Source organism: Sphingobacterium spiritivorum, from assembly GCF_016724845.1.
Lineage (GTDB): Bacteria > Bacteroidota > Bacteroidia > Sphingobacteriales > Sphingobacteriaceae > Sphingobacterium > Sphingobacterium spiritivorum_A.
The window spans coordinates 5,015,721-5,246,406 of sequence record NZ_CP068082.1 but is presented as its reverse complement, the minus strand read 5'-3'; the positions used below and the strand labels follow the sequence as shown (position 1 = coordinate 5,246,406).

At 38.8% G+C, this 230,686-nt stretch carries 208 protein-coding genes and 3 tRNA genes (1 of these 211 running past the window's edge); 100 read left to right on the top strand and 111 right to left on the bottom strand.

The window, feature by feature from the left end; genetic code table 11:
- From I6J03_RS22530 to I6J03_RS22505, 6 genes are all read right to left on the bottom strand, one after another.
- Window positions 1-420, bottom strand: the 5' portion of a protein-coding gene (locus I6J03_RS22530; RefSeq protein ID WP_003006867.1) for a threonine aldolase family protein. The gene continues 597 nt to the left of window position 1, outside the view; only the first 420 of its 1,017 coding nucleotides appear in the window; the start codon lies at window positions 418-420; its stop codon lies off the left edge, out of view.
- Entirely contained in the window at window positions 417-908 is a 492-nt protein-coding gene (locus I6J03_RS22525; RefSeq protein WP_003006865.1) for a MarR family winged helix-turn-helix transcriptional regulator, read from the bottom strand. Before I6J03_RS22525 ends, I6J03_RS22530 begins: the two co-directional genes overlap by 4 nt.
- A 155-nt stretch (window positions 909-1,063) precedes the next feature.
- Window positions 1,064-1,984 (bottom strand): carbohydrate kinase family protein, encoded by a 921-nt coding sequence (locus tag I6J03_RS22520; RefSeq protein ID WP_232279697.1) that lies wholly within the window; start codon window positions 1,982-1,984, stop codon window positions 1,064-1,066.
- A gap of 162 nt (window positions 1,985-2,146) precedes the next feature.
- Window positions 2,147-2,878 carry a hypothetical protein gene (locus I6J03_RS22515; RefSeq protein WP_039989937.1) on the bottom strand — a complete coding sequence of 244 codons (732 nt, stop codon included), beginning with the start codon at window positions 2,876-2,878 and terminating at the stop codon, window positions 2,147-2,149.
- Window positions 2,879-2,935: 57 nt separating this feature from the next.
- Window positions 2,936-4,255 (bottom strand): MFS transporter, encoded by a 1,320-nt coding sequence (locus tag I6J03_RS22510; protein WP_003006859.1) that lies wholly within the window; start codon window positions 4,253-4,255, stop codon window positions 2,936-2,938.
- 32 nt (window positions 4,256-4,287) lie between these two features.
- Window positions 4,288-5,724: a mannitol dehydrogenase family protein gene (locus I6J03_RS22505; protein ID WP_003006858.1), complete on the bottom strand. Its 1,437-nt coding sequence runs from the start codon at window positions 5,722-5,724 to the stop codon at window positions 4,288-4,290.
- Window positions 5,725-5,896: 172 nt separating this feature from the next.
- Between I6J03_RS22505 and I6J03_RS22500 the strand changes: the two genes are divergently transcribed.
- From I6J03_RS22500 to I6J03_RS22455, 10 genes are all read left to right on the top strand, one after another.
- On the top strand, window positions 5,897-6,907 hold the full coding sequence (locus I6J03_RS22500; protein WP_232279696.1) for a LacI family DNA-binding transcriptional regulator: 1,011 nt from the start codon (window positions 5,897-5,899) through the stop codon (window positions 6,905-6,907).
- 57 nt (window positions 6,908-6,964) lie between these two features.
- Complete coding sequence (locus tag I6J03_RS22495; RefSeq protein ID WP_003006854.1) at window positions 6,965-7,378, top strand: hypothetical protein; 414 nt, start codon at window positions 6,965-6,967, stop codon at window positions 7,376-7,378.
- A gap of 142 nt (window positions 7,379-7,520) precedes the next feature.
- Window positions 7,521-8,534, top strand: coding sequence for a PDDEXK nuclease domain-containing protein (locus I6J03_RS22490; RefSeq protein ID WP_003006852.1), 1,014 nt, complete (start codon window positions 7,521-7,523; stop codon window positions 8,532-8,534).
- A 189-nt stretch (window positions 8,535-8,723) separates the two neighbouring features.
- Complete coding sequence (locus I6J03_RS22485; RefSeq protein WP_003006850.1) at window positions 8,724-9,920, top strand: ankyrin repeat domain-containing protein; 1,197 nt, start codon at window positions 8,724-8,726, stop codon at window positions 9,918-9,920.
- A gap of 10 nt (window positions 9,921-9,930) precedes the next feature.
- On the top strand, window positions 9,931-11,277 hold the full coding sequence (locus I6J03_RS22480; RefSeq protein WP_003006848.1) for an ankyrin repeat domain-containing protein: 1,347 nt from the start codon (window positions 9,931-9,933) through the stop codon (window positions 11,275-11,277).
- A gap of 53 nt (window positions 11,278-11,330) precedes the next feature.
- The gene (locus I6J03_RS22475; protein WP_003006846.1) at window positions 11,331-12,344 is read left to right on the top strand and encodes an alpha/beta fold hydrolase; all 1,014 of its coding nucleotides are present in this window, start codon (window positions 11,331-11,333) and stop codon (window positions 12,342-12,344) included.
- 475 nt (window positions 12,345-12,819) lie between these two features.
- Window positions 12,820-13,182, top strand: coding sequence for a hypothetical protein (locus I6J03_RS22470; protein WP_003006844.1), 363 nt, complete (start codon window positions 12,820-12,822; stop codon window positions 13,180-13,182).
- A 9-nt stretch (window positions 13,183-13,191) separates the two neighbouring features.
- On the top strand, window positions 13,192-13,401 hold the full coding sequence (locus I6J03_RS22465; protein ID WP_002994517.1) for a helix-turn-helix transcriptional regulator: 210 nt from the start codon (window positions 13,192-13,194) through the stop codon (window positions 13,399-13,401).
- 49 nt (window positions 13,402-13,450) lie between these two features.
- Complete coding sequence (locus tag I6J03_RS22460; RefSeq protein ID WP_003006841.1) at window positions 13,451-13,846, top strand: barstar family protein; 396 nt, start codon at window positions 13,451-13,453, stop codon at window positions 13,844-13,846.
- 41 nt (window positions 13,847-13,887) lie between these two features.
- Complete coding sequence (locus tag I6J03_RS22455; RefSeq protein ID WP_003006839.1) at window positions 13,888-14,598, top strand: sterol desaturase family protein; 711 nt, start codon at window positions 13,888-13,890, stop codon at window positions 14,596-14,598.
- Between the two features lie 109 nt (window positions 14,599-14,707).
- On the opposite strand, the gene I6J03_RS22450 is transcribed toward I6J03_RS22455, so the two are convergent.
- From I6J03_RS22450 to I6J03_RS22405, 10 genes are all read right to left on the bottom strand, one after another.
- The gene (locus I6J03_RS22450) at window positions 14,708-15,199 is read right to left on the bottom strand and encodes a hypothetical protein (RefSeq protein ID WP_232279695.1); all 492 of its coding nucleotides are present in this window, start codon (window positions 15,197-15,199) and stop codon (window positions 14,708-14,710) included.
- Between the two features lie 136 nt (window positions 15,200-15,335).
- A complete protein-coding gene (locus I6J03_RS22445) occupies window positions 15,336-15,734 on the bottom strand; it encodes a hypothetical protein (RefSeq protein WP_003006835.1) in 399 nt (132 codons plus the stop codon).
- Window positions 15,718-16,470: a class I SAM-dependent methyltransferase gene (locus I6J03_RS22440; protein ID WP_003006834.1), complete on the bottom strand. Its 753-nt coding sequence runs from the start codon at window positions 16,468-16,470 to the stop codon at window positions 15,718-15,720. The genes I6J03_RS22445 and I6J03_RS22440 overlap by 17 nt, the downstream gene beginning before the upstream one ends.
- Window positions 16,461-17,195 (bottom strand): DUF2071 domain-containing protein, encoded by a 735-nt coding sequence (locus tag I6J03_RS22435; RefSeq protein WP_003006832.1) that lies wholly within the window; start codon window positions 17,193-17,195, stop codon window positions 16,461-16,463. Before I6J03_RS22435 ends, I6J03_RS22440 begins: the two co-directional genes overlap by 10 nt.
- A 2-nt stretch (window positions 17,196-17,197) precedes the next feature.
- Window positions 17,198-17,596, bottom strand: a complete 399-nt coding sequence (locus I6J03_RS22430) for a DoxX-like family protein (RefSeq protein WP_003006830.1) — start codon at window positions 17,594-17,596, stop codon at window positions 17,198-17,200.
- A 90-nt stretch (window positions 17,597-17,686) separates the two neighbouring features.
- Window positions 17,687-18,157: an SRPBCC family protein gene (locus tag I6J03_RS22425; protein WP_003006828.1), complete on the bottom strand. Its 471-nt coding sequence runs from the start codon at window positions 18,155-18,157 to the stop codon at window positions 17,687-17,689.
- A gap of 6 nt (window positions 18,158-18,163) precedes the next feature.
- A complete protein-coding gene (locus tag I6J03_RS22420) occupies window positions 18,164-18,649 on the bottom strand; it encodes a glutathione peroxidase (protein WP_003006826.1) in 486 nt (161 codons plus the stop codon).
- A gap of 78 nt (window positions 18,650-18,727) precedes the next feature.
- Window positions 18,728-19,297 carry a DUF4256 domain-containing protein gene (locus I6J03_RS22415; RefSeq protein WP_003006824.1) on the bottom strand — a complete coding sequence of 190 codons (570 nt, stop codon included), beginning with the start codon at window positions 19,295-19,297 and terminating at the stop codon, window positions 18,728-18,730.
- A gap of 262 nt (window positions 19,298-19,559) precedes the next feature.
- Complete coding sequence (locus I6J03_RS22410; RefSeq protein WP_003006822.1) at window positions 19,560-19,997, bottom strand: lipocalin family protein; 438 nt, start codon at window positions 19,995-19,997, stop codon at window positions 19,560-19,562.
- Between the two features lie 132 nt (window positions 19,998-20,129).
- Complete coding sequence (locus I6J03_RS22405; RefSeq protein ID WP_232279694.1) at window positions 20,130-20,684, bottom strand: hypothetical protein; 555 nt, start codon at window positions 20,682-20,684, stop codon at window positions 20,130-20,132.
- Window positions 20,685-21,076: 392 nt separating this feature from the next.
- Between I6J03_RS22405 and I6J03_RS22400 the strand changes: the two genes are divergently transcribed.
- From I6J03_RS22400 to metA, 3 genes are all read left to right on the top strand, one after another.
- Entirely contained in the window at window positions 21,077-21,577 is a 501-nt protein-coding gene (locus I6J03_RS22400; RefSeq protein ID WP_003006817.1) for a hypothetical protein, read from the top strand.
- A gap of 44 nt (window positions 21,578-21,621) precedes the next feature.
- Window positions 21,622-22,239 (top strand): hypothetical protein, encoded by a 618-nt coding sequence (locus I6J03_RS22395; protein ID WP_232279693.1) that lies wholly within the window; start codon window positions 21,622-21,624, stop codon window positions 22,237-22,239.
- Between the two features lie 170 nt (window positions 22,240-22,409).
- Window positions 22,410-23,354 carry a homoserine O-acetyltransferase MetA gene (gene metA / locus I6J03_RS22390; protein ID WP_003006812.1) on the top strand — a complete coding sequence of 315 codons (945 nt, stop codon included), beginning with the start codon at window positions 22,410-22,412 and terminating at the stop codon, window positions 23,352-23,354.
- A 21-nt stretch (window positions 23,355-23,375) separates the two neighbouring features.
- Here metA and I6J03_RS22385 read toward each other — a convergent pair whose 3' ends face one another.
- The gene (locus tag I6J03_RS22385) at window positions 23,376-23,885 is read right to left on the bottom strand and encodes a hypothetical protein (protein ID WP_003006807.1); all 510 of its coding nucleotides are present in this window, start codon (window positions 23,883-23,885) and stop codon (window positions 23,376-23,378) included.
- Between the two features lie 102 nt (window positions 23,886-23,987).
- Window positions 23,988-24,557, bottom strand: coding sequence for a hypothetical protein (locus I6J03_RS22380; protein WP_003006803.1), 570 nt, complete (start codon window positions 24,555-24,557; stop codon window positions 23,988-23,990).
- A 219-nt stretch (window positions 24,558-24,776) separates the two neighbouring features.
- On the opposite strand from I6J03_RS22380, the gene I6J03_RS22375 reads away from it, so the two are divergent.
- The gene (locus I6J03_RS22375) at window positions 24,777-25,598 is read left to right on the top strand and encodes a hypothetical protein (protein WP_003006800.1); all 822 of its coding nucleotides are present in this window, start codon (window positions 24,777-24,779) and stop codon (window positions 25,596-25,598) included.
- Between the two features lie 27 nt (window positions 25,599-25,625).
- On the opposite strand, the gene I6J03_RS22370 is transcribed toward I6J03_RS22375, so the two are convergent.
- From I6J03_RS22370 to I6J03_RS22360, 3 genes are all read right to left on the bottom strand, one after another.
- Complete coding sequence (locus tag I6J03_RS22370) at window positions 25,626-26,540, bottom strand: hypothetical protein (protein WP_003006798.1); 915 nt, start codon at window positions 26,538-26,540, stop codon at window positions 25,626-25,628.
- A 146-nt stretch (window positions 26,541-26,686) separates the two neighbouring features.
- Window positions 26,687-27,379, bottom strand: a complete 693-nt coding sequence (locus I6J03_RS22365) for a response regulator transcription factor (RefSeq protein WP_003006795.1) — start codon at window positions 27,377-27,379, stop codon at window positions 26,687-26,689.
- Between the two features lies 1 nt (window position 27,380).
- Window positions 27,381-28,826, bottom strand: coding sequence for a sensor histidine kinase (locus tag I6J03_RS22360; protein WP_003006792.1), 1,446 nt, complete (start codon window positions 28,824-28,826; stop codon window positions 27,381-27,383).
- Between the two features lie 177 nt (window positions 28,827-29,003).
- On the opposite strand from I6J03_RS22360, the gene I6J03_RS22355 reads away from it, so the two are divergent.
- Together I6J03_RS22355 and I6J03_RS22350 are read left to right on the top strand one after the other, a co-directional pair.
- The gene (locus I6J03_RS22355) at window positions 29,004-29,849 is read left to right on the top strand and encodes a GLPGLI family protein (RefSeq protein ID WP_201694033.1); all 846 of its coding nucleotides are present in this window, start codon (window positions 29,004-29,006) and stop codon (window positions 29,847-29,849) included.
- On the top strand, window positions 29,849-32,491 hold the full coding sequence (locus I6J03_RS22350) for a TonB-dependent receptor (protein ID WP_003006786.1): 2,643 nt from the start codon (window positions 29,849-29,851) through the stop codon (window positions 32,489-32,491). Before I6J03_RS22355 ends, I6J03_RS22350 begins: the two co-directional genes overlap by 1 nt.
- 125 nt (window positions 32,492-32,616) lie before the next feature.
- On the opposite strand, the gene I6J03_RS22345 is transcribed toward I6J03_RS22350, so the two are convergent.
- Complete coding sequence (locus I6J03_RS22345) at window positions 32,617-33,486, bottom strand: DMT family transporter (RefSeq protein ID WP_003006783.1); 870 nt, start codon at window positions 33,484-33,486, stop codon at window positions 32,617-32,619.
- A 939-nt stretch (window positions 33,487-34,425) separates the two neighbouring features.
- On the opposite strand from I6J03_RS22345, the gene I6J03_RS22340 reads away from it, so the two are divergent.
- The 5 genes from I6J03_RS22340 (at window position 34,426) to I6J03_RS22320 (ending at window position 44,262) form a co-directional block, all read left to right on the top strand.
- Window positions 34,426-36,810: a TonB-dependent siderophore receptor gene (locus I6J03_RS22340; RefSeq protein ID WP_003006780.1), complete on the top strand. Its 2,385-nt coding sequence runs from the start codon at window positions 34,426-34,428 to the stop codon at window positions 36,808-36,810.
- A 238-nt stretch (window positions 36,811-37,048) separates the two neighbouring features.
- The gene (locus I6J03_RS22335) at window positions 37,049-37,576 is read left to right on the top strand and encodes an RNA polymerase sigma-70 factor (protein ID WP_003006777.1); all 528 of its coding nucleotides are present in this window, start codon (window positions 37,049-37,051) and stop codon (window positions 37,574-37,576) included.
- 61 nt (window positions 37,577-37,637) lie between these two features.
- Window positions 37,638-38,801, top strand: coding sequence for a FecR family protein (locus I6J03_RS22330; RefSeq protein WP_003006774.1), 1,164 nt, complete (start codon window positions 37,638-37,640; stop codon window positions 38,799-38,801).
- 142 nt (window positions 38,802-38,943) lie between these two features.
- Window positions 38,944-42,402 carry a SusC/RagA family TonB-linked outer membrane protein gene (locus tag I6J03_RS22325; RefSeq protein WP_003006771.1) on the top strand — a complete coding sequence of 1,153 codons (3,459 nt, stop codon included), beginning with the start codon at window positions 38,944-38,946 and terminating at the stop codon, window positions 42,400-42,402.
- A 27-nt stretch (window positions 42,403-42,429) separates the two neighbouring features.
- Window positions 42,430-44,262 carry a RagB/SusD family nutrient uptake outer membrane protein gene (locus I6J03_RS22320; RefSeq protein ID WP_003006769.1) on the top strand — a complete coding sequence of 611 codons (1,833 nt, stop codon included), beginning with the start codon at window positions 42,430-42,432 and terminating at the stop codon, window positions 44,260-44,262.
- 143 nt (window positions 44,263-44,405) lie between these two features.
- Here the strand turns inward: I6J03_RS22320 and I6J03_RS22315 are convergent, their stop codons facing one another.
- The gene (locus tag I6J03_RS22315; protein ID WP_232279692.1) at window positions 44,406-46,262 is read right to left on the bottom strand and encodes a M60 family metallopeptidase; all 1,857 of its coding nucleotides are present in this window, start codon (window positions 46,260-46,262) and stop codon (window positions 44,406-44,408) included.
- Between the two features lie 296 nt (window positions 46,263-46,558).
- Here I6J03_RS22315 and I6J03_RS22310 point away from each other — a divergent pair, with 296 nt between their 5' ends.
- The 4 genes from I6J03_RS22310 to I6J03_RS22295 all read left to right on the top strand — a co-directional run bounded on the left by I6J03_RS22310 (window position 46,559) and on the right by I6J03_RS22295 (window position 51,854).
- Window positions 46,559-48,982: a TonB-dependent receptor gene (locus I6J03_RS22310; RefSeq protein WP_201694032.1), complete on the top strand. Its 2,424-nt coding sequence runs from the start codon at window positions 46,559-46,561 to the stop codon at window positions 48,980-48,982.
- Between the two features lie 18 nt (window positions 48,983-49,000).
- Complete coding sequence (locus I6J03_RS22305) at window positions 49,001-50,284, top strand: hypothetical protein (RefSeq protein ID WP_003006756.1); 1,284 nt, start codon at window positions 49,001-49,003, stop codon at window positions 50,282-50,284.
- Between the two features lie 117 nt (window positions 50,285-50,401).
- Window positions 50,402-51,439: a YncE family protein gene (locus I6J03_RS22300; protein WP_003006753.1), complete on the top strand. Its 1,038-nt coding sequence runs from the start codon at window positions 50,402-50,404 to the stop codon at window positions 51,437-51,439.
- A gap of 124 nt (window positions 51,440-51,563) precedes the next feature.
- Complete coding sequence (locus tag I6J03_RS22295; protein WP_003006746.1) at window positions 51,564-51,854, top strand: transcriptional repressor; 291 nt, start codon at window positions 51,564-51,566, stop codon at window positions 51,852-51,854.
- A 290-nt stretch (window positions 51,855-52,144) separates the two neighbouring features.
- Here the strand turns inward: I6J03_RS22295 and I6J03_RS22290 are convergent, their stop codons facing one another.
- The 13 genes from I6J03_RS22290 to I6J03_RS22230 all read right to left on the bottom strand — a co-directional run bounded on the left by I6J03_RS22290 (window position 52,145) and on the right by I6J03_RS22230 (window position 67,743).
- Window positions 52,145-52,957, bottom strand: coding sequence for a siderophore-interacting protein (locus I6J03_RS22290; RefSeq protein ID WP_003006743.1), 813 nt, complete (start codon window positions 52,955-52,957; stop codon window positions 52,145-52,147).
- A 7-nt stretch (window positions 52,958-52,964) separates the two neighbouring features.
- Window positions 52,965-53,897 (bottom strand): siderophore ABC transporter substrate-binding protein, encoded by a 933-nt coding sequence (locus I6J03_RS22285; protein ID WP_003006741.1) that lies wholly within the window; start codon window positions 53,895-53,897, stop codon window positions 52,965-52,967.
- Between the two features lie 48 nt (window positions 53,898-53,945).
- Complete coding sequence (locus I6J03_RS22280; RefSeq protein WP_003006738.1) at window positions 53,946-54,707, bottom strand: iron ABC transporter ATP-binding protein; 762 nt, start codon at window positions 54,705-54,707, stop codon at window positions 53,946-53,948.
- Complete coding sequence (locus I6J03_RS22275; protein ID WP_003006734.1) at window positions 54,704-55,654, bottom strand: iron chelate uptake ABC transporter family permease subunit; 951 nt, start codon at window positions 55,652-55,654, stop codon at window positions 54,704-54,706. Before I6J03_RS22275 ends, I6J03_RS22280 begins: the two co-directional genes overlap by 4 nt.
- Window positions 55,651-56,592 carry an ABC transporter permease gene (locus I6J03_RS22270; protein ID WP_003006731.1) on the bottom strand — a complete coding sequence of 314 codons (942 nt, stop codon included), beginning with the start codon at window positions 56,590-56,592 and terminating at the stop codon, window positions 55,651-55,653. Before I6J03_RS22270 ends, I6J03_RS22275 begins: the two co-directional genes overlap by 4 nt.
- Window positions 56,593-56,681: 89 nt before the next feature.
- Window positions 56,682-57,737 (bottom strand): YncE family protein, encoded by a 1,056-nt coding sequence (locus I6J03_RS22265; RefSeq protein WP_003006729.1) that lies wholly within the window; start codon window positions 57,735-57,737, stop codon window positions 56,682-56,684.
- Between the two features lie 35 nt (window positions 57,738-57,772).
- Window positions 57,773-58,885, bottom strand: a complete 1,113-nt coding sequence (locus tag I6J03_RS22260; protein WP_236586210.1) for an alpha/beta hydrolase — start codon at window positions 58,883-58,885, stop codon at window positions 57,773-57,775.
- A gap of 359 nt (window positions 58,886-59,244) precedes the next feature.
- Complete coding sequence (locus I6J03_RS22255; protein WP_003006719.1) at window positions 59,245-59,754, bottom strand: RNA polymerase sigma factor; 510 nt, start codon at window positions 59,752-59,754, stop codon at window positions 59,245-59,247.
- 71 nt (window positions 59,755-59,825) lie between these two features.
- A complete protein-coding gene (locus I6J03_RS22250) occupies window positions 59,826-60,965 on the bottom strand; it encodes a cytochrome-c peroxidase (RefSeq protein ID WP_039989932.1) in 1,140 nt (379 codons plus the stop codon).
- Window positions 60,966-60,977: 12 nt separating this feature from the next.
- On the bottom strand, window positions 60,978-62,537 hold the full coding sequence (locus I6J03_RS22245) for a DUF6850 family outer membrane beta-barrel protein (RefSeq protein ID WP_003006713.1): 1,560 nt from the start codon (window positions 62,535-62,537) through the stop codon (window positions 60,978-60,980).
- A 20-nt stretch (window positions 62,538-62,557) separates the two neighbouring features.
- Entirely contained in the window at window positions 62,558-63,916 is a 1,359-nt protein-coding gene (locus I6J03_RS22240; protein ID WP_201694029.1) for a DUF4876 domain-containing protein, read from the bottom strand.
- An 11-nt stretch (window positions 63,917-63,927) separates the two neighbouring features.
- The gene (locus I6J03_RS22235) at window positions 63,928-66,936 is read right to left on the bottom strand and encodes a TonB-dependent receptor (RefSeq protein WP_003006708.1); all 3,009 of its coding nucleotides are present in this window, start codon (window positions 66,934-66,936) and stop codon (window positions 63,928-63,930) included.
- A gap of 6 nt (window positions 66,937-66,942) precedes the next feature.
- Window positions 66,943-67,743: a FecR family protein gene (locus I6J03_RS22230; RefSeq protein WP_201694028.1), complete on the bottom strand. Its 801-nt coding sequence runs from the start codon at window positions 67,741-67,743 to the stop codon at window positions 66,943-66,945.
- A 132-nt stretch (window positions 67,744-67,875) separates the two neighbouring features.
- On the opposite strand from I6J03_RS22230, the gene I6J03_RS22225 reads away from it, so the two are divergent.
- Window positions 67,876-69,102 (top strand): RCC1 domain-containing protein, encoded by a 1,227-nt coding sequence (locus I6J03_RS22225; RefSeq protein ID WP_003006703.1) that lies wholly within the window; start codon window positions 67,876-67,878, stop codon window positions 69,100-69,102.
- 89 nt (window positions 69,103-69,191) lie between these two features.
- Here the strand turns inward: I6J03_RS22225 and I6J03_RS22220 are convergent, their stop codons facing one another.
- Window positions 69,192-70,247 carry a hypothetical protein gene (locus I6J03_RS22220; RefSeq protein ID WP_003006699.1) on the bottom strand — a complete coding sequence of 352 codons (1,056 nt, stop codon included), beginning with the start codon at window positions 70,245-70,247 and terminating at the stop codon, window positions 69,192-69,194.
- Window positions 70,248-70,495: 248 nt separating this feature from the next.
- Window positions 70,496-71,386, bottom strand: coding sequence for a DMT family transporter (locus I6J03_RS22215; protein WP_201694027.1), 891 nt, complete (start codon window positions 71,384-71,386; stop codon window positions 70,496-70,498).
- 89 nt (window positions 71,387-71,475) lie between these two features.
- On the opposite strand from I6J03_RS22215, the gene I6J03_RS22210 reads away from it, so the two are divergent.
- Entirely contained in the window at window positions 71,476-72,906 is a 1,431-nt protein-coding gene (locus I6J03_RS22210; protein WP_201694026.1) for an aminotransferase-like domain-containing protein, read from the top strand.
- Window positions 72,907-73,007: 101 nt separating this feature from the next.
- Here the strand turns inward: I6J03_RS22210 and I6J03_RS22205 are convergent, their stop codons facing one another.
- Window positions 73,008-74,006, bottom strand: a complete 999-nt coding sequence (locus tag I6J03_RS22205) for a beta-ketoacyl-ACP synthase III (RefSeq protein ID WP_003006687.1) — start codon at window positions 74,004-74,006, stop codon at window positions 73,008-73,010.
- Window positions 74,007-74,530: 524 nt separating this feature from the next.
- Between I6J03_RS22205 and I6J03_RS22200 the strand changes: the two genes are divergently transcribed.
- Window positions 74,531-75,061: a hypothetical protein gene (locus I6J03_RS22200; RefSeq protein WP_003006683.1), complete on the top strand. Its 531-nt coding sequence runs from the start codon at window positions 74,531-74,533 to the stop codon at window positions 75,059-75,061.
- 105 nt (window positions 75,062-75,166) lie between these two features.
- Here I6J03_RS22200 and I6J03_RS22195 read toward each other — a convergent pair whose 3' ends face one another.
- On the bottom strand, window positions 75,167-76,255 hold the full coding sequence (locus I6J03_RS22195) for an SH3 domain-containing protein (protein ID WP_003006676.1): 1,089 nt from the start codon (window positions 76,253-76,255) through the stop codon (window positions 75,167-75,169).
- 370 nt (window positions 76,256-76,625) lie between these two features.
- Between I6J03_RS22195 and I6J03_RS22190 the strand changes: the two genes are divergently transcribed.
- Entirely contained in the window at window positions 76,626-77,270 is a 645-nt protein-coding gene (locus I6J03_RS22190) for a hypothetical protein (protein WP_157600433.1), read from the top strand.
- Between the two features lie 15 nt (window positions 77,271-77,285).
- On the opposite strand, the gene arr is transcribed toward I6J03_RS22190, so the two are convergent.
- Entirely contained in the window at window positions 77,286-77,714 is a 429-nt protein-coding gene (arr, locus tag I6J03_RS22185; protein WP_003006667.1) for an NAD(+)--rifampin ADP-ribosyltransferase, read from the bottom strand.
- A 458-nt stretch (window positions 77,715-78,172) separates the two neighbouring features.
- Between arr and I6J03_RS22180 the strand changes: the two genes are divergently transcribed.
- Window positions 78,173-79,033, top strand: a complete 861-nt coding sequence (locus tag I6J03_RS22180; protein ID WP_039989930.1) for a hypothetical protein — start codon at window positions 78,173-78,175, stop codon at window positions 79,031-79,033.
- 62 nt (window positions 79,034-79,095) lie between these two features.
- Here I6J03_RS22180 and I6J03_RS22175 read toward each other — a convergent pair whose 3' ends face one another.
- Entirely contained in the window at window positions 79,096-79,956 is an 861-nt protein-coding gene (locus I6J03_RS22175) for a DUF6265 family protein (protein ID WP_003006658.1), read from the bottom strand.
- Window positions 79,957-80,118: 162 nt separating this feature from the next.
- Here I6J03_RS22175 and I6J03_RS22170 point away from each other — a divergent pair, with 162 nt between their 5' ends.
- Window positions 80,119-81,468 (top strand): MutS-related protein, encoded by a 1,350-nt coding sequence (locus I6J03_RS22170; protein ID WP_003006655.1) that lies wholly within the window; start codon window positions 80,119-80,121, stop codon window positions 81,466-81,468.
- Window positions 81,469-81,499: 31 nt separating this feature from the next.
- Here I6J03_RS22170 and I6J03_RS22165 read toward each other — a convergent pair whose 3' ends face one another.
- The 13 genes from I6J03_RS22165 to I6J03_RS22105 form a co-directional block, all read right to left on the bottom strand.
- Window positions 81,500-82,804 carry a tetratricopeptide repeat protein gene (locus I6J03_RS22165; protein ID WP_201694025.1) on the bottom strand — a complete coding sequence of 435 codons (1,305 nt, stop codon included), beginning with the start codon at window positions 82,802-82,804 and terminating at the stop codon, window positions 81,500-81,502.
- A gap of 11 nt (window positions 82,805-82,815) precedes the next feature.
- On the bottom strand, window positions 82,816-83,166 hold the full coding sequence (locus tag I6J03_RS22160; RefSeq protein WP_003006649.1) for a DUF2200 domain-containing protein: 351 nt from the start codon (window positions 83,164-83,166) through the stop codon (window positions 82,816-82,818).
- A gap of 69 nt (window positions 83,167-83,235) precedes the next feature.
- On the bottom strand, window positions 83,236-83,904 hold the full coding sequence (locus tag I6J03_RS22155; RefSeq protein ID WP_003006646.1) for an SMI1/KNR4 family protein: 669 nt from the start codon (window positions 83,902-83,904) through the stop codon (window positions 83,236-83,238).
- 185 nt (window positions 83,905-84,089) lie between these two features.
- Window positions 84,090-84,266, bottom strand: a complete 177-nt coding sequence (locus I6J03_RS22150; protein ID WP_003006642.1) for a hypothetical protein — start codon at window positions 84,264-84,266, stop codon at window positions 84,090-84,092.
- A 37-nt stretch (window positions 84,267-84,303) separates the two neighbouring features.
- The gene (locus tag I6J03_RS22145) at window positions 84,304-84,807 is read right to left on the bottom strand and encodes a hypothetical protein (RefSeq protein WP_003006639.1); all 504 of its coding nucleotides are present in this window, start codon (window positions 84,805-84,807) and stop codon (window positions 84,304-84,306) included.
- 439 nt (window positions 84,808-85,246) lie between these two features.
- Complete coding sequence (locus I6J03_RS22140) at window positions 85,247-85,795, bottom strand: hypothetical protein (protein WP_003006632.1); 549 nt, start codon at window positions 85,793-85,795, stop codon at window positions 85,247-85,249.
- 44 nt (window positions 85,796-85,839) lie between these two features.
- Window positions 85,840-86,385, bottom strand: a complete 546-nt coding sequence (locus tag I6J03_RS22135) for a hypothetical protein (protein ID WP_201694023.1) — start codon at window positions 86,383-86,385, stop codon at window positions 85,840-85,842.
- Window positions 86,386-86,446: 61 nt separating this feature from the next.
- Window positions 86,447-86,992, bottom strand: coding sequence for a hypothetical protein (locus I6J03_RS22130; protein WP_003006622.1), 546 nt, complete (start codon window positions 86,990-86,992; stop codon window positions 86,447-86,449).
- Window positions 86,993-87,037: 45 nt separating this feature from the next.
- On the bottom strand, window positions 87,038-87,589 hold the full coding sequence (locus I6J03_RS22125) for a hypothetical protein (protein ID WP_003006619.1): 552 nt from the start codon (window positions 87,587-87,589) through the stop codon (window positions 87,038-87,040).
- 44 nt (window positions 87,590-87,633) lie between these two features.
- The gene (locus I6J03_RS22120; protein ID WP_201694022.1) at window positions 87,634-88,179 is read right to left on the bottom strand and encodes a hypothetical protein; all 546 of its coding nucleotides are present in this window, start codon (window positions 88,177-88,179) and stop codon (window positions 87,634-87,636) included.
- A gap of 57 nt (window positions 88,180-88,236) precedes the next feature.
- The gene (locus I6J03_RS22115; RefSeq protein WP_201694019.1) at window positions 88,237-88,782 is read right to left on the bottom strand and encodes a hypothetical protein; all 546 of its coding nucleotides are present in this window, start codon (window positions 88,780-88,782) and stop codon (window positions 88,237-88,239) included.
- A gap of 1 nt (window position 88,783) precedes the next feature.
- A complete protein-coding gene (locus I6J03_RS22110) occupies window positions 88,784-90,793 on the bottom strand; it encodes a hypothetical protein (RefSeq protein ID WP_201694017.1) in 2,010 nt (669 codons plus the stop codon).
- Window positions 90,794-91,105: 312 nt separating this feature from the next.
- Window positions 91,106-91,657 carry a DUF1697 domain-containing protein gene (locus tag I6J03_RS22105; RefSeq protein WP_003006602.1) on the bottom strand — a complete coding sequence of 184 codons (552 nt, stop codon included), beginning with the start codon at window positions 91,655-91,657 and terminating at the stop codon, window positions 91,106-91,108.
- Window positions 91,658-91,877: 220 nt separating this feature from the next.
- Here I6J03_RS22105 and I6J03_RS22100 point away from each other — a divergent pair, with 220 nt between their 5' ends.
- Entirely contained in the window at window positions 91,878-92,705 is an 828-nt protein-coding gene (locus tag I6J03_RS22100) for a phosphatase PAP2 family protein (RefSeq protein WP_003006599.1), read from the top strand.
- Window positions 92,692-94,209, top strand: coding sequence for a phosphoethanolamine--lipid A transferase EptA (gene eptA / locus I6J03_RS22095; protein WP_003006596.1), 1,518 nt, complete (start codon window positions 92,692-92,694; stop codon window positions 94,207-94,209). The genes I6J03_RS22100 and eptA overlap by 14 nt, the downstream gene beginning before the upstream one ends.
- 142 nt (window positions 94,210-94,351) lie before the next feature.
- Here the strand turns inward: eptA and I6J03_RS22090 are convergent, their stop codons facing one another.
- Both I6J03_RS22090 and I6J03_RS22085 read right to left on the bottom strand, forming a co-directional pair.
- On the bottom strand, window positions 94,352-94,852 hold the full coding sequence (locus I6J03_RS22090; RefSeq protein WP_003006594.1) for a hypothetical protein: 501 nt from the start codon (window positions 94,850-94,852) through the stop codon (window positions 94,352-94,354).
- Window positions 94,853-95,092: 240 nt separating this feature from the next.
- A complete protein-coding gene (locus I6J03_RS22085; protein WP_232279690.1) occupies window positions 95,093-95,743 on the bottom strand; it encodes a metal-dependent transcriptional regulator in 651 nt (216 codons plus the stop codon).
- Window positions 95,744-95,863: 120 nt separating this feature from the next.
- On the opposite strand from I6J03_RS22085, the gene I6J03_RS22080 reads away from it, so the two are divergent.
- From I6J03_RS22080 to I6J03_RS22060, 5 genes are read left to right on the top strand one after another with little or no spacing between them, the layout of a single operon-like run.
- On the top strand, window positions 95,864-98,131 hold the full coding sequence (locus I6J03_RS22080) for a TonB-dependent receptor (RefSeq protein WP_236586209.1): 2,268 nt from the start codon (window positions 95,864-95,866) through the stop codon (window positions 98,129-98,131).
- Between the two features lie 10 nt (window positions 98,132-98,141).
- On the top strand, window positions 98,142-98,615 hold the full coding sequence (locus tag I6J03_RS22075; protein ID WP_003006585.1) for a thioredoxin fold domain-containing protein: 474 nt from the start codon (window positions 98,142-98,144) through the stop codon (window positions 98,613-98,615).
- A gap of 10 nt (window positions 98,616-98,625) precedes the next feature.
- Window positions 98,626-98,793, top strand: coding sequence for a hypothetical protein (locus I6J03_RS22070; protein ID WP_002994634.1), 168 nt, complete (start codon window positions 98,626-98,628; stop codon window positions 98,791-98,793).
- Window positions 98,794-98,800: 7 nt separating this feature from the next.
- The gene (locus I6J03_RS22065) at window positions 98,801-99,199 is read left to right on the top strand and encodes a hypothetical protein (RefSeq protein WP_003006581.1); all 399 of its coding nucleotides are present in this window, start codon (window positions 98,801-98,803) and stop codon (window positions 99,197-99,199) included.
- A gap of 23 nt (window positions 99,200-99,222) precedes the next feature.
- Window positions 99,223-100,038, top strand: a complete 816-nt coding sequence (locus I6J03_RS22060) for a ZIP family metal transporter (protein WP_201694009.1) — start codon at window positions 99,223-99,225, stop codon at window positions 100,036-100,038.
- Window positions 100,039-100,214: 176 nt separating this feature from the next.
- Here the strand turns inward: I6J03_RS22060 and I6J03_RS22055 are convergent, their stop codons facing one another.
- From I6J03_RS22055 to I6J03_RS22045, 3 genes are read right to left on the bottom strand one after another with little or no spacing between them, the layout of a single operon-like run.
- Window positions 100,215-100,670: a YfiT family bacillithiol transferase gene (locus tag I6J03_RS22055; protein WP_003006570.1), complete on the bottom strand. Its 456-nt coding sequence runs from the start codon at window positions 100,668-100,670 to the stop codon at window positions 100,215-100,217.
- A 14-nt stretch (window positions 100,671-100,684) separates the two neighbouring features.
- Entirely contained in the window at window positions 100,685-101,227 is a 543-nt protein-coding gene (locus tag I6J03_RS22050) for a dihydrofolate reductase family protein (protein WP_232279689.1), read from the bottom strand.
- 14 nt (window positions 101,228-101,241) lie between these two features.
- The gene (locus I6J03_RS22045; protein ID WP_236586208.1) at window positions 101,242-101,955 is read right to left on the bottom strand and encodes a hypothetical protein; all 714 of its coding nucleotides are present in this window, start codon (window positions 101,953-101,955) and stop codon (window positions 101,242-101,244) included.
- 305 nt (window positions 101,956-102,260) lie between these two features.
- Here I6J03_RS22045 and I6J03_RS22040 point away from each other — a divergent pair, with 305 nt between their 5' ends.
- Complete coding sequence (locus I6J03_RS22040) at window positions 102,261-105,329, top strand: SusC/RagA family TonB-linked outer membrane protein (protein ID WP_039989923.1); 3,069 nt, start codon at window positions 102,261-102,263, stop codon at window positions 105,327-105,329.
- An 11-nt stretch (window positions 105,330-105,340) separates the two neighbouring features.
- Window positions 105,341-106,957: a RagB/SusD family nutrient uptake outer membrane protein gene (locus I6J03_RS22035; RefSeq protein WP_003006558.1), complete on the top strand. Its 1,617-nt coding sequence runs from the start codon at window positions 105,341-105,343 to the stop codon at window positions 106,955-106,957.
- Between the two features lie 167 nt (window positions 106,958-107,124).
- Here I6J03_RS22035 and I6J03_RS22030 read toward each other — a convergent pair whose 3' ends face one another.
- Both I6J03_RS22030 and I6J03_RS22025 read right to left on the bottom strand, forming a co-directional pair.
- On the bottom strand, window positions 107,125-107,337 hold the full coding sequence (locus I6J03_RS22030; protein ID WP_003006555.1) for a helix-turn-helix domain-containing protein: 213 nt from the start codon (window positions 107,335-107,337) through the stop codon (window positions 107,125-107,127).
- Between the two features lie 2 nt (window positions 107,338-107,339).
- Complete coding sequence (locus tag I6J03_RS22025) at window positions 107,340-107,876, bottom strand: DUF2975 domain-containing protein (RefSeq protein ID WP_003006552.1); 537 nt, start codon at window positions 107,874-107,876, stop codon at window positions 107,340-107,342.
- A gap of 156 nt (window positions 107,877-108,032) precedes the next feature.
- On the opposite strand from I6J03_RS22025, the gene ispE reads away from it, so the two are divergent.
- Window positions 108,033-108,842 (top strand): 4-(cytidine 5'-diphospho)-2-C-methyl-D-erythritol kinase, encoded by an 810-nt coding sequence (gene ispE, locus I6J03_RS22020; RefSeq protein ID WP_003006549.1) that lies wholly within the window; start codon window positions 108,033-108,035, stop codon window positions 108,840-108,842.
- Window positions 108,843-109,425: 583 nt separating this feature from the next.
- Here ispE and I6J03_RS22815 read toward each other — a convergent pair.
- The 3 genes from I6J03_RS22815 to I6J03_RS22010 form a co-directional block, all read right to left on the bottom strand.
- Window positions 109,426-109,557: a hypothetical protein gene (locus I6J03_RS22815; RefSeq protein ID WP_003006543.1), complete on the bottom strand. Its 132-nt coding sequence runs from the start codon at window positions 109,555-109,557 to the stop codon at window positions 109,426-109,428.
- A 483-nt stretch (window positions 109,558-110,040) separates the two neighbouring features.
- Entirely contained in the window at window positions 110,041-112,212 is a 2,172-nt protein-coding gene (locus I6J03_RS22015) for an ATP-binding protein (RefSeq protein ID WP_003006537.1), read from the bottom strand.
- A gap of 250 nt (window positions 112,213-112,462) precedes the next feature.
- Window positions 112,463-114,586, bottom strand: coding sequence for a catalase (locus I6J03_RS22010; RefSeq protein WP_003006533.1), 2,124 nt, complete (start codon window positions 114,584-114,586; stop codon window positions 112,463-112,465).
- Between the two features lie 158 nt (window positions 114,587-114,744).
- On the opposite strand from I6J03_RS22010, the gene I6J03_RS22005 reads away from it, so the two are divergent.
- Window positions 114,745-115,014 (top strand): hypothetical protein, encoded by a 270-nt coding sequence (locus I6J03_RS22005; protein ID WP_003006530.1) that lies wholly within the window; start codon window positions 114,745-114,747, stop codon window positions 115,012-115,014.
- A 140-nt stretch (window positions 115,015-115,154) separates the two neighbouring features.
- Here I6J03_RS22005 and I6J03_RS22000 read toward each other — a convergent pair whose 3' ends face one another.
- On the bottom strand, window positions 115,155-115,901 hold the full coding sequence (locus tag I6J03_RS22000; protein ID WP_003006527.1) for an LOG family protein: 747 nt from the start codon (window positions 115,899-115,901) through the stop codon (window positions 115,155-115,157).
- An 8-nt stretch (window positions 115,902-115,909) separates the two neighbouring features.
- Window positions 115,910-116,755 (bottom strand): ATP cone domain-containing protein, encoded by an 846-nt coding sequence (locus I6J03_RS21995; protein WP_201694007.1) that lies wholly within the window; start codon window positions 116,753-116,755, stop codon window positions 115,910-115,912.
- 141 nt (window positions 116,756-116,896) lie between these two features.
- Between I6J03_RS21995 and I6J03_RS21990 the strand changes: the two genes are divergently transcribed.
- The gene (locus I6J03_RS21990) at window positions 116,897-117,196 is read left to right on the top strand and encodes a YgaP family membrane protein (protein ID WP_003006521.1); all 300 of its coding nucleotides are present in this window, start codon (window positions 116,897-116,899) and stop codon (window positions 117,194-117,196) included.
- 99 nt (window positions 117,197-117,295) lie between these two features.
- Here the strand turns inward: I6J03_RS21990 and I6J03_RS21985 are convergent, their stop codons facing one another.
- From I6J03_RS21985 to I6J03_RS21970, 4 genes are all read right to left on the bottom strand, one after another.
- Window positions 117,296-118,390, bottom strand: coding sequence for an EamA family transporter (locus I6J03_RS21985; RefSeq protein ID WP_003006516.1), 1,095 nt, complete (start codon window positions 118,388-118,390; stop codon window positions 117,296-117,298).
- A gap of 27 nt (window positions 118,391-118,417) precedes the next feature.
- A complete protein-coding gene (locus I6J03_RS21980) occupies window positions 118,418-118,891 on the bottom strand; it encodes an Lrp/AsnC family transcriptional regulator (RefSeq protein WP_002994666.1) in 474 nt (157 codons plus the stop codon).
- A gap of 186 nt (window positions 118,892-119,077) precedes the next feature.
- Window positions 119,078-120,943: a CocE/NonD family hydrolase gene (locus I6J03_RS21975; protein WP_003006513.1), complete on the bottom strand. Its 1,866-nt coding sequence runs from the start codon at window positions 120,941-120,943 to the stop codon at window positions 119,078-119,080.
- Window positions 120,944-120,995: 52 nt separating this feature from the next.
- Entirely contained in the window at window positions 120,996-121,526 is a 531-nt protein-coding gene (locus I6J03_RS21970) for an FUSC family protein (RefSeq protein WP_003006509.1), read from the bottom strand.
- Window positions 121,527-121,739: 213 nt separating this feature from the next.
- On the opposite strand from I6J03_RS21970, the gene I6J03_RS21965 reads away from it, so the two are divergent.
- The 4 genes from I6J03_RS21965 to I6J03_RS21950 all read left to right on the top strand — a co-directional run bounded on the left by I6J03_RS21965 (window position 121,740) and on the right by I6J03_RS21950 (window position 127,168).
- Window positions 121,740-124,658 (top strand): FAD-binding and (Fe-S)-binding domain-containing protein, encoded by a 2,919-nt coding sequence (locus tag I6J03_RS21965; RefSeq protein WP_201694005.1) that lies wholly within the window; start codon window positions 121,740-121,742, stop codon window positions 124,656-124,658.
- Between the two features lie 90 nt (window positions 124,659-124,748).
- Window positions 124,749-125,375 carry a hypothetical protein gene (locus tag I6J03_RS21960; protein ID WP_003006500.1) on the top strand — a complete coding sequence of 209 codons (627 nt, stop codon included), beginning with the start codon at window positions 124,749-124,751 and terminating at the stop codon, window positions 125,373-125,375.
- 88 nt (window positions 125,376-125,463) lie between these two features.
- Window positions 125,464-126,357, top strand: coding sequence for a hypothetical protein (locus I6J03_RS21955; protein ID WP_003006496.1), 894 nt, complete (start codon window positions 125,464-125,466; stop codon window positions 126,355-126,357).
- Window positions 126,341-127,168: an alpha/beta hydrolase gene (locus I6J03_RS21950; RefSeq protein ID WP_003006493.1), complete on the top strand. Its 828-nt coding sequence runs from the start codon at window positions 126,341-126,343 to the stop codon at window positions 127,166-127,168. Before I6J03_RS21955 ends, I6J03_RS21950 begins: the two co-directional genes overlap by 17 nt.
- Before the next feature lie 671 nt (window positions 127,169-127,839).
- Here the strand turns inward: I6J03_RS21950 and I6J03_RS21945 are convergent.
- Window positions 127,840-128,511, bottom strand: a complete 672-nt coding sequence (locus I6J03_RS21945; protein ID WP_003006491.1) for a DUF2490 domain-containing protein — start codon at window positions 128,509-128,511, stop codon at window positions 127,840-127,842.
- A gap of 384 nt (window positions 128,512-128,895) precedes the next feature.
- Here I6J03_RS21945 and I6J03_RS21940 point away from each other — a divergent pair, with 384 nt between their 5' ends.
- Both I6J03_RS21940 and I6J03_RS21935 read left to right on the top strand, forming a co-directional pair.
- Window positions 128,896-131,220: a TonB-dependent receptor gene (locus tag I6J03_RS21940; protein ID WP_003006488.1), complete on the top strand. Its 2,325-nt coding sequence runs from the start codon at window positions 128,896-128,898 to the stop codon at window positions 131,218-131,220.
- Window positions 131,221-131,224: 4 nt separating this feature from the next.
- Entirely contained in the window at window positions 131,225-132,004 is a 780-nt protein-coding gene (locus I6J03_RS21935; protein WP_003006485.1) for a DUF4249 domain-containing protein, read from the top strand.
- A gap of 2 nt (window positions 132,005-132,006) precedes the next feature.
- Here I6J03_RS21935 and I6J03_RS21930 read toward each other — a convergent pair whose 3' ends face one another.
- The gene (locus I6J03_RS21930; protein ID WP_003006482.1) at window positions 132,007-132,615 is read right to left on the bottom strand and encodes a polysaccharide deacetylase family protein; all 609 of its coding nucleotides are present in this window, start codon (window positions 132,613-132,615) and stop codon (window positions 132,007-132,009) included.
- Between the two features lie 58 nt (window positions 132,616-132,673).
- Here I6J03_RS21930 and I6J03_RS21925 point away from each other — a divergent pair, with 58 nt between their 5' ends.
- From I6J03_RS21925 to I6J03_RS21910, 4 genes are read left to right on the top strand one after another with little or no spacing between them, the layout of a single operon-like run.
- Window positions 132,674-134,050, top strand: coding sequence for a TolC family protein (locus I6J03_RS21925; protein WP_003006478.1), 1,377 nt, complete (start codon window positions 132,674-132,676; stop codon window positions 134,048-134,050).
- Between the two features lie 26 nt (window positions 134,051-134,076).
- On the top strand, window positions 134,077-135,444 hold the full coding sequence (locus I6J03_RS21920) for an efflux RND transporter periplasmic adaptor subunit (RefSeq protein WP_003006474.1): 1,368 nt from the start codon (window positions 134,077-134,079) through the stop codon (window positions 135,442-135,444).
- Between the two features lie 60 nt (window positions 135,445-135,504).
- Window positions 135,505-136,434 (top strand): helix-hairpin-helix domain-containing protein, encoded by a 930-nt coding sequence (locus I6J03_RS21915; protein ID WP_003006471.1) that lies wholly within the window; start codon window positions 135,505-135,507, stop codon window positions 136,432-136,434.
- An 8-nt stretch (window positions 136,435-136,442) separates the two neighbouring features.
- A complete protein-coding gene (locus tag I6J03_RS21910; protein ID WP_003006468.1) occupies window positions 136,443-136,973 on the top strand; it encodes an adenine phosphoribosyltransferase in 531 nt (176 codons plus the stop codon).
- A 56-nt stretch (window positions 136,974-137,029) separates the two neighbouring features.
- Here the strand turns inward: I6J03_RS21910 and I6J03_RS21905 are convergent, their stop codons facing one another.
- The 4 genes from I6J03_RS21905 to I6J03_RS21890 all read right to left on the bottom strand — a co-directional run bounded on the left by I6J03_RS21905 (window position 137,030) and on the right by I6J03_RS21890 (window position 142,704).
- Window positions 137,030-137,473: a VOC family protein gene (locus tag I6J03_RS21905; protein WP_003006465.1), complete on the bottom strand. Its 444-nt coding sequence runs from the start codon at window positions 137,471-137,473 to the stop codon at window positions 137,030-137,032.
- Window positions 137,474-137,569: 96 nt separating this feature from the next.
- The gene (locus I6J03_RS21900; RefSeq protein WP_003006462.1) at window positions 137,570-138,034 is read right to left on the bottom strand and encodes an SRPBCC domain-containing protein; all 465 of its coding nucleotides are present in this window, start codon (window positions 138,032-138,034) and stop codon (window positions 137,570-137,572) included.
- Window positions 138,035-138,154: 120 nt separating this feature from the next.
- Complete coding sequence (locus tag I6J03_RS21895; RefSeq protein ID WP_003006459.1) at window positions 138,155-140,755, bottom strand: DUF5686 family protein; 2,601 nt, start codon at window positions 140,753-140,755, stop codon at window positions 138,155-138,157.
- A 239-nt stretch (window positions 140,756-140,994) separates the two neighbouring features.
- Entirely contained in the window at window positions 140,995-142,704 is a 1,710-nt protein-coding gene (locus I6J03_RS21890; protein WP_236586207.1) for an RluA family pseudouridine synthase, read from the bottom strand.
- Window positions 142,705-142,834: 130 nt separating this feature from the next.
- On the opposite strand from I6J03_RS21890, the gene I6J03_RS21885 reads away from it, so the two are divergent.
- Complete coding sequence (locus tag I6J03_RS21885) at window positions 142,835-143,794, top strand: aldo/keto reductase (protein WP_201694003.1); 960 nt, start codon at window positions 142,835-142,837, stop codon at window positions 143,792-143,794.
- Between the two features lie 36 nt (window positions 143,795-143,830).
- Window positions 143,831-144,304 carry a Dps family protein gene (locus tag I6J03_RS21880; protein ID WP_003006443.1) on the top strand — a complete coding sequence of 158 codons (474 nt, stop codon included), beginning with the start codon at window positions 143,831-143,833 and terminating at the stop codon, window positions 144,302-144,304.
- Window positions 144,305-144,418: 114 nt separating this feature from the next.
- On the opposite strand, the gene I6J03_RS21875 is transcribed toward I6J03_RS21880, so the two are convergent.
- Window positions 144,419-144,877 carry a GNAT family N-acetyltransferase gene (locus I6J03_RS21875; protein WP_003006440.1) on the bottom strand — a complete coding sequence of 153 codons (459 nt, stop codon included), beginning with the start codon at window positions 144,875-144,877 and terminating at the stop codon, window positions 144,419-144,421.
- 68 nt (window positions 144,878-144,945) lie between these two features.
- Window positions 144,946-145,869: a DMT family transporter gene (locus I6J03_RS21870; protein ID WP_003006437.1), complete on the bottom strand. Its 924-nt coding sequence runs from the start codon at window positions 145,867-145,869 to the stop codon at window positions 144,946-144,948.
- A gap of 169 nt (window positions 145,870-146,038) precedes the next feature.
- Here I6J03_RS21870 and fabV point away from each other — a divergent pair, with 169 nt between their 5' ends.
- Window positions 146,039-147,241 (top strand): enoyl-ACP reductase FabV, encoded by a 1,203-nt coding sequence (fabV, locus tag I6J03_RS21865; RefSeq protein ID WP_003006434.1) that lies wholly within the window; start codon window positions 146,039-146,041, stop codon window positions 147,239-147,241.
- A gap of 109 nt (window positions 147,242-147,350) precedes the next feature.
- Here the strand turns inward: fabV and I6J03_RS21860 are convergent, their stop codons facing one another.
- Together I6J03_RS21860 and I6J03_RS21855 are read right to left on the bottom strand one after the other, a co-directional pair.
- Window positions 147,351-147,938 (bottom strand): YceI family protein, encoded by a 588-nt coding sequence (locus I6J03_RS21860; RefSeq protein ID WP_201694001.1) that lies wholly within the window; start codon window positions 147,936-147,938, stop codon window positions 147,351-147,353.
- Window positions 147,939-147,996: 58 nt separating this feature from the next.
- Entirely contained in the window at window positions 147,997-148,974 is a 978-nt protein-coding gene (locus I6J03_RS21855) for a 2-hydroxyacid dehydrogenase (RefSeq protein ID WP_003006428.1), read from the bottom strand.
- Between the two features lie 325 nt (window positions 148,975-149,299).
- Here I6J03_RS21855 and serC point away from each other — a divergent pair, with 325 nt between their 5' ends.
- From serC to lysA, 4 genes are all read left to right on the top strand, one after another.
- Window positions 149,300-150,367: a 3-phosphoserine/phosphohydroxythreonine transaminase gene (serC, locus tag I6J03_RS21850; RefSeq protein ID WP_003006426.1), complete on the top strand. Its 1,068-nt coding sequence runs from the start codon at window positions 149,300-149,302 to the stop codon at window positions 150,365-150,367.
- Window positions 150,368-150,462: 95 nt separating this feature from the next.
- The gene (locus tag I6J03_RS21845) at window positions 150,463-151,410 is read left to right on the top strand and encodes a D-2-hydroxyacid dehydrogenase (RefSeq protein WP_003006423.1); all 948 of its coding nucleotides are present in this window, start codon (window positions 150,463-150,465) and stop codon (window positions 151,408-151,410) included.
- Window positions 151,411-151,540: 130 nt separating this feature from the next.
- Window positions 151,541-152,854, top strand: coding sequence for an aspartate kinase (locus I6J03_RS21840; protein WP_003006419.1), 1,314 nt, complete (start codon window positions 151,541-151,543; stop codon window positions 152,852-152,854).
- 7 nt (window positions 152,855-152,861) lie between these two features.
- Window positions 152,862-154,022 carry a diaminopimelate decarboxylase gene (lysA, locus tag I6J03_RS21835; protein ID WP_201693999.1) on the top strand — a complete coding sequence of 387 codons (1,161 nt, stop codon included), beginning with the start codon at window positions 152,862-152,864 and terminating at the stop codon, window positions 154,020-154,022.
- Window positions 154,023-154,113: 91 nt separating this feature from the next.
- On the opposite strand, the gene I6J03_RS21830 is transcribed toward lysA, so the two are convergent.
- From I6J03_RS21830 to I6J03_RS21820, 3 genes are all read right to left on the bottom strand, one after another.
- The gene (locus tag I6J03_RS21830; RefSeq protein ID WP_003006413.1) at window positions 154,114-155,070 is read right to left on the bottom strand and encodes a DUF4377 domain-containing protein; all 957 of its coding nucleotides are present in this window, start codon (window positions 155,068-155,070) and stop codon (window positions 154,114-154,116) included.
- Between the two features lie 68 nt (window positions 155,071-155,138).
- Window positions 155,139-155,843, bottom strand: coding sequence for a class I SAM-dependent methyltransferase (locus I6J03_RS21825; RefSeq protein WP_003006410.1), 705 nt, complete (start codon window positions 155,841-155,843; stop codon window positions 155,139-155,141).
- Window positions 155,844-155,943: 100 nt separating this feature from the next.
- Window positions 155,944-156,441, bottom strand: a complete 498-nt coding sequence (locus I6J03_RS21820; RefSeq protein WP_003006407.1) for a hypothetical protein — start codon at window positions 156,439-156,441, stop codon at window positions 155,944-155,946.
- A 229-nt stretch (window positions 156,442-156,670) separates the two neighbouring features.
- Here I6J03_RS21820 and I6J03_RS21815 point away from each other — a divergent pair, with 229 nt between their 5' ends.
- Window positions 156,671-157,135: a GNAT family N-acetyltransferase gene (locus tag I6J03_RS21815; protein WP_232279683.1), complete on the top strand. Its 465-nt coding sequence runs from the start codon at window positions 156,671-156,673 to the stop codon at window positions 157,133-157,135.
- A 28-nt stretch (window positions 157,136-157,163) separates the two neighbouring features.
- Here the strand turns inward: I6J03_RS21815 and I6J03_RS21810 are convergent, their stop codons facing one another.
- Window positions 157,164-157,775 carry a hypothetical protein gene (locus I6J03_RS21810; protein ID WP_003006400.1) on the bottom strand — a complete coding sequence of 204 codons (612 nt, stop codon included), beginning with the start codon at window positions 157,773-157,775 and terminating at the stop codon, window positions 157,164-157,166.
- A 123-nt stretch (window positions 157,776-157,898) separates the two neighbouring features.
- Between I6J03_RS21810 and I6J03_RS21805 the strand changes: the two genes are divergently transcribed.
- The 4 genes from I6J03_RS21805 to I6J03_RS21790 all read left to right on the top strand — a co-directional run bounded on the left by I6J03_RS21805 (window position 157,899) and on the right by I6J03_RS21790 (window position 162,464).
- Window positions 157,899-158,855: a DUF2157 domain-containing protein gene (locus I6J03_RS21805; RefSeq protein WP_201693997.1), complete on the top strand. Its 957-nt coding sequence runs from the start codon at window positions 157,899-157,901 to the stop codon at window positions 158,853-158,855.
- Complete coding sequence (locus I6J03_RS21800; protein ID WP_003006394.1) at window positions 158,845-159,924, top strand: DUF4401 domain-containing protein; 1,080 nt, start codon at window positions 158,845-158,847, stop codon at window positions 159,922-159,924. The genes I6J03_RS21805 and I6J03_RS21800 overlap by 11 nt, the downstream gene beginning before the upstream one ends.
- On the top strand, window positions 159,911-160,405 hold the full coding sequence (locus I6J03_RS21795; protein WP_003006392.1) for a GDYXXLXY domain-containing protein: 495 nt from the start codon (window positions 159,911-159,913) through the stop codon (window positions 160,403-160,405). Before I6J03_RS21800 ends, I6J03_RS21795 begins: the two co-directional genes overlap by 14 nt.
- A 562-nt stretch (window positions 160,406-160,967) precedes the next feature.
- A complete protein-coding gene (locus I6J03_RS21790) occupies window positions 160,968-162,464 on the top strand; it encodes a glycoside hydrolase (protein ID WP_003006388.1) in 1,497 nt (498 codons plus the stop codon).
- A 91-nt stretch (window positions 162,465-162,555) separates the two neighbouring features.
- Here the strand turns inward: I6J03_RS21790 and I6J03_RS21785 are convergent, their stop codons facing one another.
- A complete protein-coding gene (locus I6J03_RS21785; protein ID WP_201693995.1) occupies window positions 162,556-162,864 on the bottom strand; it encodes a hypothetical protein in 309 nt (102 codons plus the stop codon).
- Window positions 162,865-163,067: 203 nt separating this feature from the next.
- Here I6J03_RS21785 and I6J03_RS21780 point away from each other — a divergent pair, with 203 nt between their 5' ends.
- Both I6J03_RS21780 and I6J03_RS21775 read left to right on the top strand, forming a co-directional pair.
- Window positions 163,068-163,421: a DUF4377 domain-containing protein gene (locus tag I6J03_RS21780; protein ID WP_003006383.1), complete on the top strand. Its 354-nt coding sequence runs from the start codon at window positions 163,068-163,070 to the stop codon at window positions 163,419-163,421.
- Window positions 163,422-163,454: 33 nt separating this feature from the next.
- Window positions 163,455-164,639 carry a hypothetical protein gene (locus I6J03_RS21775; RefSeq protein ID WP_003006379.1) on the top strand — a complete coding sequence of 395 codons (1,185 nt, stop codon included), beginning with the start codon at window positions 163,455-163,457 and terminating at the stop codon, window positions 164,637-164,639.
- A 782-nt stretch (window positions 164,640-165,421) separates the two neighbouring features.
- Here the strand turns inward: I6J03_RS21775 and I6J03_RS21770 are convergent.
- Window positions 165,422-165,970, bottom strand: coding sequence for a GNAT family N-acetyltransferase (locus tag I6J03_RS21770; protein ID WP_003006373.1), 549 nt, complete (start codon window positions 165,968-165,970; stop codon window positions 165,422-165,424).
- Between the two features lie 190 nt (window positions 165,971-166,160).
- Window positions 166,161-166,234 (bottom strand) — tRNA-Arg (locus I6J03_RS21765).
- A 217-nt stretch (window positions 166,235-166,451) separates the two neighbouring features.
- On the opposite strand from I6J03_RS21765, the gene I6J03_RS21760 reads away from it, so the two are divergent.
- Both I6J03_RS21760 and I6J03_RS21755 read left to right on the top strand, forming a co-directional pair.
- Window positions 166,452-166,979, top strand: coding sequence for a YceI family protein (locus I6J03_RS21760; protein WP_003013329.1), 528 nt, complete (start codon window positions 166,452-166,454; stop codon window positions 166,977-166,979).
- Window positions 166,980-167,070: 91 nt separating this feature from the next.
- Window positions 167,071-167,155: transfer RNA gene (locus I6J03_RS21755), tRNA-Ser, on the top strand.
- Here I6J03_RS21755 and I6J03_RS21750 read toward each other — a convergent pair.
- The 3 genes from I6J03_RS21750 to I6J03_RS21740 all read right to left on the bottom strand — a co-directional run bounded on the left by I6J03_RS21750 (window position 167,146) and on the right by I6J03_RS21740 (window position 169,701).
- Window positions 167,146-168,669 carry a recombinase family protein gene (locus I6J03_RS21750; protein ID WP_201693992.1) on the bottom strand — a complete coding sequence of 508 codons (1,524 nt, stop codon included), beginning with the start codon at window positions 168,667-168,669 and terminating at the stop codon, window positions 167,146-167,148. The two genes, I6J03_RS21755 and I6J03_RS21750, sit on opposite strands and share 10 nt — an antisense overlap.
- Window positions 168,620-168,814, bottom strand: coding sequence for a hypothetical protein (locus I6J03_RS21745; RefSeq protein ID WP_039989917.1), 195 nt, complete (start codon window positions 168,812-168,814; stop codon window positions 168,620-168,622). Before I6J03_RS21745 ends, I6J03_RS21750 begins: the two co-directional genes overlap by 50 nt.
- A 422-nt stretch (window positions 168,815-169,236) precedes the next feature.
- Window positions 169,237-169,701, bottom strand: a complete 465-nt coding sequence (locus I6J03_RS21740) for a DUF3408 domain-containing protein (protein WP_003006366.1) — start codon at window positions 169,699-169,701, stop codon at window positions 169,237-169,239.
- 509 nt (window positions 169,702-170,210) lie between these two features.
- Here I6J03_RS21740 and mobA point away from each other — a divergent pair.
- The 11 genes from mobA (at window position 170,211) to I6J03_RS21685 (ending at window position 184,251) form a co-directional block, all read left to right on the top strand.
- Window positions 170,211-170,645 (top strand): conjugal transfer protein MobA, encoded by a 435-nt coding sequence (gene mobA / locus I6J03_RS21735; RefSeq protein WP_003006363.1) that lies wholly within the window; start codon window positions 170,211-170,213, stop codon window positions 170,643-170,645.
- Between the two features lie 4 nt (window positions 170,646-170,649).
- Window positions 170,650-171,921: a conjugal transfer protein MobB gene (gene mobB / locus I6J03_RS21730; protein ID WP_201693990.1), complete on the top strand. Its 1,272-nt coding sequence runs from the start codon at window positions 170,650-170,652 to the stop codon at window positions 171,919-171,921.
- 209 nt (window positions 171,922-172,130) lie between these two features.
- The gene (locus tag I6J03_RS21725) at window positions 172,131-172,448 is read left to right on the top strand and encodes a helix-turn-helix domain-containing protein (protein ID WP_003006352.1); all 318 of its coding nucleotides are present in this window, start codon (window positions 172,131-172,133) and stop codon (window positions 172,446-172,448) included.
- Complete coding sequence (locus I6J03_RS21720) at window positions 172,448-175,177, top strand: restriction endonuclease (RefSeq protein ID WP_003006349.1); 2,730 nt, start codon at window positions 172,448-172,450, stop codon at window positions 175,175-175,177. Before I6J03_RS21725 ends, I6J03_RS21720 begins: the two co-directional genes overlap by 1 nt.
- The gene (locus tag I6J03_RS21715) at window positions 175,177-177,168 is read left to right on the top strand and encodes a site-specific DNA-methyltransferase (protein ID WP_003006346.1); all 1,992 of its coding nucleotides are present in this window, start codon (window positions 175,177-175,179) and stop codon (window positions 177,166-177,168) included. Before I6J03_RS21720 ends, I6J03_RS21715 begins: the two co-directional genes overlap by 1 nt.
- Before the next feature lie 11 nt (window positions 177,169-177,179).
- Entirely contained in the window at window positions 177,180-179,273 is a 2,094-nt protein-coding gene (locus I6J03_RS21710; RefSeq protein ID WP_157600431.1) for an ATP-binding protein, read from the top strand.
- 153 nt (window positions 179,274-179,426) lie between these two features.
- Window positions 179,427-180,851, top strand: a complete 1,425-nt coding sequence (locus tag I6J03_RS21705; protein WP_003006340.1) for an SIR2 family protein — start codon at window positions 179,427-179,429, stop codon at window positions 180,849-180,851.
- Complete coding sequence (locus I6J03_RS21700; RefSeq protein WP_003006338.1) at window positions 180,848-183,025, top strand: ATP-binding protein; 2,178 nt, start codon at window positions 180,848-180,850, stop codon at window positions 183,023-183,025. Before I6J03_RS21705 ends, I6J03_RS21700 begins: the two co-directional genes overlap by 4 nt.
- Window positions 183,026-183,032: 7 nt before the next feature.
- Window positions 183,033-183,215 carry a hypothetical protein gene (locus I6J03_RS21695; RefSeq protein WP_003006335.1) on the top strand — a complete coding sequence of 61 codons (183 nt, stop codon included), beginning with the start codon at window positions 183,033-183,035 and terminating at the stop codon, window positions 183,213-183,215.
- 35 nt (window positions 183,216-183,250) lie between these two features.
- A complete protein-coding gene (locus I6J03_RS21690) occupies window positions 183,251-183,673 on the top strand; it encodes a hypothetical protein (RefSeq protein WP_003006332.1) in 423 nt (140 codons plus the stop codon).
- 272 nt (window positions 183,674-183,945) lie between these two features.
- Window positions 183,946-184,251 carry an antibiotic biosynthesis monooxygenase family protein gene (locus tag I6J03_RS21685; protein WP_003006330.1) on the top strand — a complete coding sequence of 102 codons (306 nt, stop codon included), beginning with the start codon at window positions 183,946-183,948 and terminating at the stop codon, window positions 184,249-184,251.
- 25 nt (window positions 184,252-184,276) lie between these two features.
- On the opposite strand, the gene I6J03_RS21680 is transcribed toward I6J03_RS21685, so the two are convergent.
- The 8 genes from I6J03_RS21680 to I6J03_RS21645 all read right to left on the bottom strand — a co-directional run bounded on the left by I6J03_RS21680 (window position 184,277) and on the right by I6J03_RS21645 (window position 193,072).
- On the bottom strand, window positions 184,277-185,179 hold the full coding sequence (locus I6J03_RS21680) for a hypothetical protein (RefSeq protein WP_003006325.1): 903 nt from the start codon (window positions 185,177-185,179) through the stop codon (window positions 184,277-184,279).
- A gap of 286 nt (window positions 185,180-185,465) precedes the next feature.
- Complete coding sequence (locus tag I6J03_RS21675) at window positions 185,466-187,877, bottom strand: outer membrane beta-barrel family protein (protein ID WP_003006322.1); 2,412 nt, start codon at window positions 187,875-187,877, stop codon at window positions 185,466-185,468.
- Between the two features lie 51 nt (window positions 187,878-187,928).
- Window positions 187,929-188,669, bottom strand: a complete 741-nt coding sequence (locus I6J03_RS21670) for a phosphatase PAP2 family protein (RefSeq protein ID WP_003006318.1) — start codon at window positions 188,667-188,669, stop codon at window positions 187,929-187,931.
- A gap of 51 nt (window positions 188,670-188,720) precedes the next feature.
- Window positions 188,721-190,007 carry a sensor histidine kinase gene (locus I6J03_RS21665; RefSeq protein WP_003006316.1) on the bottom strand — a complete coding sequence of 429 codons (1,287 nt, stop codon included), beginning with the start codon at window positions 190,005-190,007 and terminating at the stop codon, window positions 188,721-188,723.
- Window positions 190,004-190,678, bottom strand: a complete 675-nt coding sequence (locus I6J03_RS21660; RefSeq protein ID WP_003006313.1) for a response regulator transcription factor — start codon at window positions 190,676-190,678, stop codon at window positions 190,004-190,006. Before I6J03_RS21660 ends, I6J03_RS21665 begins: the two co-directional genes overlap by 4 nt.
- 161 nt (window positions 190,679-190,839) lie before the next feature.
- Complete coding sequence (locus tag I6J03_RS21655) at window positions 190,840-191,253, bottom strand: EamA family transporter (protein ID WP_003006310.1); 414 nt, start codon at window positions 191,251-191,253, stop codon at window positions 190,840-190,842.
- Window positions 191,254-191,270: 17 nt separating this feature from the next.
- Window positions 191,271-192,362 (bottom strand): DKNYY domain-containing protein, encoded by a 1,092-nt coding sequence (locus tag I6J03_RS21650; RefSeq protein WP_039989914.1) that lies wholly within the window; start codon window positions 192,360-192,362, stop codon window positions 191,271-191,273.
- A 50-nt stretch (window positions 192,363-192,412) separates the two neighbouring features.
- Window positions 192,413-193,072 carry a hypothetical protein gene (locus tag I6J03_RS21645; RefSeq protein ID WP_003006303.1) on the bottom strand — a complete coding sequence of 220 codons (660 nt, stop codon included), beginning with the start codon at window positions 193,070-193,072 and terminating at the stop codon, window positions 192,413-192,415.
- Between the two features lie 178 nt (window positions 193,073-193,250).
- Between I6J03_RS21645 and I6J03_RS21640 the strand changes: the two genes are divergently transcribed.
- The 5 genes from I6J03_RS21640 to I6J03_RS21620 all read left to right on the top strand — a co-directional run bounded on the left by I6J03_RS21640 (window position 193,251) and on the right by I6J03_RS21620 (window position 196,793).
- Window positions 193,251-193,682 (top strand): GNAT family N-acetyltransferase, encoded by a 432-nt coding sequence (locus I6J03_RS21640; RefSeq protein ID WP_003006298.1) that lies wholly within the window; start codon window positions 193,251-193,253, stop codon window positions 193,680-193,682.
- Between the two features lie 193 nt (window positions 193,683-193,875).
- The gene (locus I6J03_RS21635) at window positions 193,876-194,598 is read left to right on the top strand and encodes an AAA family ATPase (RefSeq protein WP_003006296.1); all 723 of its coding nucleotides are present in this window, start codon (window positions 193,876-193,878) and stop codon (window positions 194,596-194,598) included.
- Window positions 194,595-195,329, top strand: a complete 735-nt coding sequence (locus tag I6J03_RS21630; protein ID WP_003006290.1) for a YggS family pyridoxal phosphate-dependent enzyme — start codon at window positions 194,595-194,597, stop codon at window positions 195,327-195,329. The genes I6J03_RS21635 and I6J03_RS21630 overlap by 4 nt, the downstream gene beginning before the upstream one ends.
- 13 nt (window positions 195,330-195,342) lie before the next feature.
- Window positions 195,343-196,077, top strand: coding sequence for a type 1 glutamine amidotransferase (locus tag I6J03_RS21625; RefSeq protein WP_201693988.1), 735 nt, complete (start codon window positions 195,343-195,345; stop codon window positions 196,075-196,077).
- 86 nt (window positions 196,078-196,163) lie between these two features.
- Entirely contained in the window at window positions 196,164-196,793 is a 630-nt protein-coding gene (locus I6J03_RS21620; protein ID WP_003006283.1) for a DUF2306 domain-containing protein, read from the top strand.
- A gap of 16 nt (window positions 196,794-196,809) precedes the next feature.
- On the opposite strand, the gene I6J03_RS21615 is transcribed toward I6J03_RS21620, so the two are convergent.
- Window positions 196,810-197,712 (bottom strand): class I SAM-dependent methyltransferase, encoded by a 903-nt coding sequence (locus I6J03_RS21615; protein ID WP_003006280.1) that lies wholly within the window; start codon window positions 197,710-197,712, stop codon window positions 196,810-196,812.
- Window positions 197,713-197,874: 162 nt separating this feature from the next.
- Here I6J03_RS21615 and I6J03_RS21610 point away from each other — a divergent pair, with 162 nt between their 5' ends.
- From I6J03_RS21610 to I6J03_RS21590, 5 genes are all read left to right on the top strand, one after another.
- Window positions 197,875-198,447 carry an RNA polymerase sigma factor gene (locus tag I6J03_RS21610; protein ID WP_201693986.1) on the top strand — a complete coding sequence of 191 codons (573 nt, stop codon included), beginning with the start codon at window positions 197,875-197,877 and terminating at the stop codon, window positions 198,445-198,447.
- Entirely contained in the window at window positions 198,444-199,838 is a 1,395-nt protein-coding gene (locus I6J03_RS21605) for a hypothetical protein (RefSeq protein WP_003006272.1), read from the top strand. The genes I6J03_RS21610 and I6J03_RS21605 overlap by 4 nt, the downstream gene beginning before the upstream one ends.
- A 244-nt stretch (window positions 199,839-200,082) precedes the next feature.
- Complete coding sequence (locus I6J03_RS21600; protein ID WP_198137106.1) at window positions 200,083-200,916, top strand: DUF5694 domain-containing protein; 834 nt, start codon at window positions 200,083-200,085, stop codon at window positions 200,914-200,916.
- 210 nt (window positions 200,917-201,126) lie between these two features.
- A complete protein-coding gene (locus I6J03_RS21595; protein ID WP_003006268.1) occupies window positions 201,127-201,708 on the top strand; it encodes a Crp/Fnr family transcriptional regulator in 582 nt (193 codons plus the stop codon).
- 78 nt (window positions 201,709-201,786) lie between these two features.
- Window positions 201,787-202,485 carry a CPBP family intramembrane glutamic endopeptidase gene (locus I6J03_RS21590; RefSeq protein ID WP_003006265.1) on the top strand — a complete coding sequence of 233 codons (699 nt, stop codon included), beginning with the start codon at window positions 201,787-201,789 and terminating at the stop codon, window positions 202,483-202,485.
- A gap of 150 nt (window positions 202,486-202,635) precedes the next feature.
- Here I6J03_RS21590 and I6J03_RS21585 read toward each other — a convergent pair whose 3' ends face one another.
- Window positions 202,636-202,782, bottom strand: a complete 147-nt coding sequence (locus I6J03_RS21585) for a hypothetical protein (RefSeq protein ID WP_003006261.1) — start codon at window positions 202,780-202,782, stop codon at window positions 202,636-202,638.
- A 581-nt stretch (window positions 202,783-203,363) separates the two neighbouring features.
- Between I6J03_RS21585 and I6J03_RS21580 the strand changes: the two genes are divergently transcribed.
- On the top strand, window positions 203,364-204,251 hold the full coding sequence (locus I6J03_RS21580; RefSeq protein WP_003006258.1) for an aspartyl protease family protein: 888 nt from the start codon (window positions 203,364-203,366) through the stop codon (window positions 204,249-204,251).
- A 207-nt stretch (window positions 204,252-204,458) separates the two neighbouring features.
- Here I6J03_RS21580 and I6J03_RS21575 read toward each other — a convergent pair whose 3' ends face one another.
- The 5 genes from I6J03_RS21575 to I6J03_RS21555 all read right to left on the bottom strand — a co-directional run bounded on the left by I6J03_RS21575 (window position 204,459) and on the right by I6J03_RS21555 (window position 209,459).
- Entirely contained in the window at window positions 204,459-205,415 is a 957-nt protein-coding gene (locus I6J03_RS21575; protein WP_003006255.1) for a nitrilase family protein, read from the bottom strand.
- A gap of 41 nt (window positions 205,416-205,456) precedes the next feature.
- Window positions 205,457-206,296: a helix-turn-helix transcriptional regulator gene (locus I6J03_RS21570; RefSeq protein WP_003006252.1), complete on the bottom strand. Its 840-nt coding sequence runs from the start codon at window positions 206,294-206,296 to the stop codon at window positions 205,457-205,459.
- Between the two features lie 163 nt (window positions 206,297-206,459).
- Window positions 206,460-206,900: a putative quinol monooxygenase gene (locus tag I6J03_RS21565; RefSeq protein WP_157600430.1), complete on the bottom strand. Its 441-nt coding sequence runs from the start codon at window positions 206,898-206,900 to the stop codon at window positions 206,460-206,462.
- A gap of 218 nt (window positions 206,901-207,118) precedes the next feature.
- Window positions 207,119-207,205 (bottom strand) — tRNA-Ser (locus I6J03_RS21560).
- A 124-nt stretch (window positions 207,206-207,329) separates the two neighbouring features.
- A complete protein-coding gene (locus I6J03_RS21555; protein ID WP_201693984.1) occupies window positions 207,330-209,459 on the bottom strand; it encodes an HD family phosphohydrolase in 2,130 nt (709 codons plus the stop codon).
- A gap of 162 nt (window positions 209,460-209,621) precedes the next feature.
- Here I6J03_RS21555 and rpe point away from each other — a divergent pair, with 162 nt between their 5' ends.
- From rpe to I6J03_RS21540, 3 genes are all read left to right on the top strand, one after another.
- Window positions 209,622-210,302, top strand: a complete 681-nt coding sequence (gene rpe, locus I6J03_RS21550) for a ribulose-phosphate 3-epimerase (RefSeq protein WP_003006245.1) — start codon at window positions 209,622-209,624, stop codon at window positions 210,300-210,302.
- Window positions 210,303-210,627: 325 nt separating this feature from the next.
- Window positions 210,628-212,895 carry an aconitate hydratase gene (locus I6J03_RS21545; protein WP_003006243.1) on the top strand — a complete coding sequence of 756 codons (2,268 nt, stop codon included), beginning with the start codon at window positions 210,628-210,630 and terminating at the stop codon, window positions 212,893-212,895.
- A gap of 63 nt (window positions 212,896-212,958) precedes the next feature.
- Window positions 212,959-213,843: a hypothetical protein gene (locus tag I6J03_RS21540; RefSeq protein WP_002994757.1), complete on the top strand. Its 885-nt coding sequence runs from the start codon at window positions 212,959-212,961 to the stop codon at window positions 213,841-213,843.
- 64 nt (window positions 213,844-213,907) lie between these two features.
- Here the strand turns inward: I6J03_RS21540 and I6J03_RS21535 are convergent, their stop codons facing one another.
- Window positions 213,908-214,744 (bottom strand): MBL fold metallo-hydrolase, encoded by an 837-nt coding sequence (locus I6J03_RS21535; RefSeq protein ID WP_003006240.1) that lies wholly within the window; start codon window positions 214,742-214,744, stop codon window positions 213,908-213,910.
- Window positions 214,745-214,831: 87 nt separating this feature from the next.
- Entirely contained in the window at window positions 214,832-217,549 is a 2,718-nt protein-coding gene (locus I6J03_RS21530) for a hybrid sensor histidine kinase/response regulator transcription factor (RefSeq protein ID WP_201693981.1), read from the bottom strand.
- A gap of 333 nt (window positions 217,550-217,882) precedes the next feature.
- On the opposite strand from I6J03_RS21530, the gene I6J03_RS21525 reads away from it, so the two are divergent.
- The 5 genes from I6J03_RS21525 to I6J03_RS21505 all read left to right on the top strand — a co-directional run bounded on the left by I6J03_RS21525 (window position 217,883) and on the right by I6J03_RS21505 (window position 226,640).
- Window positions 217,883-219,217, top strand: coding sequence for a sugar porter family MFS transporter (locus tag I6J03_RS21525; protein WP_039990004.1), 1,335 nt, complete (start codon window positions 217,883-217,885; stop codon window positions 219,215-219,217).
- Window positions 219,218-219,219: 2 nt separating this feature from the next.
- Window positions 219,220-220,152, top strand: a complete 933-nt coding sequence (locus I6J03_RS21520; protein WP_003006224.1) for a carbohydrate kinase family protein — start codon at window positions 219,220-219,222, stop codon at window positions 220,150-220,152.
- A 77-nt stretch (window positions 220,153-220,229) separates the two neighbouring features.
- Window positions 220,230-223,322, top strand: a complete 3,093-nt coding sequence (locus I6J03_RS21515; RefSeq protein ID WP_201693979.1) for a SusC/RagA family TonB-linked outer membrane protein — start codon at window positions 220,230-220,232, stop codon at window positions 223,320-223,322.
- Between the two features lie 13 nt (window positions 223,323-223,335).
- Entirely contained in the window at window positions 223,336-225,060 is a 1,725-nt protein-coding gene (locus I6J03_RS21510; protein ID WP_236586206.1) for a RagB/SusD family nutrient uptake outer membrane protein, read from the top strand.
- Between the two features lie 74 nt (window positions 225,061-225,134).
- Window positions 225,135-226,640 (top strand): glycoside hydrolase family 32 protein, encoded by a 1,506-nt coding sequence (locus I6J03_RS21505; protein WP_003006211.1) that lies wholly within the window; start codon window positions 225,135-225,137, stop codon window positions 226,638-226,640.
- Window positions 226,641-226,749: 109 nt separating this feature from the next.
- Here the strand turns inward: I6J03_RS21505 and I6J03_RS21500 are convergent, their stop codons facing one another.
- Window positions 226,750-227,652 (bottom strand): LysR family transcriptional regulator, encoded by a 903-nt coding sequence (locus I6J03_RS21500; RefSeq protein ID WP_003006208.1) that lies wholly within the window; start codon window positions 227,650-227,652, stop codon window positions 226,750-226,752.
- A gap of 89 nt (window positions 227,653-227,741) precedes the next feature.
- On the opposite strand from I6J03_RS21500, the gene I6J03_RS21495 reads away from it, so the two are divergent.
- Complete coding sequence (locus tag I6J03_RS21495; protein ID WP_003006205.1) at window positions 227,742-228,455, top strand: class I SAM-dependent methyltransferase; 714 nt, start codon at window positions 227,742-227,744, stop codon at window positions 228,453-228,455.
- 36 nt (window positions 228,456-228,491) lie between these two features.
- Here the strand turns inward: I6J03_RS21495 and I6J03_RS21490 are convergent, their stop codons facing one another.
- Both I6J03_RS21490 and I6J03_RS21485 read right to left on the bottom strand, forming a co-directional pair.
- Complete coding sequence (locus tag I6J03_RS21490; RefSeq protein WP_003006203.1) at window positions 228,492-229,166, bottom strand: hypothetical protein; 675 nt, start codon at window positions 229,164-229,166, stop codon at window positions 228,492-228,494.
- Between the two features lie 13 nt (window positions 229,167-229,179).
- Window positions 229,180-230,247 (bottom strand): NAD(P)H-dependent flavin oxidoreductase, encoded by a 1,068-nt coding sequence (locus tag I6J03_RS21485; RefSeq protein ID WP_003006199.1) that lies wholly within the window; start codon window positions 230,245-230,247, stop codon window positions 229,180-229,182.
- Between the last annotated feature and the right edge of the window lie 439 nt (window positions 230,248-230,686).

Below are 230,686 nucleotides of genomic sequence, written 5' to 3'. Positions count from 1 at the left end.
AACAGTGTTTTCTAAGGATACCAGACTCGTTACCGGCTGATGTACATCGTTTGGATTATTAATGGAATCTTCGACCATCTGTGCGGTGATTCTGCCACGGTCGCCATCCAATGGTCTGACCGAAGCAAAGGCATTCAGGGCTATACCTCCACCTTCATACAGATAAATGTGTGATAACTTGTCACAGATTACCTCATCTCCGGGTTGTGTGTGCACGCGTATAGCCAGCTGATTGGTCATCGTGCCTGTCGGACAGAAGAGGGCGGCTTCCATTCCAAACATTGCCGCAACTTTCTTCTCCAGTTGATTTACACTTGGATCCTCTCCATATACATCATCACCCAATGCCGCATTTTCCATGGCTTCTTTCATGTCGGATGTGGGCAATGTAAGTGTATCACTTCTTAAGTCTATTCTCATGATTTTGTATTCTTTTTATTTTTAAGAACCATAGCGCGCTGTATAAAACTTTGCTCTGCTATTCGTTGTTCGGTTTCCTGTATGGCCTGTAGTAAGTTGTTTTGATTATTGGTGATTTCAGTCAGAACGGTAATCATAATATCCCATACAGGCTCCATTTTTGTAATCAGATCCGTACCTTTTGCCGTGAGTTGCAACAGACGTTTACGTTCGTCGATTTTATCTTTTTTTGAGCGGATCAATTTTTGATTTTCCAGCTCTTTCAGCAGATTAATGGTTGAAGGATGGGTGTATCCGATTTCGCTGGCTATCTCTACAACACTTAATGTGCCTTTGTGAAACAAGGTATATATCACAGGGAACCATTTAGGCTCAAAATCAATATCAAACTCTTTATAAAGCAGTGCTCCTTCTTTGCGTAACTGTTCACTCAGTCGCTGCAATCGCGTTGATAAAGCTAATATTCCCAGGCTGTCTATTATGTTCATTGTATCTTTTTTAATATCAGTGTATTAGAGTTGCATTTGTTGTATACAAAACTACGTAGTTGAATACATATATTCAAATTTTTTTTCAATTTTACTATTTTAACCATCATTCCCGCTTTTTAAATATCCTTTGACAATTAATAGTTTAGAAGAGATTACAACGGGAGAGCCATTACCTGATGGCTATCTCTGAACTGCTGATATTTTTCTAACGAGTATTCAGGACAAGCGCCTTCGTGTGAAGTAATAAATGCGCCTAATGATACAGCCTGATGCATGATATCGTGTGGAGAAGTTCCCTGTTCCAGTCTTTTGGATAAAAAACCAGCTAAAAAGGAATCCCCGCTTCCTACCGTGTCCTTTACTTCTATAGTCACAGTCGGATATAAATAAAAATCACCTTTACAGGCGTACAATGCTCCTTTACTTCCTTTCGAGACAATAATCTCATTCATACCGAATGTATCCTGAAGATAACTGATGCTATCTTTTTCATTTTCGTAGGTTTTGCCCAGAAAATCCAGCATCATACGGAGTTCAGCCTTGTTGAATTTGGCCAACTGCGTTTTATGTAATAACTCTTTAATGAGTCTTACATCGTAATATGGAGGTCGCAGGTTGATGTCAAATACATTGTAATTGCTTGCTTCAAGCAATTCAAATAAGGTATTTCTGGATTGTTCCTGACGGGCAGCCAGAGTGCCGAATACAAATGCATCTGTCTCCGCAAGCAAGTGTTTGTCTGAAGCTCTTGTGCTGATAAAATCCCAGGCAACGTCCTGTACAATATCATAGTGCGCTTCATTATTTTCATCTAATGAAGCAATCACTGTACTGGTAGGGTGAATGTTACTGACCTGAATACCATCAGTATGCATATTCCAATCGTTGAGTTTCTGTATAATTTCCTTACCCAGATTATCTTCTCCGATACTGCTGATCATAGTCACGTCAACACCCATTTTATAAAGATGATAAGCTACATTAAAAGGTGCTCCTCCGATTCTTCGCTGGCCTCCCGGAAAGATATCCCATAAAACCTCTCCAAAGCAGGCTATTCTTATTTTATTATCCATCATTGTTATTTGTAGTATTTAGTATGGCATGCAGCACAAGGTCTGTCTGTACTGTTGCGTCTGTTATGCCGATGATATCTCATCAGTTTCTATATGTCTGTTTATTGTTTTCCTAATTTACATAATTTACGATACGCTCACCTTATTAAGTGTTGCATATTCTCAGAAAGAATAGACCTGCACTGAAAATTGTAATAAGGCACGGTTGTCTACCGGATTCCACATTCCCCACAAACCCAGCGGAAACTGATAGTTTCCGATTTTAAAAGGTTTGGAAAGCATAAGGCTCAATTCATTGAAGCCTGCTTTTCTGGAGAAGAAGTTATTTTTTTCTCCGGAAGTATGCAGAGCAAAGCTATAACCAAGTCTGGCACGCAATTCCAGATCATCTTTTTTGAAGACAGGATATTCTCCGGAAACAAAACTGGAATATTTATTGGCTGTATTGCCGCTGTTCCGATCACGGCCAAATACAACGGTATTCCAACTCAATACCAAAGGAACACGATCACTGATTGTATAATAGGACCGAAGATCCCAAAACCGTCCGGTTTCATCAGCTGTATAATTAAAGAATTCATCATTAGTATAAGTAGCTTCCGGAGAGAAGTTATAAATGTCCCATAACTCTACTGTGAGGTGCTTGTTCTTATAGCCGATATAATTGTTAAATTCTTTGTAGGATCCGTCTGCATCACCTCCGGCCCAGAATCCTCCATAAAAATTTTTATAATCTACATGAATATCTCCTGTATACACCAGACCTGTGGCCACCTCTATTCCCCGCCAGAGGTGACTGTTTCGCAATTGTAAAGCAGAGTGTATTTCCTGTCCGTACAGGCACATGTTTCCAAAGATCATTGAAAACAATATCAATAATTTATATCTGACCATTTTGAATGGGTTGTTAAGAATGTATGGCGTTACAGCCTCAGCTGTGGTTTATAAATATCAGTTTACAATATCTTTGGGTCTGATTCGTGAACCGAATAAGGCATACGAAAGCATGAGCAGTTCGCAGATAACCGTGAGTGACCATGTCCACCTCCAGGATCCGAGAATATCCGCCAGTCCTCCCTGAACCAAAGTAAATACGGCGCCACCAAATACGGCCGAGATAAATACACCGGAAGCTTTAGAAGTGTACTTGTTAAGTCCTTTGATGGATAATGAAAAAATACAGCTCCACATTGTAGAGTGCAGTAGTCCGATCGCAACCAAAAACCAGAGATTTTGTGTAATCATAGCAATAATGGCCAGTATGGTCGCTAATATTGTGGTGACTGTCAACTGTGTCTTTGCTGATATTTTACTGAAAAAACTGGAGATCGCTCTTCCGACCAGAAAACCTCCCCAGTATAAGGTAGAGAGTAAGGCATGTATTCCCAGATCAACTCCTCCGATAATAATATCAGTCTTACCAAAAAAACTCATCGGCTGTCCGGATTCCATAAGTTCAAAGGCATGTAAATTGATATTTGCACCTATGGCAACTTCTGTACCTACATAAAAAAAGATCGCCATGACACCTAATGCAAAGTGTCGGAATGACCAGATACTTCTTTCCAGTTTTTCACCGGATGCCGCACGTGTATTAGCAATATCCGGAAGGTGCAGTTGACGCGTGATAAGGGTGACGACTATCACACAGGCTATCAGCGCCAGCAGTGGCATCAGCAATTGTCTGATCTCGATATTGGCAATAGAGATTCCGCTAAACATCACTACAGTTACAAAAAACGGAGCAGAAGTAGTTCCGATGGAATTGATCGCTGTAGTAATATTCAGTCGTTGCACTGCCTGAGTACCCGGCAATTCATAAGAAGCTACGTAGGGATTGACCACTACCTGTATCACTGCGGCAGAAGTTCCCATCAGATAGGAGCCGATAATAAATATTATAAATCCATAAGGGAGCGCTGCATCTGCAAAATGCAAGGCAAGATGCGGATACTGATAGCCAAACCAGGAAGAGCATAAGTACATAAGCAGTCCCGAAATCATAAATAGCAACCCACGCAGCAAGGTATTCTTATAGCCTGCGGCATTGACCCATTTACTCGCCAGGGTACCATTGAGTAGATATCCTAAAAAGAAGAAGAATGAAATTAAAGTAGTAAAGGTATTTTTCAGACTACCTGCTTCTGCGAGAAAAGTAAATTTTAGTGGAGCCTGTAATTGTTCATTTACCGTAGTCAGAAAGCCGACTATAAAATATATAAAGGTTACAATGGCAAAAGGCAGTATGCCATTCCGAAGTTTTGTTTCCATAATTTTTTAATGATTTATATTTGGTTAGAATATTAGTCCAAAATAGATTGTAATACCGCTTTCACACCTTTTTCCCGGATACTGTGTGTAAATCCGGTGTACAGGCCGACGAAAGATGCTACTACTGTGAGATCTGTACTGCGGAATGCTGATAGCCGAAGAAAATCAACCGGCTTATTGCTGTCTGTCTGCTCCCGATCTTCGGTAGTCAGCCATGGCTCGGCTATTTCAAACTTTTGCTGCTGGTCATCAGTCTGATATTTGAGATAATGCCTGTATGAGGCTATTAAAAAGGCAACACGACTTAACTCCTGATCGGCTTTGATCATGTTAAGGAGATTAGGCATGATGTATACCGGAAATTTGGAAATTCCGTCAAAGCATAGTCTGCTGATCTGATCACTCACTGCCGGGTTGGCAAACCGTTCTATCAGTGTTTGTTTGTATTCTTTCAGATCAATTCCTGCAGGTGCCGGTACATGAGGCGTGATATCTGTATCCATAAAATCACGGATAAATTTTACCATCTCTTTGTCCTGCATGGCTTCATCCACTTTGCGGTATCCGATCAGAAAAGAAGGATAGGAGAGTAAGGTATGAGAGGCATTCAGTAAGCTCAGTTTCATGTTTTCATAGGCGCTTACATCATCTGTAAACTCTACACCTACACGTTCCCAGTCTGGTCTTCCGGCAATAAAATTATCTTCGATTACCCATTGCATAAAATCTTCGCAGTATACAGGAGCTTTATCATCAATACCGCTTTGGCTGTTCAGTCGTGTTATATCCTGTGCTGTTGTTGCCGGGGTAATCCTGTCAACCATACTGTTGGGAAAACTCACATTTGTTTCCATCCATTCTGCCAGTTCCGGATCCTGAGCCGCAATGAACGTACTAAATGCACGCTTCGCTGTATTGCCGTTGTGCTGCAGATTATCACAGGAAAGAATCGTTATACCTCCGTTGCCACTTGCTTTGCGCTGACGCAGACCTTCTGCTATAAAACCAAAAACTGTACTTGGATTTGCCGGATGTGTCAGGTCATCTTTTATCCGCTCATCGTCCAGCATAAATTCATTTGTGACTTTATCCAGATTATAACCCCCTTCTGTAATCGTAAGGGTGATGATACGGATAGCGCTGTCAGCAATTTTGTGCAGCAGCTCCTGCTGATCTTCCACTGCCCATAGCAATTCAGAAAGAGAGCCTATACGGTAGATATCATGTTCACCCTCCCTTCCGCAAACCGTCAGGGTGTAATCTAAATGTTGTGAACGCAGGTTTTGTACGAGTTTCTCATCCCCCGGTAGCAGACAGGCACCGCAGATTCCCCATTGCTTTTGATCTTCGTCATGAAGTAGCTGGTCTGTATAGAATGCCTGATGAGCCCTGTGAAAGTTGCCCACTCCAATATGCAGAATTCCTGACTGTATCGTATTACGGTCATAATTATATGTATGTACCTTCATATTACATTATTTTTGGTTTAAATAAAATGCGAATTGGTTAATCAAATTTATAGGAGCAGGGGTCTTGGAATAGCATGTCTTTCAGTAAATTATCTCTGGGATCGTTCCCAAAGTTGTGGGAACGATCCCATGAATGCATGTTTTTCTTAACTTTGGAAAAATAGAGTGTTTTATGAAGCGTGTCACCATTAAAGATCTGTCCAAATACTTGTCCTTGTCTACCTCTACGATATCCAGAGCATTGGTAAACGACAAAAATATCCATCCCGAAACCAAACAGAAGGTTCTGGATATGGCAGAAAAAATGGGCTATAAACCGAATCCTACTGCACTGAATCTTAAGTACGGGCAATCGAAAAGCATTGGTTTTGTTGTTCCGGAAATGACTACTCCTTTTTCAGCGAAAGTGTTGCAGGGGATCCAAAGTGTTCTGTATCCGTTAGGATATAGAATAATCATTATGCAGTCGGATGAAAATCCGGAGATCGAACGCAAGAACCTGTTGATGCTGGAAGAGTTTAATGTGGATGGTATCATTATCAACCTATGTCATGAAACATATAATATGGATCTGTATCAGCAGATCATGAGCAGAGGAACAGCTCTCGTATTTTTTGACCGGATACCTGCCAAATCATTGGAAGCCTCCAAGGTAATGGTCAACGATCATATCAAAGCCTCTCTTATGGTCGAACACCTCATTGCTACAGGACGCAGAAGAATCGTACATATCAAGGGACCTTCTTCCATTCGCAATGCTACCGAAAGAGCATTGGGCTATGAACGGATATTGACCAAACATGGTATTTTTGACCCTGAATTATTAATCAAAACCGATGGCGCAACATTTGAACATGGCAGGAATGTGGCACAGCAACTGCTCAGCAAGAACATTAAATTTGACAGTATTTTTGCTTTTACGGATACCCTGGCTATCGGTGCTATGAACTATCTCCTGGAGCAGGGAATCAATATTCCGCAACAGGTCGCTATTGCCAGCTTTTCAGGAACAGAACTCGCAACTATTGTACATCCGCAATTGAGTAGTGTGGAACAACCGCTGACTAAGATGGGGGAGACTGCTGCTCATATGATGCTGGATAAGATAAAAAATAATATAGGTGAATGCCAGACTGTGGTGATGGATGCCGAATTGATATACAGAGCTTCTACATTAGGATAAGAAAATTTTACTACAGAAATAACGGATAAATAATATTGTACACTAAACCCGGAGAGAATGCAGACAGAAAAAGTTTATGAATTGATGGGCTGTAAAATACCTGTTGTCTTTACGAATCAACTGATCAGTATTAAAGGGCCTGCAGATCTAAAAAAATACTTGTCCGAGGATATAGATAACAGATCAGCAGTTCTGGTCCGGCATATTAAGAAGGATTATTTTGATTTCACAAGTAAGCAACTCCTTGTTACGGATGATTCTATGATCATTGAGATATGGGGACATGTATTTGCAAGTCATATCGCCGGAGCGATCAAAAATCTTGTACAGCTCAGACTGATTGAAGATGTTGCAGACTTTGTCATTAAGAGGGGAGATATCATAGATTGTGGTGAAAGTGAAATAGATAGCAACCGGAGGATATGGGATATACTATCCGGATTCAAAGGAATTATCCTGAGTTTTATGTAGATATACCTTCTTGTATAGCTGGTCATATTTTTATAGCAATCTTATTTTTTTCTTTTAATTTGCTAATATTTTTAGTATTTTTTGTTATTCATCCATTTGTTCATATATGTGAGTTGATGGCTTGGTAATAATCGACTAAATTATGGCAACACATCACTCTGTAATAACTGATATTAAAGCAATAATTTCTCGGGCAAAGGATAGTGCAATACGTGCTGTTGACCATCAGCGAACACTTATGTACTGGAATATCGGACAACGTATTTTTGAAGAAGAACAGGAAGGTAAAGAGCGTGCGGACTACGGCAAATACCTTACTGAATATATAGCACAGGAACTTGAACCTGAATTCGGAAGTGGATTTTCGAAGAGACAGATTGAATTGTTCCGGCAATTTTACAGGGTATTTCCAATTGCGAATACACTGTATTCGCAATTAAGCTGGAGTCAGTACAAGTTAGTTATCCGATTGGATAATACAGATCAGCGGGAGTTTTATATTGCCGAAACCATAAAAAATAACTGGACAGTCCGGCAGTTAGAGAGGCAGATATACAGTAATCTGTATGAGCGGCTGTTGATGAGCAATGACAAAGAGAGCGTACTGGCTGTTGCCAAAAAAGAAAAGCTCCCTTCTGATGCAAGTCAGATTATAAAAGACCCTATGATTCTGGAGTTTCTGGGTTTGAAAAGAGAGAATGCTTATTATGAAAGAGATCTGGAAACAGCTATTCTGACTCATTTACAGGAATTTTTACTCGAATTGGGAAATGGTTTTTCATTTGTGGCCAGGCAAAAGCGTATACACATCGAAGGTGACGAATTTTTTCTGGATCTTGTTTTCTATAATCGGTTGCTGCAGTGTTTTGTAATTGTAGAGATTAAAACAACCAAGCTTACTCATCAGGATATAGGTCAGTTACAGATGTATGTAAATTACTATGATCGTATTGAAAAACTTGACCACGAAAACCCAACAATAGGGATACTGTTATGTGCCAATAAAAATGATGCTGTCGTTAAATTTACTTTACCTGAAGGACAAAAGCAGATCATAGCCAGTCAGTATAACCTTTATTTGCCTACGGCTCAGCAATTACTGGACGAGATGAACAAAGAATTGGAGAGTTTTAAAGGGAAAGCTAATGGTGACTGAGGAATGCTGTTATGTATGAAGATAGCTATAGTTCTGATACGCGATGACTAGCTGAAACCAGTGATTTTGAACAGATAATAGCCTGATCAGACGATATTACGTATGATAAGTTGTATTTTTAGATAAAAGAGATCGTAATAAAAGAAAATATACAACAGATTTCAGACGTTTATAAATAAAATAACAGACATGACGAATGAGGAACTGACAGCCCTTGAAAAGGCGTCTAATAACGGTGATGATAAGTTGATCAGCGATCTGCTCACTCTACTGGACGGAAAGAAAAATTTTGATGATTATAAACTCAAATCCTCTATCAGACAGTTCATTCAAAAGGAAAATTATCAGATACTGAATGCGCTGATTGATAAAGGACTAATTGAAACCGATCTTTATGAGTACGATCGTTTCAGTGGCAGTGTGATAGAATTGCTGATCCATCCCGGCATCACGGATCAACAGGCTTTATCTGCCTATCTGGACTGGCTGCCACAGTTATTCAATAAAATAGATGATATAGATGAAGAAGTCAGCGGAGTAACATTGCTTCAGTATGCATTGGGTATCGGAGCTCCTCTTGGATCCTTACAAATACTTGTAGCATGTGGAGCAGATATTCATCAGAAAGATAAATACGACCAGTCTCTATTGTATCATGCCTGCAGTGTATCGCCTGTGAATGTTAAAAATGCGCCTGAGATCGTGGGCTGGCTGCTTGATAATGGAGTAGAAGTGGATGCTGCAAATGTAGAAAACAGAACGCCTTTATGCCGGGCAGTTTCTACAGGAAATATTTCCCTTCTTAGTTTGTTGCTTGAAAATGGTGCAGACCCCTCTGTACAGGATTGGAAAGGTGAAAATGCATTTTATCATGCTGCGGTACATCTGCATAATAAAGATATGGTAAAACTACTGTTGCAATACCAGACTCCTGACTGGCATATGCTGACTAAACAAAATGAAAATCTCCTGAATGCATTTCTTCGGGCTATGCTGAATGGGAATGAAGATGATTTGGAGATACTTGAATTGTTCTTTGAAAATGGTGCAGATCCCGAGATGACAAGTCAGTACTATAGCGCAGAAAAATCCGGCCTGGACTGGATTGCCGAAAAACCCTTTGAAATAATGGAGCGTTTGCTGGAAAAGCAATATTTCCGGATAGACTATCAGGATAATGAAGGAAATACACTCCTTCATAAAGTTTGCCGGTTCAATGTAAATTATGAGGAAAAAGCAGCTAAGGATCTGTACCGTAAGGTCAAACTCTTGCTGAAAGCAGGTGCAGATCCGAACATCGAAAATACAGCAGATAAAAAAGCGGTAGATTATGCGATGGAAGACAATCTTAAAACCAAAACGGTAGAACTTTTATTAAATCAGTAGAAATAAATCAATGTCACAATCATTTATAAAAGCCTGTGAAGACGGCAAACGTAAGATCGCTGAGATATTATTGGAAAAACAACAGGTAGATGTCCGATACACGGACGAAATGGGACGTACGGCACTGCATTATGCTGCCCATCGCGGGTATCTGGACCTGGTAAAACAATTGATCAGTGCAGGGGCGGATATCAGCTATGAGGAACATAATGGAGAAACTCCCGTTTTCTTCGCTATCCTTCAAAAGCAAAAGCAGACCGCCCTATATCTGATCGGACAGGGAGCTAATCTGCAGATCAACGATTTTCAAGGTAACAGCTTGCTTCACGTCGCTGCAAGTAGCGGACAGCAGGAGATTGCAGAAAAACTTCTGCATGAAGGTCTGGATGTCAACGCACTCAATAATCAGGCAGAAACACCGTTATTGCTGGCGGTACAAGGTAAATTTCCGCCTGTTGTACAGGTGCTGCTTCATAACGGAGCAAATGTAGATCTGACGGATAGAAATGGAAATACGGCACTCAATACAGCTGTAAGCAACAGTTCTGTTCCTATTGTAAATATGCTTCTGGATAATGGAGCTACAGTTAATTTGCTGAATGATCAGAGTGAAAGTCCTTTGCTTATTGCGGCCAAACTAGGTAACCGCATTATAGCGCAGAAGCTGGTGGAGACCGGAGCTGATATTTTTACGGAATCAGCAGATGGCGTATCACCTGTCTGGTATGTATGTGGCAGTAACCAGAAAGAACTTTTATCTCTCTTTATTTCCAAAGGTCTCTCTCCGGACTATGCAAGGCCGGTAGACTCGTTTGATGGAAAAGACGGACAGTATATTCAGAAGCTTATAGCGCGCACAGGGACTCGTACATTTATTCTGGGGTACGAACCTCATTATGCAGGAGAAACATTATTGCAGACAGCTACAAAGTCCGGCTACCTGTCTTTGATGAAAGTATTAACCGACAATGGTGCGCAGATAGATAAGCAGGATGCCTCCGGTAATACAGCGCTGCACTATGCAGCTGCCTATGGTAAGAAAGATGCTGTTCGGTTTTTACTTGCTAATGGCAGTTCTCCTGATATTACTAACGTATTGGAGCAAAAGGCTATAGATTATTCTAATATACAGGGTTTTAATGAAATCACAGCCTTACTGATTGAATATGGTGCAACACCTGATCCGGTTGTATCAGGTTCAGTTTCTCCGGTTAAAGAGGTGTCAAGAGAGGAAAAAACGCCAATGGATATGGCACAGAAAAAACAAGCGCTGTTTGATCTGAAGGATTTGCTGGATGCGGGAATTATTTCCAGAGAAGAGTTTGAACAGGAAAAAAGTAAAATTCTACAGGCTTAACAAATAATCAGGATCTTGAAAGGAAAAGAAGATTATCAAATACAATAATAAATATGATGAGATACGGGCATATTTTGATTTATATACTTCTGTTTTGCGGAACAGCTCAGGCACAAAACAAACGTCCTGTACTGGATATCATGCTGACTAATTATGCTTATCCTTATGAGGTACACTATCTGAATTTTCAGAGTCAGGGGCAGGAGATCCGCATGGCCTATATGGATGTGCAACCCTCACAATCAAATGGTAAAACGGTCATGCTTCTGCATGGTAAGAACTTTAACGGAGCATATTGGAAAACTACAGTTGAATCACTGGTAAAAGAAGGATACCGTGTTATTGTGCCGGATCAGATAGGATTTGGAAAATCTTCTAAGCCAGTTGGTTATCAGTTTACCTTTCAGCAACTGGCCAGCAATACAAAACTATTGCTTGAAAAGTTAAAAGTGAACCAGATTTATTTGTTAGGGCACTCTATGGGAGGCATGCTGGCAACAAGGTTTACCTTGATGTATCCGGATATGGTCGGGAAACTAATTCTTGAAAATCCGATCGGACTGGAAGATTGGAAATTAGTAGCACCTTATACTACGATTGATGAGAATTATCAGAATGAACTGAAAGCTGACTATGAAACAACCCGAAACTATCAGTCAGGCTTTTATTATGATAATAACTGGAAAGCAGAATATGACGAATGGGTGTATTTGCTGACAGGATGGGTCAAATCTCCGGATTATCCTATAGTCGCTATGAATAATGCACAGACTTCGGATATGATATTTACGCAGCCGGTAGTCTATGAATTCAGCAACATTAAGACACCAACCTTACTGATTATCGGTACGAGAGACCGAACTGCCATCGGTAAAAATAAAGTGAAGGATTCAGTCGTAAGAGAAAAAATGGGGCTTTATCAGTTTTTGGGTAAAGAGACACAGCAGAAAATTAAAGGGTCACAATTGGTTGAGCTGGATAATGTAGGTCATTTGCCACATATTGAAGTATTTGACCAGTTTATAAAACCATTGAAAGGTTTTTTGGCTAACCAGACCGGCAATTAGTCTGCTACGAATACGGAACCTGTCCTGTATACAAGTTCTTTTTTAATGAGCAGCTAATCATGAGCTTAACACAATAGGATACCTGGAATATCAATATCAACCTCTCTGCCCTACGGGCATCTCTCCTTGAGAAGGAGAGAAAATATCCTGGTTTAACCATTGCGTCAGTTGGTGTCCTCACCAACTGTCTAACACATTAAGTCTTATACACTTTTTCTGGCGCAAGCATGTTGCTTGTGTCTCTATCGGAATAAATAGGTCTACTTGGAATATCAGTATGAACCTCTCTGCCCTTTGGGCATCTCTCCTTAAAAAGGAGAGAAAATATCCTGTTTTAACGATTGCGTCAGTTGGTGTCCTCACCAACTGTTTAACAATTAAGTCTTATAGTTAAAAAATAAATTTAAATAAAAATGTAAAGTTTGCTTGACATTATGAAAAGTATACTTACCTTTGTTTTATAAACATTAGAATTATGAAAGCTATTTCATTCCCCGGACTTTTTACTTTTCAGAGGTATATCGGTATCCTGGTCACTGTAATCGGTGCATTAATCCTTATATTTGACAGGAGACCTGAAGCAAGTACGCCGCTTATGATCGGATTATTCACGCTTTATATTTCAAAAAGCAGGGTAGAAGATGAGCGATCGTCAAGTCTGAAAACTTCTTCTCTGTACATTGCGTTTATACTTGCATATACGCTCAAACTGATAAGCTCCAATTTGTTTTCGCATGGGATAGCGGGCATACAGATTACTGAAGTAGATCACTTTATTATTTTAACATTTGGTATAGCCCTGATCACTTATTATATCAGGCTGTATTTCGGGAAATAAAGAACATAAATGACCAACACGCTAAAGGTAGAAAGAGCAAGACGAAATATGACGCAGGCTGAGTTAGCAACACTGGTGGAAGTATCACGTCAGACTATAAATTCCATTGAGATAGGTAAATATGTTCCCTCAACATTACTGGCACTGAAGATTGCGGCAGTTTTTGAAATTTCGATCGAAAGTCTTTTTAACCTTGAAGAATCGGACTGGAACAGGTAATGAAGCTATATTCCTGATCAACATGTAAATTAAATTAGTTAGGTAGCTTATGACAAAGCCGGTAATAATCAATGGCAATCACATCCATGATATCAGTTCTTTTTATGAAGAGGTTAATCGTGTTTTTATGGCTGAAGAAGATTGGAAAATAGGCTGTAGTCTGGATGCATTTAATGATCTGCTGTATGGCGGATTTGGTATTCTGAATAAAACAGAGCAGCCCAGACTGATCTGGACGGCCATTGAAAAAAGTAAGGCAGCTCTCGGATACGATGCGACCAAAGCATATTATCAGCAAAAGATAGATGCCGGTCCGGTCTTTAACACGAGTTTTTTTGAACACAAACTGGCTGAGCTTATGGAAGGGAAAGGGCAGACTTATTTTGATATTGTACTTGAGATTATAGCCGAACATCCGGAGATTTCTTTGGAAATGCAACCTTAAACTGTCCCGAAGAGTTGTGAAATAATTTATTAAGTTTGAGCATGGAGGAATTATTGATTTCCATTTCCCGATTAAATCCTGCTGTACAGCTTCTGATCTTTCTGGGACAAAATATTCTTGTTTTTTTGTTCGGGCTTTTGTTTGGTTATTATCTGTTACGAAATAGTGCAGCACATACCAAGCGGATTTCAAGACGGGATAAAGGTATTGCAGCCGGTACTGTTGGGATCAATGCTGTTGTGACTTTTGCGGGATTTATACTGTGGGAGAAGGGCTGGATTGACATCGCCTTCGGATGGTCTTTTTATGCCATCACAGATTTACTGATCCTGTTTTTTGTAATGGATCTCCTTATGTATATTTTTCATCTGGCTATACATTATTCCTTTATGTATAAGTACATTCATACATTGCACCATGAATCTGTTGATCCCAACCCTATAGATCTCTTTGTGCTTCATCCATTAGAGACAGTGGCATTCGGAGGTATGTGGCTGCTCTTGCTTCTATCAGGAACATTTAATATCTGGGCGATCTGTATATATCTGACTCTTAATGTCATTTTTGGTATTATAGGGCATTTGGGTAGCAATAGTGATACATACGTGCCTGCTAAAAGTGTAATGAGTTATCTGGGTACAGCACACTTTCATCATGCACATCATCGGGATGTTCACTGTAATTTTGGTTTTTACACCAGTATCTGGGACAGGCTTTTCGGCACTTATGCAGTGAACAAAAAAGAGGAATAAAATTTACAGGTATGGACTATCCGAAAGGTTCTTGTTTTGGCCATACTATACATAGAAATCAGGAAAAAGATCGAAGAAAGAATTTTCGGACCTGGGTATGATCTGCTGTCTAAAGTTGAATATTCGGAACGTCTCCGACCTCAAACTCCCAGGTATATTCGTAGTGAGGCAGATCTGAATTTATCTCAGGAAAAGAGAGGTGTTTGATTTCTTTTGCATTTCCATAATCCTTGCCTTCCAGAAGATATATACCAAGATTTTTGTTTATTTCTTTTACTATTCCGGGAGTGATAGCTTTATTTATTTGTCCGTCAGGAATGACTTTTACATGAATCTGCTGTTTACCGGCTTCTTTCAGGTAAGCTGTAAGTTCATAAGGTGCAGGAATACCATCACCATTGTGAGATTGTGCCAGCAGAGAATCATTCACAAATATTTCATAATTGATATTTCTGATATCATGATTCAGAAAGTACGTTTTGGTAACCTTGGTTGGCTCCTCTACAACTTTTGTTTCGCTGCTTACTGTATTTTTACCGATATCGCGGCAGCCTGTTGAAAATAGGAAGCTCCCGATTATGCACAAAATAAATTTACTCATAGTTTTTCCTTCTCTGGCAGATAACATATAACGTACAGATGAGGTATATCTGTCCACACGTTAATTATAATCCTCTAATTTACATAAATTCTGCGAAAGGGACAGGAATTACGCTATGCTTTTAGCTAATGTTTGATTAAGATATATAGTATATAATTAAAAAGACAATGCTGAAATATATCCATAACAGACAGAATAGAATATGGATAGCTGTTTCAAATTTCTTACCTCTCCACAACTCTGTTGAATATCCTAAAAACTGAACGATTAGCCTGATAAACCAGAATATTCCCAGACCCAGACATATCTTTTTCCCCAAAGGAGTATGGATTAGTTCATAAGAGGAGGTATAGCAAAGTAAGCCCATAAGGAAAACGCTAATTCCAATAAACAGCGTATGAATGGACATCATCTGTCTGTTAATAAGATTTAATGATTTGAGCTCCTGCTTCCAATTGAAATATTTAGGGAATATGATATGGATTCCTGCCAGAACGATCAATAGTATACCTATGATTTTAAGCTGTAATTCCATTTTTTTCTAATATAAATGTACTGACAAAGGGGGTTACTTTAATTTCCTCTTTTAACAGAAAACCGGCTTCCCTAAAGATATGCATCCAATTCTTTTTGGCGTAAAAATGCAGAAAGCCAATTGTATAAGCCAAAAAATTAGGTATATCCCGCAAATGTTCTGTTATCATGATTTGTCCGCCTGACTTTGTAATTCTGTTCAACTCCCGGAAAAATGAGATACGCTCATCTTCTTGTCTGATTTCATGTACTGAAAATATAGCCAGACACAGGTCGAACGTATTATCTTCAAAGGGCAGCCGTGTTGTCTGTACGCAAACAGCATCTTTTGCCGGATATATTTTTCGGGCTCTTTTTATCGAAATTTCTGTATGTTTTTGCGGATCATAGAAGTCGCATATTGTGAGATGAATATCAGGGGAAATGCTTTTTAGGATAATACTGGTTTCATCAAATCCGGCATTGATATTCAAGACTTGTTTATGATTCGTATTGCCTAGCCATTTCAACTGATAAAGGTCTGATAGATCATAGATATAACAGGATATCATCAGAGAACTGATAATGCTTATCCCTACGATAATAGTAACTGTAGTAAGGATGATTTGGAAATCATGCTGAAGATAAGGATAAAGGAATAGCGAAATAATTAAAATCAGGACAGCAATGACATAAAAATGCCAGTTAAACCGGATAATATTCCATACTCCTGTAAAAGATTTTCGCTTTATTGCCATGTCTCTGTTCTTCCTTTCTTCCAGTAATAGGGGACATTTTTTATTTCAAAAGCACTGGATAAAATTGGTGAATCCAAATTTAAATGTTTGAAAAAATCAAAACGGTAAGCTTGTATCTGTATCGGTGAGGGTTTCCAGTTTTGCCTGACACCTTCTATGATCAGTACCTTTTTGTTGGTTGCATTGTATGTGAATGTAAAGGGCAGAGGACCTGCAAATTTACGTGCATCTTTCCAATCTGAAAATACCGATCCTTCGGGGATCTGTACGTCCTCTTTAGAGCGGACAATCTGAATTTCAAACCCGGATTTTTTCGAACTTACAGAACTGAAATCATCAGTATTTACCTGCAAAATATCCGTAGTAGAGTAATTATAATGGGTAAAAATGTTGCCCATGTATTCCATTTTCTTTTTATCCGTTTCAGATTTTAAAATATAGAGCCCCCTATATTTTTTCCCATCCGCATTGCTGTAGCGGACAAATATCCGGTAACCGATCAGAAAAAAATCGTGTCCCATAAATGAGGGAAATCCTTTGGGCCGAAGGGAAGAGGTCTGTACCAGTGCTACAGCTATAAAGGCCCAATTATCTTCAAAAAGGTCTAATTCCAGGCAATCGGGAATGAATTTCTGAAGCTGTTGTTTTGGTAAAGCAAAAGTGAGAACAACCGAACTGTCAAAAAATGCTTCAACGGCAAAGGGATGATTTTTTAAAAATTCCATAATCAGATTTGCGGTCTTGCTTTTTTATAATGTACAAACTCGGTATAGTATATGAATCCTGAGAAAAGAAGTGCAAATACAATATTAAATCTCCCCCATAAGAGAAGGTCTGGTGCTATCGCAAATTCTATTATATTCATTGTGATAATCACGGCAATCTGTGTAATAGCGTTGAGTCTGGATCTGAATCCTGTCAAAATCCAGGCAGCCATTAAGATTTCGGCAAGACCAATCAGTACTGTTAAAGTCCGGGCGTGCTCCTGGCCCAGAATTGTTGCAACGATCTGCTGATGGCGGGGTTCAAAATCAAGGACTTTGCAGAATAAACCATTGATCAGCCAGACCATACTGATGATCAATTTTTCAAAACTAACGGGATTAAGACTGTTTGTCCGGGCCATACAGATGTTCAGAATATGTATATTTCATTACTGGATCCTATAAAAATACAAATATTCCAGTCTATAAACTACTTTACGGGTAAGGGATTATCAGACAAATTGTTTCCATTGTTCACCTTCAGCTATTGACCTTATAGTCTCATTTCTTTTCTTTAGAAAATCAGTCATATAGGCTGTCAGAAACAATTTCTCAGCTACACATCCCAATACACCCAGGGGAGCTTTGAAGGTAAATAAATCAATCATATTGGTGCCCTCTGTCTGCTGTTCAAACAGGTGAGTATGCTCCATGCTCTCAAATGCACCTTTCAGCATCTTATCTTCAAATCTGTAGGGTCTGTCAAATGCAGTAATGGCTACACTTAACTTTTGATAAATACCAAAGTGTCTCGCTCTCCAGGTCACGGTTTCGTGCAGTTCTATCAATCCTGATAATCTGCCCGCAATAGCTTTTTCATTTGTTTGATGTGTAGACAACTCATGAATATCAATACTTCTGCTAAGGTCAAATACGCGTTCTATGGGAGCTTTGATCAGTGTTTCTATGCGGATAGTGGGCATACTGTATTAGGATTGAAGTAATTTGATAAGGTCTTTTTCGAGTGCTTTTGGTTTTGTGGTAGGCGCATATCTTTTAAAGGGCTGACCATTCTTGTCAATCACAAATTTGGTAAAGTTCCATTTTATCCGGTTACTGATAAAACCGGAAAGTTGTTTTTTAAGATATCTGAATATCGGATGCGTATCAGCACCATTGACATCGCATTTTGCCAGCAATTGAAATGTGACCCCATGATTGACCATACATACCTGCTCTATAGTCTCGTTACTTTCGGGCTCCTGCCCTGCAAACTGATCGCATGGAAACCCTAATACAATAAGTCCTTGCGCACTGTATTTTTTATGAAGTTCTTCCAGCCCTTCAAACTGAGGTGCTAATCCACATTTTGTGGCTGTATTGACAATCAGTACAACTTTGCCTTTATAATCGGACATCGGAATGACCTTCCCTTGGGGAGTAAGGGCTGTTAACTGATAAAATGGTTTTTCCATTAGGGATGTTTATATGAGTCTTTTATAATTCTGTTTCTATCTGTTTTGACCTTATTTATAAATAGATTATACGTTGTATTATACCGCTATCCAACCGCGGAATCCTCTTACAGCATAGTAGGAGGCGGCTCCGTTGTGATAGATAAAAACCTGACCATAACGATAATCTCCGAATATGGCTCCACCTAATTTGCGGATCGGATCCGGAGTGCGCAACCAGCTGGATGTTTTGTTATCAAAATTCCCGAGTTGCTGCAGATAGCGATATTGTTCCTCTGACAGCAGCTCTATTCCCATTTCCATCGCCAGATCTGTAGCATTATTCTCGGGTCTGTGTTCTTTTCTCGAATCTTGTCCTTCGCGGTCATAGCTCAGGCTTCTGCGTCCTTTGGGCGTTTCAGCAGAGCAGTCGAAGAAAATACAAACTCCTGATTTTTTATCATAACTCACTACATCAGGCTCACCGCCGGTTTCTTCCATTTCATAGAGAGACCGGAGTTTATCCGGTGCAGCTTCCAGACGGGTCAGCACCTTATCCCAATGCAGATCAGGATGACGGTGCATATGCTTTTCAAAACGTGTTTTTAATACTTCAAAAAGTTCTTCACGTTGTGCTAAGGATAATTCAGGTTCTTTGCTTTTTTTCATACTGTACTACATTATTATAACCGGTATTGTAGGTTTTAGCGAAATATACAACAATAATAATATTTCATTTTCGATATAAAAACAAAAAGTGCGCATACAGATGTAAAGAAGCTAGAAAATTAAAGGTTTTTTGATATTGCGGGCAGTAGAAGGGTTAATATTTACAGATTGCCACAATACAGGAGTATTGATTGGTATGATCTTACCGGCTTTCAAAAGAGATTCTGACAGCCGGCAAGATATGTATAGTCTGGAAAGCGGATTAAGCTTTTCCGAAAGTTGTAGTCTTTACTTTTTTAGTACTGCCGGTAGATTCGATTGTGCTTTTGATCTCCAAAAGACCGCCGTTCATTCTGTAGTCAACACTGAAAGACTGTGATTTCTGACTTTTGTCCATATATTTAAAAGTGATCTTAGAGCCATATAGCGCAAAAGTTCCTTCAATATTATTTGCAGTGGCATCCTGTCCGATATTTCCGCTCAGGGTAAAGGTATCATCCGGATAGAAATCGATAGCCAGTCTGTTGATTTTAACTTCTTCAGTACTGGTGATTTTATCACCTTGATACGTATCGATTTGCTGGGATACACCGATCCACTCTGCAATAATAGGATCGTCGCTGCTATCCTTGGAACAGGATACAATAAAACAGGTCAGTACTGCTACACAGGCACTCAACCAAAATAATCTTTTTAACATCTATTTAGTTTTCTTTTTTATTAACTGCGAAGGTAGCAAAAATGGATTTTAACAAAAAAAACAATAGCATTTTTGTAGCCAATCATCTATAATGCAGCCTGTTGTTGCAGGATTCATTCTGTAACAGCAAAATTAAATTCCCGGTCTGGGATCTTTGTCTGTGATGGAAATATTAACCGGTACCTTTACAGTGCGCGTCTGGTCTCCGGGCATGGCAAGCAGAACGGTAATATGGCCTTTCAACGTTTCAAAATTTTTATTGAGTTTTACATAAATACCCAACTGTCCGCATAATACATCGTTGTAAGTCCACAGTGAAAAATCCTGCAGGGAAGAACTACTGATATCTTCGAGTAGCTGAAGTTTTTCATTTTTCTCGTTTATCAGTTCATAGTCTTTTATCTCATAAGTTGCAAAGTCTGCGATATCATCCATTTTGTTGACAATATGTCCGTTCTTATTGTATTCCTCAACTTTACTTTTGGTAAGAGGGTAGTAGGTCAGAAGATCAAACTCATGAGCAGGCTTTTTATGTATGAGTGTCAGATCCGAATTGAGGACCATGATATTGCTGCTGATCTGATCCAGAAATTCTTTTGTTTCTTTTTCAGAGTAAGGGTAGTTTGCAGGGCTGTTGCTCTGACAAGCGAATAAGATAGGGATAACTAAGAACAATACTTTTTTCATCTGTTTTAGAATGTATGGACGAATCATTATGCATGTGAAGTTAGGTGTTTTATAGCAGTATCCGGAAATTACCTGGTAAAAATATTTTATTCAGGAATGGGAAGTCAAAAACCTTATAAGGTGCGTGTGTACGAATCTGAAGTCATATATTGCGAATCTGGATTGATATGCTACGAATAGCTATCATCTGTTTTATAATAAAAGAATGATCTGTTTATTTGATCCTGAATTAGGATGATATGAAACCATCACGATATTTCACAAGTATCGGAAAATCAGGAAATAATCTCTTGACTTTCTGAGCTCTCCTGCCAGTCAGAATTACAGTGAAAATCAGCTACCTGCCCCGGCAGGAAAGGGTTCATCGCCTTTTAAAAATAAACTATATACAGATGAAAAATACAATTATTGCCTGTTTTACTTTTTTCATACTTTTATTGTCGTGTACCGATGAACAGGAGATCGCTTATAACGAAAAAGTCTCTTCTGAGTTTTACAGCAATAAAATGCGCTTCGAACAAGTGAAGGAACAGCTTGCCAGCGGGTATTTTGATAATTCCGGCGAAAGTAAAATTCTAAAAGATGTAAAGAATCTGGAGGGGAAGTCTGAGTTGGCTGTCGCTTCCGGTAAAGATATAAATAGTCTGCTGATCAGTGAGACTGCAAAACCATATCATACACAGCTATTGCTGTATCTGGATAAGATCCAATTGTATTATGCCCTCACAGGTGAGTATATCAGTAACACCGATACAGCAGCCAGAAGTCAGTTGCTGGACCGTGTTCATAAAGTAGGGAAGGATGTGGAAGATTTACAAAATAAATGCCTGGAATCTCAGATCCTTTTTTTGAATAAAGCAGGTATACAACAGGAGCCTTTACAAGCTAAATGATGGATAATACGACAAAGCTAAATAAAGATACAATACGCTTGATAATGGATCCGCTACTGCTTGGAGTGGGATCATTTGTCTTTCTTATTCTGCTGACTTATCTGTTTCGTTTTGACAGGAATGTCACGATGGAATGCTTTGCCATTACAGTCATCCTTATAGTCTTACGGGTTTCTTATATACTGGATGTAAATAGTGGTAAACATTTTCGACAACATTATACACGTATTCATGAGAAAAAACTGACCAATGAAAAATTCAACTATCTCCATGAATATTACGAGCGTCCTTCCTTTTATTTTTTTCTGATATTCGGAATATGTGTCGGAGCATATGGCGTATTTATATTGCTCGAAAAATATATTATCGGGGCTGTATTACTGCTAATAGGATCAGGCTTTATTTACCAGATTCTGAAACCTCAAAAAAGTATAAAAATAAGCAGCAGCGGAATATGGTCCACAGATTTTGGATTTATATATCTGAATGATATCAAAAAATTTGAATACCACTTTTCAAACGGTAAATTTTCGTCCAAGCATATCAGAATTTATATGCAGAATCCCGATCTGTATAAGATGAAATTGCCTTATCTCCAGGTTTCTATGCCTAATATTGAAAAGGAAAAAAGCCTTAAAGCGGAGCTTTCAAAACTCAAATAATATCACTGTCTCCAAAGATATCCTTTATCTCCGGACGGATACCGGATAAATAATCGTCCCCGGGGCCTATATTGCTGTGATCTGCAGCTTTAAATAGTGTATGAATATTTAAGTTACGGTATATTCTTTATATTTTTGTGTTGAATAAAGCATTATAAGGAAAAGAGAACATGCCTGTTAAAATACCCAATAATTTGCCAGCTATAGAGCTTCTGAAAAAGGAAAACATATTTGTAATGAGTGACCTTCGGGCCAATACGCAGGATATTCGTCCTATGCGTGTACTTATTCTGAATCTGATGCCACTGAAGATCTCTACAGAGACAGATTTTGTAAGGCTGCTTTCCAATAATCCGCTGCAGGTGGAAGTCGAATTTCTAAGACTGGACTCTCATACTTCCAAAAATACACCGGAAGAACATCTGGAATTGTTTTATAAAGGTTTCGGTGAGATAAAGGAGAACTTTTACGATGGCATGATCATTACCGGTGCTCCTGTAGAAATGATGAAATTTGAAGATGTCAATTACTGGGAAGAAGTCACGATGATCTTTGACTGGGCAAGAAAGCATGTCACTTCCTCCTTGTACATCTGTTGGGCTTCTCAGGCGGCTTTATATCATTTCTATGGTGTAGAGAAAGTACCGCTGGATGAAAAACTATTTGGTGTTTTCAAACATACAGCCACCGAAAAGACGCATCCTTTATTCAGAGGATTTGATGATGAATTCTTTATTCCGCACAGCAGACATACCACGATCCTGAAAGCTGATCTGGAAGGTAAAGAAGAGGTATCTATCTTGTCAGAATCAACAGGCGCAGGGATTGCCATCGCTTCGTCAAGAGGAGGACGTGAATTTTATCTGACCGGCCACTCTGAATATGCTCCACTAACACTGCATGAAGAATATGTGAGAGATGTGGAAAAAGGATTACCGATAGAGGTACCTCTTAACTATTATACGGATAACAATCCGGCTAACCCGCCTTTGGTACGCTGGACAAGTCACGCAAACCTCTTATTCAATAACTGGCTTAACTATTTTGTGTATCAGGAGACCCCATATGATCTTAAAGATGTAGAACATCTGGGCGATATTAAAGTCAACAGTTAGTTCGTGACCTTAGCCATGCTTTCACTTCGCGTTTAGTACTTTAATTTCAAAATGGTATTGAAAAGCAGGGTAGAAGGCTGATTTATCGGAAGAGGATGTGCTTTTACTATGGAGCGGTTCTCCTGCAGGTCTGTATACGCCTTTTACTTTTTTCCATTTGTCATAAAATACAGGCCAGAAAGTCGCTGTGTCCTGCAAGTCCGGTACAAGTCTTATGCATGATTTGGGCAGCTTGATTTTTTGCTTAGCCGTTTTTTTATAAGTCAGATATACCGTTGCCGTCTCCGGATCATAATGATACTTGCCGGTAAATACATTTGTCCAGTAGGCACCTCCCGAATACCAGTCTTTAGCTTCAAAGCGATTGTCCGGCAGAAATGTCCAGGTTGTCCCGGCGCCTGTACCTGCAGCCGATAGTGTACTCACCCAGCTCCATTGCTGGTTTTCCAATGTTTCAGCCCTGAGATCTTGAGCCCGTACCGATCTTAAACAGATGAAAATACTGAATAACAGAATTGCTTGCTTAGCCATATATGCATGTATTATAACGATACTTCAATTTACGGATATATTCGCGCAGGACTATATCCTGATACATATTTGAAGACAGTGGATTAATATTCGATCTGTAATCTAAGTAAATTGAAATGTGAAATAGCGGGTCTGACAATGCTTACAACAAAAAAAAGCAATATCTCTTTTACCTTCCGGAGATCCGTATTTCCTGAAATTATAGAATTCGCTCTTCACTGTGACTTGTTTTTCCCAGTATATTGCTTTTTCTGTCAGATCATAGCATTCTTCCGCATCTTTTGGGTATCCTGTGAATTCCGCTATATCATTGCAGCATAGTGGTCTGTCATCATACTGCATGAATATCGGAATATCGGGTGTCTTCTGGTATTTCTCTGCAAGCATATTCTTGTTTTGTACATATGCTTCTTCGTCCAGATTTTTTAGACCAAGGTAGCGGTCTATAATTTCTAAATATGCAAAATCACAGGAATGCGTAAGATTACACTGTGCTATACAGGATGCGCAGGCCGCATAGATATCGTCATCCACTTTTCCGTTTTCCAGATGCAGTTTACCCTGATAGGCATACAGATCTATATCTGTTCTATTACATACATGGCATTCGTCATAGCAGCTGTCTAATATTTCGAGTGCAGAATCTGCTATAAGTTCGAAAATCTTTCCCATAATACGTGGTGGATTGGAAAACAAGTTTGTTTTGGATACAATATCTTAATAATATGATTTGAAAACAATAAAAAGTACGTATTAAGCTAATAATTGGTATACGAATGTCGCAGGGTTTTAGACGTATATTTGCCCATTATCTCCGGATCTGTATTCCTATGTAAGCGGTTGGTATATTATCCTTAATTTTAGGCTGTATATTTCAGGTATTCTACAGTTATGTCATCAAAAGTAGTATTAAGAATAGAAAAACCGCAACTGGTCAAAAAAGCAAAGGGAGTAAAACTGTTGTTTGCAGGATTGCTGAGTCTTTTACTGATATTAGCGTTGGTTCTGAATTTTAAATCTGCGCTTTTAGGTTTCGCAACAGTGGCTGTCGTATGGCTGCTGAAAAGTAAAACGAATATGCACATAAATAGCTATGTGGCCGTAATACTCCTGTTAGCAGTTATGATTCTGCTGTCTCATTTTCTAGATATAGATTTTCCTGCCTATCTTTTGACAACATTAGTAACACCAGTGGTTCTGCTATCGGGATCTGCTTATTTCTTTCCGGGTGCTGAATCTTCAGCAGAAATTTTTTATATAGACAGGCAGCAACTCAAATGTTTATCCACAAAAGATAATGACTATAAAGCATATTCACTTAATCCTTTTTCATTTTACAAATCTTTTAATACACAGCAGGTAAGAGGTATTGTCTTCGGAGACAATTACATGCGGATCAATATTAATGATGAGCTTATATTACCCCGTGAACTTGATAAAGGTGATCTGGCTAAAATCAGGACATTTATTGAACAGCATTTTGAACACCTTGTCCTGCAACCTGCTATGGAAGAAGCATACAAATCACAAAATCAGTTATATATGCTGAAGTTATTGTTGGTTGTCCCCCTGATCCTGAGCGGTACCGCTGTTTATTTCTTTGCAGACAATGGAAGAGACACCCGGCTTACATTTATTCTGCTTGCTGCGGCGGCTCTTCTGACCATAGTTATTTTGATTCTCTTTAATATTCAAAAGAAGCGGTCCGTCTAAATACAACGCAGCAGATTTAGAGGCTTACTATTTTTGAATATTCTCCAGTAAGTCCGACATTATAGTTAAATACCGTCCGTCTCCTTCTCTGTATGAAATCGTTGATATAATGTAGGGCTTAAGAACCCACACATATTTTTTTTCCTCTTTTAAGCGTGCCAGCTGCTGCGCTTCGATCTGATCATATTCAGAACGTTTCAGCACCAGAAACTGAATACTGAAATAATCCCTGTGATAAGCTCCTTTTTCTGTGTCAAAGCCGGCTTCTGAAGACGGCTCAATCTTCAGCTGAATAATTCTGTCATCAAACTTCCATAGATCGAAGCTCGTATTTTGAGTATCATAATCGTAGATATCGGAGCGAATCGTCTTTATCGTATCAACATAATGTTTGCTGTATTTCTTTACCTCATTGTAGGATAGGTAATTGACTTTTTGGGGAGGAGATGCATCATACTTATAATAATTCAACTCTTCATATGATCCCAGTTTATCGTACAGATGAAAGATCAGGGAATCCAGTTCTTTTTTTGTTTCGATCTCACTGTATCCTACAAAAGAGATCAATTTATCGTTTTCATCTGTTTCCAGTTCGACCTGATCGAATACAAGTCCGTCATAGTGGGCCAGACTATCCGTTTTTAAACTTTTATAATAATATCTTTTACCGGGAACACTCTCATATACCAGATTACCCTCTGTCATATTGACCTTCCATTCATACTCCGCTTTCTGTTTGGCCGCTCCTGTATTCTCATTGACAGAGTCTAGTACCGGAGCAATCAGCTTTACTGCATTTTCATTAAAGGTGAGCTGATTGACATCAAACATGGCTTGCCTGGATAAGATCTCGGGTTGTGATTTTTCGGGAGGAGCAGAAGAATTGGAATTCCCCTGACAGGCAACCAAGGTGTAAAGCAATGCAAAAAATATTCTTTTCATAGATGTGATCTTCAAACTGTAACAACTTAAGAACCGGCTGAGTATTATTTTAAACCACAATATACAAAGTCAGTGCTTTAAAAACAACTGTTAATACCATAGCTACACTCTAACGTATAAAATTACCTGATTTCAGGAAAGCAATGCTATTCATTGATAATCAGTTTAAATCCTATTCCTCTGATATTGACAATCTTGATATCCGGATCTTTGCTCAGCATTCTTCTTAATTTAGTGATGTATACATCCATACTTCGCGACAGCAGATAGCTGTCATCACCCCATATATATTTTAGCGCCACCCCTCTGTCCAGCACACCGTTTTTATTTTCAATCAGCATTTTCAGCAACATAGCCTCTTTGAAGGTGAGATCCTGCTTAAGCGGACCATAATGGAGAGACAAACCTTCAAAATTAAAATTATACTTACCGATGGACATTTCCGTATTAGCAGAAGGCTCCTTTGCCGGAACGGATCTTTTCACCTGAGATTTGATACGGACGATAAGTTCTTCCATACTGAAAGGCTTTTTGAGATAATCATTTGCCCCAAGCTCAAAACCTTCTACAATATCCGCTGTAGAAGATTTGGCTGTAAGAAACAGAATCGGTATATCATTATCTATTTTTCGTATTTCCTTTGCTAACGTGAATCCATCCTGTACAGGCATCATGACATCGAAAATACAGATATCAGGACGCTGTGCACGAAAAGAAGAAAAAGCCTTGAGTCCGTCAGTTACCCATGTAACTGTAAACCCTCTGCTTTCCAGGGCTTCCTTAATAATCTTTCCCATTAAGACTTCATCTTCAGCTAAAAGGATATGGATGTGTTGCATATTACTTATTGTTAGGGGGTAGAGGGATCTCGATGTTGAAAGTCGTGCCTTTTGACACTTCACTGTGTACTTTGATGGATCCGTTGTGTAAATGGATTATTTTTTGCACATAACTTAGTCCCAGACCGAAGCCCTGCGCATTGTGGACATTACCGGTAGGAACCCTGAAAAAGTTTTCAAATATTTTATGGAGATATACCTTTGATATACCTATTCCGTTGTCCCGGAAGACCATATAAAGATTTTTATCATCATTGTAGAACCGTATCGAAATATGTGGATTCTCTTCTGCTTTTCTGTATTTAATACTGTTATCGAGCAAATTAAAGAGCAGGTTGCCAAAATGTACTTTATCCGCCGTTATCAGATCGACTGTGCTGTCATTCTGAATGTCCAGAATTCCGTTGAACTCAGTCAGCAGAGGTTTGCTTTGATTATGGAATGTTGTCAGCAATTCGCTCAGGGAAAACTCTTCTAATTTTATAACAAACGGCTTTTCGTGAGAGAGTTTCAGTACACGTTCTATCATCGATGAGGTGCGGTGCAGCTCGTTAAGACAGATGCCGAGATATTCATCCAGTTTCTCCGGATCATCCTTTATTCCAAAATAGCGTATAGACTGAATCGCCAGCGATACGGTAGAGATTGGAGTTTTGAACTCATGCGTCATATTAGAAATAAAATCATTCTTGATCTCCGACATCCTTTTTTCCTCCCTCAACTGCTTGATAAGATAGATAAGACCATACATAATAAACAGGACAATAAGCAGGGAGATTAAAAGTGTCCAGAAGATGCTTTTCAACGGGCCTAGCATATCATCTTCTACATGCACGGTAGCGATCACATTCAGGTCGATGGCTTTACCCTGTACAGCAATAAAGTTATATTTCTGAAACAGAAGGGTGTCTTTTGTATACCAGATCCTGGGCTGCTGAACGGACTTCAGAGAGAGTTGATATGGATTTGTTATCTGATTGGCCTGAAAATGTTTTTTTATAACCTCACTGATCGCCTTTTCGGTAACGACCAGTCGTTCTTTATACATGATTTCGGGTTTATGTACCGAAACTTTGGAAGATGCCTGAAGCGTATCTGAAGAAGATTTTTCTAACGTATCAATAGTCGTATTGATATTAAAAGTTACTGTATTTTTTCCTTTTTTGGTTTGGATGGAATCGTCCGAATAGATCTGTGTCAGACTCTGGATGGTTTTAGCAAGCTGCCGGGCGGCAATACTGTCTTTTTTCTCTATTTTATACAGTTTACTCATGCTGATTAAACTGTACTGATCCAGACTCTCCAGTACTACACGTCGGATGTTAGCCTGATTTTTTTCTCTGTTCAATTTAAAGTCACTGTACAACCAGTAACTCTGAAGTATCAGCATAGCTACGGTACTTATGGCGAGCAGATAAATAATGACTTTAAATTTTCTTTTTTCCATCGATTTTTGTTTTCCACTGACGTGAAATCAGAATTTTTCCTTCCTTTTTAACACTACTTCACAGTCGTTAACACTTGTTAACAAACTGGCTATCCGTTAACGCTAATTAACAAATAATAATCAGTATATCAGCAGTTGAAGACCCATTTTTGTGAGCACAAAATTAATATATTTTATATGAAAACGAATTTAATTACCCAAAGTATCTGCCTGAGTTTTCTTTTTTTTATAGCATTCACAACGAAGGCCTCAGCACAGGAATATATGGATGCATATGTGAGATATGCAGTGACACATATTGCAGATTCCACACGAAAAGACAGCCCTGTCAAACAAGATATGTATGTCTATGTATCTCCTAATTATTCCTACTATTCGAAAATGAAACCGGAGGCTTTTGCTCCAAATCAGATGACATTTTCGTATGACAATACTCCATCAGATGCTGTAGACAGCTATTTGTATAACAAAGCATTGCAGCAATATTTTAAAATGGAATTTGTGGGTAATCTTTTTAGAGTTCAGGCGGATAAGAAAACAATTGATTGGGATATAAAAGATGAAGAAAAAGAGATAGGTGGCTATCAATGCATCAAAGCTATTGGTACATTCGGCGGACGAACCTATGAAGCATGGTACACTCCGGAACTACCCTATGCCTACGGACCATGGAAACTGGATGGTCTTCCGGGGCTTATTCTGGAAGCCAGAGATCTGAATAGTGATATCATATTTGCCTATTCAGGCTTCAACAAGATGTCCGAGAAGTTTGACTTTACTGAATTATTGGGATTGGATGAAACTTCTCCTGAGAAGATTGCCAAAGCAAAAAAAGCAATGGAAGCAGATATGCTGGCATCTGTCCTCGCATCAGTACCTGCAGGAAGCAATGTGACATTCAAGGGGGAAGATGGTAAGGAGATATCCAAAGAAGAAGCCGAAATGCTGATCCAGCAGCATAAAAAGAAACAAGCTAAAGAAAAATCTTTCGAACTCAATAACCCTGTTGAAATCCATAAATAATGAGAGGCATTATTCTGATGATCCTAAGCCTTCTGGTAATGCACCAGAAGGTCCATTCTCAACAATATGCGGAGGGAAATATACGCAACAGTACAGATGCCATGATTCCTTATGTTACTGTCTCGCTGATAGATGTTAATCACAAAGTCATCAAGTCACTGCGGGCAGATAGTAAAGGGAATTTTAAAATAGAGATTGCAAAAGAACTGAACCGTGATAGTTTGCTCCTGGAATTCAAACATATTGCCTACGTTACACAGCAGATCGCATTGTCATCACGTTCTGTAGCATATGCAGTCAAACTGGAAGATAAGCCAATCTCACTGGACGAAGTACAGGTGAAGAGCAAACCGCGGATCCGGCAGAACGGAGATACCACGAGTTATAAAATGGGGTCTTTTACTTCTGCAGAAGACCGGAATATAGGCGATGCTATCCGCAGAATGCCCGGTATGGAGGTGGATGATGCCGGCGTGATCAAGTATAATGGAACGAAAGTATCCAATATGTATATTGACGGAGATGATCTTTTAAATGAAGGCTATGGAATAGGAACACGTACCATAAAACCTGAAATGATTGAAGATCTGGAAGTCATACAGGGACATGAACATCGGAAAGTCAAACAGGGGCTGTCTAAATCGGATCAGGTTGCTATCAACCTGAAAGTAAAAGAAGATGTCAAACTCAAATGGTCAGGCCAGGCGAGGGCAGGAGCCGGATTACCTTATGGAGTAGAGACCGATAATAATGCAATGACATTCAATAAAAAATTTAAAACATTGAATAACCTGCAGGGAAATACTGTCGGAGATGATATGTCAAAGGAAGTCACAGCAACACATTCCTTTGACCTGACCTCCGCTACTTCCGCAGGCAGTCCCGATATACCGCTTAACAGATATAACAAAAACCACTCGTTGGCTATCAATCTGAATAACTTGTACAATCTGAACAAAAACTGGCAACTGAAGAATAATGTCAATCTGTGGGGAGACCGGGTAAACAGACAGAGCAGTAATCTCCAGAATTACAGAATTGATGATCAGCTGATCAGTTACGATGATCGTATAGAGACGAAGTCCAGAGCTATGTACGGAAATATAAGCCTGGGGCTGGAGTCGAATACAGATAATTATTTTTTCAAAAATCAATTCGCCTTCAAGGCAGGAAGTTTAAAGGATAACTCCTTTATAACGAACAACAACAATGATTTTTTGCAGCAGGATCGTGATCAGTCCTACCGGTTCAGTAATAGTCTGGAATATATCCCTAAGCTCCGGAATAAAAATATACTGACCGTGTACAGTAATATAAATGCAGGCCGCCATAAGGAAAATCTTAGCATTTCACCTGGTATTATGAAGGATATTCTGAATGCAGATAATCCTTATAAAGAGGTAAGGCAGCAGGTAAAAACGCCTGAGCTTTCCTTCAATGCGGGAGCAAGCTACACTTTGCCCGGACGTATCATGAATCAGGAGTATAAGGCAAATTATCAATATAGAGACATACGTCTGGAATCTGATCTGCGACTGGCAGATTTGGATCATCAGGTCAGACCTGTCTATGGATTTGTGGATAATGCTTTCAGATGGAAAGAGAATGTTGTTGAAATTTCAGGTACCTGGGATGCAAAATTCAAAAAATCTGAATTACAGGTGAGACTACCGGTACAGTATGGACGATGGAATCTGGCAGATGAGAATTTTGATTTTCGTGATGTGGAGAACCGTGTTTTCTTTAATCCAGTAGCTTCTTTTAAACAATATGTATATAACAAGGATTACATCAATCTGTCCTATGCGCTCAGAAATGTAACAGGTGCAATAGATAACATTTACAAAGGGAAAATTTTGGTCAATTTCAGAGACCTGATCGCCAATGATGCACGTTTTGATGTACGCAAACAGCAGAATATGATGTTGGATTACAGCTTTCAGCGTCCTTTGGAGCTGCTTTATATGAATGCTTCACTTTCTTATTCGCAAATGAATGCCAACAATATTGTTTCCCGGAATCTGACAGCATCAGGGATACAGTCGGTCTTTATTCCACTTAAAAATAAGATGAATACGCTGAATTCCAGCTTTGGTGTGAGTAAGTACTTTGCAGGCCTCAAGACCTCTGCTTCACTGAAATCTGCTTATAACATTACGCATTACAATCAGCTATTGAATGAGCAGTTGCTGCCTTATAAGAATGCTGAGCTGATTGTTGAGCCAACTGTCGAATTTAAAGGTATTCAGGGAGTAACCTTAAGTTACAAAAGCATATGGACTATGTCCGGAAATACCGTCGACCAGGAACTGGCTACAACCTCAGCTTTTGACTCAAAAAACCAATTATGGGTCAACAATCTGAGTATGATGTATGTGCCTTTCTTTAATTTCTTTGTCAAAGGAAGTGTAGCGCACCGGAAATTGGAACAGACCAATCTGAAAAGTATTCAGAATACTTTTCTGGATATGAATATCAGATATAAGGTTCCGAAATGGAAAATGGAATTTGAGCTGGAGATGCGAAATCTGACCAATATAAAAATGTATGAGTCTTATGCAATCAGTGCTGTGCAGGAAAGTATTTCAAGATATCCGCTCAACGGGAGCCTTTCTTTATTCAGAATGAGTTATCTGTTCTGATCTGAAAAGAGAAATGTAGTATAATAGGTTGTAGCAAAAATAATATCAGTTTTGGAAGCGAAGATTGAAACTGACGGATCGTAATTTTCCTGATTTCAGGTGCCTACGATCCGTCAGTGATCATGTTAGCTGGATTTTTTTAAAGATACGATAGTTTGTAAGACCACAGAGATCATTACCAGTAGTAAACCTATGTAAAAGAACAGGTTTAATTGCTTACTCTCATTAAAAAACAGAAAAGCCAGTATGATCGCATAAACAGGTTCGAGATTAAAACTCAGATTTACCGTAAATGCCGGAATCTTTTTGAGGGATTCCGCAAATAGAATATAAAGCCCTACAGTACAGAAGGACGCCAGTAGTACCAGATATCCGATATCTCTCAGATCCGGAAGGACGGTTTGTACAGGAAATGCATACAGATAAAACGGCATCAATATTCCTAATCCTATAGTTCCACCTATCATTTGGTAGTAATTGATAAGCCTGCTGTCATAGTTTTTCACAATACGCTCATTGAATAACGTATACAGAGCTGCAAAGGCGGATGAAATAATTCCCAGGCCTATGCCTAACTGATAGGACGAATCAAAATGAAAAATTAAGGCTATACCTGCTAATGTCAGCACACTTAGGAGTAGCTCATTCACATTGAATTTACGGCGGTTAATGAGCGGGTCAAAGACAGCGGTGAAAAAACTGGTTAAACAATAGCAGACTACACCCACGGAGATATTGGAATATTTGATACTGGCATAGAAAAATACCCAGTGCAGCGTAATGAACATGCCGATTTTGGCAATATCAAATTTTTCTTTTGTTGTAATGTGTCTGGAAACATGGAATAGTTTTAAGATTATCCATAGGATAATAGCAGAGAATAAGACTCTGTACCAGACCAGAAGGCCTTCATTGACAGTGATAAGTTTTCCGAATATACCGGTAAAACCTGCAAGTATTACAGCAATATGTAATACCAGATATGATTTTTTCATAAAAGAATTGTCTTCCTGTTCGAAGAGAACAAGGGTATAAAAATTAATAAATAACTAAAATCAGATTATAACCAGTTATGCCAATCAGCTGATCCGCAATCTGTATAATCTATATGTCCGTTAAATATTAAGGGGTAGGAGGAGGAAGACTACTCTTTCTGTTCATATGCATGCTTTTCTCAAAACTAATAAATTACAGTGAAAATACAAATTATTTAGCTTCGGATAAGTTTGACTATTAAAATAGCCAAAACTGTAAATATTAAAATTATGTAAGAATAAAAAAGAACAAATAGTGACCCACCGTGATAAAAATCTGATGAATTGCCAAACAAAATAATGTTGAGAAACAAATTGATCGATAATATTATGCTAATAAACTTTTTGTTTTTACTCTTTTTGACCAGAATAAAATAAAGCCCGATTAAAAATACAAACAGGTAAGTTATATATAAGAGTATGAATTCATGATCAATAGGAAGCATAAATTGTTTTCTCAAAACTAATGAATTACATGAAAAATACAAATTATTTATCTCTACTGGTGGGGTGATTAACAGAGCTTCAGAATCAAAATCAGGGAAATAAAAAAAGGTTTTCAAACGGGGAGAGTGAAAACCTTTATAACCAATTATAAACCTAAATTATGATGATACAAATATAGTGTATTTATAACACTAAGTGCAAATTTATTTTTATTTTTTTTCAAAATAATTCACAAATAGTAGGGAGAATATACAATAATGTGCACAAAAATAGTGGTGAATACAGTGCTCAGAAGTATTGCAAATCAGCTTAGAAATGCTGTTTTTAGCCAGTGCAGCTTGTTTTTACTGTATTTGCAAAAATATTTGTGAATAGTGATTCTTTATTTATATTTGGTCTAAATAATGATAATAAAATATCTTTATCAGCATCATACTTAACTTAATATCACTAATGAAAACAAAAATTGCTATCTTTTTAGCACTATGCTCTTTAATGAGCTTCAGTTATGCACAGACTTCCCGCATCACTGGTATCGTCAAAACAAGTGACGGACATATTGCCGAAAATGTTGTAGTCCTGCTGAACGGAGGAAAAGCATCCAAAGTTTCGGAACTGGGAGTTTATGAATTCAATAACCTGAAGCCCGGCAATTACAAGATTACAGCCAGACATATTGGTCTGACTTCCAGGACCATCGAAGCGAAAGTATCGGAAGGAGAGACCAAAGTCGTTGATTTTATAATGGCAGATACCAAGCGGCAGCTTGATGAAGTGCTCGTAGAAGGCCTGAAAGGACTTGTAGAGGAGCAGCCTTCTTCCAGTCTTCGGGTGCAGACTCCACTTCTGGAACTACCACAAAGTGTGCAAGTCATCAGTTCTTCTGTCCTTTCCAAACAACAGATTTTTAATCTCGCAGACGGCGCGATACGCAATGTCAGTGGTGTGAGCAGACAGAGTCACTGGAATGATATGTATGTCAATATCCATATGCGCGGATCACAGATACAGGCATTTCGCAATGGAATGAATGTAGTAAGCTCATTCTGGAGTCCTTTATCGGAAGATATGTCTACAGTAGAGCGTATTGAATTTGTGAAAGGTCCCGCAGGCTTTATGATGTCCAGTGGTGACCCGGCAGGTATATATAATGTCGTTACTAAAAAACCGACAGCCGAAAATAAGGGAGAAGTAACTTTCTCCGCAGGAAGTTTTGAAGCCTTACGTTCCACTCTTGATCTGAATGGCAGATTGAGTAAAGATGGAAAGTTGCTGATGCGAATGAATGTCGCAGCGGATAGAAAATCTTCATTCAGACCCAATGAAAACAACAAACGATTTGTAATCGCACCAGTATTATCTTATGAACTGAATGAGGATACGAAATTGACATTTGAATATACCTATCAAAAAGCTAAAATGACCGATGTGGGATCTGCCTATGTGATGTCACCATTTGGTTATAAATCTCTGCCACGTGATTTTACCTTTTCAATGCCCGGACTGGAGCCGTTTAATGTAGACGAGCATAGTGCCTTTCTGACTATAGAACATCAGCTATCCAAAGACTGGAAACTGACAGGACAGGGCGCCTATTTTAATTACAATCAGATAGGAGCGAGCAGCTGGCCGAAAGATATCGCAGCAGACGGCAAAGTGATTCGTAAATCAGACATATGGGATGCTCAGAGCGAAATGGCTATGGGACAGATTTTTCTGAACGGACAGGTTCGTACGGGTGGCGTACGGCACCGCATACTGGCTGGTCTTGACGTGGGAGATAAAAAATATGATGCAGACTGGAATCAGTCTCAGGTACTGGATTCTCTAAACGGAGGAGAGTTTGATCCTCAAAATCCGGATTATACGCCTGATTTTGGTTTTAAACCCTTCGACAGAAGTCTTCCTGTAAGTCAGCGTTCGGCAACTGGAGGTGGTGCTATGGCTACGAAATACTCCTCTGTGTATATACAGGACGAACTTGGTTTCTTTGAAGATGCTTTGCGTCTTACATTAGCAGGCCGCCTGACTACCATGTCCGTTGCAAACTGGGGTGGTAAACCTGTGAAAAGTACCAAAGTAACGCCCAGACTGGGATTATCCTATTCCATTGATAAACTTACCTCTGTATACGGACTATACGATCAGGCTTTTCTGCCGCAGAACGGAATACTGTTTGACGGCTCTGAAGTAAAACCAATAACCGGTAATAATATGGAATTGGGTATAAAAAGAGATTGGTTTGGTGGAAAATGGAATACTACCCTTGCCGTCTATCAGATCGTGAAAAACCATGAAATCACTTCTTACGGGCCGCGTCCGGAGATGAGCATGGAAATCGGGCAGAAAAAAGTTAAAGGAATCGAACTGGATATTAAAGGAGAGATTCTCAAAGGACTGAATGTTATTGCCAATTATGCCTACACAGACGGAGAGATTACGAAACTTAATGAAGGCGTTGGAAATCAGTTCTTCGTAGGACAGCGACTTGACGGTGCAGATAAGCATATTGCAAATGTGTGGCTGGATTATGAATTGATAAGTGGAAAATTAAAAGGATTGAGTTTTAATGCAGGTATGTCCAGCAACAGCGATCGAGCTACAGGATTTTATTCGAATGATAATCCGGAATATAATCTGGAGGATTACCTGCGTTTTGACGGAGGACTGGGCTACAGACACAAAGCATTTTCAGTCCGCCTCAATGTCAATAATCTGCTGGACAAATATCTTCTGGCCGGAGGAGCTTATTATACGAATTACTTTACTACTCCGGTATATTCCTGGCAGGCAGATGCTCCCCGAAATTACAGACTGACTATGAGCTGCAAATTCTAACAACTTATTTAATACGCTGATCCACACTAATTGACGGAGCTTTGCCAGACTGGTAAGGCTCCGTCGCTATTTGGATCGATGTAAAAAGACTTTGATATACAGCTAAATCAGGTAGTAATCCATTAAATTTATTAACTAAGGCCACTGATATTGAAATTTATTATCTAAATTGGTTCGTAGAACAGTAAACACCAATTTTAAGACCATCGACCAGAGAGAATTTAAGTTGTGAAATGATATGGCAGATAGTCAATTAACAGATTTTCGTCAAAAAGAAGAGGCATTTGTAATGCGTAAGCTGCATGACCGACAGTGGCAGAAGTTGTTACATTTCTGTTACAATATAGTTGGCGAGGAAGCAGAAGCGCAGGATATCGTGCAGGATTCTTTTATGGCAATATGGAAGATAAGAGATCGTTGGGAAACTATCGAAAGTCTGGATAATTACCTCTTTATGGTCTGTAGAAATAATGCCCTGGCTTTACTCAAAAAGCAAAAGGAGATCAGACGTCTTGCTGAAGATATTGCGATTCACCTTCAAAATCGGATACAGCATAGCGTCCTGGAACATATATATGCTTCCGAAACAAACCAACATATACAGGGACATATTCAAACTTTTCCTGCAAAGATGAAAGAGGTTTTTCTGTTAAGCCGCGAAGAAGAGCTGAGTCAGAAGGAAATTGCAGCGAAATTAGCTATCTCAGAAAACACTGTTAAAAAGCAGATTAACAATGTGTTAAAAGTTTTGAAGAAAAAACTTTAAAAAAATATATTTTTTGTCTACTACCTCCTTTAGCTTTTTCACTCTTTATAACAAATAAAGAATGATGAACCCAAAGCAAATCGAAGAGCTTATACGTAAATGTCTCAATGGAGAAGCAACTGATGAAGAGCAACAGTTGCTTAATTCTTACCTGGAACAGATAAGTCAGCATGATCTGCCTATTCCTGAGGATCGTCTTTCTGATATGAAGCAGGAATCATGGACAAAATTACAGCAGAAATTTGTTGGTAACGAACCCCTGCAACAAAAGAAAGGTACTAAACGCTGGATTTGGACTGCGGCTGCTGCTGCGGTCGTTTTTGCTATGGTCACAGGAATATTATTCCTTCGCTCTCCAAAAGTTGACAAACAACCCCTGTCCGCAAAGAGGGCGTTCGCAGATACGGTCGTGTATCCGGCGACAGATAAAGCTTATCTGGTACTTGCAAATGGCGGTACAATAGACCTGGAAACACCTGAAAGTGCGCAGAAAGAAGTAAAACAACAACTGGATGCAAATATCAACATCGATAAGGGTATGATCTCCTTCAGAAATACCGATAAAAATAAAGAAGCCGCCGGGTTATATCAGACACTTGTCGTGCCTGCAGGAGCTACTTATAAACTAACGCTATCGGATGGGACCAGAGTCTGGATGAACGCTGCTTCCAGATTAAAATTTCCGTTAGGATTTGAGAAGGACAGAAGAATGGTGGAAATGGATGGCGAAGCATATTTTGAGGTAGCTAAAGATAAGGACAGGCCATTTATTATAAAAAGCAGACGGCAGGAAGTAAAAGTGCTGGGTACTTCATTTAATCTGACAGATTTTGCAAATGACAAAAACAGCAGAACAACTTTGGTAGAGGGATCCGTAGAAATAACGAATCGTAAAAATAACCAGAAACTGTATATGAAGCCGGGAGAACAAACAATAGCCGGAGAGCAATTCAGGAAAATGAAAGTCGATCCATCTCCTTATATCGCCTGGAAAAACGGATATTTTGATTTCACGGAATCTAATAGTCTGGTCGATGGTATGAAACAGATTGAACGCTGGTACAATGTGAAAGTGATTTTTACGAATCCAAATGAAAACAGAAGCTGGGCCGGAAAAATGAAAAGAAATATGACGCTAAATGAACTGGTAGGACAACTCAACTTTACCGGAATCAAATGTGAGATAGAAAACAGAAATACAGTCAAAAACCTAATTATAAATTAAAGTATGAGATAGAAATTTTAAAACCAAAAAAGGGTTGCTACTAACAACCCTCTTATTCAAGTAAAAACAATGCCCGATAGATCCATGTACCAAATACATCTAAATGGGTGTGCTATGTATTCACTTAACCTAACCAAAACTAATGAAAATTAATCAATTGCCCAAAGCATTAGGGCATAGAAAAGACTGCTCTTATCTCGTGCCCGCGATGGAGCGAACAGGACATTACATCTACCAATATCGTATAGTAATCATGAAACTCAAACTATTCGTACTATTTGCATGTATAGCAATAGGACAGAGTAAAGCCACCGTATTTGCCCAAAAATTTACTTTACACGAACGTAAGGTCTCGTTAAAAGTAGTTTTTGACAAAATCGAGAAAAGCTCAAATTATGTATTCTTCTATGACCGCAAAGAAGTAGAAGAAATAGGCAGAATTAATGTAAATGCCATTGGAATGCCGCTGGATCAGTTACTATCCATACTGGCAAAGGACAATGGATTTACTTATAAAATCGTGAAGAATAATATCGCGATAAAAAAGAGCGATAAACCCCGACCACAGGAAACGATTCCGATCAGCGGAATTGTAAGGGATTCTACAGGTATCATTCAGGGAGTATCTATACAGGTCAAAAACAAAGCCACCATTGCCACTTCCACAGATGTCAATGGCCGGTTTATTCTGATGGTTCCTGCGGATGCAGTATTGACTATCAGTATGATCGGATATAAGCGTCAGGAGATACAGATCAATAAGCAGACGGCGTTTGATATTTTTCTTGAAAAAGATGATGCACAACTGGATGAAGTCGTGGTTATCGGATTTGGAACGCAAAAGAAACAAAGTCTGGTCAGTTCTGTAGCAACAGTAAAAGGAGAAGAGCTGAAAGGATCCAACCGTAGTCTGAGTAACAGTCTGGCCGGAAAATTACCAGGGCTGATTGCTGTACAGCGATCCGGCGAACCGGGCTATGACAACTCCGAGTTCTGGATACGGGGTACCAGCTCTTTCTCCGGAGGGACGAGCCCGCTTATACTGGTGGACGGTATACCGCGTACTATGAATGATATAGAACCGGATGAAATCGAAACGTTCACCTTACTTAAAGATGCAGCAGCAACAGCCGTTTATGGTGCCGAAGGTGCAAATGGTGTCGTGTTAATTACTTCCAAAAGAGGTATTGCACAGAAAACAACTATTGCTTACCGCGGAGAATACACTACTCTCAGACCTACACGTATCCCTAAGTTTGCGAGTTCAGCAGACTATCTGAGTATCTACAATGAAGGTCTTATGAATGAAGGTAAATCAGCTATGTTTTCGGATGAGCTGATTGCTAAGTACAGATCCGGAGAAGACCCTGATCTGTATCCCAATAGCCAATGGTGGGATCTACTCATGAAAGAAAATACCAACAACACGAGACATACACTGAGCTTCAGAGGGGGAGGAGACCGTATGAAATTCTTTGTGTCAGGTGCTTATTTCGGTGAAAGCGGACTGTACAAAGTATCCAATGATTATAACAACAATGCTGGTATCAAGAGATACAATCTTCGTTCAAATATAGATCTGGATGTGACGAAAACCACTTCTCTAAGGGTAGATCTCAGTGGTCAGTATTTACAGGGGAACTATCCTTACAATTCGGCAACAAATATTTTTGAACGTTTTTCCAGAATCCCGCCGTATCTCTTTCCTGCAAAATATTCGGACGGAACACTTGCCGGCCATCCTGCACAGGATGCCAATAAAGTCAATCCTTACAACCAGCTGATGGAATACGGATACCGGAAAGAATGGCGTTCGTTTATCCAGTCCCGAATAGACCTGAACCAAAAGCTGGACTTCCTGACAGAAGGCCTGAAAGTAAGAGGTACAATTAGTTACGATTCAGAAGGATTCTTTAATATGTCGCGATACAAAGCACCAAAGACATTCTATGCAACTGGAAGGGATGATACCGGAAAGTTGATTTTCAAACAGATCAGTAATGAAACTACTATTGGAGAACCGCAGGAAACCAGCTCAGGGCTGAAAAAAATCTATATGGAAGCCGCCATCAATTATGACCGTTTGTTTGGGAATAAGCATCAGGTAAACGGGATGCTATTGACATACCAGAAAGAGCAACAGTCCAATTCGGATGCCTTAGCTGTACGTAAACAGGCTTATATAGGTAGAGGTGTCTATACTTTTGATAACCGATATGCTATAGAAGCTAACTTCGGTATCACCGGATCAGAAAAATTTGCAGAAGGATATCGTTATGGCTTTTTCCCGGCTGTAGGTATTGCATACAATATTTCCAATGAACCTTTTTTCGGAAATGAGCTTAAGAAAGTGATCAATAACCTGAAAGTGAGAGCATCCGTAGGAAAAACCGGAAACGACGATACCGGAGGTGCACGATTCCTGTATCGCCCTACATTTTCAGATGCTGCAGACAACGGCTACAGCTGGGGTATAGGAAGTACAGGTACACTGAATAAAATAAATGGTATAGTGGAAGGGCGATTTGCTTCACCTTCGCTTTCATGGGAAATTGAGATTAAAAGAAATTATGGTATAGATCTGGGCTTTTTCAATAACTCTATTACCTTACAGGTTGATTATTTTGACAACAGAAGAAGTAATATCTTGATGCAGCGCCGTACGATATCCGGTGTAGCCGGATTCAGACAGGCTCCTTTCCAGAATTTTGGTGTAGTGACCAATAAAGGGATAGAAGGTGGAATGAATATCAACCATACCTTCGGAGAGTTCAAAATAGGAGCATTGGGTAATTTTACATTTGCCCGCAACAAAATAATAGAAATGGATGAAATCCCGCAGTTACATCCGTGGATGAATACAACAGGGACACGTATCAATGCACTGAACGGTATGTGGATTTCAGATGGCCTTTACAGAGAAAATGATTTTAATGTAACCCTGGGTACTGACGGTAAAAAACAATATACCCTGAAAGATGGAATCCCTACAGCCACCACGATGCCTAGTCCCTTGCCGGGCGATCTGAAGTTTAAGGATCTGAATGGCGACGGAATTGTAAACGAATTTGACCGTTCGCAGGATGTTGCCAATCCTATAGTGCCGGAGATTATCTATGGATTCGGACTCAATCTGCAGTACAAAGGCATCTATGCCAGTGTATTTTTCCAGGGCGCTAATAATGTGTCGACCAATCTTAATAATCAGGGAAATGCTTTTCTGCCTTTTCAGTGGGGACTGACGGAAAGTAATGTCAGACAGGAAATACTGGAAAGCCGCTGGACCGAACAAAATCCTTCGGATAATGTTTTCTTTCCCCGTGTTCGTGTTGAGAACCTGGGAAATACCAATACTGCTACAACATGGTGGGTACGTGACGCTTCATTTTTGAGATTGAAAAATGTAGAGATCGGTTATACATTACCCAAATCTCTTATTGAACGCCTGAAGTTCAGAAATACCCGATTGTATATTATGGGACAAAACCTTTATGTATGGGATAAAGTGAAAATGTATGATCCGGAACTGGGTAACAGTGCAGCAGGTACCAAATATCCGTTGCCTCGTACATGGACATTCGGACTGGAAATCACACTTTAATTAATTACTACATTCATTATTGACGATATGAAAACATTATTAAAACTATTTATCTGCATCAGTCTGATATTGGTTTTCTCGTCTTGCGAGAAGTACCTTAATGTTTCGGACGAATTGGCCGAAGAGATGGATATGGAAAAGATTTTTTCCAATCCTGCCAATGTGCGCAAATTTCATAGAAATATCTACACGGGTATACCCAATACGGCTGATTATGCCCGCGGACTCACAGGACTGAATTTGCCCTGGCCACAGATGTCTGACGAAATCGACAAGACCTCCGACGGAACAGACGATAATACATTTTTGTATAATGCCGGTTCGACTACCCTAGGACGCTGGTCGCTTTATCAGCAGATCAGACAGGCAAATGTTTTTCTGGAAAATGTAAAAGAAATTCCGAATAAAGGGGATGCAGATTTTCTGGCACAACAAGAAGTAAACGAACTAAAGGCACAAGCCCGTTTCCTGAGAGCTTATTACCATTTTCTGCTTTTCGAACTTTACGGACCTGTACCGGTTATGAATACAATCGCAGATCCGTCTCAGAAAGATATTGACTATGCACGGAATTCGGTAGACGAGGTCGTGGACTTTATCGACAAAGAATTGATAGAATGTATTACAGATCTTAAAGATCCCAATCTGACAGACCAGCAAAATCTTGCTGTACCTACAAAAGGAACTGCACGCGCACTGCGGACTGTTGTACTGGCCTATGCTGCAAGTCCGCTATACAATGGCGGATATCAGGAAGCATTAAATCTCAGTAATAAAGATGGCAAGAAACTCTTTCCGGCATATTCTAAAGAAAAATGGAACAGAGCACTCGCTGCAGCTAAAGAATTTATTGATTATGCCAACTCAGGTGTGTATGAACTCTATAAAGTATATGATGCCGGCAAATACAATCCGGACAGAAGTCTGTATGAGTTATTTATGACGTATAACAAAGAGACCATATTTGTGCGTTCGGATGTATCCTGGGGATCTGTACCACGTGCAGGAGTGGATGGTTTTTCGGTGCCAAGAGGTGCCCGCGGAGGTGGCACCACTACGGGGTATCTCTCTGTTTTGCAGGAGTTGGTGGATGATTTCTTTATGATTGACGGCAAAAGTATTGAAGAATCACCAAAATATGTTGAGGAGGGATTTTCCAAAGCAGGTGATGACCCTTCCGGCCGTACCAAAATCGGTACATATAATATGTATGTCAACAGAGAACCCCGTTTTTATCAGACGGTATTCTATAATACCCGTAACTGGCATGTCGGTAATGAGGTCATTACTTTTCAGAAAGGCGGTAACTCCGATAATTCACTGACAAAGATCTACCCTAAAGCCGGAACAATTCTGTATAAAAGGCTGAGTAAGAAAGTCTATGATCAGGGAAGTAATCCGAAAAGTGAATACAGACCGGGTATTATCTACAGACTGGCAGACTTGTACTTATTGTATGCTGAAATCCTGAATGAGGTAGATCCTTCTCATCCGGATATCATAGAATACATTGATCGTGTGCGTTCCCGTGCCGGTATCCCTTTGCTAAAAGATATCAATCCCGGCATTTCTGGCCAACAGGAGAAACTTAGAGAAGCTATCCGTAGAGAGCGCAGGGTAGAGCTTGCTACTGAAGGACAGCGTTACTTTGATGTGCGTCGCTGGATGCTGGCTGAGACTGAGGGATACAAGCAAGGAGGGCAGGTGTTCGGGATGAATATGGAAGCCCCTACATTAAGTGGCTTCTATAAACGTGTTCCGATCGAAACCAGACTGTTTTCTAAAGCAATGTATCTTTATCCGATTCCGTTGACCGAAATACAAAAAAGCAGACTGCTAGTACAGAATCCGGGTTATTAAAAAATATAGATTGTAATTGTTGAGTTTATATAGTAGGCTAAAGGGTGTGGATTTCCACACCCTTTTTTGTTTATAGTCATAAAGGTGGGTTCGTAAATAGAAGTGCAGTCCTTTTTCTGAGCCCCGGTTATTTTTGTAATTCCCTAAAACTGAATAACGGGAACAAAGTCCTGTTTATCTGTGCTGCTGGTGGCCCATATCTGTATTTTTGTACCATTGGCCGTACTGCCGCCATTGACATCCAGTCGGGAAGAAGGTGCGCAGGCAGGAGTAAATGAAAAGGTCGATGTACCTCTGCTATTGGCTGTCCAACGCTGTGCAGGCCCGTTATCATACGTCCATATACGGACTTGTGTCCCGTTGGCTGTGCCGGCTGCAGCTACAGCCATTACTTTGCTGGTGTCCAGCCTGCTTTTGAAATTATATTCCGTAGCATTCGCTTTGCGAACCAACCATAGTTTAGAATTATTAAGAGTGGCATTATCCATTAATTCTATTACTGTTCCGTTAGCAGTAGCACCATTTTTGACTGTCAATACCGTGTTTTGATTTAATTTGGAATTCAGGGAGTAATAGGCTCCTTCTATTAAAGCATCATCTGAGTTGATAAGACTCACATCGGTTGCCGGTTCAGGAAGATTTAAGGCAGAGATCAGGGCAATTCGGCTCGAAGAAAGATTAAATCCCCATTTTTGGAAGAAATTAGTCAGATTTTTACCCGATGTCTTTGAGGCATAGAAAGCCAGAGCTCCCAGTCTTTCATCCACGTTAGTCGTATTTCTGTTAGGCAACGGATAGGTTATGCCGATTTCTTCACGGACCATCTTATGTAAGTTCTTCATAAAGTCTTCGCCGAAAGCCAGCATCAATTGTTCAAACATCATCAGTTTGGTGTAATTCTCAGCTGCTGCCAGATTCTTAGCAGCATCAGGTTGAGCAAGATAGACTTTTGCATTCATCCAGTTTGTTCCGGATACATAGCGGTATGTCGGTTCGTAATACTTTTTGGTGTAGGAAGCGTAAATATTAGGTGCAGCTTCACCCAGTACCGTATAAGGTGTGATCGGCCACAACTGGTGTAAATGACCTATTTCATGCCAGAGCCCCCATTGATCTACCGTGGATCCGCTCACGATGTTTTTAGCCTTGAATACCTTATCCCAGGCAGCAGCACCTGTGAGTCTTACCAGACCCTTATGTGTCGCATCCATATAGCCGCTGTTTTTTTCAATTATACACACTTTTCCGTCAGGCTCTCTGTGTAAAGTGCTGCTATTATCCAGTCCGCTGATTTCATTTTCACGACTGATAATCAGGTCTACAGCAGCAAGCACTGTATTGGGATCTGTACTGGTATAATTGTTATAGCGACTACGTGTGAGAAGGATGTAATTCTTTTGTCCTGTAAGCGTGACGTATTCTGCATCGCTGAAGGTTGTGAGCTGATCTGCCCATTCAGCAGCTGTAGTCTGCCCCAGTTTGAACAAAGGGACCTGTGTATAGCCGCTTATAAATTCGACAGTTACACTGTCATTCGTATTGGGAGTTGCGGAGACATATTGCAGATACATGTTTTTTATCAGAGTAGGATTTAGGGTATTCAGACCGGCATTCAGTGTATAAGTCTGTTCGGTATCCAGTTCAGGCGTACCGACAATCAATACAGGTTTGACTGTGCTGCCGCCATGAAAAGTTACCTGCACCTGCAGAGCAGTGCCAGCTATCGGTTTTAATCCTGTAGGATCAAAGTCGCTGTAGGATAGGGCAGTACGAAGGCGGTTGCCGTCTGTGACGTACTCGGTAGATTGCCGGATCGTGAATTTGCTTGTACTTTCATATTTAATATTGCTGAAATAGGTGGCCGAACTGGCCAGCGCAACTTTTGTTAATCCCGGAGCCAGATCTGCCTTTTTGGATTCAGGACCGAAATTTTTACTACAGGAGGTTAGACTCAGAAGGCACAGGGAGAGCGACAAACTGAGTGTCTTTACGTTTTTCATAATCATGAGTTTACTGGTTTGTAAATGATTTATATTTTGTTAGTTAGCCTAAATCTAACCAAAATGCCAGGATCAAATGAAGCACAAACGTTTGCGCGAAATACGAAAACGTTATAGCCACAAATACAGCATATGATCTGACTTTTAGCCATATATATCCTTTTAAATGAGCTTACATACAGTCAGTGACTACAGCATTAAGGTTTATAGGCTTATAATAAATTTTATTTACACTTGCTATTTGGACATAATAGTCTTAGGTTTGTATTTATTTTAATTTAATCTAAATAAATACAATGACATTTCGGACAGGATTCGGGTGGCTCGGAAAAATACTGATATGTTATCTCTCACTGCTACCTTTTACCGGGATAGCACAACAGGATATTATGGTCAGTGGGACAGTAAGGGATAAAGAAGACCGGCAACCACAGGTAGGAGCGACTGTGTCTCTGACAGGACAAAGTACAGTATCTACAGATGAAAAGGGAAACTTTGTTTTTAAAAATAATAATGCCGGAAAAGCAATATTACGGATATCAGCAGTCGGATATCGGGATACTACATTACAGTTAGCACTTAGTTCAGACAAGAATGTCTTTGAATTTAATGTGTTTGTTTCCAAAGATAACCGAATTTTAACTGAAGTAAAAGTTGATGGTTTTACAGAAAAAAAACAGCGTAAAACGCAGGCCATACGCGCTGTAGTGGTGGATGCTACAGCTGCTCAGGAGCAACCGGCTACTTTGTCAGAACTTATAAACCGATCTCCCGGAATACGTGTGAGACAGAGCGGCGGGCTGGGTAATGAAGTCGACCTTTCCATCAATGGATTTCAGAGTAATTCAGTACAGTATTTCAGAGATGGAATTCCACTAGAATATCTTGGAGGAGGTTTTGGACTTAACAATGTTCCGGTCAATCTGTTGGATCGGGTCGAGATATATAAGGGAGTCGTTCCGGTCTCTCTGGGAGGAGACGCTTTAGGAGGAGCGATCAATATTGTCAGTAAGAAAGTTGTCGGAACAAAAGTGGATGCCTCGTACGAGATCGCCTCTTTCGGGACACATATTGCTTCTTTATCAGCAATGAAGACAGATAGGGAGAATCGTACTTTTGGTGGGTTTGAGGCCTTTTATAATAATTCCGGAAATGATTACAAGGTAGATGTATCTGTAGTGGACCAAAATGCCAATCTTGTTCCTGTACGTGTACCCTTATTTCACAACAACTATAAACAGTATTTTGTAGAAGCTTATGCAGGGGTCCGAAACCGAAGCTGGGCAGATGAACTCCGCTTTTCTCTGGCACGGTACGATATAGACCGTGCTTCACAGCATCCTGCACTTATGACAATTCCTTATGGTGCAGTCATGGTCTACAATCAGGGGTGGGTGCCAGGTCTGCGTTATACAAAAAGTCTTATGGACCAGCGGCTGAAAATCGATCAGTTTGCATCTGTAAGTTTTATAAACAGAGCCCGGGTGGATACGATAAAAGGCTCCTATGATTGGTACGGTACATTTACTCCCGGCAATAGTATTGGAGAAAGTCCGAGGCCGGCATTGTCAGACATTAACTTCCGTAATATCATAAACAGAACTAATGTAGTATTTGATATAAATAAGCATAATAAGCTGGAATATAATTTTGTATATAATTATAGCAAACGAACGGGAGAAGATAAATACGGTATGCGGTTTAATGGAACTGATATCGACATTCTGAGCAAAGAAGCCGTTTACAATAAGATCATATCCGGCCTTATGTGGGAATCGAAATGGATGGATGGCAGGCTTACCAATCAGATGACGGCCAAACATTTTTACTTCCGGACAAAGGGCATTAACGGTTTTCTGAGCAATAGCAGTAATCTGGAAGATTATACTTCCTACAGCGGACATAACTGGGGAGCATCCGAAGCAGTCAAATATCAGATTAATGACCACAGCTTTGTTCGTTCTTCTCTGGAATGGGCGAATCGTTTGCCGAGAGATTTTGAAATCTTCGGTGACAATGATACAAGAGCTCCTAATTTTGAGCTGAAACCGGAGAAAAGTCTGAATATTAATCTGGCTTATCGCTATGGACGTGAAAACTGGTCTGTAGAAGCGGCTGGTTTTTACCGAAAGACTGAAGGACTCATTCTGCTGGTGCCGGTTCAGGCACCATTTGCACAATACCAGAATCTGGATAATGTAAGAGGCTATGGTTTTGATATCGATGCTGAATACAGATTCTTCCGGCAGCTTCATATATCCGGAAATGCCTCCTGGCAGGACAATCGTATGGCAGATGTAGAAGATGGGCTTTACAAATGGATGGAAGGTACAAGACTGCGTAATACCCCTTATTTCTTTTCAAACGTGGGGCTTTATGGACACTTCAAAGGATGGGGGACGCATGGCGATACCTTCAGACCATATCTCAACTGGAACTTCATACGCGAATTTTACCTTAACAATATCCCGCGCGATCTGGAACCGGGTGGTTTTTTGGGATTGTCCGGAACTGCCGGTGTGCCGGTTACAAATATAGTCCCTAATCAGCATCTGTTGTCGGGGGGATTTACCTATCATCTTATCCGGACCGGACTTACAGTGGGAGCTGAAGTGAAAAATATAGGAGATGCCAGACTCTTTGATTATTACAAAATCCAGCGTGCAGGTAGAAGTTACCACCTCAAGCTGACCTATACATTGAATTTAAAACAATCGTAAAATATAAAATACAAGGATATGAAAAAACGGAATCTAATAGGATGTATTGCATTGGGAGTTTTGAGTCTGTGGACAACGGCCTGCAGTAAAAATGACAACCCTACACCGCCGGTAGAAGAAGCCTCTTCCAGGTATGTACTGATCACATTGGCCGATCGGGTCAGTGGCAATAAAGGCGGGTTTATAAGTTCTTTTGCGACCTATCCCACAGGAGTTATCTCCAATGCCACTGCCAATTCGCTGGAAGGGCAGGGTATGGGCGGATGGCGTGTACATAATAATATGATTTTCAAAATGTTCAGTACTGCAGGCTATGTAAGTGGAATAGAAAAAATTGAGGTCAGCAAAGATGGAAAAGTCACAGCAGGCAAGTTTATCTCTTCCAAGATACCGACAGAAGCTGCAAAATATTTTGGAACGGGCAATCTTGTTATTCAGAACGATAATGCCGGATATTACTGGGATGCCGCAGAGCCTCTGAAAGTACAGAAGTTCAATCCTGCAACTATGGTCAATACAGGTTCTATAGACCTGTCTGCAGCAGTGAATGCAAGAGGGAAGGACGAAGCGCTGATTAAATTCAGAGCTGCCGGACAAAAATTCTTAGCCATAAAAGCTGGTAAATTATACGTCAATCTTACTTATGCTAAAAATGATGCAAGTCAGGTTGGATTTTTTGATGATTTCTATTCGGATGTTTATCTGGCGGTAGTCGATATAGCTACTGGTACATATGAAAAAACCATTACCATAAAGGAAACAGGAAGTATCGCATATATCAATGAAAACCATATGTATGACTTTGATACCAATGGCGATTTGTATATCGTTACTCAAGGCCGTACAGCTGTAGGAGGGAAATCCAAGATTGTACGTATCAAAGCTGCTGAAACAGATATTGACAGCTCATGGGAACTTAAATTCAGTGATTTCAGAGCTGCAGATGATGGCAAATTTACCAATGTATTTGCTAAAGACGGACGTCTTATCTTCACACTCAATACGGAGAAACTAACCGGCGGAGCTACCGGTAATATTAACAGTGAAGATATCTGGAAATTTTATTCTCTGAATGTAAGCGACCGTAAATTCAATGCCATAGCGGGAGTGCCAACCGGAACAAATCCCGGAGCTGCTATGGTTGCAGTAGAAGTAGATGGAAAAATTCTGCTTCGCGGTGCAACAAAAGCAGGTGAAAACGGATACTATGAATATAATGCAGCTAATAATATGGCTACCAGTTCCTTCTCTGTCAATGTAGGTGGGGCAGTATCCGGATTTGTCAAAGTACAGACTAAGTAACATATTAGTACCTATGAAACAGGGCGTACCGGATTCGGTACGCCTTTTTTTGTATCCTGACCTTCGGTAAACGCTTTCTTATGCTACTTATTTATATTGAGTCTAATTATTAATAAAATGAAAAAGATATTTGTTGTGTGTGGCCTTTTGTTTGCCACTGTAGCCGTTCAGGCCCAGGAAAAAACTCCGCTTTTCCGTATCGATAAAAAACAAAAAATTGACAGTGAAGTCTATCAGCTGGTCTATAATCCGAGTCTGGATCAGGTTTACGTAGCCGGTCCGAAACCAGGCTTCAATAAAGAAGTGGACAATTACATCTATGTACTTAACGGTCAGGATCTCGTTGTAGTAGATTCCATCAATGTGGGTAAGAATCTGCCTTTTGGTATCGCTCTGAACAATAAGACACAGACTTTGTATGTTGGTCATTCGCTCCAGAGTGCGGTGAGTGCTGTAGATCTTAAAACAAAACAGGTAAAGCTGATCAAGAATGAACGCAGCAAGTCTAAGATCAGAGAGTTGACGGTAGATGAATCCCGTAATAAAGTGTATGTGTCTGATCACGGTAACCCGTCTATATGGGTGATAAACGGGGACTCCAAAAGCATACAGTCGTTTATGGAATATCCGGGTGGCTCTTTGTTAGGATTGGCTACCGATGCAGAAAAAGGCAAAGTATATGCTACGGATTCGGAGACGATGGAAGGAAATATCCTGGTCTATAATGCGGATAACGGAGCACTTGAATCTAAATTTCAGACCTGGTCTTACTGCCCGTTGAATATTACACTGGATAAGAGTGGCAACCGCATTTTTGTGAGTCAGTCAAATGATAATAATATTACCGTCGTAGACAGCAGCACAGGCAAAATCATTAATAAAGTTTATCTGGGATATGATGCTTCTCCTATTGGTATAGCATATGATGCGGATAAAGATGTGCTGTATGCAGCCAACCGTAATAAAAAAGAGGTAGTTGCTGTGGATATGAAAACGTATAAAATACTGGAACGTATTGAAACACAGGGTTTGCCTAATACCATCAGCATTAATGCCGGTAATGGAACTGTGTATGTAACAAATAAACAAGTCGGACGTAAAGGCGAGCCTGTTGAAAACGGAAATACAGTTATGAAAATCGTAAGAAGTTTATAATACTGCAAGTGTGTTGGTTGAGTAAAGGTCATCTCTTTGGAGATGACTTTTTTCTTCCGACAGTATATAGAAATCAAAAGTTTAGAGATCGGAGATCTCAACGTAAAGTGACAGCATTTAAATTATGGAATTATCGGCCAAAAGAAACTATTATGTAACGTTCAAAAGAATACTGGAAACGGTTCATGCAGCGGGACATAAGTTGACCAGACAGCGTGAGATAATTATACAGATGATCTGTAAGCTCAAAATCGTGGATGATGTAGAACAGATATGGCTCAGGTTAAAAGATGAATTTGATATTGCTTTGGCTACTATATACAGTACAATAAAGCTTTTATGTTCGCTGGGATTGATGGGCATCAGGTATCAGACTGATACCCGCAAACGTATATATGAATTAGCCAATCGGTAATTCCCTCTCCTTTCTAAGGAGAGGTTTTGAAGTTGTATAATTAACCTCTCTGCCCTTCGGGCATCTCTCTCCTTGTGAAGGTGAAAAGAGTTATAACAACGGTTCTGAGAAGCTAATTCCCTCTCATTTCTAAGGAGAGGTTCAGGGAGAGGTTCTGAAGTTGTATGATTAACCTCTCTGCCCTTCGGGCATCTCTCTTCTTGTGAAGGTGAAAAGAGTTATCACAACGCTTCTGCGAAGGGCAGAGGAAGGTTTTATCTTTAATCCACAACTTAATGCTGCTCTTTTATTTACTTTTCTTTTTCCTGTCTGCGGTCCTGAGCAGACTGATCTTCCGCTACACCGGCCTTCCAGTACGAAAATGCATAAAGTTCCTGATTGCTCCAGTTCAGTTCTTCCCGGAAATAGGTGCGTAATGCCTTGACGGAGTTGTATTCACAGGCTACATATGCAAAGTGTGAGCCTTCGTCCGGTATAGATACTTTCAGTACTTCTTCAGCCAGGCTACTTCCGGACTCGGGATGACCGTTGAATATCCATTGGATCGTAAATCCGGCATGTCCGAGTTGAGGTTGTATATCTGTAGGAGAGGAAACTTCCAGAATACAATGTCCTTTTGCTTCCGGTGGTAGGCTTTCCAGAATACTGGCCAGCACCGGGATAGCTGTGGCATCTCCGATCAAAAAATACCAGTCTGCAGCAGGATACAATGGACTTTTACGAAGTTTCATAGCTACGCCCAAAGCATCTCCTTCCTGAGCATGAAGAGCCCAGGAGGAAGCAGGACCATTGTCCCCGTGGTTGACAAAGTCAATCAGGATCTCTTTATTCGCTACATCTATACCACGATGTGTATAGGTTCTGACAATAGGCTTTTCATTGTCTGCCGGATTTACCCAGGCTCCTTTTTCAGCATCGAATACAGGGAAAGCAACTTCCTTGCTCCCCGCCGGAGGTATAAAAATCTTATTATTAGATCCGATAGTACATGCCGCAAAGTCTGTCGCACCATCTCCCTGAAGAGTAACCCGTATATAATGAGGTGTTATAAATTCTTTTTTACTGACATGGAATACATGTCTTGCTATAGCTGTCTGTTCCATATGGGTATTATTTTAATGCTTTTATGATTTCGTCTATCATCATATCCGTAGAGGTAATACCACCTCCTGAAAGATACCAGATTTGTGGATTGAGATAGATAAGTTTGCCGTTTTTGTAGGCATTTGTTTGTTGGATCAGTTTATTTTCAATTTCACTTTTATTACCGGCTTTACCGGCAACCACTGCATTACGGTCTATGATAAAAAGATAATCAGGATTGGTCTCCGCTATAAATTCATTGGAAATCTTTTGACCATGTATAGCCACTTCCAACTGTTCCTGAGCCGGCTTTACACCTAGTACATCATGGATAAAACCAAAACGGGAACCTTTACCATAAGCACTGAAACGACCATTGTTGTGCAGGATAATCAAAGCCTTGTGATCATCTCCTTTTAGCTGACCCTGAGCCGCTTTTAATTTTTCCTCAATAGCATCCAGTTTAGTTTTGGCTTCTGCCTCCTTTCCAACCAGTTGCCCGATCAGAAGTGTATTTTTTCGGAAAGATGCCATGTAGTCTTTATCATCTACACCGACAAAAACAGTAGGAGCTATCTTATTCAATTCATCATAAAACTTTTCCTGTCGACTGGAAATCAGGATCAGATCCGGATTCAGTGCATTGATTTTCTCGTAGTTAGGTTCTTTCACAGATCCCACATTGGCTATTGCTTCATCATTTTTGTATTTGATAAGATGGTCCGGTATATTATCTTTTGGAACACCGGCTACAGGAATGCCCAGTTGATCCAGTGTTTCTAATGCGCCGATATCAAATACTACAATCTGGGAGGGGGAAGTGACGACCTGAGCTTTACCGAGTTTATGTTCTACAGTGATGGAGTCAGTAGCTGCCCCGTCATTTTTCTTAGTACTGTTGCAGCTGGCTGCTACAGCCAGAAGTATAATACAACTTATATTTTTGATCAGTTTGTTCATATTTAGTCAAATGTTATATGTGTAAATAATAAATTTTAATTTTAAAAATCAGATATTGAAGTAATTACAGATTTTTGAAGCGCCATTTTCAATAATGTCAAATTCAATGTCAAAAATCTCCTTTAGTCTTTTTGCATCAATGACTTTCTCCGTGTCTTCATGGTAATAAATAGCTCCGTCTTTCATGGCAATAATCTGATCGGAGTATTGCGCTGCAAAATTAATCTCATGAATGACCATAACCACTGTTTTACCAAGTTCATCAACCAGTCTGCGTAAGGTTTTCATCACCTGTACAGCATGTTTCATATCCAGATTATTAAGCGGCTCGTCCAATAGAATAAACTCTGTATTCTGAGCAATAATCATAGACAGAAAAGCACGCTGACGCTGTCCGCCACTCAACTCATCTATGTACGCATCCTGAAGTTGCTCCAGTTCCGAAAAAGCAAGTGCCTGATCGATATATTGTTTATCCTCTGCATTGAGCCTTCCCTGTGAATATGGAAAGCGTCCGAAAGAGACCAGATCCCGTACCGTCAGTTTGAGATCAAGATGATTTGATTGGCGTAGAATCGAAAGGTGTTTGGCAAAATCATTACTTTTGTACTGCGTGACGTCCTTATCTAACAAGCTTACCATACCCTTATCTTGCTTCAGTAAACGGCATATTATCGATAGCAAAGTACTTTTACCAGCTCCGTTCGGACCAATAAGAGAGGTAATCCTGCCCCGGGATATGGTAGAAGAAATGTTTTTCAACACTTCTTTATCTCCATATTGTTTAGATATATCCTGAAATTTGATCATAAGCGTTTTCTTGATTTTAAGATTAAGTACATGAAATAGACTCCACCGGCGAAGTTGATGACAATACTTACTGTCGTTGAGAAATTAAAGACATGTTCAACTATAAATTGTCCTGCAAGTAATGCAATACAAGCTATGAGACCACATATCCAGATCATAACCTTATGTCTGGAAGACGGAATCAGTTCGTAGGTAAGATTCGTAACCAGAATTCCCAGAAAGGTTACCGGTCCGACAAGGGCTGTAGAAACGGATACCAGAAGGGAAATAATCAGCATATACCGTTTGATCAGTCTATTGTAATCCAGTCCCAGATTAACAGCATGCTCTCTTCCCAATGCGATGACATCCAGATATTTAACATAGCGTTGCGCCCATAGCAGTGTTCCAAGCAGGACTACTGAAGCAATCAGCAGCAGACTGCTGTTCATCTTATTGAACGAAACAAACATATAGCCCTCTATCACTGAGAATTCATTGGGATCTATGACAATCTGCATAAACTGACTGAGGGTCTGAAACAGTGTCCCCAGTATCAGTCCGATCAGCAGCAGATGATATATATTGCGCTTACCTTTTCCAAAGATCAGCATGTACATCACCCATGAAAAAAATAACATCAACAAGATTGCATAGAAGAAATTATCCGTTTGTGAAATGACCTGAAAAGTCTTATCCCCATAGACAAATACAATGATGGTCTGGAAAAGGATAAAGATCGATTCATATCCCATAATAGAAGGAGTGAGTATCTTATTGTTGGTAATCGTCTGAAAGATCATCGATGAATAAGCTACGCTGATTCCGACTACAATGATGGTAGCCAGACGGATGGCACGCCTGGGCAATACATAATCTATATTGCGACCCGTATCGTAGAAAAGAAATAAGACGATAAGTACGGCGAACAGGGCCAGCATGATCCATATACGAGACTGTTGTTTCATCTGTTGCGTTTTAGGATCAGTAAAAAGAAGATAATTCCCCCAGTAATTCCGACCATCAGTCCGATGGGGATTTCGTAGGGATATATAAGAACTCTGCCCAGTATATCGCATACTAAAAGAAAAATAGCACCTATCAATGCCGTATAAGGCAGATTTTTGCGGAGATTGTCGCCATATATCATACTGACAATATTAGGAATGATAAGCCCTAAAAAGGGTATAGCACCTACGGTGACAATAGTGACACTCACAGTAACTGAAACTACAAATAACCCCAGGTTGACAACTGTCAGATGGGGGAGTCCGAGGTTTTTTGAAAAACTCTCACCCATTCCTGCAATAGTAAAGCGGTCTGCATAGACATAACTGATCAACAAGGCAGGCAAAATAATGTAGATAGTTTCATATTGTCCCTGAAGAACTGCGGAAAAATCGCCCATCAACCATCCCTGTACATTTTGGACAATATTGTGCTTATAGGCAAAAAATGTAGAGATTGCTCCCAGAATATTTCCGAATAGAATACCAATCAGCGGAATGAATACCGTACTCCGGAAGCGAATACGCCTTACCATAGCCATGAACAGCATACTTGCAGCAAAGGTAAAGCACAAAGCAAAGAGCATTTTATACACCAGTGATTCCTGTGGGATGAGTAGTAAACTGAAAAGGATACCCATTTTTGCAGCTTCCAGAGAACCTGCCGTAGTTGGTGACACAAATTTGTTTTGTGTAATCTGCTGCATAATAAATCCGACAATACTGAGACCTCCTCCGGCCAGTATCAGTGCCGCTGTACGTGGTATTCTGCTGATCGTAAAGACCAGCAGCTGATCTTCCGACAGATGGAAGATCTCAGAAAGAGAAATCTCTTTGACTCCTGTAAAAAGAGAAACAATAGCCAGGAGTAGAAGAACTATAAGAAACAGAATGCGCATTAATATCTTTTGCGGTATGCTTTTACTATAAAATAAATAGGTTTTGACAAAGACTTTCCTCTTTATCAAAACCTACGAATGAGTTTTACTTATCGGATCAGCGTAATCGTATCACCGTTGGTATCTGCAGGAGGGGCAGGCTGTCCTTCCACTGGTCTGCCACCTTTAGCTTTATTAATCACATAAGCCGCTCCCGTCTGTGGAGATACTTTTACATTATTTGGATGCGATCCTGTCGGTAAATCCGCCAGTACAGCATAAGTGTCAGCATGAATGACGGTAGTTGTACCTGTCTGGCGGTTAGCCGAATAGATTCGGTTACTTTTCTTGTCATAGCTGATACCAATCGCTCCGGCACCTGTCGGAATCGACTTGAGTACTTGTCCTGAAGCAGCATCAAGAACTGTTATAGTACCGGATTTCTGATTAGCAACAAAGATGTGGTTGCCGTCAGCTACAAGATTCACAGGAGATTCTCCTCCGGAAGGGAAGCTTTTTTCTACTTTATGACTCTTCAGATCGATCACTGCCACTTCATTAGTGCCCATATTTGTGATATACATTTTGTCTTTACGGTCATTCAATACCATACCTGTGGTTGTTTTGCCGGTATTTTCGATGCTGTGCAGATAGGTGTTGGTTTTGCCGTCAATCACCCATATACTGCTCGGATCGCCAACATCAGAGATATAGATCAGGTTATTGTCTTCATCTACCAGAACTTCACGCGTATGACTGTTACCTTTTCCATTATTGAATGTGGCAATCACTTTACCGGTTTTAATATCCACAGCACTGACAGAATGCGTGCGGGTATTAGTCGTGTACAACGTTTGAGTTTTGTGGTTGATTCCCAGACCAAACGGTGGATTTTCTTTCATGATAATGCTATCTGTAATCGCCAGACTTTCCGGATGGATTTTATAAATGGCTCCGCCCGGTTGTGTTCTGCTACCTGCGGAAGTCACGTAGATAAATCCATTCTGCTCATTGACAACAGCTTCATACACACCCTTGCCAGCTGTGGAAGATTTAACAACTGTTTGAGCTGTTGCCGAATGTCCCCATGTCAGGAAAGCAAACGCAAATGATGAAGCTATCAGGATCTCCTTTTTGAAGATATGTGGTTTTGTGAAGTTGTACATAAATAAATCAGTTTTGATATGTGAAAAAAATGATGTTAATTTAATTTTGCCTGCCACCAGTCATAAAAAGCCGGAAATGCTTTGTGCCAGTACCATGCTCCGTGTCTTCCTTCCGGATTGATGCTGATTTCCAGTTGCGGATGATTTTTTTCGCGAAGCATATCTGTGATTTGCAATACATCCGTATTCATAGTGACTGTGCTGCCATCAGGTTTGATCCTGTTTTCATTCCCTCCACCATAAAAATAATAGTGCTGGTCACTGATAGCTGCCTGATAGCCGATGCGTGTGATCGTCTTCTGCACCTGTCCTTCGTCTAACCATATGGATGGCGAAAATACCCCCAGTGATCCGAATACATCCGGATAGGACAGGCCTGCATATAGGGTCAGTAATCCGCCGACTGAACTTCCGGCCATAGCGGTATGCTTCTTGTCGGGCATAGTACGGTAGTGGCTGTCTATGTAAGGCTTAAGTGTATGGACTATAAATTTGAGATATCCGGCTCCCTGAGGATTCGGAAATCTGCTGTTGGGTGATACAAAGTATTCATTCTGACGATCTTCTTTACTTTCTGCATGAGCTACCGCTACGACTATGGCACTTTGACGGTGGCGGTCTATAGCCTCATCTACACCCCATTCCAACGGACCTATACGTCCCTGAGAGGTGGCCTCATCAAACAAATCCTGACCATCATGCATATAAAGCACAGGATATTTTTTATCAGATGTAGCGTAGTCCTTTGGAAGATATATCCATACAGCACGTTTTACAGCAAGCTGGGGAATATAGAATGCACTGTCCAGAAGATGTACCTGCGGACTTGCTGTGGATGCCGGGAAATCATCGCGCCATCCAGCGATATCGATCCGGATAACCGTGTCTTTCTGGATCATTACGTTTCGTGGAGCAGTAAGTGTACCCATTGCCGTAGATTCTAATGTCTGCCAGTCTCCTCTTGTAAATTTAAATTCCAGCAGTCCGGCTTTAACTTCCGGCAGTATAATACGACTATGCAAAGGAGTTGTTCCGGAAGGCAGTGTATCAAGCATGTGCAGCTTTGGATTCCAGCCATTAAAGTTTCCGGTAATATATAAAGGGTCGTGAAGATGCGTTGCCGGTGTACTCTTTACTTCAATGGTCACTTGATATTTGGATTGACTAAAAGCGGGAAGGACAAAAATCAGATAACTAAAAAATAAAAGAAGAATACGCTTAAAAACCATGTTGTGTATTAAATATGTGTAAAATGCAGATGTTATAATTCCGCTAATTTATAATTATTCTAAATAATTAAAGACCGTTATTCATAATAATTATAAATAAAGACATAGCTGTGATAAAATAGTGACAAAAAAATACTTTATGATATAAGAAAGGGGAAATATCACGTGTGATATCGCCCCCTAATAAACATAAAAACAAACTATTATCTTGAGAGCCGGCATATACCAACCTTAATTTCTTTTCCGGATCCGGATATTGCTTTCTATCGTTGCAGTTCTCAGGAATTGAGTCTGCGGAGATTTTTATAGGCAAGTTTTATATGGGTTTTGACTGTGTTGATCGAAACCTGTAGTCTATCCGAAATCTCCTGATATTTGAGATCGCCCCAAATATTCATATCGATGGCCTCCCTTTGTCTGTCAGGGAGCAATTGTATACTTGCTGCCACATCTTCCAGTCGCTGCTCGTAGGCTATACGGAGTTCCATATCATCATGATCTTCCCCCAGATGGTGAAAGTCCGAAGAGATATCCTGAATAGGGAGTTGTTTCTTCTTCAGTACATTGAGACAATTGTTGCGGATAGATCTCACCGCATAATGCTCAAACTGCCCTTCGATTTTCTCTGCCCTATTCTTTTGCCACAGCAGGTAGAAAAAGTCCTGAACAATATCCTCAGCTTCCTGATGATCTTTCACATATTGGAACGCTACCTTGCATAACATTTCATAGTATTGTTCAAAATATGCTTCAATCAAATGTATGTCTGATCTCTTGCGCAGTTTCATTACTCTATTTTTATTTAGATTAATTATAAATAATTGCAATTTTACGGTTTAATTTTAGAATCTGCAAATATTTATTCAGGTAATTGCGGTCTTTCTATCTCTATCGGCTGAGCAGCAAGGGCTTCCAGAAAGCGAATAATAGCTTCCCGTTCTTTCAGCGTGATCCCCAGAGGCTGCAAATGAGGGGATTGTTGCGGATACAGACTATCTGTTTCCTGTCCGGATTTGGCTTTAGGCTGAGGCATGCCGGCATTATATTGGTTAAGCAACATGCTTATATCATTAAAGCGTCCGTCATGGAACCAGGGAAAGGTGCGCATCGCATCCCTGAGTCCCGGAGTTTTGAAGGTTCCGATATCGGCTTTATTCCGGGTTACTTCATATCTGCCCAGATCCTGATTTTTGGTTCCGTAGTTGCTGAAACCTAGATTATGGAACTTACCATCTGTAAAAAATGGACCGTTGTGACAATTGAAACATCTTGCTTTGGTACGGAACAGGTGCATACCCCATATCTGTTGATCAGATAAAGCTCTTCCTCTTCCTTTCAGAAAATTATCAAACCGGGTAATATTGGATGAAATTGTTTGCTGGAAACAGGAGAGTGCTTCACCGAGCTGATCCGCATTCATTTTGTCTGTTCCAAAAGCTGCCTGTATCCATTCCCGGTAACCTTTGATGGCATGGATGTGACTCAGTGCGGTATCTATAGGGGTATTCATTTCATTCGGATCTTCAATAGGAGAACTTGCAACCTGCTGGAGCTTATCCTGACGACCATCCCAGAAAAAGAGTTGTTGAGCCCATATATTCTGCAGAGAAGGGGTGTGTCTCCTTCCGATGCGGTGATTACTGCCAATGGCTTTCTTTCGTCCGTCTGTCCAGTGCATATCCGGATCATGGCAGGAGGAACATGATATCTGCATGGATGCGCTGAGTCTCGGTTCAAAGAAAAGCCGTTTACCCAGTGCTATTTTGGCCTGCGTAGCAGCTTCTTTCTGATTCCATATCGGAGGAGCCGGTAACGGAGCCCATTCCTGATATACGATATCTTTATCTACATGCGGTGCCGGCCATTGATCCAGCGGTTTTTCGTACTGCTCCCGAAGAAGTACAAAATCCGGTTCTTTGTCAGGTTTCTGTATCCAGAAGGACTGAAGAATAACTGCTGAAAATAAGATCAGGATAAGGATCAATGAGCTGCGTATCAATTTTTTACGGTGTTAGAAGTAAAGGAATAAAGAAGCTGATGCACGGGATCTGCTTTTGCCGGTGATATCGGGTACTGTATTTGTTCGTTGTACATAGTTTAACTGAGGCCTGACACACCATTTCATATCTGCCAGTCTGAAAAAATATTGCACGCCCAAATCGCACTGCAGGTACTGAGTCTTGTCATAGTTTATATCCGATTTGATCACTTCTTCGATAAAAGGGTTGGTGCTTTTGGGACTGTATGTGAACTCCGTACTGTGTGGAGTAGAATAGCCTATACCCAGCTCTATATTTAGCTGATCCGTAAGTGCATGTCTGCCCGCTATGCTCGTGATCTGACGACCCCGTTTGCGGTTTACCATCATATTGCCGTCTGCCTGACTGGTATAACTATTCTCTACTGCGCCCCATAATGAGGTATTTCTGTTCCAAAGCCGGATATCTTTAAAAACTTTTATTCCTAGCCGCTGCTGCAGGTAGACATAGTTATTTCCGGAAAATTCTACATTCAGATCCCTCCCCTTTGTCTGTGAGGCGCGGATAAGGATACCTTGTCCGTGATGGCTTATACTGAATTGTCCTTTGAGCTGTTTCATGTCGTAATCACCGTACATATCATATCCGTCATATCTTCCTGATGAATTGCCACGGTCGTATTCTTCATGGATCTTTTCATAACCGATATCCCCTAACAGCAGGAGATCTTTAGACTGGTAACGACCTTCCATTCCTATACCACGATAGTCCTGATTATTGGTGTATACCCGATCTGAGAAAGCGAGGGCAGTTCGTATGGTCCCATAGCCGTTGGACAACCAGTTGAGGTACTCCGGGAATTGTGTAGATTCATAATACTCTTTATTCCTGTAATCCACCTGCGATTCCTGTTGACCATATCCCCAGGTGGCTCGTATACCGATGCTTAGTTTGCTCAGTTTTAAATTCAAACTTGGTTGCAGTTTTAGTTTGAAATGCTTGAGCACTGCTCTGGGATCGTTTGTACTGTAATGATCCCCCATAGCATAGTCCGTAGCAAGAGCGATATAGATCGGTGACCATACTTTAATACCTGTCTGTGTATTGATCGTATAATCTGTACGGGTGTAATGCACTGCACGCTGGGCGGCATAAAAGTAAGGAGAAGATTGTTCGTCGTCCTTTCGGTGTCCCCATCTAATACTGTCTAACTGTTGTTTTTCATATATAAATTTTCCCCAGAACCAGATGTTTTTAAGTTTTTTGCCACCTTCCGCTCTGAAACTGCCTAAAGTCTGCTTTTCAGCTTCCTGATAAGGTTTGAGTTCACCATTAATTGCTGTAAACTGAAGTTGCGTAATACTTAGTTTGTTGGGTATAAGCGATTCTAACTGCACTGCATATCCTTGCTGTGCATGTTCGTAGCGCTCTTGTTGCATTGGATTACTCAACAGGTAGCGGGAAGAGTCTGTTTGTGCATATCTGTGCTCAGGGAGTTTCTGAGCAGCAGCGGATTGTGGATTAGCAAAGCATATTCCAAAGACTGTGAACAGTTGCAGGGAATGGGTAAATGTAAGTCGGGATATTTTCATGGATAAAAGGTTCATATGTATTAATCTTTGAATCCTCCCGGAATTGCGGGCATAATCCATTCAAAATCATTAGAAGAGTTGTTGGTATCCTGCAGTACACGTCTGCCGTCTACGATCCTGGCTACCTTTCGCATAAGTGCCTGTGAGCTATACGAGCCGAGGGGAACAAAACCAAATCCGGCATCCAGTTCAGGACTTAACTTTTTCGGAATACGGCGGTCTGCAGTATTGGGCTGTGTTTCGACAGCATCAATAATGTATTTTTTAGGAACACGGGTATACAAGGTTTTTCCTTCTATAGTTGTTTCTTTTACTTCCGCATATTTAGGCCACTTTCTGATATCTTCAGGTGTCTTGAACAGGGCATAGCTTATACGACCGATATTGTCCATCATCATCGTTGCGCCAAAGCGTTGGATGACAATGAGGCTGGTTTTGCCCGGTGTCGGAATATCGATCAGGGATTCGGAGACTCCTTCTTCGAGATACGGCGTTGTAATGACTTCAAAATCAGCCTTGCTTAAGTCTACCGTGAGGTCCGGGCGGCTTACCTCATATACTTTTCCATTTTTATTTGTAAAAGGAGCTTTGTGGTTAATGGCACTGCGGGCTACGACAAGACCCTGACCGGGCTGTATAGGATAGGTCGTCCCATTTCCGGGAAACATATAGATAGCCTGTGCGTACAGGTAATCTGTATTGGCATTGGCAGGTGCTACTTCAGTTCCTAATGCCTGTCTCCAGTCAAACTGGCCATTTTCAAGCAATTTTTCAGGCATACGGTATGTTGTGGAAAGCCTTCCGTAAACAAACATCATGCAGAGGCTGTCTGCATAAAGTACTTCATCAGAATTGTTGTAGATTTCAAAAAAGTTGTCCCGCAGAGAAGCGGCTTTATAAAGATCCGATCCTGCATAATACAGTTGCTTGATGACCCAGTCGCCGGGTACAGACTTGTGCAGGGTAAGGCTGATTTCATTCCGGTCGCGTGTCGGCAATATTTTGTAGCCATTCTCTGCGGCATTAAACGTGACTTCCCGTTTGCTCTTCTCGCCAAAAACCTGTTCGTATTCTGTCATTGAGAAGTTTTTGACTACCTGTATATCGTATTTTCCGCTGCTAAGCTCCGGAATAAGTGCGATGCCGTCAGCATCCACTCTTGCCGAATCTTCTGCACCTGTAGTCAGATTTTTGAGATAGACGGTATAACCTTCTGTAGAGAGCTGGGGACGCTGGTATGCGGATTCGTATTGTACCCGTACCGCAAGGGTAGTGGCCTTCAGATCAGGTGCGATATCTTTCTGACAGCCTGCGAATGTAAGGCATATTCCTGTCAGGATAAGGGTAAGCAGATAAATATGTTGTATATATTTTTTCATGATGAGATGGATTAAAGTTTGAAACTGATTTCTCCTCCGAATGATGGCGGATCATTGAGTACGACACGGTTTTCTGTACCAGGCACTATATAACTCGGGCGCCAGTTGAGCATATTGAATACATTGAAAGAGAAGCGAAGGCGCTTGTTTATATCCTTGGTTACCCGCAGGTGTATATTGCCGTATTTGATGGCATGTCTTTCGTTTTCCCTTCTGTTGGAGGCCGATAATGTAGCAAGATGTCCGTATACCGGATTTTCAGGATCGTAGTTCTCTATAGAATGAAAATTAAACTTGTTATCATAATATCCGATCGGTTCTCCGGAACGGCCATATTGAGTAGAGTGGGTAGTGATCGGAAAATCGGTGATCAGATTGATCATCAAAGCAAGTGAAGGTATATGTGTCTGGGAAGATAAGGTAGCTCTTATCTGTTCATTACGCCTGTTTTCAGGAGGAAAGACCGCAAAAATAGCCTCTTCTGAAAAATCTATTTTATCCAGTGAAGTATAGTTAAGGTAGGGCGAACTGTCGTAGTAAAAGGAATTGGTATAGGCACTGCTGACGGTAAATGAAGTGGCCAGCCAATGTATTTTAGGTGTATTGACCATTAACTCTATTCCGTAGTTTTCGGATTGCAGGCTATTGATGATTTGCGAATAAGAAGAAGTCTTTTTAGTGCTGAGACCCGTTGGACTATAGGTAGGACGGCCATTGGCATCCAGTTTATACTGATACTGTGGTATAATCCAATCTTTGAATATACTTTTTGTAGAGAAGCCGTCTTTACTGATCTTGCGATAAGCGGTCACCGATAGATTGACTTTGTTTTTACTATAGTGATACGATAGCTCCTGAGTATTGGAACGTGTGAGCTTCAACTGATTATTATTGGCGTAAGCCATATCTGCATATACCAGATAGAGCCGCAGATCCGGATCGTCACTTGGGTAATTGATAAGTGGTATTTTGAAATATACAGGTCCCGGATAGCGATGCGCCAGGGAAGGGGCTTTGGTGGCGTACCCCCATGCAAAACCAAGGGTAGAATGCGCATTCAGCTCTAATCGTGTATTGACACGGGGAGAGAAACTCCATGCATCGCTTTGATTGTCTGCACGTATACCTATCCGAAAGTGAAGTGGCATGGAAGAAATACGGTATCTGAAGGCATCTTCTACATAGATGCCGGTATTGAGCATAGTGGGTACATTTTTATAATTGTAGGTTTGCTCTTTGGAGCTGGAAAACAGAGGACGTTCGAGATCTATAATCTGCCCTCGTCCTTTATTGGCAGATAAAAATGTATTTCCTCCCATACTGAGGGCATGGGTCGCTCCCCAGAAAGTTTTAGAGGCTGTCAGGCTCAGATTTACATTTGCTGTTATCGGTTTTCCTTCTACCGCAGTGATACCCAGGTAGCTGCCGTTAGCCCATTGTGCTTCGTATATACCCGGAGATTTGATGTCTACATAGGGGAAACTCTCGTCATTGATCAGATATTGCATAGAAGAATATTGACGGCCTGCAGAGACGCCCATACTTAGATTCACCTGATCAAACCAACTATTTTCTTTAAACTGATAGGAAAGCCTGTCCGTAAAACTGATATTGAAATATTCAAATGTTGATTTGCGTTGTGCACGGTCATCCAGATCTAGTTTTGCTCCGTCCAGATTACCGCTGATATTGAGGGAGAAATTGTTTCTGACCTGTCTTCTTGTCCCCATTTGTATGGTGTGGGTAAGCGATCCTGTAAGTCGTTTGTAGGCTTTGAGATTGTCACGCGGATCATTATTGGCCAGCAGATAGTTTCCGTTGAAATTTAGCGCTCCCAGTTTTCCGGGTAATATGATTCCTTTACCTACACTGTATTGAGAGGTTCCCTTACGAAAAGAAGTACGGAAGTAATAAGGTGATTTACCCGCTTGTGTATTAATAATGACAGCTCCGTCTGCATAGTCACCGTATTTGGCTGAAGCCACACCGGAGATCACTTCAATACTCTCGATATTGTCAACGCCGATACTGCGCATATCTATACCGCCATAAGCATTGTCACCACTGGTTGTATTACGATTGTTGAGCCCGAGCCCGTATTCACCAGCAATGTACGGATTAAGAAAACCATTGGCTGCAGGATTTAAGGATTGCATATTGGCGTTGTTGCTGAGTTGTACACCATCCATATAATAACTGACGGAAAAGGCATTGTTGCGGCTGAAGATGTCTGTGTCCCAGCTGTCTCCGGATACAGACCGCAGGGTCAGCATATTGGTTTTTGCCATATTTGTTTCCGTCACGGATTTGCCTGGAAGCATATTCAGTACATCTGCAAGACTGATTGCCTGTGTATTCTCTATTGCTTCCCGATCAAATATAATAGATGAGTTGGATGATCTCTTAAGGTCTCGTACTGCATCTACATCTACTACAGCTAGTTTCAGATCTGAATTGACCATTCGTATCTGTATTGTATCTGTAGCGCGTTGAGGAGGAAGTTCTCTTTCTACGCTTTGCTTGCCAATGTAGGAAGCCAGGATTGTGAGCTTCTCATGAGGGGGCAGGGACAGTGTAAATCTTCCTTTTTCATCTGTATTTGTTCGTATCTGTAGCGCAGGTATCTGTAATGTAGCATAGGGAAGTGGTTGATCTGTCTCATCAAGTATACTGCCGTTTACTATTCTTTTTTTTTGAGTCTTAACAGGCAGATGTTTTGGTGCCGGTGTAAGGAGCAGAACTCCTTTAGACCAATTGTATGCTAATATATTAGGATCTATAATCTGTGCAAGATATTGCTCCAGCATGATGTTGCTTGCTCTTAGAGTGACAGCAGGGTGCTGGCGCAAATCTGTCGGCAGATAGATTATATCGATGCCGGATGTCTGCTGGATCTGAAGTAAGACACTGTTAAGCGGTGTAGGGCTTGTAATTTTTAGCGATATACGTTGTTTTTGCGCATACCCCTGAAAGCTAATGATCAGACAGATCAATAGTATAGTTAAGGATTTGGTTGACATGAGGATTTAGTGTAGAATAAGTTGATTGGCTTCCAGAGTGATGCGGCTGTGACTGACCTTTGCTATAGCATCCAGGAGTGCAGGCAACTGAAGCTGATCTTTACTGAGGCTCAGGGTCAGCGCCGGATATGCAGCAGCAGGATTACTTTGTTTAAACGTTTTACCGTAGTATACGGCTATACGGGATAAGGCTGTTTCAAGCGGAATTTCCTGAAATACCCATTTTCCGGACTGCCATGAAAATTCCTGTTCAGCATTGACCTCACTGACCTGAACTTTGAGGTCTGAGGGAGAGAATTGCAGGCGTTGTCCGGGATGCAGCATCTGCTGAAACGTACCGTGGTGGAATGAGATGAGTCCTTCTTTCAGTGTCACATACACTTTGGGACTGTAAGTATTGACATTGAAGTATGTTCCCAGTACTTCTATTTTACTTTCTTTATACCATACATGGAAAGGGCGGCTGGCATCATGACTGATAGCAAAAGATGCTTCTCCAGATAACAGATGTACCTCACGAATTGAATTTTCAAACTGTGCAGGATAGCTGACAGAGGTGTTGCCGTTTAATATAAGTTTGCTGCTGTCGGTCAGTACAATTGTTTTGATTTCATGGGCTGAGGTAGTCACCGTAATCAGTTGCGGAGCATTGGAAGAATGTTTTAACAAGAAGTAGGAGAAGCTTCCTGAAATTATCAATATTGCAATTAATGTGGATAATAACCTATTGGTTTTCTTGTCTTTATGTTGATTCTTATGAATTCTTCCTTGAATATTATTCCAGGCTTTTTCTTTGTCAAATTCCATATGCTTTAAGGCTTTTATATCAGAGCCGTTTCTCTATAGACCACGAAATAAAAAAAAGGGTGAAGGCTATTCACCCTTTTTTTTAATCTGTGGTCTTATGTATGTGAATGACCACAGATTAAATATTTATATATGCAATACCTAAACAAGAAATGGACGCTTGGAATTATCCTGGCGTTGACTATGCTGTCATGCAGCAAAAAAGATGTTATTGATGACGGAGGCAAAGAGCCTGAAGTAGAAACCCCTCAGAATTACTGGAAATCAATTTCCAACGGACAATCCCATAGTCTGGCGTTAAGTACCGACGGCGGTATTTATGTCTGGGGAGATAATACGGACGGTCAGCTTGGAACCGGTAATAAGGAGGCTGTAGCCAAGCCAATTATACTGACGGGGACTCAAAAATGGAGCCAGGCACGTACGGGATACAGTCATAGTCTGGCTATAGCAACAGACGGTACACTCTGGGCATGGGGAGCAAATACAGAAGGACAGCTTGGACTGGGGAACTTTGGCGAGGCTGTGACTATACCGACTAAAGTAGGCATGGATACAGACTGGTCTTCCATAGCAGTAGGAGGCGATTACAGTCTTGCTTTGAAGAAAGATGGAACACTATGGTCCTGGGGTAACAATCAGAGCGGACGTATAGGAAACGGACAGACATCCGGAAGAACGACAACACCTGCAAAAGTGGGCGTAGCCAATGACTGGGTGAAAATATTTGCCTGGAATAATTGGGGTTGTGGATTTGCCATCAAGAAAGACGGTACATTATGGGCATGGGGAACCAGCCAGAATTATATGTTAGGCACCGGCACTACTGCCAACCAATTGACTCCTGTAGAGGTCGGTAAGGGGAAGAAATGGAAAACAGTATCTTATGCAAGAAGCCGTAATACGCTTGCTATTGCAGAAGATGGTACAATGTGGGCAGTAGGTCGTAATAACAAAAATCTGTTGCAACAAGGGAACTCTACGGCACAGGAAAACTGGGTACAGGTAGGTAAAGACAACGATTGGGAAGATGTATCTATCTTTAATTTAAGTGTATTGGCTGTTAAAAAGAATGGTGATCTGTATGGCTGGGGTACAAATACTTATGGCGAACTGGGAACAGGTAAGATCAATAAAAGCTCGACAGATGAAGAATCTGTGAATGAAATTACTAAGATCTCAGGAGTCAGCGGAGCAAAAGAAGTCCTGTTAGGATTTAACTTCTCCCTGATCCGTAAAGAGAATAATAAAAGTATCTGTATTGCGGGATCTAATCTGGGAGCTTTCCCATCTTTAGGAACTGGAAATGCTGCTTCAGCTCCTGTACTGACACACGGTTGCGATATTACATTGTTCTAAACGTTAATAACCACTAAAGAAGCAGGCGTACTCATCGGAGTACGCCTGCTTCTTTTTTGAATACTGGATGTAAAGCAGTCAGTAGTCTTTTATTTTAGTTTTGTCAATGCTTTAGCGTTTCTTAACAAAAAGACGTATTGAAAATAATCTGTAGCAGAGCTTCCTTTTTCAGGAACGATATTTTCTCCGAAAACCCTTGATTTTACTGTTATCAGATTCTGGGATTTAAAGTACGGTGAGTGCTGAGCATTGATTCTAAACAGTGTAATGGTATTAGGACTGCTCAAATCTTTCAGATCATTTATTCCCTTTACCAATTGTAAAGGACCATCTGCATTGACCCAATCAATTTTTTCGTCTTTTGGTGTTGGAAATTGAGCATTTTTCGGAAGATACATCTCGCTGTCCAGAGTGTAACTAACAAAGCTGCTGACCTTTATGCCGGATTTCTTTAATTCGGATGCAAATGTTTCACTGCCTCCCTGGACTTTATTTTGTAGTGCATGGAAGAATCCGAAAAGACCATAAAATTTTTCATTCTCCAGTTTCATTTCTTTGACAGCGTTTTTGAAATTGACAAACATGACCGAATCTCTTGATACTTTTGATGCATCATCAAATCCCTTGTCAATTCCGATTACGGTGATTTTTAAAGAATCAGCCAGTTTTTGATTATAATCGTAGATATTACTCCATTTGTCAAATAACTCCTGACTTGATTGCTGAGGAATTCGCTTTTTAATAGCAGTGACAACTTCTTTCAGGTTATTTTCATTTTTGGAACTGTCCTTCAGAAAAGTGGTTAATTTGTTAGCAGTCAGGCTATCCATTTCTGCTATATAATACCTGACTCCAAGTCTTTTATTCAGAAAGAATAACAATTCTTTATCTAATTTTTGGTTATCTGCGTAGCCATGAATCTCCCCTAAAAGAAAAACGTTCGATTTGTAGAAGTCCTGATCAAATAATTCGCTGTTGATGGAATCTGTAATCTGCGATTTGTTTTTCGTCAGATAACTGATGTTGTCCTCATCTTTAGATCCCAGGAATAATTTATTACTGATAAAAAAGTAAAAAAATAAGATTAAACAAATACTGATAATAGTGATAAGTGTGTACTTGATGATTTTTAAAAATGTCTTCATTCGTTTATTGTATTGATCAAAATTTAGGATTAGTAATATGAACTCTCCGTTCTATAATATTGAAACTGTAACGCAAACAGGCAAATAAATAGGGTTGCAGGATTCAATATCAACAGCTGGTTAATGTTATAAATCTTCGGTGAAAATACAAAAAAATGCGAATGCTCATGCATCTGTATTTTTTTATTCTGCAGTTATTAGAGACTAACTGTTTTTACCTTCAAAAGTTATATTTTATCTTGTGCTTATCAGGCAAATCGTTTTGAACCGGCTACACATAAAATCACACCTATCGTGATTCCGATCATCGCTACACTTACCTGTTCATGAAGTAAAGATGCTGCAAGAGCCAGACCAAAAAATGGCTGTAACAGTTGTAACTGACCTACTGCTGCAATCCCGCCTTGCGCCAGTCCCTTGTACCAAAATATAAAACCAATGAACATACTGAACAGCGATACATAAGCAAGTCCCAACCATGCCGGGGTATGGATAGCATGCAGAGCAGGAGGGAAGAAGTACCACATCAGGGGGATTATAACAGGCAGAGACAATACCAATGCCCAGGATATAACCTGCCATCCGCCTAATGTTTTAGAAAGTTTAGCTCCTTCGGCATATCCGCATCCGCATAATATAATGGCCAGTATCATCAGCAGATCTCCCGTGAAGGAGGAAGTATGCTCCTGAACAACTGCAAAACCTATAACCAGAAGACTACCCATCACAGAGAAAATCCAGAATGCCGGACGTGGCCGTTCACCTCCCCTAAGTACCGCAAATAGTGCTGTTGTAAGGGGAAGCATTCCTACAAAGACAATAGAATAGGCTGAAGTCATGTATTGCAGAGCCATGGCAGATAATAAAGGAAAACCAATTACTACTCCGATAGAAACAATAAATAAAGGAACTAGCTGATTTTTTTGCGGTCTTTTTTCTTTAAAGAATAATAATACACAGAGCGCAAGTATACCGGCTGTTCCTGCACGGGCTACTGTAAGGAATATGGGGTCAAAATCCAGTATAGCAGCTTTAGTAGCCGGCATGGATCCACTGAAGATCAGGACTCCGATAAAGCCGTTGACCCATCCGCTATTAGTTTTGGATAATATATCTCCTGTTAAAGATTGACTATTCATAAGATTATTTTTTGTAAAAATAGCAGAGCTACGGATGTAATAACAGTATCAGTTTTGAGTTTTTAAATGGACACAGTTATATTTGTATAATGGGTAAAGAATTTTTATACAACGAGATTGCTACCGCACTGGCACAGCAGATCAAAAGCGGTGTTTTGAAATCCGGTGACCGCTTACCTTCTGTGCGGAGACTCTGTGCAGAGCATGATATCAGTATGAATACAGCCAAAAGAGTATTTCTGGAACTGGAAGGGCAGTCGCTTATAGATTCCAGACCACAGTCCGGCTACTTTGTAAGTCATGTTCCCTTTTTGAGACTTCCTATTCCGGAGGTAAGTCAGCCTTCAGCAATAGCCAACAGCAATGAACCGGACCAACTCATCAGCAAAGTTTACAGCAGTATGGGTAATGATGAGCTCACTCTACTTTCTATAGCTGTTCCTGACCGGGCATTACTCCCTTTGGCCAAACTCAAAAAAGAGATTATGCATGCAACACGTGAACTTCAGGGAGGAGGGACAGAATATGAAGTGCTGCAGGGAAATGTAAAACTCAGAAGGATGATTGCTGTACGCAGTCTGGCATGGGGAGGAAACTTAAATGAAAACGACCTTATCACTACAAACGGGGGGATGAATTCGCTTTCTTTTTGTCTGATGGCACTCGGAAAACCGGGTGATACGATTGCTATAGAAAGTCCCTGTTACCCCGGTATATTGCAACTGGCCGTTGGGCTGGGGTATAAGGTCCTGGAACTGCCTACTCACCCGATTACAGGTATAGAAATAGAAGCATTGAAAGAGGCTATTCCTAAAATTGATATCTGCCTGCTGATTCCTAACTTCAATACACCTTTAGGAAGCTGTATGTCGGATGAAAATAAAAGAGAAGTTGTCAGGCTACTGGCTAAACATCAGATTCCGCTTATTGAAGATGATGTATATGGTGATCTGTACTTCGGAACTCAACGTCCCAAATGCTGTAAGGCATTTGATACGGAAGGCAATGTGTTGTGGTGCAGCTCTGTATCCAAGACCCTGGCTCCCGGATACAGGGTGGGATGGATCGCTCCCGGTAAATACAAGGAAAAGTTGCTGAAACTAAAGCTCGTACATTCGATCTCGTCCACCTCGGTTGTACAGGAGGCTGTCGGAAATTTTCTTAAAACCGGCCGTTATGAAAGTCACCTGCGCAATCTGCGCCGGACTTTGCAGGATAATTATCAGAAATATATTCAGGCTATAGCAGCTTATTTTCCGGAAGGAACAAAGATCAGCAGACCTCAGGGCGGGTTGGCACTCTGGATTGAATTTCCGAAGGGAATAGATACCGCACGCTTATATGATCTGGCGATGAAACAGCAGATCAGCATAGCTCCGGGCAGAATGTTTACCCTGCAGGATCAGTTTGAAAACTGTATGCGGCTGTGCATAGGACTGCCCTGGTCAGAAGAATTAAAATTTAAACTTAAACAATTGGGCAATCTGATAAACGTTCTTCAGCAGTCCCGCAAAGTCTGAATAAAATGGGTTATAAGCTTGAATTATAAATAATGCTAAACAAAAAAACACCCCAATCATATAGTTTGGGGTGTTTTTGTATATTGTTAAATGCCCGGTTTCTAAATCATCCAGCGTAGCAGACTGGCTCCCCAGGAGAAGCCTGCACCAAATGCCGTGAGCATCACCAGATCTCCTCTTTTGATCTGTTTGAGATTCTCCCAGATACACAGCGGAATAGTGGCCGCAATCGTATTACCCAGATATTCTATATTGCTTAAGGTCTTTCCTTCTGCAATATTTATAGAGCGACCTACCGCATCGATAATACGTTGATTAGCCTGATGTGGTACCAACCATCTGACATCATCTATCGTGAGATTATTTTTTTGAAGCACATTATTACAGGCGTCACTCATGGATTGTACAGCTTGTTTGAATACCGTCTTGCCATCCTGTTTCAGATATTTACGCCCGCTTTCGGTAGGTTCGTTTTTATGAGGATAAAGAGAACCGCCGGCCTCAATATTGAGAAACTCACGGCCTGTACCATTACTTCTCAGATAGGCATCCATGATACCGCCCACCGTAGAAGGTTCCAGCCATACCACACCTGCTCCGTCTCCGAACAGGATATTTGTAGAACGGTCTTCTACATTCACAAAAGTGCTGATGTTGTCAGCTCCTATGACAAGAATATTTTTATACCGATTGGTTTCAATCAGAGATGCCCCCATATCTAGTGCATACAGAAAACCTGAACATGCGGCATTGATATCAAATGCCCAGACATTTGCCAGACCTAATTTCTCAGCAATGATATTTGCTGTAGCCGGCATAGGCATATCCGGAGTGGAAGTTGCAACCAGAATAGCATCTACATCGTAGATGTTTTTATTAAACTTTTCAACAAGATCGTGTATTGCACGGACAGCCATATCCGAGGTTGCCAGATTTTCTTCCAATATTCGGCGCTCTTTGATTCCGGTACGTTTAACGATCCATTCATCGGAAGTATTGCATACTTTCTCTAAATCGTAATTGGTTCTTCTATTTTGAGGTACATAGCCCCCGATAGCTGTTATTGAAGCAAATAGTCTTGTTGGTAAACTGTTATTCATATAATTGGATACTCTAATAATATGCTGATCCTTGTTTGCGGAACAGTGGGCCACGAATAGAGAGGACACAGATCAGAATCCGTAAAAACATCATGCGAAACCACAGTTTTGGCCGTAGTATCCGAAGTAGCAAGCGTTAGAAACGTATTGGTTTTTCTGGATAATGGGGAAATTACAAATCTCTCTCTCAACATTCTTTGTTTTAAAGTGCAAAAATAGAATTATTAGTTGTGTTGGAAACTATAAAATCAATTATTTTGACAGAATAATTACGATTTAAGGTATTTTAACTTCTTAAACTCCTTTTAACCTATACCTGCTCTCATTTGGGCTGAGCTGCATGTAACGTTCAACACTGTCATAAAAAAAGTAATGAATTTTTTTATGGCAAAAAAATAGCTAGTACTCGGTATATCTTTGCTTTGATAAATAGCGTAGGTTTATTCAAAATAGTCACACTACTGTTTTATAACCGGAATTACCGAACACCGTATTACAAGGTAGGTGCAATAAATTTGAATACAATGGCTAAAGATGTAATAATTGTACCGATTTTCCCTGTAGATCCTAATGTAAGAATTAGTATTACGTCTACAACTAATGCAAAATTTAATCAACGATTTTGGATAGAGAAAAGATATAAAAATTCACTAAAAGGAGAATGGATACAAATGGGAAATCATGTGTATTATGGTGCTCAAGCATCTGCTATCGAATTTAAAATTGATACAAAAAATGAAGAGTCATGGTGGCGTATAAGAGGCGAGAATGATACGGGCGATGGTGGTTGGAAATCATCTAGAGGAATAGAGTCTTTGGGTGTTGGTACAGAAGAGATCTTGATCAAATTTGATGATGATTTTACTGGTGATAGTGATTTTGACGATCTGGTTGTAAAAATATCGCTTATCTACCCAGATATTAAGAAGCTTGATGAAAAATTTTATAATGATTTTGATAAAAGAGCAAGCGGGCCGAATGGAAAAAAATACTTTGATTCTAAAAAAGTTATACCAGAACTTGATAAAAAAGGCAAACCCATAAAACCCCATTAGAGTCTGTATTTTTAATCCTTCATTAATGCTTTGAGAATTGAAAAGGTCAAAGCATCAATGAAGGATAATCAGTCAGAATAGTGATATTTTGGCTGATTATATCCGTTACAATACTTTAATACGCAAATACTGAAATGAAGTATTCAGGTGACCATCTTCCATCCAAAAGGAATTGATATGATTGGCTGTAAGATACAGATAGCCGTCTGTACTCCAGAACATTTCTCCAGGATTTACAGCCGGCATCCAGTTTTTGAAACTTACACTCATGGTCTGTTTTATACGTTTGTCAGTAATTGTATAAAGCTCAAAATCACCTGTTGATTCATATGGATTAGCATATATGCATATAATATGTTTTTTATCCGGGGACAGATACGGGAATTCTCCGAATACCTGTTTTTCTTCTCCTGATGTTTTATCAATCAGACGATAATCCATACTTTCATAATACGATCCGCTAATCAGATAACTATTTAAGAATTCGATCTGTCCTTCATATTTGAATATCTGCATATCTTCTTCTGCATCAGGTTTATCTGTGAACCGAACCGTCTTGCCTGGAGTCTTCAGTTCAATCACCCCGTTTTTCTTTTCGATTTTCGTAGTATCAGCCAGAAAGAAATCGACTTCAGATTGTTTTTTGCTGTCAAAAAGAGATTTATCAATCAATTCGATCTTAAGATATTCTTTTAATTGTTTGCCTTTCTCAAAATATTCTGCCTTTCCATTTTTCTCCATTAATGAAATAATATCCAGATCTGCAGGCACCAATGTTATTTCTTTCATAGAGCCGGTTTTGCTTTTCAGAACATATACCTTCTCCCACCTCGTCGTTTCAGTTTCCTGCCCGTTTTCAGTGTGATTTCTTGTAATTCTGTCCCGTATTCCATACCACTTATCTGTTTCTTCGATGACTTCAAGTCTTGTTCCGTAGGGATATCTACCCAGTTTTTTGGACTGTTCATCCGGCTGCTGTTTCAATTCGGCCCCGCTTCTATCCGTCACGGTAGTTGTTTTGAGAACATTCGTCTTATCAAAATCAATGGGGATACCTTCTTCGTCTTTTTCCTGTATCAGGCTGTCTCTAACTGTTGTATCCTGAACGATCTTGTCATTTGTTTTGGGGCTATTGCCACAGCCTGAGGCTGATAGTAATAGTAAAGAAAATGTAATCTGTAATAGTGTCTTCATAAAAAGGGCAATCAAGCCTTGAAAAAAGTTTAAATTATATCAGTTTTGCTCGCAAGTATCGTGCTAAATTAATTAAATTACATCATTAAACAGATGTTTTTAGTTTATAAAAGAATATTAACTTAGAAAATAGGTTGTGCTATGTGCGAATATAAATTCCTTTGCGGCGATTGGAGAATCAAAATCTGCGGATATGTTTTTAATGGCTTCTTTATAGCCGGATTGCTTAGTAAAATCAAAATGAAGGAGTGATTCAATTACGGATTTAAGCTTCCGGACGACAGATTTAAATCCGCTCGTGACGAATCTGAAAAGGGACAATGAATTATTCTTACATGTTAATAGATTTGTTTATATTAAATATCAGCATATGTCAACTCAAACAAATACAAGTTTAACTGTCATTGAAAAAATCAAAAGCATAGCTATAGCATTGGTCGCTACCGGAATGACAGTCAAAGGGTTTACCTACTTTACGCCGCAGCTTAGCTATGATATCCCACGTATATTAATACCCGTATATAAGCTACTGGGTCCTGTTGGATTAGCCGTCAGTATGACAATACTGGGGTTGATACTGCTGTTGTGGAGCTACTCTCTGTGGAAGAAAAACTCAGGTAAAACGATATCCTGGATCGTTATCGTATCCATATTGATCTTATCTATCGTGACCCTGATTATAACTGTCGGAAATAAGAATAAGGCTGTTTCTGCAATAAATGTACCTGCATCACCACAATCTGTTGATAATTCAGCAGTAGCCTGCGAAAATGTACCTGTCGTTTTTCCTGCTGTATTCGGAGCTGAGGCAAAACAAGAATATGAACAACTTATTAAAGAACTGGAGCAAGCTATTGCAGCAAAAGATGCCGGCAAGAGCTGGAGTGCTTACAACAACCTGAATGTATTTGTTGCCAGATTAAAGACTGATCAAACGGATCAGGAGCAGCTGAATTTTATTGTAGCACAAACCAAAAAAATGGATGCATACAATCAGCAGATAAAAGGATTATAGTAAACGGCAAAAGGATTAATCTTCTATTGCTTCGATGCCCTGATCTTTGAGCTTGGCCAAATGTTCCTTCATTGCCTGAAGTTGTTCAGGAGCATGCCCCGTCCAGTTTTGTATTTCACCGATTATGCGCAGCGGACTTTTTGTACGATATGATTTTGTGGGGTTTCCGGGGAACTTTTTGTCCGTTAAGTTAGGATCATCTTCAATCGGGCCGGTTGGTTCTACGGTATAAATTCTGCCTTTAAGTTCTCCTGCTGCCAACTCAGCGCCCCAGATAGCAGCATCTAAAGTCTCCGTCAGATAAACATAACGGGCTTGTTTTCCGGTCCCGTAATTTGAACGAAAACCAGGCTCTATAAGATCTCCTTTCTTGAGATCTGCTTTTGTGCCGTGGTAAAATTCTTGTTTGTCAGATCCGCTTGTCGTTTGATTATCTGTTTTCATAAGATTATTAAATAGCAAAGTAAATTACATATAAATGTAATAGATATGACTGATATCTGGAGCTTATGTGACCGTTTTTCTCTCCTTTTTAAGGAGAGATTCCGATTATCGGGAGAGAAGTTAAAAGCGATTGCAAAGCAGCCATTGGTAAATTGTTGGTGGGGACACCAACAAACGCATACAACGCGTTTCCAGCTGCAAAAAAAAACAGACACAACAGACACAAGTGCCACTACGCTCATACTTGCGCCAGATGAATTTTAAGTGAAAAATAATTCATGCTAAATATTATTTTTTTAATCTTAATGCTTTGTTTCTCTTTTTTTATTTTGTTTTTACGTTAATTTTTCTTTAAAAAATTTTTAATTTCTATGAAAAACTATTATTAACATATTTTATTCGTTACATTCGCTTAGGTTATGTAAATATTATAAATGTAAATTTAAATGATTGTAATTATGAAAATTAAAAAATTAACAATTGCTTTATTGGGAATGTCTTTGTTGGCATCATGTAAAAATGAAGTGGTAAAACCTACAGAAGATGTAAAAAATGTAGATGACCAAGAGATTTTAAAATTAAAGAACTTTTATGGTAAAATAGCAAATATACCTACGGATAGTGTTGTCTATAATGCTGATAAAGATTATTTTGTAATAGCTGGAAGAGAGTCGATTGAATCCGGAGAAGAGCTTGCAGTTGCTTTTATGCAAGCACAATCCTTTAGTGCGGCTTCAAATAACTTATATCCTCCTGGACATCCACAATATGCAGGTTATCCAACAAGTTGGTATTATAACTTTGTTTTTAAGAAAAAGCAGCCAGCGACAGTAATTAATACAGAATATTATAGTGGATCTACTATTAAAGCAGGAGCAACATTGATGTTTCCATTCACATTAACTAGTCCTAACAGACAATTTTCTTTGCTTGCCCAAGTTGATGGTAACTTAGTGATTCGTAATAATGGCAATGGGAAAATTTTATGGGATTCGGGCTCATACAGGAAATATGGAACAAGAGAAATTTATCAGATCAGATTTCAGAATGATGGTAATCTGGTAATCTACTCTAATAAAGATGGGATATTCGGAGATGTGGTTTGGGCTACGAATAATTTGTTTGTACCAGGAGGTGATCCGGGGTTTGCTTTAATACGGACCAATGCTAGGTATGTACTGCAAGATGATGGAAACTTAGTTCTTTACTTCGCTATCAATTCATCATTTACTCCTACAAGAGATATAATAGCTCAGCCCATAGCTGAAACTAATACATGGGGAGGTCGTGTTTCAACACAGTGGAACCAAATTAAGTAGTTGTATAATAGCTTAATATGGTATAGGATGTAGTCTGTACCATATTAAGTTTACAAACCACTTTAAGGTTTCTGTTTCCAAATTTTATCTGAGGCAGGCAGATATTCCGGTAAAGCCGCTGAGCCGTACCAGTTGAATAGTTCAATATCCAACAGACCGGCTTTTACAGCAGGATCTGTTTGCAGGATTTCTTTTGCTTCGTCAAGTGTATTGATATTATTTAAGATAAAAATACCTCTGTAATTGTTCGTGTTTTTGCCTAAGGGGCCAGCTACAATCAGCTTGCCCTGTTCGACCAGCCGATTGATGTTTTGGAGATGTCCTCTAAAGCTTTCATTGATAAAGGTTTTGTCAGTCGTTGTGTTTGCCCCGGTTTTCAGTATAACAAGTATATACTTTTTCATTCCGTATGCATCTCCGCCCAGTTTTTCTGCCAGTAGAGCATCATAGTTGCTATTGGATGTAGCTGTGTCTTGTTGAGTATTGGAGGACAGTTTACGCATATTAAATGCATACTCTTTTTGTTTCAGGTCTGAGATCCGGACTTCAATTTCGATATCAGATAATTTCCTGTAGTTAATCTGTTTCGGAAAATCATGTTTAAGATTTTCAAAGATGAATGCTCCTTCCTTTTCTTTCATAGTAAAGGAAACAGGTTTTCCCAGATTTTGATTGACCACGGTAGCAGTGTAGACGATGCGATCTTTTGACTGTGTCAGATTCAGGTATTCTGTTACGTTTATTTGACCGTTTTTGATCCGATAAGAAAATCCTTTCAGCGTTTTATCATTCAACTGATCCCAGTGTTCATAGATTTCCGCATTATTTACTTTCCACGTACCTTTTAAAAAAACAGGCAGGAGGGACTGACCAAAGGCGGGTACAAGGACAGACCAGAATATAAGGGCTAAAATTGCTTTCATAACATAGGATTATGGTATGCAATTTATAAATATTTTATGGTTTATCCGCGCGCAGGCTTTCAAGACTAGGCATCTTCATAAAGCAGTTTGCTAAAGATCTTACAGAGTAGATATTAGAAAGTGTGCAATCCTTTAATTATATTAGTGTTATTGCTAAATGATATGTTCAGAATTGATAAACAGACACTTTCGGATTTAAATGCTCTGGATTGGAACTCACGGAGTCTTTTAAGATTTTTCAATCATACCCTTACTATAGGCGGGAGTGATATGCTGTACAGTTACTTTCTGCATCCACTTGATAGTGTTGAGGAGATCAGACAAAGACAGGAGGCAATAACTCAATTGGCAGACTGGGATATAGATTCTTTATTTGATAAATACATGATGATTGATCTGGAACGATACCTCGGTCTTCCTAATGAATTACATTCAGACAATCCGTTTCCATATTATCTGGAGAAATTTTCTTCTAATTTCATGTCGAAATCGTATAAAAAAGAACGGATTCTGATCAAACAATCGGTAGCAGAGATTGCAATGATTATCCTAAATGTGGGAGCATGGCTGGAAAAAGCGGTGACCTCCGGAAATCCTGCCGGAATACTAAAGACTTACAGCGATAGTTTTAAGGATTTATCTGCTGAAATGGATATGGAAGAATTACAGGTCCTTTCGAAAGGGAAGAATCCTATTCTCCTTCTTATTAAATATGATTATTTATTCCGGAATCTGAAGAGACTTGAAGTAAAGGAAATATTCACTATATATTATAATATTGATGCCCTGAGAAGTGTGGCCAAATCTTTTGACAAGACAAATATGTCTTTTCCTGATTTTTCAACCGATCAGTCACAAAACATACTTCTCCAAATAAAAGACCTGTATAATCTGGCGCTTGAAAATCCTGTAAAAAATAATATTACTGTAGAAAACTGTAGAAATATCTGGTTTTTGACAGGTGCAAATATGACAGGAAAATCAACCTTGTTAAAGAGCATGGGCGCTTCCATCTATCTGGCTCATATGGGATTTCCGGTTCCGGCAAAAAGCATGCAGATTCAACTGTTCCGGGGATTAATGACTACGATTAATTTAGGGGATAATCTGGCTTCCGGATACAGTCATTTTTTTAATGAGGTCTATCGTGTGAAACGTATAGCAGAATCTATCAGAGACGAAGGGAAAATGATCGTTATGTTTGATGAATTGTTTAAGGGAACCAATTATGAAGATTCGTATGAAGCAACCAGAAAACTGATTGAAAGCATCAGTAAACTGGAAGATAGTATTTTCATAATTTCGAGTCATATTACAGAACTGGAACAGGAATTAAAGAATAATGAACGTGTAACTTTCAAATATTTAAAAACAACGATGCAGAATGGTACAAATATCTCCTTTACGTATCAACTGACAGAAGGCGTCGACAAAACAAAACTGGGTATGTGGTTTCTGGAAAAAGAAGATGTATTTAACACATTTAAGGAAATTAAGTCCCGGATATTTTAGTCTGATTTAATTCTTATTCTGTTTTATCCTTCTAATTTTGAATATATCCCTTGCTGAGAATTTCCGTTAATTCTTTTCGTGCAGTCACATTGGGCAGATCTTTTATGATTTGTAACAATATAGGAGCAGCTTCTCTTTGTTCTTCTTTTGTTTTGAACGAGTTTTGAAAGCAGGTGAATGTTTCCTGCATATACCCGAATTCTGCTGTACCCTGTTGAAATTCCTCATCACTATACATTTTACCCTTTTCAAAAAGATCATTAAATCCGACAGCCAATGCGCGGAGCTGTTCCTGATCCACTTGTTTGCCCTTACGGAGATAATCCGCTATAAAGAGCCGGAGAGAAGCAAAATACCGGATTGCTTTAACCTTCTGAAGTTCCTCCCCACTAAGATGAGCTGTATTGTTCATAAGACCTCGTGCTATCTCCAACGCATCAGAGTAATTTTTTTGGGTATAATACGCAAACTGCATTTTTTCTACAGGGCTTGCATCTGTTACCAATGCGTTGAACAATTTGTGACATATTACGGCAGAATAACCATAGATACTGCATATATTTTCATCCTTAAAAAAAGAATTCAGCATATTAGTCCTTGCCATTTCATCAGCTGACTGACTAATCCACAATTCTTTTAATCTGGCAATGCATGCATCAATTTCTTGCTCACTTAAATCCGGAGAAGTAAGTCTGAATGCGTAAGCAATTACAAGTCGTCCCTTTTCATCTTCGGCATTTAATGTGACGAAATCATCATTAGCATCATAATTAGCCAAAAACTGTTCGTAGCTTTCTATACATTGCTGATATAGCTTTTTGGCCATATAGCATCTTCCGTATAGGGTTAGAAAAGCATTGTTTTTTTCGACCTTTGCCTTATCCATTATTTTCAGACATTCATCATATTTTCCCAGATTCTGAGCCATAGATGCGGCATTCCATAGTTGGATGCCGGAATCTTCCATTATGGAATATGCTTTTATCGCATATTCGTATGCTTTTTCATTATCCTGAAGATTAGAGAAGCAGGCAGATAGATTGGTGTAATATAAAGCTATATTTTCTTTGTCTTCAGGAGCACAGTACAAGGCCGCCAGGCGGAATTTTTCTTTAGCCTTCTGAAAGTCCTTTAGTTCATACTGACATAAACCTGCTTTGCATAATATATAGCTGTTGTTTTCATCCTGCAGCAAAAGCTTTTCATAAGCTTGTAAAGCTTTTGTGAATTCCTTTTCATCATAGAGACTGTCTGCTGCAGATAGGGACAGCGTATTCTGGGCAGTCAGGGAAAGACTGATAAACACAAAAAAGAAAAGCAGGCACTGTTTCATCATGATCAATACATTTACTTGCGTAGAATTTTTTCCATCGCTTTACCCTTTGCCAGTTCGTCTATGAGCTTATCCAGATAACGGACCTGCTGCATAAGCTTGTCTTCTATCTCTTCGACCCGATATCCGCATATTACCCCTGTTATTTTCGAAACATTGGGATTGATCTGCGGTGCTTCAGCAAAGAAAATTTCAAAATTGATTTTATTATCGATCTGCTTTTGCAGGTTTTCAGCAGTATATCCTGTAAGCCAGCAGATGATTTCATCCACTTCAGCTTTGGTACGGCCTTTTTTTTCTGCTTTCTGAATATAGTGCGGATATACACCTGCAAATGACATTTTATATATTCTTGAATTATCCATGTTGAATAGTATTGATGATCCTGTTTTGATTTTGTGCCATTCTCCCGTATAACGGAGAGAACACTATAATCAGTTTTTGTTTGCAGAGCTGCTTAGTTCTTCCAGTGAATTGTCTAACCAACGCTCATACCAGTCCAGAAAGCAGATCCGTTCTGTATTGCCCAATTCTACAGAAGGGTAGAGGCCTGCATCATTAGTCCGGTCATCGGTCCATATATTGCCTTTTTCATCTCCGTTTACAATAAGGCTGATATAGACTCCGCAGCCATAGTCCGCAATATATAATCGTCCGTAATCGTGTTCTTCAGCACCGATAAGATCCCATTTTTCATCAAACAGTTTTTCTTCCAGTTCTTCATCTCCGGCCTCATATGCCTCCTCTATACGCTCGTACAGCTCTTCTAATTCTTCTTCCACATTCCAGGCTTGTGTATGTGGGAAGGGCTTTGAGAGATTAAAATAAGTAACATTGCCGGCATTATCCGAAAGATTTATAAGACTTTCCGACAAAGGGAATATACCGTAGAACGGACCTGCTCCGCCATTGCCCATCTGTGTCAGAAACAACACATAATCCTCAGGTAACTTTACCTCATTTTCTGACTCAAACGCTCTGATCTCCTCTATAGAGAGCGGAGCATGCAAAGTATACATGTGACTTTCCGCTCCGAAAAGTTCCAGGTCAGTATCTGATTCCTTTAATTGCTGAAGTTTAGTCTTTATTCTTTCTATTTGCATACTATGTGCATTTGGAAACCTAAATATAATGAAATTACGGATTTATGAAAGGAGAGGCTGTATCGGAAATAGTAGGGCTTTAAAGTGATCTGATTTATCCTGAATCGTTCATTTCGGATTATGTAATACAACAACAGTCCACAATCTTTCGACTGTGAACCATTGCGACACATAATTTCAGAAAATCATTTTTCTAAAATAAACTTCACACCAACAATTAGCATTATAATAACAGCTATAATATACTTTATCTTAATCGGATAATTCTTTCTGTAACTTATGTAAATACCTCCGGCCATAATCACAGCTATAGCAATGATAATCCATCCGAAATTAAATCCGCTTCCAAGTTCTATATGCATAATATTCAATTTAAGGTTTTATAAGCTTTAAGCTCTTTTAGTCTTTCTCTATCGTGACATCTTTCAGTTTATAAGCAAAGTTGTCTGTACGGCGTTCACTTTCTTCTTTTTCGAGCTCATTATAGGATACAGTACCGCTGATCTTAAACTGTGTATGCTCATCCAGATTATACTTATTTCCGTCCTTGTCGTATATATAGAAATCTTTGAGCGTATAGTTTTTCTGACCATCGGCAATATCCATCACAACAGTATTTTTGTCTGTGCCGATAGGTAAAACAACATCAGTCACAATAAATTTTTCAGAGCTTATCGCGTGTGGTTTCACGACAAAGTGCATTCCCAATGTCTTTGATCTGCTGGAAGCAAAAGTGAAAGAAGGTGCATCAAATTCACCTGTCAGTTCTATTTTCTTATTTTGATTTTCATAATCAGACTCCAATGATTTTACGGTGTCTACTGAAGAACCATTGCAGGAAGATAACCATACAGCGCCTACAGCGGTAATAAATAAAGCCGGAAAGATAGATTTTGTTTTCATAGTGTATTAGCTTTCAGTTGTTTATAATGTCAAATATAGTGAACAAATAATCAGGAAATATAGCGGATTAAAATTTGCAGCAATTGGACGTATATTCGTATGAAAAATGAATATTTCTGTAAGAGGCTACTATAAGCCTGTAGAAATATAATAGGTAAGGATATAAGTAACATAGATACCGGCGGATAGGGCAGGTGCAATTTCTGTCGATAATGACACAAAATGTCTGTGGCAATCCGCATCAGCAATTCAGCATCTGTAAAATATCGTATCCGGCTATTGAAAACAGCTGGCGGGGCGCCAACTTACGCAACGTTTTTGGATACTTATAAAATGTTGGAGTTCAATGATAACTGCGTACTGTTAATTTTTTCTACAAATTCTATTGCTGTCATATCGAATAGACATTTAAAAAAGTTATGAGAACTACTCAAATTATTTATAATTCATCTTCTCCTTCGTATCCTATTACTATAGAGTAAAAGCTAATATATTTATCATCATTGAAGAAATTCTTCATTTTTTTTAAGAATTTTTCTTGAATTTTTTCTATTTGTTCGTCTCCATTTCTACTTATAACTTCATTTTGGTATTTATGCAATTCGAAAAGCGCGTCTAAAAATAATTCATCATTTGGTGCGCAGTATTGTTCTATTTCATCTGTATAGATATAATATTTAAATACTTCTTTGCTGAATTTGTTAAAGCCTAATCTTTCTCCAGAACCTGTCCATCCAAAATAAATATCATCACCAATTTTGTCTAGATCTTTATCAAATCCAATATCGAAAATATCAAACTTATCTAAATCATAATTTAAAACAAGATTTAGTATTTCGTTTCCTTGTTCAATATATTTATTTGCATTTATAGGAATTGTTGCCCTTCGAAGGATTGATTCTGCATAATCTTTATTTACTCTACTTTCTAGGAATTCAAAAGATAACTGTGTTTCGTTAATAAATTTTACAAATTCTATTGCTGTCATATCGAATAGACATTTAAAAAAGTTATGAGAACTACTCAAATTATTTACAAATCATCATCATAGCCTATTGTTGCAGCATAAAAATCAACATACTTTTTATTGTTTCCGAAGTAAGCACTAACATAGATCATAAAAGTTTTTTTTAAAGATTTTGCCTCTTGGTTATCTATATCATAAATCCTATTATTATGAAATTTATGCAACTCAAAAAGAAGGTCTAAAAATATACTATCATTAGGAGCGCAATAGAATGTAATCGAATCTCCATATACATAATAAGTAAATACCTCTTTGGTATGCATATCAAAACCTAAACGATCTCCAATCCCATCCCAACCAAAAAATATTGAATTATTATCTTTAAAAAGATCCTTATCAAAATGAATTTCTACTACACGAAATAATTCCAGATCATAGTTTAGAACTAAGTTTAAGATTTCATTACCATGCTCTACATATTGACTGGAAAGTTTTGGAATTACACTTTCTTTTAATATGCGATTTGCAAATCCCTCACTATAATTTTCTCTAAGATAATTAATCGAAATTTGGGTTTCGTTAATATTTTTTACAAATTCCTTTGCTGTCATAACCATAAAGCATTAAAGTGGAAAGTTGCAAACAGGTTTAATATTACGACTATATTCTTTCTTATATTTCATCATCTTCATAGCCTATGACTATTTTATAGAACCCAACGTATTTCTCGTTATCGAAAAATAATTTTAGCTTTTCTATAAATACATTTTCTAAAAATAACATTTCTTCCTCTCTATCTGTACGGGTTCTTTCATTCTGAAATTCATGAAGAAGAAATAGAACGTCTAAAAATGTTTTATCATCTGGTGAACAGTAGCTTGATACTTCATCAGATTCAATGTAGTATGCAAAAATCTCTTTCGTATATTTGTTAAACCCCAATCTGTCACCATTTATATCCCAACCGAAAAAAATATCATCACCAACATCGTATAAATCCTCATCAAACTTAATATTAATAACTTCAAACAGACTAACATTATAATTAAGAACTAGATTCAGAACTTCATTTCCATATTCAATGAAATCATTCTGTAATTTAACAATTGTCCCTCTTCTGATAATAGTATCAGCAAACCCCTCTCCACCAATCGCCTTTAATTCATCTGATGATAACTGCGTACTGTTAATTTTTTCTACAAATTCTATTGCTGTCATATCGAATAGACATTTAAAAAAAGTTATGAGAACTACTCAAATTATTTATAATTCATCTTCTCCTTCGTATCCAATGACTGAAGCATAAAAATCAACATACTTCTTATTGTTTCCGAAGTAGGCATTAATATAGATCATGAAAGTTTTCTCCAAAGATCTTTTTTGTTGATCATCTAAAGCGTAGATTCTATTATTATGAAATTTATGCAACTCAAAAAGAAGGTCTAGAAATATACTATCATTAGGGGCACAATAGTGAATAATGTAATCTCCAGAGATATAATATGTAAATATTTCACCTGTATCCACATTGTAACCGAGTCGATCACCATTACCATCCCAACCAAAGAATATTCCATAATGATCTTTGAAAAGATCATTATCAAAATTCAAATTAACGACCCTAAACTTACTTACATCATAATTAAGAACTAAATTTAAGATTTCGTTACCATATTCTACAAATGGTTTAGATAGTGTCGGTATATTACTCTCAAGGATTACATCTCTTACAAAACCTTCACTATAATTCTTTTTTAGATAGTCTTGTGAAATTTGCGTTTCGTTAATACATTTTACAAATTCTTTAGCTTTCATATCGAATAGACGTTAAAAAAAGTTATGAGAACTACTCAAATTATTTACAAATCATCATCATAGCCTATTGTTGCTGCATAAAAATCAACATACTTCTTATTGTTTCCGAAGTAGGCATTAATATAGATCATAAAAGTTTTTTTTAAAGATTCTGCCTCTTGGTTATCTATATCATAAATCCTATTATTATGAAATTTATGCAACTCAAAAAGAAGGTCTAAAAATATACTATCATTAGGAGCGCAATAGAATGTAATCGAATCTCCATATACATAATAAGTAAATACCTCTTTGGTATGCATATCAAAACCTAAACGATCTCCAATCCCATCCCAACCAAAAAATATTGAATTATCATCTTTAAAAAGATCCTTATCAAAATGAATTTCTACTACTCGAAAGAATTCCAGATCATAGTTTAGAACTAGGTTTAATATTTCATTACCATGCTCCACATATTGACTGGGAAGTTTTGGAATTGCACTTTCTTTTAATATGCGATTTGCAAATCCTTCACTATAATTTTGTTTAAGATAATCAGATGGGATCCGTGCTTCGTTAATGTTTTTTACGAATTCCTTTGCTGTCATATCGAATAGATATTAAATAAGTTGTCCTAAAAAAGTTATGAGAACTACTCAAATTATTTACAAATCATCATCATAGCCTATTGTTGAAGCATAAAAATCAACATACTTCTTATTGTTTCCGAAGTAGGCATTAATATAGATCATAAAAGTTTTCTCCAGAGATCTTTTTTGCTGATCATCTAAAGCGTAGATTCTATTATTTTGGAATTTATGTACTTCAAAAAGAAGATCCAAAAATATTTTATCATTAGGAGCGCAATAGAATGTAATCGAATCTCCATATACATAATAAGTAAATACTTCTTTGGTATGCATATCAAAACCTAAACGATCTCCAACCCCATCCCAGCCAAAAAATATTGAATTATCATCTTCAAAAAGATCCTTATCAAAATTAATTTCTATTACACGAAATAATTCCAGATCATAGTTTAGAACTAAGTTTAAGATTTCATTACCATGCTCCACATATTGTCTGGAAAGTTCAGGAATATTACTTTCTTTTATGATGTCTCTTGCAAACCCCTCACTATAATTTTCTCTAAGATAATCAATCGAAATTTGGGTTTCGTTGATATTTTTTACAAATTCCTTTGCTGTCATATTATAATAATTTTAATTCCTGATGTCCGATTGTTATTTTATTAATAACATCAATTTCTTCCCAAAATGTTCCAACTTTCAACACACCCATATAGCGTCTTTCATCCTCATCCCATACCGATCCCGCATAGGCGTCATATTCTACAATCGCCCGTACTACATTTCCGGAAGCATCCTTTATTTTATCTATCCTGTACATTTCAAAATAGAATTTATTAATTGGATGATAATACAATACGCCTGTTTTATCAGCACCCTGAAACCAGTTAACCCAGGAATCAGGATTACCGGTAAATATATCAACTAATCCCTGAAGAACCATCACACCTGAAGCTAAAGTATTCATTCTGTTTTTCAATCCGGATAATTTACCGCCATTACGAAACACATGAAGTACTCTGTCCCATTTTTTATGAACTTTTTCCGGTAAAGCATATGCATATCTTCCCTGACTATGATGATGATGTACTAGTTTTTCTCCTTTGTAAGCTTTGGCTGTTTTGTTAAATTGAATCCATTTGTCATTAACTATAGGAGCTTTTCCTTCTTTAATCTTATCAATGTTTTCCTGATCAAGCATCAGCCTCCCTCTGGGATCTTTAAGAAATTCTCTCCAAAAATATCTATAATTTCTAGGAACTCCCATTACTGTCCTTCCCTCTTTTGGCTTAGCGTTCTGCATATCAATACGCACTCCATTTCTGTAATAACTTTCAGGAACAGGGTCTGTATTTGGAATACCCTGCTGTTGCATCTCCAGTTCTACCAGACCAAAGAGATCCTCTGCCTCATACCATTCCGGAGAAATCTCCATTGTCCAGGTTTTAGGCAATATTAGCGGTGGGTCTGCTGAATTAAGATAGCCAAGAATCTGCGAGGCATCTATCATACCTTCAGAGCCTTCATATAACAGTCCATCAATAAAATCAACCTTATCCGGATGAATGGTCAGGTAGTCAGCCAGCTGATCTAAGATAATCTGATTTTCATTCATAAACTCCCACTGCTCAGCAGAGAGATTGATTTTAGAGGATAATAAGGTTACTGCCTGTGTAGTAGGTAATCCGATCGGAACCGGAATAGGAACACCTTCGGGCCCTCCGCTACAAGGCAATACCCAGTCCTGCCCGTTTGGAGCAGGATAATCAGGAACTACATAGTTAGGGTCAGGATTGCAACCAAGAGTAGGTGCACCGCCTCCGCCACCTCCATATCCTGTTCCCGGATTGTTACCACCTCCGTTACCTCCATTTCCTCCGGGATTCCTTCCCCCGCCACCACCACCACCTGGGCCATTAGGATCAGTGGGATCAATAGGATCTCCGGGTTCTTTTTCCATATTGGGAACATATATGCAGATCTTTTTCAGGCACCTCCAGGTTTCCTCATTACAGGTAAAAGGAACTTCCTGTTCAAATATCAGACAAGCCCAGCCTGCACCACTTGGTTCTCTGCTAATACCAGGTTCACGCTCTATCGATACATTCTGTAAAATATTTCCATTCCAGTCCCGGACAATAACATTACCATAGTATGCAGATCTGGATCCATATAACCAAAGGGAATCCGGCATATAGGTGATCCATCTTGTTTGTACTTCACCTGCCTGATCTTTATACATATGCAGGTAATTGAGCGATGAAAAAGGTACAACATTGCCGTTGACATCATCGACCAGTACATATGGAGGAGTAGAAGCATCGGGAATATCCAATGGCACAGATATGGCCTGTTGTCCGCTTTGTAAAAGCTTTTCGTATGCGGAATTCCACAATGGAGTCTTTAGTTCTACGACATCCTCAAAATCTTCAATCTCAGGAGAACCGGAATTGGGGGCTCCGGTAGTTGCAAGTCTTTTACCCGTGATTTTTTGTGAATATTTTTTGTTAAAATAGGCTTTTGCTTCTGCGATAGTTAACCGTTTTCCGGTGTCTTCCGGCAAAATGTCAACCTGCCTGCAATTTGCAAAAAGTACAAGCAGGCAGAATGCAATAAAAAGTTTTCTTTTCATGCTGATGGTTAATTTTGGTTAATAAACTGGCGTCAAAAGAAGTTGTTAATGTGTAATTTTCGAAATAATTGTAATTTTACATCTAATGACTATCAAATATGTAAAATTTATTTATTGTATTTGTTTTTTTATCTGGAAGGATTTTGCTAAAGAATGGCGGGATGTAATATATATCTGGTCTTTACATAACGGAGCAAATAACAGAAATATTTTAGGCGTTTCAAGTTGGCGAGACGCCAACTTACGCAACGTTTTTGGATTGTTACCTGCCTTACAGATAAATTTATAAACTGTCTGCGGGAAGTCTTCAGACTACATTTTTTTTAAGATCTTTTCGAATGTATTCATATTGCGGGAAGTAAACGTACTCTTCATATCTTTCTTTCCTAATATCTTTCCGAATTGAGATTCGAGGGTATTTCCTTTGGGGACTTTCCAGTAAAAATTGTTTCTGATAATAAGACCTTCTTCTCGCTCTGCTTTTGCGGACTTTTCAAACGCTGTCATCAATGAATGTTCAACTTCTTCGATTCCGACAAAACTGTAAATGTGAAAATCAGTTTCTGTTTCAAACGGATTCTGTCCGACAATGGCTTCAATCTCAGATTTGTCTTTTATAAACAAAAAAGCTTCATAATTGAAGTGATCGGATAGCGCTTTTTCTAATATTGCCTTGATATCACCAGCCTTTGCTTCTGTTGTAAACAGAATATTGCCGGAAGCCAGAATGGAGGATACATTTTTGACTCCTGCTTTTTCAAATACAGCACATACATCAGCCATTTTCATAGCAGTACCTTTGACATTTACACCACGCAGAAATGCACAATGTGTGGGTTTGGTCACTGACAGAGATTTTTTCATTATTGTTTTTTGTACTAAATATATAGATATAAGAGTGAACTTTCCAACCTAAAAAAACTGATTCGTTATTTTAGCCATATTTAAGCAGATTTGAAGATCTGGTGCGATATATAATTTCCGAAAACAAAAATAAATAATTATTAAAAATGTATTTTTTTGTTTATGTTATTAAAAATTTCAATCTTTAAGTTGGTTTAATAAAAACGCAAAATAAAATACAATGAATACTCTTGTAATCACTAACTATTCAAGACTTAAAATTTCTTTATTTTTTTTACCTGTTTTTCTGTTGATTGTCATTGTATTTTACCTTTATAGCCAGGATTCCTTGTCTGTTGCTAAGTATATAGCTATTCAAAAAAGTAGTTTTTTTTTAATTAATTCTAAATTATCCCAATTTCCGGGCATTGAATATAATCTGACTCAATTTGGTGATGCACTTATTTTTTTATCATTCTTAACTGTTTTTGTTGTTTTTGCTCCTAAATTATGGGAGGCATTGATAGTAAGTTCTCTTGTATCATGTCTGTATTCCGGAATTTTGAAAAAGATATTTGCAATTCCCAGACCTGCGGCTGTTTTTGATATTACGAGCTTTGTGATTATCGGAAAAACATTGACTGGTCATAACAGTCTGCCTTCCGGGCACTCCATTACTGTTTTCTCTACGCTTACCATTTTATTGTTTGCTTTTATTCCTCAAAAATTCTGGCATAAAATCCTGTGGATTTTCTCAGTTGTTATCATTGGATTGGTGTTAATTTCTACCAGAGTGGGAGTGGGGGCACATTATCCGATTGATGTAGTTGTTGGTGGTATTATCGGATATATTGCAGGGCTTACGGGAATTTTTATTACTAGAAAATATAAAATCTGTAACTGGATCAGTTACAAAAAATATTACCCGGTTTTTATTGTATTATTTCTGGCATGTTGTATTTCTGTATTCAACAAAATAATTCATGAAAATTTGTTAATTTTTTATTTTGCATTCTTTAGCTTAGTATTTTCATTATATAAAATCGTTAGGATATATGTTCAAAAATGATATAAAACTTACTCATTTTGTTTTATTAATAAGCCTTCTCAATTTTCTGTTCTTTCATTATCCGTTTTTCACTTTTGTTTTTAATAATGTTGATTACAGTAGCTTCAGCAGCCTTATAATGATTGTAAGTCTAGTCATTCTGATGCTCGTGGCCAACGCTTTTGTTTTTTATCTTTTTTGCTTTTTATCGCATATTTTCGGAAAATTCTTATTAGTTCTTACTTTTTTGATTAACGCTGTCGCTGTTTATTTTATCAATACGTACAGTGTTATAATGGATGAAAGTATGGTAGGGAACATCCTCAATACCAATTATTCGGAATCCAGTAGCTTCTTTTCTTTTAAATTGGTATTATATATTCTTTTGCTGGGAGTCCTTCCAGGTGTTTACATCATTAAAGCCAAAATTGTAAAAGAGACTTTAAAGAGGTTTTCTATCACCGTTTTAGCTACTCTTTCATTTATCCTTGTTGTGATATTTTTAAATGCAAGTAACTGGCTGTGGATTGACAAAAATTCAAAAACATTAGGCGGTCTAGCCATGCCCTGGTCTTACTCGGTAAATATTTCTCTTTTTTATATTCATAAAAGTCAAAAGAATAAAAAGGAAATCAGGTTACCTGATGCGACTATAACGGATACTGCCAAATCCGTTGTGGTACTGGTGATCGGAGAATCAGCAAGAAGCGCAAATTTTTCTCTCTACGGATACAAAAAGGATACAAATCCATTGCTTTCCAAAATACCTGATGTAATGCATTTCAATGCGAATTCCAGTGCTACATACACAACGGCTGGTGTCAAAAGTATTCTGGAGTATAAAGATGTAGGCGATTTGTATGAAATTTTACCCAATTATCTGGACCGGAATAATGTTGAAGTGATTTGGAGAACAACCAACTGGGGTGAACCTCCCGTACATATTAAAAATTATCAGGACGGAGCCTTTTTAGCATCAAAATGTAAGGGAGAAGGTTGTAATTATGATGAGATCCTTATAACAGATCTAAAAGAACAGATATTAGCCAGCAAAAAGAACAAAATTCTGATTATCCTGCATACAAGTACAAGTCATGGCCCATTGTACAGCAAAAAATATCCAGTTCAGTTTGAGATTTTTAAGCCGGTCTGTAATAGCGTTGAATTAGGAAAATGTTCACAGACAGAACTTATTAATGCTTATGATAATACAATTGTTTATACCGATTACATTTTATCTGAAATCATTGAGGATTTGAAACAATTGAAAGAATATAAGAGCGCTATGATTTTTGTATCTGATCATGGTGAATCCTTAGGTGAAAAGAATCTTTACATGCATGGAGTACCCATGAGCATGGCTCCAAAAGAACAATATGAAATTCCCTTTATCGTCTGGACTGACGGATCAAGACAACTTAAACCTAATAACATGTTGACTCAGCATCATGTATTTCACAGTGTGCTAAGTTTTTTAAACATACAAAGTCCCGTATACGATGAAAAGATGAACATTTTTAAATAATCGGATAGAACTGCAGTCAATTTCATTCATTTTCAGGTAATTGTAATCATGTTCTAATATATAAAAACTCTACTTATGGGGTTATCTTATACCTGAATTATTATTAAAATTCCTTAAGAATCTTGGTTGATATACAATGTTTTTATTTGAATGGAACGAAAAACTCTCCTTCGGTTACTTTTAAAACAAGATCAGAATTTGAATCGTTGGTCAATGTTCCTTCAAATGTACCTTTGAACTCCTTCTCTGTGATGGATGTAACTCTGATTTTGAAATCATCTATATCATTAACATTGTTGTATAAATTTTCTCCATCTATAGAGTATCTTCCCATTATCAGATATTCTGTTTCAGAATACACTCCAGGGGTAATATTACCATCTAAGTTCCATATTTCCAGACTAAATTGAGGAAACGGAGGCTCTTCATTTTGAGAAGCTCCAAAAGGTACATGTACAAAATTGCCGTTTTTCATTCCCTTTTGTGCCTGAGCTTGATAAGTAAATGTTTTCATTTCTCCGTTAAGTTTTGCTTTGACAAAGTAGGAATTTGAAGGTTTGGGTGTTGTGTCGTTCTTGGAGCAGGAAATCTGATATATCGACAATAAAATAAGCAGTAATGTACTAAAGACAATTGTTCTCATTGTGTTCAAAGTTAAGGTGGTGATTAATGTTGCAACTGTAAAAAATATTTTAAATTAAAATTAATGATAATTATATATTTTATCAAATTAATTTCTTTAATATTTTTACTTTCAATTGCTTTGAAGCAATATGAGTAATTTAAAGTAGAGATTTTATTCGGTTTTTTATAATATGTGCTTCGCTGGTTGATGCAATTTTTTATTATTCAGGTTAGTCGGTTATATTGGTTTTTGGCGTTGTCAGGAAACCAATAGTTTGTCTGTTGCAATCTTGCTTAAGACAACAGGTTTACCTTCATGAATGCGCACTGTCATGTTGCCATCGAATGTTTCTTTACTCAACACATTTATTTCGGCTGCGAGATGGATATTTTTGGAATTGAGGTATTGCAAAAATTCCTGAGAGGAATCTCCAATCGCCATTAAGCGGACTGTAGTGCCGGAAGCAATCTCTGTAAGTGATTTATATTTGGGGTTTACGACTTTTCCATGGACATCCGGTATAGGAGAACCGTGCGGATCAAATTTGGGAAAGCCCAGTAATTCATCCATTTTATCAAAAAACTTGGTCGATTGTATATGTTCGATCTGTTCCGCAATCTCATGTACTTCTTCCCATCCGAAGCCCATCATTCTGGCAAGGAACATCTCGGTCAACCGATGTTTACGCAGGATCATGGTGGCCTCTTTTTTGCCCGGAGCTGTCAGACGAATCGGTTTGTAGCTTTCATAATGTACAAGACCCTTTTCTGCAAATTTCTTGATCATACCATTGACAGTAGGCATCTTCAGATTGAGTCGCTTGCTCAATTCATTGATACTGACCTCTCCGTGACTATTTTCAAGGGATAACATGGATTTGAGATAATTCTCTTCTGCAGCTGAATACATATCCAAAAATACAAAAAATATAAATATACCGAATATCATCATTGTTAGTTTTTAATAAAATATTTGTTAGTCTATACTAACTTTGTATATTTGCAATGACTAATATTTATAAAAGTGCAAATGAAAACAATTAAAATAAATCTTATGCTTGGCTTATGGAGTGTTGTTCAGCTGGCATTCGGGCAGAGCGGAACTGTAAGGGGTACAGTCAGAGATCAGCAGGGAAATCCAATGGATGCAGCAAGTGTGCATATTCTCAAACGGGAGGGAGGGACATTAACAGATTCATCAGGAAATTTCCATCTCAAAAATATCCCCTTTGGTAACTGGCAGCTGCAGGCTACATCTACCGGATTTAAACCTCAACTGGAAAAACTGACATTGAATAAAGATCATCCTGATGCCGAGATTCAACTTGTACTTGGCCAGACAGATGCCACACTGGAAGAGGTCGTCGTGACCGGCACCATGCGCACAGTAAGACGATTGGACAGCCCTGTTCCGGTAGAAGTATTTACTCCGGCTTATTTTAAAAAAAATCCAACTCCCAGTCTTTTTGATGCAGTGGGTATGATCAACGGGGTCAAACCTCAGCTGAACTGTAATGTATGTAATACCGGTGATATCCACATCAATGGTATGGAAGGACCTTATACTATGATTCTGATAGACGGGATGCCTATTGTGAGTGCTTTATCCACAGTCTACGGTCTTAGCGGTATACCGAATAGTCTCGTTGAACGTCTGGAAGTAGTCAAAGGGCCGGCTTCTTCTTTATATGGTTCTGAAGCGATGGGCGGTATTATCAATGTCATTACCAAAAATCCTGAATATGCACCCCGCTTTACGCTGGATCTTTTCGGGACAACCTGGGGAGAGGGAAGTTTTGACGGAGGAACTTCTTTCAGAGCAGGGAAAGCTACTTCAATGCTGGGGGTTAATTATTACAATTTTCAGCAAAAAACAGATCATAATAAGGACAATTTTACAGATATGACCTTACAAAACAGAGTCTCGGTTTTCAACAAATGGAAGTTTGACAGAAAGGATAATAAACTGACCAGCATAGCTGCCCGATATGTCTACGAAGACCGTTGGGGAGGGGAGATGAACTGGAATAAATCCTACAGAGGCAGCAGTGAAGTCTATGGAGAAAGTATATATACACGCCGGGCAGAAGTAATTGGGGTCTATGAGCTGCCTGTGGCTGAGAAGATCACTACACAATTTTCGTACAACTGGCATGATCAGAATTCCTGGTACGGAGATTCTCCTTATATGGCCACACAGAAGGTCGGATTTGTACAGGCTTACTGGGATAAAGAGATTATACCTGATCATAACTTTCTGTTAGGAGCTTCTTACCGCTATACCTGGTATGACGATAATACACCAGCTACCGCATCCAAAGACGGAGAGCATAATCAGCCTGCCACTACACCCTTGCCGGGGTTATTTATTCAGGATGAGTGGAAAGTCAACGATAAGCATACCGTTTTGCTGGGATACCGCTTTGATCATGATCAGCATCACGGAAGTGTACATTCTCCGCGGATAGCCTATAAATTATCACCGGATAGCAGACAGACTATACGTGCCAGTTTCGGAACAGGATTCCGTGTGGTCAATCTTTTTACAGAAGATCATGCCGCTCTTACAGGCGCCCGCGAAGTGGTAATCGCGGAGCAGTTGAATCCGGAACGGTCTTATAACAGTAATCTGAACTACAACCTGCGTGTGGCGGATGAAAACTTTTTTATGGGGCTGGACATTACGGGATTCTACTCTTACTTTACAAACAAGATTACAGGTGATTTTGATACGGATCCGAATAAGATTATTTACCAGAATCTGCGCGGACATGCGATTTCCAATGGTATTTCTGTCAATACAGACCTCAAATTCAATTTTCCTTTAAAAATCATGGCTGGTGTAACGCTGATGGATGTCTATCAGAAACAAAAAAATGAAGCCGGACAAATGCAACGCGTACAGCAATTGCATGCCCCGAAATGGTCCGGTAATTTTATAGGTACTTATTCTCTACCTAAAGGCTACGTTGTAGATCTTACAGCCAACTGGACCGGGCCAATGCGCTTACCGATACAGCCTGATGATTATCGACCTGAGTATTCACCCTGGTTTTGTATTGCTAATATTCAGGCAACAAAGCTGCTGAAGAATGGTGTGGAAATCTATGGCGGAATAAAGAATCTGTTCAATTTTGTTCCGAAATATCCGCTGATGCGACCTTTTGATCCGTTTGATAAGACAGTAGATGATCCGGTGAATAATCCATATGGGTATACCTTTGATACAGAATATAACTATGCTTCCATGCAGGGGATACGTGGCTTTCTGGGAATACGCTATAATATATTTAAATAAGTATAGATAAATGAATAACAGTGCGCTATATAAAGTAGTCGTGTGTGCTTGTATAATGCTTTCATTGAGCGCAGAAGCGCAGCTGAAGCCTGTTCCTGTTCGGGATATAACGGATAGTGTACAGATAAATGTAAAACCAGTTGTCCTGTTGATCAGCACTGCGGACTGCGGATATTGCCGTATGCAACAAAAACAATTGCAGCACAGTCCGGACATCCTACAGTTAATGACGAAGTTTAATTATGCCATTTTAGATGCCGGAACAAAAGAGAATATACTGTTTAATAAACAGCGTTATCGCTATAAAGCTCAGGAACATGTGCACGAACTGGCAGAATACTTCGGTCGGGATGAGAAGGGACGTCTGTCTTATCCCTGCTGGGTTGTATTGAATAATAAATACGATATTATTTTCAGGTATCAGGGTTTATTAGCGCCTTCTGAACTGAAGAAAATATTAGAAAAATCTTTAGAAATAAACTAATCGTAATACAATGGAATATGTACTGCACGTGTTGGAAAATGAAAGAAAACAACTTCGTAAAATATTGTATGAAGAAGATCTGATGAGAAGAAATATGAAAAAAGCTACTTTTGCAATGAAAAATATCAGAGATCTGGAGATTGCCATCAAATTGCTGAAGCATAAATCAAAAAACTGACAGCAATATGAATACAACTATTTGTTTGAAAATAGAAGCTGAATGGAAGCATTTGACGGGATATGCCAATACAAATTTCCAGAGCGGGGCATTTAAAGAGGCATTAAGGAGTTATCAGTTAGCACTTGATAAGGCAGTACAATTGACGAGTGAAGAGAAATCATGTAGTTTTGCTGAAATTCCATATATTCAGATCTATATTATTTCCATTAACAATCTGGTGCACACGTATGAAGAGCTGGGTCAGTATATGAAGTGTAAGGAATTGCTGAAACGTGTGGTGGATTATCTGCTCTATATCAGGCAAAATGAAACAACTGATCAGCTTGTAGCAGGACTTGAGTTAAGACGGGCACAGGGATATTATTATATGATGATGAAACGGTTGGATCAGGTACAAAAATGAAATAAAAAAATATAAGTCATACAATGGACGAATTAGTAAGTTATTTATCCGGTATAGATCCGGTATTAGCGGCTTTGTACGCCGGGTTGTTTACCTGGGGAGTCACAGCCGCAGGAGCCGCATTGGTATATCTTTTTAAAGATGTAAACAAGAAGTTGCTGAATGGTATGCTGGGATTTACAGGCGGGGTAATGGTGGCCGCAAGTTTCTGGAGCCTGCTCAGTCCGGCTATAGAGATGAGCGGAGGGAGCGGATTTTCTAAAGTCGCTCCGGCAGCGATAGGTTTTGTATTGGGGGCACTATTTATATTCGGACTGGACAAGCTGATGCCTCATTTACACATTAACTTTAAGCAATCTGAAGGCCCCAAGTCCTCTCTTCAGCGTACCACTTTGCTGACAATCGCTATCGCATTGCACAATATTCCGGAAGGATTAGCCGTGGGCGTACTGTTCGGAGGGGTAGCTGCAGGCGTACCTGAAGCCAGTATAGGCGGAGCTGTGTTATTAGCTATGGGGATCGGTTTGCAGAATTTTCCGGAAGGAATAGCCGTGTCTATGCCGCTGAGACGTATGGGACTGTCCCGATGGAAAAGTTTTACATACGGACAGCTATCGGCGATTGTTGAGCCTGTATTTGCGGTATTGGGAGCTATGGCTGTAGGTTTTTTTATGCCTGTACTGCCTTATGCATTGTCATTCGCAGCAGGAGCTATGATCTTTGTCGTGATAGAGGAAGTCATACCGGAGACACAGCAGGAGCAACATTCGGATATACCGATACTGGGATTTGTCATCGGATTTGTGATCATGATGATGCTGGATGTAGCGCTTTCCTGATGATTATGTATTGCTTATTTACAGTTGTTTACTTAAGGTATCATCCGCTGTGCATGTGGGATATTGTTTGGGCAGCTTTATTCAGAGGCTACTTGCTTCTGTAAACGTTCCTTTTGCAAGACGTATATGTGCCAGATGATGTTCAGCATGCCAGGCATATATGCCAATATTGGTTTTTAATGAAATAAGCGTATTGGAATCCGGATATCTGAATTTTTTTCCAATTCTTCAGGTGCTATGTTTTTTATCAGGACTGTCCATCTTTCATGAAGTCCTTCCAGAATCCTGACGGAGCACATAATATCCACTTTGCCTGAATCCGGCAATTCGGCCCACAGGTCTTCCGCATAAGGCTTGATAGTGGGTGTATCTTCTGTTAGCGCCAGTTTAAATCTGATCAGACTATTCATATGACTATCTGCACAATGATGCACCAGTTGTCTTATTGTCCAGCCTCCGGGCCTGTAGCTTTGCTCCAGTTCCTGCTCCGGCAAATCAACGACTTCTTCCTTTAATTTCTGGGGGAAGGATTCCAATATTTTTAGCCATCCATCTATAATTTGCTGGTCTATATCTAAAGGCGGGACAAACTTCCCGATCGGATAGCGGAGCTTATCTATATGATGCTGCATATGTCATTAATATCTTATTTCTGTTCATAAATCAGTTGAACAACACCGGATTTGAATGTATTCGTCCGGATAAGATTCAGTTGTACGCGGTCTTTTAAATTTTCAAACAAAGGCTTGCCGCTTCCCAGTGCCACCGGATGTACAGAAATCCTATAGATATCGATCAGTCCCAGTTGTATAAACGACCGTATCAGGCTAGCCCCACCGTATAGCCAGATATCTTTTCCGCCCTGCGCTTTGATATCAGATACCCTTTGTGCAATATCGGAAGGAATAAAAGTAGCATGATCATCCGCTCTGCTCTGGCTGCTGAACACAAACTTTTGTTTGCTATGGATATCATTCCATAACTGCTTTTCTACAGGACCTGCACTTATTGCCGGCTGATAATTGCCCCATGCATCATAACTGACACGACCATAGAATATGGTATCTATACCAGACATAAATCCTGCAAAGTCCATGTCTTCATCCATTATGCACCAATCGACTTCTCCGTTGGGACCTTCAATAAATCCGTCCAATGTAACTGCCAGATCTAAAATTATTTTCTTCATATTGATTCGTACACTTAACATCCCATCGGGACACTTATATAAATGAGTTTGGTGACCGTTTTACCATTATCTTTGCGTTGTCCGCTTATACGTAACTGATATTGGCTGATCCCTGCCGCACTCGGATACTCATTCGGAGATTTTATATTTTCAATCAATGCATACCAATCCTTACCGCAGTAATCTTTTGCAGCCCGTTTCAGATCTTCTATCGCTACATCCGGAAACTTTGTGTAATCTGCTTCCGTATAGCTGTCACATATAAACTGCCCTTCTTTATTTTGCTTTAAAGGCTTCCATTCGGAATAGAAATGTTTCCATTCCGTCAGGTCACAGTGCGGCCCCTCATTCATAATCGTGATACTCGTTTCATAGCGCTGTTCAATTTTGAGTCCTTTGAGTAGATTATCCGATATGCTGATAAGCTGCCCCTCTATCGTTTCACCCATTTCAGCTCCGATTTGCAGAGAATCCGTTTTTCGGATGGCTGTTGTAGCATCTTCTTCGTAGGAGACCAGCCGGTTGATCGTAAGAGATAATTCGCTGAACCGGATCCTGGTTGCTGTATCCGGGATGAGCTCTTGAGCAGGCTTTAATATAGGACTGCCTGCGCTGTCTCTTATCATGCTGTGCTGCTGAGTTGTTTCCGTTTTGCTGGTTGAAGAGGGACTGCAGGAACAGAGTATGCGGAGTGCCGACAAGACAAGAATAGAAGGAAGTATGTTCATAATACTCATTTGGTATAAATATAACATTAATGCTTTGGTTTGGCTGTGACAAAAATGAATTTCCCCAGTATGCAGTTCTTGTCGGAAATTTTATTAAATCTTTTTTGATGTCTTAACCTGACTTTCAGCACCTGCTTTATTTCCTTTTGCCGATAGCGAGGATGTTGTACGTATTGTGCTATTGCTATGCACTAAATCGTTTTCGTGAACTGCGCAATCGGTTGTGCATTGGTTAGCTCTGTTGCTATGCCTACATTTACGTTGAATAAACTGTGAATATATTATAAACAAATTATCAAATTTTTATGAAAAGTAGGTTGCTATCAGAGCGGTACCAGCACAGGCTTTACTGGAAGCTGTTAATGTTGAGCCCGACACTCATTTTCGCCCTCCCGAATCAGTCCTTTGCATCGAAGGTAAAGACTGAAACTAATTTTTATTCCGTAGCATCCCAATCTACTCTTTCCGGAACAGTAAAAGATGAAGGTGGTAATCCCTTATCAGGTGTGACGGTGACAGAGAAGGGGACGCAAAATTCTGCCTCGACAAATAATGAGGGTAAATTTGAGTTAAAGGTTACATCCGGTAGTGCGATACTGGTCTTTACCTTTATCGGATACGAGACCATAGAACTACCTGCTTCGGCAGTAGCTTCTGTAGTTATGAAATCGGCTAATGAAGCATTGGAAGAAGTCGTAATCGTGGGATACGGTGCACAGAAAAAATCAGATCTTACAGGTAGTATTGCCACGGTATCTTCCAAATCATTGGAAAATATCAATTCACCTAATATCGTGGACAAACTGCAGGGTAAAGTATCCGGATTGAATATCAATACCGGTAATGCACGCCCCGGTACGACAGCATCGCTTTCTATCCGTGGTGAAAATTCGATTTCAGCATCAAATGATCCGTTGATTATATTGGACGGAATTCCTTTCAGTGGTTCACTGGGAGATATCGCTTCCAATACTATCGAAAATATATCGGTATTGAAAGACGCTTCTTCTACTGCCATCTACGGATCCCGTGCCGCAAACGGGGTTATCCTGATTACGTCTAAAAAAGGTATGGCCGGTAAACCGCGCATGAGCTACAACGGATATTTCGGTGTACAAAATGTAGAGCGCAGACTTGATCTGATGAACGGAGCTGAATACATTCAGTTTATGCGTGATTATCAGATCTCTAAAGGTAAAACAGGGGATCAGCTGAATCCTGAAAACTATCTGTTTGCCAATGTATTACAGCAATACAGAAAAGGGGAAGAAGTGGATTGGCAGAATGTGATCTTTAATGATAATGCTGCGGTTCACGAACATCAGTTGAGTTTCTCCGGAGGTAGTGATAAGTCAGATTATTATGCGTCAGTTGCTTATCTGAATCAGGACGGATTGGTAAAGAACACGCCGTATGAGCGTTTTAATCTTAACCTTAACCTGAATCAGCACCTGACATCATGGTTGAAACTGGGACTTGCAGTGCAGGCTTCACAGGGTAAACGTAACGGTGTACAACCTTCTATCGATAATGCCGTAAAAATGAGTCCTTACGGAATCAACATAGATGAGAATGGCAATATCGTGACTTATCCGATGTATGCGCAAACGTTGTATCCGCATCCTTTTGCAGACGAAAACGGTATTAATGATGATATCAAAAGAACTGTATATGCCAATACCTTTCTGGATATCAAACTGCCGGTCAAAGGTCTGAGTTTCAAAACTACTTTCGGAACCAATTATCAAAATCTGGAACAATCCTACTATTATGGCTCTAATACACTGAACGGTATGGGAGTAAGAGGTAAAGGTGAAATATATAACAACAATAAATATGACTGGACCTGGGAAAATCTCCTGACGTATGACCGGTCTTTCGGAGATCATAAACTGAATATCGTAGGATTATATTCTGCATCAGAGTCTCAGGAAAAATGGTCCCGTCTGTATGGGGAAGATTTTGTAGCAGATGTAGGTTATAACAATCTGGGATCAGCTGCCAAAAACCAGAAGATAACTTCCGGTCTGACCAATACAGCACTTATCTCGTATATGGGAAGGATCAATTACGGCTATAAAGAGCGTTATCTATTGACATTGACAGGCCGTTCGGATGGTTATTCTGCATTTTCTAAAAATGATAAATATGCATTTTTCCCGTCTGTAGCAGGTGCCTGGGTAATCTCTAAAGAAGATTTCTTTACCTCAGAGCTGATCAATACATTAAAACTGAGAGCTTCATACGGTAAAAACGGTAATCAGGCTGTAAGTCCTTACCAAACATACAATCGCTTATCCAAAATAGATTATCTGTTTGGTGATGGAGCTACTGTATCAAATGGACTTATTATGAATTACAACGGAAGAGGAAGTACAAACCTGAAATGGGAGACGACCAACTCTTTAAACGTAGGTGTGGATTTTGGTGTCTGGAATGATCGTATCAGTGGTAATGTAGACTTCTACAAGGCTAAGACTTCAGATTTGCTGATGAGTCGTCAGGTGCCCGTCATGAATGGATACAATACCATTATGAGTAATATCGGACAGACTGAAAATGTAGGTATAGAGGTAGGTCTGAATACTAAAAACATTGTAAAAGATGATTTTACATGGTCATCCAGTATTAATTTCGCCTATAACAAAAATAAGATTGTAGAGTTACGCGGCGATGGTAAAGATGATCTGACGAATGCGTGGCTGATCGGTCAGCCTATTCGTGTATTCTACGATTATAAAGTGATAGGGGTATGGCAGAAAGAAGATGATATTGCGAATTCTCATCAGCCGGCTGCAAAACCGGGAGATGCGAAACTGGCGGATATCAACGGAGACGGTAAGATCACAGCTGCTGACCGTACGGTAATGGGTAATAAAGTACCGGTATACACGCTAGGCTTTGGAAATGAATTTACGTATAAAAAATTCTCTCTTTCCGTATTTATGAACGGTGCATTTGATGTAACGAAAGAAGACAACTTCAAAAATATCGAACGTTTCCTGCCTAATAACGGAGCTAACTACCTGGCAGATATGGCGTACTGGACTCCTGAACGTCCGAGTAATGACATTCCTTCTCCGGGATACACACCGGTGAATAACCACAGCTACTATCTGAATGCTTCATACTGGAGAATCCGTGATGTATCCTTAGGATATACTTTTAGCGGTGAGCGTTTGGAGAGACTTAATATCGGATCGATAAGAGCATTTATCAATGGACGCAATCTGTATACCTTCACCAATGTAAAAGGATTCAATCCGGAAGCATTAAATGTGAGCACCGTTACAGGAAATCCGACAAATACCAATATCCTGTCTCCATATCCATCTGCGAGAACTTTCTCACTGGGTGTCAATGTACAATTTTAACGGTTTAGATCATGAAAGCAATTAAGAATATAACATATTTACTATTAGCTACAGCAACACTTTCAGGTTGTAGTAAAGATTTTTTGGATGAAGATACGAGCGGGTTTCAGGCTCCTGACAATACATATACCACCACGAATGGTTTTGAAACCGGTCTGACAGGTTTATACGCTTTTGCCAGACTGGAGTTTCAGACCTGGACTAATGATTTCTTTACACAGGGTGCTACGCCTCAGGAATCTCTGCAGGTAGGTACAGATATTGTCGCTATTAAGACAACAGGTACAGATGCTACCCTGGCTCCGTTTTCTAACTATACGCTCAATCCGGCTTCCAGTTATGTACGTAATTACTGGAGATTCAGTTACGGACTGATCGGAAATTCTAATCTGATCCTGTCTGCACTGGACAACCCGGATATCAAATGGACAGATCCGGTCAATGATCCGAAGAGAGTGCGTGCTACTGCAGATTTCTTCAGAGCTTACGGATACCGTTATCTGGTAAGTCTGTACGGAGATGTGCCATGGGTAGATAAAGTATCAGAAACACCGAGAACAGATTTTACAAGAACTCCGAAAGCGGAGGTACTGCAGCATATGATTACGGATCTGCGCTATGCATCCGAAAATCTTCCGGACAATCCGAATACCGTTGCAGACGGTAAACTGACGAAATGGGCAGCCCTTCATTACCTTGCTGAAGCATATTTATGGGCAAATAAACCGGATTCCGCTATTATTGCGGCCAATGCGGTTATCAACTCAGGTTACTTTAAACTGAATGATCAACGATTCGGAGCAGAAAAAGATAATGCCGGAGATTATTTTCATGATATGTTTATCGAAAAAAATCAAAATCGTAAATCAGGAAATCAGGAAACCATCTGGGCTATGCAGTTAGAATACAATAGCCAGGGAGGTGGAGATCTGTATACAGACTGGAGCAAACGTGCCTGGGTGCCGTTTTACTCGCAACAGACAGGTTTTGTATTAGCTGATTCATTAGGCGGTCGTGGTCTGGGACATATCCGTCCGTTTGACTGGTGGCTGAATGGTTATGAAGCGCAGGACGTTCGTAATTCCAAGTATAATATTAAAAGAGACTGGTATCACAACGATCCGAAAAGCCCGTTGTTTGGTACTAAACTCAATATTACACAACAAATCAAAGAATCAGGTAACGTCTTTGCCACAACAACCAAGTTCTTCTATGGAAAGACTGCAGATAATCCGGCATTTGAAGGTAATATGAAAGACCGTGTAAAAGTGCGTCTTGCAGAAACATACCTGTTACTGGCAGAAGCGTATCTGCAGAAGAGTAATCCGGGATTAGCTGCTGATGCCATCAATGTGGTCAGAGCAAGAGCAAAAGCTACCCCTGCCTCAGCTGCACAGGTCAACATAGACTACCTTCTGGATGAAAGAGCAAGAGAACTGTTAGGTGAAGAAATGAGAAGAATTACACTTTCCAGATTTGGAAGAGAAGTCTTTTTGAGAAGAGTGAAAGAACTGAATACACAATCTAAAGCAGCAATTAAAGAAGGAAATGAGCTATGGCCAATTCCTCAGGAAGTAATTGATGCGAATTCTGATGCTGTATTTCCTCAGAATCAAGGCTATAATTAATACAACAAACCGTACACAATACTGGAGTCCGTTAGTAAGTACTAGCGGACTCTTTTGTTTACAAGGCTGGCTGTGCGTAAATAGGGGGCATAAAAATCAGATATGTCCGAAAGTCTGACCTCTACATATTCCTTTTATAAGCCGATCACCCCGTTAATAATTTTTGATCACTCCGCATCTTCTACGTATTCAAGAATGTCTGCTGGCTGACAATTGAGTGCTTTGCAGATAGCCTCTAATGTGCTGAAACGTATGGCTTTGGCTTTTCCTGTTTTGAGAATGGAAAGGTTAGAAAGCGTTAATTCTACTTTATCTGAAAGCTCGTTTAGCGACATTTTCCGCTTGGCCATCATAACATCTAAGTTTACAATGATCGGCATAGTTATATCGTAAGATCGTTTTCGGTTTGTAAATCAACTCCTTTTTTAAAAATCGTCCCGATAATATAGACTACAGCTCCCATCAGAATAAAGGCTTCGCCATCCGTCCAGAATTGATTTAAGTTGCCGGCAATACTATCATGATGCACTAATCTTTTGGTGATTTGTCCGCCAATGTAGATCACTAGTCCCGTGGAAAGCGTATAATAACTAATCAATAGAATCTGGCGGGAAACTAAACTGTTGAATGGTTTTGTTAAATCAATCTTATGCATGAGTTCCAGGAGTATATAAAACAGACTTGTCTTTAAGTAACAAATAGTTAAAATAAAGCCGTAGATTCCATAGAAACCGAATTTATTCTCTTTATACATCATCGTTAAGTCCAGCTTTTGATAAAGTTTGGGGACAAATTCGGGTTTGAAAATGCTGAAAAGAAAATTTACAAATAAGCCAATCATTTCAATGAACAAGCCGATAAAAATTATCCATGTGATGATATACAAGGCTTTAAATACGAAGTTATTTGTTTTTGACATAACCTTTAAGTTTATAATAATATGGTAAATATAATAAATAATTATTGATAAACAATAAATTTTGATTTTAATTCAGTAAAATCTTATTTTTTTAGTTTGTCTTTTTAATATAGTAACCGCCTTAAAAACATTTAAAATATTTCCTAATTTCGTTCTATGATTACATTTCCTAATGCGAAGATTAATATAGGTTTGCACATTGTAGAAAAACGTGCTGATAGGTATCATAATCTCGAAACCGTATTTTATCCTTTGCCCGTATATGATGTTCTGGAATTTGTGGAAGCAAAAGAGAAAACAGCATTGCATGCTTCAGGAATTCATATTCCGGAAGGAGGGACAAATCTTTGTCTGAAAGCACTGGATCTTCTGAAGGAGAATTTTCAACTTCCGGAGCTGGATATTTATTTGCATAAGCATATTCCTATCGGAGCCGGATTGGGTGGTGGATCTGCAGATGCCGCTTTTTTCCTCAAATCTGTAAATGATCGCTATCAACTAAAGTTAACAACGGAGCAGTTGTGTGCGTATGCAGCCAGGTTAGGGGCAGACTGTCCGTTTTTTATCGAAAATAAGCCCGTCTACGCTTATGATATTGGTACCTCCCTTGAACCGGTCAAATTGGATCTGAGTTCATATTATATCGTCATGATAAAGCCTGATATCCATATTTCCACAGCTGAGGCTTATGCTAATGTTTCTCCGCAGGTATCCGATGTGAATCTCAAAGAAGCGGTACGACTGCCCATACAGGAATGGAAATTCTTGATCGGAAACGATTTTGAAGACGGTCTGTTTGAAAGATACCCGTTAATAAAATCCCTTAAGGAAGCGTGTTATGAGTCGGGAGCGCTATATGCTTCTATGTCCGGTTCAGGATCAGCAGTATATGCGATATTTAAGGAAAAGGTGAATGTAGATCATCTGCAGCAATTCGGGAAGGTGTATTATCCGACAGAGCTGTAATACCAATTTTTGAACTTTGGGTAGCAAGATATGTCAGCAAAGCATCCATTTTGATTTTCTCCCGGCAATGAGACTGACAGAAACTGTCTATGTGTAAGACTTTATATACAACGGAACTGCAGGCGCTAATATAGTGATTGCAGTTCCTGCTTTTAATAAATAATCTATTTATGTTATCTGATTTTCCTGAATTTCAGTGTGTTGTTTTTGGAAGTGATTATTAGATCGTTACCCTTTAATGTAAGGGTTCCCTCCATATAGCTTTCCGTTTTTTCTACCGGAGTTTTAGCTGTACGTGTTAGCGTTATAGAATTCTTTGTAAAAGTATATTCACCGTTTGTAAAACTATCTGTTTCATTCTTTTTATTAATCTGAAAAGTATCCGCAGCTTCAAAGTATAATCTTTCTCCTGTCTGGACATTTTCCCAGGCTCCATAGAATTCATTTTACCCATGTATTTATTTTTCAGCGTACTGATCAAAATAAAAAAACCGATAAATACGACAGGTATATACACAAATTTGATTTTGTAACTCTTGTTCATCCAGGCAGGTCTGTCGCTATTTTGGAATAACGGAGGTTTCTAAATAAAATAGTTGATTAAAAGCTTATAATCGGACAGTAATACAAACAATGCCATGATCGTCAGAACTATTGCCATTCCTTTTGCTCCCTGGATGTCATATGCAAGGTCTACCAACAGGATATTGACCATAAGGGTGAGAGAATAAATACCTATTCTGGTCGTTTTTCTAAAAAATAAGAGGATTGCACTAATGATCTGAGTAAAGGCTATTACAAGTCCTTACCAATAGGAGTATCCGTAATAATACCAGCCATTCATTAACCTGAAGGAAGACAGTTAGTATACTAACTGTTTTTTATTTAAGATAACTTTTCCAGGTGATTTGCCTTTAACCACTCGATCATTTTATGTGCAAAATCTCCCAAATCTTCAATTGGAGTAATACTATATTCAAGTAAATAAAATTGATGCGTGTAGTGGAAGTTTTGTTCTTGAAATTCACAGAATATTCCGGTATCAATATCGGTACATATCCAATACTTTTCCTGAGGTCCACTTAATATATTGTATCTGCTCATTATAAATAAAATATATTTTAATTGCTGTGGATCTTTAAATACATATATATTCTAAAAAATAAAAATAGGATTGTTTAGGCTCAAAAATTATTTTCTACTGTACGTTGTTAAAGTATATTTGAAATTGTGTTCCTTTTCCTAATTGACTCTCTACCTTAATCTCAGCTCCTAATCTGTCGATAATTCTTTTTACAATGGATAGTCCTATTCCTGAGCCATCATACCCTGATGAATTGGGGAGTCTTTGAAATATATCAAATATATTATTACCGTTTTTCAAATCCATTCCAATACCGTTATCCTCTATAAAATATATTACTTTACTCCCCGATTTGATACTGTATATTTCAACTCTGGGACGTTCCTGTTTACTACTATATTTAATCGCATTCCCTAAGATATTTAGAAACAACTGGTATAAAAGCGTTCTTTCTCCTCTAATTGGTAAGATTTCACCCATTACGAATTCTAAACTGTCAACTCCATATTGATCTTTACTACTCTCTGCAATTGTAACTATTTTATTTTTAGGATCTATTATTTCAAGATCTAATGCTACTGAATTTGATTTTGAAAGTTCATGAACCTTATTTATCATTTCAGTAATTAAATTTGAAGCTTCCAATATGTTAGTCCCTAATCTATTTAAAAGTTCTTCAGAAAGATTCTTCTTCATTAATATCATCTGAGCTCCAAGCTGGATAGACGATAGGGGATTTTTCAGATCATGCGTAAGCGTGTAACTAAATGTATCTAAAGCATTGTTTGAACGAACAAGATCTTTATTTAGTTGATCAATTTCGGCATTTCTTTTAGCTATAGCCTGTTGAATAATGTACACTATTCGCTCAAGGAATAATAATTGAACTTTAAGCCATACAGAGGCCTTTCCACGCGTTATCTGTCTCCATGTTTCAAAAGATGTTCTGGGAGAAGGGTAGGTGATTTTTCTTTCAGGATCATAATTTAACTGTTTTTCAGGCTTTCCAGCCCATAATTCTTCAATTAATAGTTCTTTCCGAAAAAGATATATTTTCCATTGAGATTCTGCAAGTATTTCTGCTCTTATAATTCCCGGGAATAACTCCTCTTCCTGAGCTTCATAGGTAAACTCATGTGTAAAGAAAAAACCGGTATCTTCATTTTTTAAGCGATTATCTATTTCTTTTAAATGACGAGCACCAGGAACTGTTCCAAAAAATTTTTCACCTTTATTATGCTTGATAATTATTCCATCTGCATCAACCATTTTCATTATCCGTTCTCCAAAAGTTTCTAAAACGTAATGAATATCCCTATGAATCAGTAAATCACTTTTGAGTTCCTTTTCCAAAACATACATGATATTTTGAGTCTCTAAATCTTGTTTTAATAATTCAGATATGTGATGATTAGTTGAGAATTGCGTTAGAAATGTACATAAATGTCTTTGCGCCAGATCAACATGTAAGGGCTTACTATTTTGACAAGTTACTAAACCCCATAATTTTCCGTCTTGAATTATAGAAAAACTCGCGGTCGCCCTCGCATTGGAATTTCTCAAATATTGTAAATGTATAGGTGACATGGCACGTAAACTACATTTTGTTAAATCAATTTCCTGATTAGTCTTGCTTACAATTTTGTGGGTGATTCCTTCCGTATCTGTTGTATGTCTGGCAAGAAAAATAGTATACAGTTCACGGGCTTGCTTAGGAATGTCAAATTCGGGGTAACGATATCCCAATAAAGAGTGCATGTTTTCAGATTTTGATTCAGCGATAACCTTTCCGCTATTGTCTTCTAAAAACTGATAAACCATTACTCTATCGTAATTTATGATCTGACGTATTAAATTAGTAAGGGATTGCCATACCATTGATTTATTATCTTCAAGGTATTTGGCATAATAATATAGTTTAGTCGATTTTAACTGATTTACATTACAAATCTCAATTTCTATGTAAGTATTAATTCCATATGTATAAATGCTTAAATCATAATCTACATTATTAATCTGAATTCTTTCTGCAAACCTGTAGAAAATTGAAGTATTTATATTTTGATTTATAGATTCGAAAATGAAGGTATTACTTTTTGTTAGTGCAGACAAAACGTCATCAATACTCATTCCGAGGTATTTCTCTAAGGGAAGATTATCAATCTGAATGACATTATCACTGGCAGCAGTACACGTTTTAGTTTCATCAAATACAAATAGATAACCTAAATCTTGAATATAACCACACAAATGTATTTTTTCCTCGTGACAATCTATAAATTCCATATAACTATAATTATTGTGTGATAATATACTATTTGATATAATATTAGAATGGAATTAGAATATTTACAGACTTTTTCTCTTTTTATATTATTTCATTGTAGAATCGAATAATAAAAATACAAATAAATTGTATTTATCAAAATGTTTGCGCGTTCTTCATCTGCAGATGAAGAACTATATTTTAAATAATTACGAAACAAAGAAGGTCGCTAAAAAACGACCTTCAAACTAGATAAGAGAGAAACAATGGTTATGAAGGTACTTTTCTAGCGTTTTCCCTTTCCCATACTCGATGGGCTTTCATTGTTTTGATAAATTCTTCAATAAGGTTTCCGTCTGATTCAAAAATAACTCCTGAATCTTTATTTTTATTAAGATAAGTTCCATCAATAAGGTTTTCAGCTCCTTTTGCAAAAGCTAAAGCTTTGCAATGGCGGAATCCTTCGTTAATAAAATGTAAATAATCAGGTTCATCTTGTAAAATAGTGACAGAATCACCTTCGGGTGTATAAAATGCATCATAGCATACCGAAGCTTCAGTTAAATATGAAAACTCTATATCTGCAGATCCACCTTCCTTAAACTTGACTTTTCCTACATTTGTGGAAATTAATACAGCTTCAGCTCCTTCGGCCTCAAGGGCAGTTTTCATTTTATCGATGGATTTTTTTGATACTCCATCTGCAATTAGAAATGCTACTTTACGTGTTTCAATTGTTCCCTCACCAGGGTTGGTTTTCATACTTAATGCTGGAGATTTTTCAACTTCCGGTTTTGGAGCTTTAATAGGATATTCCGGATGATTTTGCCTTGCAAATTGCAAAGTCAGTTCATCCAATTCTGAAGCAGGTTCAATTCCCAAATTAGCACCTACACGTGCAGCTAATTCTTTATCAATTTGATTAAGAACTGCCAATTCTCTTTTGCGAACATCAACGGAATTAACTTTGGACAATTCAAAGCTATAGGCATTAATCATGTGTTCCTGCTCCGGTTTGGATTGAGAATTAAAGAATAATCTAGCTTGAGTAAAATGATCTGCAAAAGAAGTGGATCTACGTCTTACTTTTTTACCATCAACCTTTTCTTCATGACTTTTAAATCCATCTTCCCCTTTTAACATGGCGTGATAAGGACAACCTCCACCAAGACTATTGGGAAAATAACTCACATTTCCTTTAAGAATATCCTGTCTTCCAAAACCATCCTTTTGATTGTTAAATTTACCATTCACTGAACGATTAATAGGAATCTCATGAAAATTAGGTCCGCCAAGACGGTAGTTTTGAGTATCGGCATATGAAAATACTCTTCCTTGTAAAAGTGGATCATTCGTAAGATCTATTCCGGGAACGATTCGACCTGGATCGAAAGCGATCTGCTCTGTTTCTGCAAAGAAGTTTTCCGGATTTCTGTTTAAAGTCATAGTTCCGATTATTTCCACCGGAACTAATTCTTCTGGGATAATTTTCGTAGCATCTAATAAATCAAAAGTAAATTTATGTTCATCCTCTTCAGGGACAAGCTGTACACCCAAATCCCATTGTGGAAAATTTCCTTTTTCAATATTCTCCCATAAATCACGACGATGGAAATCGGCGTCAAATCCCGATATTTTTTGTGCTTCATTCCATGCCACTGAATGAACTCCTAATTTTGGTTTCCAATGAAACTTTACAAATGTTCCTTTACCTTCTGCATTCACAAATTTAAATGTGTGAACTCCAAATCCTTCCATCATACGAAATGATCTTGGAATAGCTCTGTCAGACATGGTCCACATAATCATATGAGCCGCTTCCGGCATCAAGGATATAAAATCCCAAAAAGTATCATGAGCAGAAGCTGCTTGAGGCATTTCATTATTCGGCTCCGGCTTAACTGCATGAACAAGATCTGGAAAATTCATAGCATCTTGTATAAAAAATACAGGAATATTATTCCCCACCAAATCATAATTACCATCTTCAGTATAGAATTTAACAGAAAAACCTCTAACATCTCGAGCTAAATCAGTAGATCCTTTAAATCCTGCAACTGTTGAAAATCTAACAAATAGTGGGGTTACAGTACCTTTCTTAAGAAATGAAGCTCTAGTATATTTAGAAATATCTGCTGTGGCTTCGAATATTCCATGAGCTCCAGACCCCCTTGCGTGAACTACTCTTTCAGGAATTCTTTCTCTGTCGAAATGAGCCATTTTGTCTTGATAGATGAAATCTTCTATCAAAGCTGGCCCACGTTCGCCTGCTTTTAACATATTATTATTGTCATCTATTGGAACACCATCATTTGTGGTGAGAAGGCGCCCATTATTATCAATGACATGATCATTAATTTGCTGTACTTTTTTGTTCTCTCTTTGGTTTTTCATAGTTATTATAATTAGCCTTTATGATAGTAGACCATTTATAAACAATCTATGAAGAGTAAAGTTTCCGAGTTAGGGTATTATATAGAAGTTCGTATAAAACTTCTATTCATTCTGATTGTTTAGAATTTATGTGTAAATGGTTCTAAATCAATAAAATTATGAGTATAGTGATATTTAAAGGGAAAAACTTTGATACAAGAAAGTTAGTCAAAGTAACTATGAATGACGATAATGAAAAGGTTTATTATGGTAAGCTGGTATTAACTGAGGATGCTGAGAAAATGAATATCAGTAAAGGTTCTGGTGATATTTCAGTTCCTGCATATAAATCAGATAATTTTCATTTAATTGTTTGGGATGTAAGAGCAACGGATAGATATGAGTTTATAACGGAAGATATTGCAGATATTGAAAATTTTGAAGTGTAAGACAAAACTATTTAATAATATATTCTTTTCCTTTACCTTTTTACCAATGTATAATATTCAAGATCAATCTGAATTTTAAATTGTTATTTGTCGTCTTGCTATTTTACAAAGGAGATGTAATCTGGCATAAGAATACTCTATTAAGCCTGTTTCTTCAATGTCTTTTCACCCAGCATCCAGCTTGCTTTTTTAGGAGGCTGTAATTTCAGTATACGGCTTTCCTCTGCATGTCTTCTGATATGACCTATAGCCTCATCGATATCGTCTGTAAATAAAATTAGCTCCTGATCATCAGGACTGATTGTGCCTGCCAATGCCATCGTAGCAATGTGTTCCTGAATATTTCTATGATATTCCAGGCCCATGATGACTATCGGAAACTTTTTTATTTTGCCTGTTTGAATCAGCGTAATAGTTTCAAAAAGTTCATCCAGAGTGCCAAATCCTCCCGGTAACGTAATAATACCAAATGAATATTTTCGGAGAAGTTCCTTACGGACAAAGAAATATTCAATATTGATATACTTATCCAGATAAGGATTGGGGTGCTGTTCGTGGGGAAGTACAATATTGCAACCTACAGAAGGTCCTCCGGCATCCCGTGCTCCGCGGTTGGCTGCCTCCATAATTCCGGGCCCGCCACCTGTCATAATCGTAAAACCCAGTTTGGAAACTTCTGCAGATACCTTTCTTGCTAAAGCATAATAGGGATGATCTTCCTTAAACCGGGCAGATCCGAATACCGTAATACAAGGCCCGATAAAATGAAGTGCGCGGAATCCTTTGATAAACTGATACACAACTCCACCAACATATTTAAGTTCCCGCCATCTGCTGCGGGCTCCTTCCATAAACTTCTGTTCCTCTTTTAAAAATATATTCTTCATATACGGCTTTAATGTTCTGTTTGTACCGGGCTATTGATAAGTTCGTTTGCTTCTTTCAGGATTTTTTTTGCTTTTTCGGGATTTACATGCACACTTTGCAGGATACTCGGATTATCCAGTAATTCCTTTACCAGTATACATTGATTTTTGAGTAACATGCCTTTTTCGGCATCACTCAGGCAAGTTAGGCAGGTCACAGGATACAGTCCGTTATTATCTACCCGGACTTTGATACTGCTGTTCTTCGGATAATTCCAGGATAACAGATTCATCTTGTAGTACTCCCCAAAATCTGTTGAATCAGATGTGAAATATGCATTCGTAACGAGCCACCCTTCAGTAAAAGTATATTCACCACCGAAAAATGTAAAGGGCAGATTGCTGATGTCTTTTACTCTTGACATAAAATACATAGGCGTAGTCACCGAAATTTTGGCTTCGATATCATTTCTGAATTTGCACTCTACAGCCAGCATTTTGTCGCCCTTGAGTGCTACTACATCTATTTCGTGTGATACCGCATGTCCCTGAACGGTCTGACCGTTAATACTTTTATACCCTTCATCTGCAAAGAGACGGGCGATCCATTTTTCAAAATAAAAACCCTCAGGACCTAATTCACGTAACGCTTTTTTGAGACTGTATCTTGCCGCATACGAATCTCTTTGATTTTTGAGCAGATCAAAAGCCATTTTATACAATTCTTTGGTCGATATCCCGTCGTAAAGGTTTTGCTGTATGGATTGAAATACATTTTCTACATCCTGGTCACTTGCACCTGATCTGGAGAGAGACTGTTTCAGGCTGTTTGGCTCGAAAGGAACTAATTCACCGGAATGTTTTTTTACTTGCATAAGATGTTCTGTTCTATAGTGATCATTATGTGATACCATAGCCGTAAGCAATATGATTTGAAAATTTAACTAAATTTTAGGATTCTCCTCAAAACATAAAATAAGACTATTTGTTATAAAGTTATAATAAAGGAGCAAATTATGAGCAATATATTGAATTTAGCTTTAGAAAAAGTCAAGGATAAATTGGACACAGGTTGTGTGGATGGAAATGTCGGTAATTCCGAACGTGTGCTGTCTGTAGTGGCAGGAGGATTTATTCTTGGTATCGGTATTCGTAATATTTTCAAAAGTCCGTTGACCGGATTCTCTACATTGACCCTCGGTGGCGCATTAGTGTGGAGAGGAGTGACCGGTAAGTGTGTGGTGAAAGATACGATAGCAAAAGCTACAGGCGAAAAGGATGTCACTGTAATCGAGCATCGTTATTTTGTGAAATAATACCGACGGGATCCGAAAGCATTATAAACAACAAAGCCATTGCAGATATGCAATGGCTTTGTTGTTATACTATATAAAATAACATCACTTATTTTATATCTAAAGAATTGCTTCTGAAGTTCTTTTGTCGGATTCTATATCCTGTATGCGAAGACTTTCTTTAGGGGCGATAACAGATTTTCTTCTAAAACCTTTATTGCGTATGGCCACTACTGTAGTATTATCCTTATACAGATTCCAGTTCATTAATAACACACTGATCAATACGACCACCAATCCGGAAATCTGCAAGCTGGTGACGACATGATCGGAGAAAAAGTAGGTGAGTATGACCGCCACAATCGGATTGACATACGCATATGTACTCACTTCAGTAGCCGGTCTGACCTGCAGTAACCAGATATAAGAGCTGAATGCAAGAATAGATCCAAATACAATCAGGTAAGCCAATGCCCACCAGTTGGCTGTAGTCACAGTTGTATAATCAAAGTTTGCATATTCGCCATTGCTCAATCCGACAATAGTAAACATAACACCGGCGATCACCATTTGCCATGCAGTCTTGACCATGACATGAAGGTCTTCTTTCTGATCAGCAGGTTGCTCTGCCGGTTTGCTTTCTTTTTTTGCACTATATTTAGAATACAATGATCCTACAGTCCAGGATATAGATCCGACGACCATAGCGATCATCGCCAGTACACGGACTGTTTTCTGAGAAGAACCATCGGATATCATCAATTGTTCACCAAATAACATCACCACGCCCAGGAAGCCTAAGAAAAGACCTACAATCGTAGGAACGCTGGTAAAGTTCTCTTTCCATTTGGATCTGTCCAACAGTACAAACCATATAGCAGCCGCCGCAGACATAATCGCTACAATTCCACTGGATATATGCTGCTCTGCCCAAATAACAGCAGCCATATCAATAAACAAAAGCAGAAATCCGACAACCAATGCGTCACGGACAGCTTTCTTTTGAAAGAGTTTGTATCCCTTGATTTTACAGTAGCTCATTAAAATAACACTGGCTGTTATAAAACGTAATGAACCTAATACAAAGGGAGGGAAGCTATGAAGCGCCTTTTCGATGAAGAAAAATGTAGATCCCCATACAATATATACGACTGCATAAGCTGCGATGACCATGGCACCATGGTTCGATTTTTTTAATGTTGCATTTGCCTGCATGATAAATACCTCCTTTATTTATTCCTGTTATTCAGGAATCACCACTTTTTGTTCTTCTTTGACCGTTTGTAAAACGATCGTCGTGCGGGTAGAAATAATTCCGTCGATCTTCGAAAATGTGTTTCGCATTAAATCAACAAGACCAGAGGAGTCATTTGTTCTTACCTTAATCAGGTATCCGTCATCTCCGGCGATATCATGTACTTCCTGTACTTCAGGAATCTCAGCAAGCAATATGCCTACACCTTGTTCACCGATAATGTCATTTGCCTTGATAAAGATAAAAGACAACAATTTTTGATCTACAGCAGCGGGATTGATCTTAGCATTGTATTGCAAGATAATATTCTTTTGTTCCAGCTTCTTTACACGTTCCAGAATTGCGGAAGGGGCCATGCCCAGTTCTCTTGCAATATCTGCATTGTTTGTACGTGCATTGTCCTGCATAATACGCAGGATCTGAAGGTCAATCTGATCTAAATTATATTCTACTTTTGCCATTCTGGTGCAAAGGTAAGTATTATTGAATAATATTCAAAATATTACGTGTATTTATGAATAATATTCTGACATTAAAATTATGTTAAGAATATTATGCGGAGTGAATTTAATTTTAATACTGATTTAATAGCTCTTATTGAGCTAATATGTTCATTTTTAATCCTGTATATACTGATGCCGGTGCCGTTAATTATTCAGCACCGGTAATGTGATATAAGAACTGTTGTGTACATCATGAAAAATGCGTTGTGTTGCCTTCTGAAAATCCTGAGGTTCGGCCTCATAGATATTCATAAACTTCTGTGGGTTTCTGTCCGCGAGAGGGAACCATGAATTTTGGATCTGTATCATGATACGGTGTCCTTTTTTGAATGTATGGCCGACATCCGGCAATGCATAATTGACTTTTGTGATCTGATTCGGGACAAAAGCTTCCGGCCTGGAAAAGTCATTACGGTATTTACCTCTCAGAATCTCTCCTCTGACCAGCATCTGATATCCGGCCATCATCGTATTTTTATTATTAGGACTATCCTCCGGATATACGTCAATAAGTTTTACCACATAATCGGCATCTGTGCCGGTCGTGGATACTACCAGATTCGCGATTACCGGGCCGGTCAACGTGATGTCTTCGGAAAGAGCATCCGTCTGATAAGTCATGACATCCGGTCGGGTAGAGGCAAAGCGCTGATCATCCACCATATATTCACGTGAACGGCTATCCCATACACCCGCCTGAAAAGGAACCGGATTATCCGGGTCGCTCACATACTCGTCCCAGCTATCTGTGCGCTGTACTTTATCAAAGGATAATTTGCCGTTCGGATGCAGATAGAGATTCCGTTGCTGCGTTTCTTTTGGAGGCCATGAACTGAATTTTTTCCATTCATTGCTTCCCGACAGAAAGATATTGGCTTCTGCTGCGTTAAAATTACCCTGACCTTTTAAATAATACTCGAAAAATGGCAGTTCCAGTTCTTCCTGATAATGTATGCTTGTCTTCTGATCAAACTGAATATCGCCAAAAGAGCTGCCATCCCCTCTTACCCATCCGCCGTGAAACCAGGGCCCCATGACCAGTATATTATTATTCTTCTTGTTTTGTTGCTCTATAGATTGGTAAGTCTTGAATGCACCGTAAGCATCTTCAGCATCAAAAAAACCACCGACTACCATTACAGCAGGCTGCACATTAGTCAGGTGAGGCGTAATCAGCCTGCTCTTCCAGAACTGATCGTAATCAGGATGTGCAAACAGATCATTCCAGAATTTGATGCTGTCCGCAAAATAAGTCTCTTTCAGATTTTTGACCGTTCCGGCATTCAGATAGAAGCGGTACTGATCTTTGATTGGAAACTCAAATCCTTTTGGCCCTTTATCCGGTGTGATCGGGTGCGGACGAGGTACGCCAAAAGTAGACATAAAGCGGAATGCATCCATCAGGAATAAGGCCCCGCCGTGGTGAAAGTCATCTCCGATGTACCAGTCTGTTACAGGAGCCTGTGGCGAAACCGCTTTCAGCGCAGGATGTGCATTCACAAGTGAAGCTGTAGAGTAAAATCCGGGATAGGAAATGCCGTATACACCTGCTTTTCCATTATTATTTTTGATGTTTTTAATCAGCCAGTCAATAGTGTCGTAGGTATCGGTGCTCTCATCGATGTCTTTCCTGGACGTATATTTACTTTGCTGAGGTCTGACGTCTTCAAAAGTTCCTTCACTCATCCATTTACCCCTGACATCCTGATAGACGAATATATATCCCTTGCGCATCATAGCCGGAAAATTGCCAAGCGTTTTTTTGTACTGTTCTGCTCCGTATGGAGAAACAGTATAGGGCGTGCGGTTTATCAGGAAAGGATATTTATTATTTGTATCTTTTGGAATATAGATGGCCGTAAATAATTTTACGCCGTCCCGCATCGGTATAAGTTGCTCAATCTTGGTATAATGTTCACGTACATAAGCTGAGTCTGTCAGTATATCCTGAGCAATAACATGGATATAAAGGACAAAAAAAGAAAATAAAAAAGTCGCTTTTAATTTCATAAGGAATAGATTGTGAGATTAAAAGTAGGAAGAATCATAAAAATATCAAAAATCAATCGGTATTAATATCCGTTTCCCGAACAAGATTAAGTTTACGCCGTAGTTTATTTATAAAGTAAGAAGTCACTAAAGTGACCATCAGACCAATGAAACAGCCCATTCCAACGGATAGGAATCGCTCAAAAGCGCTGAAGTAACTATGTTGTTGCTGTTCGTGTACCAGTACGATGATCAGGGCGACCATAGAGGTACGGGCCACCGTCAAAATATTAAAAAGCCGGCAGACAATAATAGACAGAATAATACCGATCAGCATCATGAAAACCTGATGTACAGGTATAAAATAACAGAACAAACCAATTACAGATCCGATAAAATTAGATTTGAACCGTTCAATAGCTAACTTCTTTGCATCCTTCTCTTCAGGAGAGATCACCAGTACTACGGAAATCAACATCCAGTAGAGTTCTTTTTCAGGAAACTTCCAGTAGATATAATACCCTATTCCAAATCCGATCAGACAGCGTAAAGCATAAATAATAAGATCTGAGCCTAAGCTATAACGCAGTAATTTATCTTTCATATTCTATTCAAAGGTATCAGTGCACATCCTATGGCGCAAATATAAAATGTAATTACAGGAGGAACAGGAATATTTTTATGGTTATGATGCAAGTTTTTGCGTTTTTTAGTTTTAGTTAGGGAAAATTACGCATAAATTAGCATTATCTTTAAGTCTTACACTTTAGAACTTTTGTTAGTAGCTTTGTGAGCTACCTTTTTTAATTTATTAAACGTGGAAAGTATACAATCACTAGACCATTTGAGCGACCTTCTTAACGGGGACCTTTATTATAACGATACAGCACAGCACCGTACAATTCGTATAGCTTATGCTACAGATGCATCAGTGTATCAGGAATTACCACTTGCAGTAGCGATTCCGAAAGACGTGCACGATCTGCACCTGCTTATGAGCTATGCTACAGCTATGGCAATTACACTGATTCCGAGAACTGCCGGTACCTCTCTGGCAGGACAGGTAGTCGGTAAAGGAATTGTAGTAGATATGTCCAAACATTTTACACACATCCTGGAACTGAATACCGAAGAGAAGTGGGTGAGAGTAGAGCCGGGAGTAATCCGGGATGATCTGAATGCCTACCTCAAACCTTTCGGGTTAATGTTCGGGCCGGAGACATCAACGGCCAGTAGAGCAATGGTAGGGGGAATGATTGGTAACAATTCAAGCGGACTTCACTCTATTGTATGGGGAGACACACGACAAAACCTTTTGTCGGCAAAGGTTCTCCTGGATGATCAGTCTGAGGTGGTGTTCGAGTCGCTGGATGAAAGTGCCTATTTCAAAAAATTGATTCAAAAAGATCGTGAAGGAGATATCTACAGAAAGATAAATGAAATCCTTACAGATGAGAAGAACCTGCAGGCTATTGAGAAAGGCTATCCTAAAAGATCACTGACCAGACGTAATACAGGCTATGCGCTTGATATGCTTTCGGATAAAACCCAACCCTTTAATATGTGTAAGCTGCTGGCCGGATCTGAAGGTACACTGGCAGTAGTTACAGAAGCCAAGCTGAAGCTTATGCCGCTTCCTCCCTGCGAATTAGGGTTATTATGTGTACATTTTGAGGATATGGTCGAGTGTATGCATGGTAACGTGGTTGCGCTTTCCCATCATCCCGAGGCGTCCGAGCTGGTGGACAAATATATTATGGATTTTACGGTCGGTCATCCGACCTATCAGCACAATCGCTTCTTTATAGAAGGCGATCCGCAGGCTCTATTGATTGTTGAGTTCAGAGGGGATACAGCCGAAGAAGTAGCACAAAAGGCATTATCACTTAAAGAAGAGCTGGTTTTCAGAGGATTAGGGTATGCCTATCCGTATGTGACGGGACCACAGACAGATCTGGTATGGGATGTGCGTAAAGCCGGACTGGGCCTGATCCGCAACCTGCCCGGAGATAGTCAGCCTGTCAACCTGATAGAAGATTGTGCAGTATCTCCCGAAGATTTGCCGGCATATGTCACGGATATTCAGAAATTATTACAGGAAGAAGCAGTGCACGCTTCCTACTATGCACATGCCGGAGCAGGAGAATTACACATAGAGCCTTTTGTCAATCTGAAGACTGCAGAAGGAAAGAAAACATTCAGAAGGATACTGGAACGTACCAGTGATCTGATACTTAAATATAACGGTTCCCTAAGTGGGGAACATGGTGACGGCCGGTTAAGAGGAGAGTTTATAGGTAAAGTTTTAGGTGAAGAAGTCTATGCTTTATTAGAGCAGGTCAAGCAGATATTTGATCCCAGAGGTATTTTCAATGCTAATAAAATTGTCAATACACCGCCTATGGATACGCATCTTCGTTATGACAATAATGATAACCGGACAGAGATTAAGACATACTTTGATTTTAGTAAAGATGAAAGTATACTGAGACTGGCCGAGAAATGTTCGGGTTCCGGAGATTGCCGTAAAACAGAGATCACCGGAGGTACTATGTGTCCTTCTTTTATGGCAACACGACGAGAAAAAGATACAACCCGGGCACGTGCTAATGTCCTGCGACAATTTCTTACGAACTCTACCCAGACCAACCGGTTTGACCATGAAGAGCTTAAGGAAGTCATGGATCTGTGTCTGAGCTGTAAAGGCTGTAAAACCGAATGCCCTTCCAGCGTGGATGTGGCTAAAATGAAAGCCGAATTTCTGCAGCATTACTACGATGCAAACGGGTCCTCCTTTCGTACAAAGCTGATCGCTAACTTTACCAAGTCGCAGCAGCTGGGCGTGGCGGTGGCGCCGTTGTATAATCTGGTGGTCAAAAGTGATTTCCTGTCCGGGATAGTAAAACGTGTAGTTGGTTTTGCAGCTCAACGATCACTTCCTACAGTGGGAGGTACTACATTGAGCTCGTGGGCAAAAAAACAATCTTATAGCAGCGGCACGAATAAGAAAGTATATCTTTTCAGTGATGAGTTTACAGAATACAATGATGTAGAAATCGGTAAAACAGCTTATAAACTCCTGGTGGCATTAGGCTATGAAGTAACCATCCCTAAGCATGTAGAAAGTGGACGTACCTACCTGTCAAAAGGTTTCGTAAAAGATGCCAAAGTATTGGCAAACAGGAATGTCTCCCTGCTCAAAGATATTATATCCGAAGCCACACCTCTGCTGGGTGTAGAACCATCCGGTATAATTACTTTTAGGGATGAATACCCTTCCTTAGTAGATGCTGATTTAAGAAGCGCAGCATATGAATTGGGGAAAAATGCGCTTATGATTGACGAATTTCTGGTTCGTGAGATCGAGGCGGGACGTATTCATAAGGAACAGTTTACATCGGCTTCCAAAAAGATAAAATTACATGGACATTGTTATCAGAAAGCATTCAAACTGGTGAAAGCTACGGAAACCTTACTTTCCTTCCCGGAAAACTACGAGGTAGAAGTGATCCCATCCGGATGCTGTGGTATGGCCGGCTCATTTGGTTATGAAAAGGAACATTACGAAGTTTCGATGCAGGTAGGAGAATTAGTATTGCTTCCTGAAGTGCGTAAAACAGATGCATCGACTCTGATTGCAGCAGCAGGTACTTCCTGCAGACATCAGATCAAAGATGGGGCAGCGAGAAAATCCTATCATCCGGTAGAGATCTTATATGAAGCATTGATCAAATAATCTTTGTTCATACAACAAATGAAAAACAAAATGAATATCTTGGTGTTTTACAGTAAAAAGTAATTAATTGTTAAATCAATATTAATCAATATGAACGTTATAAAAAGTTTATTTGGCATTAGTGTTTTGGCTTTAGCTGTTGGATGTGGAGACTCCGCTAATAAATCCAAAGACGGTACAAAATCAGGAGAGGTGGCTCTTCATCAGCTGGCAGATTCAACAGATGCAAAGAAACATTTCTATTTTACAATTAAGGAAGATGGTGCATCCGATTCGTCTGTTTTTTATGTAGCCAAAGGGTTGTACAATACGGATACGGTAGGACTTCGACTGGAAGTACTATCAGATATTCAGCCGGGTATCAATGCAGATGGTACACCTAATGAGGATAATGGATTCCGAAAAGGTGCTATCAAGATTTCATCATTGGGAGCTCAATCCGATGCGTTTGTAAAAAGTGCAGCTCACTTGTTCAAAATACCGGAAAACAAGCCGATGTTGAGTTCTCCGATATTGCCGACTGTATTCTCTTCTAATAAAGGTAAAGTCGATCTGACGAAAAACGGAACATATAGCTTCAAATTATTCTTTGATATTCCGAATGATAAGCAAGCTGAGGTGTTTGCCGTGATAGATACGTACAAAAATTCATTTGAGATTACTGAAAAGGATTCTACATTTCGCACTCAATTCTTAAAAGCCTTTACTGGTGAATAAAGGTTTTGGAATGATATAAATCAGGGAAGGGATGCCATAAGGTGTCCCTTCTTTGTATAGTTAATTTGTAAATTATGTTGTTGTATATATGCGTATTCGTTATCTGATCCTGATCCTTGTTATTCTAAAAAGTTGTGCGATTGAAGCACAACAGTCAAACCTGACTGTCAGCAGAAGCAGTCTCGGCAAACTTACTGATCCCAGAATGCAGGAAGCTTCAGGTTTGGTCGCTTCCTTTGTAAATAAGCAGCATTTCTGGACACATAATGACAGCGGAGACGAAGGGCGCATTTTTTTAATCGATAATAAAGCCAGACTCCGGGCAATTTACACTTTGGAAGGTGTAGACGTTGTAGATTGTGAAGATATCGCATGGCTTGAAATAGACGGAGATCCTTATCTGTTGCTGGCTGATATTGGTGATAACTTAGCACACAGATCTTTCGTCACTTTATATCTGTTTAAAGAACCAATGGCGGATACTTCCCGACTCCTACATCGTATTCCTAAAGAACAGATCCGTCACATTCAACTGCGGTATCCGGATAAAGCCAGAGATGCTGAAGCCATTATCGTCCTTCCGGAAAACAATCAGATCATGATCTTTTCAAAGCGCGATTTCAGAACGGGTATTTATGTTACGGATGTATTGGGAGATTCTTTGGAAAATAAGGACCAGCTGCGAAAAGTTGGCGAGCTGCCTTTTAACTTTATTACTGCGGCAGACATTTCGCGTGACGGACGCCAGTTGATTATGAAAAATCTGACGAATGTCTATTACTGGAAACTGGATCCCGCTGCAGGAATCCTTGAAAATCTGAAGAAACCATTTGAAAAACTTCCATATAGTCCCGAACCTCAGGGTGAGGCTATTGCATTCGATATGGATGGCACATGTTTTTATACGCTTAGTGAACAACCTTTTGGTTTAAGTTCTTATCTTTATCAATATAAATTCTACAACTATGACCAAAACCATTAAACACATTTTGTGGACAACGCTGTTCTTTACTTTTTGTCAGTTGACATATGCCGCTCAGGTAGATACATTGAGCATTCAGAGTGTGCGTATGAATAAAAAAATTAAAACGGTCGTAATCCTTCCTGATAATTATCAAAAAAGCACATCCCTTCCTGTATTGTACCTGTTGCACGGTTGGTCAGGAAGTTACAGTAACTGGGTAACCAAAGTTCCGCATATCAAACAACTGGTAGATCGGTACAATTATATCGTAGTGTGTCCGGACGGAGGATATGACAGCTGGTATTGGGATATCGAAGGTCAGCCGAACTATCAATATGAAACATTTGTTTCCGGCGAGTTGGTCAGCGAGATAGACAGGAAGTATCCAACCTGTAAAGATCGTTCAGGCAGAGGTATTACAGGATTAAGTATGGGGGGGCATGGCGCTCTTTCTCTGGCATTTAAACATCAGGATGTTTATGGTGCTGCAGGAAGTACTTCAGGCGGAGTCGATATTCTGCCATTTGCAAATAACTGGAGTATTAGAGAGCGTATAGGTACTCAGGCGCAAAAACCGGAAGAATGGAGCAAAAGATCAGTTATTGAAATGACTCATCTGCTTACACCCGGAAGTCTTAAATTGTTTATCGACTGCGGTTACGGGGATTTTTTCTACCCGGTAAATGTGAAGTTGCATGAAAAGTTACAATACCTTAATATCGAACATCATTTCCTTACATTACCAGGAAAACACGATTGGAAGTACTGGGCGCAGTCTATTGATTATCAAATGGCCTTCTTTAATCAGTTTTTTCATCAGGAAATTTAAAAATTTTGTCCGATATGAATAAATAATTTGCTGATTTAAATAATAGTATGCATATTTGTGACAGAGAAACCATACTAATTACATTATAAACTTATTCAAAACCAGGTCTTACGTCAGTTAAGGCCTGGTTTTTTTTTATTATAACCATTTTCTCTTTTTCAAGGAGAGATGCCCGAAGGGCAGAGAGGTTAAATAATAAAAGTGAGAAACTTCACCCTAAAAAGAGTAACGGGAGAGCTTTAGCATGGATAAGTGTTGCTGATCGCGTCTGCCGGTGTCCTCACCGGCAATATGATAATTCTGGTTTTATCATTTGGCGGGGACGCCAAATGACGCTGATTTGAGTTCTTAACCTTTCATAATCGTAAAAGCCAAACCTCTCCCTAACCCTCTCCTTGAAAAGGGGAGGGAATAGGTTCCGTTTTTAAAGTCTGTAAATATTTTAGATGTTATAGTTTCCTTTTGATTTCCAACTTAAAAAGGAGAGTAGGTTGGCTTTATAGAAGCGTTACTATAATCTTTTCTTTCTTTCTAAAGGAGAGATGTCCGAAAAGCAGAAAGGTTAAAATGTAAGCTTATAACCTCTCCCTAACCCTTCCGACGAGTGGGAACAGGATCTCCTTAAAAGGAGAGGGAATAGGTTTTGTTTTCAAACCCAGCTCTGCAAAATATTAATTTGCGAAAATATTGGAAGTAAGCATCCTTACCTGTAATAAGTTGCGTTTCCTTTCTCCAAAATGCTGATTGAGCAAACCTGCTTCTACTCTTATTTTAGGACTTACAACATAACCATAGAGTCTGTTTTGGTCAAAGACTTCTTTTTTCATGTTGATAAATACCTCATTATATGCACTGAAATACACTGTCTTAGGTTTCATCTCCGGTGCCGAAAGCGGTACATTGACACTTAGAAAATAGCGCATACGCAGATCGGTACGGTTTCGCATAAAGCGTTGTTCAAAGCGGTAACGATGACTTATCGCCACTCTTCCAAACTTTTGCTTAGTGAGGAATTGCTGATAAATGCGATGCTCTGAAATCTGTTCAGGAATCAGACCATCTATATCCTGCAATACATAAGCGTATCCCAGTAAAAGATTGTTGTTGTTTTCAGAAAGATCATATCCTATACCCGATCTTAAAAGCAACTGATCCAGATCTCCCATAATATTGTGATTCCGATATTGAAAATCATAACTCAATACCCATCGTTTAGCAATCTTTTCATCTCCCATAAGGATGTACCATGCACCCAGATCTTCAGAAGAAGCTGATTGTGCGGCTGATGGTGTCGCACTAAGCATAAGGAGTAAAGCGGAAATCGTCGTAAATATAAATTTCATAGTGATGTAACTAAAGAATGGCTGTAGTCAGCATCAAAAATAAAATAATCCCTGAATAACATATTTACTACCGAAGAATGATATGGAATTGTTACATGTTCAAGATTCTTATTTCTGATAGTCAATGAAGCTGTCTGATAATAGCATTAATCAGAAAAATCTACACAAAAGATTTCGATTAAAGGATTGATTATTAGTTTTTGGTTATGAAATATAAATGAAAACAGACGCCTGATTATATTTCGGTTGTAAATATTAATTTTTGTGTAAATTAATATTCAAATTACAGATTAACAATAAACTTAACAGAAAATAAACATTGGCTGTCAGATTGTTTTATCGGTATTTTATGCTATTTTTACCGGCTGAAAGATTTATGACAATATGTTTCTAAGAATATCAGCCCTTCTCATTTTTTTATTTGTAGTAAAAGTGTGCGTGGCACAAAATACGTATACCATCAGTGGATTTATACGGGATAATAGTACAGGTGAGACCTTAATAGGTGCCATTGTACAAGGTGAAGACCCAAAATTTATAGCACGAACCAACAATTACGGTTATTATGCGTTGAGCCTTCCTGCGGGACAGCATAAATTGACATTTCGTTACGTCGGTTATACTATAACTGAAGAAGTTATCACTATTAATGATAACATGAAGAAAAATGTTGAATTGATTCCTAATCAGAATGAACTGGAAGAAGTCGTTGTGTCTGCCCGTAAGAAAAACAGTAATGTAGAAAGTCCGCAGATGGGAAGTTTCAAGTTCAATACATCTGAAATCCGTAATATTCCTGTCGTCTTTGGTGAAAAGGATATCTTAAAAACATTCCAGTTGTTACCAGGAGTTGCGTCCGGAGGAGAGGGTAGTGCTAATTTCTATGTAAGAGGTGGAGGTGGAGACCAGAATCTTATCTTGCTGGATGAAGCCACTGTGTATAACTCTTCTCACCTTTTGGGTTTTTTCTCTACATTCAATTCAGATGCTATCAAAGATGTCGAGCTTTATAAAGGCGGAATCCCTGCTCAATACGGAGGGCGTATCTCATCTGTAATGGATATTACCATGTTAGATGGAAACAGCAAAGAATTCAGTATGGAAGGAGGGATAGGACTTATCGCTTCCCGGTTGAAGGTCGAAGCCCCAATTGTAAAAGACAAGAGTTCATTTATGATAAGCGGAAGAAGAACATATGCAGATATGTTCCTGAAGTTATCAAATGATGAAGATGCAAAGAAAAGTAAGCTTTACTTTTACGATCTGAATGCTAAAGCCAATTACAAACTGAATGACAAAAATACCATTTATGTTTCCGGATACTTCGGAAAAGACGAACTCGGTTATTCAGATAAATTCAGTTTTGATTGGGGAAATGCTACAGCTACCTTACGTTGGAATAATGTAATTAATGATAAACTATTCAGCAATACCTCACTGATCTACAGTAATTTCAATTACAATGTGAATGTAAATAGTGATAATAATGAATTTAAGATTGCCTCAAAGATCAATAACTGGAACTTTAAGGAAGATTTTCAATATTTCACCAATCCTAAGAATACCTTCAAATTCGGGGTTCACCTGCTTTATCAAAAAATATCTCCTGCAAGTCTGAATGCTATAGGAGGTTCGGAGGTCAACTCTATCTTTATCGAACCTCGTAAAGGCCTCGATGCATCTGCATACTTTTCACATGAGTGGAAGCCCACAGACCGACTTTCTATGATTTATGGTATGCGATTATCAGACTTTTTTGTACTTGGTCCGGGCACTTTCTACAACTATGATGAAGAAGGAGAACCGATAGGCAGCAATACTTACGGAGATAATAAAGTGATCAAGCAATACCTTAATCTGGAACCCAGATTATCCATGTCTTACAAGCTGAATGAAAAACAAAGTTTAAAATTATCGTTCAACCGTATCACACAAAATCTGCATCAGCTGACCAATACGACATCGAGTCTGCCTACTGACCAATATGTATTAAGCAGTGCAAATATCAAACCCCAGTATGCCAATCAGGGAGCATTCGGATATTTCCGCAACTTCAAAGACAATACCTATGAGTTTTCAGTAGAAGCATATTACAAACAAATGGGAAATCAGATCGATTTCAGAAATGGGGCAGACCTGCAGGCTAATAAGTATCTGGAAGGAGAGCTGTTGTATGGTGAAGGCAGAGCATACGGACTGGAATGGTATCTTAGAAAAAGAGAAGGACGCTTCAACGGATGGATCAGCTATACCTTATCCAAAAGTGAACGCCAGTTTGATGAGATCAATAACGGATCATGGTTCAATGCCAGACAAGACCGTACGCATGACGTATCCGTTGTAGGGATTTATCAATTGAGTAAGAAATGGACATTAGGTGCTACATTTGTATATAATACTGGTAATGCGATCACATTCCCTAGTGGTAAATATGAAGTGGATGGCCGTACGATGTTTTACTATACCGAAAGAAACGGATACCGTATGCCGGCCTATCACAGACTTGATCTTTCTGCTACCTATTCACGAAAACGTCCCGGCAAAAAATATCATTCCAGCTGGTCATTTGGTGTTTATAATGCCTACAACCGTAAAAATGCCTATATCATAGACTTCAGAGAAAACGAAGACAACTCGAATATTACAGAAGCGTATCGTATTGCATTATTCGGAGCTATTCCTTCTATTACCTGGGACTTTAAATTTTAATATCATGCAAAGAATTTATTATATCGTATTGTTGTTTAGTGTTTTGCTGGTCTCCTGTGAAGATAAGATTGATATAAATCTTAATGATGCCAGCCCTAAAGTTGTTATTGTAGGTGACTTAAGTAACCTTTCGGATCAGCACCAGATAAGAGTCAGTAAGACCATTGCCTTTAACCAACCGGCAAACAGTATTCCGGTGAATGATGCTGCTGTACAGGTGACAGAAGTGGGAGGGAGAACCTACACTTTTCAGTTAAGCGACCAGAATGGAAACTATTCAGTCCGTAATATGCAGCTGAGAGTCGGCAGATCATACAAGCTTAGTGTAACAGTTGACGGACAGGTGTATGAAAGTTTATCATCAGTGCCGCCTTATGTAGAAGTTGAAAAGTTTGGGTTGAAAGAGGAAAGCATTTTTGGAGAGATTTATAAGTATGTCGTTTTTACTTTTACTGATCCCGTAGGAGTAGAAAACTATTACCGCTATCTGATCTCTGTGAATAAGAAAAAGATGGAATTCGCAGCTGTATTAAGTGATAAATTCAACGATGGATTATCCGTATCTCATGATATTGCCAATGAAGATAATGACCTTTTCACAGGTGATGAAGTAGTCATTCGCAGACAATGTATAGATAAAGGTGTGTACAGATACTGGAATGATTTTCAGCTTACTAATCCGGGATCGGCATCACCTGCCAATCCTACATCAAATATTACAAACGGCGCACTTGGATACTTTAGTACCAGCAGTGCTAAAGAATATTCAACCATTATTGAATAATCTTATAAAGTGTGAAATGTATACCCTAATGCAGTAAAATGTTCCAATGTTTTAGGCAGGGCATAAGTAACTCTTGGAATGGCTTTGATATTGTCGTGAAAGACAATGACAGAGCCATTTTTTGTATACTTTAAAACGTTTTTAAGGCAATTTTCAGGTGTCAGTTCCAGATCAAAATCACCGGAAAGAATATCCCACATAACGACCTGATATTGTTTTAACTGCCGAAGCTGACTTCTTTTGGGACGTCCGTACGGAGGTCTGAAAAGATCCGTCCCGGTTAGTTGCTGACATTTACTGATGTTTTCCAGATACTCCTGATCAGGAGTATCCCATCCCTTCAAATGATTGTAAGTATGATTGCCTACACGATGTCCTTCCGCAAGTATGCGCGCGTAAATTTCAGGGTGTTTTACAATATTCTCTCCCACACAAAAGAAAGTTCCCCTGACATCAAAAGCCTTTAAGGTGTCCAGAATATATGGTGTGATCTCCGGTATTGGACCATCATCAAATGTTAAATACAGTTTTTTCTCTTCTCTGGATTTGTTCCATAAGATATTGTTCGGATAATACCACTTCAGAAAAAATGGTGCTTTAACTAAATACATGTTGTGAAATTCAAATAATTATACCAAATTTATGAAATCATAACATTTTAATAGAAGAATGGCCAAAAAATTGACCAACTACCTAGTTTTGGGGGCATGCTTATCATTGGCAACATTTTGTCAGGCGCAGAGCAATATTACTGTCCAGGAGGCCATAAAGCTGACTCTGGAGCGTAATCTGCAAATAAAAGAGGCAGAATACAGAAGGCAGCTCACCGAGCAGGATGTGTCGCAGGCGAAGGGTAATCTTTATCCGAATCTTAGTCTGAACGGTAATCAGAGTAATAATTATGGTTTTGGATTTGACCAGGTAAGTGGTAATGTTGTCCGCGGGCAATGGAATCATAATGCTAATGCTCAATTATCCTCTTCCTATGCTGTATTTCAGGGATTTCAACTTGTAAATCAGGTGAAGGCAAATAAACTTCAATTGCTATCGGATGCAACAGCTGTGGAAAAAGCTAAGAATGATCTTATTCTGTCTGTACTGACCAATTATCTGCAGGCGATTACGAATAATGAGCTATATGAAGCAAGTAAGCAACAATTAAAACTTTCCAAAGAACAACTTCGTACAGATTCTATTCAGTTTGAAGTCGGCAACAAGACATTGGCGGATCTTTCTCAGGCCAAGAACCAGGTTGCTACGGATGAATTAAATATGCTTAATTCCAATAATGCATATGAATTGTCCATGCTGGAGCTGAAGCAGCTGATGGAGATGCCGGGCGACACCAGTATTTCACTTGTTAAACCCGATATATCAGCGTTAATATCTGAAGCAACTACTTATGATGCACGGAATGTATTTTCCCGTGCTCTGGACACACAGCCGGACATCAAACAGGCTCAGATCAATACACAGGTTGCCGAAAAGAATATAGAAATTGCACAGGGCGGATATTATCCTACAGTATCGATCTCTACCGGATATGGAACTAATTATTCTTCCAATGCTAAAAAAGTTGATCCTAATACTTTAGATCCCATGAATCCGCAATTTATACGGATGCCTTTCGGGGAACAATTGGATCAGAATAAATCATTCTCCGCAGGGCTGTCTCTCAATGTTCCGATTTTTAATAACAGAAGAACAAAAACAGCGGTTGCAAAGGCTAAAATTGGCAGATTGCAGGCACAAAATCAGGAAGATCTGGTCAAGCGGAATCTGAATAAAACAATTAATCAGGCTGTACTGGATCTGAAAGCTGCACGTCAGCAGTTTGTATCGTCAGAAACAGCTTTTGTAACAGCAAAAGAAGCCTATGAGGTCATCAAGGAACGTTATGATGTAGGCATGGCGAATGCAATGGAACTATCTACCGCACAGACAAAAATGAATAAAGCTGAATTTGATATGATTCAGGCAAAATATACATCTGTATTCAAGGAAAAAGTAATAGATTACTATATTGGCAATCCAATAAAATTTTAAATTGCAAAACTTATTATTAACGATAAATGGCTAAGAAAAAAAATAGACTTCCTCTCATTCTGGTAATTGCGGCAGTAGTAATTCTCGTCGTATTTGTTGCCGGCAATAAATTGGGATGGTTTGGTGATGGTAACGTAATCAAAGTAGCGGTGGATAAGGTTCAGGAGCGAACTGTTCACGAACTGGTATCAGCCAGTGGTAAAATCCAGCCCGAATTTGAAGTCAAACTGAGTTCTGAAGTTTCAGGGGAGATCATTGAACTGAATATCAAAGAAGGAGATGTCGTAAGGAAGGGACAAGTACTGTGTCGTGTAAAACCCGATATTCTTCAGTCCGGTTTTGATCAGGCGGTAGCGTCATTGAATATACAGCGTGCAACATTAGCTTCTTCGCAACAACAGTTGAAGCAACAGGAAGCTAATTTTGTGAATACTGAAGCCACATTCAAAAGAAATCAGGAGCTTTTCAAAAAACGTGTAATATCTGCAGCAGAAATGGACAAGGCAGAAGCGGATTATCGCAGTGCACTGGCTTCTATAGAAGCGCAGAGACAGAGTGTGCGTGCTACCCGATACGGGATCGATCAGTCGCAGGCATCAGTCAAACAAGCCGGAGATAATCTGGCAAGAACAACTATTTACGCTCCTTCAGATGGTGTCATTTCTTTGCTGTCTGTAGAACTGGGAGAACGTGTAGTAGGAACTGCACAGATGGCCGGTACTGAGATCATGCGTATTGCGAATATGTCATCTATGGAAGTGAATGTTGATGTCAATGAAAATGATATAAACAGAGTGAAGCTGGGAGATCAGGCCGATATAGAAGTAGATGCTTTTCAGGGTCGTAAGTTTGTAGGAGTGGTCACTGAAATAGCGAGCTCATCAAAGAGTGCAGCAACTACTACAGCGGCATCTACGGCTGAGCAGGTAACAAACTTTAATGTGAAAGTAAGGATATCTCCGGAATCATACGCAGATATACTGAATAACAATCTCAAGAACCCCTCTCCATTCAGACCGGGCCTTTCTGCAACAGTTCAGATCAGAACTAAGACTTCTTCAGGATTGGTAGTGCCGATTCAATCAGTTACTATCCGTACCGATGAGATCAAATCTGATGAAACTAAAGGAGATGATGCCGCGAATAAAGAGGATAAATCTAAAAAAGCTGATAAAACTGAAAATGCAGGAGCTAAAGAATATGTATTTGTGGTAAACGGAAAAGAGGTCGATATGGTGGAGGTCAAAACCGGTATTCAGGACGATAATAATATTATCATCTTGTCGGGATTGAAGAAAGATCAGGAAGTTGTCTCCAGACCATTTAATGCAATTTCAAAAACTTTAAAAGATAAAAGTAAAGTTGAAAAAGTAGATAAGGATAAGCTTAATTAAGAAATCCTTTACCAGGCTTATTCTTATTTCTTTTCTAATGACAAACATTAAAAATGGGATATGAATAAGCTATTTTATTTTTTCAGACTAAGCAGGGCAGAGCAAAATGGCTTCTTTGTGCTGCTGGTATTGATAGGCTTAATGACTTTCAGTCCGATCGTGTGGAATTTAATACATACATCACCTTCTGTTTCTTACCAGCTCCATATTTTTGAAGATGATAAAACGGTACAATCCTATACCGAAATAGAAAAGCAGGAATCTTTAGATCCGGGATCAACATATTATTCTTCCAAAGCTACGCCTCTTAATGCGGTGAACTATTTTGAATTTGATCCTAATCAACTTACAGCAGAAGGATGGGAAAAATTAGGATTCAAAGCCTATCAGATCCGTATGATCCTCAACTATACTACCAAAGGAGGTAAATTTTATAAAAAGGAGGATCTCCGCAAAATATATGCTATCAAAGAATCCGACTATCAACGGATTGAAGCATACATACGTATCCCCAGGACTCCATCACCGGATCATAATTCCACTACTGAAACATCAGCGAAATATCCCAAAACGTATCAAAATACGTTAAAAACAGTCGTTATCGATATCAATACGGCCGATACTACCGCATGGATGTCATTGAAAGGAATAGGACCTTCATTTGCCCGACGTATAGTCAGATTCAGAGATGCTCTCGGAGGATTCTATACGATTCAGCAGATTAAGGAAGTGTATGGTATGGATGCTGAGCGCTACAAAACGATCGAAAGTTCCTTGCGGGTTGTAAGTACAGATATCAGGCAACTGGAGCTGAATACACTGACTGCTGCTGAATTAGCCAGGCATCCTTATATAAGTTATAAACAGGCTACAGCTATTGCCAACTATCGTAGAGAACACGGGAATTATAAAAATATAAATGATTTAAAAGCAGTACTTCTTCTTGATGAAGAATTTTTGCGTAAACTTGAACCTTATTTGAAATTTTAGCTTATCAGATGATAGAACAACGATTAAGAGAAGTAATCCGGGATATTGAGGATTTTCCAAAACCCGGTATAGTTTTTAAAGATATTACACCCATACTGAAAGATGCGGAATTGTGTACGGCTGTAGTTGAAGCTTTTATACAGCGGCTGGAAGGTAAACGAATTGATGCAGTAGCGGGTATAGAGAGCAGAGGATTTCTTTTTGGGATGATGCTGGCAAACCGACTCAATGTTCCTTTTATTCCCATCCGCAAGCAGGGTAAGTTGCCGTACAATACGATTTCCGAATCTTATGCACTCGAATACGGACAAGCTACAATAGAGGTACATGAAGATGCATTCGAGGCCGGGCAGCATATTCTGATTCACGATGATCTGTTAGCTACGGGAGGGACAGTGGTGGCAGCAAGTAAGCTGATTGAAAAGCTAGGTGGTCAGGTAGCTGGTTTCAGTTTTGTGATCAGTCTGGATTTTTTACATAGTCAGGGCCGGTTGACCCGGTTTAATCACGATATTATTTCACTGGTACATTATACCTAACAAAAGAAGAGCATCGGACCTTAATCCGATGCTCTTCTTTTGTTATTCTGAATCCGCTATTGCCCCCAGCGGTCAAGTTTGCTTCCGTCATAGTTGATCATCCAGCATATTCCGTACTTATCTTTGAAGGAACTGTATAATTGAGACCAATATGTTTCTTCCATTGGCATCTCGACCTCTCCACCTTCAGATAATCCTTTATACAGCCGCAAGGCTTCTTCAGACGAATCTGCTGCCAGTAAGATAAAAGAATTATTACCTCTGTTGATTGCAGAACCATAGTCATCATGTACATCAGCACCCATAAGCACAAAATGTTTGCTGATAGGAAGTACTACATGCAGTATTCTGTTGCCGATTTCATCCGGTATTTCTTCAGGAGAAGGCATATCCTGATAGCGCATAAAGGATCTGAATTCTCCTCCAAATACAGATTTGTAAAAATTAAATGCATTTTCGGCCTGACCGTCAAAATTAAGGTAATGATGTACTTTTGCCATAACGACTGTATTATAGTTTATATTAGTTATTGATCACTTTCATAGGGAAAAAGTGTCTTTTTTTTTAAACAATATGTATGCAGAGGTTATTTGCGACTAATGTCCGGCAGGAAATTTGTCTGCAATCAACCCGGGATTGATGCCTTGTTCCATATATACTTTCAATCCGTCTACAACAGTCGTGAATCCACCGGTAGAGTCTGTCAGAAAGGAGATCAGTTGCTCATCTTCTAACACCTCAAAACCATAATTCCGGATTTGTACATATGTACTTTCCGGGCTGACAGGTTGGAAGAGAAAATCTATATGCGTGCGGGGCTCACCCCATAGAACACTTATTTTTTCATTTGTAAGAATATCCAGTACTTCTACTTCGGCAGAGACGTCGTACATTTCCCATGTCCAGACTACAGTTTTGCCTTTTTCAAGAATAGAACTACCGGATGTAAACCAAAAATGACGGGTTATTTCCGGATCAATAAAAGCTGTAAACACATCCCCCACAGGTCTGCGGACAAGCATTTGCGCCTCAATAACGATGTCTTTTTTGTTTATATTCAATGGTTTATACAATAGTTATCTAAATTTAGAGATTTTTATTCACTCGGACAATAAAAAAGGGAAGTTTTTGCAAACTCCCCCTTAACTAGAAAACTAAATATAAAAAATATATAGATACGGCTAAAAATCAAATTTAATACGTGCTCTGATTCCCCAACTTGGAGCATCCGGATGATCCAGATAGTTGAGACGTTTGACAGCGTCTACACGTAAGATCTTAAATATATTGTACAAACCTACGCTGGCTTCCATATAAGGACGTCCATCTGCAAATGTGTAAGAGATCGGAACATTATCTTCATTCTTCTGGAATGTAAAGACTTTATTGGTGATATCCGGATTGTTCTCGTTACGTAAACCTCCGTATACCGCTTTGAAACTAAACACCTCTCTCCATTTTAATTTTTTGACCAACGGGATCTTATTCAGAATAAAACCATTCATATAATATTGAATATTAGTGTAAGCGGAATGATCACTTACAAATTCCATAAAGTTCATCAGGTTGAATGAATTCAACTGATATGCATAGGTCTGATTCGCCCTGTGGATAGTAAGTAAAGGGAATGGTATTTCATTACCCGCGATATAGGTTCCTTCCAGATTGACATCTGCGTATCCCAGTTGTGACAGATAGAAACGTTTGAATACACCTCCTGTAAAGTTGTGATAGTTGTATTCTCCATCCAGCAAGCCTTTCACTCCACCCGTATAATTCAGCGTGAAAATAGGGTACTTATTAAATATTGGAGTTCTGTACAGCTTACCCTGATAATATTGTTCTTTTGGTGCCCAACGTAAGCCCACTGAGATCTCAGTTGTATTTAACTCGTTAAACAGTTTTGAATTTCCGTTTTCATCCAGCATCTGGTAAGTAAGTATTCCGGCTGGCTGTTGTTTCCATTTGCTGACCCCGACTGTATAAGATAAGTTATTATCAAATTCTCTTTTGTATTCTAAACGGTAGATATCATTATAGAGGAAACGTTCGTTCTCTCCGCGTTTGAAAGACAATAAGAAGTTGTCTTCCTGAATAAATTCCAGATTTTGTCCCGGGATTTTGGTGTCTCTCTGAAAAGAGGCACGGATATAATGCATCGGGAAGGAATATACGGACTTATTATTCAATGAGTATGTTCCGCTGATAAAATACTTCCATTTCTCATCTTTAAAACCATATGCAGCATAGGATTCGGCATAGAAACGTTTACTGAAAGCTTCTGTTGTACGTCCGCCCACACGTAATCTCAAGCCTTCTACAGGGTTGAAACTGTAAAACGTATTGACTGGGCCGATCTCTACAGGACCAGCCTGCTTGTAACCCGAAAGCACAAGAGCTGCTATATCCATAAAGCGTTTGAAAGAAGGCATCATTTGTAACGTATCGATATTACGATAGATTACAGATTCATTTTTCTTAAGCGCTACAGGACGGTGCGTACTCCAGTATTGTTCATCAAATGCCTGAGTTCCTTTTTTGTTTTCATTGACAATCACAACATCAGGACCCTGGTATATGCTGTCCGGCTGTACGATACCGGTCTTAAAGTCGGTATAGGAGACGGTACGCTGTCCCCGGATACCGGTTCCTTTTTCGGAAAGAGCAAAGTCCATCGCCAGCGAACTGCTGGTCAAAAAGAAACGACCACTCTTATCTTTACTGAAATCCAGATCGATAGCCATATCCCTTACGAAATTAAGGTTAATACCATCGGCAACCGTTAACTCCGCTTTACGTACTGCATAATTGCCATCTAAAGTAATATACAATTTTCCTTTAAACAACATATCTGCTTTATTACGGGGAAAGAAGCTAAGTTCAACCAGATATGGGGATTCAGTCTTGATTGTATCCGTAATAAAAAACTTATAAAAAGTAGGAGATGATCCGGCGATCGGACTCAAAAACTGATTCGTCAATAATGAAATATTATTGTCGTAGATATCAATGTTTTCGTAAAGTCTGTTGAAGTAATTACTCAGTCCGTTGTTATCTACAAATTTGGGGTCAAACTGTGCCTTCTGCTCTGCGATGACAAATTGCTTGGTCTTTTTCGGACTCCTGCGCTGGTATACCTGAGATAATTTCTCTTCTATATAAGCCGGTAATACATATCTGTTTTCATTTTTTACAGAATCATCTTTTTCAAATAAAAACTGGTATTGTTTGAATATTTTTCTGTTTTTAAATTTTTCAGACAGATTGCTGAGTGCCATTGAGATCTTCTCATATTGCTGAAACTCAGCATAATCCTGAGCTTCTAACCTGTTTTTTTCTTTATTATCGATAACCTTGCGGATCAATTCTACAGCTGGATTATCTTTATTTCTGTATTTTGCTTTCTTCGCTTTGACCACTACTTCTTCCAGAACATTTTCTTCCGGAACAAGATTAATCGTGATGTTATCCGAATTGGTAGGATTGATCAGAATATCCTGTGACTCATAACCGACATAGGTAACTCTGAATTTAGTATAACTTCCATCGATTTTTAAACTAAATTCTCCACGGCTGTCGGTTGAAGTGCTGTTTCCGGCAGGAGCTCCGATAACGGCAATAGTAGCGTAATCTATAGGTTTACGAGTCACAATATCCAATACTTTACCTTTCAGCATAATTTGCTGACCAAAAACGGAAGTTGTGCCAATAAATGTCAAAAGCACAAAGAGTAAACCCTTCCAGATTTGTTTGGTAAATATTTCACTCATAGTAGTTTTCATTTAGTATCTAGTTTGTTCCGTTTACTAAAACTAAACTTTTGACTTTTTAATCAAAATGTTTAAATTTTCTAATAAACATTGCAAAATTAAATAATTATTAACAGAAAAGTAAGTGTCTCTACGTCTTAAAAATAATAAGAAAGGATAAAATTATGTTAGTGTCAGATCCTGAGTGACTTACGGTTTAAAATGACGAAATAATTGACAAAATTTTGACTAATTGGACCTTCTGGTCAACTTTAAAAAGGTGCTTTTACTTCAAAAACAACTGTTTTTTTTGTTCGGGGATGTACAAAAGAAAGGTATGCAGCGTGCAAATGAAGTCTGTTGGATTTAGTACCATAGAGATCATCTCCGACTATAGGGATATGTAGTCCCAGCAGGTGAGCTGCATGTACGCGAAGCTGATGCGTGCGTCCTGTTACTGGAAAGAAAAGAATCTTTGTTTGTCCGTCTGTACGGGATAATACCTGATATTTCGTCACGGCTTTTTTGCCATATTCATAGCATACCATCTGCCGTGGCCTGTCATCCAGATCCAGGCGCAGTGGAAGATCAATAATTCCTTCATCTTCTTTGACCACCCCATCAAGAAGAGCAACATAGCGTTTTTCAATACTGTGATTGATAAATTGCTGTTGGATAAACTTGTGGGCATCTTTGTGTTTAGCAATCAGCAGAATGCCTGAGGTAGACATGTCCAGCCTATGTACTATAATGGGGCCTGTTGCTTCCGGAAAAGCAGCCTGCATACGGGTATAAACAGAATCCTGTATATGAATGCCCGGAACGGATAAGAATTCAGCAGGCTTATTGACTACTGCAATATCTTCATCGTCATACAAGATCTCTAAATCAGCCTGTGCTTTTGGGGCTTCAAGTAAGGGATTATCTTCGAGTAACATGCCATCCAGCATATGGGATAGAATAGGTTCACACTTTCCTTTACATGCCGGGTAATAGTTTTTATGCTTTCGAATTTCAGATGAAGGTGAATCTCCCCACCAGAATTCAGCCATAGCAACGGGAGTGAGCCGGTTCAGAAAAGCATATTGTAATAGTTTGGGAGCTGCACACTCACCTGCTCCGGCTGGAGGCACAGATTGATTAAAGTCTTCAAATATGGAGCGAATATCTTTGGATATACCTTTTTTATTGAGAAATACGTATTGCTCGAAAAGCCGGGATTGCAATAGCGCAGATTTAGACTTTCTTTCTTCTTTGAGTACAGATATACGGCTATAATAATTATCCAGTTGCTCCTGAATCGCTGTGATTTTTGATTTCCAGTCTTTTTGCAGGACAGCCAGCTCATGTTTGTCACGAAGAGATTGCTTAATCAGGTCGGCCTCCAACAGTTGAAACTCAGTTGCAGAGAGGATCCCGGTCTGTACAAAACGGATATGTTTTCGTTCCTCTTTTAATTTTTTAAGATGTAGTCTGAAAAGTGTAATGGATTCTTCTGCAGATCGGGTTACAGTTTCCAGATCTGTATTTAGTTTTGCCAGGCTATCATTCTGTTCGAGTGACGCTATCTGCCGGTTTCTCTCGTTGATTTCTTCTTCTTCCAGCAGAAAAAAACTGTCTTTTTGCAACATATCGAAGATCGGTGGAACAAAATGTTTATGAGCATTGGTGCCAGCCAGCTTACCTGAAAAGGCACACAGGTATCCCGGAGTTCCGGAGGGATCCGTTACAACCAGTACACCAAACATCTTACCGATCACCGGCTGATCGGATGGATTGCCCAATCCGAAATTATGCTGCCAATCAGACTGATGTTGCAGATAATGCTGCAACTCCTTGCTTGCAATTATACTCAGTGCATGCGGTTCATAGCAGAAAGGAAAAGTAAACTTTCCGGGCATAGGAATATTCCGGATATCCTGACTGAAGTGATGAAGAAATTCGGGTTTGCCCATAATCCGCTGACTGCTATATCTTTTCAAGTGGCAAAGGTAATAAATCCTAAAAACATTCTTCACGATATTGTAAACAAAGAAAATTTTGACAATCAGATCATATCGGAAAGCAAACAAATCCCGACATTGATTGTACTATTATAAAGCAATCGCATATATGAGAAAAGTAAGATTAGGCCAGTCTGATCTGGAAATCGTTCCTTTGGTTTTCGGAGGAAATGTATTTGGCTGGACATTAGATGAAAAGCAGTCATTTGATATTTTAGATGCTTACCTGGATAAGGGATTTGATGCTGTAGATACGTCCAATCAGTATTCGCACTGGGTGCCGGGGAATACAGGAGGGGAGTCCGAAACTATTATCGGAAACTGGCTAAAGAAGAGCGGCGGCAGAGATAAGATTGTACTGATGACAAAAGTGGGAGGGACTTTTCCCGGAAATCCAAAGCCCAATACGTCTAAGAAACATATTCTTGAACAGGTAGACGTTTCATTAAAAAGATTGCAGACGGATTATATTGATCTTTACCAGACCCATTATGATGATGAAAGTATTCCTGTAGAAGAAACACTGGAAGCATATGAGCAGTTGGTAAAGGAAGGCAAAGTAAGATGGATAGGAACTTCTAATATGTCAGCACAGCGGGTACTGGAATCTATAGAGCTAAGTGAACAACAGCATTGGCCACGCTATCAGACTTTGCAGCCGGAATATAATCTCTTTTCAAGAGAAAAATATGAGACAGAATATGAGCAACTTGCTGTAGAGCAGCAGCTTGGTGTATTGACTTACTACTCCTTAGCAAGCGGTTTTCTAACGGGCAAATACAAGAGTGAAGCGGATTTTAATCAATCGGCAAGAAGTGAAGGTGTTAAAAAACAATACTGGAACGAACGCGGAAAGCGTATTGTAGCAGCACTGGAGGAGGTCGCAGATGCTTATAAAACAACTTCTACGGCTGTGGCTTTGGCCTGGCTGATCGCAAGACCATCTGTAGCGGCTCCGATTGTCAGTGCGACCAGAGAAAATCATCTCGAGCCATTTGTATCAGCCGTGCAATTACAGCTTAGTCCTGAATCCATGGAAAAGCTGGACGCTGCAAGCGATTGGAAATAACAGAATTAATTTAATAATTTATCAAATATCATTATCATGAAAACTAATATTGGAATTAAAAGTGAACACTTAGAAAAAGTTGCTCAGGCATTGAATATTTTATTAGCTGATGAAACCGTATTATATGTCAAAACCAGAAATGCACACTGGAATATTGAAGGAAGTGATTTCCATGCGGTTCATTTGTTTTTTGAGGAACAATACAATCAACTTTCAGAAACTATAGACGATATCGCTGAGCGTGTACGTTCATTGGGACACTACGCTGTAGGCACTATGAAACAGTATCTGGAAATAGCGCATTTATCAGAATCCACTCATGGTAAGAATGATAGCAAGACTTATATGAAGGAATTGTTAGGTGACCATGAGTCCATTATCATGTATATACGCGGACTGGTTGATGAATTTGAAGAAAAATATGGAGATAGCGGAAGTTCAGATTTCGTAACAGCTTTATTGGAGCAGCACGAGAAAATGGCCTGGATGTTACGCTCACATTTAAGCTAAACAAAGCAGCTTTTATAAAACAGGCCTGAGCTAACTCAGGCCTGTTTTTTTGGATATTGGCGAAGGGATTACTGCACCAACCTTTCCGCTGCCGGCCAGAAGGGTTTGCCGTGATTAAATTTCTTTTTCGAAACAAACACTGCTCTCCATATTTGCATATTGTCCATAGTTGGGAATTATTTTAAAGCGGTGTTTCTTATACAAACCAATAGCCTCTATCATTTTGTCGCCTGTCTCCAGAATACATTTGCCATAGCCCAGTTCTTTTGCCCAAACTTGCAATTCATTCAATATTTTACCTGCAATCCCTTTCCCTCGCATCTCAACAGGTACAAACATCCTTTTAACTTCCATTATACCATTTCCATACTCTTTTATTGCTCCGCAACCAATGACTCTATCCGCTTCGTAAGCAACCACTACATGCCGGATTAAGTCAATTTTATTGTACCGAGCAAAGAAAGTATTTGTTTCTCCGTTTTTAATGGCTAAGTCTTTATCAAGTTCAAGTACCAATTTTTGAAAATCCAGGTTGTCTGAGTTTGTTCTCTTCAGGGTGTAGGTCTGTTCCATTTATTTTTTGGTTATTGGATTTGTCAGAATTGTTGTAAACTATATTTTAAGTCCTTTTATACGGATAATTATGTTGTATGCCGACTATGTAAGATCATGCCTGCTATCACTAATACTATTCCGGCTAATGAATACATGTCCGGAAATGCGCCATGAAGAATCAGCAGTTCGCCAATCAAAGCAAAGATAACTTCCATCGACTGGGTTGCCTCTACAGCTGCAAGCTTATGCGGACTATTGCGTACGCGGTCTGTCGCTGTAAAAAACAAAACAGTAGCAATGACACCTGAAGACAAAGCTACTATAAAAGTCTGTGTAAACTGTCCGGAAGAAGGTAGCCCGTCCTGATGATAGGCAAAGGAACACAGGATAATCCAAAAAGGCATACTGCAGATGGTCATACCCAGAGTTCTTTGATAAGCGTCTAACTTTCCGTCAGTGACCATCATCATCTTGCGGTTTCCGAGCGGATAAGCGATTGCTGAGATCAGGACGGGAATAGTACCCATTGCAATATCAGCCCAGCTGGTGAATTTAGCCTGACTGATCTGCATAATAACAATTCCCAGAATAATAAGGGCTGAAAATGTCAGCGATCCTTTAGAAATCTGGTTTGCTGCACGGGGGCTGAGCAGAGGAGCCAACAGCATTCCGAATATAATAGTGGTCTCGAAAGTACTGGCAACCAACCAGGAGGGGCCAAACTTGGCTCCGAAAGTCAGTGTACTGTAGAATACTCCAAATCCGACAGTACTCCACAGGATCCAGGACCAGAAATTTGCCTTAATCGCTGCAAAAGTTAGCTTTAAGCCCTTACGAAAACCGACAATGATCATCAGTAAGGGGAGCATCCATACAAAACGTAAGGCTGCAGACCAGATCCAGTGCCCGCCATCCAGAGACATTGCTCTGTTAAGTACAAAAGTAGCAGCAAAAAACAAGGAAGATATAACTCCCAAAAAAATCGGAGATATCCTGATTTTGTCCGGCATAGTATTGATTTAGATAATTATACAAGCATATGAGCGTCCGAAAATAGGAATTTCAGTTGGTGGATAAAAGATCGGACCCGCATTTATTGTAACAATAAATCTCTTTTTTAAATTGAAAATTGTTTATTTTGTACCATATATCAAAATTAAAACTGTAAAAAGTTAGCGCATGATCATACAACCAAGAACGAGAGGATTTATATGTTTGACTTCGCATCCGCAAGGAGCTGCCCAAAACATTAAAAATCAAATTGAATATGTGAAATCGAAAGGTACTATCACAGATGGTCCTAAGAAAGTATTAGTAATAGGTGCTTCTACAGGCTTCGGTATCGCATCCCGTATTACAGCTGCCTTTGGTTCGGGAGCGGCTACTATTGGCGTTTTCTTTGAAAAACCTGCTACAGAAGGTAAGCCAGGTACTGCAGGCTGGTACAATTCTGCTGCTTTTGAAAATGAAGCTAAAGAAGCCGGATTGTATGCGAAAAGTATCAATGGCGATGCATTCTCTGATGAAATCAAAAAAGAGGTAATTGACCTTATTAAGAGAGATCTGGGTCAGGTGGATCTGGTTGTGTATTCTTTAGCATCTCCACGTCGTACGAATCCTAAAAATGGTGTTAGTTATGCTTCAGTGTTGAAGCCTATCAGCCAGCCGTTTACAGATAAAACTGTTGATTTTCATACAGGTGTAGTTTCTGATATTTCTATTCAGCCTATAGAGAATGAAGAAGATATAGCAAATACTGTAGCTGTAATGGGAGGTGAAGACTGGAAATTCTGGATTGAAGATCTGAAAGCTGCCGGAGTATTGGCAGAAGGAGTGAAGACAGTCGCTTATTCTTATATTGGCCCTAAGCTGACGTATCCTATTTATAGAAACGGTACAATCGGAAAAGCTAAAGACGATTTGGAAGCGACAGTGCCTGTCATCAATGATTTGTTGAAAGATCTGCACGGTATTTCTTATGTCTCGGTTAATAAAGCATTGGTAACACAGTCCAGCTCTGCGATTCCGGTAGTTCCTCTTTATATTTCATTGTTATATAAAGTGATGAAAGAAAAAGGTATTCACGAGGGAACGATCGAACAGATCCAGCGTTTGTTTGCAGAAAGATTATACTTAGACAGTACAATTCCTACAGATGATAAAGGACGTATCCGTATCGATGATCTGGAAATGCGTGAAGATGTACAGGAAGAAGTAGCTAAATTGTGGGATAAGGTCACTACCGAAAATCTTAGCGACATCAGTGATATCAAAGGATACCGTGATGAATTCTTTAATTTGTTTGGTTTCAATGTTGACGGTATTGACTATGAAGCGGACACAAATGAGGTCGTAAACGTACCTAGTTTAGCAAATAATTAATCAGTTTGTTTTGCAGACTGACCTTTATATTAAGGTTATAAAAAAATCCCCGTTATTAGACGGGGATTTTTTTGTTTTGGTTGTGTGCGGTGCAATTCCTGTCAAAGGTTTATTTTTTTGCAAGCAGCTTTACCGATAATGTGAATTCATCATAAATAAACTTATCACCTATATCTGCGAATATAGATTTTGATTTATATTGAATACCAAATTTTGTTCTGTCCACGGTGATTTTATCAGCAGTAGCACTGATTGTTTTATCACTATTCCAGGTGATAGTTGCCGGAAAGCTGATGGATTGTGTAACACCTTTAAGAGTCAGATTACCTGTAATATTTACATTACTGCCACTACCTTCCACTTTTTTGATAATAAAATGAGCGGTCGGGAATTTTTCTACACCAAAGAAATCGTCTGCTTTCAGGTGTTTTTCAAGTCCGGCACTTTTGTCGGCATCTTTAATGCTGGCCATGTTGATCACAAAACCGCCACCTGTAAGTTTTTTTCCGGTAAAATCGAGTGTGCCGGTAGTCAGGTCGACTGTTCCGGTATGTGAGCCGCTAACTTTATCACCTTTCCATACAATAGAGGATTTTGATCCATCTACACGATAGGTTTCTGTTTTTTGAGCATAGGTCAGAATAGAAAAACTGTTGATGACAGTTAATAGTAAGATTGAGAAGATTTTTGATTTCATTTGAATGGCTGTTTTTTTATAAAGATATTAAGTGTTTTTTCATTGGACAGGTGATTTTCTATGCTTTGTAAACTTCTACGTTAACGATCTGGGGCATATGGTTTGATTTAGAGGCTGCTATCAGATTATTTGCAGCCATTTTTATCATATTTGTACGTGTCTCGATGGTAGCTGATCCGATATGCGGAAGTACGCATACGGATGGAAGCGTAAGTAAGGGGCTGTCTGCCTTCATGGGTTCAGGATCTGTGACGTCTAATCCGGCTCCCCATATATCTCCGTTTACCAGAGCAGTATACAGATCTTGTTCATGAACGATTTTGCCGCGACCGGTATTAATCAGAATGGCCGAATTTTTCATTCTGGCAAATGTTTCCTTATTAAAACGATATTGTGTCTCTGGACTGAGATTGGCATGTACAGACAGCACATCACTCTGTGTCAGGAGCTCATCAAAGTTGACATATTCGGCATTCAGCACTCGCTTTGCTGTTTCATTGGGATGGCGATTGTGATAGATGATCTTCATGCCATATGCGGCCTGTGCTTTACGGGCAAGTTCAAGACCAATCCTGCCTAATCCATAGATACCTAATGTCTTTCCGTTAAGCTCTACTCCAAGGTCTTTTGTAAATTCAAAATCATTCCACTTTCCCTCTCTGATTTCATTTGCTCTGTAGAAAGCTTTTCTGGACACCGCCAGCATTAATAAGAATGCAACATCTGCAGTAGCTCCACTGAGCACATCAGGAGTGTTGCTTACCGGAATCCCGGCCTTACTGGCGGCATCCATATCCACATGGTCATAGCCTACACTAGCCAGTGCAATGCCTTTAAGATGAGCACAATTATCAAAAAAATGTTGATCCAAACGTACTCCGCCTACATTTAATAAAAGATCTGCAGACTGACACTCCTTTATCAGTTCTTCTTTTGTCAGTTTTTTATTTTCCGTATTGACAGTGGAGGTCAGACCATGTTTGCTCAGATAATCCAATCCTTCCTGTGGTACATTTCTGGATATGTATACTTTCATTATGCTTTTCAATTTAAAGCTGTCAATTTAAGAATTATTTAGACTAAATAGTATCTGTAAGACAAATCATGATATATAAATGATGTTTGCATAAGATAAGAGGGTGATTTTTAGCAAAGTACAAGATGTAATATTGCTTCGTGATAATTTGTATTCAATTGGGTTAAAAACGTAGTAATTTCATATCAATAGCGGAAATGTCTTAAATCGTTTTTAATAAAAGTGTAATATGTGTGAAAAATTTGTAAAAATAGTTCTACCTTTGCAATGGATTAGGCAAACGATTGTCTTCCATTACAAAATCATCAATTAAAATTTTATATCCATGAAACACAATTTTGGAGCAGGGCCATGTATTTTGCCAAAGGAGGTTTTTCAAGAAGCTGCACAGGCTGTTATCGATTTCAATAACACAGGATTATCAATTTTAGAAATTTCGCACCGTTCCAAAGATTTTGAAGCTGTAATCTCGGAGACTGAGCGTTTAGTTCGTGAGTTGTTGAATGTGCCACAAGGGTATTCAATTTTATTTCTGCAGGGTGGTGCAAGTACACAGTTTGCGATGGTGCCGTTAAACCTTCTTCCTGAAGGTGGAAAAGCTGCTTATTTCGATACAGGTGTATGGGCAACCAAAGCTGCTAAAGAAGCGAAGAAGATAGGACAGGTAGAGGTGGTAGCTTCTTCAAGTGACCGCAACTATACCTATATCCCGAAAAACATTACTGTACCTTCGGATGCTGCTTATTTCCATTATACTACTAATAATACGATCTATGGTACAGAGGTATTCGATATCCCTCAATCCGCTGTACCGGTAGTCGCTGATATGTCTTCTGATATTTTAAGTCGGGAGATCAATGTTTCTGATTATGGTCTTATCTATGCGGGAGCTCAAAAGAATATGGGGCCTGCAGGTGTTACACTTGTTATCGTTAAAGATGACCTTTTAGGTAAAACAGGACGTACTCTTCCAAGTATCTTTGATTATGACAGCCATATCAAAGGTGGATCTATGTACAACACACCTCCTGTATATTCTATCTATGTATCTATGCTCAATCTGCGTTGGTTGAAAGCTAAAGGTGGTATATCTGTTATCGAACAGGAAAATATTGTTAAAGCACGTACATTGTATGATGAGATTGACCGCAATTCACTGTTCAAAGGTACAGCAGAAGTAGAAGATCGTTCCCGAATGAATGTTACTTTCGTTATGAATAACCCTGAATTGGAAGGTGAATTTCTGGAATTAGCTAAAGAGCGTGGTCATATCGGACTGAAAGGTCACCGCTCAGTAGGAGGTTTCCGTGCTTCTATCTATAATGCATTGAGTATTTCCTCTGTAAATGCATTAGTAGATACTATGCAGGAGTTTGAAGAAAAGTATAAATAATAAGATTACGGATGAAATCATCCCGATTTTTCGGACCATATGGTGTAACGAAAACAGAGGATGATTTCATCTTTTTATAAAATAAATTAGTACTGATGAAAATATTAGCAAATGACGGAATCGATCCAATCGGAAAAAAATTATTGGAAGATGCCGGATTTGAGGTAGATACAAATCATATTCCGCAAGAGGAACTGGCTGCAAAGCTGAATAACTACGATGCAATTACGGTACGTAGTGCTACTAAAGTAAGACAAGCCCTTATAGATGCCTGCCCGAATATCAAGGTAATTGGCAGAGGTGGTGTCGGAATGGATAATATTGATGTGGAATATGCCCGCAGCAAAGGTATAGCTGTCATCAATACACCGGCTGCATCATCCCTTTCTGTTGCTGAATTAGTATTCGCACATCTTCTTAACGGTGTACGTTTCTTATTCGATGCCAATCGTAAAATGCCTGTGGAGGGATCAACAAATTTTGCCGGTCTTAAAAAAGCATACGCTAAAGGTATTGAGTTACGGGGTAAGACAATTGGTATAGTAGGCTTTGGACGTATAGGTCGTGAAACGGCTAAAATTGCTTTAGGACTTGGTATGGATGTTGTTTTTTCTGATCTGTATGATGGGCCGGCATCTCTGGAGCTTTCGCTCTCAGGAGGTATCAAGGTAGAAGTACCGGTGAAACAAGTCGGTCTGCAGGAGCTTTTCAGTGTTTCTGATTTTATCTCCCTACATGTTCCGTTTACAGACAGGCCGGTAATCGGCAAAGAAGAGTTTGCATTGTTGAAAGACGGAGTAGCGTTAGTCAATGCATCTCGTGGTGGTGTGATTGATGAGCTTGCATTAATTGAAGCACTGGATTCAGGAAAAGTTTCTTTTGCTGCACTGGATGTTTTTGATGATGAACCGGCTCCTCGTGCGGGAATCCTTCAGCATGCAAAAATTTCATTGACACCGCACATCGGAGCGGCTACAAATGAGGCTCAGGAACGCATAGGTGAAGAACTTGCTACTTTAATTATTCAACAGCTGAAGAAGTAATTGTTGTAAATCATAATTTACGGCACAAAGCGTAAGTTTACACTTTGTGCCGTTTTTGTTTAATAGCATTACTTTTTTTGTATATTCACCGCGCAAAACATAAAACTGTTTTATACATTTTTTTTAAAATATGAAAATTCTAAAATTTGGAGGCACATCTGTCGGAAGTGCTGCACGTATCAAAGGGTTGTTAGAGATTGTAAACCCTTCTGAACGTCAGATCGTAGTGTTGTCTGCTGTAGCAGGAACAACAAATGCTTTAGTCGAAATCAGTCAGGCTTATCTGGTAGGTAAGAAGGACGAGGCCAAGCAACTGATCAAGCAGCATAAGGATAAGTATGAGTCACTGATTAAGGAACTTTTCACAACAGATCAGGGATACAAAAACGGTAAAGATCTTATTGATTATCATTTTGATTTTATTGGTTCTCTTTCTAACGAGCACTTTACGCCGATAGAGGAAAAAGTGGTCCTTGCTCAGGGGGAACTGATCTCTACTGCTTTGTTTCACTTTCACCTGAATGAGATCGGTGTACCTTCAGTGCTGTTGCCGGCATTGGATTTTATGAAAATCGATGAAGATAACGAACCTATGGTCAGTTATATCGGCGAAAAATTAAATGCATTACTTGCTAAATACCCGGACAATACACTGTTTATTACGCAGGGATTCATTTGTCGCAACTCGTTCGGTGAGATCGATAACCTACGCAGAGGAGGATCTGACTACACTGCATCGCTGATTGGTGCTGCTATTCAGGCGGACGAAGTACAGATATGGACGGATATAGACGGTATGCACAATAATGATCCACGCGTCGTAAAAAATACTACACCTATAGCACATCTTAGTTTCAATGAAGCTGCTGAGCTGGCTTATTTCGGAGCAAAGATCTTACATCCGCAATCTGTATTTCCTGCTCAGAAATATAATGTACCTGTGCGGGTATTGAATACAATGGATCCTAAAGCTGCCGGTACACTGATCAGTAAAGATGGTGCACAGAAAGGTATTATCCGCGCTATTGCTGCAAAAGATAATATCACCGCTATTCATATTCATTCATCCAGAATGTTGCTGGCATATGGTTTCTTACGTAAAGTATTTGAGATATTTGAAAGATACAAGACTCCTATAGATATGATTACCACATCGGAGGTAGCGGTGTCTCTTTCTATTGACGATACAACGCATCTGGCAGATATTATTAAAGAAGTAGAAGATTTCGGAACGGTATCGGCAGATGAAAATCAGACTATCGTATGTGTGGTTGGTGACTTTGGTCAGAATACACATGGATATGCAGCACGTGTACTGGATGCTGTAAAGCATCTTCCTATTCGTATGATTTCTTATGGTGGTTCGGACTATAACGTTTCGATTCTGATGGATTCCGAATACAAAACTGAGGCATTACGATCATTACACAACCGTTTATTTTAATTTCCATATGTTCAGTACGAAACAGCTGGCTTCTTTCGAGCATCAGGAGACGCCATTTTATTACTATGATATGAGTTTGCTGGAGCGCACACTGGATGCGTGTGCTGCAGCGGCAGGTAAAAGAGGATTTCACGTACATTATGCCTTAAAAGCTAATTTCAATGACCGTATTCTTCAGCTTATTCAGGCTAAAGGTTTCGGAGCTGATTGTGTAAGTGGTAATGAAGTGAAAAAATCTATTGAAACGGGCTTTAAAGCGGATAAAATTACGTTTGCCGGTGTTGGTAAATCGGATAAAGAGATTCGTTATGCATTGGCACATGAGATATTTGCGTTCAATGTAGAATCTATTGAAGAGATGGAGGTCATCAATGCTTTGGCAGGGGAGACAGGACAGATCGCAAATGTATCCCTGAGAATAAATCCGAATGTGGATGCACAGACACATCATTATATCACAACTGGACTGGATGAAAATAAATTTGGTATCCCTAATTCTGAGCTTGAAAAATCTGCTGCTATACTAAGGGAGTCAAAGCATCTTAATCTGGTTGGATTACACTTTCATATCGGTTCGCAGATCGTAGATCTGAATGTATTTAAAAGCCTTTGTGTGAAGGTCAATGAATGGAAGAACTGGTTTGAGGAGAGAGGTACTACGATCAAAGTATTAAATGTTGGTGGCGGACTGGGTGTCGATTATAAAGATCCTGATGGTAATCCTGTAACGGATTTTGAGGCTTACTTTGATATTTTTGACAGATTTTTAGAGCGTAATTCGCATCAGGAAGTTCATTTTGAATTAGGGCGGGCATTAGTCGCACAATGTGGCAGTCTGCTAAGTCGTGTCTTGTATACAAAGAGTGGCATCAAGAAAAATTTTCTTATTCTTGATGCAGGCATGACAGAACTGATGCGTCCGGCACTATATCAGGCGTATCATAAGATCGAAAGAGTAGGAGAGTCCGATCAGGAGGAGATCAACTATGATGTTGTAGGGCCAATCTGTGAGAGTTCAGATTGTTTCGGTAAGGAAGTTCCGTTACCTGTAAGCAAAAGAGGTGATCTCATTGCGATACGAACAGCCGGTGCTTACGGAGAAGTGATGTCTTCGCATTACAATCTTCGGGAAGAAATACGGTATGTATATTCAGACGAAATCGTATAAACTATATAAGACACACTTGTCTTTAAAATCATTAACAAAGAAAGCCGTCCTGGATCTCAGGGCGGCTTTCTTTATTCCGGCAAACAACGGATTAATTCTTTGGGGTCATACCAAATATGGCAATAAGCTTTTGCTCGTGATATAGATTAAAAGTCTGTTCAGCGATATCATAAGTCAGGCCGTTCAGCGATAACAAATCAAAGAATTCTCTTTCAATATTATCATTAAGACATGCTTTCTGTGTGCTTCCTACATTGGTAAATGTGATTTTATTGCCATTGAAGCGTACAGTTCCGAAATAATTATTACAACTGGAATTACCGCTTACACTATTCTTGTCTATATCGAAATTCATAAATGCACCACTGTTCTCCTGCATCTTTCCGCGCAGGGACAGAAGTTTCCAGCTGTGTTTTCCAAGAAAGACTAGTGCCGTATTTTCCTCTTTGACATTGCTTATTTTCTTTTTGCTCAGTACTTTGATTACATCGTATGTGTATGCTGAAGCATCGGCCGGGACATTTTTCAGTTTAGAACGCTTTACCAGTAATTTATAGCGGTATCCTTCTTCGTAATTGAAGTGCTGGAAACCGGAATAAAAATACTCCCAGTCCTTGCTGTTATTATATTTGACCATATAACATTTCATTCGTCCGACACCTGTACAGTCTACGCGATTCTCTTTGACCGTCATGGTGATTTCTTCACTCTGATCATTTGAATCTTTTATTTTTTTCTTACTGATTACTCTCACCACTTCATACTTATAAGAGGAAGCATCTGCAGGTACATTACTTAATTTGGTTCGTTTTACTCTTACCTTGTACCGGTATCCTTCGGTATAGTCAAAATTATCAAGGGATGTGTAGAAATATTCCCAGTCTTTGCTGTTATGATACTTTACCAGATAACATTTCATTCGGCCTACTCCACTACAGTCAACTCTGTTTTCTTTGATCTCCATGTTAAAGGTCTTACTTTGAGCCAGTGTAGTGATCGCAGATGTGACCATGAAGAAACACATCAGAAGAGGTGTGATTTTTTTCATAAAACTAATATTATTTCTATAATGGACAAATATATTGAAAAATGGTTTAGCATTACTATTAAATATTATTACGGTGTTAAGGGCTTTTCGACTTTAGTGTGTTCATTTTCAGGAGACAAAAGCGCGATCCAGTATTCTCTCAAAACCGGATCTCCCATTTTACTGTTTACATATTCCGCTCTTTTCAAAGCACTTTTCATAATAAAGGAGCTTTCTGAAATTGCTGTTTTGAACTTATCCAGATCAAACAGATTGAATCCAAATTTTGTAAAAGGCAAAGTCTCCATAAAAGCCCGGTCTGCAAATGTAATGGCAACACAGCCATCCGGTTTTAGAACTCGTCTGATCTCCGCTAACAAGGCGGGGATATCTTCCCAGAAATAAAGGGTGTTGACTGACATTATCTTATCAAACAGCTCATCCTGAAAAGGGATATGCAATCCGTCGTATAAACGAAAAGTTGCCTGCCGCTGTGCGACTTCAGCCCTATGGTCTGCGCTGGCCTGCTGATGCATTGTAGAAGATATTTCCAGACCACTATAGTGGATAGACCTGGCTTGTTGCAATATTAGTTGGAGGTGTCCGCAGTTGCCATGCCCTAATTCGAGAAGTTGATCATTATCGTTTAACCCAATATTTTTGATGGTCTCCAGTGTCATGCCGATATTGTTTTCATTCATATTATCAGCGATGACAAGTCCAAATTCTCCATTCGGATTCGCCAGTTGATGAGCGATCTCTTTCAGTTCTTCTTCGGTATATATTTTTGACATATTATTTTACTCTTAGTATGATCAAATTTAACTTTTATTGTTCATATAATATGCTCCGTATTTATGTAGTACAGGATCAAATCGCAATTTTAATGTCATGTTATGCGTGCTGATCTTTATCTCTGATCTCTCTTTCGATTACTATTTTTTTCAAGATACTGATCTGCCCGAGGTGATAATGTGTATGTTCAATAACACCCAGCAGATTGCGGTAATATGTTCCGTATTTGGGATCCGTAAACTCCAGATCTAAATACGAAGGATTTAGATTTTCAATCAGAACAGCCAAGTGTTCAGCGTCCTGAAGCGTTTTGTGAATGAGGTGCTGCCATTCTTCTTCACTAGTGATCGGTTTGAGATCAAAACTTAATTTATCCTTAGAGGTGAGCGGCTTGCCGGTAAGAACATCTGTGATAGCGACCACATAATAGTTAATGTGAAAAACCAGCATGGCTATGGTATTGATGCTATAAACAGGAGTAGTTGCATGTAGCCAGTTTATATTTTGAAGTGTATCCTTTAGATTGACGCAAGTCCAGTTGCCACCGAAGTGCACATCTCTAAAATGTTTGGACAGATAAGTTAGGGAGTCTGCCATAGGTATTATAAGTAGATTTTATAAAATAGTATTAACAATCGGTATTAAATATAGCATTTAAATAAACAGGAAAAAAGGGTTAGCTGCCAATCCATATATATAATAAATGGCCGGATGCAGGAGGATCAGTAGTGGTATTGATTTATCAATGTAATTGTTAAATTCGCCAATGACGAGAGTTAAAGGTTTAAATATGAAAACGGAGAGGTTAAACTTACACAGGTTAGACATGATTCACGCTGAATTTATGTTGAGGCTGGTCAATACGGATCAGTGGAAAGAGAACATTGGTAACAGAAATGTCAATAGTATAGATGAGGCTGAAGCCTATGTAAGACGAATAATCGAAACGCCGACTATTCAATACTGGGTGGTTTCGTTAACAGCTGGAAATCTTCCTGTAGGCGTCGTTTCACTTGTCAAGCGGACTTATCTTGAAGATGCTGATATTGGGTTTGCATTGTTGCCTGAGTTTGAAAAGAAAGGATATGCATTCGAGGCTGCAAGCAGATTGCTGATCTATATGCGAGAGAATCGTATACAGAACAAAGTATTGGGAATTACCAAAAACAGCAATCTTAGGTCTATTCGTCTTTTAGAAAAATTAGGCATGAAGAGAGCTTCGGATATGAAGGAGGTTGTGCAAGAGAAAAATGAACTGATTTATTACCTGTATCTAAATCAGCCACTATAGCCTATCCCTTGTATTGATCCGTTGTTTCTTAATAGAGTTTGTGAAAGCCCAATCCATAAGTAAGGCCTGCTCCGATATAGCTAAACCGGGAAACATTTCCGATAACTTTGAATCCTATACTGCGGCTGAACCCGGTAGGGCGGCTCACCGGGATAATATACAATATTCTGAAACGTCTTTTGGTTGAGTTGAACCATTTGAGGTTCAGTTCGAACGGCATCCCAACATAGTCATAGTGTTCCAGGTCCAGATTGTCTGTACTGCTATACTTTTTTCTGTGGTTATATGATATTCCTGCCGAAGCACTCAGGGATAATCCGTTATTGATGTAACGATATCCATAGAGTAGGGCAGGTTCATTATATTGTTCCTTTAATTTAAAAATCGGAAAGGGAACCAGAGGATGGATGATGTCTGTCTCTATCTTGGTAATGCCGGTAAAGCGTGCTGTAAACAGGGATTTTTTCCATTGATAATTAGCAGATGTACCTAACAATAATCCTCCACCTCCTGCTCCTATATAGCCTTCCCAGTAAATTATTGAATTCGTTTTTTGTACGGATACGTTTAAAGAATCAATCTGAGCATAGCCATTCATAGCGGAACCCCATATCAGGACTAGAAGCAGAAGCAATTTCATAGGTTTAGATAATAAGTTTTGACTCCAAAGATAAAGTTAAGATTTGATATTATTTAATTATGTTATATTTATGATATATAGTAATCGTCAATTAAGATTATTTACAGTTTTAAAATTCATGGAATGAATAAAATAGAACGGGAAGATATTTATATTATAAGCAGACACAGTAATCTGACTGAGCAGGAAATAACTGAACTGTTGAAAGAAGATGTATTCAATGACAGAAGCGCCTGGGAAAAGTTTCTGCGTTTGTTTTTTATAGTACTTGGCATCGGTTTTACAGTTGCCGGGATTGTGTTCTTTTTTGCTTACAACTGGGCAGATCTGCACAAGTTTGTAAAGATCGGTCTGGCAGAGGGATTGATCATTGTGACAACGGTGCTGGTGCTAATTCCCGGAATCCATATTTCTGTACGGAATATCATCCTCACCGGAGCCGCTGTACTGGTCGGCGTATTGTTTGCTGTATTTGGTCAGATTTATCAGACCGGAGCGAATGCTTATGACTTTTTTCTGGCCTGGACAGTCTTTATTACCCTGTGGGTACTTGTTTCCAATTATGCGCCGCTGTGGTTGCTGTATCTTATTCTGATCAATACAACTTTATTGATGTATGCCGATCAGGTGGCAGAGGATTGGCGTGGAGTTTTGGTATGCACGTTGTTATTTATTGTGAATGGTATGGCTTTACTGATTTCCGTTCTGCAATCCCGTTTTATAAAGAATGTAATAGTCCCGCAATGGTTCTCCAATATAGTTGCATTAGCTGCTTCAACATTTGCTACTGCGGGCATCGTTTTCTGGATATTTGAAGAGCCGCATCGTCCTTTTCCCTGGCTTTTGTTATTGACAGCTGCAGCTTATTTTTTTGGTATCCGCTACGGCTTAAAGACCAAAAGCGGATTTTATCTTTCCCTGATTCCCTTCAGTCTTATTGTCATTGTATCCGGCCTGCTCATCCGTATTTCAGATGGAGAGATGATGTTTCTGACTGTGAGCTGTTTTATTGTGATCAGCGTAACACTGGTTATTAGAAAATTGATAGATCTTCAAAAGAAATGGACAAATGAAAAATAAAGAGCAGATCATAGAGGTATTGAATTATCTCCGAAGTAAAAGAGAAAATAAAGAATCATTTGTCTGCGATGAAGAAGCGATTATAGCTTCTTACCAGAAAAACAGATCTGGTGAATCTCTGGCTATAAAGATTCTTTCCATATTCGGTGGTCTGCTGGCTAGCATGGCTTTTGTTGGTTTTTTGTTTATCAGCGGACTGTATGACTCAGGTATCGGTCTTGTTATACTCGGTTTTGTTTGTATTGTAATAGCCGTGTTGGTGAATAAAAAAAGTGATAAAATTATTCTGGATACTGTCACAGTATTGTTTTATCTCATTGGATTTTTGCTTATGACAATGGGCTTTAATAAGTTTAAAATGGAAGATAGCAGTATTCTGTTGATCTTTATTCTTATTGCTTCCTGTTCCCTGATGATTGTACATAACTATATCCTTTCCTTTATATCCATTCTGATCCTAAATGGTTGTATATTTGGCTTGATCCTGACTAATGATGCCTACAACCTGATTCATATTCAGATCGCTGTATTGACCGTATTGGTCAGCTATACTATGCTGAATGAAGCGAAAATCATTACGAGCACTAAAGCATTATCCCGACTTTATCAACCTGTAAGAGCCGGACTGATCCTTTCATTATTGGTACTGCTGATCTTTTTGGGTAAGAAGGGAATGATCGCTCTTTCTCCGAAATATATATGGGTTTCCTCTGTCCTGATCTTTTTGGCAATAGGATATTTGATGTTGAAATTATCGGATATATTGCATGTTGCAGGTGTCATCCAAAGAGCTGTAATTTGTACTCTTAGTATACTGGTTTTATTACCTACAGTATGGTCGCCTGCAATATCAGGAGCAATGTTGATTATTCTTCTGAGCTTTTATGTGAATTATAAAACAGGACTAATTGTCGGAGTGATCGCTTTTATTTATTTTATTTCTCAGTATTACTACGATCTCAATTTTACATTACTGACTAAATCCATATTGTTGATGTCATCAGGAATTCTATTTCTGGGACTCTATTTATTTACCCGTAAAAGCCTGACTAAACATGAAAAAGTATAAGTGGTTTATCATTCTCTTTAACCTGCTTCTGTTGCTTGGATATTTTACATATTCGATCCGAGCAAAAGAAGAAATATTGGGTGAAGGTCAGTTGGTATTATTAGAACTGGCACCTGTCGATCCTCGTTCACTTATGCAGGGGGATTATATGAACCTGCGTTATGCTATTTCGAGGGATATAGATACGGAAACCGAAAAATTATCAAGAAGGGGATATTGTGTTATAAAAATTGATGAGCATGGAGTAGGGCAGAAGGTTCGCTTCCAACGGGATCCCAGTCCGTTAAATAAGGGCGAATATCTGATTAAATATACATCGCCGAATGAATGGAATATCAATCTTGGGGCGGAATCTTTTTTCTTTCAGGAAGGGCATGCTGAAAAATATGAACGTGCAAAATACGGGGCATTAAGGATCGATAAAAACGGTAATAGTCTGTTAGTGGGTTTATATGATCAGGGGCTTAAAGAAATAAAGTAACGGTAATTCCTATACGAACAGGATATACATATCGTCACACTACCTCTCATCAGGGCTACAGGAGCTGTCAGCGCCTGTTGGTTAAAGAAGTCTTGATAGATCCGTGTGCATCTTTTAGTCTGAAGATGATCAGATAATTAAGTCCTTGTCCTTTCTTCTTATAAAAATCTCTTCTACAGCATTGGTAAATAATTCAATAGTTGTTGAGCTAATTGTTCAGTAGGTGTTTTTTTAAGTTCTTTTATTCAAACATACACCTGCTACAAGCCTGTTTTCGCAACAGCAAGTTTTAAATTTCATAATCCTCAATCCAATTTGACAGCCTCTAAAGCTGCTGAGGCATATTTTATGCTTACTCCTCAAATAAAGATTAAATAGTTCAATCAGAATGAGTTAATTATTCAATTTTCGAATGTTCATTTCTTTTAGTTTAGCTCTGCATAATCATTATAATATAACCGACAGGGGCTGCAGCATTACAGAGCAGTGTAAATTTTGATCGTTTAGAAAAGTAAAATAGCAGAAATAGTTACATAAATAATAAACACGAAATTATAAAATTATGAAAACACAAAAATTAAAGATTGTCCTGGGCTTAGCGTTTGCGGTGTCGGTACTGAGTAGTTGCGAAAAAAAGGATCTGGTAAATGATAAACTTCTGAATCAGAATGCGCTTGCTCAGACAAACGGAGTGGTGGATGTGGTGCTGGACTGGAATCAGACTTATCAGAAGATTGAGGGATTCGGTGCTTTCGGAGGAAGAATTACTCCGTTTTTTGAATCGGGTAAAAGAGATAGTATAATGGAATATTTGTGGGGGAATACCGGTTTGCATCTGAATATGCTGAGAGGAAAGGTACTGCACACCTATCCGTTTAATCAGCAAACTAAAGTCGTAACGATTCAGCCGGCCGGAGTGGATATCAATGTGGATGTGAACAGCACACAATACCAATCTCTTACGGAAGATCAGAAAGAACATCTGGGACAGTTGTGGATTCTGAAAACTGCAAAACAGCGTCATCAGGTTCCAATCATCTTTGCAAGTACCTGGACACCGCCATTGTATATGAAAACGAATCCTAACAGTATAAGCGGAAAATTTTTTAATGGTTTAAATTTTAATACCTCTTCGACCACATTTGCTAATTATCTGGCCGGATTTACAAAAGCTTACAAACAGGAGGGAATTGATTTTTACGGGATTTCACCAAGTAATGAACCTGAAAATGTATTTTCAGACTGGGATGCGTCGTATTGGAAACCAAAAAATCTGGGTGAGTTTATAACCAATAATTTAAGACCAGCCCTGAACAGTGAAGGATTGCAGAGTGTCAAAATCATTTCTTCAGAAAATGCGGCATGGGGTACAGCAAATAGTTTTCTGTCTTCTATGGATAAGAGTAAAGTAGATATACTGGCGGGACATGGTTATGTGGAAATAGGGGATTTGATTTTCGGACAACGTGGTCTGAACCAAAATCCGCAAATATGGAATTACGCTACAGGCAATAAACCAGTCTGGGTGACAGAAGTCTCTGACGATAGCGGCGTCTATGATAATACCATGACCGGAGGGCTCAAACTGGCTAAAAATATGCATAAATTTTTGGCTGAATGTAATGTAAATTCATATGTGTACTGGTTAGGTATGCTGGCTATCCGAAACAATGAATCACTGATCTGTACCAACAGTGACGGGACGCTTGATTTTCCGAAGACATACGATGTGATGGGTCACTATTCACGGTTTATTAATGCCGGATACTATAGATTTAAAGCTACCTCAAATGGCGGAAGTAATATTATGGTATCTGCATATAAAGATCCTGTTTCAGGCAAATTTACATGTGTAGTAATTAATAGCGGTACTACTGCTGCTAATTGTAAAATCAAACTTCAGGGCTTTGGAGTAAGTAGTCTCCAGAATTATCAGACTACAGATTCAAGTGCCGGTCACTGGCCTGCGGGAACTGTCGTAAATGCAGATGCTTCAGGGGAGTTGTCAGTAACTTTGCCGGCAAAAAGTATAACGACGTATACTGGAATTAAGAATTAGGTAAGGATTATTTAGATATAAAGCTCAGTTTCTGGAAAGGAACTGAGCTTTACATCTTTTAGTGGGGCTGCATCTGATAACAGTTATGTCATCAGGTGCTTTTGTTTTTATATTTCAGTTCCAGATTAAGAATGATATCACGTTTTTTACCTTCTATCAGAGATAAATTGCCGACTACAAATACTCCTTTTTTTCCATTGGATGGGTTAGAAATGCCATACACAGTGGACTCATCATCAGGATTTGACGAACCTTCATACCGGTAAAGATAATCGATCTGATATTCTTCTGTATTGCTATATATTTCATCGAATTCTATATTGTAATCTATATTGTATCCCATCTGCTGTAGTTTCGCTAATGCGACATCTGCCGTTTCGTAATTGTGCCTGGTTTCCATATTTATATTGATTGTTGTTCATTAATAACAATCAACTTAGCTTTTCTGTTTTTACATGAACGAAAACGGGTATAATAGCTAAAATGAGCTTTCTTTTTCTATTGAAAAATATTGTCGTTTATTTAGTTTTTGATTTCTTTATTATTTTTGTTTTGTAAATTTGGTTTTATGTTTATATCTTTTATAAAATAAAACAGGTTGTTATGAATTATATAGTTAAATTATTGTCATTATTAGGTATGGTGTTGCTGAGTATGGCTTGTATGAAAGAAGAACGGGATGTCGTAAGGCATGTTGAAATGATTGTTGCATCTAAATATACAACATGTGAACCCTCATATGGTGTTAAAGTACCCGATTGTCTGATAGTAACTGAGGCTAAAAATAATAATAATACTTATTATTTAGCTAAAAGTGAAATTACCGGATTTAGTTACGAACTCGGATTTGAGTATAGAATTCTGGTAAAAGCTACAAAGTTAGCAAATCCACCTATGGATTCAGGTGACACAGAATTTGAACTTATAAAAGTTATTTCCAAAACAAAGGTTAATTGATCGTTATAAAAGCTCTTCAAAGTTGATACAAAAATGAAACCATCCATCTATTATATAAAGTTGACGATATTTATATTACTGAATACAATCATACTACTTTCCTGTTCCAGGCAGGATATAAAACCTCCTGATAATCCGGAAGAGAGAGGCATACTATTGGAACTCGATTCTGCAAAATTTCCGGTTGTCAAAAAAGATACTGTAGTAAAGAGTGTATATGATATTCTTTATCAGTTGGATGGTCTGCAGTTCTATATACAAGCATATGATAACTTAGTTTTACAGAGTTATGGTCAAGGGAAAAATCTGCTTGTCGAGCCCATAGCGCCTGATGACGACTCGCAGTTGTTTTATTTTAAGTTTTCTCCTCTATCTTCTGATAATCCTTATATGCTCTACTCTGTAAAAGAAAATACAGCAATAGGTGTCGGAGCATATGCCAAAAGTCCGGACCAGTATTTTCCGTTTACCCAACGATCCGGTAGGCCTTCTTCATTTGGTTTTTCATGGATTCCGGTTTTAAATTCAGAAAGAACAGCTTACTATTTAGACAGTCGGGATGTATCGGGTACAGTTATGATAGATGGAAAACCAAAGCCATTTAATTATAGTATAAGAGCAGAGTACGGTAGATTGTTTATGGGGAAAAGGGACTTTATACAATATCTGAATTTTGTATTTGTTCCCAATGAGGAGTTTATATTGGAGAGTATACAGTTGGATACGACAGGTGGAAGGATTACCAATTCAAGAATAACCCGAATTGATTACGGTTTGAGGATAAACAACTGGTCTACAGAATTCAGGGAAAATGTGTTGCTGAGAGATACACTAAAAAGTGAATTTTCAATTCAGGAGACATTTAATGGAATAAGTTTTAAAAAAAACAAAAATGTTGAATTAGAAACTGATTTGCCCAGAGTAAGCTCTTCTGCTGGTGTGAATTCTTTTGGAAAGAAGGAAAAAATAAAGATGAATTATGGTCCAAAGCCTTATCGTACAGTTGTTACTACCTACCCGATGGAGATTGTAATACCAGCATATTCTTGGTTTTCATATGATTTATGGATAGTACAGCATGCTGTTGAATTAAAGTACAAAGCTGTATACCGGGGTGTCAAATCAGGTAAGAGCATAAATGTTTCGGGCGTTTACAGCGGATATGATTTTTCTAGTCCATATTTAGAAGTATCTACAAGACCCAATAAAACAAATTAAAGAAGTTAATAATTTTTCTGACAGTTAGGAGTTAAAAGATAACTGTTTTTAGATCTGATACAGCTTTATTAATAGCTATATTTTTTATAATTTTAGAGGATTAGCATATAATTGTGGAATGCTAATGATATCCTTAATAAAGGAGCTATTAATAAGATATGAAGAAAATAATATTTAGGTTTTCGCTGATTAATATTGTGCTGGGTATTGTGTTGTTTTTGCTTTACAGAGTTATTATTGATAGATTTAATCCTCCTGATACAACAACTTTAGAAAAATTCTATACTGTTATGGATGTATTCATGCAGGTCGTTCTGTCCTCACTGTATCTTGTTGCAATAGCTGTCAGTTCGTTATTATTTTTTCTAAATCAAATAGACCGAGTCAGGAATAATAATTATTTGTCCTTTCTGACGTTTTCGGGAATACCTCTCTTTTTTGTTCTTTTCGTCGGTGTTAATGTAGCATTGGATATTGATCAGTACGACATTATACCCTCCTCTATAAAAATGCTGTTAGGCTTTTCGATACTTTATTTGTTCTGTACGGTTGTTGAATTTTTAATTTTCAGATCAAAAATTAAAAAGCTTAACGAATCCTTGTGATATCATAAATGTTAATACAGGTGGCTCATATAAAGTTGTATGATTTTCGAATCAGATCCTGATCGCTCTTCTTGAAAATAAGTAAGAATAGGGGATGTAGAAAAGGTTCAATTTATTAAATTGAACCTTTGGTAATCCTTTAGGTTTTATTATTACGATTTCTGCTTCCGCTATATTTTATCCATTTAATTTCGAATAAATGACTGTATCGATAAATTTTCCGTTATAGAATTCACTTTCTTTAAAATATCCCTCTTTAACAAAATTGCATTTCTCTAATACTTTGGCTGAGGCTGTATTTTCAGGATCAATCAATGCTTCGATCGAATGTAGACCCATTTTAGTAAAGCCGTAATTAGCAACTTGATTAATTGCTTCGGTAATATAACCGTTTCCTTGAAAATCAGGAAGCAGCATATACCCAATTTCTGCCCGATAATGCTCAGACTTAATATGATAATAGCCGATAGTTCCAATCATTTTAGGATTATCTTTTAGCGTAATTGCCCAATTGATGATCTCATTGCTGCTAATTTTTTCATTGACTATTTTGATATGTTCTGATATTTCCTCAAGTCCTGTGGCAATAGGTCTGGGAATATATTTCATTATCTGCGGATCAGAACGTAGGGCAAATAACTCGTTTATATCATTTAGATCAGCACGTCGTAGTTTCAATCTGTTAGTTTCCAATTCAGGAAACTCTGAGAAATTTATAGTAAGCATTATTAGTTTTATATTTCTGTAAAGGTATAGTTTTTAGAGTAGCTACCTTACAATAATCAGGATTTACGTGTTTATTTATGAAGTTTTTAACCAAAACCTCGGATATATAGGATCAAAAATTTTAGGAAAAGAGTGCAGCATAATATATAAGCAAAAAAGCCACTTAACACTATGTTAAGTGGCTTTTTTGTACGCCCATCAGGATTCGAACCTGAGACCGACGGTTTAGAAAACCGTTGCTCTATCCAGCTGAGCTATGGGCGCGTCCCTTTCGGTGATGCAAAACTACTCAAATCCGCTATATTTCCAAAAAAAATGAATACTTTTTTTACGCCGATATATTAAGTCATTGCCTGTCAAGGCAATTATTTATCTCGCCTGTCAGAACAACTTCCTTATCTTTTTTGTTATAATATGACATATAAAAAACAAAAATATATGTTATAACACTTAATTTTGTGTGGAAAATTAAAATAAATATATGGCAACTATCTGGAATCTAGACTCTGCTCACAGTGAATTAGAGTTTAAAGTAAAACACATGATGATTTCAAATGTAAAAGGACTTTTTCAAGACTTTGAAATCCAATTAGAAGGAAATGGTGAAGATCTGACTTCAGCAACGATTAAAGCAGCTATCAAAACCGACTCCATTAATACTAAAAATGAACAACGCGATCAACATTTAAAAAGCGGAGACTTTTTTGATGCGGCCAATTATCCTGAGATTAAGTTTGTATCGACTTCTATTGTAAAGAAATCAGAAGATGAATTTGCAGTGACAGGAGATTTGACGATAAAGGATGTGACCAAACCTATTACATTGGATGTGGATTTCGGAGGTATTGCTATAGATCCATGGGGAAATAGTAAAGCCGGATACACTTTTTCAGGCAAAATAAACAGAAGTGATTTTGGTCTTACGTGGAATGCTGCATTAGAAACCGGTGGAGTAATGGTCAGTGAAGAGGTGAAAATATCAGGTGATATCCAATTTTCAAAAAGCTAATAATCAGCTTGATTCATAATTAAAAGCATATTTTAGCCATAAATTCTAAAATATTATTTGGTAGAATAGAGAAAATTTGTACTTTTGTCGCGGAGAGTTGGCAGAGTGGTCGAATGCGGCAGTCTTGAAAACTGTTGACTGTCACAGGTCCGGGGGTTCGAATCCCTCACTCTCCGCTGAGAGGGTCTTCATCAAGAAGACCCTCTTTTTTTTCATAAATAAGCAATCCCTTTTCTTTCATTTTCAAATGGTTATGAGACAATAAACCGAGCATGGTAGGTGTTCGATAAATGCCATTTTCATAGTACAGATTGCTGTCGAACACCCTGTTCACAAATTCCCTTTTTTGAAGCGTATCGGACTTGGAATATACATGGCGCATATCCGTTAATAGGTTTAGGTTATCTTCCAAGATGCTGAACGCCTTGCTCTGGTCATTGCCCAGCCGTTCGATCGCCCCTTTAAGGTTCAGTATTTCGTTGCTGTATATCGAATACCAACGGTCATAGGTATCTTTGTTGATTTCGTTCTTTATCCATTTCTCCTCGACCGAAAACAGTTTTTCCTCGGCTTCTTGCAATTGACTTTTCTTTTCCATTGCCTTTTTACGGTTGCTCTCCATTTCCATATCGAGCGAGCTTTTGGTCACTGTCCTAATCTTCCTTACCCTTGCACTCGGTAAACTCATCAGTTCACAGGCTTCCAAAAATTGGTTATGAGCTTTGATAGCACTTATATTGTTGTGCTTGGAGTGCCTGCATTTGTAGTAATAGAAATACTTACCCGATTTGCCCCTTGACGGTGCGCCCGACAATGGGTTTCCACAATGGCATTTCAATACCCCACGCAATGGGATTTCATCATCGATGACCGTCCTTGTTTTTTCGGGACGTTTCATTTTCTCCTGTACCATCATCCACGTGGTCTTGTCAACGATAGGTTCGTGGATGCCGTCAAACAATCCGCCTGCATAGTCCTTGTAGGTTTCCACTTTCAGCAAGCCTGCATAGGTCGGGTTTTTAAGCACACGCTCGATAGCCATATTGCCCTTTGTCGGAAAGCCCAACCTTTGAGCTTGTTCTTTTATCAGATAAAGTGGTGTATCTCTCAAATAGGCATCGTAGATGAACCGTACTATCTTGGCTTCGGTTTCCTCGATTATCAACCGCCGTTCCTTGCGTTCTCCCTGTTTCCTGTACCCGAACGGAGCGTTCTTGTAAACATATCTTCCCTCTTTGGCTTTTGCGGTATAGATACCACCCTTTACCTTAATACTTCGGTTGATATTGTCCTCTTCGGCAAGCAACAACTGCAATCCTGCACGGAAGAAACTTCCAGGCGTGTCATAATCGAAGACAATGCCCTCTGTGACGCTTACGACCTGTATGCTGTATTTCTGTTGAAGGAGTTTGACCATGCTCATCGCTTCCCCTGCATCACGGCTGAAACGGTCAAGTTGGTCAACCAAGAGATAGTCCACCGTCCTATGGTGCTTGGTTATGAACTCCCTCAATTTGATGAAGTCAGGGCGGTCAAATGTCCGTGCGCTCTTGCCCCTGTCGATAAAGGTATCAACCAATTCGACATCGTTGAATTTCAGCCATTGGTCGGTATAGAGTTCCTGTCTTTCGATGGAACCGTTACTTTGTCCGAGTTGGCTGAACCGTAGGTATCTTATCGCTCTTTTCATAGTATTCCCTTAATGTTGCAGACACAATAATCTCAATGATTAAATCTACAAATTTTTCCTCTTTCTCACGCTCCCTTTGCTCATTTATATCCAAAATGGTCTTGTCGATTTCGGGAGTTTCCTTTTTGTTCTCACTGTTTTCCATCGCTGTATTCCTTTTAAATAAAAACAAAGCTGATTATCAACTTTATCTTTAAATTTAACTTGAAGAGCGATGCAACTTTTAATTGTTGCAGTGAGAGGTAGTATTTGGCTTGTAGTTGCTAAATACAATGATAGAAGTATTTGAAAATATTGCCAAAAAAGAATAAAAAAGGTAGCAAAGGTAAGGCGGACAGCCACCGCACGACCCAGCCAAAAGACTACGGCATAATGGCAGGACAAAATTAAGGTGGCTTCGCCGAGTTGTTGCGTGATTGCCCTGCCACCCTTCGGGACTTATTCCGTTTCCTTTTGGTTTTTTCACCTGTCCGCCTTCTTAAAATGGCTTTCTTTTTTTTCTGTTTTTTTCTTTTGGAAACAATTTTAAGAGAGAGAGAGAAACGCACCACCACCAGCCTATCGTTATCAGAACAACGGTTTGTGTTTCTCATTATAGATTTCCTTAACCAACTCCCCGAACTCCTGAAAGTGGTATTCGATAATGTTATCCAGATACGCATAAATCGTGAGTTTGTCGATACCCATAATGCCGATAAGCCTGTTAAACGTTTCGTGGTGTTCCTGTCTTACATAGACCGATTTTCCTTTGCTTGCCCTTGTATTCGAAATTTTAAAGAACTGACCGCAGTAATCTTCTTTGGTCAGCTTCTTTGGCTTTGAGGTCATTCTTTTGGTATTGCTCGCTGACGGTCTTGTATGTTCCGTTCCTGTTTCCGCAGTTTTTTCGTCTGTTTCGGGTGCGGTAAAGTCGTCCCAATGTGTTACTGCCTGTTGTTCCTGTGCAGGTTGTTTCTTTTCACTGCCAATGAAATTTTCGATAGAAAAGTCCTGTACTTCGGGTTGCTGTTTTTTGTTTTCTTCGTGTATCATATCACTTGTTTTTAATGTTATTTCAAATTAGCTGTTTGGTTAACTGAACAGTTAGTTGTATATATCATTGTACCGATGTAACTATTTATGCACCTGCATATTTTCAATTAACTGTTTCATTAGCTAAAAATCCAATAGATTGCCTGCAATCACTTTAACCCATTGGTGAACTCCATAGCCAACCAGCCAACTAACCACAACAAAGGAAATAAAAGCAATGTCAACCCGCATAAACGTGGCACTTTGTGGCACTATTTGGCGTTCAAAGGCGTGGTTGTAAATAGCTGTTATTCAAATACTCTTGTCGAAATTTGTAATGGAAGCGGTTGGTTTTTTCGGCTAACCCCAATCCGTTTGCAAAACGGATTTTTCTGAACCCTTGTTCAGAGCAAGTTATCTTTTGAGGTACTCGAAATGAATTTCAGTACCTCAAAAGCACTTGCCCTTGCAGGGAGCTGAAAACCGCTCCGAAGTCGCAGTTTTGGTTTAACATTAGAAACGGATTTATTATGGAAGAAAAGCACAGAAAACAGATTAGGAAAACAGGTCGAAAACCGAAGAATGACCCAGCGGTCAATCGGTATTCCATTAACCTGAATGCAGAGGAAAATGCCAAGTTTCTTACCCTTTTTGAGCAATCGGGAATGAACGTAAAGGCACATTTTATTACAGCTTGCATCTTTCAGAAGACGGTAAAGACCGTAAAAATTGATATGGATGCAATAGAATACCACGCAGGGTTGACCAAATTTTTCGCTCAGTTTCGAGGAATAGCAACCAACTACAATCAGATTGTAAAGATTTTGTACCGCAATTTTTCGGAGAAAAAAGCATCTGCATATCTCCATAAATTAGAAAAGGAAACCATTGAATTGGCAAAATTGACTAAGGACGTAATCCGTTTGACACAAGAATTTGAAGCAAAGTATCTGAAAAAGGAGTAAAAATATGATTGCAAAAATCGGAAAAGGAAGCAATATGTATGGAGCGATTTTGTACAATCAGCAGAAAGTGGACACGGAAAATGGAGCGGTTTTGTTGCTGAACAAGATACCCGACACGGTGGACGGCTGGTATTCTGTAGCATATTTTAATAAATGCTTTGAGCCGTATTTGTCGGCAAACATCAAAACGGAAAAGACGGTACGGCATATATCGCTAAACCCAGATCCTGCGGATAAGGTCAGCGATGAACATTTTACGGAAATGGCACAAGAGTATATGGAGCGTATGGGTTACGGCAATCAGCCATATATTGTTTTCAAACATACGGACATTGACCGAACGCATATCCATATCGTTTCGACCTGTGTAGGTATTGACGGAAAGAAAATCCCCGATGATTACGACCACCCACGTTCAATGGCTATCTGTCGGGATTTGGAGCAGAAATACAACCTGCACAAAGCCACCGAGCAGGAGCAGAAACAAGCCCATAAAGTTTTCAAGCCTGTGGATTACCACAAAGGCGACATCAAAAGTCAGATTGCTTCGGTAGTACGTTATTTGCCAAAGTATTACAGCTTTCCGACTATGGGAAGCTACAATGCTTTATTGTCGCTGTTCAACATTGCAGCGAAAGAAGTCAAAGGCGATCGGAACGGTAAGACCATAAACGGATTGGTCTATGTGGCATTGGACGAAAACGGAAACAAGGTAAGCAATCCGTTCAAAGCATCGCTATTCGGAAAAGATGCAGGGATTGCACAACTGCAAAAACACTTTGAACAGTCCAAAGAAAAAATGAAAACCAACCCTGCAAGGTCAGTTTTAAAGAATACCGTTGAATTGGCTATGCGCACGACAAGCAACGAAAGAGAGTTTAAAAAGCAATTGACCGAACAAGGCATCAATACGGTTGTCCGCAGGAACGACGACGGACGGATTTACGGTATAACTTTTATTGACCACGAGAATCGTAGCGTTTGGAACGGTTCACAGTTAGACAGAAACCTATCAGCTAATGTATTCAACGATTGGTGGAACAACGGAAACAGACCCGAATTAAAAATACAGAACAGCCCTATTTCCAAAACAAATACATTGGACGATTTGCCAACCCACAACCTTTTTGAGTTTATCCCACAGGAACATTCGGCTAATTACGATTTAGGATTGTTCAGCTTGTTACTCGGTGAACAGGGCGTGGATTACGAAGAAGAACAGTTTGCCAACCGAATGAAGAAGAAAAAGAAGCGTTACCCTCGTCAAAGAAGGTAAGAACTGTATATATTATGGACGTTATTGCCTTTGCATCACGGAAATGTATTTGTCTGAATATATCGGCATAAATATGAGGTGCTTAATAGGTCTGTAAATCATATTTAAGATTGTACGAAACTTTTGCCCTACCAACCAAAGATATTCATAAAAACTCATTATATTTGACAAAATAAGTCAAGTTAAAAATTAAAATTGTCTTTTGACAAATGAAAAAAAATACCACAACAGGCGAAATACTTAGGGAAGCAAGGGAACGGAAAGGACTACTTTTACGACACGTATGTGCAGAATTAGACGTAGATACCGCCATACTTAGTAAGATTGAGCGAAACGAACGAAAAGCGACAAAAGAACAAATCATAAAGCTTGCTGAAATTCTTGATTTAGATAAAGATGAACTCTTAATCCAGTATTTGAGCGACAAAATTCTATATGAAATTAAGGATGAGGACTTGGGAACAAAAGCGTTGAAAGTAGCCGAACAAAAAATCAAATACAACAATAAAACCAATAACAACGATTAATGCAAATAAAATTAGAAGAACTCAAGTATCAGGAAGTTGCCATTCAATCGGTTGTTAAAGTATTTGATGGCAATATTAAGAATACGTTCGACAATTCGTGTTTTGAGGGCATTCGCTCCAATAATTGCACGTTGTCTGATGAACAAATTTCAGAAAACATACAAGATGTTTTAGCAGAAAACGGAATTGAAGAAAAAACGGCAAAGGTTTCGAAAGATAAGGAACTGACTATTGAAATGGAAACAGGAACAGGTAAAACGCTTGTTTACGTTAAAACCATTTGCGAGTTATACAAACATTACGGCTTTACAAAATTTATTATTTTGGTGCCGTCAGTTGCCATTCGTCAGGGGGTTCTGAAAACATTGAATACATTTGAAAAGCAACTGGAAGATATTTACGGATTCGTTCCAAAATCTTTTGAATATAACAGTAAGAAGCTAAGTAAAGTAACCAACTTCATCGAAGAGCAACATCCGCAAATAATGATTATGACGCTGGCTTCGTTCAACTCGGAAGACAAAATCCTGAATCAAGCAAAACGTGAAGATTTATTCGCCAATGTTCCATTTATCGAGGCAATCGGAAGAACCAATCCGATTGTTGTAATGGACGAACCGCAGGAAGGAATGGATACGGCTAACTCCGTTAAACAAATCACTAAACTTAATCCGCTTTTCAAACTACGGTATTCGGCTACGCACAAAGTGGTCAAAAATCTGATTTACCGCCTTACGCCTTATGACAGTTACAAGCAAGGATTGGTGAAAAAAATTGAGGTGTTGACCGTTACGGAAAAGAATGATGAAGCAACGCTTAAATTGGAATTGACCGAAATACAAAATGGTAAAAATCCGATAAGGGCAAAAATCAAAGCTTGGCATCAATCCGCCAGTGGCAAGATAGAATTCAAAGAAACCAAATGGCTGAAAGACGGAGATAACTTGGGAACAATAACGAATAATCCGAGTTATCTCAAATATCGTATTGAACGAATCAATAAGAGTTTACGAACACAAAAATGGTCAGTCACTTTTACTAATGGAACGCAGATTTTTGAAAAGCAAACTTCAGGAAATATAGAAAGCATTTGGGCTTTGCAACTGGAATGGCTGATTATCCGTCATTTTACCAAAAAGCAAAAATTACAGGCACGGGGTATCAAATGTCTTTCTTTGGTTTTCATTGATAAAGTAGCCAACTATGTAAGTGAAGAGCCCATTATCAAGAAGCTTTTCATGGAAAAATACAAAGCACTTTATCCCGAATTTCACGATGGGAAAATTCCGACAAACGAACACATTGAAGCCATTCAGGGATTTTACTTTGCCAAAACAGGAAAAGGAGAATTTACCGACAATGAAACTTCCATGCGTAAAAACTCAGATGTTTTTGATGCTATTTTAAAGGACAAAGAAGAGTTATTGTCTTATGGAGATTCCGTAGCGAATAAAATTGAGTTTATTTTTTCACACTCTGCTTTGGGTGTGGGTTGGGATAATCCCAATATATTCAACATCGCCACGCTGAACAATTCGTATTCTGAAATCAAAAAGCGTCAGGAAATTGGTCGTGGTTTGCGTATTGCCGTAAATCAGGACGGACAGCGTGTTTATGACGCTTTGGATGTAGCAGAAGACAAACGTATCAACCAGTTGACCGTAATTCCAAATGAAACTTATGAAACCTTTGTAACCCAATATCAGGAAGAAATCAACGAAATTTATGGAACAACTTCCGCAGGTGCAGGAATGACCCATACACATAAAGGCAAACCGCAAAACGAAGTACATTTCAAACGCAATCAAAACGAAACCATCAATCAGGCTTTCAGACGGTTTTGGGAAGCGCTGGCTAAGAAAACGAATTTTTCGGTTGCTTTTGACGAACAGGCTTTAATTGCACGAAGTATAGAAGCATTAAATGCAATTTCAATAGCCGATTATCAGGCAGAAGTATCGAGCCGAACGATTGGGGATATTAGCGAAAGTGGCATTCAGGATGAATTTGCAGGAAAAGAAACGTATAAACTAAAGGCATATTATACACCTTTGGATTTGTTGGAAGAACTAAGCGAAAATACAGGGCTGTCTTATAATTCGCTTTTTAAGATTGTAAAGCAATTAAACAATCACGAAGACTTTGCCAAAAATCCACCACAATACATTCATCAATCCGCCAATTTGATAAAGAACATAGAATTGGAAGAAATGCTTCGGGGTTTGGATTATCATCTGACCAATGAAACGTTTCCTTTTGAATTTGATGACTTTGTTAAAAATATTCAAGATAGCGGTTACGGTAGTGGTTATGTGGACACACCAAGAAAAGGGGTATTTGACAAAATGTTGATTGATAGCGAAGTGGAGAGAAAGTTTGCCATTGGCGCAGACCGTGATGACGAACTGGTTTGTTTCTTAAAACTACCGAGCTATTATAAAATCCCGACACCTATCGGAGAATATGAGCCGGATTTTGGTATCGTGATGAAACGAAAACAATTGAGAGATGGCAAAGAGAGTGAGTTTTATTTTGTCATAGAAACCAAAGGAACAAACGACATCAACGATAAAAAAGCATTGAAAGAAAGTGAAGTGTATAAAATTCTTTGTGCGGTTAAGCATTTCAATGCGCTGGGTGTGGACGTAAAATACAAAGCACCGGTAAAAGACTATATGTATTTTAAAGATGAGGCTGTAAAAGACATTAACGCAATAACAGAAAAATAATGAGCAATCAAGAATATACAAACAACCCACTTGAAAATGTCCAATCGCACGATTGGAATAAAGAACGTTTGGAACAACTAAAGAGGTTGATGCCTGATTTGTTTACCAATGACGGTAAGTTGAATATCAATGAACTTAAAAAAGTAATTGACCCTAATAGCGTAAACGAAACTGAACGTTATGAGTTCCGTTGGTTTGGCAAGAGCAACGCCAAACGTGAAGCTTTTACGCCTACTGATGCTACATTGATTTATGATGAAGCGAGAAGCGTAAACCCAACCGAAAGTGAAAACCTGATTATTGAAGGCGAAAACTTAGCCGTACTCAAATTATTGAGCCAAAGCTATCGGGAGCAAATCAAATGTATCTATATAGACCCGCCTTATAACACTGGAAACGATTTTGTGTATTCTGATAAGTTCAACCAAGACAGGAAAGAATATTGGGAAGATACAGAAATTACTGAAGACGGTTATAAAATTGACAGCAATATCGAAACAGACGGACGTTTTCACAGCAACTGGTTGAATATGATGTATAGCCGTTTGCTCATTGCAAGACAGTTATTATGTGAAGATGGGGTGATTTTTATATCATTGGATGATAATGAAATCCATCATTTGAAAAAACTTTGTGATGAAGTTTTTGGAGAAGAAAATTTTTACTCATCAATAATAGTTCGTTCAAACAGCCGTGGGCAAACATACAATCAAATTGCAAAAACTCACGAATATATTCTTGTATATACCAAATCAATAGACGGCGATTTATTGGAATTGGAAAAAAATAATGATAATTCTGACCTAAATTTATTGGACAATATAGGGAACTTCAATATTAGAGAATTGAGGAATCGTAATCCTAAATTCGGCAAACATAATAGGCCGAATCTATTTTATCCTATATACGTCAATCCTAATCTGATTGACAAGGATGGGTTCTGTCCTATCTCATTAGAAAAAACAGATGAGTTTACAGTTAAGGTAGAACCATTCAATTCAAAAGGTGTCGAATCTTGTTGGCGTTGGGGAACAACGAAGCTTATTAATAATTTAGAAAAAGAAACGTTGATAAGTAATATTGTTGCTAAAGCAAAAGCCGATGGGAGTTTTGGTATTTATGAAAAATATAGAAAGACGACATATAAGCCTAAGTCTATTTGGGATGAGAATCCTTTCTTAACCGAAACAGGAACCGTTGAAGTCAAAAACTTAGGCTTTGAAGGAGAGTTTGATTTCCCAAAACCAGTAAAATTGGTTCGAAGGTGTATTGAATTAACAGTAGAAAAAGGCGATTTGGTATTAGACTTCTTTGCAGGTTCTGGTACAACAGGACAAGCAATATTTGAACTAAATAACGATGCCGATAAAGACATTAAGTTCATTCTTGTTCAATTACCAGAGAAATGTAATGAACAAAGTGTTGCCTTCAAAAATGGCTTCAAAAAAATCAGTGATATTACGATAGAACGTAACAAGCGTGTTATTAAAAAAATCATTGAGGAAAAGAAAAACGAACAACCTGATTTATTTAATAAAAAGGAAGATAATGAAAATCAGCTAAATGGACTTGGTTTCAAAGTCTTCAAATTGACAAAATCCAACTTCCCAAGAGTAGAATATGCTCCCGACCCTGAAAAATCAGACGAGGAAAATGTAGAAGCATTGAAAAAATACATTGCCGACAAAGAAGCACAATTAATAACCGCTTTCAACCGTGATGAACTCATTACCGAAATATTGATTAAAAACGGCTTTAAGCTTAATTACACGGTTACCCAACAAGAGCAATTCAAGAAGAATGAAATTTTCTTAGCATCAGACGGAGAAAAAGAAACATTGCTTTGTTTGGATGGCACGTTAGCAGACAAAACCGTAGAATATTTCAAATCCCATACAGACCAAAAGCTGATAGTTTTAGAACGTGCTTTAGACACCACAAAAAAATGGAATCTGAAACACTATATGGGCGATAAGTTTAAAGCGTTTTAAAAAAAATGGAAATGTTGTACCAAGATAAACAATTCATAAAAGCGCAAGATTTATCGTTTGTTGGTGTATTGCACGACATTAAAAAATCAAAAACAGCATTACAGCCAGTTTTTGAGTGCCTTACTAACGCTTTGGAAGCAATCAAAATCAAACAAAAATCGAATACCGATTATAAGGGAGAAATTCTGATAAAAATATATGCAACGGAAACAACGGTACAAAGTACAGAGTTCAGCAGTTTGTCTATAACTGACAACGGAATTGGTTTTAACGATGAGGAATTTAAACGCTTCAATACATTCAAACTAACTGACAAAGGATTTAAAAATTTAGGTTCCGGAAGGATACAATATGTGCATTATTTCGACAACACAACTGTAAAAAGTGTTTTTGAAAAAGACGGAAAGTATTTTGAGCGTGAGTTTGTTGTTTCAAAAAAAGAAAACTTTTTGAAAGAAAATGCTATCGTAAAACACAGACATTGTAAAGAAACGGATATTTCCAATACCGAAACCATTGTTTCTTTTAGCACCCTATTAGAAAATAGTGGCGTTTATAATGATTTAAACGAACAAACGCTAAAAGGAAAATTACTTGAAAGATATATTCATTATTTCTGTTACAACAAGGGGAAATTACCAAAGATAAAGATTGAATTTTATGTGCAATCTGAACTAAAAAGTGAATCCACTATTTCACAAACGGACATTCCAAATATAGATAAAACACAATCTATAAAACTTCAATATTCTAAAAAAGGAAATAGCGGAATCGAAAAAATTGACAAGACAGAGGGTTTTGTAATTGATGCTTTTAAAATTTCAAAGAGTATTTTACGAGAAAATAAACTCAATTTGGTTTCAAAAGGAGAAGTTATTGAAGAATCAGAAGTAAACCTCGAAAGTCTTGCAGGGAATGACAATGTAAAAGGAAACAAATATTTGTTCTTGGTTTCAAGCAATTATATTGATGAAAGAGATAGCAATTTAAGAGGTGTTTTGAACATTCCAAGCAAAGATTCTTTTGAAAAAGACCTGTTTGCTAATCAGGAAGAAATACTAATTGAAGATATTCAGGAAGAAGTAAATAAAACCATTGATACAATGTATCCTGAAATTGAAGAAGTGAAACAAAAACACCAAGAAGACTTTGCAAAACTGAAGGAAATGTTTTTGTTGGACGACGAAACAGCTAAAAATATTAGTATATCTATTAATGACAGTCAAAGTGACATTCTAAAAAAATTCTATGAAGCAGAAGCAAAAAAATCAGCTTCAATAGATGCTGAAATTAAGGAATCAATAGACAACTTGGATAAACTTGATACTCGCAGTCCGAATTATGAAGAAGAATTAGAAAAAGAAATTGGCAGGCTTGTTAAAGCTATTCCTATGCAAAACAAAAAAACTTTAACGCATTATGTAGCAAGACGAAAATTAGTTTTAGACTTATTGGATAAAATATTAGCTCGACAATTAACGGTTCAACAACAGAAAGAAAATTATGATGAAGCATTGATACACAATTTACTGTTTCAAAAAGGTTCAACAAATACCGCAAACAGCGATTTATGGATAATCAATGAAGATTTTATTTACTTCAAAGGAAGTTCAGAAAAACAGTTGAGCAAATTAGAAATTGACGGAGAAAAAGTTTTTAAAGACAAATTTTCAGAGGAAGAAGAGCGTTATTTAACTTCATTAGGAGAAAACAGAAAAATCAAAAGACCAGATGTATTACTTTTTCCTGAAGAAGGGAAATGCATCATCATTGAGTTTAAAGCCCCACACGTAAATGCTTCTGATCATTTGACACAGATTGATAGATATGCAAATCTAATTCGTAACTATACCGAAGATAAATTCCAAATAACAACTTTTTACGGTTACTTATTAGGAGAAAGTATTGAGCCAAGAGATGTTTTAGGAACGGTAAGTAGATACGAGCATTCTTACCAATTTGACTACTTATATCGTCCGTCCGAAAATGTGATTGGTTTCGACGGACGAACCAATGGTTCTATCTATACAGAGGTAATTAAATACTCAACTTTACTTGAACGAGCAAAACAACGTAATAAAATATTTATAGATAAATTGAAGTAAACTTTGGACAGAGGAACTTGAGGCAGAACCGTACAAGCCACACGCGTGTAAAAAAACGATGTCCTAATAAAAGGTTTGCTTTAAACACTACAAAAAATGAAATCTGAAACATAATATGGGCGACAAGTTTAAAGCGTTTTAAATAGAAGGATTATGGCAATATTTTTTCACAAAGGAAAGGAGAACATTCTTGAATCAAAAAATGACCAAGAAACAGAACAAGTTGAATTAAACAAAATTCAAGATTCTTTTTTAAAAGTTCTTGATAATAAAAACCTTTCATTTCTTTTAGGGAGTGGATGCTCTTCTTATGAAATCGAAGTAACTGATGAAAAACAAATAGCAACAGACAACGTTGATGTTCCGACAAGCGAAGAAGTAACTGAAGAGCTTGAAACAAAAGATGCCGACATAGAAAACCCGTTAAAAAAAGAGAAAACTCAAATCGGCATTCCTGTTATGGCTCCAATGGCTATTGAGTTCTATAATGCGGACAATTTTGAAGATGAAAAAAAGTGGTTAAAGGATGAACTGAGCATTGATGTAGAAACAGAAATCTTTGCGAAAAACCTTGAAGTATTTTTATCAACATTACACAGCCTATCGTTTTATCAATCAAATATTCTCAGCAAAGAAGAGAAAGAACAGGCATTAAAAAATGTAAGAGATGGTAAAGCATTCAATGAGTTAACACATTTTGAGAAAATAGAATCTATTGTTTGGAAAGCCCGAAATTTCCTGTTACAAAAATGTCTTAATGAAGATAATACAAAAAGTGATAAAGAAAATCCGAGCAATGACTTGCCTTTGATTGAACTTTATAAGCAGTTTTACAGAAAGCTATTGACACGAAACCCAACCTTACCACGCCTAAATATCTTTACAACAAATTATGATCTGTATTCGGAGCGTGCAATGGATTTATTGGGAATACACTATGTGAATGGTTTCACAGGAGGGATAAGCAAATTTTTCAACCCAGCGATTTTCAATTATGCCCTTGCGGAAAAAATGGATTTGTCACAATCCAAATGGAGTGTAATTGACAACTTCTTTTATTTGTATAAAATTCATGGTTCAGTCAATTGGATTGAAGAAGAAGGAGGAACGAAGCTCTTTAAAGTAAGGGAAATACAAGATCCAACGTTCGAGGTATTAAAGGATAAGGACACTATCATGATTCATCCTACACCTTTGAAATACAATGCAAGTCTGGGAAGTCCTTATTCTGATTTGTTTCGGGAGTTTCAGAAGAAACTAATGCAGAATAATAATATCCTTGTAACAATAGGATACAGTTTTAGTGACGAGCATATAAATAACTTGATTTTTCAAGCCTTTACCATTCCATCATTTAGGTTGATTGTCATTGGAGAGCCAAACGATTGGAATGCAATTGGAAAATTGCAAAAATTAAACGATTCAAGAATTTGGATAATTGGTGGAAATGATGATTCAGACACGCCTTTACATTATTTTGAAAGATTTGTTGAAGAAATAATGCCTGACCTGACGGCAGAAGATTTGGATAAGAAAATGGAAACAACAATAAATAACCTAAAAGACTTGCTAAAATGACAAAGGAAGATAAGCAAAGGGTTATTGGTAAAGTTGTAGCCATTAATTCCGACCGATTTTCGGTTGAATTATTAAGCGGTCTTGACAATTTCAACGTGAGCGGATTTGATGATATTCATTATTTTGCTCAATTGAACAGCTATGTAATTGTTCCATACCAAAATTACTATATTGTTGCAGAAGTTGCTGGTGTTAGAGAAAAAGACCTGAATGTTCCTTTTTCTAACCCTACCGACCAGATTTTAAGCAAAATCCAAGCGGGAAAGTTTTTGGAGGTTTTGCCTATTGGTACAATCAAAACAAACAAAGAGAATGAATCTAATTTTGATTTCGGAGTAAGTGTATACCCTACTTTATATTCTGATGTGCTTTATATTAAAGAGCAGGAATTAGATACGATTTTCAAAACGAACAAGATAAAAGAAAAAAGTTGTCAGAATAATGAGGGATGTAAAAATGGAAATTGTCAATGTAAAGAAAAATACACTTCTCTACCTATCGGAAAATCAACTATTTTCCCTGACTATGCTGTAAAAATAGATATTGACAAGTTTTTTGGTAGTCATTCAGCAGTTCTTGGAAATACAGGGAGTGGAAAATCCTGTACCATAGCTTCTATGTTACAAACTCTATACAAGTTTGATGAATACAGTGCCACAGGAAGTACATTTATATTCTTCGATGTAAATGGAGAATACAGACAAGCTTTTGAGCATGTTGGAGAGGGGAATACTAATATTGAAGTCAAAAACTTTGCTATCGATGAAGTTGAGGAAAAGGATAGCATAATTCAAAGTTTTATTCTGCCACATTGGTTTTTGGATATCGATGAATGGGCATTATTACTAAAAGCAAGTGAAAAATCGCAATTGCCTATTTTAAGAAATGCTTTAGCTCTTGCTGTTTTGTTTCAGTCGGGAGCGACCAACACTGTCAAAAATCATATACTGGCCTCTTGTATTACTCAAATATTAAGGGATGAAACAAGCAGTCCTTCGAAAAAGGACAGAATCAAATCAATATTGCAAAAATTCTACACGACTGAAATTAATTTGTCAATTAATTTTAATGGCGCTACTTTTCACAATGGAATTAAGACTGTAAATTGTACAATTGAGAATTGTCTTTTCATTCATTTCGGGGAAATGAAAGGTATTCAGCATTTGTTTGATTATCTGGAACAAAGAACTGACGAGGGCGACTATATGTTCTTATCCTCCAACTTTTATCTTCCTTCTTATCAATCTAATCAGGACTTTGATTTCAAATTATTAGAAGATGCGTTAGACCTCGCTATACTCTATGAAGAGGCACACGGAAATAGACAAATCAGAGATTATTGCTCATCATTAATTACCAGATTTAAAAGTATAAAGGAGAGAGATGACTTTAATTTCTTGACAGAAAACAAAACTAATATTGAACAACATGCTTACTTGAACCAATTTTTAGGTCTTGAAGAAAAAACTAAAAAATCACAAGTAATAATTATTGACCTAAACTCAGCCAATGATGAAACTGTTGAAGTAATTTCTTGTGTTCTTTCAAGATTAATTTTTGAAAAATTAAAAGTTGCAAAATATCGAAATACATTTCCCGTAAATCTTGTATTGGAAGAAGCTCATAGATATATCTCAACTGATTCAGGTAAAGTATTTGGTGATGCTAACAGGATATTTGAACGCATTGCCAAAGAGGGGCGAAAATATGGTATGTTCTTGCTTGTTTCTTCGCAAAGACCAAGTGAACTTTCGAGAACTGTTTTATCTCAGTGTAGTAATTTTATTGTGCACAGAATTCAAAATCCAGAAGATTTATCTCACATAAGGCAAATAACACCTCATATTTCAGAAACCATATTAAAAAGACTACCATCAATACCGACACAACACGCCTTAATATTTGGTCACGCTGTAAACTTACCAACAACATTTAAGGTAAATGAAGCTAATCCAAAACCGAAAAGTGACAATAACGAAATAAGTAGAAATTGGTTTAGAGAAAAAGACTTTGACGTTTATTTAGACGGTGAAGACCTGAAAAAATTAAACAATGAAGATAAGAAAGACTCGGTACCATCAACAGTAGAAGCTGACGATGATAAAACCAAAACGTCAAAACCTATTGCAGGTGATATGTTGAAAACCTTGCAAAATAAATTCGGACAACCATAATAGATGTATGGAAAAACAAATTTTAGATGAGTTAAAAGACCTCAAAGCAATTGTTTACAAACTCGCAGGTATATCTGAACAGTCAATTGAATTGCCTATTTCTATCGAAGCAATCGAAAAAGCGACTAAGGAATATAGAAAATTAGAGATTCAGCGTGGTGAATGGTTAACAGATTTTGAACTTGTGTAAGGACACGGTACTATAAGAGATCTAGCATAATCGAATTGGCTAAGGAACTTAAATTCCGCAATGTTGACCTTGCTTCCTTTATGGAGTTAAAGAAAAGCCAAGATAGTTTTCAAAGCAAGATTGATGAGTATCTTGCATCAAAACCAAAAGGAAGAAAACCTTTTGCTCTACCAGACTACTTGGAAAACATCAATCTTGATAATTTAGAGCCTTCAGTAGAAGTCGTTCGGGATGACTTAAAAAATCTGAATGATGAATATAATAAAGAGAACCTATCAAAATATATTGTAGTATGTAACAACTACGCTTCACCTAAAATTGGTTATCCTTATCAACAGTATTTTGATGAAGAAATTAAAAAACGATGTCGGCATTGGTGCAATCGATTCAATACTGCAAATTATGCTTTTCAATTACTCACTTCTAAAAGGTATAAACTTAAACCTGTTAAAGAGTAAAGTACGGATGGATACAAGTAAAGACTATGTTTATAGGAATGTTTAAATTTTTTATCAGCTATTTCACCCCATCCAAAAACGTTAAAAACGGTATTAAGTGTTCGACTGTAATCCCTGTCAGCCCGCAGAAACCTTCATCGAAAGATGAAGGTTTTTTTTATGCAATGTCCCTCCGTTTTTTGATCCGAAAAAATGGAATGCTTTACTGAGGCAGACAAATCTTTATATTTGAAGATTGTATATCCGGAAGTTTCACTATCACTTTATTACCTATGATCCTAGAACTCGCTATATTAAATGTAAAACCAGGTCTGTCTGATCAGTTCGAAATTGATTTTCAAACTGCAGGTCAATATATTTCTTCAATTGAAGGTTATATCAAACATACATTGAAAAAATGTGTAGAAATTGAAAATCAATATATTCTTTTAGTGGAATGGGTCACGGTTGAAGCGCACGAAATTGGATTTAGACAGTCTCCTCAATATTTGAAGTGGAAGGAATTGCTGCATGATTATTACGATCCGTTTCCGCAAGTTCTGCATTATGAAGACGTGATTGACACAGTTAAAATGTAAGCTAAGGTGAAGATTTTCACATTAGCTATTCTACTATAATTTTCAATGAATTGGACTGTGCGGGTATTTTATTTTTTGTACGTAGAGTTTGATCGGAGCCAAGCAGTTCCTCTTTAAAAGCTTCCGCATAGGGGTAAATTTTATAATCAAACCGGCTTTGAGGGATTGTAAAAATTCCTTTTTCTTTTGCGACCATTTTCATGTTGAAGATTCGGTTTTTAATATAAAGCTGACCATCCAATGTTGCCATACGCTTACCGATATCATTTACGTTCCAATCATAATTTGCGACATTAAAGTGTGCGTCTATATACTTTTTGAAACCAGGAATACCAACCTCATAATCTACATTACCTGAATCAATAATTGCAAATAGAGCTTCAGGAGCTCCTTTTTTTACTAAGTCTTCCGGAGTAAATTTAGAAATCTGTGAGAATTTTGAATATTCGTACAAAGCAAGCCTGATGGTATCATCTATAGTGTATCGGTCCTTGTCAGATTCTAATACCAATTTTATGGCGTTGATGTCCACATCTTGTTTTTCTACAACTTCTATAACCTCTGCGCTGCTTTTATAAATCTTTCCGTCTATTTTGGCTTCTATAATGGGGAGATCTGATTTTCCTAATGATCCTGCTACAAAAGTGATGTCGTAAAAATATAAATCAGCTTGTGATTCCATTTCTCTTTCGATCTCTGAGCCCTCAAGTTCTTCGTAGTTATCTTTGGTAGCTGAATGTACTTTAATACTTCCGGTTTCCGGTTTATTTTTAAAGAATAATCTTAACGTAACAGATTTATTCAATTCGACCTTAGGCTGAAAGACCAACCATATCATCTCTTGCTCTTGTTTTTCAGAAGATCCACTGCAAAATGTTAGGGTAAATAGTAAAGACAGATATAAAAGATGACTGGCAATTATTTTCATTTTTTAAGTGATTTAATACATTTATAATCCTTTTAAACATAAATATAATATTATTCTTTAGATATGCCGATATGTTAAGCAGGTATCGGTAAGGGATTTGCAATTATGAAGGCGTGATTTATAACGGATAAACAGATGCTCCTGTAATAGTCTTCACATTAGCTATTCTGCATAGTTTTAACCCTATTTTTTCGGAATGAATATTACTCCTAAGAACGTGAAAACCCCACTTAAGATTATCCTAAGTGGGGTTTTTGTTTTATAATAACCTTTAAAATTGTTGTGACTAGAACTTATAGCTGTATCCCAATCGTACGACCTGAGTTTCATAATAATCTTTACTGGTATAATAAAAAGTATTACCCTCGATCGTCTTTTTAATAACCATCGTATTTAACAGATCACTTGCATTAAGAAAGAGTTCTCCTTTGCCCTTTTGAACAGCTTTTTTGAGACCTAAATCGATGGAAAACCGGCTTTGTATTTTTCCTTGCGGAATAATATCTGGTGCAAGGTAGATCGCTGTTAATTGTGCATCAAGTCCTTTTGGGAATTGAAAATTATTATTAATCTTCAGCGTTCCCGAAAACATACGTTGTTCGTCTGCATGAAAACTGTGTGTAACAGGGTAAAGGTTTTCGACAGTAAAGGCATTGATCTGATTGCGGTACATATTACCATTGATATCTAAGGTATAAGTGTCAGAAAATTTTTGATGAAACATAGCTTCCAATCCGGAGTTATAGCTTCTGCCTGCATTCTGAAAAATGGCGTAAATCAGATTGCTTCCCGGTACAGTAGTCGATATACGTGAAATGGTACCATCAGCGAAGCGATGATATAAGGCTGTATAAATGTAACCTTTGGTCCAGTCACTGCGGTACCCGAGTTCAAAGGAATTGGTGAACTGCGGACGTAAAGCGGGATTACCAACCTTGATAATCTCTGCATCATCATATTTGGGAAATATCCGTATATCTACTTCGTTAGGTCTGTCCACTCTTCTGTTGTAAAACAATGAAAATTTGTTTTGAGGATTTATCTTGTATGCCAGTCTGATATTCGGAAAAGGTTGTGTGTAATTGTATCCGTCACTTTTGTATGTCGGATGCAGCGGGTTTACATCATACTTCAGGTCTACATATTCCATTCGAAGACCAATTTCTGCTTCAATCTTTTCGTTTTCAAAGATGTAATTTCCATATGCAGCAGGAATTATCTCCCTGTAAGTAGCCCAACCACCGGCATTGCTGTCCAATGGGGAATGGAGTCCCGGGATAAGGAGCATATCGGTAGGAATGCGCCTGTGCCTGAATTTCAAGCCTCCTTCTATTCGCCCGTATTTAAGAGGTCTTACATAGTCAATATTCAGATCCATTACCTGCTCATCAGATATCAGTTTGAAAGCATCTTTACCTGTATAATCAGGCATGATATTGTCAAAGAAGTATTTTTCATCTTCACGGTGGAAGGTATAGTTCAGCCCGACATTTAGTGTATGTCCGGCTTCCTTAAACTTGTGCTGATAATTAGCTGTAGCCATTACAGTCGTTTTGAGTTCGTCTTCTAAAAATTGCCACAGTCTGAGCCGCTCAGAAAGATCCGCATTAAAAAAGGGTTCATCACCACGATCTATTATCTTTTCACTGCCGAAAAGTCCGGATACGGTCAGTGTATTCTGCTCGTTTATGGTCCAATCCAGTCCCATTCTTGAGGTAAAGTAGTTTGTATTCCTGTTACGTTTGGTTTGTTGACGGATTGTTGTACCGTCATCGTATACACGGTCTACAAATTCATTTTTATTTAACGTATGTGTGTAGAGATTATCTACAGATAAAAAGGCATTGACTTTATTCTTGCGATAGTTAAGGAAAAGAGAAGGATTGATCTTTGGCGTAAACGTATACTGTGGCCGGATGGTCGGCAAATTGGCCTGACGCACCCACAATGCTCCGGCACCTGTAGTTAATCCAATCTTACCATTTAATCCTTCTTTCTTCTCTTTTTTCATAATAATATTGATAATACCTGCATTTCCATTTGCATCATATCTGGACGAAGGATTATTGATGATTTCAATACGTTCAATAGCTGATGCCGGAATATTATCCAGTCCTGTCTGGCTGCCAAATCCGGTCATAGCGGTCTGCTTGCCATCAATAAGAATAGCAACTTTGTCACTGCCTCTGAGCTGTACTTTTCCCTCCTGAGTACTTACTCCCGGCACATTTTGCAATGCCTGTAATATGGATCCTCCGGTCTGACTCAGGTTATCGGCAACTGTAAATGTTTTTTTATCCATCTTCTGACTTATTCCCGACTGTTGGCCGGTTACTGTTACTTCGTCCAACATGTGTTCATCGGATTCCAGATTAATATTTGCTACATCCAGATATTCGGAAAGGCTGCCCACATATAGATTTTGTTGCTGATTTTTATATCCGACAAGTGAAATCGACAACTGGTAATTACCGGGTTTAATATGAGATAAGGTGAAACGTCCCTGTTCATCGGAAACAGTTCCTGATACAAACTTGTTGTCAGATGCAGTGCTAAGGGTTATAGTTACATAAGGTAAGTGTTCTTTGCTGGCCTGTGCTCTTATTGTTCCTGATACAGTTACCGAACTTATCTGCGCGTAGCTGGTATTTATCAGTAGAAATAGAAAAATTAAGAAAGAAAGGATTCTATGATGCATGTGTTTTAGATTTATATCGTGTCAAAAAAATGGGGAATGATAGTTCGTGTTTTAGTAACTTTCTTCCATATACCGTTTATAAGCTATTGCCTCTTTTTGTTTTTTGGTTAATCTGTAGTGATGTGTCCAATAGCTTGCCTTCATTGATAATATCCCGATAGCAGCTCCTACAAGCACATCACTGATGTAATGTCTGTTATTGACCATTCGGAATGTACCTACTGAAGCAGCTACGCCATATGCAGCGTATGGCATCCAATGAAATCTTTCTTTGTATTCTTCACTAAGAAAAGTTGCAGCAGCAAATGCCTGAGCCGTATGTCCGGAAGGGAAAGATTCATAGTTTGATCCGTCAGGACGTTGTTGATGGATAGTTTTTTTCATAATGTAGGTAATACCCGCCATAGCAGCTTCGCCTTTGATTAATATTGCTGTCCGGTTATAGAGATCCGTTTTTGAGGCGATTCCTAATCCATCCAGACTGTAAGCGGCAAGGATAGGGGAGAATTGCAGAAAATCGTCTATATGCGTACGAAATCTGGGGATATGTTCATTTCGTTCTTCTACAATTTCATTTTTAAAAGATTCAGGCCCATTACCGTTTAGTGCTATACCGGATATCAGCAAAGCTCCCGGAATATAGAGTTGACAGAACTGAAAATGAGGTTTTGAGAAAGAAGATTTGTATAAGATCTTTGTACTATCGGTACTTAAAGTCTGCTGACGATATTGTGCTGAAACGCTGATACAGATCAGATGAAGAATGCTGAGAAGCCAGAATCGATTTACCATTGTTTGTTTTTATTACAATGATAAAAGCCAATTTTGAAGAAATTTTGAATTTTAGAAAGCTATACGGAAACAATGAAGATTATTGTCAAACCGGTACGTAATATTCCATTTTTGTCTTTTACAGATTTCTTTGATAATCGGGAGTCCAAGTCCGCTTCCGGAGCTTTCGGATGTAGTACCGGAAAAGCGGTTAAACAACAGATCCTGGCGTAGGGCGTTATTGCCGGAATTGCTGACCTCTAAAAACTGAGAATTTAGAGTCAGCGTAATATTTCCACCGGGGCTGGTATGCCTTATGGCATTGATAATTATATTGTTGAGCAGAATTTCAATAAGTGTGGTGTTTCCGCTTTTTATGATCTGAGGATTTATTCTATCTGTGATCGTAAGTTCTTTCTGATCTGCATGTTCCTGCAAAACAAGCAGGGATTGACGGATCATCAGACTTATGTCCAGATCTTCGCGATCGTCAAACTGCAGGTTTTCAATTTTTGCCAGTAAAAGTAAATTTTTATTGATGCGTGCACTACGGCTAAGCGCCTTATTAATATCTTCAATAATGTGGTATTGTTCTTCCGTAAGTTGCTGCTGCTGCAGGAGCAGATCCAGTTTGTTTTTCATGATGGCCAGAGGCGTTTGCAGTTCATGAGAAGCGTTTTCTGTAAATTCTTTCTGAGATTTGAATACAGTAATGTTATGTTCCAGTAGTTTGGTTAGTGCAGCATTCAATTCTTCAAACTCTACGGTGTCACTTTTATCAAATTCAATAGTTGTCTGTGTATTCAGATTAAAGGTCTTGAGTTTGGATAATGTACTTCTAAAAGGTGTCCACAGATTTATAGAAAGTCTTTTGTTTAAGATCAGGAAACCTACGACAAGAATTATGAAGAATAATAACGTCACTATAGCAATAGCAATCACTGTTTCTTCAGTCTCTTCCACATTGGTTTCTACCGTAAGGATATAGGGCTGACCGTTGATCCTGATTACGCGCTGCAAGACTCTGAAACGGTCAATCTCTTCATGTTCGGTATATGGATTCGCTCTGCGTATGGTATAGGTACTGTCTGCCGGAATCCGTGTATCAGTGAACGGCTGAAGATTGGTTCCCGGCTGTATACTGTTCCAGAGCCTGATGCTCTCGGACAATTGTTGTTTACTGAGATTAAGTTTATTGAGTTGATTTTCAGTTCGGTCTGCTACAATTTCATTATGCTCATCCAGTTCACTTAACCAGATGCCATCTACCAGGAAATAATAGATTGGAATACTGGAAAGCAGTACTACTAAAGAGTAAATAATAAATGGTTTTATGGATTTACTTAGTAATTTTTTCATCCTTCCCATTTGTATCCACTGCCGTAGATGGTTTTCAGATAAGATCCGCTATGCGCATCCTGTAATTTTTTCTTCAGATTTTTAATGTGTGCATAAACAAAATCATGATTGTCCAGCATATCTGCCACATCACCGGAAAGATGTTCTGCAAGCGTACTTTTTGAAATCACTTTATTCTTATTCCCGATAAAATAAAGCAGTAGATCAAGTTCTTTTTTTGTAAAGGGTACTACATGATCACCTACAGATACGGTTTTGGCTAACAGATCGATCTGAAGTTCGTTTTGTATAATAATATTGGAATTTTGAAATTGCTTACGTCGTATTACAGCATAAATGCGGGCGACAAGCTCCGACAGATGAAAAGGTTTGGTCAGATAATCGTCTGCTCCGATCTGTAATCCTTTGATTTTGTCATCAAGTGCATCTTTGGCTGAGATGATGATAACTCCATCTTGTTTTTCCTGCTCCTTCAAAGTCTGCAATACATGCATTCCATTGCCATCCGGAAGCATAATGTCCAATAAAATACAGTCATAATCAAATCCGGCTATTTTTTCCTGAGCCATCTGAAAAGTGGATGCAAATTCACATAGATAACCTTGCTGGCCGAGATAGTCAGCAATGCTTTTTGCAAGTTCGTACTCATCTTCTATGATCAGGATCTTCATTTTTGGATTGTAGGGTTGTCAATTATTCCTTTGATGCAAATTAAATATTCAATTTTGAATTCTTTTTGAATTTGGATAATATGTATCATAAAAATAAGATACTAATGATATTATTTGTTGACAGAATAGTCATAGATGCACTAGTATTGTATCAGGATTTATCACCATATAATCACCAGTGTTCCGGCGACAATCAGCAGACCGCCTGCTATTGTTTTGGCATCTGCAGGTTCTTTAAGGAGCCAAAAAGAGAGACCTATGGCGATAGCGACACTTAATTTATCAATAGGAGCTACTTTGGAAACATCTCCTGTCTGTAAAGCTTTAAAATAAAATAACCAGGATAATCCGGTCGCTATGCCGGAGAGTGTTAGAAATAACCAGTTTTCTTTACTCAGTGTTTTTACTTCTTTGATCTCTCCACTCAACAGCACAATACCCCAGGCAATAAACAACACCACCAGAGTACGTATTGCGGTTGCAAGGTTACTGTTGACTCCTTTTACACCGATCTTAGCCAGAATAGCAGTCAGAGCGGCAAACAGGGCAGAGAGTAAAGCATAGTATTTCCACATGGCTTTGGTTGATTTTTTTAATACAATTTACCGGACTGATCCTGAAGCCGGATTTTACTTTCTTTTCTGACGTACTTAAACTGGTTTCCCTTATCGTCCGAAAAATCATAATTTTTGTCGTCAATCTTATGAAATGAAGCCGGATCCGGGACATGTATGATGTCTGCTCCGCTGTACACATGATCCTTGTCTTTGCCGATCGCCAGATACAGATTCTGGTAAGTTGCCGCATCTGCTCCATCTATAATGTCCTCCTGATAGTAAACCTTGTTTTTATCTTTTGCAACAAAAAAACTGGTCGAAATAAAGAGTATTTCAAAGGATGATGCATCTGCTTCATTTGGATGAAAAAGATTCCCGTCAACAACGACTCTATTGTCTATACAAAGGACATTATTATGAAGCACCCGGACATCTTTACTGTTCTCAATCTGTTGTTCTGCTAAATGGCTGGCATAGTAGAGTAAGGCATTATGATTAAGCAGAATATAACGATCCGTCAATGAATCTATACTCATCGGGACATACTTTGTTGGATTTACAAGCCTGTTTTCATTGATGTAAAGCGTATTTTTATCCGCAGAAAACGATTTATTGATAATGCTGTAAGTCGCATAATCTACATCTAATGGTTCATTGTTGTAAAAATAGCGGCTTTTGTCTTTAGCCCATTGCTGGTTTGGAGCAGCAAGGCGAGCGTAAGTTTTAGGATCTGCCAGACGGACGATATTCCATTGGTTCCTGTCTTCAGGATTGCCTGGGCGACCTGGTTCGGTGGAATAGTTTTTCGAATAGTAAACATGGTTTTTATCCTTAAAAAGACCATTCTCCAGATAAAATGAGGAGTAATCTACCTGCTTCTGTGCATATCCTTTATAATAGATATGCGCTTTATCTTTTGCAACATCCGCCGATAATACCTGAAAAGTGTTTTTATCAGCACCGGTTTCAACAGAGCCTCGTTCAAATGAATTGCCTCCGGGGATGTAATAAATCTTTCCGGATTTGAGGTAATAATTTTCAGATACAGCATCTATCTGTTCAGCGCAGGAAAAGAGCATTCCTAACTGTGAACATGATATCAGGGTATATAAAATCTTTCTAAGCATAGTAAATGTCTTTTTATAATTCTATACAGAAAACTATCTGTTTTGATTCTTTATTCCGGGAAAACCGATTCCGTACCACCAGATACAGATTCCTGCTGATTACGTTTTGAATTTCTCTCCATTGCTATGATCTCCAGTACTTCGCTTTGTGCTTCAGTTTTCCTTATCATGAAAAATGAAGTGCGGTTTTTTTTGTCATTCCACTGATAATAGGAACGTTCTGAATCTTCTACCTGATTTCCTTCCTGATCAATAAATACGGATCCGGATTTGCCCTCCTGATCTCTGTAAAATAATGGGGATCCATACTTCTCTTTGAAAACCTTTATCATTTCTTCTACCAGATCCTTTCCGGAGATTCTTAATTCATACCGGAAGATAACTTTAGTTTTTTTATCATAAAAAATGGAAATGTTTCTGAATTTATGGCTCAGGTCAATACTGTATAGTTCTGCAGGAACATCTTTTTTGAGCGTAAATTCTTCAAAATCAATTTTGGAACTGGAAGCCTTGTTATTATTGTCTTTAAGAGACATTCCCCATATTTCCAGAGTTTTATCTATAGTCTTGCCAAAGCGTATATCCGAAAGTGTCGCCATCTGATTGGATTGGGCAGGATTTCTGCCCGGATTTTTATCCGGATATGTATTGCAGGATATTATTAACAATACAAATACGATGCTTATCCATAGAGTTGACTTTATCTTCATATACGTTCTAAAAAATCGTTTTTCCCTTATTTCTAATCAAAAATAAATTATTGTATCCGTATTTGTTCCGTTTTGTCAAACTCATTTTACTAAACTTGACTTTGATTTAATATACGTATACATTTAATACATATCTGATAGCTTTTGATATGAGAGAAATTTGTATAAGTTTGCAAATATGATTTTTAGAGTTGCAGAGGAGGCTGATATTGAGCAAATACAGCAGCTGATACACTTCATTAATGGAAATATCTCCACAGACACAAACCCTGTATCAGATAAAGATATAGCCGACCGGATTTCTGAAAAAGGAAAGGGCTGGATTTGTCTGGTAAAAGGACAGATGGCCGGATTTGCAATTGTAGATTTAAAAGAAAAGTATGTTTTGGCACTATCTGTTCATCCTGAATATACGGAAAATGAAATTGAAAAAAAGCTTCATCGTCTGATGGTAAGCTGGTATTTCGAAAAAACAAAAGATAAGCTGACGCTTCGTATTACTCCGGATATGCTAACGGAAAAGTTTTATGAATTGCAAGGCTGGACCTATGCGGAAAACTACAATGCTGGTGAAGTCAGGATGGAATTAAATTATAGTGATTGGAAATAAATAGCATTCTTTAATATGCCTAACTATTCTGTTTCCTGACAATAGATCCTAAACTCAATACTTATTTCTACTTGCAGAATCAACAGCATGATAAGGCGTTAGTTTGGACTATCTGTTTTTAGCAAAACTGTACCAGTCTGATCATCCGAATTAAAGCTAATTTTGTATACAAACTCTTAATTATATCCGATAGATGAATATATATGATCTTCTCATAAATGACAAAGAACAGGTTTCCTTAACAGATATCTTTTTGGAAGACAGCAGCAAACAGTCATTTGTTCAACTGATCAAGGAACATACGTATATTGAGGAACTATATACATATGGTTTGCCCGTAAATAACAAGATATTACTGCATGGAAGTTCGGGCTGTGGAAAGACAATGACGGCAAAGGCGATTGCAAAAGAGCTGGATAAGAATATACTGATCCTGAATCTAAGTAATATTGTATGTTCCAGAATAGGAGAGACATCTCAGAATATCAAGCAGGTATTTGATAAAGCAGGCAGAGAAAAGGCTGTCTTATTTTTGGACGAATTTGATCAGATAGGCAAAGCGCGAGGTAATGATGACAAGGATGTAGGTGAAATGCGCAGACTGGTCAATACCTTGATACAGCTGATAGACTATTATCCCGAAAATGCATTACTGCTGTGTGCTACGAATCATGCTGAGATCATTGATACCGCATTATTACGACGTTTTCAGTTGAGGGTGAATTTTGAAATGCCTTCCAAACATGTCTTGGATACCTATTACGATAAATTGTTAGCTGCTTTTCCTCAAGATATGCAATACATTGATCGTAAATATAATATTTCATTTGCCGAAGCTAAAGATCATACATTTACTCTTGTAAAGGCGAAGCTGATCATGGAGTTGGAGGCCGGTCGGAAAAGTGTACGGGTATGAGTCAGGAAATAATAGAAAATATCGCTCTAATACAGGCACGTATAGCTAAGGCATGTACTGCCGCCGGTCGGGACAGAAGTGAAGTCAAACTCTTGCTTGCGACTAAAACTGTGCCTGCTGAACGTATAAAAGTGGCTCTGCAAGCTGGCCAGACACTGATCGCTGAGAATAAAGTGCAGGAGATCAAAGAAAAATACGAGGCTTTAAAAGATATCCCGCATGTCAATCATTTTATCGGACATCTGCAGACGAATAAGGTAAAGGATCTGCTGAAATATGATATCACCTGTATTCAGTCTCTGGATCGTGCAGAGCTTGCTCAAAAGCTCCATCAGCGATTAAAAGCCGAAAACAGGACTATAGAGGTATTTATACAGGTCAATACATCTTTTGAAGAAAGCAAATTTGGCGTAAGTCCTGACAAGGTTGTTGATCTCGTCAAAGAAGTGGCTCTGCTGGATACGTTAAAAATAAAAGGACTGATGACAATTGGTTTGCTGAGCACGGAGTCCGAAAAGGTGAGGCAATGTTTTCGTTTGTTAAAAGATATTCAGCAACAGATTATAGCTTTGGATATTCCCCATGTGGAAATGCGTGAATTGTCTATGGGGATGAGCGGAGATCTGGAGACGGCTATCGCGGAAGGTGCTACTGTAGTACGTGTAGGAACTGCCATTTTCGGGCAGCGACCTACTGCAGACAGTTATTACTGGAACGAAAAGGGCGATTAAAATTATTCCTTATATGCACATTCATTTTGTACAACATGAACACTTTGAAGCACCGGGAGCTTATCTGCTATGGGCTCAGGAACGGCATTATACCGTTAGTTTTTCAAAGCTGTATGACGGAGATCTTTTGCCGGATAAGGTAGACGATATAGATCTGTTGATCGTGATGGGAGGACCTCAGAGTCCCGACACCACTATCAGGGAATGCCCGCACTTTGATGCTGAAGCTGAAATCTTTTTGATACAACAATGTGCAGCACATGGCAAGGCGGTGGTCGGTGTATGTCTGGGCGCCCAGCTTATTGGTGAGGCAATGGGTGGGGAATATGCTCACAGTCCGGAGAAGGAAATCGGAGTTTTTCCGATGATGCTTACTCCCGAAGGTCTGCAGGATGAAAAGGTTGCTCATTTTAGTACGCCATTGACCGTAGGCCACTGGCATAATGATATGCCCGGGCTTACTACAGAAAGCAAAATACTGGCCAGCAGTGAGGGCTGTCCAAGACAAATAATCGCTTATGGAGATTTGCTGTACGGATTTCAGTGCCATATGGAACTTACGCCTGAGGTGGTAGAACTGTTGATCGCTGCTGATGAAGAGCTCTTAACCAGTAATCATACACATCGGTTTATACAGAAACCGGAAGAGATAAGAAGCTATGACTTTACCGAAATGAACAACAAATTGTATGTTTTTTTGGATAAGCTGATGATGGAATACGCACAGAAAATAGCGTCTAAAGATTAATCTGACGACCATTTCTAAATGTACGTTGAAGTTAAATCGTAATTTTATATATTTAAGTTTGATTTAAAAAATTAGAATAGTTATATATGTTGCGTAGGGTGTTATTTATCCTTTTTGGTGTCCTGGCATTGGCCATCGGACTCTATCCGCTTATGTATGCTTTTGTCGAACCTAAGTATACTTTTCTGGGAACTAAAACTCCGGAAATACTTCATGATATCATATGGAAGACTGCTTTTATAACGCATATTATTTTTGGCGGGATTTCTCTGCTTATCGGATGGAGACAATTCGGTTCAAAATTCCGGGATAATCATATTCGTTTGCATAAAAGCATTGGAAAGATATATGTAGCCTGTGTTGTGCTCAGTTCTATATCCGGAATATATATGGGTTTTTATGCCAACGGAGGTATTATTGCATCTTCAGGATTTATCAGTTTAGGTATAATCTGGCTGCTTACCACATGGTTTGCGCTTTCTCAAATCAGAAAAGGTAATATAGAGAAACACCAGCAGTTGATGACCTATAGTTATGCCTGCAGCTTTGCTGCGGTAACGCTCCGGTTGTGGTTTCCCTCTCTCATCGCACTGACAGGAGACTCTGTAAACTCATATCTTGCTGTAGCCTGGTTGTGCTGGGTGCCAAATGTCATTGTAGCCTATTTTATAAATAAACAAAGATTAAATACGAAGAAATTATCCCTGCAACTGTAACTAGAAATTATTGTAATCAACTTATATAAGGATTATCCGGAATATACACCAGACGGTAACCTTCCTGCTTCAGGTTATGGATAGTTGCATTGTCCGGCATTGTTTTAAAGATAACGGATACCAGTGTCTGAGAAGGGACAAGTCTTAATTTGACCAGAAAATCACGAAATGCTTTTTTACATTTTGTCTGCATAAATAGCATAGCCTTGTTTTTATGAGAAATATATTCCGCTCCTTTAAACCAGAAGTTAGGGTTGATTTTTTTAAATGCGACTAATCGCAATCCCAGACCTGCCGCTATTTTCTCAAATTCCCGCTCAGAGACCTTGTACACAAAATTTCCTACAGGCTCATAAGAAAACCGGTTTTTCCATATTCTGCGCATAATCGTTTTGTTGCTGGCAAACAGATTATTGAGAAATTGCAGGAGCGGCATTTTAGTAACCGGATCCTGTGGTTCCATAATTACTATTCCGGATCGGGCTACGCGCAACATTTCATATACTGCCATGTAAGGTCTGGGGAAGTGATGATAAGATTCTTTACACAGCACATAATCAAAGCTCTCATCCGGAAAGGTTATTTTTTCTGCATTTTGAGCTGAGCAGGAAGAGATAATACCTTCTTGCTTTGCTACAGTAAGAAAATCCGTATTCAGATCTGTAGCCAATGCCTCATTTCCGGATTTTAGAATATATTGTGCATCGAACCCGTATGCATCGCCTATCGTAAGCCATCTGCTGCCTTTATTTGCTAATAAGGGGTTCAGACAAGAGAAGAAAATATTCTGTAGCCATACGGAAAGATTGTTTTTGTCTGCTTCCCGGTTTCTTTTGTACAGATGTGTTTTTGACTCTGCTGAGGGAAAGTGTTTATTGTACCACTCATTGTGTCTTTCGTAACTGCTTTTATAGAACATATCATAAGGCTTTATTATGATTACGATGCTGAGCAGATAAACGTTGGTGAAAAATGAGTGAAATGATAAAAATAAAAATTTTTAAATTTACCCAACGTTCTGCATCTCCCTTACGTAATACTAATATTAACGCAAAGAAAAACTGGCCGCTATATCAATTGAATGAATCTTTTTTTTAGTAGGGATAACAAATTAGTGAAAGGCTGTAAAGCCAATAAGCGTCAGGCTCAGGAAGTTTTATACAAGCTTTATTATGAAGATATGCTGCGATTGTGCTTTCGTTACCTGAGATCCGATGACTTAGCTCTGGAAGCTCTGAATAGTGGTTTTCTGAAGATATTTCAGAATATTAATACATTCGATCCTCAGAAGGGGGATTTAGGCGCCTGGATTCGTACAATTATGGTGAGATCCTGTATTGATCTGAGCAGAAAAGAAGCACGGTTTAATTATTCCGCTATTCAGGACGTAACCGAAGAAGTCTACATAGAGCCTGCAGTTTTAGATAAATTATTTGCCGAAGATCTTCTGAAGCTTATCAGGCTGTTGCCTGTGGCTACACAGATCGTGTTCAATCTTTCTGTCATAGACGGCTATTCTCATCAGGAGATTGCAGAGCAGCTGGGAATTAGTGAAGGTACTTCCCGCTGGCACCTCTCAGAAGCAAAAAAACAATTGCGGACCATGTTAAAAAACGCAACAATTGATAACCCTCTGAAAAATCCAGAATCATGAAAAATTCAGTATGGTATCATAAACTTTGGCGCGAAAAGTTAAACAAACTGGAGATCAAGGAATCTTCTGATGCCGCATGGGAGGGAATGAAAAGTGCACTGGATCAATACATTCCTGCAGATGTGCCGCTTGCCGGAGGCTCTGCAGTATCTGTTGCTTCAAAAATATGGAAATTAATAGGTTATATCGTTCCGACAGTTGCTGTAATATCTACTGTGGCTTACGTGTATGTTTCTGAGAAAAAAGAATCTAAATCTGTACCAAAGAAGACAAAGGAGATATATGCTGATTCTGTTGTCAACAAAATTTACACAGAAGATGAAAGGAATAAGACAGAGGCTGATAAGAATTCGGATGTAAACCGGTCTCAGATACCCCACTATAATACTTTGAATAATGAGTCAGGATTAGAATCATCCAAACCACTTTCTCTGAAAAGTAGCCTTAGCGATATGTATAATAATGTCCCGGAGGAATATAATAATCCGGGGGATATGGCTGCACCGTTTTCTCAAAGAGATCACATCGTGCAAACGGATAATTCTATTCTGTTTAATCACCCACAAACAGGAGTTGTGTACAACAGGCAAACAGGGGCGACTCCGGGCAACTCTTTGTCAGGTTCTAATTTGGACTTACGATACAGTACACAGAGAGGGAGAGAACCTGTTCTTATCACTGACTATTCGAAGAAGGAGCAGGAAAAGGAGAGGAGAGGTGCAAAAGAAAACCGGAAAAATACTATCTACTACACATCTCCGGGAAATAATAAGCAGATAAAATTTGAAAACTCCGGATTAGTATGGAATCCCTCCTATAACTTCGGATTGGAGACAGGGGCGAATATCGGAACACAAGGTACCAACTTATATGCAGGTGTTTTTGGACAGATAGCCTTTAACAATAAATGGGCTGTAAGTCTGGGACTGAACGTGAATAGTAACCGAAAAGTATCGGGAGAATTTTCTCATCCCAGTTATTTCAGACCGGACTCTTTAGGCTACTCATTTATGATAAGAGACAGCAGAAAGCTTGCGGCTATAGATATTCCGTTAAAGGTCGAGTACAGGCTTTCAGATCATATTTTGCTAAATACCGGTGTTATTATTGATCTTCCTTTCAAACAATCTTCTAAAATCACCGGATTAGGACCTGTCTACGATGTCCGGGATACACTGCGACACAGTCAGGAAATAAATTCAGCTTTGACAAACACTAATGCAAATAAAGTAAATATCGGACTGTCAGGAGGAGTTACTTTACATCTGCGTGGCTTTGATATTAAGGGAAGTTATCAGTTATTCAATCCTTACCGTGTCAGCAATGCATTAGGATCTTATAAAACGAACAATGGATTTTTTAGAGTAGGTGTAGGTTACAGATTTAAATAAGGGATTACAAATTCAACAAAGACTTTTTTGCAGCATATTCTGACAATGGCTTCGTTAAGATTTAGGGATGCTTTATTTTAGAAATAACTGGTGCTGCAGGCTGCGTCTAATGTGTGATAGTTTTTTAAAAAAAAACTTTGAGGTTTTGGTTAATATATTGAAGATAAAGATATGGTCTTCTTGATTAAATGTGTTTATTCTGTATCTTCGTGACCAATTTTAAATGAAACATAAAAAACAAAACATGCGCAAAATTTCCTTAATCTTTTTTTTATTCCTTTTTCAACTTTCATTTGTATCAGCTCAGGAAAAAGTAAAAGTCATTTTATTAGGAACTTATCATTTCAATAATCCTGGTAGTGACATGATAAAACATAAAGAGCGAAATATCTTATCTGAAGAAAACCAAAAGGATTTAGACAACCTGGTTGAAAAAATCAGTGCATCTGTTTATAAACCTGATCAAATATTTGTAGAGAGCTATTTCAGCACAAAGCAAGAACTGAATACGAATTACCAATCTTACCTGAAAAATCAGTACCATAAGTTCACAGATACGATAAAACGGGAGCGGACGAAAAGGTATTACACTGAAGGTGAAACTTTCCAATTGGGATATCGGTTAGCGAAAAAGTTGAAACATCAGGAATTGTATCCTATTGATAGTTTAATTGAAATGAGGTTTGACATCTTGTTAAAAGAGGTGAATTCAAATCCTAAGTTGAAAAAAGAGTTTGATTCAATAAAAACTTCGTTATCTGATAATTGTTTAGAAAAAAGTAATTTGAGGGAGATCTTTTTATGCATGAATGAAAAATCAAAATTGGATAATAATCTTGGTTTTTATATTTCATTTGCTAATAAAGTAATGATCAATAACGATTATTTTGGTTCAAATCTGGTTACTGACTGGTATAAAAGAAATTTAATAATGTATTCTAATATCCAAAACCAGTTAAAGCCGGATACAAAAAGTATTTTTGTTCTTGTGGGTACAGGACACGCAGCTATATTCAGACAGCTTTTTGAGGTTGATAAAAACTTTGAACTTGTTGACTTAACAAAAGTCCTGAATTAAAAAGAGTAAAAGTCTTCTTCAATAAAATTAGGAAGCCCGCTTTAAGAGTGGGCTTTTCTTTTTAATTCAGATGAGACATAGCTATCTCACTTACGTAACATATATAGACAACTTATATAATGTATTGGCCATATGGGGATGTAAATTCGTTTATGGCTGTTATATTTGCAACATATTCTGACGAATCTAACAGTCAGAATTTATTTAACTATGGAACAACCTACAGCCGAAAAAATTAAGGAAATATTCGATCCGTTTTACAAAGCTGATATTCATATCTGGACAGAATTTGCAAAATGTGTACAGCTCCGCACATTTGATAAGAATGAAATCATAAAAGATTATCATAAAACAGAAAAGTATATCAATATTCTGATTTCCGGTTCAGCTGCTCACTTTGTTTTATCAGGAGAAAAAGAAGTGTGTATCAATCTTTATTATGAGAAGCAGATTTTCAGTGATTATCTGTCATTTCTGACGCAGTCATCAACTGTTATCAAGACCATGGCTCTGGAAGCGTCTGTAATCTGGTCCATAAACTTTGCGGATTTACATGCCTTGTATTTACGGTCTTCGACAGGGATTTTTATTGGCAAAGCTATTTCAGATGCTATGTTTATACGCAAACAATCTGAACAGATAAATTTGCTGACACTTTCTCCAACGGAAAGATACCTGAAACTGGTAAAGGAACGTCCTGAAGTCTTTCAAAGAACATCTTTGAAGATTATCTGCTCTTATCTTGGGATTACCGCTGAAAGTCTGAGCAGAATCAGAAAAAAAATAGCCTGATTATCATTTCTTATCTATCGTCAATTTTTTAGCGGAATCATATCTCTACTTTTGAAACCGTATTCAAACCGATAAAAAATGAAAAATAAAGTCAATTATTTAGCTGTTTTAACTTTTTATGTTGTAGCTGTTGCACTTCGTTATCTGACCAATAAAACAGATTTATTAGAGCATATATCCAGTAGTTTTATTAAAGTATTGCTGCAAGGTGTAGGTCCTGCTGTCGGAGCTCTGGTCGTATTTTACGTCTTTAAGATAAAACCTGTATTGACTCTCAAAGGAAATTACAAAAGCATACTCATTCCTTTTCTCTTATACTGGGGGCTTCCAATCGTTTTAATTTTAGGAGTTGAATATTTTTCAAAAGGTACGGTTTCCTTTGCCGCTATTTCCGCCATTTTAATATACGGACTCTTGGAAGAGATAGGCTGGCGTGGATTTTTGCAGCGTGAACTAAAACCTTTGCCTGAATTTTTGAATATTCTACTGGTGGCCACATTATGGTTTATCTGGCATCTGAATTTTGATCTGACCTCTTCCAATTTGTTGTTTTTCGGAATTCTGGTGTTGGGATCCTGGGGAATTGCAAAAGTAGCGGACAATACATTCTCTTTACTTGCTGTATCGGCTATTCATTCGCTTAATAACTTTTTCCCTGAAATGAATACCACTAAAATATGTATTCTGCTGATTTTGTTATCTGTATGGGTCACTGCCCTCGTAATTCGGAAAAGAAACGTAAAGAATAGGGATAGCGAAGAGGTTATTGCAGCCTAAGCAATGTAATAACGCATAGTTGTGAAAATACCACCTCAAGAAGAGCTTGTCGACTTGAGGTGGTTGGTGAAAAGAAACATATGTTAGAAGTTTCTGTCAATGTAATCCAATGAATTTTGATATTTTCCTGTCTAAAAAAAATTAAACTACTTACTTCTGATCACCAGGCTTGTGTTCATGAGGTTTTAGGTCAGGGTGTTTTTGTTTTTTTTCGGGAGTGACTCTTCTTCTTTTGTCAGGAGTTCCATCTTCTTTTTTTGGTTTTGGACCGGGTTTAATTGCTTCTATTGTTCTCATATCTATTTATGTTTGATTCATGTAACTTTGGACTATTTAATAGTAAGGTTTTGCTAAAAATATGAAGATAGTTTTTTTTAGAATTACGGGAAACCATTTTCTTTAAAAGGGAATTTTTTGTATAAAACTACAGTTTTCAAAAATAAAGTTCAGACAATACCTAAAAAATTATCTATTGAATCCTATTCGGAGGGGATAGTCTCACATGCCCTCAGTATAATGCTTCAACATTTCCGAATCAACTCCAGAATATTCTAATCCCTTGATGGTTGCATTCTAGATAATGCCCTTGCATGATAGATGCTAATAAACATAAAAAAAAAGTAAGATAAAAGATTTACTTATGCCAGAATATTATTAAGAGCCTCCCTCGCTTCTAAAGAATTTATAAATTTCAGCTGTTATCTGTATGGGTCACTGCCCTCGTAATCCCGAAAAGAAACGTAAAGAATAAGGGCAGCGAAGAGAGTGTCATAGCCTGAATAATTTATTTTATCAGGTTTTAATTCTTCGATGACGGGAAAATTTTAATTTTGATGGAAATTGCTACATTTACCTCTAATCAATATTAAATATCCTACATGAAAAAAATTAGTATCATCACGATTTTAACAGCATTGTTTGCTACTCCATCATTTGCACAATATAAATCAGAAAGCGATACATTGATGCTTGCCATTAATGAGCAAAACACCATTTCGGTAAAAGGAGTATTTAATAAAATAGATACACTTAATCTTAATTTTGATACCGGTACTACTGAGCTTGTTTTAACCAACAATACGATGGCAACAAAGCTTAAATCAAAAATTAATCTTTACAATACCGCTTATCCATTAGAACTCGGCCATAATCTGTACACAACCAAAGTGTATGATGCGCAATTGAGCGGGCACGGAACTGACGGACGTTTTGGTTGGGATTTATTTAAAGGCAAAGCTGTTGAGCTTAATTATGACAAAGGTATCATGGTCGTACATAATCAATTGCCGGTAGCCGTAAATAAAGATAAAACCTATTCAAAGCATAATATAGTTTTCTATAAGGAGTTGTTTTTTATGGAAACACGCCTCCGACACAGCGGTGTAACGGTAACGGACACTATATTATTTGATACCGGATATCAACGAACTCTGATGCTGAACAGTGATCTTTTGTCTGCCCAAAAATTTCCTTACAAAAAAATGAAAGAAATAAAACGTGTGCTGATGAAAGGTGCACAGGGCAATGAAATCCCGGTGGTGACGGCTAATCTGAGCACTTTGAAAATCGGCCGTCACACCTTAAAAAATATCCCCGCACAAATAGCTAACGCCAACAAGCCTTTTAAAGAAAAGGACATTCATGTGTTAGGAAACGAAGTCTTAAAGCGGTTTAATGTTTTTTTAGATTTTCAGGATAGCAACATTTACCTTCAGCCAAACAAGTATTACAATCTGGCTTATATAGAAGCTAAGCGATCAAAGTAAATTTTTTTCTATCTGATTTGTCATCAGGAACCTATATGGGAAAGATTGCCTCGACTGCTGATGGACAGAAACTGAAAATCGTAGAACAGTAAGCTTCGTTTTTTGTCAGTCATTTGAAGCAAATTATTGTCTGTAAATAAAGCCCGTCCGACGAAAGAGACGGGCTTTATCTTTTATTGATTTTTTGAATCTGAACGGGTATGTTCATTAACTATTGTCGGAATGTAACCAGACTACTTTTTGCGTTGGTTCATGTTGCTGACCGATAATATCACGGTAGAGATCGGGGCGTCGGGCGTTGATATAGCGATTTCCACCGGCCTGTCTTAGTTTTTCAGGCGTGAGTATTGCAGTGACAAAACTATCGTCAAACGTATGGCATTCGGCCAGAATATCCCCGAATGGATCTAAAATCATAGAACAGCCATTTTTTAACTGATCGTCATCCATACCGATAGGGTTTGAGAAAACGACATAAACTGAATTGTCATAGGCCCGGGCCGGTAACCATTTCATGAGCCAGCTGCGTCCTTTCATTCCCTCAAATTCCAGACGTAAGGAGGTCGGATCGTTTTCACGGTTTTGCCAAAGCTGAGGATCTACAAAACCTGCTCCTGGTCTGGATGAAGGTGTGCACATGGTCACATGTGGCATAAAGATAATATCAGCTCCCAATAATTTTGTGGCACGTACATTCTCAATAACATTGTTATCATAGCAAATCAAAATACCGCATTTCCATCCTTTAATTTCAAAAATAGTATAGTTCTGTCCTGCTGTTAAGTGGGGATTGATAAAAGGGTGCAGCTTCCGGTGTTTTGCAATTAAGCCATTTTTGTCTACACAGATGTAAGGCTTGTATAAATTGTCATTTTCATCCTTTTCAAACAAACCCGCAAGAATGATGATGTCATATCTGGCCGCTATAGCGATCAGCTGACGGGTACTTTCACCGTCGGGAACACGTTCGGCAATAGCAAGCATTTGCTGCTTATCTAAATTTCGCGCAAAAGTGTAACCTGTAATAGAACATTCATGGAAGGCAATCACGTCAGCGCCCTGGGATGCTGCCTCTTTTGCCAGTTGCTCGATGACAGCCAGATTATAAGCCTTATCTGCACTTTTATGCTCAAACTGTGCCGTTGCAATTTTTAATTTGTCCATATCTCTTTGATTGATCTACCGACAAAACTAATTCAAGGCCGTTAGGTAAAATTGTACAAACCCGACATCTGGTCAGGACTGTCTATAATTTCCATAAAATTTACGGCGAGTCTATTTGTGCTGTTCAGATATTCAGTAGGTGTGATACCTGTATATTTTTTAAATGCTTTTATGAGATGGGACTGATCAAAATATCCCGATTGATAGCAAATCGTAGTCAAACTGGTTTCTGGAGTTTTAGTGCGAAGCAACTTCAAAAAGGAGTGGAGCTGGACGATACTGCCAAATTTTTTTGGACTCATTCCGACCTGTTCCGCAAATATCCTTTCTACGTGTCGCTCGGTATAGCCGCTATAGCGGACAAGTTGTTCAACAGTCACCAGGCCTTTGTGATGAGTAATATGTTGTAATGCCGATGAAAGTAAAGTATGACCCGGAGACTTGCTTTTAATGGCTAATTCGTAGAAGAATGTGTTTAATGCATTTACTTTTTCCGTTGACTGTTTAAGATGTCGAAGGCTGTCGTAGAGTTTTTGTGCCGGCTGTCCAAATACATCGTGAGTGGAAACAATCTGTTCTTTTAATTCACGGGCGGAGATCCCCAGCAATTTGTATAGTCCGTCCGGCTGGAATACGATAATAATAAAGGATGCCTGTTCCGTCAATGCAAGATCTTGAAAATTACTGATCTGACCATACAAAAATGAAGAGGGTAGATGTTGGCTATGGTCTGTCGTTAAATGAACTTGTTCGAGAAGAAATACAATTCCAGTATTACCATCAGAAAACAGACGAAGTGTTTTATGCGGATCACCCACATTTTCCAGGAAAAGATAATGTTTGATATAGGGAGCTAACACTTCTGCTGGGAGTACCTGCATGATTTAATTCGTGAATTATATCCCAAATGTACCTATTTATCTTTCCATTATTGATTTTATTAAAAATAGACGGAACTGGGGCTATCAGTTTCGTTTTGTTTGAAATACGCTTAAACAGTTAGAAATTCATTTAAAAAAGAAAGGTATCAGCTTTAATTTAATGCTATTCTTTTAACTTCCTGAAAATACCGGATGCAGCTTCCAGGTCGATCGCTTCCATATCCATTAGCTTCAACGACTTGACCATGTGCAGCGTGCTTGTCTTGTACTTCTGGAAATGTTCGGTCTTCAAATGCGACTGATAGGCTTTTTGGTCTTTGTACATTTCCAATATCCGCACCTGGGCAGCATTATCCTTTTGGTACATCGGGAAGATGGCAATAACGCCCGTCTCCAGCCTTACGGATGCCTCCGCTTCGTATTTCAGGATCGCTTTGTATTCTTCCAAATGTTGTGGATGTATCTCGATTTCTGAAATGCGTATAATCATATCTTTTTGTTGGGCGAAGGTTACGCTACCCATACAGAGAAAGGCCAATGCCGTGAGGACAACCTGTAAAGACCGCCGAAAGTAAATACGGTATTGAAAATTATATTTGATCATATTATGTGTTTTATTTGCTCATTACTAAAAGTACGATTCTTGCGGTAATTGCCTGTTGTTTTTCTATTACCTTTTTGATGATGTCAAATGCTGTTTTCATGTCTGCGGATTCTTATTCCTCGATTGCAGCAATCTAGATAATAATTCTGTAAGATAAAAAAAGATTGAGTATACAAAAAAAGAGTCCAATTTGCATTGGACTCTTTTTTAATGTTGTGCGGAGAGGGCGGGATTCGAACCCGCGGTACCGTTTCCAGTACGACAGTTTAGCAAACTGTTCCTTTCGGCCACTCAGGCACCTCTCCGTGTTTCAACGATGCAAACATAACGCTAATATTTCATTCTGCAAAGCCTCTAAATGCTTTTTTTGAAAAAAAATAAAGAGCTTTTAAATAAACTTCTGAGGTTCAATTTGTTTCTAAAATATAATTAATCAGATTTTTTTTTGCTCAGATCGTAATCGATGCGTACATGGTAAATACTCTTCAACATGGACTTAAATATGCGTGCGGCTTCGGTAATATCTTTCATTGTAATATTACTGTCGATAAACTGGCGTTGTGCTACTTTATGATCGATAATTTTATCGACCAGGTCATTAATAGATTGTTCGGTATGCTCCTTCATACTGCGTGAAGCAGCTTCTACCGAATCGGCCATCATCAGCACAGCTGTTTCTTTCGAAAAGGGGATGGGTCCCGGATAACGAAACATGGATTCGTCTACCAGCTTGTCCGGATTATTCTTGAGAAACATATTATAAAAATAATCTACCCTCGTCGTACCATGATGTGTTTTGATAAAATCTACCACTACTTCAGGAAGCAGATTTTTACGTGCTATTTCGATTCCTTTGAGCACGTGTGATATAATGACCTGTGCGCTCTGCTCAGGAGTAAGTTCGTCATGGGGATTATGCCCTGAGATCTGATTTTCGATAAAATATTGCGGATTGATCATCTTACCCACATCATGGTATAAAGCGCCTGCTCTCACCATAAGCGGATTCCCGCCAATCTTATAAATAGCCGCTTCAGCCAGATTGGCTACCTGTAGTGAATGTTGGAAAGTTCCCGGAGCTTTCAGCGACAGTTCCCGCAATAACTTGGAATTACTGTTGGTCAGTTCCATCAGCGTAAGGTCTGAGACAATACCAAACAGGCGTTCAAAGGCGTATATCAGCGGATAGGCCAGCAAGGTAAGACCCACACTCACAATAAAAGGTGCGATTTCGCTCCAGTAGATATTGCTGAAGGATCCGTTACGGGTCAGGCCAAGGCCAATATAGGCAACCAGATAAGTGGCTAATATAATAAGACTGGAAATCAGAAATTGTTCACGTTTCACCAGGGTCTTGATGCTGTAAATGGATACCATTCCGGTCACAAACTGAAGAAACACGAATTCGTAACTGTTAGGCACAAATAAGGCTGCAATAAGCACCATCAGCAGGTGTATATTCAGGGCTACACGGGTATCAAATAAGATCCGTATGATGATCGGTACGCCACAGTACGGAATGTAGTAGAGACTTGGAATTTTGAGATTGACACACCAGGAAAGGACACCCAACATGGAGATAATAACGATAAATATAATGGTCAGCAACCTGTTGTTGTAGTATATATCCTTGCGGAAGAAATACAGGAACACCATCAGCAAGGTAATACAGAGGGAGATAATCATAAACTGGCCCAGAACTACATAATTCTGATTACCGCTGATTTTGGCTTCATCTTCATACACCTTACGCAGAGATTCCAGACGCTGGTAGGTTTCATTGTTGATGATTTTATCTTTCTCTGCTATCAATTCTCCTTTTTGGACTACCCCCCTTGTCGTCGAGATATTCGCCAGAGCTGTCTGTTCCATTTTATTGGTCAGATTCTCATTGAAAATATAATTGATCGTGATGTAATTTTTCAGGAGTTCCAGCAACCACTTTTTATGTGTGATCTTACCCATTCTGGATAGAGACAATTCGATATAATTATAGGCCGTCTCGATCGTGTAACTGTCTATGGTGTTTTTCTGCTGAGCGATATTGTCGCTGACGAGCGTAAAGTTGTATTGCTTGGCTGCATCAGAAGTATTGCCGCTGTCTCCATCTCTGTTTTGATAGCGGTTATTCAGGGATATGACTCCTTTAGCGTAAATACGGGCAAGCAGATCCGAACCGACAGCTCTGTAATCGGCCATATTATCTTTGAGCGAGTCCATCTGACCGGTCTGCCACTTTTCGGCCAGATCAGTATTGAACTGATCTATCTGCTCCTTGGCCGTGCTGACACTCAGATTATAAATAGGCTGTATGGTATGCAGGATATTTTTGCGATCGAGATTAAGCTCTTCCTGCGTCTTCAGAACTGCAAAATTATAAGGAGAGATCAGGTTGTCGTGATTCCATACTTTACCTTTTTCAAATTCATAACGGAATCGGGGTTGCTTAGGTAAAAATATGCAGATCAGTACAATAGTCAGCAAGACCATTCCATACTTGATCAATATTGCATTTTTCTCTGATTGTTCTCGTTGATATTTAATTTTTAATCTCGCCACAGGATGTCAATTTGCTTTATTTAGAAACAAATGTAATTAATATTTGAGTCTTTCGGAGATTCAGGTTTGGGTTTGTCTTCTAATATTCAGTTTTTTGATTAAAGATTCGGATATCCTGCAGACTTCCGTATCTTTGTGCGATATAATAAAATTATAGAATTAATGTCTCTTCAAAAACACCTTATTGCACCTTCGGTGCTTGCAGCAGATTTCGCCAAACTGTATGATGATATTCAAATGGTAAACAACAGTGAAGCAGATTGGTTTCACATTGATATCATGGATGGTGTATTCGTTCCCAATATTTCATTTGGATTTCCGGTTATGCAGGCTATTGCTAAACACGCAACAAAGCCATTGGATGTACATCTGATGATCGTTGATCCGGATCGTTACCTCAAAGTATGTAAAGATTCAGGTGCTGCTGTCATTACTGTTCATTATGAAGCATGTACGCATCTGCACAGAACGCTTGCTGCGATTAAGGAATTGGGATGTAAGGCCGGTGTGGCGCTAAATCCGCATACTCCTGTCTCTTTGTTGAAAGACGTTATTCACGATATTGATCTGGTCTGTCTGATGTCTGTAAATCCGGGATTTGGGGGACAGAAATTTATAGAACAGACTTACAATAAAATAAAAGAACTGCGTATGCTGGCAGCAGGAGTCAACGATAATCTGCTGATCGAAATAGATGGGGGAGTAGGGCATCAGAATATTGGTGCATTACTACGTGCAGGAGCTGATGTACTGGTTGCCGGAAGTTCGGTTTTTGCAGCTGAAAATCCGACGCAGACTATTGCCGATCTTAAAGCTGTTGATCCGCAATTGCAGCAGATATAAGCCTGCAACAGAAAAGATTAGTGAAAGAGCCTTTCTCCGGAAATGGCTCTTTTTTTATGAATGGAGGCAGCGTTAATGATTAATTACTTTGAAGTGATAAAATTGATTTCGACTGTGTTAAGGGTGTGTTTGTTGTAATGATTTGATAATAAACTCTTTGTGTTTTCATCCGGCATGCTTTAGAAATTGTTTAGAATTTTTCCAAATTAGGCTGAAGGGGCTTAAAAGTCATATTTGGCTATGAAATTTTGTATTTTTGTGCAAATTTTAAATAAAGCTTATTTCGGTAAGCATTTCTGTTGAAGTAAATTAAAATAATAAACAAATGGCTTTTGATATAGAAATGATTAAAAAGGTATACAGCCAATATGACGAGCGTATCACTGCGGCTCGTAAAGTGGTGAATAAACCTTTGACGTTATCTGAGAAAATTTTGTATGCTCACTTATGGGACGGTAATGCTTCTCAGGCATATGAACGCGGAAATTCTTACGTTGATTTTGCTCCGGATCGTGTTGCGATGCAGGATGCAACAGCTCAAATGGCCTTGTTGCAGTTTATGCAGGCGGGACGTCCTAAAGTAGCGGTACCTTCTACAGTACACTGTGATCACCTGATCCAGGCTAAAGAAGGCGCAGAAAAGGATTTGACCCGTGCAAAACAAGAAAGTTCGGAAGTTTTCAATTTCTTAAGTTCTGTATCAAATAAATATGGTATTGGTTTCTGGAAACCGGGTGCAGGTATCATCCACCAGGTTGTATTGGAGAACTATGCTTTTCCGGGTGGTATGATGATCGGTACAGACTCTCATACGGTAAATGCCGGAGGTCTGGGTATGATCGCTATTGGTGTCGGTGGTGCTGATGCATGTGATGTAATGGCCGGATTGCCATGGGAGCTTAAATTCCCAAAACTTATCGGTGTAAAATTAACAGGCAAACTTAGCGGATGGACATCTCCAAAAGATGTGATTCTGAAGGTAGCGGGTATCCTTACTGTAAAAGGTGGTACAGGCGCTATTGTAGAATATTTCGGTGAAGGTGCTACTTCTATGTCTTGTACAGGTAAAGGTACCATCTGTAATATGGGGGCTGAGATCGGCGCGACTACTTCTACTTTCGGTTACGATGAATCTATGGAGCGTTACTTACGTGCCACTGATCGTGCTGAGGTAGCTGATGCCGCAAATACAATTAAAGAACATCTTACAGCTGATGCGGAAGTATATGCAGATCCTGAAACTTATTTTGATCAGGTAATCGAAATCAATCTTTCTGAACTGGAGCCAAGTCTTAACGGTCCGTTCACTCCGGATTTGTATACCCCTATTTCACGTATGCGTGAAGAGGCTCAGAAAAACGGATGGCCTTTGACAGTAGAATGGGGACTGATCGGATCATGTACCAACTCTTCTTACGAAGATTTATCCAGAGCTGCTTCTATTGCTAAACAAGCCGTAGATAAAGGACTGGTTACAAAAGCTGAGTTCGGTATTAATCCGGGATCAGAGCAGGTGCGCTTTACAGCAGACCGTGATGGTTTGTTGCAGACGTTTGAAGAGTTGAATGCGACCATATTTACCAATGCCTGCGGTCCTTGTATCGGTATGTGGGATCGTGTAGGAGCTGACAAGCAAGAGAAAAATACAATTGTACACTCTTTCAACCGTAACTTTGCTAAACGTGCGGATGGTAATCCTAACACGTTTGCATTTGTAACATCTCCTGAAATGGTTGCGGCTATCGCAATCTCGGGTGATCTGGGCTTCAATCCGCTGACAGATACACTGACTAACAGTAAAGGTGAGCAGGTGAAACTGGATCCTCCTGTTGGGGATGAATTGCCAACTAAAGGATTTGCAGTAGATGATCCGGGATATCAGGCTCCGGCTGCTGATGGTTCATCAGTAGTAGTAGCTGTAAGTCCTGAATCTGATCGTCTTCAGTTACTGGAGCCATTCGCGGCATGGGAAGGCACAGATCTTAAAGGATTGAAACTGTTGATCAAAGCTAAAGGTAAATGTACAACTGACCATATCTCTATGGCGGGTCCATGGTTAAAATACCGTGGTCACCTGGACAATATCTCTAATAATATGCTGATCGGAGCTGTAAACTACTTCAATGAAAAAACAGACTCTGTTAAAAATCAGCTGACAGGCGCATATGGTCCGGTTCCGGCTACTCAACGTGATTATAAAGCTGCAGGTATAGGCTCTATCGTTGTAGGTGATGAAAACTATGGTGAAGGTTCTTCACGTGAACATGCTGCAATGGAACCTCGTCATCTGGGGGTACGTGCAGTACTGGTGAAATCTTTTGCACGTATTCATGAGACTAACCTGAAAAAACAAGGTATGTTGGGACTAACTTTTGCAAATAAAGAAGATTACGATAAAATCCGTGAAAACGATACTATCGATATCATCGGTCTGACTACATTCGCTCCAAATACTCCTTTGACATTGGTGCTTCACCATGAAGATGGTACGCAGGAAGAGATTCTGGCAAACCATACGTACAATGAACAACAGATCGGCTGGTTCAAAGCCGGCGGTGCATTGAACATCATTCGTCAAAATCAAGCAAGATAAATTAGTTTATTTGCTTATACTTTTACAGCCTGGTACTTTTGTGCCAGGTTTTTTATTATAACAATGAGAAAAATATTATTGTCGTTAACTGCCGCTGCATTATGCTTGTCATCGGTATCTGCCCAGGAAATGGGAGATAGAAATTCAGAAATAGGTAAAAGCATTTTTAAAACAAAATATTCAAGGACAGAAAGTAATAAAGGAAAGATATTCGTTCATTGGGGGTATAACTTTTCTTCCTATGCCAAGTCTGATATTACGTTCAAAGGACCCGGATACAACTTTACACTACACGATGTAAAGGCCGGAGACCGACCGACGAAACTTTCGATGACTTATCTGGATCCGGGACGTCTGACTATTCCTCAGTTTAATTTTCATTTTGGTTATTTTATAAAGGATAACTATTCTCTTTCTTTGGGATGGGATCATATGAAATATGTAGTGGATATTCCGCAAAGAGTTAAAATTTCAGGTTTTATTGATCCTGAAATCTCTTCACCGGGTATTCCTACGGGAGATAAAGCCGGTAGTTACAACGGTGAGATGATCACTGTAGACTCCAGTATGTTAACTTTTGAACATACGGATGGTTATAACTTTGCTGCTCTGGGACTGGAACGCTACGATGATATAATTGTCAACAGACAGGGCAAACAGGTGCTGACAATGGAATCTGGGGTAGAGGCCGGTTTGCTTATTCCCCGTTCAGATGTACATCTTTTCGGTGAAGGCGCTAATCATTTCTGGAATATTGCCGGATACGGTGGAGCTGCAAAGGTTGGATTGCAGTATCGTTTTTACAAAGGTCTGTATCTGCAAGGTAGTTTTAAAACTGGCTATACGGAGTTGACGAATATCCGCACTACAGGAAGGAGAGGAGTAGATAAAGCACAGCAAGGCATCTGGTTCTTCGAAAATTATTGGGTTCTGGGATTCCGGTTCTAGGAACAATCCTAAAGGATCAAAGGCAGAAGATATTCCGGAAAGTATCTTCTGCCTTTTTTTGTTTTTAAATATCCGAAAGACGGAAGGTATCTTTCAATCGTATTCCTTTCTCAGTATGCTGCAGTGTACAGCATTCATTCACAGGATCGTGTTCCAGAAACAGAATATATTCCTGATCAGCAATCTCTTCCCAGTAACTTTTGCGCTCTTGCATTGTTGTGAGCGGGCGTACATCATAACTCATCACATAGGGAATAGGTATATGACCTACAGAGGGGAGAAGATCGGCCATGTACAGGATTGTTTTTCCTTTGTACCGTATCTGCGGCAGCATCATAGCTTCTGTATGTCCGTTGGCTATGCGGATGTCTATGTGTTCTGTAAGCGCTTGTCCTTCTTCGATAAATTTCAGCTGTCCGCTCGCCTGTATGGGAAGTATATTTTCAGCCAGAAAAGACGCTTTTTCCCGTGGATTCGGATCAACTGTAGCCCAGTTCCAGTGCTTTTCATTGCTCCAGTACGTTGCATTTGCAAAGGAGGGGATCAGCTTATCTCCGTCCCTGGTGATGGCACCTCCGCAATGATCAAAATGGAGGTGTGTAAGAAATACATCTGTGATATCCTGTCTGTTGTACCCGTGTCTGGCTAATGACTTGTCCAGTGTATCATCTCCATGCAGATCGTAGTGACCAAAGAACTTCGCATCCTGTTTGTCTCCTAATCCTGTATCGACCAGTATTAATCTGGATCCGTCTTCTATCAGTAAGAGACGGGTAGCCCAGGTACATAAGTTCTTTTCATCTGCAGGATTTGTACGTTGCCAAAGGGATTTTGGAACGACGCCGAACATGGCGCCACCATCAAGTTTAAAAAAACCGGTATCAATCGTGTGTAGTTGCATATGCTAAATTTAGCATAAATGATTTAATGCATCAAATAAAACAGATAGTATGTACCTATCTATATTATACTACATGATAGTCTGCTTTTACTTAATTTTTTCTCTCTTGAAATTGGTAGGAGTCATTCCGAAACGTTTCTTAAAAGTCGATGTAAAATAGGCTGAAGATGAAAAACCCACCTTTTCAGCAATTTCATTAATGTTAAATCCTTCGAGGATGAGATGTTTGGCTTTTTTGAGTCTTCTTTGCAAGAGATATTCGTTGATGCTGCATTGAAGCAGAGTCTTCACCTTTCGATAGAGTTGTACTCGAGACATATTGAGTTCTGTACTGATATCTTCTACACTTAACTTTGCGTTGGATAGACGAGTCTCTACAATTGCCGAAAGATTATTCAGGAAGCGTTTGTCCTGTTCTGAATGATTGCGGTCAGCAAACTCAGCCGCAATTTCGATTTCGCTGATATATCGTTCCTTTAGTTCTCTACGGAGATAGAGTAGGTTTTCGATTACCGCCTTTATATGATCAGCACTGAATGGCTTTGTCAAATAGGCATCTGCCATGGCCTTGAGTCCTGCAATCTTGCCTTCATCCGAATCTATGGCTGTGAGGAGTACGATAGGGATATGTGAGGTCTGTGCATCAAACTTAAGACGGTTTAATATATCTATTCCGCTTTTGTATGGAAGCATTACGTCACATACAATCAAATCAGGAAGTTTATTGATAGCTAACTGTACAGCACGATCATAGTTATCTGCTGTATAGATGTTATACTCAGACTTTAAGAGTTCTTTTAGAAATAGCCTAATGTCAGCGTGATCGTCTATCAGAAGTATGCTAGGCAGTTTGCCTGAAATGAAACTGACTTCCTCCTCAATAAATCTGGGGTTATCATTGTCAATGAGCAAAGTCTGATTACTCATTGAAGCTGCAGGTATAGCCGCTTGTCGACGTTCGGCATCTTTGAGATGTGCATGACCTATTGGCAGACGTATTGTAAAGCAGGAGCCTTCATTGACTTTACTGCTTACAGTAATCAGGCCATGGTGAAGGGTGACGATCTCTTGTACATAGGAAAGTCCTATTCCTGATCCATTAGGACTATACCCAACCTGATAAAAAGGATCAAATACATGATCCAGATGCTCAGGACTAATGCCGCGACCATTGTCTATGATACGTAAATACACATGATCTCCAAAAGTATTGCGTTCTAGAATGATATCAATCTTTCCATTTTTTTCAGTAAACTTAAAGGCATTTGACAATAAATTGGACATCACTTGCTCCATTAGATATTCGTCAAACCAAAGTTCTTTGATTTGGGCTCTGTTAGTATAAGAAAGTGATATTCTGTGTTTGGTAGAAAGCGGTTTAAAGGAGGTGATTATCTGGTGCATAAAGTGGTCTACTTTTACGGAAGCAGACTGTAATTTAATTTTGGATTTGGATATCTTGTGAATATCAATCAATTCGCTTACAAGTTTGAGTAGTTTGTGTGCACTTCGCTGGATGCGCTGAAGTTGCTCTTTATTGTCTTTAGAGATCCCTTTTTCTTTTAATAGCTCGTCTACGGGAGCCAGGATCAAAGTCAGTGGTGTCTTGAACTCGTGCGATACATTAGTAAAAAAATTACTGCGTGCTTCAGATGACTCTTTGACCTGTAAGCTCATCTCAATGAGTTGCTGTTGTTGTTGTAAAATTTCTGTATTCTGGCTTTCCAGATGTTTATTTTTGTTCCAGTTGCTCTTAATAACAATGACGGATAATCCTCCAAATACAACAGCTAAGACGAGGCTGATAATCACAACATTAAGAATGGTCTTTTGATCATTGTAGATCTTGCTCTGTTCACTCATCAATACTTGCTGTCGATCAATATCAGCCTGTTGAAGCTCAATTTTCTCAGATTGTAATGCCATGAGATTTGCATTGCTGCTATCAATGACCAGTGTGCCTAACAGATTGTCACGCTGGTAGGGTCTCTTTAGAAGTATAGCCATGGCTGTGCGTATTGCTTCAGCCCCACCAGTAGGGTAGAGCATAGATGCCTGCAGATTTCCCTTCGTAATCTGCTCCAAACCATTGCCCGGACCGGGAAGGGCATCTACACCAATAATAGTTTTTTTATGTGCTTTATTTTGTTGCTGTAAGCTCTCCCGTAATCCTAATGCCATCTGGTCGTTAAAGGCAAAGATAAGATCATTTCTTTCCAGCTCTTCAATATGAGTACGTGCTATGGCTTGTGCTTTTTCTCTATCCCATTGCCCTTCTAATACAGTACTGATCTTTATGCGAGGAAAATCTCTCAGGGATTCCCTTAATCCTTTCTCCCGTTCCATAGAAGCTGAAGTGCCTTTTAGTCCGGTTATTAGAGCTATGTTGCCTTTGCCATTAAGTATGTTGCCTATATATTTACCTGCCAAATTACCAATAGCTACGTTGTCTGCTCCTACATAAGCATTATATAAGTTGGAGGAAGTCTTTCGATCGGTGACGATGACCGGAATATTGTGTTGGTAAATGGAATTGACAATAGGAGTGAGCGGATCGGCCTCATTGGGCGATACGATCAGTAAGTCTATATCTTGCTTTAAGAAGGACTCTATTTGTTTAATCTGTTGTTGGCTGTTACCTTGTGCATCGGAATACAAAAATGTTACTTCCGGATGAAAACTAAGTTCACGCTTCATTTCCTGTAGCATGGTTTGTCTCCAGGAATCCGACCCAATACATTGAGAGAATGCAATTGTATACTTTCGCTTACTCTCTTGTCGCTGGCAGGAGATGTATAATAACATGGACAGGATGAACAGGTATATTAAACTTTTAGGCATGACTGATTTGTGATAAACGAAGGGCAATATACATTTTTTTGCTTTTTGACAATTAATGTCATATACTTAGTGTTAAAAATACCCTATTAAATTCAAATGCAAAAATGAATCAGAAATGAAATTTTTTGTTCAATAATCACGAACTCATTCTTTTATAATAAATTTTAATTTACTTATAATCAGTTAGTTGAAGTTGTTTTCTGCTGTGTAACAAATTTTATTCATTTTGTTATGAATTTTTATACACATGACCTTGCTGCCCATCTAAATTTGTTACTAATCAATTATAAAAGTAATATGAACAAAAACATGGTTTTGGCCTGGTCATTTGTAGTGGCCTTGGGTGGTTTTTTATTTGGATTTGATACAGCAGTCATTTCAGGTGCAGAAAAGGCCGTACAGGTATTTTGGAATCTGACTGAATTCGAGCATGGACTCACGATGGCCATTGCTTTGATTGGCACGGTAGTGGGAGCTGCTTTAGGGGCTTTACCTTCCGATAGATTTGGCCGAAAAAATACTTTGTTTGCTGTTGCACTTCTATACTTTTTCTCTGCCCTTGGTACTGCAATAGCTCAGGATTGGTCTCTGTTTATGATATTTCGTTTCCTTGGAGGAATTGGGGTAGGAGTATCTTCTGTCACCGCCCCTATATACATCACAGAGATATCTCCTGCCAGATCAAGGGGCAAGCTGGTTGGGTTGTTCCAATTCAATGTGGTACTCGGTATTGTGATCGCCTATCTATCCAACTATCTCATTGGTCAATGGGGTGAAGAATCATGGCGGTGGATGCTGGGAATACAGGCTTTTCCTGCTGCATTATTCTTTATCCTGATATTCTTCATTCCCGAGAGTCCGAGGTGGCTATTGTTACATAGTGACAAGCGCGAAGAGGCTGAATCTATTATGAAAAAAATAAACGCAGATAATTATGAAGAAGAGGTTCTGCGTATTCTCGACAACCGCCAGGCCACTCAGCTGTCAGGACAAGACACTGCATCTTTGTTTTCCAGACACTATCGTAAACCTTTGATGCTAGCCATATTATTTGCCGTATTCAATCAGGTGTCGGGCATTAATGCTATTATATATTACGCTCCTCGGATATTTGAAATGTCAGGTCTTGGAGCACAAAGTTCGCTGCTCTCCACAGTGGGAATAGGACTTGTCAATTTCATATTCACCTTATTGGCTATAAACTTTATCGACCGCATAGGTCGGCGCAAGCTGATGCTGGTCGGCTCTGTAGGACTGATCTTAGCTTTGGGATTGGTATCATTCGCTTTTTTTTCAGGGCATACGGAAGGGCTTTCCATTACTTTTTATCTGATGCTGTATATCGCATTTTTTGCCTTCTCACAGGGGGCAGTCATTTGGGTGTTTATTTCCGAGATATTTCCTAATGAGGTTCGGGCAAAGGGGCAGACTATAGGGAGCCTTACTCATTGGGTAATGGCAGCTTTGATTACATTTTGTTTTCCAGCTTTGACAGAGTTTTTGGGCGGAGGATATACCTTTCTCATTTTTGCAGGCTTTATGGTCTTGCAATTGGTATTTGTGCTCCGCATGATGCCTGAAACCAAAGGAACATCTTTAGAAAATATGGATCAGACCATTAATTTACATTGAGTATGAAAATAGAACAGTTAGCAATTAAAGGGATCTGTTTTGGTGAAGTGTTGTGGGATAACCTGCCGACAGGAAAAAAACTTGGAGGCGCTCCTTTGAATGTCGCTTATCATCTCAATAAGCTGGGTATAGAGACGCGTATGCTTACACGGATAGGGAAAGATAAGAATGGAGATGAACTGATCAAGTTATGTCGTGCATTAGGTGTGCCTACAAAACTATTTCAAGTGGATGAAGTACATGCAACATCTATCGTAGAGGTACGTATCGATGAACACAAGGAGGTAAACTATGAGATAGTGTACCCTGTTGCATGGGATTATATTCAACTACAGGAGTCTGATCTCGAAGTTATCCAAAAAGTAGACTTTATGGTTTTTGGAAGCCTCTCTTCCCGGCACGAAATCTCCTATAATACATTGAAGCATCTTTTGAAGGTATCCAAATACAGAGTCATGGATGTCAACCTGAGGGCACCGTTTTATTCTGAAGTACGCGTACTGGAGCTATTGGGTTATGCTGATCTGGTGAAGATGAATAGAGAGGAGTTGGGTATCATTGCGGAGTGGCTAAAACTTCCGGGAAGTGATAGCGACAGCCAATTGGTTGAAAAACTGATGCAACAGTATGCTATAGGGGAGGTGATCGTGACGTATGGAGCCGCAGGGGCTGTATATCATGCAGGGCAAGGATCAATGAGGTATCATTTCCCTGCTTATCTGGTTGATGTGAAAGATACTATCGGAAGCGGAGATTCTTTTCTGGCAGCCTTTTTATCCAAAAGGATGCGTAACAGTACCGAAATCAGTATAGAAGAGACCATGAGTTTCGCAGCAACATTGAGTGCTTTTGTTACGCAAAGTATAGGTGCCTGTCCAAACTATGATTCGGGTACAATCAACCGGTTTGAATGGATACAATATCTGGGGAGGTGAGATTCTTTCAGGCTAAATAAGCTATACAATACAAGCAACAACTTAATCAATTATAAACGCATAAAATTTACTAAACTATGAGAGGAATAGTCTTAACACTATTGTTTTTTGTATACATGTGTTCGTTCGTGTATGCTCAGGATATTCCCTTGTCCGGGAAAATTTCGGATATGGACGGACTTCCGCTATCCGATGTAACGGTCACCGTAATGGGAACACAAAATGTGACTGCTAGTGATGAAAACGGAAATTTTAAAATCAATACTGTCAAAGGGGCGCAGATACGCTTCACGCGTGTAGGTAAGAAGACAGTCTTCCTCACCGTAGGAGATCAACACACGATAATCGTGACAATGAGTGAGGTGGAAGAACTGGAAGAGGTGGTCGTAACGGGCTATCAGACCCAGCGAAAGGCTGATCTTACAGGAGCAGTAGCAGTTGTAAAGATGGATGAAATCAATGCACCATTGACTGGTAATGTGATGAAAAGTTTGCAGGGAAGAGTACCCGGGGCATTTATCACGACCAACGGCTCACCAGACGGATCGGCGAATGTGCTGATCCGCGGTATTGGTACATTGGGCAATAATAGTCCACTTTACATCATAGATGGAATGCCGAGTACCAAATCTATGAATGAAATATCCGGACTCGATATAGAGTCAATCCAGATACTGAAAGACGCATCTTCATCAAGTATTTACGGATCTCGTGCAGCTAACGGGGTAATCATCATCACAACCAAAAAGGGAGGGAAAGGTGGTCCCCGGATAGATGCACGTGTATCGACAGGTATCAAAAATTATTCAAAGTCACTGGATTGGCTGGATACAGAGCAGCGAGGTTATGTACAGTGGCGGGCTGCGCGGAATGATGGTACGGATCCCAATTTCGGGGTATACCGATTTAAGGATACACAGAATAGTGATGGTACGTGGAGGTTGGATGAAATTATTATACCTGAATACATTGATGATGCCAAGACTATGCGTGCTGCAAATACAGATTGGGTGGAAGAAGTTGGGCAGACGGCTTTGGTTCAAAATTATAACCTAAGTCTGATGACAGGAAATGATATGAGTCGGGCGATATTTGCCATAGATTATTTCGATAATCAAGGGACGGTAAGAGGTACTTATTTCGAACGCTTATCAGGCCGTTTGAATACGGACTTCAGTCTGTTAAATGATCGTGTAAAAATTGGCGAAAACCTATCTGTTACTAAAATTAAGCAGGATATACTTGGAAATATATTGGATCGTACACGTAATATACAACCTATCATACCTGTACATACGGTAGATGGTACTGGTTGGGGAGGACCGGTAGCAGGGATGAGCGACAGACAGAATCCTGTCAGGCTTATTGCTGACAATGCGCAGAACAATCGGAATACGTTGCGTTTGTTCGGAGATATGTTCATGGAAGTGAAACTAATGGAAAATCTGAAATTCAGATCGATGTTAGGAATGGATTATTCTTTTTTGTGGGATAGGAATATGCAGAAAACCTATGTTTCCGGATTCATGTCTGAAAATGTAGCTAGTTTGAGCAATGTGAGCAACAGATGGGGTAACTATGTATGGAACAATACCCTTACCTATAAATTATCCTTGCGACAAAAGCATCATTTTGACTTTTTGATAGGTCAGGAAATGATCGATTATTATGCTGAAAATTTACAGGCAGGACGTCGAAAATTTGCATCTGAAGATCCGGACTATATGTATCTGGACGCAGGTGAGGGCATTCAGACTAATAGTGGTAGTGGTACAGCCTATCGCTTGCTTTCTTACTTCGGTAAATTTAATTACAACTTTAAAGATAAATACTTGCTTTCTGCTACTGCGAGATATGATGGTTCTTCACGGTTTGGAGTTAATAATCAATTTGGTTGGTTTCCAGCCTTTTCTGCGGGCTGGCGAGTAAGTCAGGAAGATTTTCTTAAATCGGCAGATGTACTTTCAGATCTGAAAATCCGCTACGGATGGGGTAAAGTGGGGAATCAGGAAATCGGTGATTTTGCATCATTCGGAATGTATCAGGCCAGCTATGCTACCAATCCTACCTGGGATCCGGACAATGGTACGGCTTATGATATCAATGGTGCGGGAACAGGTGTATTGCCTTCGGGATATAGACGTGTACAACAGGCTAACCCCGATCTACGCTGGGAGTCGGCTACCCAACACAATATTGGAATTGACTTTGGTTTTTTCAATCAAAAATTAACGGGTTCATTTGATTATTTCAAAAAGCAAACTGAGGATATCCTTATATCTCCGCCTTTTATTGCTGCTTTAGGTGAAGGAGGGAACAGATGGGTAAATGGAGCCAGCATGTCAAATAAAGGTTATGAAGTCTTGCTTTCATATGCTTCATCTCATAGTGACTGGAAATATTCTATTACCGGAAATATAGCGGGCTACCGTAATAAAATCGTCAAACTACCGGAAGATGTTATCAATTCCTATCCCGGAAATGGTGTTGATCAAACGATCCTCAACAGGCCTCTTAACTCCATGTTTGGCTATGTAGCGGATGGTCTCTTCAAAACAGAAGAGGAGGTCTCTGCACATGCCGAACAGGTCGGAAAGGGATTAGGACGTATCAGATACAAGGATATCAACCAAGACGGCCGGATAGGGGATGAAGATCGGACCTGGTTGGGGATATCGGATCCCGATTTTATCTACGGTATCAATTTATCGGTTGGGTATAAGCAATGGGACTTTAGCATGTTCTGGAATGGGGTATATGGAGGATTGGTCAATAATACAGCTAAAGGCTATACCGACTTTATCAGTTTTTTTGGTGGTGAAAACTATGGAACACGGGTATTAGATGCCTGGTCTGCTCAAAATCCACAATCTGATATTCCGGCTTTATCTTTTAATGATCTTAATAATGAGAAACGCTTTTCAAGCTATGTAGTCGAGAGTGCCTCGTATTTCAAATTGAGGACACTGGAACTGGGGTATAGCTTATCACCTAAGGCTTTGCAACGAATTAAAAGCCAAGGGATTCGGTTGTATATCTTAGGGGAAAATCTACTGAGCTTTAAGAAAACCCGGGGGAATAATAAGTATACAGGTGTTGATCCGGAGACTCCCAACTCGGGATATCCGATTCCATTCTCTATCACTGCCGGTATAAATGTTTCATTTTAATTGTAACCTTGTCATGAAAAAAAAGACTAGTATAGTATACATTGCATTATCTCTATTGCTGCTTAGTGGCTGTAGCGATTATCTGGATATCAATCCTAAGGGCCAATTGGGCGAGAATCAACTTAACAATGCTGAGGCAGCTGAGAACCTGGTAATAGCAGCCTATTCGTCATTAGGAAATGAGAATTATAATAATAAAACTAATAGCCTGTGGCCTTATGGTGACTTGAGAAGTGGTGATGCATATAAAGGAGGGGCAGGTACAGGTGATATGGAAGAATGGAACTTGTACGAGACATTTGTATCAATGCGGGTAGATGTCGGGGGGCTGGATCAAAAATGGTACAGGCAATATGTGGCTATATCCCGGGCGAATAATGCGCTGCGGGTGATTAACGGATTGGATCCTACCGGTTATCCCATGAAAGAGATACGACAAGCCGAAATGCGTTTTTTGCGGGCTCATTATATGTTTGAGCTTAAATTACTTTTTAAGTATATACCTTTTGTAGATGAAACGCTGGCTCCTGAAGCATATGTAACGGTGTCTAACCGTGAATATACGAACGCTGAGCAATGGAACAGGATTATAACTGAATTTAGATTTGCAGCGGACATATTGCCGGAAAATAACAATAATCAGAAAGGCCGGGCAAATAGGTACATGGCTAAAGCGTATCTGGCAAAAGCCTTGTTATATGCAGCCTATGAGCAAAGTGAGCAGCATCAAGTGACTGGAATTAATACACAGAAATTAGAAGAGGTGGTGCAATTAGTAAATGAGCTGGAGGGGCGCTATGATCTGTCCCAGGATTTTGCATTCAACTTTTTATGCGAGTACGAGAATGGACCGGAATCTATTTTTGCAGTACAAAATTCATTGAACGACGGGACTGAATTCGGCCGCCTGGACTGGAGCGCTATGCTCAACTATCCAATGAACGGCGAATATGGATGTTGCGGATTTCACCAACCGAGCCAAAACTTGGTCAACGCTTTTAAGACTGATACAAATGGGCTGCCACAGTTTAAAAATTACAATAATACAGACTTGTCTACGGCAGGACAGGTGAAAACACAGAATATAGATCCGCGTCTCTTACATACTGTTGCTATCGTTGGTCTTCCATACAAGTATAAAGCTGATTTTATATTTCAGAATAGTTGGATTCGTCAGATTGAAACATATGGCAACTATATGTCGTTAAAAGAAGTGGTGTTGTATGACAACCCATGTTTTAAAAAGGTCAATCCTTTTATGAGTAGTAGTAAAAATAGGGATATCATCCGATTTGACGACGTGTTGCTCTGGAAAGCTGAGGCATTGATCGAGTTAGGCAGACCTGCAGAAGCCTTGCCTATTATTAATAAAATAAGAAAACGGGCATCCGAAAGTGTATTCAGATTAGTGGATCGTACAGGTACAGCTACGGGACAATTTAAGGTAGAGGAATATAAGGATGGTGTGAATTGTGTGTGGACACAATCCTATGCCCGGGAGGCTTTGCGTTGGGAAAGGCGACTGGAGTTGGCGATGGAAGGTTTTCGATTCTTTGATCTGGTACGTTGGGGTATTGCGGACACGTACATAAATGAATACTTGCAGAAAGAGAAAACAAAACGAAATTACTTGGCGGCTTCTGTATTCAAGAAAAATCGGGACGAGTATTTTCCTATACCACTTTCTCAAATAAATTTCAGTAAAAAACTATATGTCCAAAATTTCGGATGGAATTAACTATTTTAAAGATTTCTGGTGAATGGGGATAGGGTTGATTTGGTTAATCACGAATATTATAAAATTAAAAATATATGAAAAAGAATAAATACATAGGTGTTTTGCTTCTCATGATAATTTTCAGTAGCTGTAAGACGTTGTTAAAAACCGGAAAAAATAATCCGGAAAAATATCGTCCTGCCTATCATTTTTCTCCCAAAAAGGGATGGATGAATGATCCAAACGGCATGATATATCTGGATGGAACATACCACTTGTTCTATCAGCATAATCCTGACACAATTGTATGGGGACCTATGCATTGGGGGCATGCTACAAGTACGGATTTGATGCAGTGGGAGGAGCAGCCAATAGCGCTATTTCCGGATAGTCTGGGAACTATCTTTTCGGGTAGTGTAGTATTGGATAAAAATAATACTGCCGGATTTGGAAAGGATGCATTAGTCGCGATTTTCACTCATCACAATCATTATATTGAAGAAGAGAAAACAGGATTACATCAGTACCAAAGTATCGCATATAGTCTGGATCAGGGAAAGTCCTGGACAAAGTATACCGGAAATCCTGTACTGCCTAATCCGGGCATTTGGGATTTTCGGGATCCTAAGGTCATGTGGCATGCGGGTAGCGGACAATGGATCATGACTCTGGCTACTAAGCAGTCGATTACTTTTTACGGGTCTAAAAATCTCAAGGAATGGAAACGTCTTAGTGAATTTGGAAATGATACAGGTGCAAATGGCGGAGTATGGGAATGTCCGGATTTGCTCTGCTTGCCAACACCAGAAGGAGATAAATGGGTTTTGTTGGTAAGTATTAACCCAGGAGGGCCAAATACAGGATCAGCTACGCAGTATTTTGTCGGCGACTTTGATGGAACGACTTTCACAACGAATCAAAAAGATATTCGTTGGATGGACTATGGTCCTGACAACTATGCAGGCGTTACGTTTTCCAATACAGGAAATCGCCATATATTGATAGGCTGGATGAGCAATTGGGCATATGCCAATATGGTACCCGCATCTACCTGGAGGAGTGGAATGACAATACCCCGGATACTTTCTTTACAAAAGGTAAGTGAAAAATGGTTTTTGGTTTCCAGCCCTATTACAAAAGAGTTAATGAATGAAGATGTTCAACAAATAGGGGATATGCACGTGCAAAACAATACCCAAGATTGGAGTAATTATATAAAAAAGACTGATGGAGCATTTGAACTTTCGTTCACATTGGATAAAGTGACAACTTTTGATCTTGTATTGTCAAATAATACAGGTGATGAATTGTTGCTTGGATTTGATAAATCTACTGATCAGTTTTTTGTAGATCGTTCTAAGGCAGGGAATGCTAATTTCTATCCCGCATTTATCACACGTACTGTTGTTCCCCGTATTTCAGATACCGGGATGATAAACTACAGATTGCTCGTCGATCGTAATTCGGTTGAGGTATTTGCGGACGGGGGCTTATCTAATCTTAGTAGTATCTTCTTTATTGAACGACCTTTTCATGTGTTAAAGTTTCGGTCGCCGACAAATGTTAATGTCAGGGATTTGAGTATAAAAGTTATAAAATAAAATTTAAAACATTTCCTATATACTTGTTAAAAACAGAGAAAGATCTGTTTGATTTGCCTCGGAAGTTAAATACTTTCCGGGGCATTTTTATGATCCGGAAAAAGTGTTTTCATAGTGCTGGTAGGTGCTTTATATTTTGATAAAATGCCTTATATTCTTCTGTTATGATAGCGGTAAAGGCAGATAACGCCGGATGCCTGCTTTCTCTGTCAAAGGCCAATACTGTTTCTGTGTATATGGGCACAGCCGGAAGAGCGCTAAAGCAGATCTGCAGATGCAGGGCCTGATTTTGCACGGATTGCGGCACGAGAGCCGCCCCAAGTCCGCTTGCTACAAGTTCTAAAATGGATTGCATTGTATTGCATTCATGCAGGACATGCGGATCAAAACCCAGGTAATGGCAGTAGCTTACAAATTGCCGGTAATACTCAGGTGCATACTCTTTACTATACGTGACATAGGCTAATTCACTTAGCTTTCCGGAATTTGCATTAAAATCAGGAGTTGTTGCCAGACAGAAGGATTCTTTTAATAATGTGCGGGTACACAGTTGATTGGACAGGATCGGTGTGCGTACAATTCCCAAATCGAGTTTGCCATTTTCTAATGCTGTGAGTTGTTTCTGGGTGGACGTTTCATACAGGCAGACATGAAGATGTGGATAGCGCTCCTTCACCATTTTGAGCAAACGGGCCAATAATGCTTTGGGAGTAGAGCTGATGTATCCTAATCTGAATGTTCCGGATACAGCATCCTGTATCTGTCTGGCTTTGATTTTGGCATTATCCAGAAGACGTAGAATATCCTGAGTTTCCTTCAGAAAGTATGCTCCTGCCGGAGTCAGGTTTACACGTTTATTGTTGCGCTCAAACAGTATAACTGCGAGTTCCTCTTCCAGATCTTTGATCTGCCTGCTTAGCGGAGGTTGGGATATAAACAATCTTTCTGCAGCCTTACCAAAATGAAGTTCTTCTGCTAAAATAGCGAAATAATGAAGATGTCTTAATTCCATGATACGTTAAAGGTATTGATTATTGATAAAATTAGTATTTTTAAGGTATTATCAATGTGTTTATTTTTGAAATATAAATAAACGATCGTATGGAACACAAATCAACATTAAGAGAGATAGAAGAACGTTTTGATCAGGACGTTGCACGGTTTTCGAATCTGGATACAGGACAGCAGACCACTTTGGATGCACTGTACAATATGGAATTGATTACAGATGGTATTGCAGCCAGTTATGCACAGCTCGGAGATGTGCTGGATGTGGGATGCGGGGCTGGTAATTATCCGGTCAAGCTGTTGTCAAAAGTCAGGAACCCTAATATAACCTTAGTCGATCTCAGTAAACCTATGCTGGATAAGGCTGTAGAACGTATAAAGCCTCTTACATCAGGAAGGGTGGATGCTATCAAGGCTGACTTTCAGACTCTCGAATTTCCTGCAGGTAGTTTTGACGTCATTGTGGCCACGGCGGTGTTGCATCACTTAAGAACGGATGCTGACTGGGAATCTGCATTTGCAAAGTTTTATGAATGGCTGCGTCCCGGAGGTAGCATCTGGATTTTCGATCTGCTTATCCAGCAGGAGGCAGGTATACAGCAATTGATCTATAAAGAGCGTTACGGAGCATATTTGAAAGAGCTTAAAGACGAAGCATATCGCGACCATGTGTTTGCGTATATTGAAAAAGAAGATACTCCGCAGACTCTGGTTTATCAACTGGATCTGTTACGTCAGGCAGGATTCAGATCTGTAGATGTATTGCATAAAAATCTTTGTTTTGCTTCCTTCGTGGCATTCAGATAAGCCGTCATATTATTATTGCAGTGACGCTGGTTCTTATTATGGCGTCACCTTTCTTTTGTCTTTTTTGATATACTTGATTGTATTTCCATTGATTTGAAAATAGTCCGTTTCTACCCATTTCCAACTTTTTCCTTCGCGCATATTGTGACCGCTTACTTTAAAGTTCACGGCTAATTTGTCACCTTCTTTCTTAAAGGATATTTCGTCAAATGTATTTTGTATTGTTGCTCCATCCGGAATAGTCGGGCATCCCTGCAGTTCTTCCAGTACAGCTTTATCGTCTTTGAACCACTTTTTGAGAAAACCTATATGCTGTTCAGAACACTGATATCCGAGCTGAAGGGCTGTCAGTATCTTACATTTCAGATTGCTGCGATCATCTTTATAGGGGCCGTCCCACTGGCATTCATTTCCTATAAAAGTCGCTACGTAACCTATTGCCGCGCGTTCCGGATCCGAAAGATTTTTTGCAAGATCCTCATTGATCCTGATCATATTGAAGGTGTCTTTTAATTCTTCATCATACTGATCTTCCCGCCAAAGAAATTTCTGTTCTGCTGTCTGTTCACGTTCATCTTTTACGACGGGAGCCTGTAAAGAATCCTTTATTATACCTGTGGAATCTGAATGTATGTTTGTCTTATCCTGCGCCGGACGTGAATTGCACGCAAGCAGGCTCAGGGAGAATAGGAGGTAATATATTTTTTTCATAGGTTATATGGATTTATAAATCTTGCGATTCGACTTCATGGATCAGATTACTTAGTATCTCTGTTGTAGACGCTGTGCTGAAAGGATAAGGTGACTGACCTACCCATATACTGACAAAGTCAGGATTCTGATCCGTTTTTGAGGCTAGGCGCAAAGGTGCTGTCAGCTTATTCTGATAAGGGTATGGCAGTATATTTCCGGATGCCTCTGCTTCCTTAGAAAACAGGTTGCGGATTCCCCGGGCATACCTTCCTGTAAAGCTGTTCGTCAGTACTACATCGTTGCTTTTCAGCTGCTGTAGCCGTTCTTTTTCAAAAGGCTTCAATCTACTTTCTTTAGCTGTCAGCAACAGACTGCCGACCTGAAATCCACAAGCTCCTAATGTATGCACTGCTCGCAGACTATTGGCATTATAGATCCCGCCTGCATAGATGACAGGAACGCGGACATGATCCAGTACCTGACTTAATAAGGAAAATCCTCCAATCAGAGGTAAAGAGTCTCCTATAAAACTTCCTCGGTGTCCGCCTGCTTCTATCCCTTGCACACAGATAATATCTATACCTGAATGCTCAAGTGCCAGGGCTTCATCCAGACTGGTACATGTACCGATTAGAATGCTTCCGTTTTGCTTGAACAGGGATATGACAGTCTCATCCGGATTTCCGAAAGTAAAGCTTACAATGGGACACTTTTCCTCCAGAATAGCTGCTACCTGTTTATGATAGCTGTGAAGTTGTAACTGTTCCAGATTAGGGAGCTCAGCCTTTAATTGGTGCTTTTCAGCCAGATCCTGTACAAAAGAGCGGACGGTATTATATTTTGAAATGAGCTGATCGGTAACGGTTGGAATAGAGTGGGCAAAAAAATTGACCGCAAACGGTTCAGAAGTTAAAGCTCTGGTCTGACGAATAGCTGCTGCGCATTGCTCTGCTGTAAGGTCTCCAAGCGCCAACGAACCCAGACATCCTGCTGTAGAAGCAGCGGCTACCATCTCCGGACTGGTTACACCCAACATTGGAGCCTGAATGATGGGGTACTTTATTCCTAATCGTTCTGTAATCTCATTTTTCCATTTCATATTTCTAAAAATACTAAGAATAGTTTATGTTCAATTATGATTTTCAGAAATCATGAAATAAGTGTTTTTCAAGTTTATTGTTGTTTACCATTGTTTTTACGACAAATAAATTAAGGATGCTGAATGTAATTTCTCCTTCCTGACTTCTTTTCTTAAAAATGTATTGCGTTATAAGGATACAAATGAATCCATAATGTAAATTTTTATCTACAATTAATTTGTTTTACATGTAGATCTGCATCTACACGATATAGCTGTATTATTGTTGTGACAGTGTTTTTGATGTTTGCTTGGGTTTAATATTATTTCCTGAAGGTAAAATTAGCAGAGATAGCTTTATATTTGCGTTATAACTTTTAATACTCTGGTTATTATCTATAGTGTTTCTGAATACACGTAGAAGTTATATAGTTGATTTTACACTAACGAACGTAAATCA

Coding starts and splice junctions, on each gene's coding strand:
- I6J03_RS21915 (WP_003006471.1), top strand. CDS start 135,505: ATGAATAAGCTATTTTATTTTTTCAGACTAAGCAGGGCAGAGCAAAAT.
- I6J03_RS21715 (WP_003006346.1), top strand. CDS start 175,177: ATGAGCAATCAAGAATATACAAACAACCCACTTGAAAATGTCCAATCG.
- I6J03_RS22295 (WP_003006746.1), top strand. CDS start 51,564: ATGGAATTATCGGCCAAAAGAAACTATTATGTAACGTTCAAAAGAATA.
- I6J03_RS21825 (WP_003006410.1), bottom strand. CDS start 155,843: ATGTCAAAAATATATACCGAAGAAGAACTGAAAGAGATCGCTCATCAA.
- I6J03_RS21505 (WP_003006211.1), top strand. CDS start 225,135: ATGAAAAAGAATAAATACATAGGTGTTTTGCTTCTCATGATAATTTTC.
- I6J03_RS21510 (WP_236586206.1), top strand. CDS start 223,336: ATGAAAAAAAAGACTAGTATAGTATACATTGCATTATCTCTATTGCTG.
- I6J03_RS21870 (WP_003006437.1), bottom strand. CDS start 145,869: ATGCCGGACAAAATCAGGATATCTCCGATTTTTTTGGGAGTTATATCT.
- I6J03_RS22240 (WP_201694029.1), bottom strand. CDS start 63,916: ATGAAAAAATATATACAACATATTTATCTGCTTACCCTTATCCTGACA.
- I6J03_RS21770 (WP_003006373.1), bottom strand. CDS start 165,970: ATGCTTACTATAAATTTCTCAGAGTTTCCTGAATTGGAAACTAACAGA.
- I6J03_RS22460 (WP_003006841.1), top strand. CDS start 13,451: ATGACAAAGCCGGTAATAATCAATGGCAATCACATCCATGATATCAGT.
- I6J03_RS22420 (WP_003006826.1), bottom strand. CDS start 18,649: ATGGAAAAACCATTTTATCAGTTAACAGCCCTTACTCCCCAAGGGAAG.
- I6J03_RS21540 (WP_002994757.1), top strand. CDS start 212,959: ATGAGAAAAATATTATTGTCGTTAACTGCCGCTGCATTATGCTTGTCA.
- I6J03_RS21570 (WP_003006252.1), bottom strand. CDS start 206,296: ATGCAGGTACTCCCAGCAGAAGTGTTAGCTCCCTATATCAAACATTAT.
- I6J03_RS22175 (WP_003006658.1), bottom strand. CDS start 79,956: ATGAAAGCAATTTTAGCCCTTATATTCTGGTCTGTCCTTGTACCCGCC.
- I6J03_RS22055 (WP_003006570.1), bottom strand. CDS start 100,670: ATGCAGCATCATATAGATAAGCTCCGCTATCCGATCGGGAAGTTTGTC.
- I6J03_RS22505 (WP_003006858.1), bottom strand. CDS start 5,724: ATGAAGGTACATACATATAATTATGACCGTAATACGATACAGTCAGGA.
- I6J03_RS21585 (WP_003006261.1), bottom strand. CDS start 202,782: ATGAGAACAATAGAAGCAATTAAACCCGGTCCAAAACCAAAAAAAGAA.
- I6J03_RS22525 (WP_003006865.1), bottom strand. CDS start 908: ATGAACATAATAGACAGCCTGGGAATATTAGCTTTATCAACGCGATTG.
- I6J03_RS22195 (WP_003006676.1), bottom strand. CDS start 76,255: ATGAAGACACTATTACAGATTACATTTTCTTTACTATTACTATCAGCC.
- mobB (WP_201693990.1), top strand. CDS start 170,650: ATGATTGCAAAAATCGGAAAAGGAAGCAATATGTATGGAGCGATTTTG.
- I6J03_RS21490 (WP_003006203.1), bottom strand. CDS start 229,166: ATGAAAAAAATATATTACCTCCTATTCTCCCTGAGCCTGCTTGCGTGC.
- I6J03_RS22380 (WP_003006803.1), bottom strand. CDS start 24,557: ATGGGAAAGATTTTCGAACTTATAGCAGATTCTGCACTCGAAATATTA.
- I6J03_RS22000 (WP_003006527.1), bottom strand. CDS start 115,901: ATGAAGAATATATTTTTAAAAGAGGAACAGAAGTTTATGGAAGGAGCC.
- I6J03_RS22045 (WP_236586208.1), bottom strand. CDS start 101,955: ATGAACATACTTCCTTCTATTCTTGTCTTGTCGGCACTCCGCATACTC.
- I6J03_RS22100 (WP_003006599.1), top strand. CDS start 91,878: ATGAATACTCTTGTAATCACTAACTATTCAAGACTTAAAATTTCTTTA.
- I6J03_RS21935 (WP_003006485.1), top strand. CDS start 131,225: ATGCAAAGAATTTATTATATCGTATTGTTGTTTAGTGTTTTGCTGGTC.
- I6J03_RS22400 (WP_003006817.1), top strand. CDS start 21,077: ATGAAAAATACAATTATTGCCTGTTTTACTTTTTTCATACTTTTATTG.
- I6J03_RS22235 (WP_003006708.1), bottom strand. CDS start 66,936: ATGTCAACCAAATCCTTAACTATACTATTGATCTGTCTGATCATTAGC.
- I6J03_RS22355 (WP_201694033.1), top strand. CDS start 29,004: ATGAAAACGAATTTAATTACCCAAAGTATCTGCCTGAGTTTTCTTTTT.
- I6J03_RS22440 (WP_003006834.1), bottom strand. CDS start 16,470: ATGGCAATAAAGCGAAAATCTTTTACAGGAGTATGGAATATTATCCGG.
- I6J03_RS22215 (WP_201694027.1), bottom strand. CDS start 71,386: ATGAATAGTCAATCTTTAACAGGAGATATATTATCCAAAACTAATAGC.
- I6J03_RS22060 (WP_201694009.1), top strand. CDS start 99,223: ATGGACGAATTAGTAAGTTATTTATCCGGTATAGATCCGGTATTAGCG.
- I6J03_RS22035 (WP_003006558.1), top strand. CDS start 105,341: ATGAAAGCAATTAAGAATATAACATATTTACTATTAGCTACAGCAACA.
- I6J03_RS21925 (WP_003006478.1), top strand. CDS start 132,674: ATGGCCAAAAAATTGACCAACTACCTAGTTTTGGGGGCATGCTTATCA.
- I6J03_RS21840 (WP_003006419.1), top strand. CDS start 151,541: ATGAAAATTCTAAAATTTGGAGGCACATCTGTCGGAAGTGCTGCACGT.
- I6J03_RS21880 (WP_003006443.1), top strand. CDS start 143,831: ATGAAAACTAATATTGGAATTAAAAGTGAACACTTAGAAAAAGTTGCT.
- I6J03_RS21815 (WP_232279683.1), top strand. CDS start 156,671: ATGATTCACGCTGAATTTATGTTGAGGCTGGTCAATACGGATCAGTGG.
- I6J03_RS21945 (WP_003006491.1), bottom strand. CDS start 128,511: ATGAAATTTATATTTACGACGATTTCCGCTTTACTCCTTATGCTTAGT.
- I6J03_RS21960 (WP_003006500.1), top strand. CDS start 124,749: ATGAACGTTATAAAAAGTTTATTTGGCATTAGTGTTTTGGCTTTAGCT.
- I6J03_RS21760 (WP_003013329.1), top strand. CDS start 166,452: ATGGCAACTATCTGGAATCTAGACTCTGCTCACAGTGAATTAGAGTTT.
- I6J03_RS21930 (WP_003006482.1), bottom strand. CDS start 132,615: ATGTATTTAGTTAAAGCACCATTTTTTCTGAAGTGGTATTATCCGAAC.
- I6J03_RS21940 (WP_003006488.1), top strand. CDS start 128,896: ATGTTTCTAAGAATATCAGCCCTTCTCATTTTTTTATTTGTAGTAAAA.
- I6J03_RS22320 (WP_003006769.1), top strand. CDS start 42,430: ATGAAAACATTATTAAAACTATTTATCTGCATCAGTCTGATATTGGTT.
- serC (WP_003006426.1), top strand. CDS start 149,300: ATGAAACACAATTTTGGAGCAGGGCCATGTATTTTGCCAAAGGAGGTT.
- I6J03_RS22130 (WP_003006622.1), bottom strand. CDS start 86,992: ATGACAGCAATAGAATTTGTAGAAAAAATTAACAGTACGCAGTTATCA.
- I6J03_RS21500 (WP_003006208.1), bottom strand. CDS start 227,652: ATGGAATTAAGACATCTTCATTATTTCGCTATTTTAGCAGAAGAACTT.
- I6J03_RS21665 (WP_003006316.1), bottom strand. CDS start 190,007: ATGAAAAAATTACTAAGTAAATCCATAAAACCATTTATTATTTACTCT.
- I6J03_RS22015 (WP_003006537.1), bottom strand. CDS start 112,212: ATGGAATTTATAGATTGTCACGAGGAAAAAATACATTTGTGTGGTTAT.
- I6J03_RS22040 (WP_039989923.1), top strand. CDS start 102,261: ATGAAAAGTAGGTTGCTATCAGAGCGGTACCAGCACAGGCTTTACTGG.
- I6J03_RS21950 (WP_003006493.1), top strand. CDS start 126,341: ATGACCAAAACCATTAAACACATTTTGTGGACAACGCTGTTCTTTACT.
- I6J03_RS21675 (WP_003006322.1), bottom strand. CDS start 187,877: ATGCATCATAGAATCCTTTCTTTCTTAATTTTTCTATTTCTACTGATA.
- I6J03_RS22445 (WP_003006835.1), bottom strand. CDS start 15,734: ATGGAATTACAGCTTAAAATCATAGGTATACTATTGATCGTTCTGGCA.
- arr (WP_003006667.1), bottom strand. CDS start 77,714: ATGAAAACAGATAATCAAACGACAAGCGGATCTGACAAACAAGAATTT.
- I6J03_RS22490 (WP_003006852.1), top strand. CDS start 7,521: ATGGCAACACATCACTCTGTAATAACTGATATTAAAGCAATAATTTCT.
- I6J03_RS21795 (WP_003006392.1), top strand. CDS start 159,911: ATGAAAAAGTATAAGTGGTTTATCATTCTCTTTAACCTGCTTCTGTTG.
- eptA (WP_003006596.1), top strand. CDS start 92,692: ATGTTCAAAAATGATATAAAACTTACTCATTTTGTTTTATTAATAAGC.
- I6J03_RS21705 (WP_003006340.1), top strand. CDS start 179,427: ATGGCAATATTTTTTCACAAAGGAAAGGAGAACATTCTTGAATCAAAA.
- I6J03_RS21875 (WP_003006440.1), bottom strand. CDS start 144,877: ATGGAACAGACCTACACCCTGAAGAGAACAAACTCAGACAACCTGGAT.
- I6J03_RS22335 (WP_003006777.1), top strand. CDS start 37,049: ATGGCAGATAGTCAATTAACAGATTTTCGTCAAAAAGAAGAGGCATTT.
- I6J03_RS22370 (WP_003006798.1), bottom strand. CDS start 26,540: ATGAAAAGAATATTTTTTGCATTGCTTTACACCTTGGTTGCCTGTCAG.
- I6J03_RS22200 (WP_003006683.1), top strand. CDS start 74,531: ATGGCTAAAGATGTAATAATTGTACCGATTTTCCCTGTAGATCCTAAT.
- mobA (WP_003006363.1), top strand. CDS start 170,211: ATGGAAGAAAAGCACAGAAAACAGATTAGGAAAACAGGTCGAAAACCG.
- I6J03_RS22410 (WP_003006822.1), bottom strand. CDS start 19,997: ATGTTAAAAAGATTATTTTGGTTGAGTGCCTGTGTAGCAGTACTGACC.
- I6J03_RS21955 (WP_003006496.1), top strand. CDS start 125,464: ATGCGTATTCGTTATCTGATCCTGATCCTTGTTATTCTAAAAAGTTGT.
- I6J03_RS22270 (WP_003006731.1), bottom strand. CDS start 56,592: ATGCGCATTCTGTTTCTTATAGTTCTTCTACTCCTGGCTATTGTTTCT.
- I6J03_RS21670 (WP_003006318.1), bottom strand. CDS start 188,669: ATGGTAAATCGATTCTGGCTTCTCAGCATTCTTCATCTGATCTGTATC.
- I6J03_RS22345 (WP_003006783.1), bottom strand. CDS start 33,486: ATGAAAAAATCATATCTGGTATTACATATTGCTGTAATACTTGCAGGT.
- I6J03_RS22285 (WP_003006741.1), bottom strand. CDS start 53,897: ATGAACAAACTGATCAAAAATATAAGTTGTATTATACTTCTGGCTGTA.
- I6J03_RS21525 (WP_039990004.1), top strand. CDS start 217,883: ATGAACAAAAACATGGTTTTGGCCTGGTCATTTGTAGTGGCCTTGGGT.
- I6J03_RS22005 (WP_003006530.1), top strand. CDS start 114,745: ATGAGTATAGTGATATTTAAAGGGAAAAACTTTGATACAAGAAAGTTA.
- I6J03_RS21700 (WP_003006338.1), top strand. CDS start 180,848: ATGACAAAGGAAGATAAGCAAAGGGTTATTGGTAAAGTTGTAGCCATT.
- I6J03_RS22290 (WP_003006743.1), bottom strand. CDS start 52,957: ATGGAACAGACAGCTATAGCAAGACATGTATTCCATGTCAGTAAAAAA.
- rpe (WP_003006245.1), top strand. CDS start 209,622: ATGTCTCTTCAAAAACACCTTATTGCACCTTCGGTGCTTGCAGCAGAT.
- I6J03_RS21980 (WP_002994666.1), bottom strand. CDS start 118,891: ATGGCAAAAGTAGAATATAATTTAGATCAGATTGACCTTCAGATCCTG.
- I6J03_RS22515 (WP_039989937.1), bottom strand. CDS start 2,878: ATGGTCAGATATAAATTATTGATATTGTTTTCAATGATCTTTGGAAAC.
- I6J03_RS22085 (WP_232279690.1), bottom strand. CDS start 95,743: ATGTATTCAGCTGCAGAAGAGAATTATCTCAAATCCATGTTATCCCTT.
- I6J03_RS22140 (WP_003006632.1), bottom strand. CDS start 85,795: ATGACAGCAATAGAATTTGTAAAATTTATTAACGAAACACAGTTATCT.
- I6J03_RS21620 (WP_003006283.1), top strand. CDS start 196,164: ATGTTGCGTAGGGTGTTATTTATCCTTTTTGGTGTCCTGGCATTGGCC.
- I6J03_RS22275 (WP_003006734.1), bottom strand. CDS start 55,654: ATGAAACAACAGTCTCGTATATGGATCATGCTGGCCCTGTTCGCCGTA.
- I6J03_RS22510 (WP_003006859.1), bottom strand. CDS start 4,255: ATGGAAACAAAACTTCGGAATGGCATACTGCCTTTTGCCATTGTAACC.
- I6J03_RS22365 (WP_003006795.1), bottom strand. CDS start 27,379: ATGCAACACATCCATATCCTTTTAGCTGAAGATGAAGTCTTAATGGGA.
- I6J03_RS21830 (WP_003006413.1), bottom strand. CDS start 155,070: ATGAAAAAAATCACACCTCTTCTGATGTGTTTCTTCATGGTCACATCT.
- I6J03_RS21740 (WP_003006366.1), bottom strand. CDS start 169,701: ATGATACACGAAGAAAACAAAAAACAGCAACCCGAAGTACAGGACTTT.
- I6J03_RS21520 (WP_003006224.1), top strand. CDS start 219,220: ATGAAAATAGAACAGTTAGCAATTAAAGGGATCTGTTTTGGTGAAGTG.
- I6J03_RS22105 (WP_003006602.1), bottom strand. CDS start 91,657: ATGAAAAAATCTCTGTCAGTGACCAAACCCACACATTGTGCATTTCTG.
- I6J03_RS21710 (WP_157600431.1), top strand. CDS start 177,180: ATGTTGTACCAAGATAAACAATTCATAAAAGCGCAAGATTTATCGTTT.
- I6J03_RS21575 (WP_003006255.1), bottom strand. CDS start 205,415: ATGGACAAATTAAAAATTGCAACGGCACAGTTTGAGCATAAAAGTGCA.
- I6J03_RS22325 (WP_003006771.1), top strand. CDS start 38,944: ATGAAAATTAATCAATTGCCCAAAGCATTAGGGCATAGAAAAGACTGC.
- I6J03_RS22080 (WP_236586209.1), top strand. CDS start 95,864: ATGAAAACAATTAAAATAAATCTTATGCTTGGCTTATGGAGTGTTGTT.
- I6J03_RS21885 (WP_201694003.1), top strand. CDS start 142,835: ATGAGAAAAGTAAGATTAGGCCAGTCTGATCTGGAAATCGTTCCTTTG.
- I6J03_RS21860 (WP_201694001.1), bottom strand. CDS start 147,938: ATGAAATCAAAAATCTTCTCAATCTTACTATTAACTGTCATCAACAGT.
- I6J03_RS21780 (WP_003006383.1), top strand. CDS start 163,068: ATGAATTATATAGTTAAATTATTGTCATTATTAGGTATGGTGTTGCTG.
- I6J03_RS22315 (WP_232279692.1), bottom strand. CDS start 46,262: ATGAAAAACGTAAAGACACTCAGTTTGTCGCTCTCCCTGTGCCTTCTG.
- I6J03_RS22385 (WP_003006807.1), bottom strand. CDS start 23,885: ATGGCTAAGCAAGCAATTCTGTTATTCAGTATTTTCATCTGTTTAAGA.
- lysA (WP_201693999.1), top strand. CDS start 152,862: ATGTTCAGTACGAAACAGCTGGCTTCTTTCGAGCATCAGGAGACGCCA.
- I6J03_RS22280 (WP_003006738.1), bottom strand. CDS start 54,707: ATGATCAAATTTCAGGATATATCTAAACAATATGGAGATAAAGAAGTG.
- I6J03_RS22110 (WP_201694017.1), bottom strand. CDS start 90,793: ATGAAAAGAAAACTTTTTATTGCATTCTGCCTGCTTGTACTTTTTGCA.
- I6J03_RS21725 (WP_003006352.1), top strand. CDS start 172,131: ATGAAAAAAAATACCACAACAGGCGAAATACTTAGGGAAGCAAGGGAA.
- I6J03_RS21990 (WP_003006521.1), top strand. CDS start 116,897: ATGAGCAATATATTGAATTTAGCTTTAGAAAAAGTCAAGGATAAATTG.
- I6J03_RS22225 (WP_003006703.1), top strand. CDS start 67,876: ATGCAATACCTAAACAAGAAATGGACGCTTGGAATTATCCTGGCGTTG.
- I6J03_RS22010 (WP_003006533.1), bottom strand. CDS start 114,586: ATGAAAAACCAAAGAGAGAACAAAAAAGTACAGCAAATTAATGATCAT.
- I6J03_RS22310 (WP_201694032.1), top strand. CDS start 46,559: ATGACATTTCGGACAGGATTCGGGTGGCTCGGAAAAATACTGATATGT.
- I6J03_RS21630 (WP_003006290.1), top strand. CDS start 194,595: ATGAGTCAGGAAATAATAGAAAATATCGCTCTAATACAGGCACGTATA.
- I6J03_RS22815 (WP_003006543.1), bottom strand. CDS start 109,557: ATGGTCAATATCCTGTTGGTAGACCTTGCATATGACATCCAGGGAGCA.
- I6J03_RS21820 (WP_003006407.1), bottom strand. CDS start 156,441: ATGGCAGACTCCCTAACTTATCTGTCCAAACATTTTAGAGATGTGCAC.
- I6J03_RS22330 (WP_003006774.1), top strand. CDS start 37,638: ATGATGAACCCAAAGCAAATCGAAGAGCTTATACGTAAATGTCTCAAT.
- I6J03_RS22025 (WP_003006552.1), bottom strand. CDS start 107,876: ATGTCAAAAACAAATAACTTCGTATTTAAAGCCTTGTATATCATCACA.
- I6J03_RS22350 (WP_003006786.1), top strand. CDS start 29,849: ATGAGAGGCATTATTCTGATGATCCTAAGCCTTCTGGTAATGCACCAG.
- I6J03_RS21785 (WP_201693995.1), bottom strand. CDS start 162,864: ATGGAAACCAGGCACAATTACGAAACGGCAGATGTCGCATTAGCGAAA.
- I6J03_RS21845 (WP_003006423.1), top strand. CDS start 150,463: ATGAAAATATTAGCAAATGACGGAATCGATCCAATCGGAAAAAAATTA.
- I6J03_RS22150 (WP_003006642.1), bottom strand. CDS start 84,266: ATGCATATAGAACTTGGAAGCGGATTTAATTTCGGATGGATTATCATT.
- I6J03_RS22520 (WP_232279697.1), bottom strand. CDS start 1,984: ATGGATAATAAAATAAGAATAGCCTGCTTTGGAGAGGTTTTATGGGAT.
- I6J03_RS21530 (WP_201693981.1), bottom strand. CDS start 217,549: ATGTTATTATACATCTCCTGCCAGCGACAAGAGAGTAAGCGAAAGTAT.
- I6J03_RS22165 (WP_201694025.1), bottom strand. CDS start 82,804: ATGATGAAACAGTGCCTGCTTTTCTTTTTTGTGTTTATCAGTCTTTCC.
- I6J03_RS22065 (WP_003006581.1), top strand. CDS start 98,801: ATGAATACAACTATTTGTTTGAAAATAGAAGCTGAATGGAAGCATTTG.
- I6J03_RS22160 (WP_003006649.1), bottom strand. CDS start 83,166: ATGGATAATTCAAGAATATATAAAATGTCATTTGCAGGTGTATATCCG.
- I6J03_RS22220 (WP_003006699.1), bottom strand. CDS start 70,247: ATGAAGACATTTTTAAAAATCATCAAGTACACACTTATCACTATTATC.
- I6J03_RS22435 (WP_003006832.1), bottom strand. CDS start 17,195: ATGGAATTTTTAAAAAATCATCCCTTTGCCGTTGAAGCATTTTTTGAC.
- I6J03_RS21680 (WP_003006325.1), bottom strand. CDS start 185,179: ATGAAAATAATTGCCAGTCATCTTTTATATCTGTCTTTACTATTTACC.
- I6J03_RS21595 (WP_003006268.1), top strand. CDS start 201,127: ATGGAACAACCTACAGCCGAAAAAATTAAGGAAATATTCGATCCGTTT.
- I6J03_RS22485 (WP_003006850.1), top strand. CDS start 8,724: ATGACGAATGAGGAACTGACAGCCCTTGAAAAGGCGTCTAATAACGGT.
- I6J03_RS21790 (WP_003006388.1), top strand. CDS start 160,968: ATGAAAACACAAAAATTAAAGATTGTCCTGGGCTTAGCGTTTGCGGTG.
- I6J03_RS21600 (WP_198137106.1), top strand. CDS start 200,083: ATGCGCAAAATTTCCTTAATCTTTTTTTTATTCCTTTTTCAACTTTCA.
- I6J03_RS22135 (WP_201694023.1), bottom strand. CDS start 86,385: ATGACAGCAAAGGAATTTGTAAAAAATATTAACGAAACCCAAATTTCG.
- I6J03_RS21605 (WP_003006272.1), top strand. CDS start 198,444: ATGAAAAATTCAGTATGGTATCATAAACTTTGGCGCGAAAAGTTAAAC.
- I6J03_RS21485 (WP_003006199.1), bottom strand. CDS start 230,247: ATGAAATGGAAAAATGAGATTACAGAACGATTAGGAATAAAGTACCCC.
- I6J03_RS21905 (WP_003006465.1), bottom strand. CDS start 137,473: ATGGCAAAAGTACATCATTACCTTAATTTTGACGGTCAGGCCGAAAAT.
- I6J03_RS21535 (WP_003006240.1), bottom strand. CDS start 214,744: ATGCAACTACACACGATTGATACCGGTTTTTTTAAACTTGATGGTGGC.
- I6J03_RS22030 (WP_003006555.1), bottom strand. CDS start 107,337: ATGCCGATCATTGTAAACTTAGATGTTATGATGGCCAAGCGGAAAATG.
- I6J03_RS22305 (WP_003006756.1), top strand. CDS start 49,001: ATGAAAAAACGGAATCTAATAGGATGTATTGCATTGGGAGTTTTGAGT.
- I6J03_RS21985 (WP_003006516.1), bottom strand. CDS start 118,390: ATGCAGGCAAATGCAACATTAAAAAAATCGAACCATGGTGCCATGGTC.
- I6J03_RS22245 (WP_003006713.1), bottom strand. CDS start 62,537: ATGAAAATATCCCGACTTACATTTACCCATTCCCTGCAACTGTTCACA.
- I6J03_RS22180 (WP_039989930.1), top strand. CDS start 78,173: ATGAAAATTAAAAAATTAACAATTGCTTTATTGGGAATGTCTTTGTTG.
- I6J03_RS22265 (WP_003006729.1), bottom strand. CDS start 57,737: ATGTACAACTTCACAAAACCACATATCTTCAAAAAGGAGATCCTGATA.
- I6J03_RS21910 (WP_003006468.1), top strand. CDS start 136,443: ATGATAGAACAACGATTAAGAGAAGTAATCCGGGATATTGAGGATTTT.
- I6J03_RS21995 (WP_201694007.1), bottom strand. CDS start 116,755: ATGCAAGTAAAAAAACATTCCGGTGAATTAGTTCCTTTCGAGCCAAAC.
- I6J03_RS22120 (WP_201694022.1), bottom strand. CDS start 88,179: ATGACAGCAAAGGAATTCGTAAAAAACATTAACGAAGCACGGATCCCA.
- I6J03_RS21635 (WP_003006296.1), top strand. CDS start 193,876: ATGAATATATATGATCTTCTCATAAATGACAAAGAACAGGTTTCCTTA.
- I6J03_RS22425 (WP_003006828.1), bottom strand. CDS start 18,157: ATGCCCACTATCCGCATAGAAACACTGATCAAAGCTCCCATAGAACGC.
- I6J03_RS21855 (WP_003006428.1), bottom strand. CDS start 148,974: ATGAAAGTATACATATCCAGAAATGTACCACAGGAAGGATTGGATTAT.
- metA (WP_003006812.1), top strand. CDS start 22,410: ATGCCTGTTAAAATACCCAATAATTTGCCAGCTATAGAGCTTCTGAAA.
- ispE (WP_003006549.1), top strand. CDS start 108,033: ATGATTACATTTCCTAATGCGAAGATTAATATAGGTTTGCACATTGTA.
- I6J03_RS22075 (WP_003006585.1), top strand. CDS start 98,142: ATGAATAACAGTGCGCTATATAAAGTAGTCGTGTGTGCTTGTATAATG.
- I6J03_RS22475 (WP_003006846.1), top strand. CDS start 11,331: ATGATGAGATACGGGCATATTTTGATTTATATACTTCTGTTTTGCGGA.
- I6J03_RS22470 (WP_003006844.1), top strand. CDS start 12,820: ATGAAAGCTATTTCATTCCCCGGACTTTTTACTTTTCAGAGGTATATC.
- I6J03_RS21805 (WP_201693997.1), top strand. CDS start 157,899: ATGAATAAAATAGAACGGGAAGATATTTATATTATAAGCAGACACAGT.
- I6J03_RS21495 (WP_003006205.1), top strand. CDS start 227,742: ATGGAACACAAATCAACATTAAGAGAGATAGAAGAACGTTTTGATCAG.
- I6J03_RS21625 (WP_201693988.1), top strand. CDS start 195,343: ATGCACATTCATTTTGTACAACATGAACACTTTGAAGCACCGGGAGCT.
- I6J03_RS22155 (WP_003006646.1), bottom strand. CDS start 83,904: ATGCAAATAGAAAGAATAAAGACTAAACTTCAGCAATTAAAGGAATCA.
- I6J03_RS21580 (WP_003006258.1), top strand. CDS start 203,364: ATGAAAAAAATTAGTATCATCACGATTTTAACAGCATTGTTTGCTACT.
- I6J03_RS21660 (WP_003006313.1), bottom strand. CDS start 190,678: ATGAAGATCCTGATCATAGAAGATGAGTACGAACTTGCAAAAAGCATT.
- I6J03_RS21975 (WP_003006513.1), bottom strand. CDS start 120,943: ATGAAATTAAAAGCGACTTTTTTATTTTCTTTTTTTGTCCTTTATATC.
- I6J03_RS22500 (WP_232279696.1), top strand. CDS start 5,897: ATGAAGCGTGTCACCATTAAAGATCTGTCCAAATACTTGTCCTTGTCT.
- I6J03_RS21810 (WP_003006400.1), bottom strand. CDS start 157,775: ATGAAATTGCTTCTGCTTCTAGTCCTGATATGGGGTTCCGCTATGAAT.
- I6J03_RS21745 (WP_039989917.1), bottom strand. CDS start 168,814: ATGGAAAACAGTGAGAACAAAAAGGAAACTCCCGAAATCGACAAGACC.
- I6J03_RS22375 (WP_003006800.1), top strand. CDS start 24,777: ATGTCATCAAAAGTAGTATTAAGAATAGAAAAACCGCAACTGGTCAAA.
- I6J03_RS21920 (WP_003006474.1), top strand. CDS start 134,077: ATGGCTAAGAAAAAAAATAGACTTCCTCTCATTCTGGTAATTGCGGCA.
- I6J03_RS22255 (WP_003006719.1), bottom strand. CDS start 59,754: ATGAAACTGCGCAAGAGATCAGACATACATTTGATTGAAGCATATTTT.
- I6J03_RS21970 (WP_003006509.1), bottom strand. CDS start 121,526: ATGAAAGATAAATTACTGCGTTATAGCTTAGGCTCAGATCTTATTATT.
- I6J03_RS21545 (WP_003006243.1), top strand. CDS start 210,628: ATGGCTTTTGATATAGAAATGATTAAAAAGGTATACAGCCAATATGAC.
- I6J03_RS22125 (WP_003006619.1), bottom strand. CDS start 87,589: ATGAAAGCTAAAGAATTTGTAAAATGTATTAACGAAACGCAAATTTCA.
- I6J03_RS22465 (WP_002994517.1), top strand. CDS start 13,192: ATGACCAACACGCTAAAGGTAGAAAGAGCAAGACGAAATATGACGCAG.
- I6J03_RS21685 (WP_003006330.1), top strand. CDS start 183,946: ATGATCCTAGAACTCGCTATATTAAATGTAAAACCAGGTCTGTCTGAT.
- I6J03_RS22145 (WP_003006639.1), bottom strand. CDS start 84,807: ATGAAAACAAAATCTATCTTTCCGGCTTTATTTATTACCGCTGTAGGC.
- I6J03_RS22070 (WP_002994634.1), top strand. CDS start 98,626: ATGGAATATGTACTGCACGTGTTGGAAAATGAAAGAAAACAACTTCGT.
- I6J03_RS21515 (WP_201693979.1), top strand. CDS start 220,230: ATGAGAGGAATAGTCTTAACACTATTGTTTTTTGTATACATGTGTTCG.
- I6J03_RS21800 (WP_003006394.1), top strand. CDS start 158,845: ATGAAAAATAAAGAGCAGATCATAGAGGTATTGAATTATCTCCGAAGT.
- I6J03_RS22360 (WP_003006792.1), bottom strand. CDS start 28,826: ATGGAAAAAAGAAAATTTAAAGTCATTATTTATCTGCTCGCCATAAGT.
- I6J03_RS21590 (WP_003006265.1), top strand. CDS start 201,787: ATGAAAAATAAAGTCAATTATTTAGCTGTTTTAACTTTTTATGTTGTA.
- I6J03_RS21695 (WP_003006335.1), top strand. CDS start 183,033: ATGGAAAAACAAATTTTAGATGAGTTAAAAGACCTCAAAGCAATTGTT.
- I6J03_RS22450 (WP_232279695.1), bottom strand. CDS start 15,199: ATGAGTAAATTTATTTTGTGCATAATCGGGAGCTTCCTATTTTCAACA.
- I6J03_RS21640 (WP_003006298.1), top strand. CDS start 193,251: ATGATTTTTAGAGTTGCAGAGGAGGCTGATATTGAGCAAATACAGCAG.
- I6J03_RS21895 (WP_003006459.1), bottom strand. CDS start 140,755: ATGAAAACTACTATGAGTGAAATATTTACCAAACAAATCTGGAAGGGT.
- I6J03_RS21655 (WP_003006310.1), bottom strand. CDS start 191,253: ATGTGGAAATACTATGCTTTACTCTCTGCCCTGTTTGCCGCTCTGACT.
- I6J03_RS21615 (WP_003006280.1), bottom strand. CDS start 197,712: ATGTTCTATAAAAGCAGTTACGAAAGACACAATGAGTGGTACAATAAA.
- I6J03_RS22495 (WP_003006854.1), top strand. CDS start 6,965: ATGCAGACAGAAAAAGTTTATGAATTGATGGGCTGTAAAATACCTGTT.
- I6J03_RS21750 (WP_201693992.1), bottom strand. CDS start 168,669: ATGAAAAGAGCGATAAGATACCTACGGTTCAGCCAACTCGGACAAAGT.
- I6J03_RS21565 (WP_157600430.1), bottom strand. CDS start 206,900: ATGATCAAATATAATTTTCAATACCGTATTTACTTTCGGCGGTCTTTA.
- I6J03_RS22090 (WP_003006594.1), bottom strand. CDS start 94,852: ATGAGAACAATTGTCTTTAGTACATTACTGCTTATTTTATTGTCGATA.
- I6J03_RS21610 (WP_201693986.1), top strand. CDS start 197,875: ATGAATCTTTTTTTTAGTAGGGATAACAAATTAGTGAAAGGCTGTAAA.
- I6J03_RS22170 (WP_003006655.1), top strand. CDS start 80,119: ATGTTCAGAATTGATAAACAGACACTTTCGGATTTAAATGCTCTGGAT.
- I6J03_RS22340 (WP_003006780.1), top strand. CDS start 34,426: ATGAAAACAAAAATTGCTATCTTTTTAGCACTATGCTCTTTAATGAGC.
- I6J03_RS22230 (WP_201694028.1), bottom strand. CDS start 67,743: ATGGAATTTGACAAAGAAAAAGCCTGGAATAATATTCAAGGAAGAATT.
- I6J03_RS22480 (WP_003006848.1), top strand. CDS start 9,931: ATGTCACAATCATTTATAAAAGCCTGTGAAGACGGCAAACGTAAGATC.
- I6J03_RS21650 (WP_039989914.1), bottom strand. CDS start 192,362: ATGCTTAGAAAGATTTTATATACCCTGATATCATGTTCACAGTTAGGA.
- I6J03_RS22210 (WP_201694026.1), top strand. CDS start 71,476: ATGGGTAAAGAATTTTTATACAACGAGATTGCTACCGCACTGGCACAG.
- I6J03_RS21775 (WP_003006379.1), top strand. CDS start 163,455: ATGAAACCATCCATCTATTATATAAAGTTGACGATATTTATATTACTG.
- I6J03_RS22455 (WP_003006839.1), top strand. CDS start 13,888: ATGGAGGAATTATTGATTTCCATTTCCCGATTAAATCCTGCTGTACAG.
- I6J03_RS22205 (WP_003006687.1), bottom strand. CDS start 74,006: ATGAATAACAGTTTACCAACAAGACTATTTGCTTCAATAACAGCTATC.
- I6J03_RS21720 (WP_003006349.1), top strand. CDS start 172,448: ATGCAAATAAAATTAGAAGAACTCAAGTATCAGGAAGTTGCCATTCAA.
- I6J03_RS22395 (WP_232279693.1), top strand. CDS start 21,622: ATGGATCCGCTACTGCTTGGAGTGGGATCATTTGTCTTTCTTATTCTG.
- I6J03_RS22190 (WP_157600433.1), top strand. CDS start 76,626: ATGTCAACTCAAACAAATACAAGTTTAACTGTCATTGAAAAAATCAAA.
- I6J03_RS22405 (WP_232279694.1), bottom strand. CDS start 20,684: ATGAAAAAAGTATTGTTCTTAGTTATCCCTATCTTATTCGCTTGTCAG.
- I6J03_RS22430 (WP_003006830.1), bottom strand. CDS start 17,596: ATGGCCCGGACAAACAGTCTTAATCCCGTTAGTTTTGAAAAATTGATC.
- I6J03_RS22300 (WP_003006753.1), top strand. CDS start 50,402: ATGAAAAAGATATTTGTTGTGTGTGGCCTTTTGTTTGCCACTGTAGCC.
- I6J03_RS22415 (WP_003006824.1), bottom strand. CDS start 19,297: ATGAAAAAAAGCAAAGAACCTGAATTATCCTTAGCACAACGTGAAGAA.
- I6J03_RS21645 (WP_003006303.1), bottom strand. CDS start 193,072: ATGAAGATAAAGTCAACTCTATGGATAAGCATCGTATTTGTATTGTTA.
- I6J03_RS22115 (WP_201694019.1), bottom strand. CDS start 88,782: ATGACAGCAAAGGAATTTGTAAAAAATATCAACGAAACCCAAATTTCG.
- fabV (WP_003006434.1), top strand. CDS start 146,039: ATGATCATACAACCAAGAACGAGAGGATTTATATGTTTGACTTCGCAT.
- I6J03_RS22050 (WP_232279689.1), bottom strand. CDS start 101,227: ATGAAGAAAATAATTTTAGATCTGGCAGTTACATTGGACGGATTTATT.